The sequence below is a fragment of the Methylobacterium sp. CM6247 genome (assembly GCF_054817925.1).
The window spans coordinates 2311558-2487500 of the sequence record NZ_JBTXKX010000003.1 but is presented as its reverse complement, the minus strand read 5'-3'; the positions used below and the strand labels follow the sequence as shown (position 1 = coordinate 2487500).

145 protein-coding genes and 1 other RNA gene (2 of these 146 only partly in view) are annotated in these 175943 nt (G+C 67.1%); 74 read left to right on the top strand and 72 right to left on the bottom strand.

Going from position 1 to position 175943, the window contains the following annotated elements; all coding sequences use genetic code 11:
- The 4 genes from paoC to ssrA form a co-directional block, all read right to left on the bottom strand.
- On the bottom strand, positions 1–1868 hold the 5' portion of the coding sequence (paoC, locus tag ACYQOP_RS12430; RefSeq protein WP_461222554.1) for an aldehyde oxidoreductase molybdenum-binding subunit PaoC. Its footprint begins 340 nt before the window's first position; 1868 of the gene's 2208 nt are visible here — the first part of the coding sequence; its start codon is at positions 1866–1868; the stop codon falls past the left edge of the window.
- Positions 1869–1871: 3 nt separating this feature from the next.
- On the bottom strand, positions 1872–2822 hold the full coding sequence (locus tag ACYQOP_RS12425; protein WP_461222553.1) for an FAD binding domain-containing protein: 951 nt from the start codon (positions 2820–2822) through the stop codon (positions 1872–1874).
- A complete protein-coding gene (gene paoA, locus ACYQOP_RS12420) occupies positions 2819–3454 on the bottom strand; it encodes an aldehyde dehydrogenase iron-sulfur subunit PaoA (protein WP_056425956.1) in 636 nt (211 codons plus the stop codon). Before paoA ends, ACYQOP_RS12425 begins: the two co-directional genes overlap by 4 nt.
- A 369-nt stretch (positions 3455–3823) precedes the next feature.
- Positions 3824–4151: a transfer-messenger RNA gene (ssrA, locus tag ACYQOP_RS12415) on the bottom strand.
- Positions 4152–4304: 153 nt separating this feature from the next.
- On the opposite strand from ssrA, the gene ACYQOP_RS12410 reads away from it, so the two are divergent.
- Positions 4305–4874, top strand: coding sequence for a ClpP family protease (locus ACYQOP_RS12410; RefSeq protein WP_461222552.1), 570 nt, complete (start codon positions 4305–4307; stop codon positions 4872–4874).
- A gap of 134 nt (positions 4875–5008) precedes the next feature.
- Here the strand turns inward: ACYQOP_RS12410 and ACYQOP_RS12405 are convergent, their stop codons facing one another.
- Together ACYQOP_RS12405 and ACYQOP_RS12400 are read right to left on the bottom strand one after the other, a co-directional pair.
- On the bottom strand, positions 5009–7768 hold the full coding sequence (locus tag ACYQOP_RS12405) for a molybdopterin-dependent oxidoreductase (RefSeq protein WP_461222551.1): 2760 nt from the start codon (positions 7766–7768) through the stop codon (positions 5009–5011).
- The gene (locus ACYQOP_RS12400) at positions 7765–8592 is read right to left on the bottom strand and encodes an FAD binding domain-containing protein (RefSeq protein WP_461222550.1); all 828 of its coding nucleotides are present in this window, start codon (positions 8590–8592) and stop codon (positions 7765–7767) included. The genes ACYQOP_RS12405 and ACYQOP_RS12400 overlap by 4 nt, the downstream gene beginning before the upstream one ends.
- Positions 8593–8816: 224 nt before the next feature.
- Here ACYQOP_RS12400 and ACYQOP_RS12395 point away from each other — a divergent pair, with 224 nt between their 5' ends.
- The gene (locus ACYQOP_RS12395; protein ID WP_461222549.1) at positions 8817–9689 is read left to right on the top strand and encodes a DUF6925 family protein; all 873 of its coding nucleotides are present in this window, start codon (positions 8817–8819) and stop codon (positions 9687–9689) included.
- 30 nt (positions 9690–9719) lie between these two features.
- On the opposite strand, the gene ACYQOP_RS12390 is transcribed toward ACYQOP_RS12395, so the two are convergent.
- From ACYQOP_RS12390 to ACYQOP_RS12375, 4 genes are read right to left on the bottom strand one after another with little or no spacing between them, the layout of a single operon-like run.
- On the bottom strand, positions 9720–10568 hold the full coding sequence (locus tag ACYQOP_RS12390) for an alpha/beta hydrolase (RefSeq protein ID WP_461222548.1): 849 nt from the start codon (positions 10566–10568) through the stop codon (positions 9720–9722).
- Complete coding sequence (locus ACYQOP_RS12385; protein ID WP_461222547.1) at positions 10565–11344, bottom strand: ABC transporter ATP-binding protein; 780 nt, start codon at positions 11342–11344, stop codon at positions 10565–10567. Before ACYQOP_RS12385 ends, ACYQOP_RS12390 begins: the two co-directional genes overlap by 4 nt.
- The gene (locus ACYQOP_RS12380) at positions 11337–12182 is read right to left on the bottom strand and encodes an ABC transporter permease (RefSeq protein ID WP_461222545.1); all 846 of its coding nucleotides are present in this window, start codon (positions 12180–12182) and stop codon (positions 11337–11339) included. The genes ACYQOP_RS12385 and ACYQOP_RS12380 overlap by 8 nt, the downstream gene beginning before the upstream one ends.
- Positions 12179–13126 (bottom strand): ABC transporter substrate-binding protein, encoded by a 948-nt coding sequence (locus ACYQOP_RS12375; protein ID WP_461222544.1) that lies wholly within the window; start codon positions 13124–13126, stop codon positions 12179–12181. Before ACYQOP_RS12375 ends, ACYQOP_RS12380 begins: the two co-directional genes overlap by 4 nt.
- Positions 13127–13529: 403 nt before the next feature.
- On the opposite strand from ACYQOP_RS12375, the gene ACYQOP_RS12370 reads away from it, so the two are divergent.
- The 3 genes from ACYQOP_RS12370 (at position 13530) to ACYQOP_RS12360 (ending at position 16272) form a co-directional block, all read left to right on the top strand.
- Complete coding sequence (locus ACYQOP_RS12370; RefSeq protein WP_207411728.1) at positions 13530–14432, top strand: LysR family transcriptional regulator; 903 nt, start codon at positions 13530–13532, stop codon at positions 14430–14432.
- A 248-nt stretch (positions 14433–14680) separates the two neighbouring features.
- Positions 14681–15427: a PIG-L deacetylase family protein gene (locus tag ACYQOP_RS12365; RefSeq protein WP_461222543.1), complete on the top strand. Its 747-nt coding sequence runs from the start codon at positions 14681–14683 to the stop codon at positions 15425–15427.
- The gene (locus ACYQOP_RS12360) at positions 15424–16272 is read left to right on the top strand and encodes a glycosyltransferase family 2 protein (RefSeq protein ID WP_461222542.1); all 849 of its coding nucleotides are present in this window, start codon (positions 15424–15426) and stop codon (positions 16270–16272) included. Before ACYQOP_RS12365 ends, ACYQOP_RS12360 begins: the two co-directional genes overlap by 4 nt.
- 208 nt (positions 16273–16480) lie before the next feature.
- Here the strand turns inward: ACYQOP_RS12360 and ACYQOP_RS12355 are convergent, their stop codons facing one another.
- The 4 genes from ACYQOP_RS12355 to ACYQOP_RS12340 all read right to left on the bottom strand — a co-directional run bounded on the left by ACYQOP_RS12355 (position 16481) and on the right by ACYQOP_RS12340 (position 20367).
- Complete coding sequence (locus ACYQOP_RS12355; RefSeq protein ID WP_461222541.1) at positions 16481–17557, bottom strand: glycosyltransferase; 1077 nt, start codon at positions 17555–17557, stop codon at positions 16481–16483.
- Entirely contained in the window at positions 17554–18669 is a 1116-nt protein-coding gene (locus tag ACYQOP_RS12350; protein ID WP_461222540.1) for a glycosyltransferase family 2 protein, read from the bottom strand. Before ACYQOP_RS12350 ends, ACYQOP_RS12355 begins: the two co-directional genes overlap by 4 nt.
- On the bottom strand, positions 18662–19771 hold the full coding sequence (locus ACYQOP_RS12345; protein WP_056425992.1) for a glycosyltransferase family 4 protein: 1110 nt from the start codon (positions 19769–19771) through the stop codon (positions 18662–18664). Before ACYQOP_RS12345 ends, ACYQOP_RS12350 begins: the two co-directional genes overlap by 8 nt.
- A 209-nt stretch (positions 19772–19980) precedes the next feature.
- A complete protein-coding gene (locus ACYQOP_RS12340) occupies positions 19981–20367 on the bottom strand; it encodes a tautomerase family protein (RefSeq protein WP_461222539.1) in 387 nt (128 codons plus the stop codon).
- Between the two features lie 115 nt (positions 20368–20482).
- Here ACYQOP_RS12340 and ACYQOP_RS12335 point away from each other — a divergent pair, with 115 nt between their 5' ends.
- The 5 genes from ACYQOP_RS12335 to ACYQOP_RS12315 all read left to right on the top strand — a co-directional run bounded on the left by ACYQOP_RS12335 (position 20483) and on the right by ACYQOP_RS12315 (position 25114).
- A complete protein-coding gene (locus tag ACYQOP_RS12335; protein WP_461222538.1) occupies positions 20483–21385 on the top strand; it encodes a LysR substrate-binding domain-containing protein in 903 nt (300 codons plus the stop codon).
- A 220-nt stretch (positions 21386–21605) separates the two neighbouring features.
- Positions 21606–21905, top strand: coding sequence for a hypothetical protein (locus tag ACYQOP_RS12330; RefSeq protein ID WP_461222537.1), 300 nt, complete (start codon positions 21606–21608; stop codon positions 21903–21905).
- A gap of 336 nt (positions 21906–22241) precedes the next feature.
- Complete coding sequence (locus ACYQOP_RS12325; protein WP_461222536.1) at positions 22242–23735, top strand: HWE histidine kinase domain-containing protein; 1494 nt, start codon at positions 22242–22244, stop codon at positions 23733–23735.
- Between the two features lie 58 nt (positions 23736–23793).
- Entirely contained in the window at positions 23794–24399 is a 606-nt protein-coding gene (locus ACYQOP_RS12320; RefSeq protein WP_461222535.1) for a sulfite oxidase-like oxidoreductase, read from the top strand.
- Positions 24392–25114, top strand: a complete 723-nt coding sequence (locus tag ACYQOP_RS12315; RefSeq protein WP_461225296.1) for an FAD-binding oxidoreductase — start codon at positions 24392–24394, stop codon at positions 25112–25114. Before ACYQOP_RS12320 ends, ACYQOP_RS12315 begins: the two co-directional genes overlap by 8 nt.
- Before the next feature lie 673 nt (positions 25115–25787).
- On the opposite strand, the gene ACYQOP_RS12310 is transcribed toward ACYQOP_RS12315, so the two are convergent.
- A complete protein-coding gene (locus tag ACYQOP_RS12310; protein WP_461222534.1) occupies positions 25788–26882 on the bottom strand; it encodes an NAD(P)/FAD-dependent oxidoreductase in 1095 nt (364 codons plus the stop codon).
- A 144-nt stretch (positions 26883–27026) separates the two neighbouring features.
- Positions 27027–28271, bottom strand: coding sequence for an acyltransferase family protein (locus tag ACYQOP_RS12305; protein WP_461222533.1), 1245 nt, complete (start codon positions 28269–28271; stop codon positions 27027–27029).
- A 759-nt stretch (positions 28272–29030) separates the two neighbouring features.
- Between ACYQOP_RS12305 and ACYQOP_RS12300 the strand changes: the two genes are divergently transcribed.
- Positions 29031–31046, top strand: coding sequence for a right-handed parallel beta-helix repeat-containing protein (locus ACYQOP_RS12300; protein WP_461222532.1), 2016 nt, complete (start codon positions 29031–29033; stop codon positions 31044–31046).
- Positions 31047–31481: 435 nt separating this feature from the next.
- The gene (locus ACYQOP_RS12295; protein WP_461222531.1) at positions 31482–33197 is read left to right on the top strand and encodes a DEAD/DEAH box helicase; all 1716 of its coding nucleotides are present in this window, start codon (positions 31482–31484) and stop codon (positions 33195–33197) included.
- A 29-nt stretch (positions 33198–33226) separates the two neighbouring features.
- On the opposite strand, the gene ACYQOP_RS12290 is transcribed toward ACYQOP_RS12295, so the two are convergent.
- The 4 genes from ACYQOP_RS12290 to ACYQOP_RS12275 all read right to left on the bottom strand — a co-directional run bounded on the left by ACYQOP_RS12290 (position 33227) and on the right by ACYQOP_RS12275 (position 36259).
- The gene (locus tag ACYQOP_RS12290; protein WP_461222530.1) at positions 33227–34585 is read right to left on the bottom strand and encodes an IS4 family transposase; all 1359 of its coding nucleotides are present in this window, start codon (positions 34583–34585) and stop codon (positions 33227–33229) included.
- 254 nt (positions 34586–34839) lie between these two features.
- On the bottom strand, positions 34840–35547 hold the full coding sequence (locus ACYQOP_RS12285) for a hypothetical protein (protein ID WP_461222529.1): 708 nt from the start codon (positions 35545–35547) through the stop codon (positions 34840–34842).
- Entirely contained in the window at positions 35544–35678 is a 135-nt protein-coding gene (locus ACYQOP_RS12280; RefSeq protein WP_461222528.1) for a hypothetical protein, read from the bottom strand. Before ACYQOP_RS12280 ends, ACYQOP_RS12285 begins: the two co-directional genes overlap by 4 nt.
- A 17-nt stretch (positions 35679–35695) precedes the next feature.
- Positions 35696–36259, bottom strand: a complete 564-nt coding sequence (locus ACYQOP_RS12275; protein ID WP_461222527.1) for a DUF308 domain-containing protein — start codon at positions 36257–36259, stop codon at positions 35696–35698.
- A gap of 164 nt (positions 36260–36423) precedes the next feature.
- Here ACYQOP_RS12275 and ACYQOP_RS12270 point away from each other — a divergent pair, with 164 nt between their 5' ends.
- Positions 36424–37299: an AraC family transcriptional regulator gene (locus tag ACYQOP_RS12270; RefSeq protein WP_461222526.1), complete on the top strand. Its 876-nt coding sequence runs from the start codon at positions 36424–36426 to the stop codon at positions 37297–37299.
- 47 nt (positions 37300–37346) lie between these two features.
- Here ACYQOP_RS12270 and ACYQOP_RS12265 read toward each other — a convergent pair whose 3' ends face one another.
- Entirely contained in the window at positions 37347–38372 is a 1026-nt protein-coding gene (locus tag ACYQOP_RS12265; protein WP_461222525.1) for a hypothetical protein, read from the bottom strand.
- A 334-nt stretch (positions 38373–38706) separates the two neighbouring features.
- Between ACYQOP_RS12265 and ACYQOP_RS12260 the strand changes: the two genes are divergently transcribed.
- A complete protein-coding gene (locus ACYQOP_RS12260) occupies positions 38707–40173 on the top strand; it encodes an ATP-binding protein (protein ID WP_461222524.1) in 1467 nt (488 codons plus the stop codon).
- Positions 40170–40832, top strand: coding sequence for a response regulator (locus tag ACYQOP_RS12255; RefSeq protein WP_461222523.1), 663 nt, complete (start codon positions 40170–40172; stop codon positions 40830–40832). The genes ACYQOP_RS12260 and ACYQOP_RS12255 overlap by 4 nt, the downstream gene beginning before the upstream one ends.
- Positions 40833–40850: 18 nt before the next feature.
- Here ACYQOP_RS12255 and ACYQOP_RS12250 read toward each other — a convergent pair whose 3' ends face one another.
- Positions 40851–41753, bottom strand: a complete 903-nt coding sequence (locus ACYQOP_RS12250; protein ID WP_461222522.1) for a LysR family transcriptional regulator — start codon at positions 41751–41753, stop codon at positions 40851–40853.
- Between the two features lie 83 nt (positions 41754–41836).
- On the opposite strand from ACYQOP_RS12250, the gene ACYQOP_RS12245 reads away from it, so the two are divergent.
- Positions 41837–42799: an alpha/beta fold hydrolase gene (locus ACYQOP_RS12245; protein WP_461222521.1), complete on the top strand. Its 963-nt coding sequence runs from the start codon at positions 41837–41839 to the stop codon at positions 42797–42799.
- A 28-nt stretch (positions 42800–42827) separates the two neighbouring features.
- Here the strand turns inward: ACYQOP_RS12245 and ACYQOP_RS12240 are convergent, their stop codons facing one another.
- Genes ACYQOP_RS12240 through tsaD form a run of 5 tightly spaced genes read right to left on the bottom strand, consistent with a single transcriptional unit; the run spans position 42828 to position 46708 of the window.
- Entirely contained in the window at positions 42828–43244 is a 417-nt protein-coding gene (locus tag ACYQOP_RS12240) for an EVE domain-containing protein (protein WP_461222520.1), read from the bottom strand.
- A gap of 48 nt (positions 43245–43292) precedes the next feature.
- On the bottom strand, positions 43293–43757 hold the full coding sequence (locus tag ACYQOP_RS12235; RefSeq protein WP_461222519.1) for an opioid growth factor receptor-related protein: 465 nt from the start codon (positions 43755–43757) through the stop codon (positions 43293–43295).
- A complete protein-coding gene (locus ACYQOP_RS12230) occupies positions 43754–44743 on the bottom strand; it encodes an NAD(P)H-dependent glycerol-3-phosphate dehydrogenase (protein ID WP_461222518.1) in 990 nt (329 codons plus the stop codon). The genes ACYQOP_RS12235 and ACYQOP_RS12230 overlap by 4 nt, the downstream gene beginning before the upstream one ends.
- Positions 44740–45645, bottom strand: coding sequence for a GNAT family N-acetyltransferase (locus ACYQOP_RS12225; RefSeq protein ID WP_461222517.1), 906 nt, complete (start codon positions 45643–45645; stop codon positions 44740–44742). Before ACYQOP_RS12225 ends, ACYQOP_RS12230 begins: the two co-directional genes overlap by 4 nt.
- A 19-nt stretch (positions 45646–45664) precedes the next feature.
- Positions 45665–46708, bottom strand: a complete 1044-nt coding sequence (tsaD, locus tag ACYQOP_RS12220; protein WP_419951146.1) for a tRNA (adenosine(37)-N6)-threonylcarbamoyltransferase complex transferase subunit TsaD — start codon at positions 46706–46708, stop codon at positions 45665–45667.
- Positions 46709–46865: 157 nt separating this feature from the next.
- Here tsaD and ACYQOP_RS12215 point away from each other — a divergent pair, with 157 nt between their 5' ends.
- The 4 genes from ACYQOP_RS12215 (at position 46866) to ACYQOP_RS12200 (ending at position 52946) form a co-directional block, all read left to right on the top strand.
- A complete protein-coding gene (locus ACYQOP_RS12215) occupies positions 46866–47582 on the top strand; it encodes a uroporphyrinogen-III synthase (protein ID WP_461222516.1) in 717 nt (238 codons plus the stop codon).
- Between the two features lie 136 nt (positions 47583–47718).
- Positions 47719–50001 carry a COG4223 family protein gene (locus ACYQOP_RS12210; RefSeq protein ID WP_461222515.1) on the top strand — a complete coding sequence of 761 codons (2283 nt, stop codon included), beginning with the start codon at positions 47719–47721 and terminating at the stop codon, positions 49999–50001.
- 129 nt (positions 50002–50130) lie between these two features.
- On the top strand, positions 50131–51711 hold the full coding sequence (locus ACYQOP_RS12205; RefSeq protein WP_461222514.1) for a heme biosynthesis HemY N-terminal domain-containing protein: 1581 nt from the start codon (positions 50131–50133) through the stop codon (positions 51709–51711).
- Between the two features lie 107 nt (positions 51712–51818).
- Entirely contained in the window at positions 51819–52946 is a 1128-nt protein-coding gene (locus ACYQOP_RS12200) for a DUF2336 domain-containing protein (protein WP_461222513.1), read from the top strand.
- 24 nt (positions 52947–52970) lie between these two features.
- Here ACYQOP_RS12200 and ACYQOP_RS12195 read toward each other — a convergent pair whose 3' ends face one another.
- From ACYQOP_RS12195 to ACYQOP_RS12170, 6 genes are all read right to left on the bottom strand, one after another.
- Complete coding sequence (locus tag ACYQOP_RS12195; protein ID WP_461222512.1) at positions 52971–53312, bottom strand: DUF1491 family protein; 342 nt, start codon at positions 53310–53312, stop codon at positions 52971–52973.
- Positions 53313–53559: 247 nt separating this feature from the next.
- Entirely contained in the window at positions 53560–54003 is a 444-nt protein-coding gene (locus ACYQOP_RS12190) for a hypothetical protein (protein ID WP_461222511.1), read from the bottom strand.
- Positions 54004–54010: 7 nt separating this feature from the next.
- The gene (locus ACYQOP_RS12185) at positions 54011–54391 is read right to left on the bottom strand and encodes a glycosyl hydrolase (RefSeq protein ID WP_461222510.1); all 381 of its coding nucleotides are present in this window, start codon (positions 54389–54391) and stop codon (positions 54011–54013) included.
- A gap of 71 nt (positions 54392–54462) precedes the next feature.
- Positions 54463–54924: a hypothetical protein gene (locus ACYQOP_RS12180; RefSeq protein WP_461222509.1), complete on the bottom strand. Its 462-nt coding sequence runs from the start codon at positions 54922–54924 to the stop codon at positions 54463–54465.
- Positions 54925–55325: 401 nt separating this feature from the next.
- Positions 55326–56066, bottom strand: a complete 741-nt coding sequence (locus ACYQOP_RS12175; protein ID WP_461222508.1) for a peptidoglycan-binding domain-containing protein — start codon at positions 56064–56066, stop codon at positions 55326–55328.
- Between the two features lie 161 nt (positions 56067–56227).
- Complete coding sequence (locus ACYQOP_RS12170) at positions 56228–58141, bottom strand: sensor histidine kinase (protein ID WP_056426076.1); 1914 nt, start codon at positions 58139–58141, stop codon at positions 56228–56230.
- A 372-nt stretch (positions 58142–58513) separates the two neighbouring features.
- Between ACYQOP_RS12170 and ACYQOP_RS12165 the strand changes: the two genes are divergently transcribed.
- Positions 58514–58795 (top strand): hypothetical protein, encoded by a 282-nt coding sequence (locus ACYQOP_RS12165; protein ID WP_207411694.1) that lies wholly within the window; start codon positions 58514–58516, stop codon positions 58793–58795.
- A gap of 40 nt (positions 58796–58835) precedes the next feature.
- Here ACYQOP_RS12165 and glgX read toward each other — a convergent pair whose 3' ends face one another.
- Complete coding sequence (gene glgX, locus ACYQOP_RS12160; RefSeq protein ID WP_461222507.1) at positions 58836–60935, bottom strand: glycogen debranching protein GlgX; 2100 nt, start codon at positions 60933–60935, stop codon at positions 58836–58838.
- A 146-nt stretch (positions 60936–61081) separates the two neighbouring features.
- A complete protein-coding gene (locus ACYQOP_RS12155; protein ID WP_056426081.1) occupies positions 61082–62503 on the bottom strand; it encodes an alpha,alpha-trehalose-phosphate synthase (UDP-forming) in 1422 nt (473 codons plus the stop codon).
- A 405-nt stretch (positions 62504–62908) separates the two neighbouring features.
- On the opposite strand from ACYQOP_RS12155, the gene ACYQOP_RS12150 reads away from it, so the two are divergent.
- The 7 genes from ACYQOP_RS12150 (at position 62909) to ACYQOP_RS12120 (ending at position 67177) form a co-directional block, all read left to right on the top strand.
- On the top strand, positions 62909–63418 hold the full coding sequence (locus tag ACYQOP_RS12150) for a hypothetical protein (RefSeq protein WP_156467727.1): 510 nt from the start codon (positions 62909–62911) through the stop codon (positions 63416–63418).
- A gap of 9 nt (positions 63419–63427) precedes the next feature.
- Positions 63428–63823: a phage holin family protein gene (locus ACYQOP_RS12145; protein WP_056426085.1), complete on the top strand. Its 396-nt coding sequence runs from the start codon at positions 63428–63430 to the stop codon at positions 63821–63823.
- A complete protein-coding gene (locus tag ACYQOP_RS12140; protein WP_461222506.1) occupies positions 63820–64209 on the top strand; it encodes a DUF3618 domain-containing protein in 390 nt (129 codons plus the stop codon). Before ACYQOP_RS12145 ends, ACYQOP_RS12140 begins: the two co-directional genes overlap by 4 nt.
- Before the next feature lie 79 nt (positions 64210–64288).
- Positions 64289–64978, top strand: coding sequence for a CsbD family protein (locus tag ACYQOP_RS12135; RefSeq protein WP_056452297.1), 690 nt, complete (start codon positions 64289–64291; stop codon positions 64976–64978).
- Between the two features lie 146 nt (positions 64979–65124).
- Positions 65125–65853: a 5-oxoprolinase subunit PxpB gene (gene pxpB / locus ACYQOP_RS12130; protein ID WP_461222505.1), complete on the top strand. Its 729-nt coding sequence runs from the start codon at positions 65125–65127 to the stop codon at positions 65851–65853.
- Positions 65850–66875 carry a 5-oxoprolinase subunit C family protein gene (locus ACYQOP_RS12125; protein ID WP_461222504.1) on the top strand — a complete coding sequence of 342 codons (1026 nt, stop codon included), beginning with the start codon at positions 65850–65852 and terminating at the stop codon, positions 66873–66875. The genes pxpB and ACYQOP_RS12125 overlap by 4 nt, the downstream gene beginning before the upstream one ends.
- A gap of 95 nt (positions 66876–66970) precedes the next feature.
- Entirely contained in the window at positions 66971–67177 is a 207-nt protein-coding gene (locus ACYQOP_RS12120) for a hypothetical protein (RefSeq protein ID WP_419951134.1), read from the top strand.
- Between the two features lie 73 nt (positions 67178–67250).
- On the opposite strand, the gene ACYQOP_RS12115 is transcribed toward ACYQOP_RS12120, so the two are convergent.
- The gene (locus tag ACYQOP_RS12115; RefSeq protein WP_056426098.1) at positions 67251–67478 is read right to left on the bottom strand and encodes a hypothetical protein; all 228 of its coding nucleotides are present in this window, start codon (positions 67476–67478) and stop codon (positions 67251–67253) included.
- Positions 67479–67670: 192 nt separating this feature from the next.
- Here ACYQOP_RS12115 and ACYQOP_RS12110 point away from each other — a divergent pair, with 192 nt between their 5' ends.
- A complete protein-coding gene (locus tag ACYQOP_RS12110) occupies positions 67671–68222 on the top strand; it encodes an RBBP9/YdeN family alpha/beta hydrolase (protein WP_056426103.1) in 552 nt (183 codons plus the stop codon).
- 5 nt (positions 68223–68227) lie between these two features.
- On the opposite strand, the gene ACYQOP_RS12105 is transcribed toward ACYQOP_RS12110, so the two are convergent.
- The 8 genes from ACYQOP_RS12105 to ACYQOP_RS12070 all read right to left on the bottom strand — a co-directional run bounded on the left by ACYQOP_RS12105 (position 68228) and on the right by ACYQOP_RS12070 (position 76857).
- The gene (locus ACYQOP_RS12105; RefSeq protein ID WP_461222503.1) at positions 68228–69259 is read right to left on the bottom strand and encodes a YcjF family protein; all 1032 of its coding nucleotides are present in this window, start codon (positions 69257–69259) and stop codon (positions 68228–68230) included.
- Positions 69260–69543: 284 nt separating this feature from the next.
- The gene (locus ACYQOP_RS12100; protein ID WP_461222502.1) at positions 69544–70983 is read right to left on the bottom strand and encodes a YcjX family GTP-binding protein; all 1440 of its coding nucleotides are present in this window, start codon (positions 70981–70983) and stop codon (positions 69544–69546) included.
- Between the two features lie 95 nt (positions 70984–71078).
- Complete coding sequence (locus tag ACYQOP_RS12095) at positions 71079–72185, bottom strand: hypothetical protein (protein ID WP_461222501.1); 1107 nt, start codon at positions 72183–72185, stop codon at positions 71079–71081.
- 73 nt (positions 72186–72258) lie between these two features.
- Positions 72259–72783: a SixA phosphatase family protein gene (locus ACYQOP_RS12090; protein ID WP_461222500.1), complete on the bottom strand. Its 525-nt coding sequence runs from the start codon at positions 72781–72783 to the stop codon at positions 72259–72261.
- A gap of 29 nt (positions 72784–72812) precedes the next feature.
- Complete coding sequence (locus ACYQOP_RS12085; RefSeq protein ID WP_461222499.1) at positions 72813–73793, bottom strand: aldo/keto reductase; 981 nt, start codon at positions 73791–73793, stop codon at positions 72813–72815.
- Positions 73794–74025: 232 nt separating this feature from the next.
- On the bottom strand, positions 74026–74877 hold the full coding sequence (locus ACYQOP_RS12080; RefSeq protein WP_207411681.1) for an AAA family ATPase: 852 nt from the start codon (positions 74875–74877) through the stop codon (positions 74026–74028).
- Between the two features lie 136 nt (positions 74878–75013).
- Complete coding sequence (locus tag ACYQOP_RS12075) at positions 75014–75658, bottom strand: hypothetical protein (RefSeq protein WP_056149950.1); 645 nt, start codon at positions 75656–75658, stop codon at positions 75014–75016.
- Positions 75655–76857, bottom strand: a complete 1203-nt coding sequence (locus ACYQOP_RS12070; RefSeq protein ID WP_207411680.1) for an ATPase — start codon at positions 76855–76857, stop codon at positions 75655–75657. The genes ACYQOP_RS12075 and ACYQOP_RS12070 overlap by 4 nt, the downstream gene beginning before the upstream one ends.
- A gap of 362 nt (positions 76858–77219) precedes the next feature.
- On the opposite strand from ACYQOP_RS12070, the gene ACYQOP_RS12065 reads away from it, so the two are divergent.
- Complete coding sequence (locus ACYQOP_RS12065) at positions 77220–79073, top strand: cation:proton antiporter domain-containing protein (RefSeq protein WP_311276313.1); 1854 nt, start codon at positions 77220–77222, stop codon at positions 79071–79073.
- A 232-nt stretch (positions 79074–79305) separates the two neighbouring features.
- On the opposite strand, the gene ACYQOP_RS12060 is transcribed toward ACYQOP_RS12065, so the two are convergent.
- Positions 79306–79764: a hypothetical protein gene (locus ACYQOP_RS12060; protein WP_207411678.1), complete on the bottom strand. Its 459-nt coding sequence runs from the start codon at positions 79762–79764 to the stop codon at positions 79306–79308.
- 311 nt (positions 79765–80075) lie between these two features.
- On the opposite strand from ACYQOP_RS12060, the gene ACYQOP_RS12055 reads away from it, so the two are divergent.
- Together ACYQOP_RS12055 and ACYQOP_RS12050 are read left to right on the top strand one after the other, a co-directional pair.
- On the top strand, positions 80076–81251 hold the full coding sequence (locus ACYQOP_RS12055; protein ID WP_461222498.1) for a vWA domain-containing protein: 1176 nt from the start codon (positions 80076–80078) through the stop codon (positions 81249–81251).
- Positions 81248–81700 carry a bleomycin resistance protein gene (locus ACYQOP_RS12050; RefSeq protein WP_461222497.1) on the top strand — a complete coding sequence of 151 codons (453 nt, stop codon included), beginning with the start codon at positions 81248–81250 and terminating at the stop codon, positions 81698–81700. The genes ACYQOP_RS12055 and ACYQOP_RS12050 overlap by 4 nt, the downstream gene beginning before the upstream one ends.
- On the opposite strand, the gene ACYQOP_RS12045 is transcribed toward ACYQOP_RS12050, so the two are convergent.
- A complete protein-coding gene (locus ACYQOP_RS12045; protein WP_019903019.1) occupies positions 81678–81998 on the bottom strand; it encodes a 2Fe-2S iron-sulfur cluster-binding protein in 321 nt (106 codons plus the stop codon). The two genes, ACYQOP_RS12050 and ACYQOP_RS12045, sit on opposite strands and share 23 nt — an antisense overlap.
- A gap of 158 nt (positions 81999–82156) precedes the next feature.
- Positions 82157–82483 (bottom strand): Hpt domain-containing protein, encoded by a 327-nt coding sequence (locus ACYQOP_RS12040; protein WP_461222496.1) that lies wholly within the window; start codon positions 82481–82483, stop codon positions 82157–82159.
- A gap of 292 nt (positions 82484–82775) precedes the next feature.
- On the opposite strand from ACYQOP_RS12040, the gene ACYQOP_RS12035 reads away from it, so the two are divergent.
- Positions 82776–90965 carry an apolipoprotein A-IV repeat region-like domain-containing protein gene (locus tag ACYQOP_RS12035; protein ID WP_461222495.1) on the top strand — a complete coding sequence of 2730 codons (8190 nt, stop codon included), beginning with the start codon at positions 82776–82778 and terminating at the stop codon, positions 90963–90965.
- A gap of 64 nt (positions 90966–91029) precedes the next feature.
- Here the strand turns inward: ACYQOP_RS12035 and ACYQOP_RS12030 are convergent, their stop codons facing one another.
- The gene (locus tag ACYQOP_RS12030; protein ID WP_056426144.1) at positions 91030–91470 is read right to left on the bottom strand and encodes a DUF1489 family protein; all 441 of its coding nucleotides are present in this window, start codon (positions 91468–91470) and stop codon (positions 91030–91032) included.
- 52 nt (positions 91471–91522) lie between these two features.
- Positions 91523–92599: a hypothetical protein gene (locus tag ACYQOP_RS12025; protein ID WP_461222494.1), complete on the bottom strand. Its 1077-nt coding sequence runs from the start codon at positions 92597–92599 to the stop codon at positions 91523–91525.
- 168 nt (positions 92600–92767) lie between these two features.
- Between ACYQOP_RS12025 and ACYQOP_RS12020 the strand changes: the two genes are divergently transcribed.
- The 5 genes from ACYQOP_RS12020 to ACYQOP_RS12000 all read left to right on the top strand — a co-directional run bounded on the left by ACYQOP_RS12020 (position 92768) and on the right by ACYQOP_RS12000 (position 97882).
- Complete coding sequence (locus ACYQOP_RS12020; RefSeq protein ID WP_461222493.1) at positions 92768–93961, top strand: MFS transporter; 1194 nt, start codon at positions 92768–92770, stop codon at positions 93959–93961.
- A 67-nt stretch (positions 93962–94028) separates the two neighbouring features.
- Positions 94029–95198, top strand: coding sequence for an ABC transporter permease (locus tag ACYQOP_RS12015; protein ID WP_311276305.1), 1170 nt, complete (start codon positions 94029–94031; stop codon positions 95196–95198).
- A gap of 14 nt (positions 95199–95212) precedes the next feature.
- Positions 95213–96028 (top strand): ABC transporter ATP-binding protein, encoded by an 816-nt coding sequence (locus tag ACYQOP_RS12010; protein WP_056426156.1) that lies wholly within the window; start codon positions 95213–95215, stop codon positions 96026–96028.
- Positions 96029–96111: 83 nt separating this feature from the next.
- Positions 96112–97194: an MlaD family protein gene (locus tag ACYQOP_RS12005; RefSeq protein ID WP_056426158.1), complete on the top strand. Its 1083-nt coding sequence runs from the start codon at positions 96112–96114 to the stop codon at positions 97192–97194.
- A 109-nt stretch (positions 97195–97303) separates the two neighbouring features.
- Complete coding sequence (locus ACYQOP_RS12000; RefSeq protein ID WP_056426259.1) at positions 97304–97882, top strand: ABC-type transport auxiliary lipoprotein family protein; 579 nt, start codon at positions 97304–97306, stop codon at positions 97880–97882.
- 65 nt (positions 97883–97947) lie between these two features.
- Here the strand turns inward: ACYQOP_RS12000 and ACYQOP_RS11995 are convergent, their stop codons facing one another.
- The 3 genes from ACYQOP_RS11995 to thiE form a co-directional block, all read right to left on the bottom strand.
- Complete coding sequence (locus ACYQOP_RS11995; protein WP_056426161.1) at positions 97948–98577, bottom strand: helix-turn-helix domain-containing protein; 630 nt, start codon at positions 98575–98577, stop codon at positions 97948–97950.
- Between the two features lie 106 nt (positions 98578–98683).
- On the bottom strand, positions 98684–99490 hold the full coding sequence (gene thiD / locus ACYQOP_RS11990) for a bifunctional hydroxymethylpyrimidine kinase/phosphomethylpyrimidine kinase (protein ID WP_461222492.1): 807 nt from the start codon (positions 99488–99490) through the stop codon (positions 98684–98686).
- A gap of 230 nt (positions 99491–99720) precedes the next feature.
- Positions 99721–100428 (bottom strand): thiamine phosphate synthase, encoded by a 708-nt coding sequence (gene thiE / locus ACYQOP_RS11985; protein WP_461225294.1) that lies wholly within the window; start codon positions 100426–100428, stop codon positions 99721–99723.
- Positions 100429–100580: 152 nt separating this feature from the next.
- Between thiE and ACYQOP_RS11980 the strand changes: the two genes are divergently transcribed.
- Both ACYQOP_RS11980 and ACYQOP_RS11975 read left to right on the top strand, forming a co-directional pair.
- Positions 100581–101153, top strand: coding sequence for a sugar O-acetyltransferase (locus ACYQOP_RS11980; protein WP_461222491.1), 573 nt, complete (start codon positions 100581–100583; stop codon positions 101151–101153).
- A 48-nt stretch (positions 101154–101201) separates the two neighbouring features.
- A complete protein-coding gene (locus ACYQOP_RS11975) occupies positions 101202–102236 on the top strand; it encodes an NUDIX hydrolase (protein WP_461222490.1) in 1035 nt (344 codons plus the stop codon).
- 45 nt (positions 102237–102281) lie between these two features.
- On the opposite strand, the gene ACYQOP_RS11970 is transcribed toward ACYQOP_RS11975, so the two are convergent.
- The gene (locus tag ACYQOP_RS11970; RefSeq protein ID WP_207411666.1) at positions 102282–102626 is read right to left on the bottom strand and encodes a MerR family transcriptional regulator; all 345 of its coding nucleotides are present in this window, start codon (positions 102624–102626) and stop codon (positions 102282–102284) included.
- 77 nt (positions 102627–102703) lie between these two features.
- On the opposite strand from ACYQOP_RS11970, the gene ACYQOP_RS11965 reads away from it, so the two are divergent.
- The 5 genes from ACYQOP_RS11965 (at position 102704) to ACYQOP_RS11945 (ending at position 108278) form a co-directional block, all read left to right on the top strand.
- Positions 102704–103516, top strand: a complete 813-nt coding sequence (locus ACYQOP_RS11965; RefSeq protein WP_461222489.1) for an aminotransferase class IV family protein — start codon at positions 102704–102706, stop codon at positions 103514–103516.
- 199 nt (positions 103517–103715) lie between these two features.
- Complete coding sequence (gene nadA / locus ACYQOP_RS11960) at positions 103716–104726, top strand: quinolinate synthase NadA (protein WP_420604705.1); 1011 nt, start codon at positions 103716–103718, stop codon at positions 104724–104726.
- Positions 104723–106264, top strand: a complete 1542-nt coding sequence (locus ACYQOP_RS11955; RefSeq protein ID WP_461222488.1) for an L-aspartate oxidase — start codon at positions 104723–104725, stop codon at positions 106262–106264. Before nadA ends, ACYQOP_RS11955 begins: the two co-directional genes overlap by 4 nt.
- Positions 106265–106471: 207 nt before the next feature.
- Positions 106472–107332, top strand: coding sequence for a carboxylating nicotinate-nucleotide diphosphorylase (gene nadC / locus ACYQOP_RS11950; RefSeq protein WP_461222487.1), 861 nt, complete (start codon positions 106472–106474; stop codon positions 107330–107332).
- A gap of 274 nt (positions 107333–107606) precedes the next feature.
- The gene (locus tag ACYQOP_RS11945) at positions 107607–108278 is read left to right on the top strand and encodes a L,D-transpeptidase (protein WP_056426189.1); all 672 of its coding nucleotides are present in this window, start codon (positions 107607–107609) and stop codon (positions 108276–108278) included.
- Positions 108279–108366: 88 nt separating this feature from the next.
- Here ACYQOP_RS11945 and ACYQOP_RS11940 read toward each other — a convergent pair whose 3' ends face one another.
- Positions 108367–108714 (bottom strand): DUF6460 domain-containing protein, encoded by a 348-nt coding sequence (locus tag ACYQOP_RS11940; RefSeq protein ID WP_056452303.1) that lies wholly within the window; start codon positions 108712–108714, stop codon positions 108367–108369.
- A gap of 252 nt (positions 108715–108966) precedes the next feature.
- On the opposite strand from ACYQOP_RS11940, the gene ACYQOP_RS11935 reads away from it, so the two are divergent.
- The 3 genes from ACYQOP_RS11935 to pdeM are packed head-to-tail and all read left to right on the top strand — an operon-like array spanning position 108967 to position 113317.
- On the top strand, positions 108967–109929 hold the full coding sequence (locus ACYQOP_RS11935; RefSeq protein WP_056426195.1) for an alpha/beta hydrolase: 963 nt from the start codon (positions 108967–108969) through the stop codon (positions 109927–109929).
- A gap of 6 nt (positions 109930–109935) precedes the next feature.
- Positions 109936–112560, top strand: coding sequence for a ligase-associated DNA damage response DEXH box helicase (locus tag ACYQOP_RS11930; protein WP_461222486.1), 2625 nt, complete (start codon positions 109936–109938; stop codon positions 112558–112560).
- 43 nt (positions 112561–112603) lie between these two features.
- Positions 112604–113317, top strand: coding sequence for a ligase-associated DNA damage response endonuclease PdeM (pdeM, locus tag ACYQOP_RS11925; RefSeq protein ID WP_461225292.1), 714 nt, complete (start codon positions 112604–112606; stop codon positions 113315–113317).
- 26 nt (positions 113318–113343) lie between these two features.
- On the opposite strand, the gene ACYQOP_RS11920 is transcribed toward pdeM, so the two are convergent.
- Positions 113344–113643, bottom strand: coding sequence for a hypothetical protein (locus ACYQOP_RS11920; RefSeq protein ID WP_461222485.1), 300 nt, complete (start codon positions 113641–113643; stop codon positions 113344–113346).
- 545 nt (positions 113644–114188) lie between these two features.
- Here ACYQOP_RS11920 and ACYQOP_RS11915 point away from each other — a divergent pair.
- Positions 114189–115655 (top strand): FAD-dependent monooxygenase, encoded by a 1467-nt coding sequence (locus tag ACYQOP_RS11915; RefSeq protein WP_461222484.1) that lies wholly within the window; start codon positions 114189–114191, stop codon positions 115653–115655.
- 4 nt (positions 115656–115659) lie between these two features.
- On the opposite strand, the gene ACYQOP_RS11910 is transcribed toward ACYQOP_RS11915, so the two are convergent.
- Both ACYQOP_RS11910 and ACYQOP_RS11905 read right to left on the bottom strand, forming a co-directional pair.
- A complete protein-coding gene (locus ACYQOP_RS11910) occupies positions 115660–116097 on the bottom strand; it encodes a DUF3429 domain-containing protein (protein ID WP_461222483.1) in 438 nt (145 codons plus the stop codon).
- A 251-nt stretch (positions 116098–116348) separates the two neighbouring features.
- The gene (locus tag ACYQOP_RS11905; protein ID WP_461222482.1) at positions 116349–119801 is read right to left on the bottom strand and encodes a tetratricopeptide repeat protein; all 3453 of its coding nucleotides are present in this window, start codon (positions 119799–119801) and stop codon (positions 116349–116351) included.
- A 284-nt stretch (positions 119802–120085) separates the two neighbouring features.
- On the opposite strand from ACYQOP_RS11905, the gene ACYQOP_RS11900 reads away from it, so the two are divergent.
- The 3 genes from ACYQOP_RS11900 to ACYQOP_RS11890 all read left to right on the top strand — a co-directional run bounded on the left by ACYQOP_RS11900 (position 120086) and on the right by ACYQOP_RS11890 (position 123890).
- Complete coding sequence (locus ACYQOP_RS11900) at positions 120086–121873, top strand: acyl-CoA dehydrogenase C-terminal domain-containing protein (protein ID WP_461222481.1); 1788 nt, start codon at positions 120086–120088, stop codon at positions 121871–121873.
- Positions 121874–122078: 205 nt separating this feature from the next.
- The gene (locus ACYQOP_RS11895; protein ID WP_461222480.1) at positions 122079–123287 is read left to right on the top strand and encodes an acetyl-CoA C-acetyltransferase; all 1209 of its coding nucleotides are present in this window, start codon (positions 122079–122081) and stop codon (positions 123285–123287) included.
- Between the two features lie 120 nt (positions 123288–123407).
- Positions 123408–123890, top strand: coding sequence for a DUF2059 domain-containing protein (locus ACYQOP_RS11890; protein ID WP_056426222.1), 483 nt, complete (start codon positions 123408–123410; stop codon positions 123888–123890).
- Positions 123891–123956: 66 nt separating this feature from the next.
- Here the strand turns inward: ACYQOP_RS11890 and ACYQOP_RS11885 are convergent, their stop codons facing one another.
- On the bottom strand, positions 123957–124742 hold the full coding sequence (locus ACYQOP_RS11885; RefSeq protein WP_461222479.1) for an EAL domain-containing protein: 786 nt from the start codon (positions 124740–124742) through the stop codon (positions 123957–123959).
- Positions 124743–124852: 110 nt separating this feature from the next.
- Between ACYQOP_RS11885 and ACYQOP_RS11880 the strand changes: the two genes are divergently transcribed.
- The 3 genes from ACYQOP_RS11880 to ACYQOP_RS11870 all read left to right on the top strand — a co-directional run bounded on the left by ACYQOP_RS11880 (position 124853) and on the right by ACYQOP_RS11870 (position 129499).
- Positions 124853–127057 (top strand): 3-hydroxyacyl-CoA dehydrogenase NAD-binding domain-containing protein, encoded by a 2205-nt coding sequence (locus tag ACYQOP_RS11880; RefSeq protein WP_461222478.1) that lies wholly within the window; start codon positions 124853–124855, stop codon positions 127055–127057.
- 60 nt (positions 127058–127117) lie between these two features.
- Complete coding sequence (locus ACYQOP_RS11875) at positions 127118–127534, top strand: DUF779 domain-containing protein (RefSeq protein ID WP_461222477.1); 417 nt, start codon at positions 127118–127120, stop codon at positions 127532–127534.
- A 279-nt stretch (positions 127535–127813) separates the two neighbouring features.
- A complete protein-coding gene (locus ACYQOP_RS11870; RefSeq protein WP_461222476.1) occupies positions 127814–129499 on the top strand; it encodes an OFA family MFS transporter in 1686 nt (561 codons plus the stop codon).
- Positions 129500–129736: 237 nt separating this feature from the next.
- On the opposite strand, the gene ACYQOP_RS11865 is transcribed toward ACYQOP_RS11870, so the two are convergent.
- A complete protein-coding gene (locus ACYQOP_RS11865; RefSeq protein WP_461225290.1) occupies positions 129737–132268 on the bottom strand; it encodes a glycogen/starch/alpha-glucan phosphorylase in 2532 nt (843 codons plus the stop codon).
- Positions 132269–132597: 329 nt separating this feature from the next.
- Between ACYQOP_RS11865 and ACYQOP_RS11860 the strand changes: the two genes are divergently transcribed.
- Both ACYQOP_RS11860 and glgA read left to right on the top strand, forming a co-directional pair.
- Positions 132598–134223 (top strand): alpha-amylase family glycosyl hydrolase, encoded by a 1626-nt coding sequence (locus ACYQOP_RS11860; RefSeq protein WP_461222475.1) that lies wholly within the window; start codon positions 132598–132600, stop codon positions 134221–134223.
- 146 nt (positions 134224–134369) lie between these two features.
- Positions 134370–135902, top strand: a complete 1533-nt coding sequence (gene glgA, locus ACYQOP_RS11855) for a glycogen synthase GlgA (RefSeq protein WP_461222474.1) — start codon at positions 134370–134372, stop codon at positions 135900–135902.
- Positions 135903–136209: 307 nt separating this feature from the next.
- Here glgA and glgB read toward each other — a convergent pair whose 3' ends face one another.
- The 5 genes from glgB to treZ form a co-directional block, all read right to left on the bottom strand.
- A complete protein-coding gene (glgB, locus tag ACYQOP_RS11850; protein WP_461222473.1) occupies positions 136210–138522 on the bottom strand; it encodes a 1,4-alpha-glucan branching protein GlgB in 2313 nt (770 codons plus the stop codon).
- Positions 138523–141780: a maltose alpha-D-glucosyltransferase gene (gene treS / locus ACYQOP_RS11845; RefSeq protein ID WP_056429253.1), complete on the bottom strand. Its 3258-nt coding sequence runs from the start codon at positions 141778–141780 to the stop codon at positions 138523–138525.
- A 169-nt stretch (positions 141781–141949) separates the two neighbouring features.
- Positions 141950–145333: a maltotransferase domain-containing protein gene (locus ACYQOP_RS11840; protein ID WP_461222472.1), complete on the bottom strand. Its 3384-nt coding sequence runs from the start codon at positions 145331–145333 to the stop codon at positions 141950–141952.
- A gap of 134 nt (positions 145334–145467) precedes the next feature.
- Positions 145468–150378: a malto-oligosyltrehalose synthase gene (locus tag ACYQOP_RS11835; RefSeq protein WP_461222471.1), complete on the bottom strand. Its 4911-nt coding sequence runs from the start codon at positions 150376–150378 to the stop codon at positions 145468–145470.
- Complete coding sequence (gene treZ / locus ACYQOP_RS11830) at positions 150375–152180, bottom strand: malto-oligosyltrehalose trehalohydrolase (RefSeq protein ID WP_461222470.1); 1806 nt, start codon at positions 152178–152180, stop codon at positions 150375–150377. Before treZ ends, ACYQOP_RS11835 begins: the two co-directional genes overlap by 4 nt.
- A 285-nt stretch (positions 152181–152465) precedes the next feature.
- Between treZ and ACYQOP_RS11825 the strand changes: the two genes are divergently transcribed.
- Entirely contained in the window at positions 152466–152951 is a 486-nt protein-coding gene (locus tag ACYQOP_RS11825; protein WP_461222469.1) for a YidB family protein, read from the top strand.
- A 48-nt stretch (positions 152952–152999) separates the two neighbouring features.
- Here ACYQOP_RS11825 and mgtE read toward each other — a convergent pair whose 3' ends face one another.
- On the bottom strand, positions 153000–154370 hold the full coding sequence (gene mgtE, locus ACYQOP_RS11820; RefSeq protein ID WP_056429265.1) for a magnesium transporter: 1371 nt from the start codon (positions 154368–154370) through the stop codon (positions 153000–153002).
- 528 nt (positions 154371–154898) lie between these two features.
- On the opposite strand from mgtE, the gene pqqA (ACYQOP_RS11815) reads away from it, so the two are divergent.
- The 6 genes from pqqA (ACYQOP_RS11815) to ACYQOP_RS11790 all read left to right on the top strand — a co-directional run bounded on the left by pqqA (ACYQOP_RS11815) (position 154899) and on the right by ACYQOP_RS11790 (position 157244).
- Positions 154899–154988, top strand: a complete 90-nt coding sequence (pqqA, locus tag ACYQOP_RS11815; RefSeq protein ID WP_056429267.1) for a pyrroloquinoline quinone precursor peptide PqqA — start codon at positions 154899–154901, stop codon at positions 154986–154988.
- Positions 154989–155051: 63 nt separating this feature from the next.
- The gene (gene pqqA / locus ACYQOP_RS11810; RefSeq protein WP_018042171.1) at positions 155052–155141 is read left to right on the top strand and encodes a pyrroloquinoline quinone precursor peptide PqqA; all 90 of its coding nucleotides are present in this window, start codon (positions 155052–155054) and stop codon (positions 155139–155141) included.
- 281 nt (positions 155142–155422) lie between these two features.
- Positions 155423–155686: a hypothetical protein gene (locus ACYQOP_RS11805; RefSeq protein ID WP_056429269.1), complete on the top strand. Its 264-nt coding sequence runs from the start codon at positions 155423–155425 to the stop codon at positions 155684–155686.
- A gap of 533 nt (positions 155687–156219) precedes the next feature.
- Positions 156220–156570, top strand: coding sequence for a hypothetical protein (locus ACYQOP_RS11800; RefSeq protein ID WP_056429271.1), 351 nt, complete (start codon positions 156220–156222; stop codon positions 156568–156570).
- 7 nt (positions 156571–156577) lie between these two features.
- The gene (locus ACYQOP_RS11795; RefSeq protein ID WP_461222468.1) at positions 156578–156928 is read left to right on the top strand and encodes a 4-fold beta flower protein; all 351 of its coding nucleotides are present in this window, start codon (positions 156578–156580) and stop codon (positions 156926–156928) included.
- A gap of 91 nt (positions 156929–157019) precedes the next feature.
- Positions 157020–157244, top strand: a complete 225-nt coding sequence (locus ACYQOP_RS11790; RefSeq protein WP_056429276.1) for a hypothetical protein — start codon at positions 157020–157022, stop codon at positions 157242–157244.
- Positions 157245–157544: 300 nt separating this feature from the next.
- Here the strand turns inward: ACYQOP_RS11790 and ACYQOP_RS11785 are convergent, their stop codons facing one another.
- From ACYQOP_RS11785 to ACYQOP_RS11770, 4 genes are all read right to left on the bottom strand, one after another.
- Positions 157545–158636, bottom strand: a complete 1092-nt coding sequence (locus ACYQOP_RS11785; RefSeq protein ID WP_461222467.1) for a GGDEF domain-containing protein — start codon at positions 158634–158636, stop codon at positions 157545–157547.
- A 403-nt stretch (positions 158637–159039) separates the two neighbouring features.
- Positions 159040–159552 (bottom strand): transcriptional regulator LdtR, encoded by a 513-nt coding sequence (gene ldtR / locus ACYQOP_RS11780; protein WP_056429280.1) that lies wholly within the window; start codon positions 159550–159552, stop codon positions 159040–159042.
- Positions 159553–159715: 163 nt separating this feature from the next.
- Positions 159716–160183, bottom strand: a complete 468-nt coding sequence (locus tag ACYQOP_RS11775) for a DUF6163 family protein (RefSeq protein WP_056454291.1) — start codon at positions 160181–160183, stop codon at positions 159716–159718.
- Entirely contained in the window at positions 160180–161256 is a 1077-nt protein-coding gene (locus tag ACYQOP_RS11770) for an enoyl-CoA hydratase/isomerase family protein (protein WP_461222466.1), read from the bottom strand. Before ACYQOP_RS11770 ends, ACYQOP_RS11775 begins: the two co-directional genes overlap by 4 nt.
- Before the next feature lie 247 nt (positions 161257–161503).
- Here ACYQOP_RS11770 and hemB point away from each other — a divergent pair, with 247 nt between their 5' ends.
- The 4 genes from hemB to ACYQOP_RS11750 all read left to right on the top strand — a co-directional run bounded on the left by hemB (position 161504) and on the right by ACYQOP_RS11750 (position 164761).
- Positions 161504–162559 (top strand): porphobilinogen synthase, encoded by a 1056-nt coding sequence (gene hemB, locus ACYQOP_RS11765; protein WP_056429287.1) that lies wholly within the window; start codon positions 161504–161506, stop codon positions 162557–162559.
- 1 nt (position 162560) lies between these two features.
- Positions 162561–162932, top strand: coding sequence for a hypothetical protein (locus ACYQOP_RS11760; protein ID WP_056429290.1), 372 nt, complete (start codon positions 162561–162563; stop codon positions 162930–162932).
- A 172-nt stretch (positions 162933–163104) separates the two neighbouring features.
- Positions 163105–164163, top strand: coding sequence for a methyl-accepting chemotaxis protein (locus ACYQOP_RS11755; protein ID WP_311276389.1), 1059 nt, complete (start codon positions 163105–163107; stop codon positions 164161–164163).
- A 100-nt stretch (positions 164164–164263) separates the two neighbouring features.
- On the top strand, positions 164264–164761 hold the full coding sequence (locus ACYQOP_RS11750) for an RDD family protein (RefSeq protein WP_056429293.1): 498 nt from the start codon (positions 164264–164266) through the stop codon (positions 164759–164761).
- A gap of 37 nt (positions 164762–164798) precedes the next feature.
- On the opposite strand, the gene ACYQOP_RS11745 is transcribed toward ACYQOP_RS11750, so the two are convergent.
- Positions 164799–166028, bottom strand: coding sequence for a glycosyltransferase (locus ACYQOP_RS11745; protein ID WP_461222465.1), 1230 nt, complete (start codon positions 166026–166028; stop codon positions 164799–164801).
- Positions 166025–167620 (bottom strand): ArnT family glycosyltransferase, encoded by a 1596-nt coding sequence (locus ACYQOP_RS11740; RefSeq protein WP_461222464.1) that lies wholly within the window; start codon positions 167618–167620, stop codon positions 166025–166027. The genes ACYQOP_RS11745 and ACYQOP_RS11740 overlap by 4 nt, the downstream gene beginning before the upstream one ends.
- Before the next feature lie 407 nt (positions 167621–168027).
- Here ACYQOP_RS11740 and ACYQOP_RS11735 point away from each other — a divergent pair, with 407 nt between their 5' ends.
- Positions 168028–168774: an arginyltransferase gene (locus tag ACYQOP_RS11735; RefSeq protein ID WP_207411634.1), complete on the top strand. Its 747-nt coding sequence runs from the start codon at positions 168028–168030 to the stop codon at positions 168772–168774.
- Positions 168775–168822: 48 nt separating this feature from the next.
- On the opposite strand, the gene ACYQOP_RS11730 is transcribed toward ACYQOP_RS11735, so the two are convergent.
- Positions 168823–170982: a TonB-dependent receptor gene (locus tag ACYQOP_RS11730; RefSeq protein ID WP_461222463.1), complete on the bottom strand. Its 2160-nt coding sequence runs from the start codon at positions 170980–170982 to the stop codon at positions 168823–168825.
- A 368-nt stretch (positions 170983–171350) separates the two neighbouring features.
- Here ACYQOP_RS11730 and purB point away from each other — a divergent pair, with 368 nt between their 5' ends.
- From purB to ACYQOP_RS11705, 5 genes are all read left to right on the top strand, one after another.
- On the top strand, positions 171351–172658 hold the full coding sequence (gene purB / locus ACYQOP_RS11725; protein WP_461222462.1) for an adenylosuccinate lyase: 1308 nt from the start codon (positions 171351–171353) through the stop codon (positions 172656–172658).
- Positions 172659–172760: 102 nt separating this feature from the next.
- Positions 172761–173606 carry a D-amino-acid transaminase gene (locus ACYQOP_RS11720; protein ID WP_461222461.1) on the top strand — a complete coding sequence of 282 codons (846 nt, stop codon included), beginning with the start codon at positions 172761–172763 and terminating at the stop codon, positions 173604–173606.
- 91 nt (positions 173607–173697) lie between these two features.
- A complete protein-coding gene (locus ACYQOP_RS11715; protein WP_461222460.1) occupies positions 173698–174036 on the top strand; it encodes a hypothetical protein in 339 nt (112 codons plus the stop codon).
- 137 nt (positions 174037–174173) lie between these two features.
- The gene (locus ACYQOP_RS11710) at positions 174174–175466 is read left to right on the top strand and encodes an adenylosuccinate synthase (protein WP_207411629.1); all 1293 of its coding nucleotides are present in this window, start codon (positions 174174–174176) and stop codon (positions 175464–175466) included.
- 182 nt (positions 175467–175648) lie between these two features.
- On the top strand, positions 175649–175943 hold the 5' end (the start) of the coding sequence (locus ACYQOP_RS11705) for a histidine kinase (protein ID WP_461222459.1). The gene runs 1274 nt beyond the window's last position; the window shows 295 of its 1569 coding nt (coding positions 1–295); the start codon lies at positions 175649–175651; its stop codon lies beyond the right edge, outside the window.

Sequence of the window (175943 nt, the reverse complement as noted above, 5' to 3'; positions counted from 1 at the left end):
TTCGGATTGAGGATACGCCCAGCGGCGCAGACCGCGAGCATGCGTCTGACCCGGATCTCGGCAGTGCTCGTATCGACACCGACCTCTACGAAATGGGCTCCGAACGTCGATTGCTGATAGGTCTTCGAGAGATCGCCACCAAACTCGATCGTATCCTCGGCGACGAGCTCCCCGGCTTTCGCCGCATCCGCGAGTGGCACCGAACGGTTTCCGGAGCGGACATGTCCATCCGCGAATACGGCATCGTCCGAGTTGACGCCAAGCGCCCGTGCGACTGCCTCGCGTAGCTTAACGCAGGCGGCGTACACGCCCGAGGTCGAAGAGTTCGCGCCGAACTGGCCACCAGAGCCCGAAGAGACCGGGAAGGCTGAATCTCCAAGTCGAACCACGACTTTGTCGAGGGTCAATCCCATCATCTCGGCGGCCGTCTGGCCGATGATCGTGTAACTGCCGGTACCGATATCGGTCATATCGGTCTCGACAGTCACGACGCCTCGATCGTCGAGGCGAACACGCGCGCCGGACTTGACGTTGATGTTGTTGCGGAAGGCGGACGCGACACCCATCCCGACGAGCCAGCGTCCTTTATGGACCTGACCTGGCTTCGCGATCCGCTTGTCCCACCCGAACTTTGCAGCACCCTGGCGCAGGCATTCGACGAGGCTGCGCTGGGAGAACCGGCGCTCGGGCTTCTCGGGATCGACCTGCGTGTCGTTGCGAATACGGAACTCCACCGGATCGATCCCGATGCGCTCGGCCATCTCGTCCATGGCGATCTCGAGCACCATCAGGCCTGGAGCCTCACCGGGCGCGCGCATGGAATTGCCCTCCGGCAAATCGAGCATGGCGAGGCGGGTCTGGGTCATGCGGTTGGCGCCGCCATAGAGCAGGCGGGTCTGCTGCACCGCAGCCTCCGGCTTGCCGCCGGGCAAGTTGCCGGACCAGCTTTCGTGGCCGATCGCCGTGATCGTCCCGTCCGGCGTCGCGCCGAGCCGGATACGCTGGATCGTAGCGGGGCGGTGAACCGTGTTGTTGAACGTAAGCGGCCGCGTCAGGGCGACCTTCACCGGTCGCTTGGCGGCTCGCGCGCCTAAGGCGGCCATCACAGCCTCCGAACGCAGGAACAGCTTGCCGCCGAACCCGCCGCCCACGAAGGGTGAGATGAGGCGGACCTTCTCCTTCGGCATACGTAGGGTGAGAGCGAGATCCCGCGTCCCCCAATCGATCATCTGGTTCGAGGTCCAGACGGTGAGGCTGTCGCCGTCCCAGGAGGCGATGGAGGCATGCGGTTCCATCATCGCATGAGCATGGTCGGGTGTCGTGTAGGTAGCATCGAGCTGGATGGGCGCCGCCGAGAAAGCCCCCTCGAAATCACCGATCGACGTATCAGAGGGCGCGCTCGCGAGCTTCTCCGGCTTCCCGGTGTCCTTCACCGCCGCGAGATCGAAGGCGCCCTCGGTCTCGGTGTAGTCCATCCGCACGAGCGCTGCGGCTGCGCGCGCTTGCTCGAAGGTTTCGGCCACTACCAGTGCTACCGCTTGATGGTAATGCTCGATCTCCGGGCCACCCAGAAGCTTGGCGGCGTTGAGCTTGCCCTTGTCGAGGGGGCCGGCATTCTCAGCTGTAACGATAGCCAGGATACCAGGTGCCGCCTTGGCAGCACTCAGATCCATCGCATTGATCCGCCCTTTTGCGATGGTCGCGCCGATGACGTAGCCATAGGCTGCCTCCGACTTCGGATCGTACCAATCGTAGGCGTATTGCGCCCTGCCCGTCGTCTTGAACGGACCGTCGATCCGGTCCGTGGGTTTGCCCACCACCTTCAGTTCATCGATCGGGTTCCGACCCGCGGGAGTGTCGAACTTCATGGTTCAGGCCCTCGCTTCGGTCAGGACGGCGCCAAGTGCGCGCTCGGTCAGCTTCAGTTTGTAGGCGTTGTCGTCAGTCGGCCTCGCATCCGCGAACAGACGGTCCGTCACGGCCTTCGCTCCCTTCGGCAGCTCAGCTTCGGCGGCTTCGTCACGCCAGGGCTTCGGAGCGACACCACCGATTGCCACGCGCCCGCTTCCGTCGCGCTGGATAACGGCCGCCACGGAGACCAAAGCGAACGCGTAGGAGGCGCGGTCCCTGACCTTCCGGTAGATATGCGTCCCCGCCACCGGCTTGGGGAGCGTGACAGCGGTGATGAGTTCGCCGGGCTGCAGGCTCGTCTCGATCTGCGGCGTGTCTCCCGGATTGCGATGAAACGCGGCGATGGGGATCGTCCGGGTAACTCCCTCACCGTTCACCGTCTCGACATGAGCGTCGAGGACCCGCATGGCCACGGCCATGTCGCCGGGATGCGTGGCGATACAGGCTTCACTGACACCCACCACTGCGAGCTGGCGGCTGATACCGCCGATGGCGGAGCAACCGCTTCCAGGCTGGCGCTTGTTGCAGGGCTGCGCAGTGTCGTAAAAGTAGGGGCAGCGGGTTCGCTGAAGCAGATTGCCGGCCGTGGTCGCCTTGTTCCGTAACTGGCCCGAGGCACCGGACAGAAGAGCCCGGCTCAGCACGGCGTAACCGCGCCGCACCCGCATGTCAGCCGCCAGATCGGTGTTGCGCACCAAAGCGCCGATCCGTAAGCCCCCCTCCTCCGTCGGCTCGATCGTATCGAGAGCCAAGCCGTTGACGTCGACGAGGTGAGTGGGCGTCTCCACCTGTAATTTCATCAAGTCCAGGAGGTTGGTGCCGCCGGCGATGAACTTCGCGCCGGGTACGCGCGTGATGGACGCAGCGGCTTCGGCCGGTGATGTTGCCCGCTCATACGTAAAAGACTTCATGCCTGCCTCCCCGCAACTTCGGACATGGCATCGACGATGTTGGAGTAAGCACCGCAGCGGCAGATGTTGCCGCTCATACGCTCGCGGATCTCGTCAGTGGTGAATGAAGCGGTCGCGGTGAGATCAGCGGCGACATGACTTGGGATGCCAGCCTTGATCTCATCGAGGACCGCAATGCCCGAGCAGATCTGGCCCGGCGTACAGAACCCGCATTGGTAGCCGTCATGCTTGATGAAGGCTGCCTGCATCGGATGTAACTCGCCAGGCTTCCCCAATCCTTCGATGGTGGTGACGGTATCGCCCTGGTGCATCACCGCCAGGGTCAGGCAGGAATTGATGCGTCGGCCGTCGACGATCATCGTGCACGCCCCGCATTGGCCGTGGTCGCACCCTTTCTTTGCACCCGTCAGGTGAAGGTGCTCGCGGACGGCGTCGAGGAGGGTCGTACGAGTATCGAGGTCGATTTCGTGGGCCGTTCCGTTCACGGTCAGCGAAACCTTGGACATGACGGGGCCTGACGCATCGCGAGAAGCAGCCCACGCGGCGGAGGGACAGGCAACGGCGACGGCACAGGCTGATGCTCCTGCCATCAGATCGCGCCGGTTGAGTTCGAGGTCTTCAGTGCCATGCATGGCGTTCTCCGAACCTGAGCCATAGACATAAAATTCCGTTGAGCCATGTCGCGGAAGTCTTCGCGAAGCTTCGACCAGCCTCCGGCAAACGCTCAATGGTCAACAGCTTTCCCTGATGATGCGAATTAGCGCAGACACACCAGACAGCAACGCTTTGGAAAAGTTCTAGAGCACGAATGTGCGTACGCACACACGACCTGCTGGCACGATCAAGCAGCAGGAATTGTTGTGACGTGCCGGACGGTCTGACGCTGAAATCTTGCATGGGAGATCTATGCGACAAACATACGACAATAGAGCCGGAAACGGCAGTGCCGCGGCTGACTGATATTCATCAAATGAGTGAGATAAAGTGGGTCCCGGGGCCGAAGCCCCGGGTTCTGTTTCGACGGTTACCCTACCGCAAGATGCTTACGCCGCGAGGCGGGCATCCATGACAACGTTATCGTTGGCATTTAGAGTTTTGGCCAAATACTTGGAACAGGGGTTACCTGCGCCAAACCGGTCGAGTCCTTACCGACGCTCTCGCGATCCCTTTACCGCCCAGTCGATCCTATTTCGCCCCCATCAGAAACGCATCACGATGCGCTTTTGGTGGAGGCGCCGGAGTACTGCCCTCCGGGTCCTGAAACGTTATTACGAACCGGTCATCAAACGCAGGTTCGATATAGGCTTGGTGGGCTGAAAAGTCCAGATCCGTCGCCGGGACGTGCGGATGGCCTCACCGCCCCACCCGCGATTTTTCGCCGTCACCGCAACTGCCGGCGGGATTGGGGATTCTGATCGGATAAGAGCCGGGCATGAGTCCTGCGGGAGACCGCTCCCCGCGTAGCCCGGCCAAGGATCGACAATGGACACCTCGCCTCTTTCCGCCCCGGAATTCAAGGCCCCCGCCATCCTGCTGTCGGGCCCGGTCGACAATGCGATGTACAAGGACTTCCGTCGCCAGTTCGACGCGGCCTGCGAGCGCGATCTTGTGGTGGTCGAACTCACGACCCTCGGCGGCGACCCCGAAGTAGCCCGTATGATGGGCGAGGATATCCGCTTCGCTAGCGAGGTCACGCCTCACCGTCGCCTTGTCTTCCTCGGAAAGGCCGCGATCTACTCCGCCGGCACGACCCTCATGAGCTTCTTCGCCCGCCCCAACCGCTATCTCACGCGGGGGACGCGGCTCATGATTCATGAACGCAAGATGGCGAAGACCCTCGAGATCCACGGCCCGCTGACCACATGCATCGCCAGCCTAAAAGCGACGTTGCACGAGATCGAGACCTCCATCGAGATTCAGAACGAGGGTTTCGCCAACCTCGTCGCCGGCTCGAATGTCACCCTCGACGAGGTCATCGAGAAGGCGCCGTACAATTGGTACATCGAAGCTGACGAAGCCAAGCGTCTCGGGCTGATCGAAACGGTTCTCTGAAAACTTCCCGCCGAAGTATTAAGTCACTTCGGCGAAGAAGAGCGTAGCAGAAAACATTCAACAGCTGCACTCGACCAAACGTGGTTGGGCGCAGCTCTCTTCACCGGTACGAAATCGTCGGCAAATGGCCGATGTCATACCGGGCTGTCCCGATGCTCTACCGCCTCCAACACCGACAGGTAGATACGGTCCGGCGCAAACGGGGTCGCGGTGAGCCGTGCACCCGTCGCGTCGCGGATGGCATTGGCAAGTGCCGGAGCAACCGGGTTGAACGGGCTCTCGCTCATGGATTTCGCGCCGAGCGGGCCAATGCGGTCGTAGGTGTCGGCAAAAAAGACCTTGGTGCGGGGTACATCGGCGAAGGCTGGGATGTGATAGTTGCGGAACGTCTGCGTGACCACACGCCCCTCGTCATCGATGCGCACCGCCTCGTACAAGGCCGCACCGATCGCTTGGGCTACGCCACCCTCGATCTGCCCACGGCATTGCATCGGGTTCATGACCCGGCCGGCATCGGCGGCATGCAAGCTATCGAGGATGCGCACTTCGCCGCTCGACCGGTGCACTGCGACCCGGAAACCCTGGACGTTGAAGGCGACGGAGCGCGGCGAGCCATCTGCCTTGCCCCTGCGCACGATGGGGCCATCCGAAAGGAGGTCCGAGAAGCCAATATCCCCTGACGGGCTCGAGACGCCGTCGCGGTGTACACGGTATTGATCGGGAGCCCCCCCTCCCCTCTCGGCGGCAGCCGCGCGGAGGCCCTGCGCCAGCGCGAGTGCGGCTTTCAACGTCGCCTGCCCGGCCACCACGATACCGGTCGATCCATAAGCACCGGTGTCGTGGCCGATGCGGTCGGTGTCACCGTGGCAAAGGGAGATGCGGTCCGGGATCGTGCCGAGGGCGGAGGCCGCAATCTGCGCATGAACCGTGGTCGTCCCGTTACCGAACTCGGCGGTACCGACATCGAGAGCGTAGGTCCCGTCCGCTCGAACCGCGATTCGCGCTTCGGCGAAATGCCCGCGCGGCGGGATCGTGTCGATCATCGCCAGGGCCATCCCTGTGCCGACGAGCCAATCAGCGGAAGGAATGTCCGCCGGGGCGAGTTCGCGCATGGCGGCTGCGACGAGATCTAGGCACTGATCGAGGCCGTAGCTTCCGTATTCCACGTCGTGCGGTTCGAGGCTGTTCGACACCATCGGATCGCCGGGGCGCACGACGTTGCGGCGGCGCATCTCGAACGGGTCGAGGCCAAGGCCGCGGGCCAGTTCGTCCATGGCCGATTCCACCGCGAAGATGGTCTGGCTCAAGCCATAGCCCCGGAACGCGCCGCTCGGCAGAGTATGCGTATAGACCGCATATCCGTCGACACGCTTGTTGGGGCAGCGATAGACGCCGATCACCTCGTTGCAGCCATGATGGATCACCCCGCCGGCATGGTTGCCGTAGGCGCCGGTATTGGAGACCACATTCAGCGCGATCGCCGTCAGAGTGCCGTCCCGGCGGGCACCCATCTTTACGGCCACTCGCATCGGGTGGCGTGTCGTGGTGGCGCTGAACTGCTCCTGACGTGTCAGCTCCCATTTGACCGGGCGACCGGTGGCGAGAACGGCGAGCGCCACGAGATCTTCAGTCAACATCTCCTGCTTGCCGCCGAAGCCGCCGCCGACCCGGCCACAGAGCACCCGCATCGAATCGCGCTCAAGCTCGAGGAGGTCGGCCAGCGCATCGCGGGTGAGGAACGGCGTCTGGGTGCTGGAGCGGATGACGAGGCGGCCCTCCTCATCGCGCCAGCCGAGGGCCCCATGGGTCTCGAGATGGGCGTGCTGCACGCGCTGGGAGTGATAGGTCGCCTCATGGATCAGGTCCGCCTCTGCGAAACCCGCCGTGACGTCGCCGACCTCGCCATGTACTTCTGCAGCGAGATTAGGATGAGAGAGGCGAGGCGGCGCATCCTCACCCGCCCGGTCGGCACTGCCATGGACCAGGGGTGAGCCGGGTCGCATGGCCTCGTCTGGATCGAGCACCGCATCGCGGATCTCGTAATCGACGAGGAGCGCCGCACAACCAGCCTCGGCCGCTTCCTCGCTGATGGCCACGACGGCCGCGACCCGCTGGCCGATGAAGCGCAGGATCGGATCGAGAATCCGCGTATCCGCTGCGTCGTCGAGGGGATTTTCATGCCGCCCGGTGGAGAAGCTCTTCGCCGGCACATCCTCATGCGTGAAGATGGCCACGACACCCGGCACGGCCAGAGCAGCCGCCCTGTCGATCCGCGAGATCCGCGCATGGGCATGGGGCGAGCGCAGCACCTTAAGATGGAGCAGGTCGGGCACGGCCAGATCGAAGGTGAAGGCGGCATCACCCGAGACGATTCCCCTCCCCGCCGGGGCCGGGATGCTGCGCCCGCACGGCTCGCCGTCACCATCCGCGAGGCGTTCGACGCGCGCCACCCCCGCGACGGCGTCGGCGATGGCGCCATATCCGGTGCAGCGACAGAGATTACCCTTCAACGCGGTGGCGAGATCGCTCCTTTGCCCCTGATCCAAGACCGATGCGGTCATGATCATGCCGGGGGTACAGAAGCCGCACTGGTACCCCTGGGCGTCGAGGAAAGCCTGCTGCATCGGGTGTAATCCCGCCGTCTCACCGAGGTCCGGTTTGCAGGACCCAGCCAGCCCTTCGATCGTGGTGACGCGGCGCCCCTCGGCGCGGAAGGCGGGCAGCAGGCAGCTATGGACCGGCTCGCCGTCGAGATGGACCGTACAGGCGCCGCAATCCCCGGCATCACAACCCTTCTTGACCCCGAACCAGCCGAGTTCGCGCAACATCGTGCGCAGACATTGACCGGGCCGTGGCGATGCAGCCTGCTCCTGGCCGTTGACGTGCAGGATCATGCCGGAGTCTCATTCTCGAATTCGCGCCTGATCTCTTCGGCAAGGCTGAAGGTCATGTGCCGCCGCCAATCCGGCGCGCCGTGAACGTCGTCATGATACATCGCCATCGGCACCGCTTCGGTGATGGCAGCGGTAAGCGCTGCCTCATCCGGCAGCGCGGGGAAGACCAGGCGCAGCGGGCGACGCGTCGAGGCCGTGATGGTCAGAGCGAAAGAACCGCCTCGGTCCAGGGTACCGATCAACAGGGCACCGGAACGTCCATTGGGGCTTAGGGAGATCTGGCGGAACGCGGTCCGGCGTTCCAGCGCGGCCACAGGAAGATCGATGCGCCGGAGGATTTCTCCGGGCGCCAGGGCATTGCATTGCGCGCCGACGATGAGGTCGACGATGGCGACCTCACGGTCCGCCCCCTCCGGCGTCCAGACGAGGCATGTACCCTCCAGGGCCGTGGCGAGCGCGATCATCGGCGCGGCCGGCAGCGCGAGGCAGATGTTGCCTCCCACGGTGGCCATGTTCCAGATCTTGAACGATCCGAGCAGCGCCCGGCAGCATTGCGCGAAGAGCGGCGACGCGCGCCAGGACACCGGCAGATCGAGACGAAACAAGTCGGCGATGGTGCAAGTCGCGGCGATGGAAAGGCCACGCTCACTCACCTCAAGTGCTTGCCAGCCGAGCCGGGAAAGATCGACGAGCCGGCGCGTATGCGGCTGGGGCTCGGAGAACAGCCACGTCCCACCGGCCAGCCACGCATCGCCGTCCTGCCAATCGGCCAAGTCGAGGCGAGTCCTCGGCGTGGCGACGGCGCCGACTGAATTCAGGTCCATCCTCGAAATCCATGAATGATCAGGCCGAGAGACTGCCCGGTCGAGACGACGATGGGAAGCGCCCGGCGAGGGCGAACGCGTCGGGTCCGCAGCAATTTCAGTGCCGCCTGTGATCGCGTCTCGCGCACGACGCTCCGCCCCGGTAATCTGCTGCGATGGAGCTACTCACCGACGCGTTTCTCACGACAAGGCGCTCACCGGGCGCAACCTTCGGGAGCCCCGTCATGGATCTGATGGCGAAGGCGCTCGAAGATCCCTCCACGACTTGGAGTTTCGGCAGTTTCGGCGCGGTTGCTAGCTTTCTCCGGGACCCGGCTGAAGAAGCGCGGTCCCTGCCGGACGCGCGGATGGGTCTGACCACGACACGGGGAGCCATCGCCCTCGACCCAGACGCCGACTGTCGACCAGTGGCTTACGAAACAGGATTCGCCTTCGGCTGGAGTCATGCCGTAGCCCTATGCCTGCCCGATGATGCCTGCGCCATGAATAGACGGTCGGTCGTCACCGAACTCGGCCCCGATCACCATGCAGCAAAACCCGAGGACAGCGATGGTTTATTGTTCGATCTCGGTCTGAACCTACTCGCTGTCGATGCCTGTATTCGGACGAACGATCCCGGGACGATCGCACTGCTTAGAAGGGCCGCCGGAGAGAACCTATTCGGACCCGGCGATCCCATCGCCGCTCAGCTCGTCGCCGCCGGTCCTCATCGCGTCTTCGTCACCCGAATCGGGCGGATCGAGGTGTTCTCGCCCATCCGCATCGAAGCGGGATCGGCCCCGGTCGGCCCGAGGACCCATCTCCTGCCGAACATCCTGCGGCTCGGCCGGACCCATCCCGCCACGGCTCCGATCCCGCCCGGCTGGGTGCCCTGCGGCGCAATCCACCCACCTCATCCGTGCAGGGACAGTGCCGGGGGGAGAATTCCCTTTCGGCGCGAGCGGCACGAGGCATTTCAGGCCATGCTGGCGCGCTGGGGCGACCCTGACCTGCTCGCAGCGAAGAAGGGGGAAGCCGTCATCGGACGCCATGCGAGGAGCGCGCGGCGAGCGGGCGAGGCTCAGGAGGCGTGCCTGCGCGGCGAAAATTCGGAGTGACGGGCCGGCTTAGGCACGGCGAGAGGAGCGCTACGGGCCCTTCCCGGCGAGCTCCACGGCGAGGGCCGTCAGCGCGCCGTCGGGGCGGATGAGTTCGTCAAGGATCGAGAAATGGTCGTGGCCGGGCAGTTCGGCGACGATCGAGGCGTTCCCGGCGCACCGCCACGCGGCGTCGTAATCAGCGGAATGCCGTCGCAATTCAGGCAATTCGTTCGATCCGCACGCGATGGCGAGGGGCTTGTCCGAACGCGGCACCTGCCGGATCGGCGAGAGCGTCTCGACTTCCGCTTCGGTCAGGTGCAGCCGGTCGTCGAGCTCGGTGTGCCGGATCGGCTCCAGATCGAAGACGCCGCTGATGGCAAGGCCCGCATCGACCTCGGGCCACGCCATGGCAAGCGCCGCGAGATGCCCGCCGGCCGACCAGCCCGAAACGACGAGGCGACGGCGCCCCCTCCCCTCATCCCGGTCGCGCAGGAAGCGCAGCGCCGCCCGGATCTCGGCGGCGATCTCGGTGAGGCTGGCATCGGGCGCCAGGGTATATCCCACCAATCCCACATCGAGACCGTGATGCAACGGTCCTTCGGCCATGCAGGCGAAATCCTGGCGTGTATTCCGGATCCAATATCCGCCATGGATGAAGACGAGGAGCGGCGCATCCTCAACCCCGCTTCGGAACAGGTCGATCCGGTTTCGCTCGGCCGGCCCATAGGGGAGGTCGAGCGTGTGGGGGTGGAGCGCGCGAAACGCGGCGCTCCGGGCCCGCCAACCGGACAGTCGGGCGGCAGAATCGGCGACGGCGCCGGTATTGTCGTAGGCGCGGCTCAGGGTCTCGCGGTCCATCCGGCGCCAGTCGCCGGATCGTGACGCCGCGCTGCTCATGCGGCCACGGGGGCGTGGTGGCTGTGGAGCTGGGCCGAGAGCATCCGGCGCACATCGTTGAAGGCCGGGCCCGACACGTCCCGGCGGCGGGCGAGGTCGATGGTGTGGATCGCGTCGATCCGGCCTGGGCTCGGGGACATGACCACGACCCGATCGGCGAGGAAGATCGCCTCCTCGATGGCATGGGTCACGAACAGCACCGTCAGCCCGGTGCGGCTCCACAAACCGAGGAGCTCGTCCTGCAGCCGCTCGCGGGTCATGGCGTCCAGCGCTCCGAAGGGCTCGTCCATGAGGACGATTTCGGCATCGTTCGCCAGCACCCGCGCGATGGCGACCCGCTGCTTCATGCCGCCGGAGAGCTGGTGCGGAAAGGCGTCGGCGAAACGCTGTAGCCCGACGAGGGCGATGTAGCGCTCCACCGTATCGCGGATTTCCGCCGCCGGCCGGCCGCGCGATTTCGGGCCGAAGCCGATATTGTCCCGCACGGTGAGCCAGGGGAACAGGCCGTAATCCTGGAACACCATGCCCCGGCTCGGGCCGGGTCCCTCGATGGGCTTGCCCCACATCAGCGCCTCGCCGCCGGTGGCCGTCTCGAACCCGGCGACGATGCGGAGCAAGGTGGACTTGCCGCAGCCCGAAGCGCCGAGCAGGCAGATGAACTCGCCCTTGGCCACGGTGAGGTTGGCGCCGCTGAGAGCCTGTACCGTGCGGCCCTGGATGGCGAAGGATTTCGACACGCCGCGAATGTCGAGGATCGGCACGGTGGGCTCAGCCATGTGAGGGGCTCCAGGCGAGGAGGCGCTGGCCGATCAGCATCACGGCCCGGTCGCAGACGAAGCCGGCGACGCCGATCACGATCATGCCGCAGATCACGATGTCGGTGCGCGAGAGTTGCCGCGCTTCCATGATGATCGCGCCGAGGCCGGTGGGAACGCCGGTCATCTCGCCGACGACGATCACCACCCAGGCGAAGCCCAGGCCGAGGCGCAGACCGGTGAAGATCGAGGGAAGTGCCGCTGGCAGCACCACGCGGGCGAACTGCGCCGACCCCCGGCAGCCGAGCATGGCGGCGGCCTCGAACAGGCGCGGCTCGACGGAGCGCACGCCGAAAATGGTGTTGACCAGGATCGGGTAGAACGCGCCGAGGAAGACGAGGAAATAGGCCGAGCGCGGGCCGAGGCCGAACAGGATCATCGCCAGCGGAAGCCAGGCGGTCACCGGCACCGGGCGCAGGATCTGCAGGGTCGGGTCGAGGATCTGGCGCATGAGCGGCACCCGGCCGATGAGCAGGCCGAGGGGTACCGCCGCCAGGGCCGCGAGGCTGAACCCGCCGAAGACGCGGGTGAGCGAGGCGGTGAGATGCGAGAGCAGCGTGCCGCTGAAGGCGTCGCCCTCCGGTCCCCCGATGGCGAGATCCACCATCGCCGTCCAGACCTCAGAGGGCGGCGGGATGAGGCTGTAGGGCTTGCCGACCGTGAGTAGGTGCCAAGCGATGCCCATCGCCACCGGCAGGGCGAGCGCAAGAAGCGCCTGCTTGAGGCTCGCGAAGCTCGGAAGCGCGCGGCGCGTCGCTACCTCCGGCACCACAGGGGCGGAGACCGCCGGGGCGCTCACGAATCCCTCATCGCATCGACGAAGCGGGTATCGATGAACGTCGAGAAGTCGGGCAGGCGCTTGATCTGCCGCGCCGCCAGCATGTGTTCGGAATAGGCCTTGGCCTGTTTGACTTCCGTTTCTCCGAGCTTCCACTTGAACTCGACATTGGGCACGGAGAGCTCGATGGCCTCCCGCTTCTGGCCGAGCTTCTGAACCGCCATCGCCACGGTGGCGTCACGGTTGCTTTGCGCGAAATCCGACCCCTTGCGGTGGATCTCCAGCATGGTCTTCACCACCTCCGGCCGCTCGGCCAGCGTGTCGCGATGGGCGCCGAACACCATGTTGAGGGAGCCCATCTCGGTCCCGTAGGGATACTCGACCAGCGTGCCGATTCCCGTGGAGAGGCTGACGCCGGGGGCGGGCTCCGCGCCGACATAGGCATCGACGTCACCGCGCGCGAGGGCGATGTGCATCTCGCTGAAGGAGATGCGGACCGGCGTGATGTCCTTCACGCTCACGCCCTCCATGCGCATGCGCTCCAGGGCGAAGACCTCCTGGGTCGAGCCGGGCCAGATCGCCACCCGCTTGCCCTCGAGGTCGGCGACCTTCTGGATGCCCGACCCGGTCTTGGCGATGATGGCCATGCCGCGATTGCAGGTGGAGGCGATGACGACGATGGGCTCGCCGGCCGCCGCGCCCAGGGTGCCGGCGGCGATGCCGAACGTTCCAAAATCCACCGATTTCGTCACGACCGCGTTCTTGCACTCGGTGGGACTCTCGAACGGGATCACCTCCACGGTGACGCCGGGCGGCGCGAACTGCGCGTAGAAGTACGGCGCGATGGAATGGATCAGCTTCAGCGATCCCATCCGGATCACGATGGGCGTCTCGGCCCGTAGCACCGACGGCGCGGCGACGAGGCCGGCACCGAGGCCGGCGAGGAAGGTGCGACGACGAATCATCTGAGCCGGCTCCGACGTGATGTGAACCCGGACAGGGTATGTCGGGAGACCGTTGCAAACGAGTGCTGGTTATCGACTATGGTGTTGCAAAATTCGCAACACCTGGCGTAGGGCGGAGCTCTCATCTTATGCGCCGCAGGACTTCGGTTTTTGGCAGAGTCTCGCTCGGCACAGCCCAGGAAGTTTGGCCCCACCGTCATTCCGGGTCGCCGAAGGCGAGCCCGGAATCCAGAACGCCCCGGCTGCTACGTCGAGCACGCGTAGCGGCTCTGGATTTCACGCCTGCGCGCGCCCTTCGGGTCCGGGCTCCGCTACGCGGCCCCGGGATGACGGAGGCGTGTTCACGTACAGGGGAAACCGAAGCCCTATGTCCTCTTGAGGTGCTTGCCATAAAGCTTTTGCCATGAAGCATCTGCGCACCCTGACCTACGTTTCCGAGGTAGCGCGGCGGGGCTCGATCCGCCGGGCGGCGGAGGCCCTGAACATCGCGCCTTCGGCGCTCACGCGGCAGATCCAGGACCTCGAATACGAGCTGGGGACGCCGATCTTCGAGCGGCTGGCGCAGGGCATGCGGCTCAACGCGGCCGGCGAGTTGCTGGTGCGCCATATCCGGGATCAGGTGTCGGACATGGAGCGGGTCCGCTCGCAGATCGCCGACCTGTCCGGCGTGCGGCGTGGACATGTGGCGCTGGCCTGCAGCCAGGCTTTCGTGAACCAGATCGTGCCGGACGAGGTCCGGGCCTACCGGGCGCGCTTCCCCCTCGTCTCGTTCACGGTCCAGGTGCGCGACCATGCCCAGGCGGTGGCGGCGCTCGTCTCCTTCGAGGCCGACCTCGCCCTCGTGCTGCAGCCGCCGCCGTCGGTCGATCTCCACGCTTTGTTCACCTGCCGGCAGACGCTCTGCGTGGTGATGCGCGCCTCGCACCCCCTGGCCCAGGAGGAAGGGCCCGTCCGGCTGCGCGAATGCCTCACCCATCCCCTCGCCCTGCCCGACCGGTCGCTGGCGATCCGCCATCATCTCGACGATGCGTTGGCGCGCCGGGGAACGCCGTTTCGCCCCGCCGTCGAATCGAGCTCGCTGGAATTCCTGCGCAACCTCGCCCTGCGCGAGGATGTGGTGAGCCTGCAGGTGCCGAGCGGCATCCCCAACGACCAGCGCCTCGTCAGCCGGCCCATCGACGAACGCGACCTCTCCCCCATGACCCTGATTCTCGGCCAGCTGCGTGGGCGGATGCTGCCCGTGGCCGCCGCGAAATTCGCCGACGGCCTCGCCGCGAGCCTCAACGACCGCTACGGCGCGGCGTGACTTGTTCAGGCGACATTCCGGTTCGGTCGATACACTCCACTGATCTTCGCTACGGACGTCCCGCCCAATCCCCCTCATAGCTGCGGCATTCACCCATCTGATGTTTCAGGATGACCGCGTCCCTCTCCCCCTTGTGGGGAGGAGAGCCGCGCTGCCCGCGAAATGGGTGAATGCCGTGGGGACAGGGAACGGGTTGGGACAATCATGGCGATGGCGCTGCCATCCTTTCACAGGGACTAATCGCTACCATGCATGCCGACGCCTTTCTCACCGCCGCCGAGAATCTCCCCGTGGCGGATCTCGATGCCCTCACCGATGGTGGCGGGCTCGTCGTCGTCGCCCCGCATCCGGATGACGAGAGCCTCGGATGCGGCGGCCTGATCGCCGAGGCCTGCGCGCGGGGGCGCGAGGTGCGGCTCGTCATCGTCAGTGACGGCTGCGGCTCGCATACCCATTCCGCCCTCTATCCACCGCTCCGCCTGCGGGCGCTGCGCGAGGAGGAGACGCTGGAAGCGGTGGCGGCGCTCGGCCTCGCGCCCGCCAACGTCACGTTCCTGCGCCTACCCGATGCGGGGGTGCCGAGCCGCGGCCCCGAGGCGCAGGTGGCGGCGGATGTGGTGGCGTCCGTGGCCAAAGAGAGCGGGGCCGGCGCGGTCTGCGTGACCTGGGCGCACGATCCCCATTGCGATCATCAGGCGGCGGCCGCCATCGTGAGGCTCGCCCAGCCGAAGCTCGGCGCGACGAAGGCCTTTGCCTATCCGGTCTGGGGCTGGACCCTGCCGCAGGGCACGGAAGTCGGCGGTCCTCCGTCGGGCTACCGCGTCGATGTCAGCGCGCATGTGGCGGCGAAAGCGCGGGCCGTAGCGGCGCATCGCTCGCAGACCACCGACCTCATCTCCGACGACCCGACGGGGTTCCGCCTCGCGCCGGAGATGATCGCGCGCTTCCTCGGCCCCCACGAGATCTTCGTCTCCATGCCGGCGGACGCCGCGTGAGCACGACCGTCATCACCCTGAACAAGGGCCGCGACGCGCATCTGGCGCGCCTCCTCGAAGGGCTCGGCCGGGGAACGCATCCGGCCGAATGCATCGTGGTGGAAATGGGGGCGAACCCCACCCCCCTCCCCGATCACGGCTTTCCCATCCGCCGCATCGACTTGCCGAGCGCAGGCCTGCCGCTGGCCCGTGCCCGCAACGCCGGACGCCGCGCGGCTTGCGGCGATCATCTGATCTTCCTCGATGTGGATTGCATTCCCTCGGGCGATCTCGTCGCGAGCCTCGACGCGGATCTCGGCCAAGCCGACGGGCTGATCTGCTGCGAGGTGAGCTACCTGCCGGCGCGGGCCGTCGACGATGGCTGGACCGAGGCGGGGTTGCGCGCGTCGGGCCATACCCATCCGGTGCGGAGCTTCCCGGCTGCAGGCCTTGCCCGCACCGACAATCCCGGCCTGTTCTGGTCCCTCGCCTTCGGTGTCCGGGCCGCGACCTTCGACCGGATCGGCGGGTTCGACGAAGCCTTCGACGGCTACGGCGCCGAGGATACCGACCTCGCCTTCCGGGCCGATGCCGCCGGCATCCCGATCCTGTTCAGTGCCGGGGGCCACGCCTACCACCAGTATCACGGGGCCTTCGACCCGCCGCTCCAGCATTTCGCCGACATCATCCCCAACGCCACCCGCTTCCATGCCCGGCACGGACTCTGGCCCATGGACGGCTGGCTCGACGCCTTCGCGCGGTTGGGCTTGCTGCCGCCGACTTGGCGCGAGGCGCCGACGATCCTGCGCATGCCGACCGCGGACGAGATGGAAGCCGCGCGGGTACCGCTGGACCGGCCTTTTTAGGTATTGGTGTAGAAGCGCTGGCGGCTTTGCTTTCAGACGTCGAGGGCTGGTTCATCCCACCCTTCACCTCATCCTAATGCGCCGGAGCGTAGCGGAGGCTTTGAGGGAGCCCTCCAGTGGCCGATGCGGTCCCTGGAAGCCTCCTTCGAGGCCGCTCCGCGGCGCCTCAGGGTGAGGCGGAGGATTGGACCAACACCTCAAACAGGCACTAAATCCGAGGCGCGCGACGCTGCTCGATTCCCTGAATGACGTCTTCGATGATCGCGACCGTGCGGCCGAGGGCGTCGGCCTGGACCAACCCGCCGATCACCTCCGGATCGAGCGCGAGGCCCGCTTGAATCAATGCCGGCCATTCCGAGGCGTCGGGCCATTCCGTGCGGACGATGGCCGCGCCGAGAGCCGCCAAAGCCTCCGCTTTCGCCGTCTGTTCGTCAAAGGCGCGGGGTTCCGGCAGGCAGAGGAAGCGCTTGGCCCGCGTCGCTACCGCCGCGACGACGCCGTCGCCGCCGCCGCCGATCACTAAGGCGGCGCGGTCGAGATAGGGGCCGGTCTCGGCGACCCAGCCATGGAGATGCAGGTTCGGCGGGAGATCGGCGGTCGGTGCCTCCACCGGACCGAGAACGTGCCAGTGCCGGTCGGGCACGGCACGCGCGGCGGCCGCGAGGTCGGAGACCGAGCCGCCGGCCCCGCCTCGCCCGTAGATCACCGCGATGGAGCCGTCTTCCGACGCGCCTGCCTTGGGGGCATCGGCCAGGAAGCCGGCATAGAGGGTCTTCGCCCGCACCCAGTCCGGCGTTCCGGCCGTCTCGATCTCGGGCGGGTTAAAGGCGAGGAGGCGCTCCGCCGAGCGGAAGCCTTCGAGATGCGGAATGTCGGTGCGGTTCCCAGCGAGGCGCACCACCAGGGTCGGCACCGAGAGGAGCCGCGCGAGGAGCGTCACCTCCACCGACACGTCGACGATGAGCAGGGCCGGATCGGTCTTCGCCATCCAGTCGGCGAGCATCCCCATCCGGGCGCGGATGCGGTCGATTCCCACAGGGACGTAATGGAAGCAGTCCGGCCGGATCGCCTCGCCGTCCTGGCCGTCGAAGCCGGTGAGGCGGTCGTCGGGCAAATCTAGGATCGCCCCGTTGGCGCGCGAGGTGTCGATCTCGGCGAAGGTGCCGATGAGGGTCACCGGCCGGTCCAGGCGGGCGGCGATGAGATTCGCGCGCTGCCAGTGACCGGCGCCCTGATGGTGGACATAGTAGCCGACGGGACGCCGGTGCGCCGCCGCCTCGCTCACGCGACGCGCGCCGTACGCCTGTCGATCAGCCGGGCGAGCAGGGCATCGAGCCCCGCGATGGCCTCGTCGAGGGGGACATGGGCCGGCTCCGGCCCGATATCGCCGACCCGCTCTCCCACGCGCTCGGCGAAGGCGATGGCGTTGACGCAGGTCCCCGGTTGGATCGCTGCGATATCCTCCGCCGAGACGCCGAGCGCGCGTAAGCCGGCTTCCGGGCCGCCCTTGGCGCTCCAGGCGAGGCGGAACGCGCGCTGGCGCTCGATCACGGCCAGCCAATGGCTGGCGGGCGGGAGACGATACTCTTCCACACCGGCGACGACGCGGGCGCGGCGAGCCATCTCGGTGGCCATCCCGCCGGTGACGCGGCCGGTGCCGCGATCGGACACCGAGATCGAGACATGGGGGCAATGGCGCACGCGGCCGCCCGCGAGGCGGACCTTGGCGACCAGCGCGTTGTCCTCGCCGCAGGGAATCGCGGGCAGCCCGCCGACCTCGCGGTAGAGCGCGGCGCGAAGCGCCAGGCTCGCCGCCACATGGTCGCCATGGCGAGGCGCGGGATCGTGGGCGGGGGGATCGATGGCCTCTTCGAGGGCGCGCACCGCGACCCAGTATTGTTCGATCCGGCGATGGAGCGCGTGGATCTCCGGGTCCCGGTTCTCGCTCTCCTCCGTCTCGATGACGAGACGGCCGCCCACGAGTTCGGAATTTTCCAGGGCCGCCAGATTGGCTCGGGCCCAGCCGGGCGCGGCGACGGCGTCAGCATCGGTGCTGAGGAGCACGGCGTCCTCGACGCCGTCGGAATCCAGCCAGTCGGCCCCCGCATCCAGCGCCATCCGGCGGGCCGTGCCCACATGGGCCACCTCACGCGGCACCACCGCTTCGATCACCCGGAGATCGAGATGGCGCGTCTCGCCGTTGCGCTCCATCTCGCGGATCAGCGACACCGTTTCGTCGGTGCAGTTATTGGCCAGGATCACGACACGCAGCAGCGCGCCGTCTCCCGATCCGATCTGCCGGTCGAGGGAGCGCACGAGGCGCGGCAGCACCTCGGCTTCGTTGCGGGCGGGCACGCAGACGACGGCCCGGCCGAGGGAGAGCGGGTTGTTACGCATTGTCGAGAAGCGATGCGCGAGCGCCGGCCGGGACCGGACGGACGGAGACGGGGGTCGACCAGCGGCGGATTTCGGCATGGTACATCGCCTCGTAGCGGTCGGTCATGGTGTCGGCGTCGAACAGGTGCTCGGCCCGGCGGCGGCAATCGTGCCGGTCGAGGCGGATGGCGCGGGCGAGCGCACGGCCGAGATCCACCGGATCGTCGGCGACGGCGAGAACGCCCGACGTCTCGTCCAGGATGTCGGGGATGGCGCCGCGGGCGAAGGCCGCGACCGGCGTGCCGCAGGCCAGGAACTCGGCCAGCACGAGGCCGAACGGTTCCTCCCAGCGCGGCGTGCACAGGGCCACATGGGCCTCGCCGACGCGGCGGGCGAGTTCGGCATGGCCGAGATGGCCGAGATAGGTGATGTCCGGGCCGAGGCGCGGCGCGATCTCGGCGTCCCAATAGGCGCGGTTGCTCTGGGGGCCGGCGAATTTGAGGGGGATGCCGGCGACACGGGCGGCGTCGATGGCGAGATGCGGCCCCTTCTCGGGGACGAGGCGTCCCATCCAGATCGCATGGGGCTCGCCCTTGGGGACGGGCGAATAGGCGAAGGCGTCGAGATCGATGCCGTTGCCGATCACCAGCGGCTCGTCGATGAGCGGCAGCCACTCGCGCGCCAGGGATTCCGAGACGGCGGCGAAGGTCATGTCGTCCGCCCGCGCCTTCACGCCGCGCACGAAGGGCTCGAAGGGCGGCGTGTGCAACGCCGTCACCATCGGCGCGCCGAGGTCGCGGGCGCGCAGCAACGGCAGGTAATGCAGGCTGTTGTTGTGAATGATGTCGAAGTCGCCGCGCGCCACATCCGCCACCATCGCCTCGTAGGCGGCGAGCTCGGCGCGGTCGATCCGCAGGGCGGATTCGTCGTCGACGGCGCTGCCGGTGGGCGGGCAGACCGCCTTCAGGCATCCGCGCGCATCCGACCCTTCGGAGGCGTAGAGCGTCACGCTGTGCCCGCGGGCACGCAGGGTGCTCGCGAGCAGATGCGTGTGCATCTCGAGCCCTCCCGAGAAGGGCTGGGCGATGGGATATTTGAGGTGAGCGAGGAGGGCGATCTTCACGGGGCTGCAGACATCACTTCTCGAGTGTCCTACGCCGCGAGTGACGCGGCCGACGGACACTGGAGTGCCCCCACGGTCCCGTTCGACGCGACAGTAAGGCCGGCAAAGGCCTCTACCGTGCTCATCTAGGATGACACAGGTGAACGTCGCCCGAACGAGGTCGGCAATATGCCGATTGTCCGAACCCGTACCATCCGGCCCGCCGAATCTCAGCGCGCCAGCCGCCGGTGTTCCTGGGTCAGGCCGTCATAGCCCCAAGACTCGGCCGCGATTTCCTGGACCACCACGTAGGTCGCCAGCGGCAACCCATCCCCCAGCACCCGACGCAGCAGGGCATTGGCCTCCGCGATGAAGCGGGCCTTCTGTTCGGCATCGTTGGTGCCCGCCGTCACGGCCGCCTGAATGTGCGCGGCGCAGCCCAGCGGCCGGGCTCCCACCTGCCATCCCTGCAGCGGCACCTCTTCCACCAACACCGACGTCAGGTCAGCGTTCTTGCCGAGCACCCCGGCCATCAGCTCCGTCACGCCGCGATGCAGGCTGTCGAACTGCTCCGCAGCGATGGCCGGACCGGCGATCTTCACATTCACGAACGGCATCAGGTCTTCCCTCCCCTTCGGATCGCGGACGCTCCGCGATTGACGGTCGAATGGTGACCCCTCAAGATGATTTGGAAAATCTCGTAATTCTGAAGCGTCCGTTCGGAAAAACTCAATGGTCCTGCCGGTCAACCTCGATATGGACGTGTTGCGGTCCTTCGCGGTCGGGATCGATCTCGGCAGCTTCGCCAGGGCCGCCTCGCGGCTCGGCCGTTCGCCTTCCGCGATCAGCCTGCAATTGCGCAAGCTCGAGGATCAGGTCGGCCAGCAACTCGTGCAGAAGCATGGGCGCGGGCTCGTCCTCACCGAGGCGGGCGAGATGATGCTGGGCTATGCTCGCAGGCTGCTCGACCTGAACGATGCCGCCGTGAGCGCCCTCGGCTCGCCAGCCCTCACGGGTAGCGTTCGCATCGGCCTGCCCCAGGATTTCGCCGAGACCTGGCTGCCGGAGACGCTCGGCCGTTTCGCGCGCCTGCATCCCGGCGTCAGGATCGACGCCCATGTGGATCGAAACGCCATCCTGCGACCCTGCCTGGAGGCCGGGGAGCTCGACCTCGCCCTTCTCTGGGACGAGGATGGCGTCGAGCGGGATGGCACCGTCATCGGAACCCTGCCGATGGCCTGGATCGGGCCACGCCACGGCATCGTGCATAGCGCGGACCGTCCACTCCCGCTGATCCTGTTCGGATCGCCCTGCATCTTCCGGCACGCGGCCCTCGAAGCGCTCGACGCGGCCTGCATTCCCTGGCGGATCTCGTTCAGCAGTCCGGGGCTCGCCGGCCTGTGGGCGGCTGTCTCGGCCGGGCTCGGCCTGACCGTGCGCACGCCCCATGGCCTGCCTGTGTCCCTCGAGGCGCTCGATCCCTTAAACGCGGGCCTGCCGCCTCTGCCCTCCCTCTCGTTGAGGCTGCTCACGGCGCCGGCGGTGAAAAATCCAGCGGTAGAACGCTTGGCAAGTCTTCTCCGCGAGGTTCTGACCGATACGATAGACGTCAAGAATCACCAGATAACAGCATGATTCGACTATGGTTTCGAGCCCTGAACCATCAATGGAACCGCCTTTTGTGCGGCGCAAAACAATTCTCGAAACAACCGTCAGAGCGCTGCAGGAAATGGTGGCGGACGTTACGCATGACCTGCAATTTTGTCCTTATAGATGCGGGACAATCCGGAAAAATATTGGAACGAATGACGGATGCCATCCATTACGACCTAAGAAATACTTCCTGGAGGAACAGATGCGACAGATTTCCAAGCTCATCGGCGCCAGCGCCATCGTGATGCTCAGCTCCGCCATGGCTTTCGCCGCTCCCTGTGCCACCGGCTCCACGGCGGATGGGAAGGCGGCCATGAACGACAAGAGCTCGAAGGTCGATCCCGGCGCGACCGGCAATGTCAGCCCCGGCGCGAAGGCTGAGTCGCCCGGTACGGTCGGCGCCATGAACAATGTCGGTGCCAACACCGCGACCTCGGCCTCGGACGTCGCCAAGCAGCAGGACGGCAAGCCCACGGCCGCAGATGCCACCAAAGGCTGCTGAACGCCCCTTCACCGATCGTCAGGACGCCCGCCCGGTTCGACCGCGGCGGGCGTTCCGCGTTCCGGGCAGCGTCCCGGCGTCTGAAAGCGTCGATCGCGTCAAACAGCACCGCTTCAGCCAAAGGACCGGTGTTCTGTATGTAAACATACACGAATCAAGGCGAAATAACGGCCAGGGAACTCTTCACGAGAGAGCTGTCAGATAAGTCGAGATGAAGCCTTGCTTAAGCTTAGCTCACGCGTACAACGAATAATGTCCGAATCGCTTCATCGCGCACGGGTCGGATTCTAGGTCGAGGCAACGCGTGAGACATTGGACCATCCTGGGCGCCGTATCATGATCCGGTTTTCCGAACAGGAGCGGATCGCCTCGGAGATCGCCCGCACCGTCGACGGACCGGACCCTTTCGCCGCGGCCCTCCGGGCCACGCGGATGCCGATGGTCATCGCCGACCCGAACCTGCCGGACATCCCCATCGTCTTCGTGAATGCCGCTTTCGAGCGCGCCACCGGCTACTCCCGCGACGAGATCCTCGGCCGGAACCGCCGGTTCCTTCAGGGCCCGAAGACCGATCCGGCGGCCGTTGCCCGCATTCGCGATGCCATCGACAGAGCCGTTCCGATCGAGATCGACCTGCTCAACCATCGCAAGAACGGAGAGGTTTTCTGGAACCGCCTCCTCATCGCGCCGGTCTTCGATTCGCAACGCAAGGTGGCGTATTTCTTCGCCTCGCAATACGACGTGACCTTGGAGAAAGACCGTCTGGTCCGGTTGCAGAACGACCACGACGAGCTGGAGGCCGAGGTGGAGCGCCGCACCGTCGCGCTTCGCCGCAGCGAGACGAATCTGCGCTTCGCGCTCACCGCCGGCCAGATCGGCTCATGGAGCCTCGATCTCGTCGCGATGACGCTCGAGACGTCCGACCACTTCCGGGCGAATTTCGGTCGGGATCCCGATGAGCCGTTCAGCTACGGCGAGATGAGCGCCGCGATCCATCCCGGTGACCGCGAACGGATGAAGGCGCAGATGCGCCGATCCATCGAGCAGAACATCGATTACGATATCGAGTACCGGGTCGTCACGCCGTCCGGTGACCTGCGCTGGGTCCATATCCGCGGGCAGACCGTCTACCGTCCCGATGGAACGCCCGTCAGCATGGCCGGGGTGTCCCTCGACATCACCGCACGCAAACACGCGGAAGAGCATCGCTCGCTCCTCGCCGGCGAATTGACCCATCGGGTGAAGAACACCCTCACTCTGATCCAGTCGATCATCCGCCAGACCCTGCGAACCGCCCCCACCCTGGAGGAGGCGGGCCGGTCTCTCGAAGCCCGGGTGGTGTCGCTTGCCGCGGCGAACGATGTGCTGACCGAGGAGGCCTGGGACAGCGCCTCCATCGCCGACATCGCCGAACGCGCCCTCGCCCCGTTCCAGAGCAAGGGGCGGGAGCGCGTGCATGTCGAGGGCGGCGAAATCAGGCTGCCGCCGCGCGGTGCCCTGGCGCTCGCCATGGCGCTGCACGAACTCGCCACCAACGCGGTGAAATACGGGGCCTTGTCCAACGATACCGGCCTGGTCCGGCTGTCCTGGAGCCTCCTCGACGACACGGCGTCCTTCTCCTTCCGCGTTCTCTGGCAGGAGACAGGCGGTCCTCCGGTGGCCGTGCCGACACGAAAGGGCTTCGGATCGCGGCTGATCGAGCGGGCTCTGGCACAGGAGATCGACGGCACGGCGAAGATCTCGTACCGGCCGGAGGGTATTCTCTTCGTGGCCGAAGGCATCCTGCCGGGACATCCGCAGGATGAGGGCGAGTCTCCGGGCTCCGCTTGACCCGCTGGTTCTGAAGCTCGAAGGAAGTCGCACGGCAAGCGCGACGACGGAGACGAGCATGGCCACACGCGGTTTCACGGGACGACGGCCACCGGAGGCGACGCAGGAGCGGCTTCCGCCGGGCCAGTATCTCGAACAGGACTTCCCGGTTCTGCAGATCGGTCCGAACCCGCGCATCGACATGGACAGCTGGAGCTTCACCCTGCGTGAGGGCTCGCGGCCCATCAAGAGCTGGAACTGGGACGAGTTCTCCGCCCTGCCCCGGACCTCCTGGCGCGGCGACATCCACTGCGTGACGAAATGGTCGAAGTTCGACACCGGCTGGGAGGGCGTCAGCATCGACGACATCCTCGCGGCGGCGGGGATCTCGGCACCGACGGACTATCTGCTCGCCGAGGGCTACGACGATTATACCACCAACGTGCCGGTCGCCGATCTCACCGGCCCCAAGGCCATGGTGGCGACCCATTACGAGGGGCAGCCGATCGAACCCGACCATGGCGGCCCGGCCCGGCTCTTGGTGCCGCACCTGTATTTCTGGAAGAGCGCCAAATGGGTGAAAGGCCTGCGCTTCACCAAGAAGGACGAGGGCGGCTTCTGGGAGCTGCGCGGCTATCACATGTACGGCGATCCCTGGCGTGAGCAGCGCTTCACCGGTGATTGATCCCGCCGCGCGGCCCCTCCCCTGGCAACAAGCCACCCTCCTCGCCATCAAGCCGGTGACGCGGCGGGTGAAGAGCTACCGGTTCCGGACCGCTTTCGACCGGCCGATGCTGGCCGGACAGCATGTGGACGTGCGCCTGACGGCTCCCGACGGCTACCAGGCCCAGCGCAGCTACTCCATCGCCTCGGCGCCAGGTACGGACGGCACGATCGAACTGATGATCGAGGGCCTGCCCGAAGGCGAAGTCTCGGGCTTCTTCGATTCCGTGGCGGAGATCGGCGACACGATCGAGCTGCGCGGCCCCATCGGCGGCTCGTTCGTCTGGCGCCCGGAGGATGGCGGCCCCCTCCTCCTCGTCGGCGGCGGGTCCGGCGTGGTGCCGCTGCTGGCGATGCTGCGCCACCGCGCGGCGGCGGCGGCTCAGGTGCCCGCCCTGCTGCTCTACTCGGTGCGAGAGGCGGATGAAGCGATCGCCGCGGAGGAACTGGCTGTCCGCGCCCGTGACGAGGCGCATTTCGACCTGATGCTCAATCTGACGCGCGCCGGTGGCCGCCGGATCGACGGGGCGATGATCGGCGAAGCGTTGGGCAAGCTCGGGGCTCCGCGCCACGTCTATATCTGCGGCGGAAACGCCTTCGTCGGCAACGCGGCGGACCTGCTCCTCGATGTCGGGTTGGAACCGGGACGCATCAGGACCGAACGTTTCGGCGGCTGAGCGCACAGGCAAACGCTGGCGGGCCGGGGGCGCCCTACGCCCAATGGCGCGCCCACAATGCCACGCCCCCACCGACGGCGAGGGCCAGGAGCGGGGTCACCACAAAGGCGACGAATTGGATCTCGGTCATGGCTTGAGGCCTTTCAGGACCATGCGCGCTAGGGCGTGAAGCCGGACGCTGCATCTCAGGACGATTGCGCGCCCAGCAGAAGTGTCAACGGGCCGACGCCCCGTCCTCAGGCCTACGATAGTCACACATCCCACAGGAGACGCGGGTCCCCTCTCCTGGAAGGAGAGGGACAGGGTGAGGTGAGTGAGCTTTCCGGAGATGGACCACACCTCACCCTAGCCCTCTCCTTCCAGGCAGGGCGATCGCATATGCCGAATTGCCTGTCAGAAACCCGCTGGCACCACCCCGTCATCCCGGGTCCGCGCAGCGGAGCCCGGGATCCAGAAACACAAGTGGTGCAGGACTTTACACTGTCAGCGGCTCTGGATTGCACGCCTCTGGCGCGGCCCTCCGGGTCCGGGCTCGCCTGTGGCGACCCGGAATGACGGCGTGGTGCCATATGCGATCGCCCTGCCTTCCAGGATAGGGAGCACGTCGCGCTTCGGGTTGAACCCTCTCGGATGAAGGAAAAGCCAGCGGGGAGATGTGGGAATCCGGTAGCCCTCACGCCTCGGCCCCGACCAGCCGATCCGCCACCTCCTCGGCCAGCGACAGGCTCGATGTGAGGCCGGGGCTCTCGATGCCGAACAGGTGGACGAAATGCGGCAGGCCGTGCTCGGCCGGCCCGTCGATGAGAAAATCCGCCGCCGCCTCGCCCCGCCCGGTGAGTTTAGGGCGGATACCGGCGTAATCCGGCGTCAGCGCATCCTTAGGCAGTCCCGGCCAATAGCGGCGGATGGCATGGGCGAAGATTTCGGTGCGGGCCGGATCGATCGCGTAGTCCGGCGCGTCAACCCACTCCACATCCGGCCCGAAGCGCATCCGACCGGCGAGGTCGAGGGTGAGATGGATGCCGAGCCCGCCCTCCATCGGGGCGGGATAGATCAGCCGCGAGAAGGCCGGACGGCCGAGGCATCCGAAATAGCTGCCCTTGGCGAGGACCTGCCTCGGGATGCGCTCGCCCGGATAGGGCTCGACCGCCCGCGCCACGGCCTGCGCGCCGAGGCCGGCGGCATTGACGACGGCGTCGAAGGACAAGTCCTCGCCGCAGACCTCGACCTGCCAGGCGCCGGAATCGCGCCGGATCGCGCCGACCTGACTATGGAAGGCGATGGCCCCGCCGGCATCCTCGATATCCCCCTGCAGGGCGAGCATCAGGGCATGACTGTCGACGATGCCGGTCTCGGGCGAATGCAATGCCGCGACGCAGGCGAGGTTCGGCTCCAGGGCGCGGGCCTCCCGGCCCTCGATGAAGGCGAGGCCCTCGACGCCATTGGCCCGGCCGCGTTCGGCGATTCCCTCCAAGGCGGCCCGCTCGGGCTCGGAGGTGGCGACGATGAGCTTGCCCGGACGCGCATGGGGCACGCCGTGGCTCCGGCAGAACTCGTAGAGCATCCGGCGGCCACGCGTGCAGTGACGCGCCCGCAAGGAGCCGGCGGGATAGTACATGCCGCCATGGATGACCTCGGAACTGCGTGACGACACGCCGGTCCCGATGGCCCCTTCGGTCTCGGCGACGATGACGGAATGCCCGCGCCGGCCGAGGGCCCGCGCCACCGCGAGGCCGACGATTCCTGCGCCGATGACGAGCACGTCCATCAAGGTTCCTGCCTGAGAGTCTTCTTTGGCCCCATGCACCAGAGCCTCCCTTAGCAGGTCCCGGGGTACGACGGGGATGGGGCTTCTCGAAAGACCCCAGCCGGCCGTTGGAATCACCGACCATTCAGGTCCACCGACCCGATGCTACGGCCGGGCGGGAGATCGACGCCAGAAGCCAGTGAACACGTCCCTGACGCTTTGGGTCAGAGGGATTTCGATCTGACGATGCACGATCCAGGCAAGAATTCCGGCGAGCGCCACCGCACTAACGAATGCGGCCAACCTCAAATAGAGGCTCTGCGGATCGAAAGCTTTGAAGACAATCTTCTCGCAGAGTTGATAGGACAGGAAATGCGTCAGGTATAGCGCGTAGCTGCTGTTGCCCTGCTTTATGGCAAAGTCGGTTTTCAAGACGACGCCCTTGGTCTCCAGCAAGATCGCGGCGAGGACGAGTGAAGCTGCCGGCAGACCGAGGCCGATAAAGCGGGGAACGGTCGGCCAAAGAAACTCCGCCGCCAGCAAAAGACCGAAACTGGCGAGGCCCAAGGTGCCGATCATCGGGACGTTGAAAAGGCTAGGTAAGATCGCGACGTGTCGCGCGATGTAATAGATCCATATGCCTGCGACGAACTCAAGTATGATCGGGTCCGTATAAAACCGGCCGAGCGCATCCTCGGGGCGAAACATCGGTCCGAGGATCACGAGAGCGATCATGGCAAGGCTGAGACAAAGGTATCGATTTAATTCCGTCTGAATGTTCAGGCTCAGACAGAAGAGGCAATAAAAGAAGATCTCGTAGTTGAGCGTCCATCCGAGGAACAATACCGGCTGGATCAAGCCGTTCGATTTCTCAAACGGAATGAACGCCAGCGACATGAGCAGCTGCGCCGGCCCGGCATCGACACTGCGGAATAGAAAGGGCATCGATAGGGCCGTGAGAAAGACAGCGATTGTCATGAACCAGTATAGGGGAAGGACACGAACCAGTCGTTTGACGATGAATTGACGTGGGCTCACGTTCCGGCCGCCGGTGGTGTAGGCCATCACGAACCCGCTTATCACAAAGAATATATCGACACCCCAAGCCCCCATTGAATATTTCAGGTGCCCGAAAAGTAAGATTTGGCAGTGAAAGCCAACAACGAGATAGGCCGCGATCGCCCGCAATGTCTGGACATTGTATATCATCGGATCGTCTCCACTGAGATGATATGAACGATCGTTCGACGCTATCGAGGCGATTGCGTTTGACTGCTCCGATGGGAAGCGCACCGCCACCATCATCACTGCCGCGCGTTCTTCGAGAAAGTGCGCATCGGGGCTATCTCGGTCTTTAGCGAAGTAGCATCCGCCAATGCGGACGGCGGCAAGGCACGCCGTCACTGGCATCCGCGGTCACTTCGGACTCGGCGAAATCCGCCACGCCACATAGCCGCCGCCATGGCCGCGGTTGCGAAGGGCCGGGCTCAAGCGGTCGCGCACCAAGGGGTTCCGGGACCTCGACGGATGGGAAGCGGCATCCTGTGCGAGAGCCCCGTTTCCGTCCGGTAGTAATCATCCGCCACAATGCACGCACCGGCATACGACCCGCTTTTCAGGCGAGACCGGCGAACCTCGCGCCAATGATCGAAAATCATCCGTGACACATTTTGAACAAGATCTGCTCACTAAGATTTGTTGTGACAATAAAGAACTAGAATACTGAAGTGTACCGATCTGTACATTTGCCAATTGGCACAGAGGAAGTTCTTCTTAGTGCCGGCTGGTAATTCGTACGATCCGATTATTCGCTCATCAGTGCGACAATAATCTTGGGAATAGTGTCGGCAAACAACGCCGATGCTCATGGGGATCCGTGGCCAAAACAGCAGCGGATTGAGAGGGTCGGCATCAGGACCGGCCGCAGACACAACTGGAAATTGAATGCAGCATTCGCATCATCACGTCGCATCGTGCGACGACGCGCGTTCCGCCTCCGACACGGGCCTGGGATCGAGCCCGATATCCGACGTCGTTTCGGGACTTGCCGACGGCAGCGTCTCAAGCACGGTTCCGGTCATCGACAGCGCGGAACCCGCCTCCGACGTCCCTGTGGTGGTAGAGTCAGACGCCGGGGCGACATCCGCATCCAGCGCCAGCGCGGCTCCGTTGACACGCCACGATGGGACGATCGTCGCCAAGGAAGGCGATGTCATTCGCAACCTCGACATCTATGTCGATAGCGGTCCCGGCATCGATATCGACAACGTAAACAATGTGACGGTCGAGAACGTCCGCATCCATATCAATGGAAACGGCGGCACCGAGGAAGGCGCCGGCATCCGCATCATGCGGGGCAACAACGTCGATATCCAGAACGTGGAGGTGTTCAACGAGGGTGCACCCGAGACGGGCGCCGAGCGGACCCCGGACCATTACGGGATTTCGGCCTTCGAGGCCGAGGCTCTGAGCGTGACGAACGCGACGTTCCACGACACCTCGACGGGCGTCCTCGTGCAATACTCGCCGGGCGCCACACTCGAGGGCATCGAAGGCTACGATATGCGCGGGCCCTTCCCTCGCGGCCAGCTCGTACAATTCGGCGAGTCGCCGGACAGCAGCCTCAACAACTTCTACGTCCACAACGATCCGAAGGTCGCTTGGACCGAGGACAACATCTCGGTTTATTACAGCGACAACGTCACCGTCTCGAACGGCGTGATCGACGGCAACAATTCGCCGAGCGGTCAGGGGGTCATCTTCGAGGGGTCGAACAACGGCACCGCCCGCAACATCGATACGATCCATATGGGAAACGGCGCGTTCGCGGATTACGGCCAGAACAACACCTTCGATTCCACACGCTCCTTCGACAACATCGCAGAGGACCAGGGACGGGGAAATCCTCTCTCGAACGCGCTGCTCTGGGGCGTGAACGAAAATACGGTGGTGACCAATTCCTCGTATCAGAATGCGGGAAATCCGGGCAACATCGTCTGGGGAGAGGGCAATATCGGCGCCGGCATCGACGTCACCGAAGTGAACGGCCAGACGCCCATGGCCCATTACACGAACGCGTTCAGCGAAGGCTTCTCGGGTTCGGCACCCGAGGTCGACACTCCGGCTCCCATCCCCGAGGGGCCGGATGTAATGGTGCCCGACATCGGAGCGACGCCCTCGCCCGAAGAACCCCCGGTCGTCGCGCAGCCATCCGAGCCGGCACCCGTGGACGAGCCCCCGACCGAGGGCGGCAACGCTCCTCTCACGCGCCATGACGGGACGATCGTCGCCCAGGAAGGCGATGTCATTCGGGACATGGACATCTACGTCGATAGCGGTCCCGGCATCGACATCGATCGCGTGGACAATGTGACGGTCGAGAATGTCCGCATCCATTTCAATGGAAACGGCGGCACCGAGGAAGGCGCCGGCATCCGCGTCATGGATGGTGACAACGTCGATATCCAGAACGTGGAGGTCTTCAACGAGGGCGCACCCGAGACGGGCGCCGAACGGACCCCGGACCATTACGGGATCTCGGCCTTCGAAGCCGACGACCTGAGCGTAACGAACGCGACCTTCCACGACACCTCGACGGGCGTGCTCATCCAATACTCGCCGGGTGCGGAACTGGAGAACATCGAAGGCTACGATATGCGCGGGCCCTTCCCCCGCGGACAGCTCGTGCAGATGGGCCAGTCGCCGGACAGCAGCCTCAACAACTTCTACGTCCACAACGACCCGAACGTCGCTTGGACCGAGGACAACATCTCGATCTACTACAGCGACAACGTCACCGTCTCGAACGGCGTGATCGACGGCAACAATTCGCCGAGCGGTCAGGGAGTCATCTTCGAGGGGTCGAACAACGGTACCGTCCGCAACGTCGATACGATCCATATGGGCAACGGTGCGTTCGCGGATTACGGCCAGAACAACACCTTCGACTTCACGCGCTCCTTCGACAACATCGCGTCGGATCAGGGACGGGGAGATCCTCTCTCGAACGCGCTGCTCTGGGGCGTGAACGAAAATACGGTGGTGACCAATTCCTCGTATCAGAATGCGGGAAATCCGGGCAACATCGTCTGGGGAGAGGGCAATATCGGCGCCAATATCGACGTGGCCGAAGTGAACGGCCAGACGCCCATGGCCCATTTGACCAACGAGTTTACTTGGAGCTGATCCGATCCGTGTCTTCGGACGGGCCCAGGCTCGTTCGACATGCATGATGAACGATGCTCGGTGTGAACGGACACCGAGCATCTGATCTTACACAGCTGAACTCGAAACCAATGTGGGGTCCCGACAGGCAACCGTCGGGGCCCCCTTTCGTGTCGGACGTCGTTTTGGGCGATCCGCCTTCACCGATCGTGCCCGCATTGGCCGCGGTAAGGATTTGGATGGGAGGGTCCGCCCGGTGCCTTCGCCACGGGATGCACGCAAACCACGCTTGGAAGCATTGCAGCATGGGGCGTGGCGTCAGCGCCGCATTGCGGCTAGAAGCACACGCTCCGTAACCGAACGAGGCCGGACCCACGACCGGATGCAGCGACGTCGCCACTCAGGGTGACTCGAATCCGCAGGGTTTGCCTTGTCTGCCTGCAAGGCCTCTGCCCCGTGCCCTTTCCTACCCTGCCGGCCCCGCTCGTCCGAGCGCTCGAGGCCCGCAACTACGAAGACCCGACCCCCGTCCAGAGTGCCGTGATCGAGGCGGCGGCCCAGGGCCGCGACCTCCTCGTCTCGGCCCAGACCGGTTCCGGCAAGACCGTTGCCTATGGCCTCGCCTTCGCCGACACGCTCCTCGGCGATGCCGAGCGGCTCGATCCGCCCGGCCCGCCGCTGGCCCTCGTCATCGCCCCGACGCGCGAACTCGCGCTTCAGGTCCAGCGCGAGCTCGAATGGCTCTATGCCGAGACCGGAGCGCGCGTCATCGCCTGCGTCGGCGGCATGGACCCCCGCCGCGAGAGCCGGGCTCTCGCCGAGGGCGCCCATATCGTCGTCGGCACGCCGGGCCGCCTGCGCGACCATCTGGAGCGGCGCAACCTCGCCACCCAGAACCTGCGCGTCGCCGTCCTCGACGAGGCCGACGAGATGCTCGATCTCGGCTTCCGGGACGACCTCGAATTCATCCTCTCGGTGACCCCGAAGGAGCGGCGCACCCTGCTCTTCTCCGCGACCCTGCCGAAGGCCATCGCCAGTCTCGCCGAGCGCTACCAGAACGACGCCCTGCGCATCGCCGTGAAGGGCCAGGAGCGCGGCCATACCGACATCACCTACCGCGCCGTGCGGGTGGTACCGCGCGAGATCGAGCATGTGGTGGTCAACACCCTGCGCTACACCGATGCGCCCACCGCCATCGTCTTCTGCAACACCCGCAACGCCGTGCGGCACCTCCAGGCGGTGCTCACCGAGCGCGGCTTCTCGGCGGTGGCCCTGTCGGGCGAGCTCGGCCAGGGCGAGCGCAACGCCGCGCTCCAGGCCCTGCGTGACGGCCGCGCCAAGGTCTGCGTCGCCACCGACGTCGCCGCACGCGGCATCGACCTGCCGACGGTGAGCCTCGTCATCCATGCCGACCTGCCCCACGATGCCGAGGTGCTGCAGCACCGGTCCGGCCGGACGGGGCGCGCGGGCCGCAAGGGCACCAGCGTGCTGCTGATCCCGGCCTCCAAGCGCCGCCGCGCCGAGCAGATGCTGGCCATCGCCAAGGTCAATGCCGAATGGGCCGCCCCGCCCACGGCCGACGAGATCCGCCGCCTCGACGGCGAGCGTATGTGGCAGGACCCGCTCTTCACCGAGACGCCCTCCGAGGAAGACCTCGCCATGGGCGAGGCGCTGCTCGCCCAGCGCACGCCGCAGGAACTCGCCGCCGCTCTCGCCAAGATCTACCGTGCCCGCCTGCCCGAGCCCGAGGACGTGACCGATCCGGGCGCCGGCCCCGAGCGCAAGGAACGCAAGGTCTACGACCCCGCCGATTCGGCACGGATCGATGCGGAAGGCCCCTCGGTCTGGTTCCGGCTCAATCTCGGCCGTCGCGACAATGCCGACCCGCGCCGCCTCCTGCCGATGCTGACCCGTCGCGGCAATATCGGCCGCCAGGAGATCGGCGCCATCCGCATCTTCGACCGGGAGACCAAGTTCGAGATCCGTGGCGGCGCCGCCTCGCGCTTCGCCGCCACCTTCGCCAAGAACGGCTCGCCGGAAATCCAGGTCGAGGCGCTTCTCGGCGGCGAGCCCGAGCGTGAGGCCGAGGGCCTGAAGGGGTTCAAGAGCCCCCGCGCCGCCCGCCACGAGCGGGAAGCCGGCAAGAAGCCGCCGCAGCGCCGTCCGCGCTAAAAGGAACCGCGTTCCTCTCCCCCTTGTGGCTACAGGCTACACAGGTTTTGCTCTGTGTGATCGATGAGGGCTCCGGTCAGGGCGGCGGTGAAGCTTGCCCAGCCGCGTGCCATGATCTTGGGTCCTGGCGGCTTGCCGTAGCAGTTCCAGCCTCCGAAGCGGGCCACGATCCAACTCAGCCAGGCCAGGGACCCGGCCCGGTGAGGGTTGCGCTGGCGCGCCGTCGCCCGCTCCCGGCTCTGTCCCAGGGCCGCCACTACCGGGCGCGTGCTCGCGTCGAGCACGTCGCTCATCGGCCGCATTCCGCCATCGCGGGCGTCCACCAGCTGCAGGATCCGCACCGCCGCCCCCAGCGCCAGCACACTGAGCCGGAACAGTTTCGAGGGCACCCGCATCTGCGTCGCCTCCAGTTGCAGGCCGTCGTTCTTGAGGGCGCGGAACACCTCTTCGATGCGCCAGCGCAGACGGTAGAGGCGCACCACCTCCGCGGCCTGCGCCACCGTCTCCACCGGCAGCGTCGTCAGCAGATGCCAGCACAGTCCGCCCGCGGCGGGCCCCCCGACCTCGTCCACCCGCACCAGCCCCAACGTCAGAGCGGCCGGCGTTCCGGGCCCGGCACTGCCGGGGCGCGGCAGGCCCACCCGGCCCGCGCGCAGCGTCACCTGCGCCGTGCGCGCCGCCCGGCCGGGCGTGGCCGGGATGGGCACGGCCTCCCGCGCCAGCACCGGCCAGTCCTGCGACACCGCCAGCATCCGTCCACCCTCGACCAGCACCCGGTCGTGGCGCGCCCGAACCAGCAGGGCGCTGCCCGGCACCGCGCGCCCGGAGTGATCGGCAAAGTGCTCGTAGAGGTCCGCCTCCTGATCGGCCACCGAGACCACCTGCTCGGCCACCCCCGCCAGCGCCGTGTCCGCCGCCTGCGTCCCGACCAGCCAGCGCCGGCTCTCCTTCTCGCTCACGCCCCGGTTCCAGCGCAGCGCCACCGGCGCCGCCCCGCGCGTCCAGACCTGCGCATCGACGAGGCCGAGCACGGCCTCGTCCTGCGCGTCCACCGCCACCACCGGATGCATGAAGAAGCCCGGATGCCGGCCATCGCCGCCCGGCCCCAGACCATGCCGCCCGCCTGCCTCGCCAAAGCTCACCGCCGTCGTGTCCTGCACCGCCACCACACGCCGTCCCCGGCATGCCGCCACCGCCCGCTCGCGCAGGGCGGACAGGACCGTGGGAACGCTGCTCTGAGGCGAGGCCAGGTAGCGGTGTGCCGCGGCCGTGCCGGCGTGATCGCCCCCCACCACGCTCAGCACCACGCTCCCGGTCTCCACGATCCGCTCGAACAACCACGACCCCCGCGCCTGCGTCAGCGCGTTCCCGCCTCCGAAACCCGACATGCGCTCCTCCTCATCCAGGGGAAAAAGCGACAACGCTCAAAAGGACGCTCAGGCAAAACCTGTGTAGCCCGTAGCCCTTGTGGGGAGAGGTTAGGAGTGGGGGTGGCGCCGCTTGCCTCCGCAGCTTGAGGGTCGCCCAATCACCCCCACCTCCAACTCCTCCCCACAAGGGGGAGGAGAGCCGCGCATCCGGCAAAATGATTGCCTCCAATAGCGGCTCGCGGAGGGAGCAGGGCGCTGCCAACACCGCCCCGTCACTCGAACGACGCGGTGACGAACTGATCCATTTCGTTCGCGGGCCGGTAGGGCTCCCGGCGCAGGGTCACGGAGCGCTCGGTGAAATCCGGGTCATCGGCCCGCAAGACCATGACCTTGCCGTCCGGTGAGACCCGGCTGAACGAGAAAAGCGAGATCGCGAGGTTGTCGAAGGCGGCTTCGGTGGACCGGAACCGGCCGGGGGCACCGTTCGCCCGCTCGAACAGGCGCAGCACCTCCCACGCATCGAGGGAGAAGATCCGTTCGTTCCGAAAATGCGTCTCGGCATGACGCGCTTCGACCGTCACGCCATCCAACCGGCCGTTGCGATATTCCAGAAGGATGGGCGTACGGTCCTTCTCGAGGTTCTGCCGGTCCAGGCTCGCCAGATCGGTGGCGGCTCGCCTCATGGTGGAGATGTCGGCCGCCGACAGAGATGGTCCCAACGCGGCGATCAGGCCTTCGGTATCGGCCGCCGCATCCACGCCTCGAATGAGCGGAGTCGGGGTGCCGTAGACCGGGTCCGCCGCGGCGGCGACCTCCCCCGGAGTGAGACCGAAGACCAGACGGCCGATCCCGGCATGGGGCACCACTCGCCAGTCGACGTTCATCACCGCTCCTTCCCGCTCCATCGGATGGGCGAGCGCAGCGGCGGCCGCCAGAAGACACGCCCAGAATGCCAAACGCCATGGCAGGATTCGCGTCATGTTCGGGTCGCCTCTTCTTCGACGATCGCGCCATCGCCTTCAGTTTCGATCCCGCCGATTTTGAGCCGGCACATGCGCAACGCCGCATCGCGACCGTAATGCAACGAGGGCGGAGCATGGAACCCGGCCATGATTGCCGATCCCGACATCACGCTGTGCCCCCCACCGAGGCTTGCCGCGCCCGTGCCACCGCTAGCCACACGGCCGAGACGAGGAAATAGAAAGCGCCGAAGGCGGCGTAGGGTGCGACGTCCATGATGCCGGGCGTTGCGACGTCGTTCGCCTTCGCGAGAAAAAAGAGGCCCGCGAGCGACGATTGCGCCCCGCTGAGAACCATTGCCCATTGAGCGCCGCTGTTCCAGCGCCGGATGCCGGTGGCGAGCTGCAACATTCCGGAGAGAACCGCCCAGACGCCGAACACCGCGAGAACCGCGTGGGGGCTGAGGCCGAGGGAGAGGGCGACCGCGAGGGCGGTGATGGCGCTGATCGCGGCGTTGACGATCTGGCTGGGATTGGCTCTCCACCCACCGCTGCGCTGCGCATCGACGAGATTGGCCGCTGCATCCCAGGCGGGATACGCCACGAGAAGGGCCGCCGCGACCGGGGATACGCTCCGTCCCACGGTCACGGCTGCGGCGACCCAGGCGACGGCCACGCCGGCACGGACGAAATAGTAAGATGTCAGCCATTGTGTCGACGCGGGAACTGGCATGTCGATGTCCTTCTCATATGCCTGTCGCTCCGAGGATCGGCAAAGCAGCGCCAGCGCGCTGAAGGCCTTGCGGTATCCTCGGTGCTCGTGAGACCTTGCCCATCGCCGCAGCGGGGAAACGTCTCTAAGGACCGCATGTGTAATTTTTGGACCCCGCATCGGCCATGACGGATCCGCCGAAAGACTTGACCGATCGTCCGGAGATCGTTTCCCCCGGCGCGGGGAACGCGGATCTGCTGTCGCAGGTGTTGGCCCAGATTCGGCTGAACGGTGACCGGGTCCAGGTTCGCACCGTTTCGCACGGCGAGCCGCTGAAACTGGACGTCGATGCGGCGCATATTCTCGTCGTCGCCGCAGGTGCGCTTCAGGTCGGCGGAAGCGCCGGACAACCGCTCGTGCTCGACACCGGCGACCTCATGCTCCTACCACGCGGCCCCGGGGCGGCGCGGCTCGTGGCGTCACCCGAGCCGGCGACGGTCATCGTCTGTCGGTTCTGGTTCGACCCCTACAGCCTTCGCGGCATGATCGCGGCCCTGCCGGACCTCATCCACATCCGACACGAAGAGGGGGCGGAATGGCTGGACGGCATGGTGCATTTCATGATGCGGGAGACGACCGACCCGCAGCCCGGCGCGGCCCTGATGATCTCGCGGATCATCGATCTGCTCGTGATTCGCACCCTGCGGACCTGGGTCCATCTCGGGCATTCGTCCGGCTGGCTGAGCGGTCTCTCCGATGCCCGCATCGCCCGCGTGCTCAAGGCCATGCACGAGCGGCCGATGCAGCCCTGGCGTATCGACGAATTGGCAGGCCTCGCCGGCATGTCCCGCTCGGGCTTCGCCGAGCGGTTCACCGAACTCGTGGGACGTTCGCCGCTGCGATACCAGAACGAGTGGCGGCTCAGCCTCGCGCGCGACATGCTGGCGAGGCGGGAGGCGCGGGTCGGCGAGATCGGTCTGCGGGTCGGCTATACGTCGGAGGCCGCGTTCAGCCGCGCCTACAAGGCCCTGTTCGGGCACCCGCCACGGGACGAGATCTAGGCTCAGGAGGGGCCATTCGGCTCAACAGCCCCCGTTATCGTCGAGGGTCAGAACTGGTTCGGCAGGTTCTTCACGGCGTTGCCGAGGGCTTCCACGCTCTCTGCGATCTTGCGACCGGCCGGGGCGAGGGACGGCACTTTCAGGCCGAAGATTTCGCTCTGTTCAGGTTCCGGTGCCGCTGCGGGTGCCACTGCGGGTTCGGCGCTGGCTTCCTGCACGGGCTTCGCGGGCTTGGCCGGCTTGGGCTTGGCCACCGCCACACTCGGCTTGGCGACACTGGCGGCGGGCTTCACGACCACGCTGGCGCTGGGCTTCGACGTTTCCGCACCGGCCTCGGTACGGGTCGGCTCAGGGGGAAGCGACGCGAAGCTGGTGGCGGCCGAGCGCGCGCGGATGGTCTGGGCCGCACTCGGAGCGATCACCGAAGCGACGCGGTTCGGCACGATCGGCGAGAGTGCGTTGGGCGGCAGAGCCAGGCTCACCGGCTCGATCGGCGGCAGCGCCTTCGGACGGGGCGCTTCGGCCTTGACGATCGAGGGAGCGGGCGTCGCCGCCGCCAGCGTCACGGGAGTATCGACCTTCGGGGGTGCTTCGACCTTGGCATTGGCTTCGACCGGAGCGGTAAGTTGGACCTGCGACGACGCTTCGGCCTTAGCCGGCTCCTCGACGAGGGCACGCCTCTCCACGAGCTGAATGCCGGTCTCCCGGGCCGGCGCGGGTGATCCGGCGGCCGAGGCCAGGGCCGGCACGCCGTCGCGCAGGTCGGGCCAATCGGCCGCTTTGGCCTGGAGGGCCTGCGCCTTCTGCATCTGGTAGAGGTTCGGCCGCACCACCTGCGGACCAGCGAGACTGCCCATCGCCGAATAGGCCGCGTAGGACAGGCCGGCCACGGCGACGCAGCCCAACGTTCCGAGAACGACCATGCGACCGCGCGCGGCGGGCTTCGACCCAAGCTTCGACCCAGGCTTCACCGGTCTGGCCGCGACCGGCTTGTCAGCAACAACCTTGTCAGCGACGGGCTTGCGGGAGCCAGCGTCGCGCCTTTCGCTCGGGTCGATGGCAACCTGCATCATCGGGCGAGTTCTCTAACAATGGTCGAAAAAACGTTTGACCGTCACGGAATCGCGACGGCGCGGAACGGACGTGATGCCGACATTCGGGCACAAAGATGTCCTCGGACATCGTGCCAGTCACGCCCGTGTCGTCGCTCACATGTATCTGGATAAAGCATTGGCGCTTAACGCTCGGTATCCGTCGAGCACTTGCGGCCGAGCGCCATTTTCGGATGATCGTGGCGCCGAAGTGAAAGGGGCCCTGTGCGCCCCCTCCCGCATGCGCGCATTCTCAGCGGATGGGTTATCGCTACAAGCGCACTGCCGCACCCGATCCTTCCCGGTACGATCGACGATGACCCTGTCTCCCCCCGGCCCTCCGTCTGTGGAACCGGCCAAGCGCGCCTCGCCGCGCCTGCGCTGGGCCTCCCTGCCGACGCGGGCACGCCTCGTCGTCCTCGTCCTCGCCATCGATCTGCTGGCGGCCGTAGTCTCGTTCAGCCTCATCGTGGTCAATGCCCGCTCGGCCGTGCAGGTCGAGATGCAGGCGACCCTCGCCAATATCGAACTGGTCGTGGCCGACACGATCGGCCTCGCGCAATCGGCCTCCCCCGCGAGCCTGCTGCGCACGCTGGAATTGCGGGTGCAGGACCTCCGCCACGTCCGCGTCGCGGTGTTCGATGCCGAGGGGGGTAAGGTCGCCCTGGCCAACCCCCGCGCGCGCCGCGAGAGCCACCTCGCTCCGCACTGGTTCGCCGCCCTGATCGCCCCGACGCCACAGCGGGACGAGTTGCCCATCGTGGCGCAGGGCCAGCGGATCGGCACCGCGCTCATCACCACCGAACCCCTCGACGAGATCGACGAGGTCTGGGGCTACACAGTCTCCCTCTCGCTCGCGAGCCTCTGCCTCAATCTTGGACTTCTCGGTGCCCTCTACATCGCCTTCGGCCGCGTCCTCGCCCCGCTGACGCAGCTGGCGGACGGCCTGACCCAGCTCGAACGGCACGATTACACGGTGCGGCTCGACCCGCCCGCCTCGCGCGAACTCGCCATCATTGCCGAGCGCTTCAACAGCGTCGCGGAGGCGCTCTCCGAAGCCCGCGCCGCCAATGGCCGCCTCAACCGCCAGCTTCTCACGGCGCAGGACGACGAGCGGCGGCGCACCGCGCTGGAACTCCACGACGAGTTCGGCCCCTGCCTGTTCGCGCTCGAGGCCAATGCCGCCTCGGTGACGCGGATGGCACAGGCCGAAAGCCAGCCGGACCGGGCCAAGCTCACCGCCCGCGCCGACGAGATCAGCGCCATCGTCGGGCAGGTGCAGGGCCTCAACCGCGACCTCCTGAATCGCCTGCGTCCCCATGCCCTAGGTCAGGTGCCGCTGGCCGAGTGCCTGCAGCTTCTCCTGCGGAATTTCCGCAGCCGCCATTCCGAGACGGTGTTCGAAGGCCGCTTCACCGACCTCGCCCGCGGCTACGGCGACCTCGTTGACCTCACCGTCTTCCGCTGCATCCAGGAGAGCATGACCAACGCGGTCCGGCATGGGGAGGCGCGCCACGTGACGGCGGAGGTGAGCGAGAGCCACGCCTCCGACGCGTTGCGGGTCGAGATCCGCGATGACGGCACCGGGCTGGCGGAGAAACGCACGTCCGATCTCGACGGCGGTTTCCGGGGCGGAATCGGTTTGTCGGGGATGCGCGAGCGCGTGGAAGCGCTCAGCGGCACATTTCACCTTGACAACGCGGCGCCGGGGACGGTTGTCCGGATAGTGATACCGCTCGATCCCGAGCGGACCGAGGACACGAGCCCGATCGTTTCCGTATGAACGCGTTCACACTGACATCGACCCAAGCGCCCGTCCTCGTGATCGACGATCATCCGATCGTCCTCCAGGGCTGCCGTCGCGTCCTAGAAGACGCCGGTATCGAGCGGATCGCCGAGGCGACCAGCACGGTGGCGGGCTACCGCCTGTTCTTCCGCCTGCGCCCCTCGATGGTGATCTGCGACCTGACCTTCCAGGGCAGCGGGCTCGCGGGTCTCGATCTCATCCGCCGGATGCGCAGCGCCTCGCCCGGCATCCGCATCCTGGTCTTCAGCATGCACAACGATCCGGTGATCGTGTCGCGGGCGCTGGAGGCCGGGGCGCTGGGCTACGTGCTGAAGGACCACGCCTCGGTGGAATTGTACGAAGCCTTCGAGAAGGTCCGTTCCGGCCAGGTCTATCTCGACCGTCGCCTCGCCACCGAAGTCGCCATGCTGCGCACCGACCCGCGCCGTACGCCGGAATCGCAATTGACCCCGCGCGAGCAGCAGATCCTCACCCGGCTGGCCCAGGGCAAGTCCTATGGCGTCATCGCGAGCGACCTGTCGGTGAGCTACAAGACCGTCACCAACGCCTGTTCGCAGATGCGCCAGAAGCTCGGCGTGCGAACGCTGGCCGAACTCATCCACGTGGCGGTGACCCAGGCGCAGCGGCAGGGCTGAGATAGCCCTTCTCGGCAATCAGACGATACCGTCGATCCGGCGCAGGGCCGGGACGACGAAATCGACGAAGGCGCGCACCGTCGGCCGCAGGAACTTCGCCGAGGAGTAGGTGAGGTAAAGCTCGGTCGGCCGGATCTCGTGATCGCTCAGGACTCTGACCAGACGCCCGCTCGCCAGTTCCTCCGCGACGAGTTGGACCTGCGCCGTCCCGATCCCCCGCCCCGACAGCATGGCGTCGATGAGGACGCGCGCGTTGTTGGTCGTCAGCACCGGCCGCACCGGGACTTCGACCGTCTCACCGTTCCGGCACAGGGGCAATGTATCGGCCCGGGACAACACCGTGTCGGTGACGAGGAGGCTGTGGTCGGGGAGATCGTGCGGCTCGGCGACCGAAGCGCGTTTCGCGAGATACGACGGTGCCGCGACGAGGATGCGCTGGACCAGCCCGATCCGACGCAGGATCGCCTCCTGGTCGACCGGGCGGCCCATGCGGATGGCGAGATCGAAGCCTTCATGGATGAGATCGGCCGAGCGGTTCTCGAGGGTTAGGCGGACCGAGACGGCCGGGTGCCGATCCTGAAAGTCGGCGACGATCCGGTGGAGGCGGCTCTCTCCCAAGCAAACCGGGCCGTGCACGCGCAGGGAACCTCCAATCGTCCCGGCTTCGTTCCGAGCCTCGTCGATTGCGGCGTCGATGGTGGCGAGGGCGCCATTGGAGGATTCGTAGAGACGCAACCCCACGGGTGTCGGCCGGATGGCGCGGGAGTTTCGCTCCAGCAGCCGGGCTCGCGTATGGGCTTCGAGATTGCGAAGGAGCTTGCTCACCGCCGGCTGCGAGATCCCGAGATCCTCGGCGGCCGCCGTCATCGAACCGCGCTCCACGGTGCGAATGAAGGCGCGCAGGGCGACGGTGAGATCCATGCATAACCCCTGGTTATGGCAACGAGCGCTGTCCAGCGCGTAGACGCTGCGTCGGCATCGGACAACCATTCTGCATCGCAACGATGACGGATGCCGACATGCCGATCCAGCGCCGAGACCTCCTCCGTTCCGCCGCATGCGCCTCGGTCGCGCTCGGGATCGCGCCCGCGCTCGGGGCGGTGCCCGATTCCGGGCTGGATGCGGGCGTGCTGCCGCCGGGAGCTGCCGGTCGCTTCGCGCAGCTCAATGGCATCCTCATGCATTACGTCGTCGCCGGGTCCGGCCCGCCCCTGGTCCTCCTGCATGGCTGGCCGCAGACATGGGCGGCCTGGAAGGCCACGATGGCCGCCTTGTCCGACCGCTTCACCGTCATCGCGCCCGATCTCAGGGGGCTCGGTCTCTCGGAGCGCACCGTATCGGGCTACGACAAACGTACCATCGCCGAGGATATCCGCGCTCTGATCGACCACGAGGCGGGTGGCCGTGCGGGCGTGGTCGGGCACGACATGGGCGGCAAGGCGGCCTACGTCCTGGCGCATCTGCACCCCGACCGGGTCTCCCGGCTCGTCCTCGCCGATTGCCTTCTTCCCGGTACGGAGAACATGGACCCGCTCCGGGGCGGAGCGTGGCACTATGGGTTCCACATGGCCCCCGATATCCCCGAAAAGCTCACGGCCGGTCGGGAGCGTGGCTATATCCACGACCAGATCAGGGCGTGGTCCCACCGCAAGGAGGCCGTTACGGACGAGGCGATCGCGGAGTACGCGCGGCACTACGCATCGCCCGGCGGCATGAGAGCGGGTTTCAACTACTATCGCGCTCTCAAGGACGAAGCCGCGCTCGCGGCGAGCTTCGCCGGACGCCGTCTCGCAATGCCGGTCCTGGCCATCACGGGCCGTTACGGGGTGGGCTCGCGCCTGTCGGACGCCATGAGCCGCGAGAGCGATCGGCTGGAGACGATCATCGTCGAGGAGAGCGGCCATTTCGTCGCCGAGGAAGCGCCGGAGTCGTTCCAGCGTGCCGTGGCGCAATTCATGACAGCCTGATCGCCCGATCGGACCATGGGCAAACGCCCTAGCCGAGACCGCCCATCCCGCGCACGATCCCCCATTCCTCCTCCGTCACCGGCTGGACCGAGAGGCGGGAATTGTTGGCCAGCACCATCGCCTTTAGGCGCGGCTCGGCCTTGATCGTCTCCAGGTTCACCGGCTTCTTCAGCGGCTCGACCGCACGGAGATCCACCATGCCGAACCGGCCGGTCGGGTCGGTGTCGTCGGGGTAGTAGGGGCGGATCACCTCGACGATCCCCACCACCGCCTTGCCCTCGTTGGAATGGTAGAAGAAGCCGCGCTCGCCCACCTGCATCGCCATGAGGTTGAGCTTGGCGACGTGGTTGCGCACCCCGTTCCAGGGCGTGCCGTGCTCTCCCGCCTCGACCTGCTGGTCCCAGGACCAGGTCTTCGGCTCGGATTTGTAGAGCCAATACGCCATCGTTCGCCTCGCTTGTCGGCCCCTCCTTAGCGCGGGAAAGCGTGGCCGTCAGGCGTCGCGGAGGGCCGATCCCCAATAGCGCAGGCTGTCTTCGTTGATAGGCGAGCCGGCTTCCGCGTTGCGGGTCGTCACGAAGGCGTGGAACGCCTCCGCTTCGACGGGACCGAGAAGACTGCGGATCGCGGTGAGGATCCGGGTGATGCGCAGGTGGTTGTGGTCGTAGGGGCGGAGCCAGCCGTCGGTGCGGGTATAGAAGAGCCGCATCCGTGCGAGCGCCGAGCGCAGGCCTTCTCGCGCGGTCTCGTCGGCGCGGATCGCCTCGGCCTCGTCGCGCCCCAGCACCGGGGCGCCCGGCACCGCGCGGCTGGCTTCGGCCAGGGGAAAGCACCATTGGATATAGTCGTGCACGCCCTCGATCCGCGCATCGTCGAAGGCGAGGATGTCGGCGAGGCTGCGCCGCGCGCCATCACGACCCGTGCCGGCGAGGAAGGCGTGGATCGGCCCCGTGCTCATTCGGCTTCCCCCTTGAGGGGACGGGCGAGGAGCCCCGCCACCACGGCATCGACGCTCGCTCCCCCGGAGACGATGGCGGCCACCGCCTCGGCCACCGGCATCTCCACCGCGTTGCGTCGCGCCAGGGCGATGAGGGCGGCGGCAGTGAAGGCGCCCTCGGCGAGCTTGCCCCCGGCCGCCTCCTCCGGGGTGGCCCCGGCGCCGAGGCGCTGGCCGAAGGCGAAGTTGCGCGATTGCGGCGAGGAGGCGGTGAGGACGAGATCGCCGAGGCCGGACAAGCCCATGAGCGTCTCGGGCCGTCCGCCATAGGCGCGGGCAAACCGCATCAGCTCGGCGAAGGCCCGCGCGATCAGGGCGGCGCGGGCGCTCTCGCCGAGGCCGCGTCCCGCGACGATGCCGGAGGCAATGGCGAGGACGTTCTTGCCCGCCCCGCCGATCTCGACGCCGCGCACATCGTCGGTGTGATAGACGCGCAGAGCCGGGCCGGACAAAGCGGCGGCGAGGCGGCCGGCGAGGGCGCCATCTTCCGCGGCCAGGGTGACGGCGGTGGGCAGGTTGCGGGCGACATCCGCCGCGAAGCTCGGGCCGGACAGGACGGCCACGGGCGCGCCGGGCATCGCCTCGGCCGCCACCGCGCTCATGAAAGCGTCGCTGCCCCGCTCGATTCCCTTGGCGCAGAGCACGATGGCCGCCTGCGGATCGATGGACGAGCCCAGGGTTCCCAGAACGCCGCGCAGGGTCTGGGCCGGCGTCACCAGCAGGACGATGCCCGCCCCGGCGAGATCGCGCGCTTCGCCGGTGGCGCTGATGCCGTCATGCAGCTTCACGCCGGGCAGGTAGCGGTCATTCTCGCGGGTTGCCTGCAGCCGCGCGGCGGCCTCCGTGTCGCGCAGCCACAGGGTCACGGGCCGCTCCGTGGCCGCCGCCGCGTTGGCCAGCGCCGTTCCCCAGGCGCCCCCGCCCACCACCGCAATCCGCTCGCTCATGATCGATGGTCCTCTGGCGCTTGGTCCCCGATCGAGGATGTCCCGCCCGCCTTCAGCCGATAGAGCCGATGCGGCTGGAGACGGTCGTCCGCCGGGAGGGCCGGATGCAGGAAATCCTCGGCGAACACCATGCCGAGCCGCTGCATGACCCGCAGCGACGGGGTGTTGCACGCGGCGGTGAAGGCCACCACGGCCGGCACGCCGCAGCGCCCGAACAGGTCGTCGAGGGCGAGCCTTGCGGCTCTCGTGGCGAGGCCGCGTCCCCAGGCGGAGCGGGCCAGTCGCCAGCCGATCTCCACCGTCGCGCCCGCCGTCTCCCCACCCCCGAACGGCATGGGTCGGATCAGCCGCATGGCGCCGACGAAGCCGACGAACCCCTCCCCCGGCACGTCGAGCGCCCAGGGCCCGAACCCGTCGGACTCGAAGCGCCGGTCGATGGCGCGTGCCTCGATCAGGCTCTCGCCCCGGCTCTTGGTGGAGGGGAAATGACGCATCACCTCCGCATCGGCATTGAGATCCGCGAAAGGCCGATCGTCCGCACGAAGCCAGCGTCGGAGGACGAAGCCTTGCCCCTTGAGCGAGGCGGGAACCGGCGGCGGCACGCTGCGCCGGATCTTGCCGCGCCAGGCGAGGGAACGCCGGTTGAGGAGTCCGAGATCGGCCTTCTCTGCCAGCACCGCCTCGCCGAGATCGATGGCGAGGGAGAGCCGGTCCGGCGGCATGTTCGCCCAGGCGGGCGGGGCCACGCTCTCGCGCCAGGGACCGCCGCAGGCATTGTCGAGGAGGATGCGCGCGAAACAATGATCGAGGCGCACCGGCCATTCCGGTCGGGCGCGGGCCGCTTGGGGAAGACGCCGGTCGACGAGGTCGCGCCAGCGCCTCTGCAGAGCGACGGGCGGCACGGTCCCTTTCAAAAGACCCTCAGGCAACCGCCGCCGCCTCGGCGAAGGGCCAGCGCGCGCGGGCGGGCGCGGTGAGATCGTCCACGAGGCCGAGACGCAGGCGCTCGATCCCCGCCCAGGCGATCATCGCGCCATTATCGCCGCAGAGGGAGAGGGGTGGGGCCACGAAAGTGAGCCCGGCCTCGTTGGCCTGTGTCGTCAGCGCACGCCGGATCGCGCCGTTGGCGGCGACCCCGCCCGCGGCGACGAGGGCGGTCGGATGGCCCGCGATGGAGCCGAACTCGCGCAAGGCGACACGGACCCTGTCCACCACCACGTCCACCACCGCCGCCTGGAAGCTGGCGCAGAGGTCGGCCACATCCGCGCTGGAGAGCGGGGCCAGCCGCTCGGCCTCAATCCGCAGGGCGGTCTTGAGGCCCGACAGGGAGAAGTTCGGCTCGCGGCGGCCGAGCATGGGCCGCGGCAGGGCGAAACGCTCCCCGTTGCCGGTCTCGGCCATGCGCTCGACCTCGGGGCCGCCCGGATAGCCGAGGCCCAGGAGCTTCGCCACCTTGTCGAACGCCTCGCCGATGGCATCGTCCACAGTGGTGCCGAGGCGGACATAATCGCCCACGCCCTTCACCGCCACGAGCTGCGTGTGCCCGCCGGAAGCCAGCAGGAGCAGGTAGGGAAAGCCGATTCCGTCGGTGAGCCGGGCCGTCAGCGCATGCGCCTCCAGATGGTTCACCGCGATGAGGGGCTTTCGCGCCACCAGCGACAGGGTCTTGGCCGTGACGAGGCCGATCAGCACCCCGCCGATCAGGCCCGGCCCGGCCGCGACCGCGATGCCGTCCACCTGCGACAGCGTCATTCCGGCGCTGTCGAGGGCACGGGCGACGAGGCGGTCGAGCACCTCCACATGGGCGCGGGCCGCGATCTCGGGCACGACGCCGCCATAGGCGGCATGTTCGGCGATCTGGCTCAGCACCTCGTTGGAGAGGATGCGGCCGCGCCCGTCCTCGCCCGGCATCACGACGGAGGCGGCCGTCTCGTCGCAGGTCGTTTCGATGCCGAGGACGTTCATGACGATGCTTTGGATTTCACGGAGACAAGGTTCTCCACCCTAGCCGGGCATGGCGGTGGAGGGCAACGACGGCCGGAGCCAGCGATGGTCGTCCACCGGCAACCACGTGTCATCGAAGCGGCTTGCCAACGGCCCGCCGAGGAGCGAATCCGAAGCCATGGTGGCGACACGAATCTGGATCGCGCGGCCCGAGCCGGGCGCCACGCGCACGGCCGAGCGACTCTCCGCCCTGGGCTTCGAGCCCCTGGTGGCGCCGGTCCTCGTTGTGGCGGTGACGGATGCTCCCCTGCCGGAAGGCCCCTTCGACGGTCTCGTCGTCACCAGCGCGAACGCGCTTCGGCAAGCCTCGCGATGGCACCCGCTCCATAGCGTCCCCGTCTTCGCGGTGGGCGCGCGCACGGCGGCGCTGGCACGGGAATGCGGTTTCACCTCGGTGAAGACGGCCGACGGCAACGCCGCCGATCTCGTCGGCCTCGTGGAGCGGGAGGTCTTGCCGGGAGCATCCCTGCTGCATGTGGCAGGGGAGGACCGCAAGGCGGAACCGGAGGCATCCCTGACACGAGCCGGCTTCCGGCTGACGAGCCACATTGCCTATGGCGCACGAGCCGTGCCGTCGCTGCCCGCATTGGTGGCATCGGCGCTCGCGCGCCCGTCCACGCTGACAGGCGTGCTGCACTACTCACGAAGAAGCGCGGCGACGGCTTGCGAACTCGCCATCAAGGCGGGATATGGCGGAGCTTTCGCGGCGCTCAGGCATTACTGCTTGTCGGCGGACGTGGCGGCTCCCCTGGCTCGGGCTGGGATCGCTCCCCATTTCGTTGCCGGGCAGGCCAATGAGGATTCACTTCTCGCGGGCCTGACATCAGGTTTCTGACAAGCGGTCTCGCCGAGGCGGCGGCCTCGGTGCTAGGACGAATGACAAGCTGTGACCGCAGGGCGGCAAACGGAGCGCGGAACGCGCCAGGTTGCGGAATGCGGCAGACGAAAGTCGGGAAGGGAGCAAGAAGCCCGTGAATCCACCCAACAGCGACGGAAAAGGTCCAGGAACGCCCACCGGGGCGAACGGCCCCAAACCCGAGACCGGCAAGCCCGAAACCAGCAAGCCTGAGACGGGAAAGCCTGAAATGGGCAAGCCCGGCACGCCGATTCCCGGCTCCACGAGTGCTGCCTCCACGAATCCTGCCACCGCCAAGCCGGGCTCGACGAATCCTGGCTCTTCGAATCCCGGCTCCGCAAGTTCAGGCGAAGCAAAGGCCATCGTGCCGCCCGTAGGATCACAGGCCCAGCCGGCCAAGGCCGAGACGCCTGTCGCCAGCACGACACCGGTATCGACGGTCGCCAAACCTTCGGACGGCAAGCCGGCCGACGTGAAGCCGGCTGACCAGAAGCCCGATGCCGCGAAGGCGGGCACGTCTCCGTCCAGCCCCGTGAAAGCGGATGCGCCGAAGGCGGAGCCCGTCAAATCCGAGCCGCCGAAATCTGCCGCATCGAGCTTCGACGCCGGCAAGGCCGGTGGCCCCAAGCCCGATTTGTCCAAGCCCGATCCGGCGAAGTCGGAGCCCGTGAAACCCGCCGGTTCCGGCCCCATCGGCGCGGGTGCGGCGGCAAGCAATCCGTCATCAATGCGTAGCGATGCGCCGAAGACCGGGGCGGCCGCCAGCGGCCCGCAATCCACGCCGCAGAAGGCGGAGATCACCGACGGGCCGATCATCGACCTGAAGGCGAAGCGGATTTCCGATCCGACAGAGGCCACCAAGACCAGTCCTGCTTCGAGCGCGACGAAACCCTCGGGCTCCACCACTTTCACGGGCAGCCCGGACAAGCCGTCCGCGCCCTCCGACGCGAAGAGCGCCGGTTCGACGACGCCTAAGATCGGTCCGGCCGTAACCGCGCCCGAACCCAAGCGCGGCGGCGCGGGCTTCGGCTCGGTCGCCACGGCCGGGCTCCTCGGTGGAGTTATCGGTGCCGGCCTGCTTTTCGCCGTGGAGCGCTCCGGTGCCCTGGGCGTCGCGGAGGACGGTCGCATCGCCGCCCTCGACCAGAAGATCGCCGCGCTCGCGCCGAAGGACGCCCTCGCCGCCCTCGACAAGCGCATCGGCGCCAACGAGGCCGGCCTGAAGCCGCTGCAAGAGTCCATTCGCTCGGCCGATGCCACCGCCAAGGAGGCGCTGCAGAAGGCGGGATCTGTGTCCGCGGTACCGACTACGGCACCGACCGGTGACGGATCCGCGCCAGCCGCGACCCTGCCGCCGGATCTCATGGCCCGTCTCGATGGGCTCGACCAGCGCGTGGCGGCTCTACAGGAAGAGCCGGGACGCGACCAATCCGGCAATGCCGGTCTCACCGCCATCACCCCCCAGACGCTGACCGGTCTCGAGGACAGACTGAAGGCCGTCGAGGGCAAGGTCGACACCGTCGCCAAGCCCGCCGCCAACGACGGCCTTGCGAGCCAGGTCACCGCCCTGAAGGGTGAACTCGAGACGCGAACCAAGGCAAATGCCGAGGCCGGGGAAGCGCTGAACCAGAAGCTCGCGAGCCTGCAGCAAACCCTCGAGAGCCGGGTGAAGGCCGCGACGGAAGCGGTCCAGACCGCGACGCAGGCCAGCCAGCAGGCGGTCGACGCCAACAAGGCGCAGGCGGCCGAAGCGGCCAAGGGCGTGGAGCGGCTCATCCAGGCCCAATCCGAGAAGATCGCCGGCCTCGATCAGGCCCTGGCCAGCCGCGCGGAGGCCTCCACCGTCCAGGCCGCCATGCGGGTCGTCGCGGCGGACCGCATCGTCGGTGCGCTGAACACCGGCTCGCCCTATGCCGATGCGCTGGCGGCCCTGCGCAGCTCCGAACCCGGCGATCCGGCACGGCTCAGCGCTGTCGCGGCCTTCGCCGACAAGGGCGCTCCGACGGCCGCGTCTCTCGCCGCCGAGTTCCGTCCCATCGCCGAGCGGATCGCCGCGAACCGCAAGGCGGCCCAGGCGAAATCGGTGGCCGAGACAGGCGACATCAAGCAGCGCCTGATGAGCATGGCGGAATCCATCGTCCAGGTCCGCAAGGTCGACGCGCCGGCAAAGCCCGGCGAAACCGTCACCGAGGATGCCGTGCCGAAGGTGCAGGATGCCCTGGATCGCGGTGCCATTGCCGAGGCGGCCAAGGCCTTTGCCGGCCTGCCCGAGGATGTGCGCGGGCAGTTCGGCGAGTTCGGCACCAAGCTCGCCTCACGGGCCGCGGCCGGTGACGCCGCGCGGATGCTGCTGGCGGACGCGTTCAAGGCCTTGCCATCGACCGGTACCGCCCGGTGAGGTCCGTCCGTCCGCGCGGATCGCCGGGCGGCGTCGTCTCGATCATTGTGTGCGGGCGCAGCTTGCCCGCCTTTCCCGATACTCGCGTCCCCTCCCCGGCCGACGCCACCTTCCGGAGTTCGTGATCCCATGTGGCGCGCCCTCGCCTTTCTAGCCCTCCTCGCCATTGCCGCCTTCGGGGCGACATGGATCGCCGACCGGCCCGGCACGGTCACCATCGTGTGGAACGGGTACGAGGTCGCCACGAGCCTCGCCATCGCCCTGATCGGGGTGCTCATCGCAGCCATCGTCATCGGGTTCATCTGGGCCGTGGTGAGGGGAATCATCACGCTTCCCGAGGCCCTGGTCCGTGGCTCCAAGGAGCGTCGCCGGGCCAAGGGTTTCTCCGCCCTCTCGCGGGGCATGGTCGCGGTCGGCTCGGGCGATCCCCTGGCGGCGCGTCGCCATGCCAGCGACGCCGAGCGTCTGCTCGGTGCCGAGCCGCTGGCGCTTCTCCTGAAGGCGCAGGCCGCGCAGATCTCCGGTGACCGCGAGGCGGCGGAACACGCGTTCCAGCGCATGGTCAACGATCCCGAGACGCGGGTGCTCGGCCTGCGCGGGCTGTTCGTGGAGGCCCGCCGTCGCGAGGACGACGTGGCCGCCCGTGCCTATGCGTCCGAGGCCGCGCGCCTCGCACCCAGCGTCACCTGGGCCAACGAGGCCGTGCTCGAGGCGCAATGCGCGGATGGCGATTGGAGCGGCGCCGTCGAGACGGTGGAGCGCCGTGCCTCCCTCGGCCTCATCGAGAAGGGGCTCGCCCGTCGCCAGCGCGCGGTCCTTCTCACCGCCGCCGCACAGACCCGCGAGGCCGGCGAGCCCGAAGCGGCGACGCAGCGTGCCCTGGACGCGGTCAAGCTCGCGCCCGATCTCGTCCCGGCCGCCTGCATCGCCGGACGCCTGCTCGCGCGGCGCGGCGACCTGAGGAAAGCGGCCAAGATCGTCGAAGCGGCCTGGCGCGCCAATCCCCACCCGGACCTCGCCAAGGTCTATCTCGGCCTGCGCGTGGGCGATTCCGTGCGCGACCGACTCGCCCGGGCCGAAACCCTCGCCAAGATTTCCACTTGGCACCCCGAAGCCCGGCTCGCCATGGCGCAGGCCGCCTTGGAGGCGCAGGAATTCGGCAAGGCCCGTGAAGCGCTGGCGCCCCTTCTCGCCGAGCGTCCGACCGTCCGCACCTGCCTCGCCATGGCGAAGATCGAAGAGGCCGAGCACGGTGCGGGAACAGGCCGGGCACGCGAATGGCTGGCCAAGGCCGCCCACGCCCCGCGCGACCCGATGTGGATCGCGGACGGGATCGCCTCGGAGCGCTGGGCGCCGGTCTCGCCGGTCACCGGCCATCTCGACGCTTTCGTCTGGAAGGCGCCGACCGAGTTGCTCGAAGGGCCCTCCAGCGACGATGTCACCGGCGACCTCGTCGACAAGGACGATCGCAGCCAACCGGCCCTCGCGCCTGCCCTGCAGGGCAGCGAGATGCCGGCACCGGTGCCTGCGCCCGTCGCGTCACCTGCGAAACCCGCCGAACCCCAGCCGGTGAACGGCGCCGCGATGGTGTCGAAACCCTCCGCGCCGGCCACGGGTCCGATGGCACCCGGTGCCGTGACACCGGTGGTATTCCCCCCGCCGAAGGGTTCCGATTCCACGTCAGAGAACAAGGCGCGTCTGGTCGGCTGATCCCGCAATGGGGCAAGAAGGGCGGCGCGGCGGCGTCTCCCTTTAAAGGTCGGTTCACGCAAGCTCGCTAAAGCTGTGTCCAGCGAGTTCTGCGTAAACGAAGTGCCATGTCCCCATCTCTCGACGATGCGCCGGACTTCTCCGGCCTGATCGAACTGTCGCGTCTCGGTGACCTCGATCTGAAACCTGTCATCCTCCGAGTGCAGACCGATCTCTTCCTCACCGCGACCGCGCGGGACAGGAAGACGGTGGAGGCCTTCGAATCCCTGGCCGGCGGCCTGATCCCGACCGTCGACGACGAGACGGCCGAGATCGTGGCGCGCAAGCTGGCGCCCTTCCCCGCGACCCCGCAATCCGTCCTCGCCGCACTCGCCGCACGCGGCGGCGAGATCAGGGATCTGGTGATCGCGCAGGCGCCGGACCTGTCGGCGCTCGTGATCGAGGCCGCACTGGCGGACGGGTCGGACATCGCCGTCGCCATCGCCCGACGGGCCGATCTGAGCCGCAGCCTCATCGACGAGATGGCCTCCCGCGACGTCGCGGCCATCGATCTCGCCCTTGCCGAGAACTGGCAGCTCAGCCTTCAGGGCACCACCGTCGCGCTCCTGGTCGGTCGCGCTAGAACCAGGCCGGACCTGGCCCAGGCGCTGCTCGCCCGTCCCGACCTCGCTCCTGGCGATCTCGGACCGCTGTTTCTGTACTCCGACGAGGAACTCCGCGAGGCGATCGGCCGGGCGGTAGGCTCGCGCGCCGCACTTCGGCCCGCGCCTCCCCTGCCGCGCGAGGCCGGAGCCATCCTCACCGGTTTCTCCGGGCGCAAGGATGTGGCCGGCTTCGTCGGCGCACTGTCGGACATGCTCGGGCTGCAGCGCAATTTTCTCGCCGGGACACCCGACCCGAGCCGCCGCTACGACCTCCTGACCCTGGCGCTTCGCGCGGTCGGGCTGCACGAGGAAGAGGCGGTGTATGTCTTCCTCACCCTCAACGAGACCGTGGCCCGCTCCGTGGACCGGGTCTACGATCTGGTGAAGCTGTTCCGCACCATCCCGCGCGGTGCGGCCCGAGACCTTCTCTGCGCGGTTCTCGACATGCCGCTGGCCGAGCGGCTCAACGGCGGCTCCGCCCACCAGCCCTACGCGGCCCCCGACGCGGTGCGTCCCAGCATGCCCGCCACCGAGCGCGCCCCGCTACGCCCGGCCCTTCCCGGCAGGGTGCGGCAGTCCGGAACGGCCTGACGGTCCGCCGGAGCCCGCGTCGTTCTATTCGACGAGATCGAGATGGTGGCGGCCTGCGCGGTCGTCGATCTCGATGATCCAGAGATCGTCGTCGAAACGCACTTCCTTGCCGATGCGGAGTTCGACATCGGGCGGCGAGGCTTCGCTCATCAGCCGGACGAAGCTGCGGTCCGCCCCGTCCCCGGTATCGACGAGCGATTGGGGTGCCGGACCATAAAGGTCGGCCCGGCCATCCAGACGGTCGACCTTCACGAAGATGGCTCCCGCCTCGGGCGCACCGCGCCGGCGCTGCACCGCGTCGATCCCCTCGACGGCGAGACGGCGGAGATGGGCCGAGACCCAGAAATCGGAGCGCAGGCGAGGCATGGCCCGCCTATAGCACCGATGGATTGGCGCAAGCATCTGCCTCCGTGGACCAATTCCCGGATCTGATCCGACGCTCGATGGCGATCGCCCGTCTCGGGTCTATAAATCGACCGGTGCCGGGTTGATCGACGAGGCTCCTGCGCCTGGATCAGACACAAACGGGACCACCCTTGCGAGGGGCGGTCCCGTTGGGTTTCCAGAGAAGCGTCCAGCCTGAGCACGCCAGGATCGGGTCTGCCCGGAAGACCTACTGGGCGACGGTCGAACCGGTCGTGGTGGTCGATTTCACCGGCTTCGAACCCGGCTCGTGCGACATCGTCTTGGTGCGGGATTCGACGCTCTCGCCATCGCGGACCTTGGTCTTGGTCTGCGACTTCGAGAAGGTGCCGCCGTCATGGGACATCGCCTTCGCCTGTCCGTTCAGGCCACCGTTACCGGTCTCGTTCACGTGCGAGCGATCCTTTGTCTTGCCGCCGGCGGCGCTGCCACCGGTCGCGAGCGAGGAGCCCGTCGCGCCGTCCGAGCCCGTCGAGGTGCCGCCCGTCCCGACCGTCGAGGCGGACGTGCCGCCGGCGGCGGCGGAACCGGCGCTGCCGCCCGTCGCGCTGCCGCGAGTCTGGGCATCGGCGATGGCGGGCGCGAGGAGGAGCCCGAGGGCCGCGAGCGCGGGAAGAACCTTCGTGATCGTCATGTCAGCCTCACCTTTTGTCCTTGGGAACGGTGACCACGCAGTCGCCGTCTCCGGTGGTGGTCATCGTGGTGCCGTTGCCGGAGCTCGAACTCGAGGCCGAGCTGCTCCTCGTGCCATCGGCGGATCGGGTGGTGACGGACGGGCCCCCGGTAGAGGAACTCTTCACGCCGTCCGGACCGGCCGTGACTGAACTCGACACCGCTCCGGTGTTCTTCGCCGCATCGGACGAGACGATTTTACAGGGTTTTCCGTTCGGCCCGGTGGTGACCGTCGTGCCGCCCGAGACGCCGTTCGGTCCCGCGGTGACGGTGCTGGTCTGGGCATGGCTCGCGGCGACCCCGGCAATGGCGAGGGCGCCGCCGAGAAGCGGCAGGATCATACGCGCCATGGTGCAACTCTCCTCGGAAGCGGGATGGGCGCGGCTCCGCAGAACCGCGCCCGAGAGGTCAGACCTGCGGCTCAGCGCTTGTTATGGCCGGGCGCGTTCTCGGAATTGCCGGGACCGCTCTTGTCGTGGCCAGCAGCGCTGCCGGACTTGCCGGCGCCGCCGGACGTTCCGGCGGACGAGCCACCGGTGCCGACCGTCGAGCCGCTGGTGCCCTTGCCGGCCGACGAACCGCCGGTACCGACCGTCGAGCCCGAGCCGCTACCCGTGCCGGCGGACGAACCACCCGTGCCGACGGTCGAGGAGCTGTTGCCGCCACCGGCCGACGAACCGCCCGTGCCCAGCGTCGAGGACGTGCCCGAGCCGCTTCCGGAGCCAGCCGACGAACCACCCGTACCGACCGTCGAAGAACTGGTGCCACCGCCCGAGGAAGAGCCGCCGGTTCCGACGGTGGACGACGACTGCGCGACCGCCAGGGCAGCGCCACCGAGGACGAACGTGGTCGTGAGGGCGACGATGCGAATCTGCTTCAACATAAGGTTGCTCCAGTTGTTGTAGTCTTTACGGAGCAATAAACGGAGACCTGCCAAATACCGTTCCAACAAAATACAGCTTACTTGAGCAAAGTGCCTATCTGAACGGCAGATTAACACGCCGTTCTATTTACCCCGAGCGTGGCCGACCGTTCAGGGACTTGCCCTGCTCGAGAAAGGACTCGTTGGCCGGAACTGCCAAACGGTGTTCGGCCAGAATCTCCGCCAATCCTGAACCGTCAGGAGAGAGGCGCGAGCGGGCAGGAACGACGATTGCCGTTTGACCGTTCCACGCCGACATCGCGGGGGCTTCGCGCGTTCACGCGCCGTCGACACCGAAAGCGGCTTTGCCGCTCTCAGTCCCTCACACACCGAGGTCTGAGGCAGAACGCCGGATCCGACCCTTATCCCTTGGTCGAGCCGGCACGGGAGGCGAGTTCGCGCAAGGTGCGGCCGGCGGCGACGCCCTTGACCGGGAGCTTGCGGTCACGCTCGAATTTCTCGATGGCCGCCCGTGTGCCGGGGCCGAGGACGCCATCGGCGACGAGCGGTCCGTAACCGAGTTTCACCAGGGCGCGCTGTGCCTGCGCCACGGCCTGATCGGGTTTCGGCGTCACCGACGACGTGGTTTCCCCGGCCTTGATGATGTCGGCGATGACATCGCGCTTGGTCGACGCCGCCGCCGGCGCGGGCTTGGGCGCGGGTTTGGCCGCCTCGATGGCCGGCGCGGCTTTCGGCTCGGGAGCGGTCTCGGGCTTCGGCACCTCGATCTTGCGCGGCGCGGCTTCCGCCAGTTTCGCCGGCTCGGCTGTCTGGCCGGATGCCGGCTTGGCGGCGGTGGTGCCGGCACCCTTGCCGAGGGTGGGGAAGAGCGGCGCGGGGTGGCGGCCACCCTGGTAGCCGAGCGCATTCAGGGCGACGGCCGCCACCGCGCCGATGGCAACGACCGAGCCAAGGACTTCTCCCGGCCGGCGCAGGCACAACCGCCCGAACCCGCCGACGGCTTGCACGACGTTCCGGAACCAGCCGGAGGCGGGCCGCCGGGCGGGACCGGAGGCGGGTTTGCGGCGAGGCGCGGAGGCCTGTGCCGTCCTGGTCGGCACGATGATCTCGCGCTGGTCGCGCTTCGGCAGCGGTTCGCGCATGGTCTATCCCCTCGAACGCAGACGACGGCCCGACAGATCGAGCCGGGAACGGAAAACCGGCCCCGGCGAAACGCCGTGCCGGTACGGAATGCGCGCGCCTCGTCCGGGGCATCGAAGCCGGGACGAGGCGCGCGTGGGGCCTTGGAGGTCGCGGAGATTTCTCATCCCGCGCGCTGCATCGGTATGTAGCGTTCGCTCACCGCCTCGGGGGCGGGGTCGAACAGCCCCATCGGTCGGCGCACCGGCACCACCGTCCCGTCGAGGCTCGGCAGGGGCGTCGAACGGCGGATGCCGGTGCGGATCGGGGCCGGCGGTGCGGTGCTGGACCCGCGCCGGCAATCGAGGGGAAGCGTCACGGTCACGCTGGTGCCCTGACGTTCGGCGCTCTCGATGGAGATGCTGCCGCCATGGAGGCCGACGAGGCCCTGCACCACCGAAAGACCGAGCCCGGTTCCCTCATGTGTCCGGTCGTAGCCGCTGCCCGCCTGGAAGAACGGCGCGCCGATACGCGGCAGGTCGTCCGCGCCGATCCCGATCCCGGTATCGGCCACCACGATGTCGAGATGCGCCGCGCTGCGCCGGACGGAGACCTCGATCCGCCCGCCGGGCGCGGTGAACTTCACCGCGTTGGAGAGGAGGTTGATGAGCACCTGACGGCAGGCGCGGGGGTCCGCCATGATGTCGATCCCCAACCCGTCGGTGCCGCGCACCAGGGTGATCCCGCCCTGGTCGGCCCTCAGCTGCATCAGGTCGCAGCAGGTCCGCACGAGCGCGCCGACATTCACCACCTCGGGGACGTAATCGAAATTGCCGCTCTGGATGCGCGACATGTCGAGGAGCGCGTTCACCACGTCCAAGAGATGGCGACCGGAACTGCCGATGATCTCGGCATATTCGCGGCTGCGCTCGGGCCCGAGCGTCATGGAGCTTTGCCCGGCGAGGACTTCCGAGAAGCCGATGATGGCGTTGAGGGGCGTGCGCAATTCGTGGCTGACGGTGGCGAGGAACCGGCTCTTGAGGTCGTCGGCGCGTTCGGCCTCGGCGCGGGCGCGCTCCAGTTCCTCGGCGTGGCGACGGTGCTCGCTGACGTCGCGGGTCACGGAAACCACGCTCGATCCCTCGATCCCCGACAGGGTGCCGACGATGCAATGGGCCCGCATCTCGGCGAAGATCACCCGCGGCTCGCCTTCGGCGCGCTGGGCGGCCGCGTCGAGATGCAGCCGGAACTGGACGGTGGCGGGCTTGCCGCTGGCGGCCACGTCGCTGATCGTCTGCAGCAGGGCCGGACGGTCTCCCACATGGACGCGGTCGAGCAGGCCGTGTCCGCGCAGGCGCCCCGGTTCGATTCCGACGAAACGTGTCGAGGAGGCGCTCGCATCGATGACGCGACCGTTCCGGTCGTGCCAGGTCACGAGGTCGTCGATGGCCGAGAGCAGCATGCGGTCGCGCAATTCGTTGTCGCGCATGCGGGCCAGCCAACGGTCCTCGTGGCGCAGATGCTCCAGGGCCTGGGCGGCCACGTGACCGATGGCCGTGATGGCGAAGACCGGCATCGCGAGGGAGCGGGACAGGTCGAGGAGGGGCAGCGAGATGCTGCCCGGCGGCAGGAAGGCGACGACCAGGGCGCCGATCATCGCGATGAAGGCGGCTGCCAGCGTCGCGCGGCGCGAGCCGGACACGACGGCTTCCAACGGGATCGCTACCAGCCAGATCGCGGCGGCGGAATTCACCCCGCCCGACATCTGGGCGAGGCAGACCACGAGGCCGGTGAGGCCCGCCGACGAGATCGCATGGGCGACCCAGAGGATTCCGGTCCGCGACAGGAACACGGCGGCGAAGATCGGCAGGATCAGGCTGGCGATGGCCAGAACTTCGAGACCGCTGGGGACGCCCCGCCAGAGCAGATAAGGCGGGAGGCAGGCCATCATCACGATCCCGGTCGCGAGGCGCGACACCAGGAACCGCTCGTGCCGGAACCGCACGGCATCGTCGTCGATCACCGACTCATGCACGAGTCCGGCGAGCCGGAGATCGATCAGGGAAGCCAGGCCGCTGTAGATACGCAATACGCACACGCACAGCGCGAAGTGCCAAACAGGCCGCTTCGTCGCCCCTTGCTCGACTTTGACTCGGGTTCGACTTGAACTCGACTGATGCCAAACCTCGCAGACCCGACTTAAGCGAGTGTTGCGCAGACCCCTCCGATTGTTCGCGGATGCTTTCCGGTCCGTAACCAGGCCTATTCGGCGGAAGGTCCCTTTCGGGGCACATCGCCCGTTATCCACAGGGCCGGGCACCACATGCCGGTTCGCTGAAGGGTGCTGGCAAAGCCATGTTCACCATGGTTCTGGATTTCAGGACGCCTGTGATGGGGGCTTTACGTTCTGCGCGGAGGCTCGGTCGCACGGGCCCGCTCACGGCCGACACCGAACCAGTCCGGGAAGCCCATGTCGTTCCTCATCCGCGTCTGCCTCGCCATCGGTGCCCTCTCCTACCTCGCCGCCCACCGCGACGATCCCGACCTCGCGGCGCGCATGACGGCGCCGTCGCTGGAGAAATCCGTCTCCGTCGCCTGGGGAGCGTTGCCGGCCGATACGCGCGAGAAGGCCCTGAGCCAGGCCACCGACGGCTTGGTCCGGCAGGTGGCGGGATCTCTCGCCGGCTCGTCGCGCGACACCCTGGCCGAGACGGATCGCCGTCCGGCCTGGCGCGGCGTGGACGACCGCTGATCGGGACGTGAGCGACCGGACCGGACCGCCTCCCCTTCCCTCAGATCTCGTAGGACGCGGCCTGTCTTCCGCGCAGGACGTAGAGCGAACAGGGATCGAGGCGCAGGCGCGCATTGGGGGGGAACAAGGCCTGCCCGGCCGGGACTGCGCCCGTCGGTCGGGTCGTGTCGAACACGACCATCCACGGCCCGCCGATCACCGGGGCCAGGGTGAAATCGATCGCGTCCTCGGCAGCGTTGATGAGGATCAGCAGGCGGTCCGCGCTCGGTAGATCGTTGCCGATCTGCATGCCGAAGGCCTGCCGGTGTCCGTCGGCCCAGGCCTCGTCGTCCATCTCGGCACCGCAGGGCGAGAGCCAGTGGACGTCGCGCAGCGGCCCCTCCCCGATCACGGCACCGGTCAGGAAGGTCAGGCGGCGCAGGGCCGGTTGCTCGCGGCGCAAGGCCGTGAGGTTGGCGACGAAGGCCGTGAGGCCGGGGTCCGGATCGTTCTCCCAATCGACCCAGTTGATCGCGTTGTCCTGGGCATAGGCGTTGTTGTTGCCGTTCTGGCTCCGCGACCGCTCGTCCCCGGCCAGAAGCATCGGGACGCCCTGGGCCAGAAAGGTCGTCGCCAGCAGGTTGCGCTTCTGCCGCGCGCGAAGGCTCAGAATCGCAGGATCGTCGGTGGGACCCTCGACGCCGTAATTGCGCGAGAGGTTGTGGCCGTGGCCGTCGCGATTGTCCTCGCCGTTGGCGTGGTTGTGCTTCTCCTCGAAGGCGACGACGTCGGCCAGCGTGTAGCCGTCATGGCTCGCCACGTAGTTGATGCTGGCCAAAGGCGAACGGCCGGAGCCGGAGAAGATCTCCCGCGAGCCGGACAGGGCCTGCGTGAGCTTCGGCAGAATGCCGTGGTCTCCGCGCCAGAAGGCGCGGACGCCGTCGCGGAACTGGTCGTTCCACTCGGCCCAGCCGCGCGGATAGGCGCCGAGCTGGTAGCCGCCCATGCCGATATCCCACGGCTCTGCGATCATCTTTGCCCGCGACAGGATCGGGTCCTGCGCGATGGCCTGGAAGAACGCCGCCCTGGGGGTGAAATCGTGCGGCGTGCGTCCGAGGCTGGTGGCGAGATCGAAGCGGAACCCCGCCACACCATAGGCGGTCACCCAGTGCCGCAGGGAGTCGAGGACGAGCTGCATGACCCGCGGGTGGTCGAGGTCGAGGGTGTTGCCGCAACCGGTGCAGTCGATCTCATGCCGCCGGTTCTCCGGGTTGAGCTTGTAATAGCTGGCATTGTCGATGCCCCGGAACGACAGGGTCGGTCCGGTATGATCGGCCTCGCAGGTATGGTTGTAGACGACGTCGAGAATGACCTCGATCCCGGCGGCGGCGAGTTCGCGGATCGCCGCCTTGAGACCACCGGCCCCGGCCGCCCCGAGATAGCGCGGCTCCGGCGCGAAATATCCGAGCGGCGAGTAGCCCCAGAAATTCACCAGCCCCTTCTCCACCAGGAACCGGTCGTCGGCGAAGGCCTGGATCGGGAGAAGCTCGATCGCCGTCACACCCAGCTTCAGCAGGTGCTCGATGATCGCCGGATGGGCCAGGGCGGCATAGGTGCCGCGCTCCGCCTCGGGAATCGCCGGGTGAAGCTGTGTCAGCGCCTTCACATGGGCTTCGTAGATCACGGTCTGCCCGAGGGGACGACGGATCGGCGTGATCGCGAGTTCGGTCAGGTCGGGGGCCGTCACCACGCCGCGCGGCATGAGGGCCGCGCTGTCGCGCCGGTCGATCTGGTCCTCGCGCTGGAGGCCGCGACGGTGACCGTAGAGGGAATCGTGCCAACGGATCCGGCCATGGATCTCGCGCGCATAGGGGTCGAGAACGAGCTTCGCCGGATTGAAACGATGACCGTTGGCCGGGTCCCAGGGGCCGTGCACCCGGTAGCCGTAGAGCTGGCCCGGAAACACGCCGCGCAGATAGCCGTGCCAGACGTCGTCGGTGCGGCAGGGGAGCGGGATGACGCGATGTTCGTGGCGTTCGCCCGGCTCGAACAGGCACAGGTCCACACCGGTGGCGTTCTCGGAAAACAGCGCGAAATTGACACCGCGACCATCGAAATGCGCCCCGAGAGGTCCGGGTACGCCTTCGTCGATGCCGATCATGGAGGCCTTTCGCAGGTGCATAGGCCCAACGAATGCGGGCCGGTCGTCGGCGCGGGTCACGCAAGAACGGTACCCCGGAGCCCTGTCCCGCAACCGGCCTGATTGGCCGGTACCGCTCGCCCCGCCGTTAACAGGACGACGGGGGGCTACTCTGCGGCAGCAGCGGCGCGGGGTGGCTCGCGCTCGACGGTGCGGAAGTTCTCCAGGTCCGTCAAGAAATTCCGCGCCCACCAATCCACATCTTCGCGCGTCATCCGCTCGACCATGGGCTTCCAGCGCTCGATCCGCTCGCCGCGCGGCATGTAGAGCGCCGTGCGGATCGCCTCCGCCACCTCGAACCGGTCATAGGGATTGACCAGCAGGGCCTCGGGCAGCTGCCGGCACGCGCCGGCGAATTTCGACAGCACGAGCACGCCCGGATCGTCCGCTGTCTGGGCGACGATGTATTCCTTGGCGACCAGATTCATCCCGTCGCGCATGGGCGTAACCAGGCCGACGCGGGCGGCGCGATAGAGACCCGCCAGGACAGGACGCGGATAGGCCTTCGTCACGTACTGGATCGGGGTCCAGTTCGGCTCGCCTAGCGCGCCGTTGATCTCGCCGACGGTCTCGTTCACCTCGCGGCTGAGTTCCTCGTATTCCGGCACCTCGGTGCGGGATTTAGGCGTGATCTGGAGGTAGACGACGTTGCCGCGCTGGTCGGGGTTCGATGCGAAGAAGCGGTCCACCGCCTCCATCCGCTCGGGCACGCCCTTGGAATAATCGAGCCGGTCGACGCCGATGAGGAGCTTGCGGGTGCGCAGGCCCGCCATCGTCTCGCGGACAGTCTTGTTGGCGCCGGCATTCTCAGCCGCCTCTTTGAACCCGGCGACATCGATGCCGATGGGGAAGCTGCGAATGCGGGTCCGGCGCCCATCGACCATGAGCGACCCGCCGCCGAGCGGAATGGCCCGCAATTCGTCGATGAGATTGCGCGACAGGTTGTGGACGTCCGGGTCGGTTTGGAGGCCGATCAGGTCGTAATCGGCGATGCCGCGCAGGAGATCACCGCTGGCGGGCAGCGTGTTAAATACGTCCGCCGCCGGCCAGGGAATGTGGTGGAAATAGCCGATGGGGTTGGCGATCCCAAGGCCGCGCAGCTCCGATGCGAGCGGCAGCAGGTGGTAATCGTGGACCCAGATGATGTCGTCTGGCTCGATCAGCTTGGCGAGAGCCCGCGCAAAGGTCCGGTTCACACGCTGGTAACCGGCGTAATCCGAGCGCGAAAACGCCCCCAGGCCGAGCCGGTAATGCATGATCGGCCAGAGCGCACGGTTGGCGAACCCGCTATAATATTCCCGGTGATCCTGAGGCGACAGGTCGACCACGGCGTATTGAACGCGACCGCGATCGATCAGTTCGGGTTCTTCGGACGGATCCTCGACGACTTTGCCGCTCCAGCCGAACCACAGTCCTTCATAGGACGTGAAGGCCTCCTTGACGGCGACCGCCAAACCTCCTGCGGCAACGGATTTCCCGCTGTCTTCAGGGATGGCCACACGGTTCGATACGATGACAAGGCGTGCCACTCAGCGGGCTCCGGTCCTCAGCGTGCGGCGCACCATAAGCGCACCGGACAAGATGATTCCGACAGTCAACGCGCGTAACCCGGCGGTGATCCGTCGGATACGGCTACGTATGTTGATAATCCGCCGACCAACCTAGCCGACAGCGCCGCCCGCGGCCAGAGTTCAGCACCATGAATGTCGGTTCGGCGGTGGATCGCCGGTCGGTTCGGCGGCTGTCGAGCGCCAGGATGGGCCCGGTCCGGCACCCAACGTAAGCTTAGGTGAATCCCGCCGGGCCGGCGGTTCCGACCGTTGGCAGCGCCACCGTCCGAGCATTGCATACGCAGCGCATTCCCTTCGGAACCGCGTCTGTTTCCGTGATGTTGAAGAGCCACAGGTGACACAGACCACAAGTGATCGAGGAGTATGCGCGTGAACGCAAATCAACCCACTGGCCCGGCATCCGCGGCGAACGCCCCCGGGATCGGCTCCGGCGAGGCTGCTACTCCAACCGGCGATTGGCGGACGCTGAAGGGCGATGTCGAGGGCATCGCCGACGTGGCCGTCGAGCGTGGACGGGGATTCGTCGCCGCCGCACGCGCCCATGCCACCGACTATGCCGATCGCCGCAAAGGTGACGCGGCCCAGTCCGTCAACGACCTGGCGCAGGGCCTGCGGGATTCGAGTAAATCCTTCGAGGAGCAGCCCAACATCAAGGCGTTCTTCGACAGCGCCGCCGAGGGACTCGAGCAGCTCGGTTCCTCCATCGAGAACCGCAGTTTCGCCGAGTTCTACGACGAGGCGGAAGCCTTCGCCCGCCGTGCGCCGGTGGCCGTCGCCGTCGCCACCTTCGTGACCGGCTTCGTCGTCTCGCGCTTCATCAAGTCGTCGAGCATCGCGCATGACCGCGATGCCCGCGATTCCTTCCGAAGCTAGGCGGGCGCCATGTCGAACGCCCCTCAATCCAGCATTCAAAGCCTCGTCGGCGATGCCCTGCGCGAGACCAGCGAACTCGCGCGCAAGGAGATGGCGCTCTTTCGCAATGAGATGACGAGCAACGTCCGCACGCTGTTCATCGGCCTCGCGCTGATGGTCGGTGCCGGCGTCTTCGGGGTCGTCGCCCTGTTCGTCCTCGTGGACGCCCTGGTGAAATGGCTCGCGACGGTAGTGCATTCGGAAGCCTTGTCCGCTCTCATCGTCGGAGGCGTGCTTCTGGTCATCGCCATCGTCTTCGCCCTGATCGGGCGGAGCACCATGTCACTCTCCACCCTGGCGCCGACCCGCACGACACGGCAGATGCGCCAGGACGCGCGTGCGTTGTCGGAAAGGGTTTCGGGATGAGTGAATCGTTGAACGATCTCGAAAAGGACATCGAGGCGAGCCGTGCCCGCCTCGATCAGACCATCGATCGCATTCAGGACAGGCTCTCTGTCCCGAGCATCGTCGACGACATGCTGGGCAATGTCCGCCGGACCCCGCTGAGCGGTGCCTATGACGGCGCTCTCGATGCGATACGGCGCAACCCGGTCCCCGTTCTGCTCATCGCGGCCGGCATCGGCTGGCTTCTGCATCGCACCGGCAAGGATCGGCAGACGCTGACGAAGCGTCCGGTCATCGATCCCAACGGTGCGCTGCCGGTGACGCCGGGCGTGGCCGCGAAGACCTACGACCCCGACCAGCCGACCCGCCAGCCCGTGAAGGACCTGGCCGAAGCAAACCAGATCTGAGCCATCACGGGCCGATCGACACCCGACTGATCCGGCAGCGGCATCGCCGCCCCATCCCCATTCGACAGGAGTCGCATCCATGAGTTCCAGCAGCATTCCGGGCGGGCCGAAGAGCTCCCTCCCCGACGACATCGCCGTCTCCGCCGGCCTGCCCCATGGCGACGAGACGGCCCGTTCGCTCCACGACATCTCCGACCGTGCACGCAGCGAAACACGGACCACGGCCGGCGACCTCCGCCACCAGGCTGGCCACCTCGCCGACGATACCCAGTCGAAGGCCGAGGGCTATGCCGACCGCGCCAAGGCCGCGGCCCTCGATGCGCGCGACACCGTCAAGGATAAGGCGGAATCGTTGCTCGACCGCGCGTCCGGGACCTATGACGACGCGCGTGAATGGGCGTCGGACGCCCACCGCTCCGGCCGTCGTAGCATCGGCGAGTTCGCCGAGCGTGGAAGCCAGCGCCTCGACCGCGGCAAGACCAATGTCGAGCAGTTCGTCACCGAGAACCCGCTTCTCGTCGGCGTCGTCGGCCTCGCGGCGGGAATGCTCCTCGGCGCCCTGCTTCCCAGGACGCGCCGCGAGGACGAGACGGTGGGACATTGGTCCGACGAGGTGAAGGACCAGGGCATCCGCTACGCCCGCGACTTCGCCGACCGTGGCCGCGAGTTCGTGGAGAGCGCGCTCGACCCAGAGAATCTCAACACCACGACCCAGGGCGGTTCCGAGCCGTTCCGCAAGCCGGATGTGCCGCCGGTGCGCCAGCACTGAGGGCAGGTTTCCGAACCAAATTTCGCGACGGAAGAGGGGCGGCGCTCGACAGCGCCGCCCCTTTTGTGTTCGGACTGGAGCGAGTGTCGGAATCGGGGTTGCCCCCGGGGCCGACGGAGATTGCGTCGAGCGAGGCCCCGCGACCCGTGTCAGCCCCTCAGCCCCGCCTGCTTTGGTGCGGCGACACTGCGGTCACCGTGGAGTTCGGTGAGACCATCGACCCCGAGGCCAACGCGATGGTCCTGGCCCTCGATCGTGCCGTGCAGGATGCTGACATTTCAGGGCTCGTAGAGACCGTCCCCACCTATCGCTCGCTGACCGTCCATCTCGATCCCTGCGCGGCCGAGCCGAACCGGATCGAAGCCTCGCTCCTCGCCCTGGTCGGTGCGGTCCCCGCCGAGAGGACGCCACGCCGGTTATGGCGCATCCCGGTGGTGTATGGCGGGTCCTTCGGCATCGATCTCGCCGATGTCGCCGCCCATCATGGGTTGAGCGCCGACGAGGTCGTGTCCCGGCATGCCGCAGCCGATTACCGGGTGGCCATGAACGGTTTCCTGCCGGGCTACGCCTATCTCTCCGGTCTCGACCCCAGCCTCGCTCTCTCGCGCCGGGAAAGCCCGAGGCCGGTAACGCCGGCCGGTACGATCTCCATCGGCGGCGTGCAGGCTCTGGTGGCGAGCATCGCCGCCCCGAGCGGATGGCATCTCCTCGGGCGGACCCCCGTGCGCTCGTTTCTACCGGGCCGCGACCCGGTCTTCCTGTTCGAGCCCGGCGACGCCATCCGCTTCCTGCCCATCGAGCCGGAAAGATGGGACGAACTCGACCGGGCCGCGCGCGCCGGTGAGCGCATCGTCGAATGCGAGACCGCGCCGTGACCGCGCGTCTCGTCATCCGCCGATGCCATGGCGCGCTCAGCCTCCAGGATGGCGGACGGCAGGGCTACCAGCGCTACGGCCTTTCCGGCTCCGGTGCGATGGACCGCCTCGCCATGGCGACCGCCAACGCGCTGGTGGGCAATGCCCCTGACGCACCGGTCCTCGAATTCGGGCTCGGCGGCGGGAGCTTCATCGTGGAGGCGGAACAAGGATGGTTCGCCTGCGCCGGCGCGCCCTGCACGCTCCGTATCGAAGGCGCACCCTTTGCCGGTCACCGCACCGCGACCTTGGCGCGAGGCGCCGAACTCATCGTGGACCCGCCGCGTGAGGGAGCGTTCGTCTACTTGGCCGTGGCCGGCGGGTTCGAAGCGGGTGCCGTGCTAGGCAGCATCTCACTCCATCTCCGCGCGGGCATCGGGGGCGTCGAGGGACGTCTGTTCCGATCCGGCGACCATCTGACCTTCGCCGCGATGGAGAGCACCGCACTAGGTGACCGGACCATCGATGCCGTTCCCCTCGACCGGGATGCACCGATCCGCGTCCTGCTCGGCCCCCAGGCCGAACGCTTCACCCAAGGCGGGATCGACACGCTGCTGGGCTCGACCTTCACCGTGTCGCATCGCGCCGACCGGATGGGATACCAGCTCGACGGCCCGGCCATCGCCCATGGCGCGGGCGGCTACAACATCGTCTCCGACGCCACCGTCATGGGCTCGATTCAGGTGCCGGGCAACGGCCTGCCCATCGTGCTGATGGCGGATCGGCAGACCACGGGCGGCTACCCGAAGATCGCGACGGTGATCTCGGCCGATCTGCGCCGCATCGCCCAAAGCCGGCCGGGCGATCCGATCCGGTTCGAGGCCGTCACCCTGGCAACAGCGCGGGAGGCCGCCCTCCGGCGGCAGCGCGACATCGCCGACCTGCCCGGCCGCCTTCGGCCGCTGGGGGGCTTCGACGCGGAGCGGCTCCTGGGGGCAAACCTCGCCGGTCACGCCGTCGATGCCCTGCGGGAAGGCCCATAAGACGTGACGGCATCCGGTCTTACCGAAATTGATTCGTTCGGCAGTGCGCGACACCCCGATGCCGAAGAGCGTCTGTGTGCGGGAGGAGGGCCAGGATGCGGATCGCCGCGTTGATCTTCGGCCTGGCGCTGCTCGTGGCGACGGCCTTCTGGTTCTTCTACCTCGTCCCCCTGGGATGCGCGATGAACACCACCGGCTGCAACGAGCGGTTCACGGTGTGGAGCGGCCTGGGCCTGGTCCATTTCTGGACGCCCTTCCTCATCGCCGTGTCGGCGCTGGCCTATGGTCTGGGACGGCCGTGATCTTACGTGCCTGGCCGACGAAAGCCGCGCCGGCAGCGAGGGGAAGCCGTCGCCCCCTCGTCTCGTTGAGGCTTTATGGGGCCTGCCATTCGACACCGGCATGCTCGCGGATATCGCCGGGCGCGGACCCGGTATCGGCATCGCTGACCCAGTCGCTCGGCTCGACCACATCGACGATCTCGTCGTCGGGATAGGCCGCGGCGAGAAAGACCTTGGCCTCCCCCTCGGCGGCAGCCCGGACCGTGACCAGCGGGCGAAAGCCCTTGGCTGCGCGGATATTGGCGATGAAGAGCTTCGTCATGTGCATTCTCCCGGCCACGCTGACGAGCGCGACACTCGGCTAACGCGGGAAACCTCGATCCGCGCGGGCCCTCGATGAAAATGATGGGCCGCCACCTTTCGCAGCCCGGAGGCACTTCACCCAAGCTGCGATGCCTGCCCAATTCCCCTCATCCGTCTCGACGCCGCGCGAGCGAGCCGCTATCGGGGCAGAATGAAGCTCGCCGATTGCGACATCCTCATCCTCCCCGGCTACGCAGGCTCGGAAGACGGCCATTGGCAGGCCGGCTGGGCCGCTCGCATGGCCAATGCCCGCATCGTCGAGCAGGAGGATTGGCACCATCCCGAGGCCGGCTCCTGGCGCGCGCGTATCGTCGAGGCGGTGGAGGCGGCGACGCGGCCGGTGATCCTCATCGCCCACAGCCTCGGCGTGGTCGCCTCCGTGCAGGCCGCGCCCGCCTTCCCCGAGGGCAAGGTGCGGGGTGCCCTGTTGGTGGCGTTCCCGGATGTGGAGCAGACGCCGAACCTGCCATCGAGCGTCACGGATTTCGCGCCGGTGCCGCGCGATCCCCTGCCCTTCCCGTCCTTGCTGGTGGCGAGCCGCAACGACCCCTATTGCGCTTATGACCGGGCCGAGGACTTCGCCTATTCCTGGGGTTCCGCCCTGGTCGATGCGGGCGAATCCGGCCACATCAACGTGGCGAGCGGGCATGGTCCCTGGCCCGAAGGGCTGATGCGCCTGGCGGGCTTCCTCAAGGGGCTCTGAGCCGCTCACTCCTTCTCGGCCCCGCCCATCGGCTTCAGCAGCTCCCCGGCCACATCCGACAGGCGCGGCGGCTCCTCCCTGACGAAGGGGAGCGGGCGGCAGACGGCCAGGGCGGCGAGGCCGAACCGGGCGGTCATCAGGCCGTTGAGCACGCCCTCGCCGAGCTTCGCCGAGACCCGCGCGGCGATGCCGAGGCCGAGCACCTGCTGGATCATGCTCTCGCCCACCGCCATCCCGCCCGTGACGGTGAGATGCGCGAAGGCGGCGCGGGCAAGACGCAGGAATCCGAGAAAGCCCGGACGCCCGCCATAGATCGTCGCGATCTGGCGCAGGAGGCGCACGGCGGCAAAGACCACGAAGGCCACGTCGACGATGGCGCGCGGGCTGAGCGCCGTCACCGCCGAGACTTGCTTGGCGGCCGAGGCGATGGCGTTGCGGGCCTGCCGGTCGAGGGGTTCGAGCAGTTCGTGCTCGGCGAGCCCGATCCGGTCCTCAACGTCGAGAATCGTATCGCCCAGAGCTTTTAGGCGCTGGCGGCCGGCCGCGAGTCCGGTCCTCGTGGCGTAGAGATCGCAAAGCTCGGCGACCACCGCCTGCGCGCCGGTGTGATCCCGCGTGGCGATAGCCTCGATGGCCTTCGCCCGCAGCTTCTCGATCCGGCGCTCGCGCCAGATGCCCGCGAGCTCGCGCATCACCAGGGCGAGGAAGGCGATGGCCGCGAGGACGAGCAGGGCCAGGGCGACGCCGCCGAGCCAGGGCGCGGCGGAGAACAGGTCCGCGATCATCCGCTCCAGCGACAGGCCGACCGCGAGGGAGACGAGGCCGCCCAAAGCCAGCATCAGCACCGACAACCAGGGCGCCCGCGATTCTGGAGCCACCGGCACGGCGGTGCCGTCCGCCGCCTCGACGATCTCGAACGGCTCTTCGACGATCCGGACCGCGTTCGGCGGCACCGGCGGCGGAACGATGCCCTCCAGGCCCTCGGCCGGCTCGGCGGCGGGGATGCGGAAGGCGCGGGGACGGTTCGGAGAGGTCATGGGCGGACCTTTGATAATGGCATGGTCGCGAAGTGGGATAGATCGGTCGAGCGTCCCTCTCCCCGCCTGCGGGGAGAGGGACGTGTCCCCGCCTGCGGGGAGAAGGACGTGTCCCCCCTCGTCGGGGGGCACGTCGAGGCGGCAGCCGAGGGTGAGGGGGCGATTGCGACAATGCCACATCCGGTCCGGCCCCCTCACCCTCGCTCCGCTCGTCGCGGGGACGACGAGGTCCCCGCGACCCTCTCCCCGCGCGCGGGGAGAGGGGGACTCGCTCGGCCCGGCACTCACGTCAGCTTGTCGCCGATGAGGAACTGCATCGCCCGGTCGAGGCGGATCTGCGGCAGGTGGCCGGGGCGGCCATGGGCGTCGGGCCGGATCAGCGGGGGGCGAAAGCGGGGAAAGCGGAGCGATCCGGGCGGGACCGCGCCGTCGAGGACGGATTCGGGTCGCGAGGGCAACTCACCGGGGAACACCGCCGCCTCGCTCCGCCCGTCGAAAATCTCGTCGCCCACATGCTCGCCCGCCTCGGGCGTTCCCGAGACCGCGCGCAGGGTCATGCCGTCATCGTGGACGGTGGTCTCCCGCGTCGCCCGCACGGAGGCGAGGGCGACGGTGCCGACGCGAGCGCCGGCCGCCTCGGTCCGGCGCATGGCGCGGGAGACGAGGAGCCGCAGCAAAGCCTCCAGTCGGTCGTGGCTGGTCTGGTGCAGGTGATCCGCTTTGGTGGCCGCGAACATGATGCGGTCCGCCCTCGGCGCGAACAGGCGCGACAGGATGGTATTGCGGCCGATGCGGAAGCTGAGGAGCACGGTGTCGAGCGCCTCTTCCAATTCGGCGAGGGCGGCCGGCCCGGCATCGACGGCGGCGAGCACGTCCACGAGGACGATTTGCCGGTCCACCCGCTGGAAGTGGTTACGGAAGAACGGCTCCACGACCTTGGCCTTGTAGGCCTCGAACCGCCGCTCCATGAGCCCCGCGAGGCTGTTCGGGACGATGGTCTCCGGCAGGCCGTCGAGGGGCGCGAAGGTCAGAGCCGGCGATCCGGCGAGGTCGCCGGGCATGAGGAAGCGGCCCGGCGGCGTGGTCGCCACCGATTCCGGCCCGGCGCGCAACGCGGTGAGATAGGCGGTGAAGGCGACGCTCGCCCGCTCGGCCACGACCTCGTCGAGGGGGCCGGACGGGTCGAGATCCTTCAGCACCGCCAGCCAGGGCGCCGCGATGGCGGCGCGCCCGGTGCGCCGGGTGCCCGCGATGGTGGCGGCGGACCATTCCGCGTAGCTCTGGTCGATCAGCGCGAGGTCGAGGAGCCATTCGCCGGGATAATCCACCACGTCGAGCATCAGCGTGCCCGGCCCGGAGCGCCAGCCGCCCTTGCGCTCGTACTCGATGGCGAGGCGGAACTGGCTGATCCGGTCGGTGGAGCGCGGCCACAGGCGCTGCTCCGTCAGGGCCGCGAAATGATCCTCGTAGGGGAAGCGCGGAATGTCGTCGTCGGGTTGCGGCACGAGGCGGGCCCGGCGCAGCCGTCCCTCATGCGCCGGGGCGAAGGCCGGCAGGGCATGGGTTTCCACCAGATGATGGATCAACGCGGTGGTGAACACCGTCTTGCCCGACCGCGCGAGACCGGTGACGCCGAGCCTCAGGGTCGGCTGGATCAGGAGATCGCTCGATGCCTCGGCGAAGGCCTGGATCGCGGAGCCCGCGCGCGAGGCGAAGCTGATCATGAAGCGAGGGTCTCGTTTGGCCGGAGGGGGAGGATGGGTGGCGAATGCAGGGGTGAGGTGGCGCGCGCGTCAAGCGAACGCAAGAACCGGACGCGTCATCGGTCCACCGCGCCGGGATCGCCCTGGGCGGCGACGAGCCGTCCGATGGCGGCCTCGACCAGATCCGGCCCCGCGCGCAGCACGCCGAGTTCCACCGCCGACATGGCGAGCATCACCGGGGCAAGACGGGGCGAGGGCCGACCATCCGCATCGAACAACGCCAGATCGTCCTCGATCTTGAGGCCGACGCTGGCGGCGATACGCGTGGCGTAATTGCGGATGCGGACCTCGTCGTTCCCGCAGAGGGGTGCCGGTGCCGCCAGATCCTGCAGCCGTAGACCCGGTAGTCCAGCCGCGAGTGCGGGCAAAGCCGCGGATTCCGCCGCGAACCGGTCTGCCAGCCGGGAGGACGGCGATGTCGCCCCGGTCTCGGACGGGCTTGCGATGATCGCCGTGATCGCCGGCCGGCCAATCGTCTCGGCGGCCCCCGCGACACGGACGGGCCTCGGCTTTTGCGCGCCCGCCATCCTAGCCAGCGGCGACCAGGGCTGAACCCGAAGCGGCCCGCCCCGCGCGACCATGCGGGGCTTGCGCATTCCTCCGCGCGCATGGCGGGCGAGGTAGCGGGCCCGGAGTGTCTTGCCGAGACCGAGCGGCGCGAGACCGGTGGAGACCTTACCACCCGAAACCCCGGCGCTCGAAACAGCGCATTCCGCCGGCGCCCATCGACGGACGATGGACAGGGCGTTACGGCGGCCGAACTCGCGATAATAGCGCCGGAGCAGGAGGGCCGCCGCGTCGGCGCCGTCGCCGGCTTTGGCGAACCCGGTATGGCCCTCCGCATCGCTGCCGATCTCGCCCCGCCACCGGGCGCTCTTGATGCACCAGTAATTGTTGAGCTTGACGCAGCGCGCCACGAAAGCGGGCGGGACCGGCGCGTAGCGGGCGACCAGGGCGAGGGACGCCGGACGCAGGGCCGCCCCCGCTTCCGCCCGCCAGTTCGACACTGCCCGCTCGCTGGCGAGAAAACTCGGGGCCTCGGAGGGAGGGGCAACCATCGCCACAGCCGATTCCGCACGAGCGACGCCGGACTTCACGGCATCGAGGCCGATACCCATGCGCGGCATCAGGGATATCAGGACGAGAAGCGTGGTGACGAACACGGGATCAGCGGTGGCGGGCCATGGCACTGAGCAACGGCCCAGCCGGTGATCCGTTCAATCTCGCCACATAGGCTCAGGCGGCGTCATCGCGGTCGAGGCCCTTGGGCGTGACGAACCGTTCGAGCCGGCCCGCGCCGGGGCGGAACCCGGTCCAGGCATCGCCCTCGATATCGATGATGGCGAGCGCCGCGGTCGGGAATTCCACCGAGAGCCGCGCCCTCGCCTCGCGGGGGCCGTCGCCCACGAGATCGAGGGAGAGATCCTGCAGCCCGGGATTGTGCCCGATCATGAGCAGGGTCCGGATTTCGGCGGGCGTCGACCGGATGACTTTGAGCAGCGCGCTTTCCGGCGCTTCGTAGATCGCGTCGACGATCTCGACCTCGGGATTGCCGAGGGCGGCGAACATGCCCTCCCAAGTCTGTCGCGTCCGCAAGGACGGAGAGACGACGACCTTCTGGGGGATCAGATTCTGCGCCGCCAGATAGGCCCCCATCTGCGGCGCGGCCTTGAATCCGCGTGGGTTCAGCGGACGGTCGATATCGCGCACGCCCGGCGAACGGTCGGACTTGGCGTGGCGCAGGAGCATCAGGCGGCGCATGGACGGAGAACCTTCCTAGTCTAAAGGCCTTACTGGAAGCCGACGACGGGGTGCGGCGTGTAGAGCGATTCGAGGGCGGAGATTTCGTCGGCATCGAGCGCGAGGTCGAGCGCCGCCACGGCATCGGTCAGGTGGCTGGGTTTCGACGCCCCGATGATCGGCGCGGTGACGATCGGTTTCTGGATCACCCAGGCCAAAGCCACCTGCGCCCGCGACACGCCCCGCGCTTGCGCGATCTCCGCCACCTTGCCGACGATGGCCCGGTCGGCCTCCTCTGCGGAGGCATAGAGCCGCTTGCCGACCTCGTCGGAATCCTGGCGCGCGCTGCGCTCGTCCCAGTCGCGGGTCAGGCGCCCGCGCGCCAGCGGGCTCCAGGGCAGGACACCGATGCCCTGGTCGGCGCAGAGCGGCAGCATCTCGCGCTCCTCCTCGCGGTGGAGGAGGTTGTAATGGTCCTGCATCGTCGAGAACCGGGTCCAGCCATGGAGATCGGCGGTGAACAGGGCCTTGGCGAATTGCCAGGCGTACATCGAGGACGCGCCGATATAGCGGGCCTTGCCGGCCTTCACCACGTCATGGAGCGCCTCCATCGTCACCTCGATGGGCGTGCCGTAATCCCAGCGATGGATCTGGAGGAGATCGACATGGTCGGTGCCGAGCCGCTTCAGGCTGGCATCGATGGAAGCGAAGATCGCCTTGCGGGAGAGGCCGCCGGCATTGGGCTGGTCCTTCAGCGGATAATAGCACTTCGTCGCGAGCACGACGCTGTCGCGGTCGGCGAAGTCCTTGAGGGCGCGCCCGACGATCTCCTCGCTGGTCCCGTCGGAATAGTAATTCGCCGTGTCGAAGAAGTTGATGCCGAGTTCGATCGCCTGCCGGATGAGCGGCCGGCTCTCGTCCTCCCGCATGGTCCAGGGATGGGGGCCGCGCTCGGGAATGCCGTAGGTCATGCAGCCGAGGCAGAGCGGCGACACGTCGAGGCCGGTCCGGCCGAGTTTCTTCATCTTCATGGACAATCCTCCGATGACATGTCGGCCCTATCCGGGCCTGCCTTCGCTCACCCCAAGGCCCGGCCTCGATGGCGACGCCCTGGTTCATGTCCCCGCGTCATCCTGGGGCCGCGTAGCGGAGCCCAGGATCCAGAAACGCAGGTCCGGCCCATTCCTGGCATCGTCACGGTTCTGGATCCCGGGCTCGCCTCCGGCGCCCCGGGATGACGGCGCGGCTCGATACCCGCCCGCTTTAGCCCCCTCTTCCCTCGCGACGCATCATGAAGGCCAGTTTCTCGAACAGGCTGACATCCTGCTCGTTCTTCAGGAGCGCGCCGTGGAGCGGCGGGATCAGCTTGCGGCCGTCGCGCTCGCGCAGGGTCTCTGGCGAGACATCCTCCGACACGAGGAGCTTGAGCCAATCCAGCAATTCCGAGGTGGAGGGCTTCTTCTTCAAGCCCGGCACCTCCCGCGTCTCGAGGAAGACCCGCAGGGCCTCCTCCACGAGGCGATGCTTGATGCCGGGGAAGTGCACCTCGACGATGGCCTTCAGCGTCTCGGCGTCGGGAAACTTGATGTAGTGGAAGAAGCAGCGGCGCAGAAACGCGTCCGGCAGTTCCTTCTCGTTGTTCGAGGTGATGATGACGATGGGGCGGCGCTCGGCGCGGATCGTCTCGCCGGTCTCGTAGACGTGGAACTCCATCCGGTCGAGTTCGGTCAGAAGGTCGTTCGGGAACTCGATATCGGCCTTGTCGATCTCGTCGATGAGGAGAACCGGACGCTCGGGATGCGTGAACGCCTCCCACAGCTTGCCGCGCCGGATGTAGTTGCCGATCTCCGACACGCGCGGATCGCCGAGCTGGCTGTCGCGCAGGCGCGAGACCGCGTCGTATTCGTAGAGGCCCTGCTGCGCCTTGGTGGTGGATTTGACGTTCCAGGTCAGGAGCGGCGCACCGAGCCCCTTGGCGATCTCCTCCGCCAGCACGGTCTTGCCGGTGCCGGGCTCGCCCTTCACCAGAAGCGGCCGCTCCAGCACGATGGCCGCGTTGACGGCGGTGGTGAGGTCCGAGGTGGCGACGTAATCGGCGGTACCGGTAAAGCGCATGAGGCGTCGGCTTTCTGTTGCGGCTTCATCCATTGGGAAGCTTCAGCCTCTGCGGAGCAGCCGATGCGCGTTTCCCCGAAGCGGGATGGCGACGGGTGCCCTCCCACTACCGAAATTCGGCTGAAGCGTAGAGCCCTCAGAGCGACTTCCCGTCGCTCCAGACGCAGTTCGAGGCCAGGATCGCGAGGTTCACGTCGGATTTCTGCGGCTGCGGCAGAACCTTGCCGTCCATGGCGAGATCGATCTTCATCTCGACCTGGCCCTTGGCCTCGTTGGTCCGGCGGGAGAAGTAGCAATATTGCTGGAACGGCACCTCCTCATTGGCGCGGAAGTTCCAGCCGGTGACGATCTGGCCGTCCATGTAGGGGACCTGTTTGAACACCGTGAAGGTGGTGTTCACCGTGGCCTTGGAGGCGGGGGCGGCGTCCTTGCCGAGTTGGGCCTGGGTCGGCGACGGGGACGAGCGGACGGGGCCGCCTTCCAGTTTCAGGACGTTGTCGGTGAGCGTCACCTCACCCTTGGTCTTCAACGTCACGTCGGACAGCGCGGCCTGCATGGCGGCGGCGATCTTCTCGGCGGCCGAGTCGAACTGGTTCATATAGGCGTAGCCATAGGACGCCGCGCCGATGCCGATGCCGGCGAGCGCCGCGAAAGCACCCGCCCCGATGGCCCGGAACAGGAAGGCGCGCGCGGCGGTGATCCTCGTCTCGGCCCGGAGCCGGCCGTTGACGCTCTGGGCCAGGACGACGTTTTCCGGCGTCCCCGATGCGTGGATGCTCATGCGCCGGCTCCCGCATTAGCCGCGGGCGGGATGTGGATATTGGGCGCGGTGCGGCGGTCCAGCGGGATCACCTCACCCGTTGGCGTCACGTCGCGAACGGGCTTGGGCGGCGCCAGGCCCATCTCCTGGCGAATGGAATCGGTGATCGAGTCGAGCATGTAGGGCGTCGCCTCGAGGTTCACGGCGGCGCCGAGATCGTCCTCGTCCATGAAGGTCTTGCGCACCGAGACCGCGCAGAGCGCCAGGATCGTCGAGGCGAAGGCGGCGCAGAGGGCCGGCACGAACACGAAGATGCGGAGGAACGCGTGGACCTGCGCGTCCGTGACGTCGATCGGATCGACGCCGTAGACCATGGCGGTGAAGGAGTGGAGCTGCGAGCGGTTCACCGAATTGCGATAGGCCTGCTCGGCATCGGCGACCTTACGCTCGGCCACGCCACGGTCGAGTTCGGCCCGCGCCTTGCGGGCCTCTTCGAGGGACTTCGTCACCACCGCCCGGTCGGCGCCGGCCTTGCCGACACTGGCATTGAGGGTGGCGGTGCGCGGATCGGTGACGCATTTCAGGTTGGAATAGCGCTGGCCCTTGCTGTTGGTGCCCGAGACGCGCTCACAGCGCTGGGCGGGCAAGGCCGAAAGCTGGCTCGCATTCTCGGCGGCGCGCTTCTCGATCTGGTCGAGTTCCGTCGTGTACTGGGCCACACGGGCATCGGCGGCGGCGATGCGGTTGTCGATGGTCGAGCGGTCGGCCTGCGCGTCCTTGAGGGCGGTCTTGGCCTTGGCCGCATCCATGAGGCGCGGGTGGAACATCATCTCGCCGAGCTGCGACACCGACTTGGTGGTGACGCCTGCGGCGAAGATGATGCCGACGATGGCTAGCGCCCGGATGAAGTAGGAGCGCTGCGTGCGGGCCAGGATGCCCAGCGGCACGCGGCAAAGCTCCACCGCCGCGTAGACGAGCGGCGCGAGGAGCATGAAGTAGAAGGCCTTGTCGTCCCCGTCGCTGTAGACCCCGGCGAACAGCCAGGCGCCCCAGAGGGACGCGCCGATGACCATGAACTCGACGAGATAAGCGATCCCGACATAGCCCCACTTGATCCGGTAGCCCTTCTCGAGATGGCGCTCGTGCGTCCAGCGCTCGGACTCACGGATCCAGTCACGTCGTTCGCGCTGAACATCCCGGTTGGGCGGCGACTTTCGCATGAGGCACTCGTGTCTTCAAAAAACGCGACGAACGACGCAACAAACCGTGAGGTAAGCTGGGGCTTAACCGATCGTTAAGTTCCGCCCTATGCGGCCATTGTGCCGTTTTTGCGCCATTCCGTATCGCAGCGCAAAACCCCTTCCGCGCCAGCGCGTCCCGCATGCATGGCTGAGTGCGGCGAGGGATGAAATCCGCATGGGCCGGCAAAAAGCAGGTTGCCCAGGCGGTACATGGGCTTGCATGCTCTCCTCGCTGCCGGCGACCCGATGGATTCCCGCGGCCGGAGTTCCCTGTGCAGAACTTCGGCTGCCCCGTCTCGGCCAGCGTCGCGCGCACCACTCTCGGGAGATTGCCCAGCTCGATGACGGACGTTCACGCCGGATCCTACAAGGAAGCGATCATCTTTCTCGTCACCGCGGGCGTGGTGGTGCCGCTGTTCCACCGGCTGCGCATCAGTCCGGTGCTGGGCTTCATCGGAGCGGGCGCGATCCTCGGGCCGTTCGGCCTGGGGCGACTGGCCGACACGGTGCCATGGGTGTCGATCTTCACCATCGGCAACCGGTCCGAGATCGCGCATCTGGCCGAATTCGGCGTGATCTTCCTGATGTTCATGATCGGCGTCGAGCTGTCATGGGAGCGGCTCCGCACCCTGCGCCGCCTCGTCTTCGGGCTCGGGTCGGCCCAAGTGCTGGCCTCCTCCCTCGTCATCGGCATCATCCTGTTCGCCCTCGAAGTGCCGTTGGCCGCCTCCGTCATCGTCGGCCTGGCGCTCGCCCTGTCCTCCACCGCCGTGGTCCTGCCGGTCCTGGCCGAACAGAAGCGCCTGAACACGCCCGCGGGCCGCGCCAGCTTCGCCGTGCTGCTGTTCCAGGATCTCGCCGTGGCGCCGATGCTGTTCGCCATCGCCGTGCTCGGCCGCAGCGACGGGGCGGATGTCGGCGGCGCGCTGGCCCTGGCGCTCGGACAGGCGGCCATCGCCCTCGTCCTCATCGTGGTCGCCGGCCGCCTCGCGCTACGGCCCCTGTTCCAGCTCGTGGCCCGGACCCGCTCGCCGGAACTGTTCATGGCCGCCTGCCTCCTCGTTATCGTGGCGACCGCACTGACCGCGGCGGCGAGCGGCCTCTCGATGACGCTCGGCGCCTTCGTCGCCGGCCTGCTCCTGGCGGAGACGGAGTATCGCCGGGCGATCGAGGCGACGATCGATCCGTTCAAGGGGCTGCTGCTCGGGGTTTTCTTCGTCTCCGTGGGCATGAACCTCGACCCGGCCCAGCTGATGGCGGCGCCGAAAACCATCCTCGGCCTGTCCATCGGACTGATCCTCATCAAGGGCGCGGTGATCCTCGTGGCGGCCCGGTTCCTCCGCATCCAGCGCGGTGTCGCACTGGAAGCCGCGCTGCTCCTCGGCCCCGGCGGCGAATTCGCCTTCGTCCTCATCGGCGGCGCCATCGCGGGCGGGCTCGTACCGGATGGCCTCGGCCAGGCGGCGCTGATCGTCACGACGGTGACGATGATCGCGATTCCAGGGTTGGCGAGCCTCGCGCGCCGTCTCGGCAAGCGGATGTCCCGCTCCAATCTCGGCCGCGCCCGCGCCGAGCCGGTGCCGGATAAGCAGCAGAACCGCGTCATCATCGCCGGCTACGGCCGCGTCGGACGGCAGGTCGGCGAGATGCTGGCCCGCCACAAGATCCCGTATCTCGCCCTCGATGCGGACGCGGCACGTGTCTCCGAGCACCGCCGCCTCGGCAACCCGGTCTATTTCGGCGATTCCTCCAACCCGGAACTGCTGCGGCGCTGCGACATCGCCAATGCCCGCGCCCTAGTCGTCACCCTCGACAACCCGAGGGCGGTGGAGGCCGTGGTGGAGGCGGCGCGCGCGGAGCGCCGCGACATCACCATCGTCGCCCGCGCCCGCGACGCCCGTCACGCCACGGCGCTCTACGAACTGGGCGTCGACGACGCCGTGCCCGAGACCATCGAAGCGTCCCTGCAGCTTTCGGAAGCCGTACTGGTGGATGTGGGCGTCCCCATGGGCCTCGTCATCGCCTCGATCCACGAGCGGCGCGACGAGTACCGCGCCATGCTCAAGCGCAAGGAGACCGAGGTCAGGCCGGCTTTCCGTGCGCGGCGCACCGTGGGCAAGAACCTCGAGGCAGGAAAGGTGATGGAAGCTCGGGAAGCACCGTCGAAAGAAGAGCAACCCGCAAAGAGCGCCTGATCGATCTGGCGGAGCGTATCGTTCCATACGAACCGCCGTACCAATGTCGTCGGAGTAGTGGATAATTCGAAGACACTTCTGAAATTCGGCCGATCGACCAACGAATGCTCTTGCGATGGCCTGAAAGCGAGATAGCCTCAGCTATCGACTTCGTTCGAAGACGTGGCGCTGACTCGACGATGCGGACCGGTCGATCAGGAATCGTGCTCGAGGCGAGCGGTACGGTAAGGGATCAGAACAAGCGGCCCTGTCCTCGCTCGGGCATGGTCGGCTTCGGCTGATCCGTCGGCGCCGCCGGCGCCGGATCGCTGGATTTGGCGCGGGGACGAGCGGGAGCGCGAGCCTTCGGCTCCGATCCCGGTGAGAAGCTACAGCGATAGATGATTTCATCGGGCGGGCCGACGCCGGTATTCAGCGGGACCGCCAGGGTATCGCCGGAATAGCGCCAGTTGCGCGTGCCCTTGTCCCAATAGAGCCAGACCGTCGAGGGATGGCCCTTGATGGCGAAGACCGCCGCCTTCTTCGAGATCGCCTGGACAGTGCGCGGTTCGTACATGCCCTTCTGGCGATAGGCTTCTTGGAACGAGGCTGGCTGGCGCTCGATGAAGGTGTTCCTCACGATCTGAATCGTCGCGCCCGGTTTCGCCAGAAACCGCTTGAAATCACTCAAGGAGCGCAAGACGAGCGCCATAACGTCCACCCTTACTCTGCCAAATACCCCGGCCCTGACTTGACGTTCACTCTGCCTCTCAGCTGTTTGATTCCAATGACAGTGTTGAAGGTGCAACGAACACAGTTTGCGGCGATATCAACAGAATTCCCGACTTATACCCAGCTTCGTCGATGCCGAACGACGAAAGCGCGCCGCATATCCTACTGAATTCAAGATTATTTCCGTTATCCGGCTCACGACATCGGCCCGCGAACCGTGGCACCGGGACGCGCTCCCACCGATGCGGATGTGGCCTTGACCCGAGCGCCGGGATCGCGCGTTCTCCGCCCATGCTGCTGCATTTCTTCACGGCCCTGCGCGATGCCAAGGTTCCCGTCACGTTGCGGGAGCATCTCATGCTGCTCGACGCCCTGGACCGCGACCTCGCGGACAAGCGCGTGGAAGAGTTCTATCTTCTCGCCCGCGCGGCCCTGGTGAAGGACGAGCGCCATCTCGACCGGTTCGACCGGGTCTTCGGCACCGTGTTCAAGGGCATCGAGACCCTGGGCGAGGCCACGGAATCGACGGCGATCCCCGAGGAATGGCTCCGCAAGCTGGCGGAGAAGTATCTCACCGATGCCGAGAAAGCGGAGCTCAAGGCGCTCGGATGGGACAAGCTGTTCGAGACGCTGAAACAGCGGCTCGCCGAGCAGAAGGAACGCCATCAGGGCGGCAACAAGTGGATCGGCACCGGGGGAACCTCACCGTTCGGCGCCTATGGCTACAACCCCGAAGGCATCCGCATCGGCCAGGACGGCAACCGGAATTTTCGCGCGGTGAAGGTGTGGGACAAGCGCGAATTCAGAGATCTCGACGACAGCGTCGAGCTCGGAACGCGTAACATGCGGGTCGCCCTGCGCCGCCTGCGGCGCTTCGCCCGCACCGGCGCGGCCGAGGAGTTCGATCTCGACGGCACCATTCGCGAGACCGCCAACAAGGGCTATCTCGATGTTCGCCACCGGCCGGAGCGGCGCAATGCCGTGAAGCTGCTGCTCTTCCTCGATGTCGGCGGCTCGATGGACTGGCACATCGCCGTGGCGGAGGAACTGTTCTCCGCCGCCCGCGCCGAGTTCAAGCATGTGGAGCATTTCTACTTCCACAATTGCCCCTACGAGCGCGTGTGGAAGGAGAACCGCCGGCGCCACGACGAGGCCATCCCGCTTTTAGACGTCCTGCGTACCTATCCGGCCGATTACCGCGTCGTCTTCGTCGGCGACGCCTCCATGAGCCCCTACGAGATCGTCATGCAGGGTGGCTCCGTGGAGCATTGGAACGAGGAGACGGGCCAGGTCTGGCTGGAGCGGGTGCTGGAACGGTTTCCGAAATCGGTCTGGCTCAACCCGGTTCCCACCGAACACTGGGCCTATACCCAGTCGATCGGCATGATCCGTGGCATCGTGGCGAACAGGATGTTCCCGCTGAACCTCGAAGGGATCGACGGCGCCATGCGGTCCCTGGTGAGATGACGGACGACCGGATGCCCCAGGGCGGGTTCAGCCCGCTCGTTCCGGAACTCGACATCCGCGACCTTCCCGCCTCGCTCGCCTTCTGGTGCGGGGCGCTCGGGTTCGCAGTGGCCTATGCCCGGCCGGAGAACGGCTTCGCCTATATCGAGCGGGGCAGAGCACAGGTGATGCTCAACCTCGTCAACGGGAACTGGCAGACGGGCCCCCTGGAACCTCCGCTCGGTCGCGGGATCAACTTCCAGATCGCGGTGGACGCCCTCGATCCGATCCTGACGGCCCTGGACGCCGTGCCCTGGCCTCTGTTCCGGCCAGCCCACCAGGCCTGGTACCGGGTCGGTGAGACGGAAGTCGGCGTCAGGCAATTCCTGGTTCAGGATCCCGACGGGTATCTGCTGCGCTTCAGCGAAAGCCTCGGTCGTCGTCCGCTCAGCCTTGGCGAGCCGGCGTGATGACCTTCAGCCCGTCGAGTTCGGGCTTGATCCGAATCTGGCAGCACAGGCGGGACGTCGCACGCACGTCGGAAGCGAAATCGAGCATGTCCTGCTCCATCGGCTCGGCCGGCCCGACCGCATCGACCCACTCGGCATCGACATAGACGTGACAGGTGGCGCAGGCGCAGGCGCCGCCGCATTCGGCATCGATGCCCGGCACATTGTTGCGGATCGCCGCTTCCATGACGGTCGATCCTACGTCGGCTTCCACGGTCCTGGCCGTACCAGCATGGTCGACGTAGGTGATCTTGGGCATCAAAGACTCCAGGCTCGGACAACACGTCTGTGGCCGGTTGTGCAGCGCGACTGCCTTGAAGGCGCGGCCCATCGAATGCAAGCGTCACCGGACCTATCGCCCCACATTCCTGCGCTTACGTCGCAGATGCCGTCCCGTTCCCTCCAAGCGTGGCAAGATCAGCCAAGTGCGTCGATTTCCGCCAGGGTGGCCTTCACCGCCTCGTCGAGGCGGGCGACCGTCTCCACCGGAACCTCCCTCCCCTCGCGCAGGCGATCCTCGATGGACGCGGCGAGGTCGGCGATTGGCGCAGCGCCGATGCCCAGGGCCGAGCCCTTGAGCGTATGGGCGAGGTCGGCCCGCCGGTCCGGATCGAGATCCGCGTCGGCGATTCCGGGCATCAGCCGGCGGCACTGGCCGGCGAAGAGCCCGAGCAATTCGCGGGCGAGGTCGACGTCGCCGAATGTCTGTCCGGAGAGGTAGGCATGGTCAATCAGAGGGGTCACGGGTCTCCTCGCCTTAACCGAACCGGGCGATCGGGCCCGACTCGACCAGTCTATCCACAGGAGCGGCCGAGATCGTTCGCTTCCGTTTAAGCCTTGGGGCATCATGCAGAATGCCGACGGAATGAAACCGGCGCCAAGCTTGGTAACCATTCCGTTAAGGTTTTTTGGACGGTTCGATCCACTCGGGTATCCGGGTCTCGCGCCGAGGTCTAAACTTCCTTGGTAAATTGGTAAAAATGTCGTCGATCACCGGGTGCGGCCGGCTTCGACGATCTGCGTAACGAGGCGTTGAATGGCCACGGAAAAGAAGCTCAAGGACCCGGCCGAGGCGGCTCTTTCCGCCATCGAGCAGGCCCTCAACCTGGACTTCCCCTCGACGCAGGCGGCGGAGCCCCGGGTCGAGCCGCGGCTTCCCGATGTGGGCGACAACGATCTGCTGAGCGAGCAGGGTGGCCGCCTCGCGCCCCCTCGCCTCGATCTCGACCAGCCCCTCGCTTCCGACCTGCCGCCGCCGGACCGCAACCGGCCGCGCCGCGAAGGAGGTCTGCTGCCGCCGGACCGCTCCATGGTGGCCAATGACGACCGCCAGAACATCGGCATCCTGCAGCAGACCCTGCGCGTGCGGCCGTCCGGCACGCCCTACATCGTCGCCGCGATCGTCTCCGCTGTCTGGTTCGCCGCCCTCCTCGCCCTGGCCTGGAATCAGTCGGGAGGTGAGCTGAAGGGCTTCTTCGCCGGGATGACGGCGCTTCAGGCCGCCGTCGGCGCCACCGCCATCGTCGGCCCCATCGTCCTGTTCGCGATCATGGCGATGCTCGCCGTCCGTGCGCAGGAGATGCGCCTCGTGGCCCGCGCCGTCGGCGAAGTCGCGATCCGCCTCGCCGAACCCGAGAACTTCTCCACCGATGCCGTCCTCACCATGTCGCAGACGGTCCGCCGCGAGGTCGCGGCCGTGGGCGACGGCGTCGAGCGGGCGCTCGCCCGCGCCGGCGAGCTGGAAACCCTGGTCCGCGGCGAGATCGCCACCCTGGAGCGGGCCTATTCCGACAACGAGATCCGCATCCGCTCCCTGGTCGACGAGCTCGTCGCTCAGCGCGAATCCATCGTCGCCAATGCGGAGCGCGTTCGCGGCGCGATCACCGGGTCGCACCAGAACCTGACCCAGGAGCTCGATGGCGCGGCAGAACGCATCGTCGCCGCAGTGACCGGCGCCGGCGAACGGGTGACCGGTGCCCTCGACGCGCGCGGCGACGCCATCACTTCGGCGCTCGGCAACCGTGGCGACGCCATCACGGCGGCCCTCGGAGAAGCCGGCGACCGCGTGGTCGGCCTCGTCACCGACCGTGGCGACGACCTGGTGCAGCGCCTCGCCAGCACCAGCGAAGGTGTGCGCAGCAGCCTGACCGAAGTCGGCAACACCCTGACGCAATCCCTGGAAAGCCGCGCGGCGGACGTCACCCTCGCTTTCGAGCGGACCGGCGGCATGCTCACCGCGACGCTGGCCGACAATGCCGGCCAGGTCGCCCGCACCCTCGCCCAGACCGGCATGGAGGTGATCGAGAGCCTGAACCGCCAGGGCAGCGAAGTTCGCCAGACCTTCGAGGAATCCGCGCGCGGCCTCGAAAACACGTTCCTCGCCCGCGGCACCGAACTGACCACGACCTTCTCCAATACCGGCGGCCAGATCACCGCCCGGTTCGCCGAGACCGGCACGGCGCTCCGCGAGCATTTCGCCGCCACAGGCGCCACCATCACAGACGACATCGCCGCTCGGGGCGCGGCCCTTCGCGCTGAGATCGAAGCCGCCGGCAGCGGCGTATCCGAGACCATCGAAACCCGTACCCGCGAGGCGCAGGCGGGTCTGGCCCAGGCATCCGAGGGAATCGTCGAGACGTTCGCGGCCCGGACCACGGCCCTGCGCGACGACCTCATCCGGTCGATCGAGACCGCCGGCAGCGGGATCGACGATCGCGCCGGTCTTCTGGCCGAGCGCATCGATACGGTGGCCAACCGCCTGCACGAAACCCTCACCGTCCAGGGCGGCTCGCTCGAGAGCAACCTGACCTCCGCCGGAGAGCGCGTGGGAGACCTCGTCACCCAGCGCGCCGAGGAGGCCGCGCGGGCGATGGATGCGGCCCTGGCGGCCCTCGGCACCCATTTCGAGACCCGGGCCATGGGCACGGTGGAGAACCTCCGGGGCACCGTGGCGGGCCTCAACGGCGAGATCGACACCCGGTCGGCCGAGGCAGCGGCCGCGCTGCGCAGCAGCGGCGAGGATACGGCCTCCGTCGTCAATGCCAGCATCCGCCGCCTGACCAAGGCCGGCGAGCAGGTCGGCGGTCTTGTCACCCAGCGCGTCGAGGATGCGACCCTCACCCTGACCGGAGCCTTCGGGGTTCTCGGCAGCACCTTCGATTCCCAGTCCGGCACCGCGATCGAGAGCCTGCGCGCCGTCCTCGACACCCTGGCCAGCGAGATCGGCTCGCGGACCAGCGAGGCCGCCGACATCTTCCGCCGCAGCGCGGAAGAGACCACGGTGAGCCTCGGCGCCAGCACGGCGGAAGCCGCCCAGGCCCTGCGGCGTTCCTCGGCGAGCGCCACCGGCGAACTCGAAGCCCGCACGGTCGAAGCAGTGCAGATCTTCGAACAGCGGCTGTCCGCCACCTCTGCCGAGCTCGCCGCCCGCACACAGGAAGCCGCCCAGCTCCTCCAGCAGGCCGCCAGCGGCCTCAGCGGAGAGGTGGGTGGGCGCGCCCAGGACGCGATGGAGGCCCTGCGCCGCACCCTGTCCGAGATCGACCAGACCCTGGTCAGCCGCGCCACCGAGGCGACGGGCGCGATCGCCCGCGCGGCCGAGAATGTCGGCGGCGAACTCGCCGCCCGGATCAAGGATGTCGAGGCTTCCTTCGGCACGCATAGCCGTGGCCTCACCGACCTCATCACCACCCATGCCGAAGAGGCGCATGGCCAGCTCGCCAATACCGGCCGCGAGATCGTTCTGGCGGTGACCGCCCAGAGCGCCCGCGTCAGCGACGCCCTCGCGCAGAGCGGCGCCACCTTCGCCGACACGACGGAAAGCCGCGCGAAGGCCATCGACACCGTGCTCAACGACCGCCTCGCGGCGCTCCAGGAGACGATTGCGCGCGGCGATATCCTCGCCGACCGCATCGCCCGCGACACCTCCGCCCTCAGCGAGACCGTCACCGGCCAGCTGCAGGAGATGGACCGCGTCATCACGGTTCAGGGCAAGGCGGTGGCCGACACCATCGCCGAGCGCACCCGCGAAGCCCGCGAGACCGTGGAGAGCCAGCTCGGCGCCCTCGAGGAACGCTCCGTGAAGCGCTCCGCCGAGATCGGCGAGACCTTCACCCATCTGGTGAGCCAGATCGACGGTCAGCTCGGCTCCCGCGCCACCGCCCTCAACGAGGCCCTGATCCTGCGCACCGGCGAGATGGCGCGCATCATGGTCGAAGGCAGCCGCGACCTCGTACAGACCCTCGATGCCCGCGCCGACGGCATGGCGCAGGACATCGCCAGCCGCAGCCTGGCCCTGGGCGATACCCTCGGCAGCCGCTCCACCGAGATCGCCGAGCGCTTCGAGCAGCAGGCGACCGACCTGTCCCGCCGCATCGAAGAGGGCGTCGGCCGCTTCGACACCAGCGTGGTCGGGCGTCTCGACACCATCGCCGCCGCGCTGGAAGAGCGCAGCCGCCTGATCGACGAGACCTTCGGCTCCCAGGCCTTTGAGGCGATCCGCCTCATCGAGAGCCGCACCCGCGCCGTGGACGAGGATCTCGCCAACCGGACCCGCGAACTCGTCGAGATGATCGAGAGCCGGACGGGCCATGCCAACGAGGCCCTGGCCGGACAGGCGGAGGCGATCCGCTCGTCCTTCTCGCACCGCGCGGAAGCCCTGGCCGCCCTCATCGACGAGCGCACGGCCGCCATGGGCCAGGAGCTCGACGAGAAGGGACGCGTGGTCTTCGGCGCCCTCGGCACCCGTATCACCGAGTTGGCGCAGCTGTTCGATCGCGGCGGCTCCTCCCTGGCGGAGCTTCTGGAACAGCGCGGCGACACCATCATCGCCCGCCTGCGCGACGTCGTCGCCGATGCGGACCGTCTGCTCAGCGAAGGCGAAGGCCGCCTCGGCTCCACCCTCCAGACGCGGACCACCGATATCGGCAGTCTGCTCGACGAGGGCGTGCGCACCGTCCACCAGCTCCTGGACAACCGGACCAACGAGATCCGGACCATGCTGGACGATCATTCCCAGGTGCTCGCCAGCAGCTTCGAAGACCGGCTGGCTCCGTTGCACGATTCGCTCGGCCAGCATGGCCGGACCTTCGTCGACACGATCGAAGCCAGCCTCGGCGGCGCGGCCGGCGCGGTGGAAGCCCGGACCCGCGACCTGGTCGCGCTGTTCGACCAGCGCATCGGCGCCCTGGACGAACTCGTGGACGGTCGCGGCGCGAGGATCGCGGAATCGGTGGAAGCCCGCACCCACGGGCTGCGGACCCTGTTCGACGACATCCTCACCGCCCTCGACGGCCTGGTGGATAGCCGCGCCGAAGCCCTCACCGACCGGGTCGATGCGCGCACCCACGCTCTGAGCGCCCTGTTCGACGAGCGCCTGCGGGCGATCGATGATCTGGTGGAGAACCGCGCGGCCGAACTCGTCCGCACCATCGACACCAAGGGCACGGCCCTCACGCAGACCGTCGACGACCGGACCCACGCGATGGGTGCCCTGTTCGACGACCGCATGCAGGCTCTCGACGCCCTCGTGGCGGAGCGTTCGGCCGATTTCGCCCAGACCATCGACACCAAGGGCACGGCCCTCACGCAGACCGTCGACGACCGGACCCACGCGATGGGCGCTCTGTTCGACGACCGCATGCAGGCCCTCGACACCCTCGTGGCGAACCGTTCGGCCGATTTCGTGCACACGCTGGACACGAAGGGCTCCGTCCTGACCCGCTCGGTCGATGCCGGCACGGCCATGCTGAGCACGCTGTTCGACGAGCGCCTGCGCGCCCTCGACGAGCTGATCGAGAACCACGCGACGCAACTCATCCATACGGTGGACGAGCGCGGCGGCAGCCTCACCCGGTCCCTCGACGACCGCACCGGATCCCTGCGCGCTCTCTTCGACGAGCGCCTGCGCGACCTCAACGCCCTCGTGGAGAACAGGACGGCGGACTTCGCCCAGACGGTGGACGACCGCGGCGGACACCTCACCCGGTCCCTCGACGACCGCACAGGCTCTCTGCGCGCCCTCTTCGACGAGCGCCTGGGCGAGCTCAACGCCCTCGTGGAGAACCGGACAGCGGAATTCGCCCGTACCATGGAGATGCAGGGCAGCACCCTGTACCAGGCGGTGGACGATCGCACCCAGTCCATGGGGACGCTGTTCGACGAGCGCCTGCGCGCCCTCGACTCCCTGGTGGACGACCGCGCGGCGGCGTTCGCCCGCACCATCGAGCACCAGGGCACGTCGCTCACCCAGGCCGTGGAGGCCGGCGCCCAGGCCATCGGCACCGTCTTCGACGAGCGCCTGCGTGCCCTCGACCATCTCGTGGACAACCGCGCCGCCGATCTGACGCAGACCATCGACAATCGCGGCATCTCCCTGAGCCAGGCCGTCGAGGCCACCGCCCAAGCCATCGCGACCGTCTTCGACGAGCGCCTGCGCGCCCTCGACCACCTCGTGGACAACCGCGCCGCCGATTTGACGCAGACCATCGACAATCGCGGCACGTCCCTCAGCCAGGCCGTCGAGGCCACCGCTCAGGCGATCGGGAATGTCTTCGACGCACGGATGCGTGCCCTCACCGATCTCGTCGAAGACCGGACCGGCGCGTTCACCCGCACGGTGGACGATCAGGGCCAGTCACTGACCCAGTCGGTCGATGCTCGTACGCAGGCCATCGCAGCTTTGTTCGACGAGTGCCTGCGCGCCCTCGACCAGCTCGTGGACAGCCGTGCGACCGCTTTCGCTCATGCGATCGACAATCACGGCGCCGCCCTGACACAGGCCGTGGATGCCCGCAGCGAGGCCTTCACGAACCGGATCGACAGCCGGATGAAGGTGTTCGCCTCCCTCGTCGCGTCACGCGGCGATGCTCTCGCCAATGCGTTCGACGACCGCCAGGACGCCTATGCGGCCCTGGTCGACGAGCGCAGCGCGACGATGCTCTCCGCCTTCGACGAGCGGGTGAACCGCCACGCCGCCCTCGCCCAGGCCCATGCCGATGCGCTCGCCACGGCTCTGGACCAGCGCAACGAAGCCGTGGCCGCGCTGATCGACGGGCGCAACCAGGACATGGTCGCCGGCTTCGATCGCCGCTCGACCGCCCTGGCCTCTCTGATCGAGGCGCGCGGGCAGTCCCTGGCCCGCCGCCTCGCCGAGAGCGCGGAGACCATTACCCGCGCGATCGAGGAGCGTGGGGGATCGATCGTGGAGACGATCGACACACGCGGCACCCATATGGTCGAGGCGATGGCGACGCATTCCGAGCGCCTCCGCGAGATCGTCGAGGGGCCGGCCTCCCAGCTCGTCGCCTCCCTGGGCGAGCGCAATCAGGAGATCGCACGTATCCTCGACGAGAGCGCAAAGCCCCTCGCCGACACCTTGCGTGATCGTGTTCGGGACCTCGCCGAACAATCCGAAGCGTCCAGGAACGCCCTGCTGGCAGCCATCGACGGCGGCGCCTCCCGTGCGCTGGCGAGCCTCAACGAGGCGAGCGATCGTCTCCGCAGCGAACTCGCTGGCGTCTTGGACCGGGTCGAGGGGGCGAATTCGGCCCTGCGCGAACTCGTCACCGATGCCGGAGAGAATCTCGGCGCCATCGAGAACGGCCTGTCGGGTCGGGTCGAGCAGGTGCAGGCGACGCTCTCCGCCATCGGCACCGAGACGGAGCGCGCCAGCAGAAGCGTCGCCGAACAGGTCGATCAGCTGAAGGCCGTGGCCGAGGGCGCCCTGCGCGATGCGGCCGACCTCGCCGCCTCGCTCGATGCCCGCGGGACCTCGCTCACCGAGATCGCCCGCGCTCATTCCGGCACGCTCACCAACGCGGCTGGCTCTCTGGAAACCGTCGAGACGCGCCTCGTCGATCTTCTCGCTAGCCGCGACAAGGCGGTGGAAGAGGTGCTGACCCGCATCGAGGCGCGGTCGGGCGTCCTCGAGGAGCAGACCGCGCGGTTCGACACGCAGATGGCCGAGACCCTTCGCTCCGCCGAGGAGCGGGCACGGGGCATCGCCAGCAGCCTGTCAGATGCGGCGCAAAGCGCGGGCGCCAGTGTGACGGGAGCCTTCGAAGGCCTGCGCAAGGATGCGGGCAGCGAAGGCGAGCGGACGGCGACCGCTGTTCGCTCGGCCATCTCCGGCGCATCCGAGCAGATGATGACGGTGTTCGAGAGTGCGGCCGGCCGCTTCGGCGACTCGGTGGCGGGGATGCGCGAGATGGCGGCGGAGATCCGTCGCGAACTCGAAGCGACGCGGGCGGACCTGCAGCGCGGCGTTCTGGAAATCCCGCGGGAGACCCAGGAAGCCACCAGCGAGATGCGTCGGGTCGTCTCTGACCAGATCAAGGCGCTGAACGAGCTGTCCTCGCTCGTCTCCCGCTCGCGGCGCAGCGTCGACGTGACCGAGGCGGTGTCCCCTGCCCCGCGCAAGGCGGACGTCCAGCCCGCCAAGCAACAGGACGTGCAGGTCTCGGAACCCGCTCCGGCCAAGCCGAAGCAGAATGGGGCCAACCCGGTCGCGGCACCGGTCGCCGCAAAGCCCTCCGAGCCGAAGGCCCGCGAGGACAAGTCGTCCGACGCTCGCCCGACCCAGCAGATGACGATCGTCTCCGCCCCGGCGGCCCGTGCCGGCAACCAGCCCGCCCTACGTCCCGGCGAGACTGCGCGTGCGGGTGCCCCGTCGGGACGCGACAATCGCGGCTGGCTGTCGGACCTGCTGACGCGCGCCTCCCTCGACGACGACACGGATGGGGCCGATCCGGCGAACGCGGCCGCCGGTCCCAACGGTCAGGCCAAGCCGGACGCGACCAAGGCCGGCTCCAACAAGGCGGAGCCCGCCAAGGCCGGCTCCGCGAAACTGGAAGCGGGCAAGGGCGCTGCCGTCGACCGCAGCCGAACCGCCCTCGAGACGATCTCCAACGACATCGCCAAGATGATCGAACATCAGACGGCTGTGGAGTTGTGGGAGCTCTACCGTCGCGGTGAGCCGAACCTGTTCGATCGCCGTCTCTACACGGCGCAGGGTCGGCAGACCTTCGAGGAGATCCGCCGGCGCTACGCGGCCGATGCCGAGTTCCGCCGCACGGTGGACCGCTATGTCGGCGAGTTCGAGCGGCTCCTCGGCGAAGTCTCGAAAAACGACCGCGACTCGCGTCGTGCCGATGCCTACCTCACCTCGGAGACGGGCAAGGTCTACACGATGCTCGCCCATGCGAGCGGCCGCTTCGAAGGGGCCTGACATCCTTCGGCGACGGGGCGGCCGACGCCGCTCCGTCGTCTTGTCATGGTGAGATTGGATAAGGTCAGATCAGGCCGAGGACGGAGAGCTCGCGCCGCAGCGATTCGGGCATGTCGGCGAGGCCGTCGGCGCGACGCATGTCGAGATCGGCCGGCGCGGACCGCACCGTCAGGTAGCGCCAGCCCTGGAAGGGCCGGCATGGGCGCGGATTGACCGGGACCACGACCGAATCGAGGACGAGGCGACAGCGGCCGACGCCGTCCGTATCGGTGAAGGGCTCGATGGCCGTGATGGCCTGGCGGCAGCACAGCGTGCCCTTGATGACCCAGTAGATCGAGCCCTGCCCGGCAATAGCCGAGGCACGTTTGGGCACCATTCGGGTCACGTGGAACGTGGACGGGTCGCGCCCGGACTGCAACGCGTCGTCCCGGTTGCGGGCGATGCGTTGTTCGAGGTCCTCGATCGTCGCGGGTCCGACGCAGAGCTTCAGGAGGTGAAGGGCCATGACGGCCCTCTTATCAGTGCCGTCGACGATGCGCGCGGGGCATTCGTCTCGCTCAGGAAAACAGGGCGAGTTTCTCTTTCTCGCTCAGGCCGTCGATATCGGCGAAAGCCGTGGCGATGTCGGTCTTCTCGGAAGCCGGCGACGTCGCCCGGTCCTCGGTGCTCTCGTCGTCAGAAACGACCTCGTCGGCCGGCTCGTCGTCGAAAGGCTCGCTCGTGTCCTCGGCGATAGGTTCCTCGGCGATGGCGTCCTCAATGACAGCCTCCTCGCCCGCCTCGGATGCGTGCGGCTCGGTGAACGGAGCCTCTTCGTCCGTCGTCTCCGTGGCGGAGGAAAGCGGCATGTCCGGGCTCACCGTCTCTTCCGCCTGCTGCTCGACGACGGCCTCCATCTCCCCCGTCACCTCGTCCTTCGCTTCCCGAACACTCTCCGATCGCCCGGAATCCATGTCGATGAACCGGTCCACATCGCTCTGGTCGAGGTCCTGGGCGACAGTCGCCGCCGTCGAGCCCGGCGCCGGCGGGATCGCCTCGACCTCGCCGCCCCAGATCGCGATCATCGCCGCGAGGCGCTCTTCGAGATAGCGCAGGGTATGGATGATCCGGGCGGTGCGCTGCGCCGTGAGATCCTGGAACGAGCAGGCGGTGTAGATTTCCGTCGCCCGGCGGTCGAGCACGTCGCAAATCGTCGCATCCGCGACGGTTTCGCGCATCGTCCAGGCGGTCTCCTGGACTTCCTCCGCGGCGCCGAGGATGTCCGACGTCGCGCGCTCGGTGGCCCGGACAATGGCGTCGAGGGCGACGGAGGCGATGCCAAGGCGGCTGTGGTCCTGATCCACGGTGCTGATCGCGGCGATCTCGGCCTTGGTTCGGGCGATGGCGTGGGCCATGTCCATCAGGTCGCCGCGCATGCGTCCGACCCGCTCGGTCTCCCGGTCGGAGGGGCGATCCGCCGTCACCGCGCTTTCCAGGCGAGAGATGGCGCCGAGCAGCATGTCCGTATCGGCACTGCGGTTGCGCCTGGTATATTCGGCAAGGAACCAGCGGCCGCGTTCGCTCTCGCTCATCGCCGCTTCGATACGGTCGTATTCCGACTCATCGACCGGGGTGAGCGAACGCATGACAGACATAGAACTCGTGTCCTCTATGGTGCCTCGCGCCGTTGCGCGAAGTCGCGGGTACCAGCACCAGTAGATTGACACGATGGTTTTAACGCCCCCTTTACGGGTCGAATCATCGTCAGCGGCCGGCAACGCTTCGGCTTGAGGCCGCTTCGCCCCTCGATCGAGCGGTCCCCCTTGTCTCAATCCTCTCCGACGGAGCCGAACGCGACGCGTCTGTCGCTGCTCTATGCCGTCGTCTTCGTCGAAATCGGCATCGCCATGCCGTTCATGCCGGTCTGGCTGAAGGCGCTCGGCCTCGATGCGCGGATCATCGGCGCCCTCCTGGCGCTGCCCATCGCCATGAAGATCATCGCCACGGCTCCCCTCGTGGGGTTGATCGACCGGGGCGTGGCCGCGCGCCGTCTCCTGCTGGTCGGCAGCGTGGCGGTGTCGGCGACCTATGCGCTGATGCCCGCCGGTGCCGCCATCGGCTGGCCCATCCTCGCTGTGCTCGTTGCCGTGAACGCGGCGGCCGGAGCGCCGCTGGTGCCGACCATCGACTACCTCACCCTGGCCGCCGTACGGCACAGCAAGCGGCTCGACTACGCCCGCATCCGCATGGCGGGGTCCATCGGTTTCCTCATCGCCAGCCTGCTCGGGGGGGCGGCCCTCAGTGCCATGGGGGAACGCCTCGCCGTGCCGGTCCTCCTCACCGGCCTCGCCCTCGTCGCCGCGGCCACCATCTTCGCCAGCCCGGTGGAAGCTCATGTGGCGCAGCCGCGCATCGCGCCCGGCACACGCCCGAAGCTGCCCCGCGTGCTCTGGCTCTGCATCGGCGCGCAGGCGACGATCCAGGCGAGCCACGCGGCTACCTACGCCTTCGGCAGCATCCATTGGCAGGCGAGCGGGATCTCGTCCTCGTGGATCGGCGTGCTCTGGGCGACGGGTGTCGCCGCCGAGATCGTCTTCTTCGCCACGGTGGGGCGCTGGCCCGCCCATTGGCGTACGCCGTTCCGGCTGATCGGCCTCGGCGCCGCCGCGTCCCTCATCCGTGTCGTCGGCCTGTCCCTGATCGGCGGCGAGCTCGTTCCGGCGCTGTTCCTGCAGACCCTCCACGCATTCAGCTTCGGGGCGACTCAGCTCGGCGCCATGACGGCGATCTCGGCCTTCGCGCCCGATGGGGCGCGGGGGCGGGCCCAGGGCATGTCGAGCGCCGTCAATGCCTGCGCCTCGGCGAGCGCGACGATTCTCTGCGGTGTCGCCTACCAGGCCGGCGGGGGCTCGCTCGCTTTCGCCCTGATGGCGCCGCTCGCCCTATCCGGCCTGTGCCTCGTGTCACTTTCCGCGAGATCAGCGACACTTGCCCCCTTCACACCGCCCCGTTTGTAGGTCAGCACTCCGCCGCTTGCCGTGGGTCTTGACCAATCCGTAACCTTGATCTGCGTTTTAGTTGCGCATGAACCGGGAGTCGCGCTTCGTGCGCCACGCTGCTGCCAAGCCGAACCCTGACGCCGCCGAAGCCGAGTTTCTCGGCGAGGGCGGACGCGTGGTCTTGAGCGGTCGCTGGACGGCGGATCAGGGTGCCTCCGTGGAGAGGGCCGCCGCGCGCATCGCCAGCGATGCAAAGGGTGCTCCCATCCTCGTCGACCTGTCGAAGGTGGCGCGGCTCGACACGCTTGGCGCCTGGGTCCTGGAGCGGACCCGTGGTGAGATCGAAGCCGCGGGCGGTCGCCTCGCCTATGCGGGGGCCACGGCCGAGCACCGTATCCTGCTCGGCGAAATGAATCTGCCGGACGAGGATTATGCCGGCCCGCCCAAACGCGGCCGCCTCATGGGCTTCCTGCACGATCTCGGGGTCCGGGTCGTGGGCGCGAAATCCGACATGGTCAGCGGCCTCGCCTTCCTCGGGGAGGTGGTGACCGCCTGTATCCGCGTCGCCTCGCGGCCGAGCACCTTCCGCGGCACGGCCCTGGTCAACCAGCTCGAACAGGTCGCCTTCCGGGGCGTACCGATCATCATGCTGATCTCGTTCCTCGTCGGCGGCATCGTCGCCCAGCAGGGCATCTTCCAGCTTCAGCGCTTCGGGGCGCAGAGCTTCGTCGTCAACCTGATCGGCCTGCTCATCCTGCGCGAACTCGGCGTGCTCCTCACCTCGATCATGGTGGCGGGGCGTTCCGGCTCGGCCTTCACCGCCGAAATCGGCTCGATGCGGATGCGCGAGGAGGTGGATGCCCTGCGGGTGATGGGCCTCGATCCCATCGAGATCCTCATCGTCCCGCGCATCCTGGCCCTGGTGATCGGCCTGCCGATCCTCGCCTTCCTCGCCTCGCTGGCAGCCCTGGCCGGGGGCGGCCTCACCGCCTCGCTCTATGGCGGCATGACGATCGACGCGTTCCTGGCCCGGCTCCAGGCCGCCGTGTCCTTCCACCACGTGGCGGTCGGCCTCATCAAGGCGCCGTTCATGGCCCTCATCATCGGCATCATCGCGACAATCGAAGGTTTCGCCGTCGAAGGATCTGCGGAATCGCTCGGACGTCACGTCACGGCCTCAGTCGTGAAGTCTATCTTCATGGTCATCGTACTGGATGGACTTTTCGCCGTGTTCTTCGCGGCCATCGATTTCTGATCGCCGTGAACCAGATGTCCCCGCCCCCCGCGCCGTTCGACCGCGCCCCACCTCGCGACGTCATCATCGGCGTGCGCGACCTCGTGGTCGGCTTCGGCAGCAAGGTCGTGATGAAGGGGCTCGACCTCGACATCTATCGCGGCGAGATCCTCGGCTTCGTCGGCCCGTCCGGCCAGGGCAAATCCGTCCTCACGAGGACGATCCTCGGCCTGGTTCCGAAGCGTTCGGGCACGATCGAGGTGTTCGGCGAGGACGTCGACACCATGACCATGGCCCGCCGCCGGCAGATCGAGCAGCGCTGGGGCGTGCTGTTCCAGCAGGGTGCGCTGTTCTCGGCGCTCACGGTGAAGCAGAACATCCAGATGCCGATGCGCGAGCACCTGAACCTGTCCGAGCGCCTGCTCGACGAGTTCGCCCGCCTCAAGATCGAGATGGTGGGCCTGAAGCCCGATGCGGCCGACAAGCTCCCCTCCGAATTGTCGGGGGGCATGATCAAGCGCGCGGCGCTGGCCCGGTCTCTCGCCCTCGACCCCGAAATCCTGTTCCTCGACGAGCCGACTTCGGGCCTCGACCCCATCGGCGCCGGGGAATTCGACGAACTCGTCGCCACCTTGAAACAGACGCTGGGGCTCACCGTCTTCATGGTGACGCACGATCTCGACAGTCTCTACACGGCCTGCGACCGCATCGCGGCGCTCGGCGACGGCCAGATCATCGCGCAGGGGCCGATCGACGCCATGCTGGCGAGCGACCACCCCTGGCTGCGCTCCTACTTCCACGGCAAGCGCGCCCGCGCGATCGTCACCGGCGGGGCAAACGCCCATGTTTGAACAGATCCTCATGCTGACGGCCCGCCGATTGCGTGCCGTGGCGCACCGCACGGGCGCTGCCCATCCGGAGTACGACTGATCCGATGGAGACTCGTGCGAACTACGCCCTCGTCGGGGCTTTCACACTCGCGGTCGTCGTGGCGGCCTTCGGCTTCGTGTTCTGGCTCCAGGGCGGATCGCGCAGTCAGGTGCGCGAGAGCGTGCGCATCGTCTTCTCGGGCAGCGTCGGCGGCCTCGCCAAGGGTTCGACCGTGGCCTTCAACGGCATCAAGGTCGGTGAGGTGATGGATGTTCGCCTGCTGCCGCAGGACCCTCGCCGCGTCGTCGCGATGGTGGAAGTCGAACGGACCACGCCCCTGCGCGCCGACACCCGGGCCCGCCTCGATTCCGCGATGCTGACCGGCGTCTCCACCATCTCGCTCTCCGGCGGCAACGCCGATTCGCCGCCCCTGACGCCGGGTTCGGGCGACCAGACACCCACGATCTTCGCCGACAGTTCCGACATCCAGGACATGATGGCGGCGGCCAAGCAGATCGCGCAGCGCGCAGACGACGTGCTGCAGCGCCTCGACAAGCTGGTGGCCGGCAACGAGGGCGCCATCACCCGCACCCTCGCCAACGTCGAATCGTTTTCCAAGACCCTGAACGATGCCGGGCCTGCCGTGAGTTCGCTGGTGAAGGCCATCGACGGGCAGAAGCTCAACCGCGTCATCGACAATGCCGAGCGCTTCTCCGCCGCGCTCAGCACCGCGAGCCCCGACATCGAAGGTGCGGTGAAGGACGCGCGCTCCCTTGCCGGCAAGCTCAACGCCTCGGCCGACCGGGTCGACAACGTGCTGAAGGGGGCCGAAAGCTTCCTCGGCTCCGCCTCGGGCCAAGCCGGGAGCAGCACCTTCGCCGAAGTCCGCGAGGCGGCGATCTCGGTCCGCGATGCCGGCAAGGCCTTCCGCACCCTGTCGGAGAATCTCGACAAGCGCACCTCCACCATCGCGTCGAGCTTCAGCCGTCTCAGCGGGACCGGACGGCGCGAGGTCGAAGCCCTGTCCTCGGACGGCCAGCGCACCCTCAACACCCTGAACCGGACGGTGAAGAGCCTGGAGCGCGACCCGTCGCAGGTCATCTTCGGCGGCAAGCCATCGTTGCCAGAATACAACGGTGGCCGCTGAACCTGGCAAAGCCTAGCCGCATGTGTCCGGCGTCACGGCACGGAAACCGCTATGGCGTAGTTTACGGTTGCGCTTCTTGCAGCGCTGCACAGGTTTCCAGGCCCTTCGGATGACGTTTCGCTCGCATGCCCTGGCGCTCGCCTGCCTCTCCGCCCTGCTCGGCGGTTGTGGCGGCGGCGCGCCCATGACCTTCGACCTCGCCGCCCTGCCGAGTTCCGGCCGGCCGAGCGTGGCGGCGCGGTCGATCTCGGTGGCCGAGCCTGTCGGCCTCCAGCCCTTCGAGCAGGATCGCATCATCGTTCGTCAGGCCGGCGGCGCCCTGTCGTTCCTCGGCGGCGGACAATGGGCCGACCGCCTGCCGCGCCTCGTCCAGACACGGCTGATCCAGAGCCTCGAGAATTCCGGACGCCTGAAATCCGTGAGCCGCCCCGGCGACAAGATCGTGGCCGATTACGCGCTCATCAGCGAGATCCGCGCGTTCGACATCGCGTCCGGCTCGGGCGAAGCGGTGGTGGACATCTCGGCCAAGCTCATCACCGACGGAACCGGCAAGGTCGTCGCCGCCCGCATCTTCACCGCGCGCGTGCCGGTGGCCAAGGTCGAGGCGGGCAACGCCGCCATCGGTCTCGATGCCGCTCTGAGCGTCGTGCTCGCCGACATCGTCCGCTGGGTCAATTCCGGGCATTGACCGTCGCGTCGCGCTACTCCCCGTGGAGTACCGCAGGTCGAGACGGGTAAGGACGCTCGGCGCCCCTACTCCATCACCGCTGCTTTCATGATCACGACCATGATCGCCTTGGCGGGTTCAGTGCCGACGCAACGCACCGTGTGCGGCCTGTCGCAGCGATAGCGCAGCGTCTCGCCCACCCGCGCCCGCTGGAAGGTGCCGGCCACCTCGACTTCGAGCGAACCCTCGGTGACGGTGAGGGATTCCACCGAGCCGCGCTGGTGCGGATCGGAATCGAGGACGCCGCCCGGATCGGCCGTGACCTCGTACCATTGCAGCCATTCCACCGTCTTGATCCAGCCAACGATGGCCAGACGGATCTTGCCGTCGTCGGAGAGCAGGATCGGCGTGTCGGCGCGCGACGTCTTCTCGATGAACGGCTCTTCGTCGCTGGTCGCGAGAACGCGTTCGATGGAGACGTCGAGGGCCTGGCTCAGGCGCCAGATGGTCGCCAGGGTCGGGTTGGTCTCGTTGCGCTCGATCTGGCTGATGATCGATTTCGCCACGCCGGACTGCTCGGCGAGCTCGGAGAGTGAGAGGTTGTAGGCCTTGCGCAGCCGCTGGATGGTCTTGCCGAGCTGGCCCGAGAGAACCTGTGCTCCGTTCAGGATATCCCGCTGCCGTCCCCGTTCGGGCGTCGTCGCCTGATCTTGCATTGTCCCAGAACCTATCGCGTCGTTCCGTACATCGAACGATCGTGCGGTACTTCAAACGCAATCAGGCATCCGATGCAAGGCGAAGCAGGCCAACTTCTCCTTCGTATCAGTGCCAAAGGGCGTGGAAATGATGGACCGGTCCGTGCCCTCGTCCCACCGTCACGGAATTGGACGCGGCGATGGCGGCGGTGACGTAGCGTTTCGCCTGGGTGACGGCCTCTGTCAGGGAGAGGCCACGCGCCAAGCCCGCCGCCACGGCCGAGGACAGGGTGCAGCCGGTGCCGTGCGTGTTGCGGGTGTCGAGGCGCGCCGATGCGAAGCGCCGCAACGTCCCGTCCGTGCTCATGAGGTGATCGACGCTCTCCGTGCCCTCCGCATGGCCTCCCTTGATGAGGACGGCGCGGGCGCCCAACGCGAGCAGCTTGCGTCCCTGCACCACCGCCTCGTTCTCGCTCTGCGCCACGGGGGCTCCGATCAGGGTCGCGGCCTCGGGCAGATTCGGCGTCACCAGGTCGGCCAGGGGTAGGAGGTGCCGGCGCATGGCGTCCACTGCGTCGTCCGAGATGAGACGATCGCCGCTCGTCGCCACCATGACGGGATCGAGGATGATCGGGATGCCGGACGCATGACGGGTAAGTCCGGCGGCCACGGCCTCGATCACCGCGGGCTTCGACAGCATGCCGATCTTCACCGCCTTGACGGTGAGATCGGAGAAGACGCTATCGATCTGGGCGGCGATGAAATCGGCCGGCACGTCGTGGATGGCCTGCACGCCGAGGGTGTTCTGCGCCGTGAGGGCGGTGATGATGCTGGCGCCGTAGACCTTGAGCGCCGCAAAGGTCTTGAGATCGGCCTGGATACCGGCGCCGCCGCTGGAATCGGAGCCCGCTATGGTCACGGCGATGGGTGTCATGGCGTGTCTCGTCCCTTGCGTTGCGGCAACCCTAAACCATCGTCCGGAACGAGGGAATCCGGCCCGATTGAAAATGATTTTAGAACAGAGACTTAGAGAATTTTACCGCTCATTCGCCTGGCTCGCTGCCGAGAGCGCTCTCCGCCAAAGCGGATGCCGGTTCGGCGAAAAAGAGCGCGGCGAAACAAAGGCCTAGCGATGTGCCCGACCCAACGTGGTCGGGCGCAGCTCTAGACAGCCGTGCCTCTCGCCGCGAGGGCCGAATCCACCCGGAAGCGCAGGTCCCTGGCGCGCGCCTCCACCTCCTCGGCGGAAAACAGCGCGGAGATCAGGGCGATGCCGTCGGCGCCCGCCGCGATGATGGCGGCGGCGTTGCTGCCGTCGATTCCGGCGATGGCCCCCACGGGAAAACCGGTGCCCCGGGCGAGGCGCGCCCGGAAGGCGATGCGCGAGAAACCGTCGAGCCCGACGGGCGGGTCGGGATTGTCCTTGCTCGTCGTGGCGAAGACGCCGCCGATGCAGGCATAATCCACGGGCAGGCGATAAAGCTCGTCGGCCTGAGCCGCCGATTTCAACGTCAGGCCAATGATGGCGCGCGGGCCGAGAATGCGCCGCGCATCCGCCGGGTGCAGGTCCGACTGGCCGAGATGCACGCCCTCGGCCTCGGCAGCCAGAGCGAGATCGCAGCGATCGTTGACGAGGAGCGGCACCCCGGTGCCCGCGATGGCCGCGCGGATGGCGCGGATGCGCGCCAGCGCCTCGCGCGCGTTCTCGATGGACTTCTCCCGGTATTGAAGAAGGGTACATCCGCCCGAGACGGCCTCGGCCGCCATATCGGCGAGGTCGTCGCCGTCATCGCCACAGACGTCCACGTCGAGAATACCGTAGAGCCTCACGTCGACCGGCACGGTCGAGCCCAAGGCGGTGTCGCGTCCGATCACGTCGTTCCTCCGGTAAGCCCCAGCGCCCAGGTTCGAGCGGCGGCAATCTAAACGGGTGGCCGTGCCACGCAAAGCCGATCCGCACCGCTTCGCTTGCCGGCCCCGGTCCATCGGCCTACTCCCCGCCTCGACGAAGCACGGAGATTGGCATGACCACCGAAGCCGGGCGCACGCCGAAGCAGAAGATGATCGCGGGGGAACTCTACCACCCCGACGACGCGGAACTCGGTGCCGACCTGCGCGCCTGCCAGGTCTGGCTCGCGCGCTACAACGCCATGCTCGGCCGCCCCGCCGACGAGCGCCGGGTTCTGCTGCGCGAGACGTTGGCCAATGTCGGCGACGGGGCGGTGATCCGGCCGCCGTTCCATTGCGATTACGGCTTCAACATCAGCATCGGCGCCCACGTCTTCCTGAACTTCAACTGCGTCATCCTCGATTGCACGACGGTGACGATCGGCGACCGCACGCAGATCGGGCCGGGCGTCCAACTCCTCACGGCGGACCATCCCCGCGAGGCGGAGGCGCGCGAGGCCGGGCTGGAATTCGCACGCCCCATCGCCATCGGCCGCAATGTCTGGATCGGCGGCGGCGCGCTGATCCTGCCCGGCGTCACGGTGGGCGACCATGCGATCATCGGGGCCGGCGCCGTCGTCACCCGCGACGTGGCGCCCGGCGCGACAGTCGTCGGCAACCCGGCGCGACCGGTACCCGCCAAGGCGTGAGGCGACGCGCACATCGTTTCGCGCGTTGATTCCGGCAGGCAATCTGCCATGAGACCCATTCACGGACCGGGGGGCGGACAGGTGACGAGGGGGCAGGACGGATTTGCAGCGGAGGCGGCCGATGCGCTTCCCAATCCGTCGGCGGTCGGGCTCGTCGCCGTCATCGTCGCGGCGACGGATGGCGAGCCGCGCGCCCTCACCGTGAAGGTGCCGGGTCAGGCCTCGAGCCGCGAGACCGGATTGCCGTCCGGTCCCCTCGTGCCGGAGCACCCTACGCTGGAACGCGGTCTGCGCGCCTGGGTGGAGCGCCAGACCCAGCAGCGCCTCGGCTATGTGGAGCAGCTCTACACGTTCGGAGACCGAGACCGGCAAGGCGACGATTCGGGCGGCCTTCACTCTTTGTCCGTGGCCTATCTCGCTCTGGTCCGTGAGATGCGGTCGGCGGCGCTCGCCGAGGCGTCGTGGCACAATTGGTACGCGTTCCTTCCCTGGGAGGATTGGCGCGCGGGCCGGCCCGGGACCCTGGACGAGATCGAGGCCAAGCTCCTGGCCTGGGCGGCCGGGACATCCGATGCCAAGGTCCGGCGGCGGCGTGAGGACAGGCTGGGCCTCACCTTCGGCATCGGCGGCGGGGCCTGGAACGAGGAGCGCGTGCTCGAACGCTACGAACTCCTGTTCGAGGCCGGTCTGATCCCCGAAGCGCGGGGACAGGCTGGGGAAGCGAATGCTGCCGAATTCGCCACGACGGGCCGGCCCATGACGTTCGATCACCGCCGGGTGCTCGCCACGGCGATCGGACGCTTGCGTGGCAAGATCAAGTATCGCCCCGTGGTGTTCGAGCTGATGCCGCCGACCTTCACCCTGTTCCAGTTGCAGCGCACCGTGGAGGCCCTGTCGGGCGCCAATCTCCACAAGCAGAATTTCCGTCGACTCGTGGCCCAGCAGGGGCTGGTGGAGGAGACCGACGAAGTCACCAGCGGCGCCGCAGGGCGGCCTGCCCGCCTCGTCCGTTTCCGCCGCGAGGTGCTGCTGGAGCGCCCCGCGCCGGGGTTCCGGCTGACCCCTTCGCGACGGTCGCCCTGAGGCATCGCGTGTCGGCCCTGGCGACGCGGCAATCGCGGGTAGAGCCTACATTGCCGCCAGTATCGATTCCAGCATGGCGCGGCTCGTCTCGAGCGCCGTGATGCGCTCGTCCACCTCGCCGATGTGCCGGCGCAACGTTTGCCGAAGCTCGTCGCAGGGTTCGAATGCGCCGCGCCCGGCGAGCGCGCAGGGCAGGAACACGCGGATGACCGGCAAGGTCATTCCGGCCGCGCCGAGCGTCCTGATCCGCCGAACCGTGTCCTCGTCCAGCGGCGTGTAATCGCGATACCCGGAGGCGGTGCGCTCCGGCGCGAGCAGCCCCTCCCCTTCGTAATAGCGCAGCATGCGCACGCTGACGCCCGTGCGCTTCGATAGCGTCCCGATCCGCATTGGCCGTTGACCCTGACAGTGCTGTCACGGATTAAGGCTGCGGCTCTTCGATGGAAACCAGTCGAGAGCGCTTTCCCATGACAGACGTCTTCGCCACCCGTGCTTGGATCGACGGGCGGATCGCCACTGCCTCCGATCTCGCCCCCCTCGCCTTCGCCGGGTTCGCGCATTTTACCGCCATGCAGGTCCGTGACCGGCGCGTGAGAGGGTTGGACCTTCATCTGGAGCGCCTTCGAGACGGGTCGCAAGCGCTGTTCGGCTGCACCCTTCCTGAGGAGCGATTACGACACGCGCTTCGGATCGCCATCGCGGACGCCCCCGGCGACCTGTCGCTCACCGCGACAGTGTTCTCGCGCAACGGCGAGTTCCGCCTCGGCGGCGCAGCGGAAATATTCTCGATCCTGGTGCGGACTTTTGCGCCGAGCGACGGCCCCGCCGGCCGGCTGAAACTGGCCCTCACGCCGCATGAGCGCTGGCGCCCGGAGGTCAAGCATGTGGGCGAATCGGCAAAGACCCATCTCCTGCGCGAGGCTGCCCGGATGGGCTTCGATGATGCCGCGTTCGTCGATCGTCAGGGGAGGATCGGCGAAGCGACGATCTGGAACCTGGCATTCTGGGACGGAGTGTCAGTGACATGGCCGAAGGCCGACATCCTGGCCGGGGTCACGATGGGAATTCTCCGCCGTCGATTGACCGCCCTCGGTGTCCCCCAGCGCGAGGCGGTCGTAGCGGCGGACGGGCTCCACGAGTTTGCCGGAGCCGTCGCGATGAATTCATGGACGCCCGCCGTCGCCATCTCGGCCATCGGCACCGTCACCCTGCCGCGATCCGACGAACTCACCGCCATGCTGCATCGTGCCTATCTGACCGAACCGGCACTCGACGTCTGAACGTCCTTGTTCCTGTATGCGATCTGGAACTATCGCGCTCGCCCACGAGGGAAGGGACGGCGGTGGCCGAGGATGACGTTTGCACAATATCGCAATGCAAAATGAATATGCTCAGGCTCAGCATATCTAGACAAGCGTATCTCACACGCCTACGTTAGTCGGCACAATGCTCAGATTGAGCATAATTGAGGACGCGACCATGGCGGCCACGAGTTTCCCGATCGACCGGGTTTCGACCCTGCCTCTGCCCGATATCTACGCCCGCGTGAGCCGGCATGTTCCGGCCATCGAATGGCCGGCCCTGGCCGACGACGTCGCGGCGATCCTGGAGCTGAAGAAGACCCGCAACGCGGTGATCCTCGCCCATAATTATCAGGCGCCCGAAATCTTCCACACCGTGTCGGACATCGTCGGCGACAGCCTGGCGCTGGCCCGCGAGGCGATCAACGTGGATGCCGACGTGATCGTGCTGGCCGGCGTCCATTTCATGGCGGAGACGGCCAAGCTGCTCAATCCGGGCAAGACCGTCCTGATCCCCGACATGCGGGCCGGGTGCTCGCTCGCCGATTCGATCACCGCCGCCGACGTGCGGGGCTTGCGCGAGAAGTATCCCGGCGTGCCGATCGTGACCTACGTCAACACCTCCGCCGCCGTGAAGGCGGAATCGGACGTGTGCTGCACCTCCGGCAACGCGGTGGACGTGGTGCGCTCGCTCAATGCGCCGCGCGTCCTGATGATTCCCGACGAGTTCCTGGCGCAGAACGTCCAGGTTCTTGTGCCCGAGGTCGAGATCCTCACCTGGGCCGGCCATTGCGAGGTCCACGAGCAGTTCACCCCCGCCGATATCGACGAGGTGCGCGAGAGCTATCCCGGCGTCACTGTCATCGCCCATCCCGAATGCCCGCCCGACGTGGTGGCGGCATCGGACTTCTCGGGTTCGACCGCGATGATGATGAACTTCGTCACGGAGAAGCGGCCGCGTCAGGTGGTGCTCGTGACCGAATGCTCCATGGGCGACAACATCGCCGCCGCGAACCCGGACATCGAGTTCATCAAGCCCTGCAACCTGTGCCCGCACATGAAGCGGATGTCGCTCCGGAACATCCGCCACGCCCTGGAGACCCTCACGCATGAGGTGACGGTGGAGCCGGAACTCGCCGAGCGCGCTCGCGCGGCGGTGGAGCGCATGCTCGCGGTGCGTCCGCGATGAACGCGCACTCCCCGTTCTCCTTCACCCTCCCCGGTTCGGACCGTGTGATCGTCGTGGGAGCCGGCGTCGCCGGTCTCGCCACGGCCTTGCGGCTCAGCCCCCGCCCGGTCACCCTCGTCACCGCTTCTCCCTTGGGAAGCGGCACGGCGACGGGCTGGGCGCAGGGCGGCATTGCCGCCGCCATGGCCGAGGACGATGCCGCCGCATTGCATGCGGCGGACACGGAAGCCGCCGGCGCCGGCCTCACCGATCCGGCCGTCGCCCTGCGGGTGGCGCAAGCCGGCCCCGGCCTGATCGACTGGCTCGTCGGCCTCGGCGCGCCCTTCGACCGGGATGCCGCCGGCGCCCTGGCGCTCGGCCTCGAAGCGGCGCATTCGCGCCGCCGCATTGTCCGGGCGGGCGGTGATTCCACCGGGCGGATGGTGCTCGACACGCTGCTGAAGGCCGTCGCGCTGACGCCCTCCATCGAGATCCTGGTCGCCAATGTCCGCGGCCTGCTGCAGGACGAGAGCGGCGCCGTCGCCGGACTGATCTACGAGCGCGACGGTGCCTCGGTGCGCCTCGCCGCGCGGTCGGTCGTGCTCGCCACCGGCGGGCTCGGCTCCCTCTACGCCTCCACCACCAACCCGCGCGGCGCCACCGGCCGGGGTCTGGCGCTGGCGGCGCGCGCCGGGGCGACCTTGCGCGACATGGAGTTCGTGCAGTTCCACCCCACCGCCATCTCGGTCGGACTGGACCCGATGCCGCTCGCCACCGAAGCCCTGCGCGGCGAGGGCGCGCGGTTGATCGACAGCGAGGGCGAACCGGTGATGGCCGGTATCGCCGGGGGCGATCTCGCTCCCCGCGACGTAGTCGCCCGGGCGATTTTCCAGGCCAGGCGGCGCGGCACCGAGGTGTTTCTCGATTGCCGTGGTGCCCTCGGCGCCCGCATGGCGACGCGGTTCCCCACCGTGGCCGGCCTCTGCGCCGCCTCCGGTATCGATCCGCAGCGCCAGCCGATCCCCGTGCGCCCGGCCGCGCATTACCATATGGGCGGCATCAAGGTGGACGGGTCCGGCGCCAGCACCGTGCCCGGCCTGTTCGCCTGCGGCGAGGTCGCTTCCACCGGACTGCACGGCGCGAACCGCCTCGCCAGCAATTCCCTCCTCGAGGCGATGGCCTTCGCCCCCTGGATCGCCGAGGCCGTCGCCTCCGTTGCCGCCCCGGGTCCGGCTTCGATCGCCGAGCCGTGCCGGCGCGACGACGCCGATCACGACGCGATCCGCCGGATCATGGAAGCCGATGTCGGGGTGGTGCGCGACGCCGAAGGCCTGACCGACGCTGTGCGCCACCTGGCGCCGGCGGCGAGGCAGGGCTCCGACTCTGCCCTCACGGGGTTGATGGTCGCGACCTCGGCCCTGTCCCGCCTGGAGAGCCGAGGCGCCCATTGGCGCAGCGACCACCCGGATCAGGCCCCCGCCCGGCACAGCGAAGTGACCCTGGCCGAGGTCTGGCGGATGGCGGAGACCGTCTCGGCCGATGCGGTCGCTCCGGTTTAGATCGGACGATCGGAATCGTCTTGGGATGATCCCACCCATCGACCTCATCCTGAGGTGCCCGCGCGAGCGGGCCTCGAAGGAGAGTTCCAGCTACCCCGTGCGAGATGGAGGCCTCCTTCGAGGGCTCCGCTTCGCTCCGCCACCTCAGGACGAGGTCAGTGGGCGGACCGTCGGCCCCCTTCCAGCGACCCTCTTACGAGCGAACCCATGAGCGATGCCCGTCTCGTCCCCCTCCCCCGTCTCCTCGTGGAGCCGATCGTCCGCGCGGCTTTGCTGGAAGATCTCGGCCGCGCCGGCGACATCACCACCGACGCGATCGTGCCCGTCGATGCCCGCCTCTCCGGCGTCATCGCCGCCCGGCAGGACGGGGTGATCTCCGGCGTCGATGCGGCCATCATCGCCTTCGCGCTGATCGACCCGGCCGTGACGGTCATCGTCGAACGCGGCGACGGCGCGCGGGTCTCCCCCGGCGACGTGGTGATCCGGCTCGACGGTCCGGCGCGCGCCATCCTCACCGCCGAGCGCGTGGCGCTGAACCTCCTGTGCCGGATGTCCGGCGTGGCCACAGCCACGGCAGGGCTCGTGGAGGCCGCGCGGCCGCACGGCAAGGCGCGGATCGTCTGCACCCGCAAGACAACGCCGGGCCTGCGCTCCCTGGAGAAGCATGCCGTCCGGGCCGGGGGAGGCTCCAACCACCGCTACGGCCTCGACGATGCCGTGCTCATCAAGGACAACCACGTCGCCGTGGCCGGCGGGATCGTTCCGGCCATCGAACGGGCACGGGCCTATTCCGGGCATCTCGTGAAGATCGAGATCGAGGTCGATACGCTGGATCAGCTGGCCGAGGCCCTGTCGGTCTGCGCCGATGCAGTGCTCCTCGACAACATGTCACCGGACCAGCTGCGCGAGGCCGTGCGGATGATCGACGGGCGCGCCATCGCGGAGGCCTCGGGCCGCATCAACCGTGAGACGGTGGGGGCCATCGCGGCCTCCGGTGTCGACCTGATCTCCAGCGGCTGGATCACGCATAGTGCACCGATCATCGATCTCGGCCTCGACGCGGTCTGATCCGGCGTATTCGGACGTCCGAAGCGGGTCCGGTTCCGCCGCGTCGGATATTGTTCCCGGCTGACAGGCCCCCCGGATAATAATCCCTGCGAATACGGCTAAGCCGCCACACTGTGGCCACGGAGTCACGACCCCGCCACAACCATCGCTTCATCGCGAATTCAGCTTGGCTTTGGGGCGGCAGCGTTTACGTCTTGGCGATCGGAAAACGGTATCCTGCGTTGCGTTACCGACCGTGTTTCCCCAACGTTTCGCCTGCCTTCGAGAGGCTTTGATGCGCCGTATCGCCCCCGCCCTGTCCGGGCTCGTCTGCATGGTTGGTGTCTGGGCCTCGCCCGCCGCCGCCTATGAGATCGACCCGCTTACCCGTCAGCCCCTGGACAACGCGCTGGTGCTGCGCGTGCGTCCGCAGGCGGAGCCTGCCCCGGCCGTCGTGGCGGTGCCCACCGCCAACGCCTCGCTCAACCCGGCCGACCCGATGGCCTCGGCCGTGCCGCAGATGTCGGCGATCCAGCGCGAGCAGGTTGCCTTCGGCGGCAATTACGCTCCCGGCACCATCGTGGTCTCCACGGCCGAGCGCCGGTTGTACTACGTGCTCGGCGGCGGTCAGGCACTGCGCTACGGCGTCGGCGTCGGTCGTCCCGGCTTCACCTGGGGCGGCACCCAGACCATCACGATGAAGCGGGAATGGCCCGATTGGCGTCCCCCGGCCGAGATGCTGCGCCGTCGTCCCGACCTGCCGCGCTTCATGAAGGGCGGCATCGAGAACCCGCTCGGCGCCCGCGCCATGTATCTCGGCGGCTCGATCTACCGCATCCACGGCTCCAACGAGCCGGAGACGATCGGCACCGCCGTCTCGTCGGGCTGCATCCGCATGACCAACGACGACGTGGCCGATCTCTACACCCGCGCCAAGGTCGGCGCGAAGGTCATCGTTCAGCGCTGATCGTCTTCGACAGGCTTCGAACTGAGCAAAAGGCCGGCGGAAACGCCGGCCTTTTCCATGTCCTTCGGTAGAATGCGTTCCGGCCTGGCTATTTCGAGACCGACAGGAAGCGCGACAGCAGCCAGAGCGGCACCACCACCACGGCACCGGCGAGGATCCAGCGGCCGAAATCGTGGAAGGTCTCGAATCCGAGATCGATGAGCGCGCGGCCCGCATCGTAGATGTGCCAGAACAGCAGGCCGGGCGTGACACCCAGCATCGCCATGATGGCGCCGACGAGAATGGACAGGAACAGCAGCTTCACCAGCACGGCCATGGGCGAGCCGCCGAGGAAGCGGCGCAGGGCCGAACGCGGTTCTCCATCGGAATAGCCACTGCCGACCGGGGGACGGCCCTGGTACGGTCCCTGTCGGCGGGGGTCGTTGTCGACGATCATGCTGTCATCCTCTGGCCGTGGTCCGACGGCCGAACTCTCTCGGACATATGGGGCCTCATCGGCTTCTCTGAAGCCGGCGAACCCGGCGGAAGCGTGACCGATGCGACACACCCGAACGAAACCGTCTGTCCATTGGGGCGTTAGGCCGTCTCGTGCCGGCAAGGCGACTGGCATCGGTGCGGGCTTCGCCCACATTCGACCCTCCCGCCCGAACGCTGCTTCGGCCCCACACTGGATGAGACGAACCGTTCCATGATCGACCACGCCCTCTTCGACCCGGCGACGATCGATCCGGAGACCCACCGCCTGAACGCCGAGATCATCGCGGCCCATGCGGCCCAGGCCGATCCCTGGTCGATTCCCCTTTCCGAAGTGCGCGCGCGCCGCCGGCAGGGAACCCAGGCTTCTCCGGCGATGCCGCGCAGCGCGCGCGCCGAGACGGTGGTCATCGACGGCCCGGGCGGCCCGCTCTCCCTGAGGGTCATCCGCCCGGACGCGAAGAAGTGGCAGAAGCTCCGCGGAGCCTACCTCCACATCCACCGGGGTGGCTGGGTCTGGGGCGCCGCCGACGAGCAGGATCCGTGGCTGGAGCGGATCGCCGATACCTGCGGCTTCGTCTGCCTGTCGGTGGAATACCGCCTTGCCCCGGAACATCCCTATCCGGCGGCTTTGGAGGATTGCGAGGCGGCGGCCCTGTGGCTCGCAGGCCCCGGCAAGGCCGAGTTCGGCATCTCGGCGCTCACCATCGGCGGTGAATCGGCCGGCGCGCATCTGGCGGTCATGACCCTGCTGCGCCTGCGCGACCGGCACAACCTGCCCCGCGCCTTTCGCGGCGCCAACCTCAATGCTGGGTTCTTCGATCTCGGTTTGACCCCCAGCGTGCGCAACTGGGGCGACACCCGCCTCGTGGTGAACACCAAGGACCTCACCACCTTCGCCAACGACTACGTCCGCGACGGCATCGACCGGCGCCGGCCCGACGTGTCGCCGCTCTATGCCGATCTGAAGGGCCTGCCGCCTGCCCTGTTCTCGGTGGGCACGCACGATCCGCTGCTCGACGACACGCTCTACATGTCGTCCCGCTGGGCGGCGGCCGGCAATGGCGGCCATACCGCGATCTATCCGGGCGGCTGCCACATCTTCGTCCGCTATCCCGGTGCGATGACCGGGCGCGCCCTCGAACTGATCGACCGGTTCCTGATGGCTCTGGCTTGACGATCCTTGCCTGAGGGCCGGCTTCCCGCGCCGTTCGAGGCCTGGTTCGCCTCGCGCGGCTGGGCGCCCCGTCCGCATCAGCTCGAGCTCCTCGGCATCGTCGGCGAAGGGCGCTCGGCCCTGCTGGTGGCGCCGACAGGGGCCGGCAAGACGCTGGCGGGGTTCCTGCCGAGCCTCGTCGCCCTGTCCGAGCGCGCGCCATCGCGAAAAGCGCGGGGGCTCCACACCCTCTACATCTCGCCGTTGAAAGCCCTTGCGGTGGACATCGCCCGGAACCTGGAGGCGCCCATCGCCGAGATGGGCCTGCCGATCCGGGTCGAGACCCGCACCGGCGACACGCCCTCACACAAGCGCACGCGCCAGATCGAGCGCCCGCCCGACATCCTGCTGACGACGCCGGAGCAGCTCGCTTTGCTCATCGCCCATCGCGAGGCGGCCGACCTGTTCGCCACCCTCTCCTGCGTGGTGCTCGACGAGCTGCACGCCCTCGTCACCTCGAAGCGGGGCGACCTGCTGTCGCTCGGATTGGCGCGGCTCCACCGCCTCAGCCCAAACCTTACCGCCATCGGGCTGTCCGCCACCGTGCGCGAGCCGGACGATCTGAGGCGGTATCTGGTGCCGCAGGGCTCGATGACCCTCCCCCCTCTGCGGGGGAGGGTGCCTGCGGAGCAGGCGGGAGAGGGGGCGACCTCTCCGGAACCGGCGCTCCCCTCTCCCGACCCGCTTCGCGGGCCACCCTCCCCCGCAGAGGGGGGAGGGTTAGGTGATGCCATGGCCGACCTCGTCGTGGTGAAAGGCGGCGCGGCGCCCGACCTTCACCTGCTCGATACCGGCCTGACCCTGCCGCTGGCCGGCCACACCGCCTCACAGGCGATGCCGGCCATCTACGACCTGATCCAGGCGCACCGGACGGTGCTGGTCTTCGTCAACACCCGGCTCCAGGCCGAGTACACCTTCCAGGAACTCTGGCGGATCAACGAGGCGTCGCTGCCGATCGCGCTCCATCACGGCTCCCTCGACGCCAGCCAGCGGCGGCGGGTGGAGGCGGCCATGGCGGCGGGGCAATTGCGGGCCATCGTCTGTACCGCGACCCTCGATCTCGGGATCGATTGGGGGGATGTCGACCTCGTCGTGAATATCGGCGCGCCCAAGGGGGCGAGCCGGATCATGCAGCGGATCGGGCGCGCCAACCACCGGATGGACGAGCCGTCGAAGGCCTATCTCGTCCCCGGCAACCGCTTCGAGATCCTCGAATGCCAGGCCGCCCTCGATGCGGTGGAGGAAGCCGCACAGGACACGCCGGATGCCCGGCTCGGCGCGCCGGACGTTCTGGCCCAGCATGTCCTCGGCATGGCCTGCGCCGATGCGTTCGATCCGCTGCAGCTCTACGAGGAGATCGTCTCGGCCGCGCCCTTCGCGACGTTGTCCTGGGAGGATTTCGAGGCCGTTGTCGATTACGTGGCGACGGGGGGCTACGCGCTGCGGGCCTATGAGCGGTTCGCGAAGATCCTGCGCGGGCCGGACGGGCTGTGGCGGGTGCGCGATGCGCGGATCGCCCAGCAATACCGCATGAATGTCGGCACCATCGTCGAATCCGCCAAGGTGAAGGTGCGCCTCGCGCGCGGCGTCCGAGGTAAACCGGGCGCCATCCTGCCCAAGGGCGGACGCGTTCTCGGCGAGATCGAAGAGGATTTCGCCGATACCCTGACGCCGGGCGACACCTTCCTCTTCGCCGGGGAAGTGCTGCGCTTCGAGGGCCTGTCCGAGGACGAGGCCCTGGCGAGCAAGGCCGGGCCGGGCACCGACCCGGCGATCCCATCCTATGCGGGAGCGAAGTTTCCGCTCTCGACCTTCCTCGCCGCCCGCGTGCGCGCCCTCATCGCCGATCCGTTCGAATGGGACCGGCTGCCGAAACAGGTGGCCGATTATCTCGTCCAGCAGCGCAGCCGCTCGATCCTGCCAGGGCCCGACGGCCTCCTCGTGGAGACGTTCCCCCGGGCCAAGCGCCATTACCTCACCGCCTTCCCGTTCGAGGGACGGCTGGCTCACCAGACCCTCGGCATGCTGCTCACCCGCCGCCTGGAGCGGGCGGGCCTGCGTCCCCTTGGCTTTGCCGCCAACGATTACGGCATCGCCATCTGGATGACCCGCGACGTGAGCGAGGCCATCGCCCGCGAGCCCGGCTTCCTCGGCGCCTTGTTCGCCGAAGACATGCTCGGTGACGATCTCGAAGCCTGGCTCGACGAATCCTCGATGATGAAGCGCACGTTTCGCCAATGCGCCGTGATCGCCGGGCTGATCGAGCGGCGCTATCCGGGCCAGAAGAAGACCGGGCGGCAGGTCACCATGTCCACCGATCTCGTCTACGACGTGCTGCGCAAGCACCAGCCCGACCACCTGCTCCTGCGCGCCGCCCGGCAGGATGCGGCAACCGGACTCCTCGACGTCGCCCGCCTCGGCATGATGTTGAGGCGCATCCAGGGGCGAATCACCCACAAGGCGCTGGACCGCGTCTCGCCGCTCTCCGTGTCCGTCATGCTCGAAATCGGGCGCGAGAAGGTCTACGGCGAGGGCGCGGACGAGATCCTGGCGGAGGCCGAGGCGCAGCTTCTCGAAGAAGCGCTCGGGTGACGATTCGGTGACGCGCCCCTTCCCCGGATTAGAGGATGTGATCTTGGCGCTCGGCCAGAAACTCGAACGGACCATCAAGACCCCCGGCCTGACGTTGGCCGGCGAAGCCCTCACCCTCGACCTCTGCGGCGGGTTGTGGCTCGCCGCGCACCGGACCCTGATCGTCTCCGACCTGCATCTGGAGAAGGGCTCGGCCTATGCCGCGCGCTCGGGCCAGTTCCTGCCGCCCTACGATACCCGCGAGACCCTGGCCTGCCTGCACGAAGCGGTGGCCCGCTTCGACCCGGCCTGCGTCGTCGCGCTCGGCGATTCCTTCCACGATGCGCGCGGCCCCGAGCGGATGGAGCCCGGCGACCGGGCCATGATCGCCGCCCTCCAGGACGGCCGGGACTGGGTCTGGATCGCCGGCAACCACGACCATGCCGTCTCCGAGGGCGTCGGCGGGCGCTATGCCGAGACGCTGGCGCTCGGTGGACTCACCCTGCGGCACGAGCCGCTGCCGGATGCGCCGGAGGGCGAGATCGCCGGGCATCTGCATCCTTGCGGCAAGGTCGCCATGCGCGGCCGCGCGGTTCGGCGCCGCTGCTTCGTCACCGACGGGAAACGCCTGGTGATGCCGGCTTTCGGTGCCTATGCGGGCGGCCTCAACGTGCGCAACCCGGCCTTCGATCCGCTGTTTCCGGCTGGTTTCACCGCGCATCTCCTGGGAGACGGCCGGGTCTTCGCCATCGGCAAGGCGATGTTGGCGCGGGACTGAGCGCCAGCCGGCCGCGTGCCGCCTCTTCAGGCCTTGATGTCGGCGAAGGCCCCCACGATCTTCTGCTGGCTCTGCTTCATCAGTTCCTCGATCTTTTCCTTGATCGCCTGGTTGATCTTTTCGAGCTCCTTCTGCGGCATCCCGGCCAACGCTTCCTCCGTGAGGCCCATCTTCTTGAGGATCTCTTCGCGGATCTTCTCGGCGGGCGTCATCTTGGCATATTTCAGGAAGTCGTCCTTCGCCGACGCCTCCGTCGATCCGGACGATGTCGTGCGGATGGGGTAGCTCGCTCCCGGGGCGGATATTCCGTTGAGACCGATGGACATGGCGGCACGACTTTCCCAGTGACACACGCCTGAGTTGCAAAAACGCCGCCGTCGGTAGTGGCGTGAAATCCTGTTTCATGTCAGATACTTAGAGAAACCCCATCGCCGCTGGGGCGTCCCGCGCGGCAAATCCTGCCCGGCCATCGCTGCCGAGCGACGATGGCGGCATGGGGGCACTCTCCGATTTAAGGGCATCGTCGATCGGGTTCATGGGTCGACGACCCGGTGAGTATGGACCATCCTAACCAATCCCCTCATCCTGAGGCGCCGCATCGCAGCGGAGGCCTCGAAGGATGAGGTCGCGTTTCGGTCAGGTGAGGAGGCGGCCGAGGGCGAACGAGACGATCAGGCCCGCATGCAGGGAGGCCAGTCCGCAACCGATCGGAGGCCACCACGCGGTCGTCTTGGACTCCATCGTTACCCCCGGGCCTGGAATGGTGGTCGCCCCATACCCTCCAGGCAGGGAGGTCTGTCTCTACCGAGGGTGATCGAATCTCCGATACAATGGCGGCGAATGCGAATCGTAGCGGAGCCAGGGCACGGTCATGCTTCAAGCGCTCATCGTCGGGGCCGGCCCGGTCGGCCTCACCCTCGCCGCCGAACTGGCCCGATACGGCATCGGCATCCGCCTGATCGACAAGAGCCTGCAGCCGACGCAGACCTCGAAGGCGCTCGTGGTCTGGCCGCGCACCCTCGAACTCATGGACCGGATGGGCTGCAGGCAGGCCTTCCTCGATGCCAGTCTGCGCGTCCATGGAGCGGCCCTGCGCAGCGCCGGCAGCATCCTCGGCCATATCCGGTTCGACGCCGTCGCCAGCAGCTACAACTTCGCCGTTATGATCCCGCAGCGGGAGACCGAGCGCCTGCTGATCGAGCATCTCGCCACGTTCGGCATCGCGGTGGAGCGCGAGGTGGAACTCGTGAGCTTCGTGACGGGTGACGAGCATGTCGAAGCGACGCTGCGCCACGCGGACGGTGCCGAGGAGGCCATTTCGGCATCCTGGCTCATCGGCTGCGACGGCGCGCACAGCACCGTGCGGCACGGGCTCGATCTCGCCTTCGCGGGCGAGGCGCAGGGGGACGACTGGCTCCTCGCCGATATCCGCGTGGAGGGCGACGACGCACCGCCCGGCGACGAGATCGCGACTTATCTCCACCGGGACGGGCCGCTCGTGGTCTTCCCGATCCCCGGCGGCCGCGCGCGGGTGATCGCGCAGGTCGGCAAGACCGATCCGGCGCATCCGCGCCCGGACCCGACCCTCGGCGACGTACAGGCCCTGGTGGACCAGCGCGCGGGCGGCTTTCGTGTCGTCGATCCAGTCTGGCTCACGCATTTCCGCATCAACGAGCGCAAGGTCTCGCGATATTCGCAGGGGCGCGCGATCCTGGCCGGCGACGCGGCGCATATCCATAGCCCCGCCGGTGGCCAGGGCATGAATACCGGCATGCAGGACGCCATCAACCTCGCCTGGAAACTGGCGATGGTGGAGCGGGGGCAAGCCGCGCCCTCACTGCTCGACAGCTACAGCCCCGAGCGCAGCGCCGTCGGCGACATGGTGCTGCGCAATGCCGCCCGCCTGACCGATATGGCGACCCTGTCGAACCCCGTGGCGCAGGGATTCCGCAACCTCGCGCTCCGGTTCATGCTCGGCTTCCACGCCGTGCAGGACAAGATGGCGGCGACGATGAGCGAGGTGGAGATCGCCTATACCGACAGCCCGCTCTCTCACGGCCCCGAGGCGGGAAAGCGCTGGGCCCCGGCGCACGATGACGGATTGCCCGCCGGCTCCGGCCCGGTGCCGCTCTTCGTTCTCTACGCGGCGGATGCGGCACGGGGAGCGAGCTTCGCGGCGCGGTATCCCGCCCTGCTCGAACCGACGCCGCGATGCCCGCCCGAAGGCGACCAGCTGATCCTCGTCCGGCCCGACGGCTATGTGGGCTTTTCCGGCATCGGCGAGGCTTGGGAGGAGGCGGAGCGCTACCTCTCGCGGCTCGGCCCCGCCCGGCCCTGAAAGCTCAGGCCGCGATCAGCAGCGCGCAGCCGGCGACGACCGACAGGACGAGCCGCAGACGTCCGAGCCAGGTCGGCACGAGGCCACGCCGGACGAGGTCGAGATCGACGAAGCCCCAGCCGAGGACGAGCAGGCCGAGCACGCGCAGGTCCCACGGCATGGGAAAGGCCAGGGCCGCCCAGGCGATGAGGGAGGGCAGGATGGCGATGACGTAGTCGCGCCCGCCCGCTCCGCCCGACGCGGCCGCGCCCCAGCGAATGCCGCCGAGGAACGACGCGATCACCGCGCCATAGGTCGAGAGGATGGTGCGTGGGGCCAGCCCGACATTGCCGAGGCCACCATCGCTGCCGCTGAGTGAAAGAGCTGCGAACCCCAGAAAGGGAATGAGGCCGGCGACGCCGAGAACGAGGGCTGATGTCGGTATGGGCGTCACACGCGCCATCTAATCTCCGGCTCCATTGGTCCGTGATCCCGCGATCGTCCGCGATCCGCGGCCAGGATCTCATCTGCCGTGACTATACACGGTTCTCGCCGCGCGAAACGCCCCGCCGATCCAGAGCCGCCGACGGATCGACTCACGTCCAGGTTCAGGTAAGGCTCTGAACAGGAACGTCGATTCGACTTCGCTCCGCCCGCGTCGACGCTACGCGCGTCGCTATCACGCGCAGTCCATGTCCGCGTGCGACCGGTGTGTCACGCACCCGTGGTACGGCGCGGCGTGGTCGGAGCCAGTGTGGCGGGGGGCGGTGCACCGATCAGGCTCATCGACCCATCCACGCCGGCGCCGGTGGGCGCGGGAGGCTCGTTGACAGCCGCCACCGATGCCTTCGGTTTGAAGGCGGTGCTGAGCTTCTGCGCCACCACCAGATCCTTCGGCGCCAGCTTGGCGGCGACATCGTCGCGCTTCCGGCCCGCATCGTCGTCGCCCTGGGCCGCAGCGGCGGAGAACCAGAGGTAGGATTGGACCAGATCCTGCTGCAACCCAAGGCCCCGCGCGTAGAGGACGGCGAGGTTGTACTGGCTGTCGCGCATGCCGTACTCGGCGCCGCGCCGGAACCATTGCGAGGCCGTGGTGTAATCCGGCTTGCCATTCGCCGACGGATTCTCGGCGTAGACCACGGCAAGGTTATGCATCGAGCGGGCATGGCCCTGTTCCGCCGCGCGGGCGTACCAAAGCTTGGCCTGGGCGAGGTCGCGCACCACGCCCGAGCCCTTCTCGTAGAGGCCGCCGAGCTTGTACTGCGCCGGGGCGTAGCCGACTTCGGCCAGGGCCTCGAACAGCTTTGCCGCCACCGCGAAGTCGCGGGGCATGCCCCGGCCTTCGAGGGCGCGGGCGGCGAGATCGTAGACGGAGGCTCCATCGCCTTCGAGGGCGGCCTTGCGAAGCTGCGCGAGCCCCGTCGGCACCGCCCCGAGATCGCCCGCCAGATTACCGAGGGCAGCGACCTTCGGCACCGGACGCTGGGCCGGCTGACTCGAGGATTCGGTCAGGGCCGGGATGGCCTTCGACGAGGCCGGCTCGGAGATCGACTGTGTGGTTTCCGGGTCCGGCCGCGCAGGCGTATCCGCGGCGACCCTGGCCGTCTCGGTGGGAGATGGGTCAGCCTTCGATGCGTCAGCCTTGGCCGTGTCGGCATTGGCCGAATCGGTTTTGGCCGCACTGTCCGAGGGCTGGCCTGGGGCGGCCTGCGCTTCGGCGATTTGGGCCGCCGACACATTCGTTGCGGTGCGGCGGGAGTTGATGGCCTGCAATGCACCGAGCGCGAGGACGATGGCGGCGAGGCCGAGGAGGAGCGGCTTGCGACGCTTGTCGAATTCGGCGCGCAGACGCGCAACGCGCCCGGGGGTGGAGGTTTCCAGGGCGTCGTCGGAGGCACCGCGACGCTGCATCTCGGGCGAGCGGGCCGCGATCGCGGCCTCGTTCTGCGCGGCCTGCGCCGCACGCCGCGCGGCGGCGATGAAGCTCGTCTTGATGTCGCTCTCGGTCGGCTTGATCGCGTCCGAACCGCTCTCCGCGGACCGGTCGGGGCTGGGACGGCGGGCGCCGGGCTCCAGCGGCTCGTCCGTGACGCGACCGAGCTCGAAGGATTGGGCCGTCGGACTCACCCGCAAGGGCTCGGCCCGCCGGATCATGGCGCCCGCCTGCATCGGGGCCCGCTCATCCACGCGGCCGGTGGCGATTCCGAGCCGCTCGGCGAGGTCGTGAGACGAGGTGGAGCGGCTGGCGGCGAGCGGGCCGGCCTCGGCCAGGACGCCCAGCTGGCCTACGAGCCTGTCCAGGGTGGAATGGACGCCGTCGAGCGTCGCCTGCATCCGCTGCTCGGAGGCCGCCTGCTGGGCGCGCAGATCCGCCAGGCTGGCCCGAAGCATTCCGAGTTCGCCCGTCTCACCGGTGGTTCCGATGCTCTCGGCCACGGCATTGCGTGCGGCGCGCTCTACGGCGGCCTCGATCGGAACCTCTTCGCGCAAAGCCGAGACCTGGCCGAGCAGGTCGGACATCGTCCGTTCCAGGCCGGCGATCGCGGGGTCCGCGTCGCGCGTGTCGATGCGGCTGGCCAGCGCCAGAACCTGCTTCTCCAGCACGTCGAGACCTTCGGCGCGGGGTCCGGCGGGGCCTCCCACCCGGTCGAGCTTGTCGGCGAGGTCGTGGAGCATGCCGTGGATCGAGGCGAGGTCGCCGCCGGGAATCACCGGCCGGCGCAGGGTTTCGCCGAGATCCTCGAGGCGGCCGATCAGGTCGCCGACCGGATTGACGCTGACCCGCTCGACCTTGTCGGCGAGGGCGTCTATCCGCACGATGATCTCGTCCGAATGGCTGCCGCCGCCGACGGAGCCGCCTTCGCGCAGCGCGTCGAGCTTGGCGCCCATCGCCTGGATCTGTTCCTCGATCCCACCCGAAGGCGGGGTCCGGAGGCCGAGGCGGATCTCTTCGAGCAACGGCCGCAGCTCGGCCATGTTGGCTCCGTCACCGCCGACGCCGCCCTGCAATTCTGTGATCTGGGCGCTGATCGCCTGGAGCCCCTGGGCGAGGCTCTGGATCCGCTCCGGCCCGGCGAGCGAACCGATCAGGCGGCGGATTTCGTCCAGTTCGCGGAACAGGTTACCGAGTTCGTCACGGTCGGCGAAGCCCGGCGCGCTGCTGCTGAGCGCCCCGTCCACCTTCGCCGCGAGGCGCTCGACGTCGCTGGCGACGCGGGCATGGACGTTCTCGGCCACATCGTCGGCGAGACGGGCGACCTGAACGCGGATCAGTTCGATGGGGGCCGCGATGGCGGCGAGGTCGGAGGGCTCCTGCGCGCGCTGGACCCCGGTGACGAGGGAGTGCATCGCCTGTTCGAGGGCACCGACGTCGCGGCCCGTGGCGAGGCCGGTGATCGATTCGCGAAGACGGCTCGTCTCGGCCTGCAATTCCGAGAGCGCCGGCGACGGCGCCCGTGTCGCCGAAGCGACGGGCTTCTGCTCGGCAGTGGCCGCGTCGGAATCGAGCTCGCGCTGGCGCTGGCGGATTTCAGCCACGGCGTCGCGCAGCTCCACCTCGACGGGGCGGCCGCGCCGGCCGATGGGGCGCGGCGAGGCAAGCTGCTCGCCGAGTTCGACCATGCGGCGCTCGATCTGCGCCAGACGCTCGGCCATCTGTGCCGCCGGGGACAGACCGGCATCCAGCACCGTGCTGATCCGGGCCTCGATCTCCTCGATCGTCCGCGTCGCCGTCTCCTGCGAGATCTGGTGATCCTGGGCGATCTTATGGTCGATCTGGTCGAGACGGCGCATCATCTCGGCGATGGAGGTGGTGAAGGGCGCGATCGGGTCCGGTGCAGGGGCCGAGACGACGGGAGCCGAGACGACGTCAGCGGCATCGGTGACGACGGCCTCCGCGGCGTCGACGGGTGCGGGATCGGCCTCGGCGGATGCGGGATTGGCCTCGGCGGGTGACGGCGCGCTGCTCGAAACGTCGACGAGCGGGCGGGTCTGATGCTGCATCGACGAGGTCAAGCGGCGGCGGCGTGCCTTGGGCTTCTGGTCCGGCGTGACGATCGACGCGATCCAGGTCTCGACCGGCACCCCTGCGCGACGCGCCACATCGCGGGCGGCATCGAGGATTTCCGGGTCGAACTCTTCCAGGTTGAGCGTCGCGTTGCGTTTCATCGTCAAACCCGGGGCAGCGAGGTCCGTGACCCAATCCGGTTTGTCAGTGTGCAACGCAGAGGTGTCGCAGCGGCAGCGAAACGGATCGATTGCCGCTGACATTTCGCACTCTTGGTAAACAGGCGGTTAAGGCCTGTGCCAAACTGGCCTTATGTTATCGTCGACGTCTCGCGGACGGTGCCCCTTTCCCTCCGCACGGCGATAGTTTATATATGAACTATCAAGCGTGCCGGGGCTGAGAGGCCGAATCGGGCATGCGATCAAGCGGGTGGAGGACAGACGAGATGCCGAGTTATCGTGCACCGGTCGAGAACGTTCAGTTTCTCCTCAACGACGTCTTCGCCTTCCATGGACGCAACAACCTGCGCGGCTTCGCGGATGCGTCGCCCGACCTGATCCAGGCGGTTCTGGTCGAGGGCGCCAAGCTGGCCGAGGGCGTGCTCACCCCCCTCAATGCCGTGGGCGACAGGCAGGGCTGTACCCGCCAGGCGGATGGCAGCGTGACCACGCCGGACGGGTTCAAGGCCGGCTACGACGCCTATGCCGAGGGCGGCTGGATGGGCATCTCCGTGCCGGAGGAATATGGCGGCCAGGGCCTGCCGCACACGATCAACACCGCGATCTCGGAATTCACCTCTTCGGCCAATCTGGCATTGGCCATGTATCCGGGCCTGACGCAGGGCGCGATGGCCGCCCTCCTCGTCCACGGCTCGGAGGAGCAGAAGGCGACTTATCTGCCCAAGATGGTGGAAGGCGCCTGGACCGGTACGATGAACCTCACCGAGCCGCATTGCGGCACGGATCTCGGGCTCCTCAAGACGAAGGCGGTGCCGAACGGCGACGGTTCCTACAGCCTCACGGGCACCAAGATCTTCATCTCGGCCGGCGAGCACGACCTGTCCGAGAACATCGTCCACCTCGTCATCGCCCGGATCGAGGGCGCGCCGGCCGGCACCAAGGGCATCTCCCTGTTCGTGGTGCCGAAATTCCTCGTCAACGAGGATGGATCGGTGGGTGAGCGGAACGGCGTCTCCTGCGGCTCCCTCGAACACAAGATGGGCATCCACGGCAATTCCACCTGCGTCATGAACTATGACGGCGCGAAGGGCTGGCTCGTCGGCCAGGAGAACCGCGGTCTCAATGCGATGTTCGTGATGATGAACGAAGCGCGCCTCGCGGTGGGCGTCCAGGGGCTCGCCCAGTCGGAGGTCGCCTACCAGAACGCGGTGGCCTACGCGAAGGACCGGCTCCAGGGCCGCTCGCTTACGGGGGCGAAGGCACCCGACAAGGTCGCCGACCCGATCATCGTCCATCCCGACGTGCGCCGGACCCTGATGGGAATCCGCGCCTTCAACGAGGCTGCCCGCGCGCTGGTGCTGTGGACCGCGCTTCAGGCCGATATCGGCCATCGCTCCGACGATGCGGCCGAGCGCCAGAAGGCCGAGGACCATATGGGCCTGATGACCCCGGTGGTGAAAGGCGTGCTCACCGACAAGGGCTTCGACAACGCGGTGGCGGCCCAGCAGCTCTTTGGCGGGCATGGCTACATCGAGGAATGGGGCATGTCGCAATTCGTGCGCGATGCCCGCATCGCCATGATCTACGAGGGCGCCAACGGCATCCAGGCCATGGACCTCATCGGCCGCAAGCTGCCCAAGGATGGCGGCCGGGCGATGATGAGCTTCCTCGCCGAGGTCCAGACCTTCATCAAGGACCATGACGAGGAGGCCGAGATGAAGCCGTTCACCGGCCCGCTCCAGGCCGGGCTGAACGACCTCCAGGGCGCCACCATGTGGTTCATGCAGAACGCTTTCTCCAAGCCCGACAATGCCGGTGCCGGCGCCACCGACTACATGCACCTCCTCGGCCTCGTCGCCATGGGCTACATGTGGGCCCGGATCGCCAAGGCGGCGCTGGCGCGCATCGCGCAAGGCCCGTCACCGGAAATGGCCGACAAGCTCGTCATCGGCCGGTTCTACATGGAGCGGACGCTTCCCGAGACCGCCCTGCGGCTGGTGCGGATCAAGGCCGGGGCCGACACGACCATGGCGTTGAGCGCCGAGGCGTTTTAGAGCGGACGACAGACTTTCAGTTCACCACGTCATTCCGGGGCGCTCGCAGAGCGAGCCCGGAATCCAGAACCGCCGACGCGACAAACCTGGATGTGTTCGCGGATCTGGATTCCGGGCTCCGCTTCGCGGCCCCGGAATGACGGCGAGACCGAGAGCAGACTTTGAAAGCCGTCGCTCCGCAGGAGCGGACAACAGGGAAACGCATATGCCCGAGGCCTTCATCTACGATCACGTCCGCACGCCGCGCGGCCGCGGCAAGCCGGATGGCGCGTTGCACGAGGTGACGGCCCTGCGCCTCGCCGAGACGGCCCTGCGCGCCCTCAAGGAGCGCAACGAGCTCGACACGCGGCAGGTGGACGACGTCATCCTCGGCTGCGTCGATCCCGTCGGTGAGGCCGGTGGCGACATCGCCCGCGCAGCGGCCCTGGTGGCGGATTACGGCACCCATGTCCCCGGTGTGCAGATCAACCGCTTCTGCGCCTCCGGGCTCGACGCGGTGAACTTCGCCGCGGCCCAGATCATGGCCGGCCAGCACGACATGACGGTCGGCGGCGGCGTCGAATCCATGAGCCGCGTCGGCCTCGGCGCCTCCGGCGGGGCCTGGCCGGTGGACCCGGCCATCGCCATCAAATCCTGGTTCATGCCGCAGGGCGTCTCGGCCGATCTCATCGCCACGAAATACGGATTCAGCCGCGACGAGTGCGACGCCTACGCCGTCGAATCGCAGAAGCGCTCGGCCAAGTCCTGGGCCGGCGGGCTGTTCAGGAATTCCGTCGTCCCGGTGCGCGACGTCAACGGCATCACCCTGCTCGACACCGACGAGCACATGCGTCCCTCCACCGACATGCAGTCCTTGGCCGGGCTGAAGGCCTCCTTCGTCCAGATGGGCCAGATGGGCGGTTTCGACGCCGTGGCGGTCGACGCGCATCCCGATGTGGAGGTGGTCAACCACGTCCATCACGCCGGCAATTCTTCCGGCATCGTCGATGGTGCCGCCGCCGTGCTGGTGGGCTCGAAGGAAGCCGGCGAGCGGGCCGGCCTCAAGCCGCGCGCCCGTATCCGCGCCTTCGCCAATATCGGCTCGGATCCGGCCCTCATGCTCACCGGACCGGTGGACGTGACGAAGAAGGTGCTGGCCCGCGCCGGCATGACCATCGCCGATATCGACCTGTTCGAAGTCAACGAGGCGTTCGCCGCCGTGGTCCTGCGCTTCTGTCAGGCCTTCGGGCTCAATCCGTCCGAGGTGAACGTCAATGGCGGCGCCATCGCCATGGGCCATCCGCTGGGCGCCACCGGCGCCATGATCCTCGGCACGGTCCTCGACGAGCTGGAGCGCACGGGCAAGGAGCGCGCCCTCGTGACCCTCTGCATCGGCGCCGGAATGGGAACCGCCACGATCATCGAGCGGGTGTAGAACCGGGCCGGGGCGGGCTTTCGCCGGTCCCGCCTCCCAAACCCTTCGAAACGCTGTTAGACGGCGCGCTCCCGCCGCCGGAACCGGCGGCGCAAAGACAACATCGGGAGACACGCCAAGATGACACGCATTCTCGCCACCATGATGCTGACCACGGCATTGATGGCGCCGCTCGCCGCCCGCGCGGACGACATGTCCGACCGGGTCACGATCGCCAAGGATCTGGTTCAGAAGACACTGATCAAGAACCTCGAAACCGGCTTCACCGGAGCTCTCGAGAAGACCGTGCAGCCGATGGCGGAAGACAAGGCCGAGGCCGTGCGCAAGGAAGTCCGCGCCGAGTTCGAGAAGCAGCGCGAAGTCATGATCGACGGTCTCTCGAAGGCCTATGCCGAGAAGTTCAACATCGACGAGCTCAAGCACCTCAGCGGCATCTACGACGACAAGATCTACCAGAAGTTCCAGGCGATCAATTCGGACCCGGCCTCGACCGTCACCGTCATCTCGCAGGGTGCGGTCACCAAGATCCTGAACATGTTGGCGATCGCCTCGGCCGGCGACAAGCCGGCCGCTCCGATGCCGCCCATGCCCGGCGCCAAGTAGAGACCGGCGCCAAGTAGAGACCGGCGCGAAGTAGAGCGCGAAGACTGGGAGGGGCTTCGCCCCGCCCTAGGACGCGAGGTCGAGGCGCGGCTCCCGCGCCTCGAAGCCGGAAACGCTCGGGAGGACTTCGAGTTGGGGACGGGCGAAATAATAGCCTTGGAACAGATTCGCGCCGAGTTCGCGCATGGTCGCGAATTCCGCCTGCGTCTCGATTCCCTCGGCGATGACCTCGATGCCGAGTTGCCGGGCGATCGAGAGGATGCCCGCCGTGATGACCTGCCGCGCCCGGTCCCGGTCGATGCCGCGCAGCAGGTCCATGTCGATCTTGATCAGGTCCGGCTGAAAGTTGGCCAGCAGGCTGAGCCCGGCGAAGCCCGCACCGAAATCGTCGAGGGCCGTCAGGAAGCCCTGCCGGCGATACTCGTCGACGATGCGCTGGAGATGCGCGATGTCGCGGAATTTCTCGTTCTCGGTGAACTCGAACATGATCCGCTCATGAGCGAAGCCGAATTGGCGCGCCGCCTCCAGGGACGAGCGGATGCAGGCCGCGGGCTCGTAGACGGCGTTCGGCATGAAGTTGATCGACAATCTTGTGTCGTCGTCGGCCTGGAACAGGCGTCCGGCGAGTTCGATGGCACGCACCCGCGCGGCCTGATCGAACCGGTACATGGTCGCTTCGGTCACCTGCCCGAGGATCGATCCGGCGGACTGGCCTTCCGGGCCCCGGATGAGCGCTTCGTAGCCCCAGATCCGGTCGACCCTGGTATCGACGATCGGTTGAAAAGCCATGGTAAAATCAAGATCGAGATCGACGCCATCACGACATCCCTGGCAGGCCTTCCTCGACGCCATCAACTCTATCCCATGTTAAGACTTTGAACTTTCTCGGAAAACTATCCATCGGAAGGTTTTAGATCGCCTTAATGGATACGATTCCTTCGCCGAACCTTCGAGGGTCAGAAATGAATCTCACGAATTTCCGCTACGACGTCGATGCCGACGGGATCGCCCTCGCCACCTGGGACATGCCGGGCCGCTCGATGAACGTCTTCACCGAAGAGGTGATGAGCGACCTGCATCAGGTCATCGACGCCGTGGTGGCCGATCCCGATGTGAAGGGCTGCGTCATCACCTCCGGCAAGGACAACTTTTCCGGCGGCGCCGACCTGACCATGCTCCAGGGCCTCGGCCAGGCTTACGAGAAGCTGAAAGCCGAGAAGGGCGAGGAGGAGGCCATGCGCCACTTCTTCGAGGAATCGCGCAAGCTCACCCTGGTCTTCCGTAAGCTCGAGACCTGCGGCAAGCCCTTCGCGGCGGCGGTGAACGGCATCTGCCTCGGCGGCGCCTTCGAACTCTCGCTCTCCTGTCACCACCGGGTGCTGTCCGACGACCCGAAGACCCGCGTCGGCCTGCCCGAGATCAAGGTCGGGCTGTTCCCCGGCGCAGGCGGGACCCAGCGCGTCCCCCGCCTGATGCAGACCGGCGACGCCCTGCAGATGCTGTTCAAGGGGGAGCAGATCCGTCCGCTCATGGCCAAGAACATGGGCCTCGTCCACGAAGTCGCGCCGAAGGACGAGATCGTCGAGAAGGCCAAGGCCTGGATCAAGGCCGGCGGCTCGCCCGTGGCTCCCTGGGACCAGCCGAAGTTCAAGGCCCCCTCGGGCAAGGTCTATTCGCCCGCCGGCATGATGATCTGGCCCCCGGCCAATGCGATCTACCGTCGTGAGACCCACGACAATTATCCGGCCGCCAAGGCCATTCTCGCCTCGGTCTACGAGGGCCTGCAGCTGCCGATGGATCTCGCCCTGCGGGTCGAGAGCCGGTACTTCGCCAAGATCCTGCGCTCCAAGGAGGCGGCGGCGATGATCCGCACGCTGTTCATCTCCATGGGCGAGCTGAACAAGGGCGCGCGCCGGCCGAAGGAGATCGCCAAGACCAGCGTGAAGCGGGTGGGCGTCGTCGGCGCCGGCTTCATGGGGGCCGGGGTCGCCTACGTCACCGCCAATGCGGGGATGGAGGTGATCCTCCTCGACCAGTCAACCGAGGCGGCCGAGAAGGGCAAGGCCTACGCCCAAAAGCTCGTCACCGACCAGATCAACAAGGGACGCGCCAAGACCGCCGACCGCGAGGCCCTGCTGGCGCGCATCACCACCAGCGCCGATTACGCCGACCTGTCATCCTGTGATCTCGTGATCGAGGCGGTGTTCGAGGACCCGAAGGTGAAGGCCGAAGTCATCGCCAAGGTCGAGGCGGTGATCGGCGAGGACGTGATCTTCGCCTCCAACACCTCGACCCTACCGATCTCGGGCCTCGCCAAGGCGTCCCGGCGCGCGGCCAATTTCGTCGGCATTCACTTCTTCTCGCCGGTGGAGAAGATGATGCTCGTCGAGATCATCAAGGGCGAGCAGACCGGCGACGCCGCGCTCGCCACCGCTCTCGACTACGTCCGCGCGATCAAGAAGACGCCCATCGTCGTCAACGACAGCCGGGGCTTCTTCGCCAATCGCTGCGTCGGCGCCTATCTGTACGAGGGCCACAAGATGCTCATCGAGGGCATCCCCGCCGCCATGATCGAGAATGCCGGCCGGCAAGCGGGCATGCCGGTGGGACCCCTCTCCCTCACCGACGAGGTCGCCGTCGATCTCGCCCTGAAGATCGTCAAGGCCACCGAAGCGCAGCTCGGCGCCGAGGCGATCGACCCGGCCCAGAAGGCGCTCCTCACCACCCTGGTGGAGGGCGAGGGCCGGCTCGGGCGCAAGAACCGGAAGGGCTTCTACGACTATCCGGAAGGCGCCTCGAGGAAGCTCTGGCCCGGCCTGTCGGAGCTCCAGACCACGCGAATCGATCCCGACGACGTCGATTTCACCGAGCTGAAGCAGCGGCTCCTGGTGGTCCAGGCCCTGGAGGCTGCCCGCACCGTGGGTGAAGGCGTGATCACCGACCCGCGCGAGGCGGATGTGGGCTCCATCCTCGGCTTCGGCTTCGCCCCTTTCACCGGCGGCGCCCTGTCCTACATCGACTTCATGGGTGCGAAAGCGTTCGTGGCCCTGGCCCAGGGCCTGGAGGCAAAGCACGGGTCGCGTTTCGCGGTGCCGGACAACCTCCTGCGCATGGCGGAGGCCGGCGGCACGTTCTACGGCGACGCCGCTGCCAAGAAGGCGGCGTGAACGAACACCTCGGCTCGGGACATTCCCCGGCCGAGGTCACATGACGGGAGGGAGCGTTCCATGAGCACGACCGAAGCGACCACCGCCGATCAGGTCGGCGCCGACGGAACGCCCCTGCGGGTCACCGCGACACCGGCCGCCATCGCGTTGATCGAGGAATTACGCGCCGAGCACGGGCCGGTGATGTTCCACCAATCGGGCGGATGCTGCGATGGCTCGTCGCCCATGTGCTACCCGGTGGGAGATTTTCTCACCGGCGACAGCGACGTCCATCTCGGCCAGGTGGCCGGCGCAGATTTCTGGATCAGCCGTCCTCAGTTCCAGGTCTGGAAGCACACCCACCTGATCCTCGACGTGGTGCCCGGCCGCGGCGGCATGTTCTCGCTGGAGAACGGCCGCGACAAGCGCTTCCTCATCCGCTCACGGATCTTCACCGAGGCGGAGAACAGGGCGCTCGAAGGCGCGTGCCGGATCTGACCCGGTCGTCCTGCTCCGTCGAGCGGGATTCCGATGCGGCAGCCGTAGCGCGAGGGCACCCGTAAAGGAGAGGCTCCCTCGCTCCGTGGGGACATGAGCATCCCCCCGTTCGCCGGACGATGGCCCGTCACGGAGGCGCAGACGCATCCTCCGGCCACGAGGCGGCCGAGCGGCATACAACCCTCACCCCGGGACCACACCATAGCGTAGCAATACGTTTATAAACCTGTGTTAATCCCGAGGGCCAGGCCACCTTTCGGTCTGGATGAGAGATGCCTCATGAACATACGTATCGGTGACGCCGCCTTCGCGGGAGCGGCCGCCCCGCACTGGCTCTCACGTGAGGCCACGGTCGCCAAGCCCGGGTTCAACCGGTGGCTCGTGCCTCCCGCGGCGCTGGCCATCCATCTGTGCATCGGAATGTCCTACGGATTGTCGGTGTTCTGGCTACCGCTGTCCCGGGCGCTCAGTATCGGGCAAACGGCACCGGCGGCTTGTCCGGACATGAGCATCGCCACGTCCTTGTTCACCACCGCCTGCGACTGGCGCGTCAGCGACCTCGTCATCGTCTTCTCCATCGGCATCGTGATGCTCGGCCTCTCGGCCGCCGTGTTCGGCGGCTGGCTGGAGCGGGCCGGCCCGCGCAAGGCCGGCCTCGCTGCAGCCCTGTGCTGGGGCGGCGGCTTCCTGATCGGCAGCCTCGGCGTCTACCTGCATCAGCTCTGGCTGATCTGGATCGGCATGGGAGTGCTCGGCGGCATCGGCCTCGGGCTCGGCTACATCTCCCCGGTCTCCACCCTGGTGAAATGGTTCCCCGACCGGCGCGGCATGGCCACGGGAATGGCCATCATGGGCTTCGGCGGCGGCGCCATGATCGGCTCGCCGCTCGCCACGCTGCTCATCAACACCTTCAAGACACCGGACTCAGCCGGCGTCTGGCAGACGCTCTCGGTGATGGGCGGGATCTACATCGTGGCGATGCTGTGCGGCGCGTTCGGCTACCGCGTGCCGCCGGCCGGCTGGCAACCCAAGGGATGGACCGCGCCGGCGGCGAAGAGCGCGATGATCAGCTCCGGCCACGTCCATCTGGACCGGGCCCACGAGACCCCGCAATTCTGGCTGCTATGGGCGATCCTCTGCCTCAACGTCTCCGCCGGCATCGGCGTCCTCGCCCTCGCCTCACCGATGTTGCAGGAAATCTTCGGCGGCGCGCTGATCGGCCTGCCCGGCCTCGGCTTCGGGGAGCTCGATGCCGGCCAGAAGACGCAAATCGCGGCGGTGGCGGCCAGCTTCGTCGGATTGCTGTCGCTGTTCAACATCCTCGGCCGTTTCTTCTGGGCGTCGATCTCGGACAAGATCGGTCGCAAGGTCACCTATGCGACCTTCTTCGTCCTCGGATGCCTGCTCTATGCCGGCGCGCCCTGGGCGGCGTCGATCGGTTCTAAGGCGCTGTTCGTCACGTTCTTCTGCGTGATCCTGTCGATGTATGGCGGCGGCTTCGCCACGATCCCGGCCTACATCGCCGACATCTTCGGCACGCAGTTCGTCGGCGCCATCCACGGGCGCCTGCTCACCGCTTGGTCGACGGCGGGCGTGGTCGGCCCCTTCGTGGTCACGGCGATCCGGCAGGCTCAGGTGGATGCGGGCCTCGAGGGCGCGGCGCTCTACACCCGGACCATGTACATCCTCGCCGGTTTCCTGGCGGCGGGCTTCGTGGCGAATCTGCTGGTCCGTCCGCTGGCCGCGCGCTGGTTCATGAGCGACGCTGAACTCGGTGCCGCAGCGAAGGGCGGTGCCGCCGTAGCGAAGGACGGGGTCGCCGCTCTGCCGGGCGGGGTCGGCGATTTCGGCATCGGCCGCGGCGGCGTCACGCCGATCGCGGTTCTCGCCTGGGTCGCCGTCGGCCTGCCCATTGCCTGGGGGATATGGAGCACGCTGTCGAAGGCGACGATTCTCTTGGGGTAGGCACCAAAGCGCCAACCCCTTCCGCGGCAACGGAGGTTCGTCTCCGTCCGCGATCCGAGACCGGTCGCGCATGGCGGCCGGCGCGACCGGCCTCTTCGGGACATCGACGCGACCCGGACGACGTCGTCTGTGACAGCGTGCAAGCAGACCGACGCAAGTCGGCCCCGCAGGGTCCTTCCGGGCGGAGCCCCTGCGTCGGCCTTCGACCACCCGGCGGGTGGGGTTGAGCCTTCCGGCTCACCCCACCTTCACCCGCCAGATGTCGTCGGCGTATTCGCGCATGGAGCGGTCGGAGGAGAACCAGGCCATCCGGGCGGTGTTGAGGATGGCCTTCTTCCACCAGCTCGCCTTGTCGATCCAGGCGGCGTCGATCTCGCGCTGGACGCGCCAGTAATCGTCGAAATCGACGGTGAGGAGGTAGCGGTCGTTGTGGCGCAGGTCGTCCACGATCGGCTGGAAGCGGCCCCGCTCCTCCGGCGAGAACCCACCCGCCTCGATGAAATCGAGGGCAGCGGCGAGGCGCGGCGAGGCCGCGATGGCCCGGGCGGCGTAATCCGGCTCGGCCGACCGCTTCTGCACCCCGGCCGCGTCGAGGCCGAAGATGAAGATGTTGTCCGCCCCCACATGGTCGCGGATCTCGATATTGGCGCCGTCCAGCGTGCCCACGGTGAGCGCGCCGTTCAGCGCCAGCTTCATGTTGCCGGTGCCCGAAGCCTCCATGCCGGCGGTGGAGATCTGCTCAGACAGATCGGAGCCGGGGATGATCGCCTCGGCGAGGCTGACGCGGTAATTCGGCAGGAACACCACCTTGAGCCGGCCGGCGATATCCGGGTCGCTGTTGACGAGCTTGGCGACATCGCAGGCGAGCTTGATGATGAGCTTGGCCTGGACATAGCTCGGCGCCGCCTTTCCGCCGAAGATCTTGACGCGCGGCGTCCAGTCCTTGTGTGGCTCGGCCTTGATCGCCTGGTAGAGCGCCACGGTCTCGATCACGTTGAGGAGCTGGCGCTTGTATTCGTGGATCCGCTTGATCTGCGTGTCGAACAGGGCCGACGGATCGATGACGATGCCGGTATTCTCGGCCACCACCTTGGCGAGGGCCTCCTTGCGGGATGTGCGCATGGCGGCGTAGCGGGCCTGGAAGGCGGGATCGGCGGCGTGATCGGCCAGCCCCAGCAGCGCCTCGGGATCGTCGAGGACGCGCTCGCCCACCACCTCCACGGCGAGCTTCGTCAGCTCGGGGTTACAGTTGTGGAACCAGCGCCGGAAGGTGATCCCGTTGGTCTTGTTGACGATCTTGTCGGTGTCGAGGGCGTGGAGGTCCTTGAACACCGTGGAGCGCATCAGGTCGGTGTGGAGCGCCGAGACGCCGTTCACCCGGCGGGCGCCGAGGAAGGCGAGATGGCCCATCCGCACGCGCTTGCCGTTGGCCTCGTCGATGAGCGAGACCGAGGCGAGCTGTGCCGCATCGGCCCTGCCGTGGCGTCCCTGCTCTTCGAGATGCATCCAGTTGATCAGGTAGATGATCTGCATGTGGCGCGGCAGCAGCCGTTCCATCAGCTCCACCGGCCAGGTCTCCAGCGCCTCCGGCAGGAGGGTGTGGTTGGTGTAGCTCAGCGTGTTGGTGGTGATGTGCCAGGCATCCTCCCAGGTCACGCCATGATCCTCGAGGAGGATGCGCATCAGTTCCGGCACGGCAATGGCCGGATGGGTGTCGTTGAGCTGGATCGCCGCATGGTCGGGCAGCGAGCGCAGGTCGCCACGCTCGGCCACGTGCCGGGAAACGAGGTCCTGCAGCGAGGCCGAGGTGAAGAAGTATTCCTGGCGCAAGCGGAGTTCCTGGCCGGTCTCGGAGGAATCGCTCGGATACAGCACCCGCGAGATCGCTTCGACCTTGGACCGGGCGGCCACCGCGCCCACATGGTCGCCGCCGTTGAACTGCGCGAGTTCGAGGGGCGATTCCGCCTCCGCCTTCCACAGCCGCAGCGTGTTGACGTGCTTGCCCCGCCAGCCGACCACGGGGACGTCATGGGCCACGGCCCGCACGGTCTCGGCCGGGTGCCAGTGCCGGCGGATCACGCCGTCCGAGATCGCCGACATGGTGACATGGCCGCCGAACCCGATCGTGTAGGTCGCCTCGGGCCGCACGAACTCCCAGGGATTGCCCTCGGCGAGCCAGGTTTCCGGCGCTTCCTTCTGCCAGCCATCCTCCAGGGACTGCTTGAACAGGCCGTGATCGTAGCGGATGCCGTATCCGATGGCGGGGATCGACAGGCTCGCCATGCTCTCCATGAAACAGGCGGCGAGACGACCGAGACCGCCATTGCCGAGCGCCGCGTCCGGTTCGGCCGCCTCGACGTCGCCGAGATCGATGCCGAGATCGCGCAAGGCCCGGCGGGTCGTGTCGACGAGGCCGAGATTGTTCATGGCGTCGGACAGGAGCCGGCCGATGAGGAATTCGAGGGAGAGGTAATAGACCCGCTTGTTGGGAATGCTCGTGGACCTGCCGTCCATGCAAGCGTCGACGATCCGGTCGCGCAGGGCCAGGGCGGTGGCGGCGAACCAGTCGCGCTCGCGCGCCGTCTCGGGGGTCTTGCCAATGGCATAGGCGAGCTTGGCGAGGATGGCTTCGCGCAGATCCGCCACTGGGTCGCCGGAAGCGGGCTTGGCGGGAGCGGTCCAGCCCGGCCGGGCCGGCGCTTCCGCCGCTGCGGCGCGCGTGCCGGTCTCGTCACTCCGTGCGGAGGCGGCCAGGATTTCGTTCAGCATGGTCTCGTTCCCCCATAGTGTCGCTGCCGCGACGCCGATTTCGCCACCCGCTTCTTCCGGCGGTGACCGCTCGGCGATGGCGATATCGATGAGGTCGGCCCATGGGACCAAGCGGTCCCGCTGCCCGCGCCCGATCCTCGCGATTCGCCAACCTCACATCGAAACAGCGCGGGAATGAGACCATTTCGCGCTGAAGGTTTCATGAATGCGGCAGATGAGCGCTGGTGCGCCATGAGGCGGACACAGCCAAGGCGGGGTCGCTTGACGCGCCCGCGCAGGCTAGGCTGTTGCTGCCATCAGGGCGTGAATCGGGTCAGACCGGGGGACGGATGACGTCAGGCGAGACGACTTTTCCGGATCTGGCGAAAGCCGTCTGGTGGAAGCGGGGGACCGTCTATCAGGTCTATCCACGCTCGTTCCAGGACACCAATGGCGACGGTGTCGGCGATCTCGCCGGCATCACGCGCCGCCTCGATTACCTCGCTTGGCTCGGCGTCGACGCCGTCTGGATCTCGCCGATCTATCCGTCGCCCATGGCCGATTACGGCTATGACGTCGCCGATTATTGCGGCGTCGACCGGCTGTTCGGCAGCCTCGCCGATCTGGACGAGCTGGTCGCCCAGGCCCATGCCCGGCGGCTCAAGGTCATCCTCGATTTCGTGCCGAACCATTCCTCCATCGCGCATCCCTGGTTCACGGAGAGCCGCGCGTCGCGCGAGAATCCCCGCCGGGACTGGTACATCTGGCGCGATCCCGCGCCGGATGGCGGACCGCCCAACAACTGGCTGAGCAATTTCGGCGGCCCGGCCTGGACCTTCGACGAGGCGAGCGGCCAGTATTACTACCATGCCTTCCTGGCCGAGCAGCCGGACCTGAACTGGCGCAATCCGGCGGTGCGGGAAGCGATGCACGACGTGCTGCGCTTCTGGCTCGACCGGGGGATCGACGGGTTCCGCGTCGACGTGATCTGGCACCTGATGAAGGACGAGGGTTTTCGCGACAATCCGGCGAACCCGGCCTTCCACCCCGAACAACCGGAGATCAATCGGTTCGATCAGGTCTATTCCGCCGACCGCCCGGAAGTGTTCGACATCATCGCCGGCATGCGCCGCGTGCTGGACGGTTACGACGACCGGGTGCTGATCGGCGAGATCTACCTGCCGATCGAGCGGCTGGTGGCCTATTATGGCCCCGGTCTGACCGGCGTCGATCTGCCCTTCAACTTCCAGCTCATCCAGACCCCGTGGCAGGCCGATGCCGTGGCGGCCCTGGTGGACGAGTACGAGGAGGCGCTGCCCCCGGGCGGATGGCCGAACTGGGTGCTGGGCAACCATGACCAGCCCCGCATCGCCGCGCGGATCGGCGAGGCGCAGGCACGGATCGCGGCGATCCTCCTCCTTACGCTTCGCGGCACGCCCACGGTCTATTACGGCGACGAGATCGGCCTCGCCCATGTGGAGATCCCGCCGGAGCGGATGCGCGACCCGTGGGGCTTCAACGAACCGGGCCATGGCCGCGACCCGGAACGGACCCCGATGCAGTGGGACGACACCGAACATGCCGGCTTCAGCGAAGCCGAACCCTGGCTGCCCCTGAGCGCCGACCGGGACAGGCGGCATGTGGAGGCGTTGCGGGACGATTCCACCTCGATCCTCACCCTTTACCGGCGGCTCCTGCATCTCCGCCGCGCCTATCCCGCTTTGGCGGTGGGAAGCTACCGCCGGCTCGATACGGACGGGCTCGAACACGTCCTCGCCTATGAAAGGGTGGAGGCCGGCGAGACCGTGCGGATCGTGCTGAACTTCTCAGCCTCACCGGTCCAGTTCCCCCTGGCGGGCGAATCAGGCTGGAGCGTTCTCCTCTCCACCCATCCTGGGCGAGCCGATATCGGCGCCTCGGAGGTGCTCGACATGGCCGGAAACGAGGGCGTGATTCTGCTCAAACACCCGGATTGAAACCTCCCACGCTGAGGGAGGCCGAAAAAACTATCGCGGCGCGACATTTTCCCCGCGCCGCAGCAAACTGAACGTAGTATTAACCGACCCAGTGGCTTGAGTTGTGCATCGCGAAGAGCACGATCTGCCCTAGAGGTCTCCATCATATGCCGGCGACGACCACCTCCAGTGCCGACCTCGCCTCGCCGATTTTCGCCTCCGGCGCGGCCGACGCCGAGGTGATCCGGAGCCTCTCGCTCCAGCCGCGCATCCTCTACGCCACCCCGGAAATGTCGGATTTCGTGAAGACCGGCGGTCTGGGCGAAGTCGCCGGCGCCCTGCCCCGGTCGCTCCGCCGCCATTACGACGTCCGCGTGCTCATCCCCGGCTATCGCCAGGTGGTGGACCGGTTCGACCACATCCCCGTCGTCGCTCATCTGCGCGGCCATGCCGGCATCCCGCCCTGCGATCTCGGCCTCATCGAGACGGGTGACGGCCTCAAGGTCTACATCATCCTGAGTGCCGACCTCTACCAGCGCGACGGGACGCCCTATGGCGACGCGCAGGGGGATTTCCGCGACAACGACCTTCGCTTCGCGCGCCTCAGCCTCGCCGCTGCGGAGCTCACCGGCGGGGTCGACCCTTCCTGGTCGGCCGACCTGCTTCACCTCAACGACTGGCAGACGGCGCTCGCCCCCGCCTATCTCGAATGGACCGGGCAGCGTGTTCCCAGCGTGCTGACGATCCATAATCTCGCTTATCAGGGCCTGTTCCCGAGCGATTCCCTCGCTCGCCTCGGCATCCCGGACGGGGCCTTCCAGATGGATGGCTGCGAGTTCTACGGTCATCTCTCCTTCCTCAAAGCCGGCATCTACTACGCCTCGCACGTCACCACGGTGAGCGAGACCTATGCCCGCGAGATCATGATGCCGGAATCCGGCTGCGGCCTCGACGGATTGCTGCGCACCCGCGCCGCCCAGGGGCGCCTCGCCGGCATCCTCAACGGGATCGACGAGAGCTGGGACCCGCGCACCGATCCCCACCTCGCCACTCGGTTCGAGGCGGACGACTGGAAGGGCAAGCGCGCCAATGCCGAGACGGTGCGCCGGAAGTTCGGCCTCGCCGTGTCGCGCGGCCCGCTCTTCGCCATCGTCTCGCGCCTCGTCCACCAGAAGGGCATCGACCTCAGCCTCAGCGCGGCCGAGACCATCGTGGCCGAGGGCGGTCAGATCGTCGTCATCGGCGAGGGTGAGCGCCGCTTCGAGACCGCGCTCAGCGATCTCGCCCGCCGCCATCCAGATGCCGTCGGGGTCCATGTGGGGTTCGAGGAGAAGGAAGCGCGGCGGATGTTCGCCGGAAGCGACTTCCTGCTGATGCCCTCGCGTTTCGAGCCCTGCGGACTCGCACAGATGTACGCCCAGCGTTTCGGCTCGCTGCCGATCGTGCGCCGCACCGGCGGCCTCGCTGACACGGTGGAGGACGGCGTGACCGGCTTCACCTTCGGCGAAGCCTCGCAGACGGGTTTCCTCGGCGCGGTCCGCCGCGCCCTCGACACGTTCGGCGAGAAGAAGCGCCTCAACGCCATGCGCCGCCGCGCGATGTCCCGCTCCTTCACCTGGGACGGCGCCGCCATGGATTACTCGGCGCTCTACGCCCGGGCTTTGGGGAATGGTGGTGGTCTACGGGCCCAGACTGTCTGAGAGTCGGTCTCCGACCGATCTAAGCGTCCGAACAGCCGATTTGCATTGTCTTCCAAAGCTTTACCTCATCCTGAAGTGCCGCGCAGCGGCCTCGAAGGAGCCCTCCAGGGATCGCTTCGGTCTCTGGAGGGCTCCCTCAAAGCCTCCGCTACGCTCCGGCGCCTCAGGATGAGGTGGTCGGTTTGGATGATCGACTTTCCCATCGGCATCCGCTGAGCAATCCGATCAAACAGCCTCCAACACAACAGGGCGCCGGTTCATCGAACCGGCGCCCTTACTCATGGCATCTTTAAAACACGAGGCGATCTCAGCCCTCGCGCACGAAGATGATCGTCCCCAGAGGGGGCGCCGAGAGCACCAGCGAATAGGGCTGGCTGTGGCTCTCCACGGCTTCGGCCTGGATACCGCCCATGTTGCCGACGTTCGAACCGCCGTAGCGCTCGGAATCCGAGTTGATCGCCTCCCGATAGAACCCCGCCTCCGGTACGCCGATCCGGTATCCCTCACGCGGAATCGGCGTGAAGTTGGAGACCACCACCGCGACCTCTCCCGGTGACTTGCCCTTGCGGGCCCAGGCGATGACGCTGTTGTCCTGGTCGTCGGAGACCAGCCACTGGAAGCCGGCGGCCTCACAATCCCTCACGTGGAGGGCGGGGGTGGAGGTGTAGAGATGGTTCAGGTCGCGGACGAGATCCTTCACGCCGCGATGCAGCGGGTCGTCGAGCAGGTGCCAGTCGAGGCTCTGGTTGTGGTTCCACTCTTTCTGCTGGCCGAACTCGCCGCCCATGAAGAGCAGCTTCTTGCCCGGATGGCCCCACATGTAGCCGAAATAGGCGCGTAGATTCGCGAATTTCTGCCAGCGGTCGCCCGGCATCTTGTCCAGAAGCGAGCCTTTCCCGTGAACGACTTCATCGTGCGAGAGCGGCAGGATGAAGTTTTCGGAGAAGGCGTAGAGCAGGCCGAAGGTCAGGTCGTGGTGGTGATAGCGGCGATGGATGGTCTGCTTCGACATGAATTCCAGGGTGTCGTGCATCCACCCCATGTTCCACTTGAAGCCGAAGCCGAGACCGCCCGTATAGGTCGGGTGTGACACGCCCGGCCAGGAGGTGGATTCCTCGGCGATCGTCATCGTGCCCGGCGCGTGGCTATAGGTCGCCTCGTTGGTCTTGCGCAGGAAGTTGATGGCGTCGAGATTCTCGTTGCCGCCGTATTGGTTGGGGATCCACTCGCCCTGCCGGCGCGAATAGTCGAGGTAGAGCATGGAGGCGACGGCATCCACGCGCAGGCCGTCGAGATGGTAATGCTCGAGCCAGAACCGGGCATTGGCGGCCAGGAAGCTCGACACTTCCGTGCGGCCGAAATTGTAGATGTAGGTGCCCCAATCCTGATGGAAGCCCTGGCGCGGGTCGGCATGTTCGTAGAGATGCGTCCCGTCGAACTGGCCGAGACCATGCGCGTCGAGGGGGAAGTGCCCCGGCACCCAGTCCAGCATCACGCCGATACCGGCCTCGTGGGCCACATCAACGAAGGCCGCGAAATCGTCCGGCGTGCCGAAGCGGCTCGTCGGCGCGAAGAGCGAGACCGGCTGGTAGCCCCATGATCCGTCGAACGGATATTCCGTGATCGGCAGCATCTCGATATGGGTGAAGCCCATCTCCTTGACGTAGGGGATCAGGCGCTCGCCCAACTCCTTGTAGGTCAGGTAGCGGTTGCCTTCCTCGGCGACGCGTGCCCAGGAGCCGAGATGGACTTCGTAGATCGAGATGGCGGTGTGGCGCGGATCCTTCTCGCCGCGCGTCGCCATCCACCTGTCGTCGCTCCAGACGGGCGCGTTCGTGCCCTGGAGTACGGAGGCCGTCTCCGGCGGCTTCTGCGCGGCGAAGGCGACGGGATCGGCCTTCAGCGGCAGCAGGGAGCCGTCGGCCCCACGAATCTCGAACTTGTAATGGGCTCCTGCGGCGAGGCCCGGAACGAACAATTCCCAGATGCCGCCATTCTGCCAGAGCCGCATCGGGTGGCGTCGGCCATCCCACTCGTTGAAATCGCCGACGATGCTCACCCGGCGGGCATTCGGCGCCCAGACCGCGAAGCGGAACCCGGCGATGCCATCGAGTTCCATGGATTGGGCGCCGAGCACCCGATAGGTCACGTCGCTGCCGATCTCGCGCAGGTTGTCGATATCCTGCTGATTCAGCGATGAGCCGAAGCTGTAGGGGTCGTGGCGCGGACGCTCGGTACCGTCCCAGCCTTCCACGGCCAGCTCATAGAGCGGCCGTCCCTGGCTCTCGACCCGGGCGACGTAGAACCCGTCCTGATGACGCCGCTCGAACGGGATGCGCTTGCCGGCGGTGAGAAGGGAGGCCGACTTCGCCTCCGGCAGAATGACACGCACCTCCCAGAGGCCGGGGCCGATCTGGTGAGGGCCGAGCACCGAGAACGGATCGCCGTGATCCGCCCTCATCACAGCGGCGACCGCGTCCGGATGGACGCCCTGAACGGTCGACGTATCGGCATCGGCCTGGCGGGAACTCCCCGACGCGGCCGAGCGGGCCGCGATCCGTTCGGACCGCTTCCGCTCCTGCTCGGACGTCTTCGCCAGGCTCTCGTCGATATCCGTCATTCAAACGCCTCTCTTGGTGTCGTCCAGAATTGTGAGAACCCCACGGGCTGGGATTTCGATCCAATCCGGCCGGTTATTGGCCTCGTAATCGACCTCGTAGAGCGCCTTCGCCAGGAGCGAGAGCGCGAGCAGCCGCGTCTCGGTCTCCGGGTCGGTCACTGCCGCACGGCTGGTCGAGGCCACGCCGCGGTAGGCATCGAGGAACGCGGCATCGATCATGCCACGCCAGGCGATCGACGCGTTGCGAGCCCGGTCTTCCGAATCCGCGAACCGCGCCGCGATCTCGCGGGTGACCGTCTCGGCCCCATAGGCGAAGGAGCGCAGCATCCCGGCGACGTCGCGCAGCGGCGTCGACTTGGCCCGGCGCTCATCGGCCGGGCGAGCGGGCTCACCCTCGAAGTCGATGATGATGAGGTCGCTCTCGGATGCGAGAACCTGGCCGAGGTGGAAGTCCCCGTGGATCCGGGTCTTCGTTGCCCCAACCGGCGGACGCGAAGTCATGTCCTCGATCAACAGCTCGACTTCGCGGCGGCGACCGGCCAGCTCGGTGATCGCCGTGCTGGAGGTGCGGCCCGCCAGGGCGTCGAGGGCACGGAACGCCCTCTCGCCCATCCGGCGTGCATCTTCCCCGAGGTCGCGCAGATCGTCATGCGTGAACGGTTCGGGCGCGAAGGCCGGGTCGTCGGTCTCGATGGCGAAAGCGTTGTGGAGCTCGGCGGTGCGGCGGCCGAGGAGTTCGGCCCAGCGCAGGTGCGGGGCGAAGGCTTCGGTCGGCTCCGGCGCCTCGCTCTCGGGAGCGAGCACGACGGTATCGAAGTCGCGGCGTAAGCCCTCCAGCATGAGGGTCCAGGCATCGCCCTGGTTCGGCACGAAGGCCTGGAGCACGGCGAGCGCCGTCCGCGTCCCGTCCCCGTCCACGTGCTCGACGACGCCGAGCAGGGCCGGAGTGTTGGCAAAGCCCGCCTGCTCGGTGAGGAACCGGCCGACCTCGATCTCGGGATGCACCCCCGTCTGCATGCGACGCAGGAGCTTGAGCATCATCTTCGAGCCGATGGCGATCGAGGTGTTGCTCTGCTCCGCATTCAGGCTGCGGACTTCCGCCAGATCCACGGCGACGTCGCGATCGAAGGCCGAGGTATGGGAGAAGACGAGCTTGCCGGTCTCCGTCGGCAACTCGACGCCGTTGCGCATGCCGTCGATCAGGGCGACCGAGAAGGCCGGCGAAGCGGACGCTCCGAACAGCAGGCCCGTGCGCGGTCCGCGACGGACGCGGGCGACCGCATGCGACAGCAGCGTCTCGTCCTCGCGGCCCTCATCGACCCCGAGGGGCACGAAGTAATCCTGGCGCTCGCCATTGGCGAGATGCACCGCCACGCGCGGCAGCAGGAAGCGGGTGAAGCCGCCGGCATCCTTGAGGGTGGCGCTGTCGATCACCGAGACCGACTTGATGCGGGTTCCCTTGGCGCCGAACCAGCGGCGGGTGCCGATGAAGCGCGGCGCCACGGTGCGTTCGAAGGCGGTCCGCTCGCGGCCGGCCATGAGGGTCTCGACACCGCCGGTGAGGACCAGGGTGAAGAGCTCCGGTGTCTCCGGCTGCGGGCCGATTTCCCCGGCATTCGCCGCGTTCAGCGAGAACCAGTAAAACCCGTAGGATGGCAGGGTCAGCAGGTAGGGCAACTCGCCGATGGCCGGGAATTCCGAACCGCCGGTCAACTCGATCGGCACGGCGCTACGGAACTCGGACAGGTCCAGCTGCACGGCCTGCGGCGCGCGGGACAGGTTGGCGACGCAGAGGACGCGCTCGCCCTCGAACTCGCGGATCCAGGCCAGCACCTTGCGGTTCGTCGGATACAGGAACTGCATGCCGCCGCGCCCGAGGGCGACCGAGTTGTTGCGGATCGCGATCATGCGGCGCGTCCAGTTCAGCAGGCTCGTCTGCGACTGGGTCTGCGCCTCGACGTTGATCGCATCGAAGCCGTAGATCGGGTCCTGCACCGAGGGCAGGAAGAGCTTGGCCGGGTTGGCGCGGGAGAAGCCGCCGTTACGGTCGGGCGACCATTGCATCGGGGTGCGCACGCCGTCGCGGTCACCGAGATAGATGTTGTCGCCCATGCCGATCTCGTCGCCGTAGTAGAGCACCGGCGTGCCGGGCATCGACAGGACGAGGGACTTCATCAGCTCGATCTTGCGGCGGTCGTTCTCCAGCAGCGGAGCCAGACGGCGGCGGATGCCGAGGTTGATGCGGGCGCGGCGCTCGGCGGCATAGAACGACCAGAGGTAATCGCGCTCTTCCGCCGTCACCATTTCGAGGGTGAGCTCGTCATGGTTGCGCAGGAAGATCGCCCATTGGCAGCCCTCGGGGATTTCCGGGGTCTGGCGCATGATGTCGGTGATCGGGTGCCGGTCCTCGCGGGCGATCGCCATGTACATGCGCGGCATCAGCGGGAAGTGGAACGCCATGTGGCATTCGTCGCCGTCGCCGAAATACTGCGCGGTTTCCTCCGGCCACTGGTTGGCTTCCGCCAGCAGCATGCGGTCGGGATAGCTCGCGTCGAGCGCGGCGCGGATCGCCTTGATGACCGTGTGGGTCTCCGGCAGGTTCTCGCAATTCGTGCCGTCGCGCTCGATCAGGTAGGGGATCGCGTCGAGGCGAAGGCCGTCGACGCCCATGTCGAGCCAGTAGCGCATGACCTCGATCACGCCCTCCAGCACGGCGGGGTTGTCGAAGTTGAGATCCGGCTGGTGGCTGTAGAACCGGTGCCAAAAATACTGCTTGGCGACCGGGTCCCAGGTCCAGTTCGAGGTTTCGGTGTCGAGGAAGATGATGCGCGTGTCGGAATACGGCGTGTCGGTGTCCGACCAGACGTAGAAGTCGCGCTCAGGGCTGCCGGCCGGCGCCTCGCGGGCGCGCTGGAACCACGGATGCTGGTCCGAGGTGTGGTTGATGACGAGCTCGGTGATGACGCGCAGGCCACGGTCATGCGCGGCCTCCACGAACTTCCGGAACTCCTCCATCGTCCCGTAGGACGGATTCACGTCGCGGTAATCGCCGATATCGTAGCCGTCGTCGCGCAGGGGCGACGGATAGAACGGCATCAGCCAGATGGCGGTGACGCCGAGGTCCCGCACGTAATCCAGTTTCTGCGTCAGGCCCTCGAAATCGCCGATCCCATCGTTGTTCGAGTCGAAGAACGACTTGACGTGGATCTGGTAGATGATGGCGTCACGGTACCATTGCGGATCGCTACGATCGATCATCGCGTCGTTGCCTCATGCGTCGGGTTCAAGGGCGTGTTCGGCTTCGCGGCGCGCGCCCTTCGCCGAAACGAAGGGCTTGGCCGCGTCGGCCGCAGCTTTGGCACCAGCTTCTGGGCGACAACGCGACGGACGGCTGAAAACTCGAAGTTTTGTGCTGACACGCGGGCGGCTACTCCGCAACCCGCTGGGGTGCGCGCAGCCGCCAGACGATGACGGACCGCTCCGCCGGATCGAGGGCGATGCGGTGGGACTTGCCGCGCAGCTCGAACTTGTAGCCGAGCAGCAGGTCCTCCACCTCGACGGCGCCGTGGTCGGGCTCTCCGAGTAGCCAGAGCGGTACCTCGTAGGTGCATTCCTGGCGGTTCTTCGGATCGAGATTGACCATCACGAAGATGCAATTGTCGCCCTCGGGCGTCGCCTTGGCGTAGGCGACGATCTGGTCGTTATAGGCCGCCGTGAAGGTGATGTTGCGGAAGTCCCAGAGTGCCGGGTTCTCCTGCCGGATGCGGTTGAGCTTGATGATGTGCGCGCGGATGTTGCCCGGCGCATGGTAATCCCAGGCCTTCAGCTCGTATTTCTCTGAATTGAGATATTCTTCCTTGCCAGGATAAGGTGCTGCCTCGCACATCTCGAAGCCGTTATAGATGCCGTAGACCGAGGACAGAGTCGCCGCGAGCGTCGCCCGCACGATGAATCCGGCCCGGCCGCTGGTCTGGAGGTAGACCGGATTGATGTCCGGCGTGTTGGCGAAGAAGTTCGGCCGGTAATACTCCCCCATCTCGCCGGCGAGCTCGGTCGAGTAGTCGATGAGCTCCTGCTTCGTGTTGCGCCAGGTGAAGTAGGTGTAGCTCTGCTGGTAGCCGGCCTTGGCGAGCTTCTTCATCATCTTCGGCCGGGTGAAGGCCTCGGCGAGGAAGATCACGTCGGGATAGCGGGCATTCACCTCGGCGATCATCCATTCCCAGAACGGGATCGGCTTGGTGTGGGGGTTGTCGACGCGGAAGATGCGGGCGCCGAGTTCGGCCCAGCCCATGACGATGTCGCGCAGTTCGATCCAGAGCGAGGGCAGCGCGCCGCCGTAGAAGTGGACGTTGGAGATGTCCTCGTACTTCTTCGGCGGGTTCTCGGCGAATTTCAGCGTGCCGTCGGGGCGCCACTCGAACCATTCCGGGTGGTTCTTGATCCAGGGGTGGTCGGGCGAGCACTGGATCGCGAAATCGAGCGCGATCTCCATGCCGTAGGCGTGGCTCGCGGCGACCAGACGGCGGAAATCGTCGAGGGTGCCGAGCTCGGGATGCACCGCCTCGTGCCCGCCCGCCTCCGAACCGACCGCATAGACCGAGCCGACATCGCCCTCCAGCGCCGTGAGGGTGTTGTTCTTGCCCTTGCGGTTAGTCTTCCCGATCGGGTGGATCGGCGTGAAGTAGAGCACGTCGAAACCGAGTTCGCGGATCTCGGGCAGACGCCGGATCACGTCGTCGAACGTGCCGTGGCGGTTGACGTCCATGGATTGCGAGCGCGGGAAGATCTCGTACCAGGCCGAGAACCGGGCTGCGAGGCGATCGGCGATCACCGGCACGTCCACCGGGTAGCGCGAACGGTTGACCCGGTCCGCATGCCTGCGGATCAGGGACGCGGTCTCGGGGGCGAGGATGAGGTCGAGCTGCGCTGCCGATCCGGTCTTCTCCGCCCCCAGGGCCGAGACGATGGCCTGGAGCCGGGCCTGGTCCGGGCCGGTGGCGAGGTCCGCCGCCCCCTGCACGAAGGTGACGCCCTCGATGGTCTCGAGGCGCACGTCCACGCCCGCATCCCGCTTCTTCAGCGTGTCGCGGATCCAGGACGAGAAGGCATCGCGCCAGGCCTCGATGGTGAATTCGTAGCGGGCATTGTGCTCGAGGGGGAAAGAGCCGCTCCAGCGGTCGTTGTCCACGAACACCATGCGGTCTCGGCGCCATTCCTCCTCGCCGACGACGCGCGACAGGATCGCGGCGTCGATGATCTCGTGGCCGTCGCTGAAGATGTCGGCGGAAACCGCCACCTGCTCGCCGACCACGCGCTTGACCGGGGAACGGCCCCCGTCGATCTCGGGCGAGACCGCCTCGATCACCACTCGGCCTTCGCCGGATGGCGTGGAGGGTGCCGGCGGCTTTGCCACGACACGACGTTCGGCGGCGAGGATGCGGATCTCGCCGGGCGCGAGGTCGAGGCTCGTGCCGGGGAGGAACTCGATCGGCTCCGCCTCGGGGGTGAGGTCCTTGAAGCGGCCGAGCATGCCGCCCGTCCGGGCCACCAGCGGCCCGGCATCCACCGCCACCGCCACGGGGCCGGGATTGAACAGGACGAGGGTGGCGTGGCGTGCCGAAGCGCCGTGTCCGGTGTCGAATTTCAGCAGCGCCACATAGGCCGCATCCGGCGCCGAGATCCGCGACTGCGCGCCCTCCACATTGGCGGAAGCGAGGCTGGCCTTCAGGGCGTTGATCGCCGCGACATAGCCGGAAATGTCGATGCCGGTGTCGGTTTCGCGGGAATCCGGATTGGTCTCGACCACGTGCAGGGCGCGGCGGTAGCCCCATTCATACCCGATGGGCAGGAGCACGCCGGCCGAGAAGAAGGCGGCCAGGGCGTAGCGCGCCTTGAGCCGACGCGCGATGGCGTCCGGCCCACCGGAAAGCCCGCCCGCGAGGCGGGGCATGTCGTGGTTCTCGGGGAAGGCGATGGAGGGGGCGATCACGCGCAGGCGGTCGTATTGTTCGAGCGCCCACGGCGCCTTCAGGTCCCACCAGGCGAAGGAATTGAACAGGTAGTCGAACCCGGCGCCGGCCGTGGCCTGGGCCTCCTCGAAGGTGCAGCCCAGGGTCTCGGCGGCGAACAGGCAATCGGGCTCCAGCGCCTTGGCGGCGCCGATGAGCGAGCGCCAGACATCCGGCGGCACCTTGTAGGCGGCGTCGCAGCGGAACCCGCCGACGCCGAGATCCTGCATCCGGTTGATGTAGCCGGCCCAGAGCCGGGTCAGCTCCTCGCGCGCACCGGCCGAATGATAGTTCAGCTCGGCGAGATCGCCCCAAACCGTGCGGATCGACGGATCGTCCGGGTCGATGGCGGCGGGGCTCTCGATGTTGCCGGCTTCGTCGCGCAGGAACAGGTCCGGCCGCTCCCGCGCCAGGGGGCCGTCCTTGGCGGTGTGGTTGATGACGAGGTCGGTCATCACCCGGATGCCGTGCGAGGTGGCGGCGGCGCAAAAGCGGCGGATCTGCTCATCGTCCGAGGTGCCGTCATCGTCGCGGAACCGCTCGTCGAGCTTTTCCGGGTCGGAGACCGCATAGAGGCTGCGCGAGCCGCCGGTCTGGTGGAACGGATTGAGGTAGATCCAGTCGAAACCCATCCCGGCGATGCGCGGAAGCTCCGCCGTCCAGGCCGAGACTTTTCCGACGAGGAGGGGGAACAGGTTGTAGATGCGCGGCCCCTCGGCCCGGGGGGCGAGGCCCGCAGGCAGCGCCACGGTTCCGGCTTCGGTCCGCGCGGCGGAGATCTTGGCTGGGCTCGGCGCGTTCATGCGTACTCCGTTCATTTGAATAGCGTGTCCCCGTCTCCCGAAGGAGCCTCCCGCGCGGCGGCGGGTGAGGTGGGGATGGGCGGTACCCGTCGAGGACCGCCCTTCAGGGTTCGGCTGCCGTCCCGAACTCGGGCTCAGGCGATCCGCTTCAGGACTGCGTAGGGCAAACGCGCGAACAACCGGCCGAGATCGACCGATGTTCCCTCCGGCTGCACCTCGGCCCCCGACATCAGGTCGACCCAGCAGCTCTCCGCCGGCACCGGCAAGGTGGTGCCGGAGAAGGCCTCGCCCGACCATGCCGCATCGCCGACGAGGCCGGAGACGAGTCGCGGCACGGCGACGAGGAGATCGCCCTCCCCGCTTGTGGCATCGGACCGTGTGAATGCGATGACATGGGCACTCAACCGGCCTTCTGCGGTCACCGCCAGATGGTCGGCATCCGCGTAGAAGCTGGGTCGCTCCGCCCGGTCGGCAAGGAGGCGCGCGAGCGTCGCCTGCTTGACCCGCCCATCCGGCCAGTGATCGAGCAAGCCGGCGATGTCGGCGCTTCCGTTCAGGGCTTCGGCGCGGGCCGTGTAATCCACGGGGCGGCGGTTATCCGGGTCCACGAAGGAGAAGTCCCAGAATTCCGTCCCCTGGTACACGTCGGGCAAGCCCGGAAGCGTGGCCTTCAGCACCGTCCGGCCGAGGCCGGCGATCATGCCGAGATGGGCGAGCCGGCGCGCGATCGGACGCATGAGCGTCATGAACTTCGCGCCCGGCGCGATCAGGCCGGCGAAGAACCGCTTGACCGCCGCCTCGTACTGCTCGTCCACATTGACCCAGCTCGAACGGCGCTTGCCCTCCCGCAGGGCTTTTTCGGAATAGGCGTCGAGACGTTCGCGGAATTCCGCGATGGCGGCCTCGTCGTCCCGCTCCAGCAATTCCAAGGGCCAGGCGCCCAGGATGGCCTGCAGGAACATCCACTGATCGTTGGCGTCGGGCGCGGGGCCCTCCTCCATGGCGGTGAGATGGGTCCGGGCCGACTGGCCGAGGATGGTCCAGGCCTCGGCCCACACCTCCGGGATCTCGGACAGGGCGAGGAGGCGCGAGCGGGCATCCTCGCCGCGCTTGGTGTCGTGGGTCGCCGTGGTGATCATGGCGTTCGGCCAGTCGCGGGCCCGCGCCGCCTGGAGCGCGTGGAAATGCTCCAGATCGATCCCGTATTCGCCCGGATCGCCGCCGACCTCGTTGAGGGCGAGCAACTCGGAGAAACGGTAGAACAGCGTGTCTTCCAGGCTTTTCGCCATGACCGGCCCGGTCAGCTGCTGGAACCGGCGGCGGAACCGCAGGATGACGGCGGGATCGGGACGCCCCGGCCCGCCGGAATCGACCCGGCCCAGCAGAGCCTGCGAGGCGAAATCGTGGACCGACCTGTCCGGCAGGGCACTCCAGCGCTTGGCCTTGGCCACCGCGCCCTCGATCAGGCGGATATCCTCGCCCTCGACATCGCTCTCGTCGAGATCGCCCGGCAGATAGGAGCGGTAGGTGGGAAAGCGCGCGATGATCTCGATCAGCGCGCGGCGGATGGCGTTCACCGAGAAATCGCGCGTGCGCCGGTCCGCATCGGCGATCCGCTTCAGGTCGGCGGTGAGCACTTCGAGCTCGCTGGCGAAGCTGATCTCGAGGATCTCCGCCTTGGCCGCCCGGAGCTGCGCCTTGTAGGGCTCGTCCATGCCGGTGGCCCAGCGATAGAACCGGGTGATCCTAGTGTGCTTCTCCTGATCCACCAGGATGCCGTCGAGCTGGTTCAGCACGTCGTAGCCGGTGGTTCCGGCGACGGGCCAGGGCCGCAGCTTCTCGCCGGGTTCGAGGATCTTCTCGACCACGACGTAGAAACCCGGGCCGACCGCGCTCTGCAGGGCGCGCGCATAACCCTGCGGGTCGGCGAGACCGTCGATATGGTCGATCCGCAGCCCGTCGATCCGCCCCTCGGAGATGAGGCGGAACACCGTCTCGTGCGAGCGGTGGAAGATGTCGGATTTCTCCACGCGCAGGCCCGCGAGGCCGTTCACGTCGAAGAAGCGACGGTAGTTGATGTCGCTGGCCGCCACGCGCCAATGGGCGAGACGGTAGGATTGCTGCTCGAGGAGCCGGTGGAGCGGCCCGAAACTGTCGGGCCTTCCCTCGAAACCGTTGAGCAGGGTCAGCGTGCGGTCGATGGCCTTCGCGATGGCCGGCGAAGCCTCCACCGCGTCGGCGAGCCGGCGCTTGAGGCCGTCGGCCTCCTCCGGGAAGCCCCGGCGGCGCTCCGCATTCGTCTCTTCGCTCATCAGCCGCAGCCGCTCGGAGACGGCGAGAACTTCTGCCGCCGCGTCGTCGCCGATCTCGCCATGCGCCGCCAGGGCGCGGTTGAGGATCGAGGGATATTGCAGCGGGCAGATCGGGAATTGGTGCTCGTAATGCCAGACGCTGAAGGCGCCGGCGGCGGCATCGTATTTCAGGTCGAGCGTGCCGTGTTCGAGGGCCTCGCCATAGCGGTCGCCCAGGAACGGGATGACGAGGTTGTTGCGCGCGCCCTGGCGCTGCCAGTCGATGTCGAAGGCATGCGCGAGCGGCGAGAGATCGCCCCATTCGAGGACGGAGAGCCACCACGGATTGTCGGCCCCGCCGACGCCCATATGGTTGGGCACGATGTCGAGGAGCAGCTTCAGGCCGTGCCGCTGCATCACGTCGGAGAAGTGGACGAAGCCCTCTTCGCCGCCGAGTTCCGGGTTGATCGTCGAATGGTCGACGATGTCATAGCCATGGGTCGAGCCGGGCCGCGCCTTCTGGATCGGCGAAGCATAGACGTGGCTGATGCCGAGTTTGGCCAGATACGGCACGATCCGCTCGGCATCGGCGAAGGTGAAGTCCTTGTGGAACTGCAGCCGGTAGGTGGCGCGCGGCGGCGGCGAGGCGAGACGCGCGGCTCCCGAACGGGGGCCGCGTTCCTCGGCCGAGAGGGCGGCGGCGAGCTTCGCCAGCGGACCGCCCGGCGCCGCGATGGCCTCCAGGCTGCGGTCGAGCTTGCGCCGCCAGTTCGGATAGCCCTCCGTCGAGCCCGGCACGTTGGCCTGGCTCAATTCGGAAATGACGTCCTCGTACTGCACTGCCGTCAGCATCGAGGGCGCCCGTGCGAGGTAGCGCGCCGCCGCTTCGAACGGCGCCGTCTCGGGCACGTCGTAGCTCGGCAGCAATTGCTCGGAGGCCAGAGCCTCGGTGAGGCGGGCGCGCTCGGTGACGCGCTCGCGGCGCTCCGCTTCCGCCCGCTCGGCGTCGTAGAGGCCCAGCGCCTGGCGAGTGTCGGTATCGACGCCGCGCCACCAGCCGACAAAGGTCGGCAGGTCATGCGTGGTGATCGCCGTCAGCGCATCGCGCGGATAGGCGCCGGGTCCCTTGAACCGGCCGCCATGCTCGCGCTCGAAGGCGAGGATGCGGTAGCTCAGGATGCCGGCCTGCATCAGCGCGTCGGAGAAGCCCTCCGGCGCGGTGCCGAGATCCTCGGCGATGACGAGGCATTTCGCCCGGTGGCTCTCCAGCCGCAGCACCGCGAGCATGGGCTCGAACGGCATGGCGACATAGGCCCCGTCCTTCGCCGATCCGGTGACCGGAATGAGGAAGAGCCGGGCGAGCTGGAACGCGTGGTCGATGCGGATCGCACCGGCATGGCGCATGTTCGCCTGGACCAGGGCGCGGAACGCCGCGAGCCCGTTGCGCTCCATTTCGAGGGGGTGGAAGGCCGGCAGGCCCCAATCCTGGCCCTTGGGCGCGAGGAGATCCGGCGGCGCACCGATGGAGACACCATTGGCGAAGCGCTCAGGATGCGACCAGACTTCCGACCCGCCGCGATCCGCGCCGACGGCGAGGTCGCGGTAGAGGCCGAGCCGCATCCCGCTTTCGAGGGCGGCCTTCGACGCATCGGCCAATTGGCGATCGGCGAGGTATTGCAGCCAGATATGGTAGGTGACGGCCTCGGCATGGGCCATCGCGAACGCCTCCACCGCCGGTGTCCCGGCGCGGCGCATCTCCTCCGGCCAGTCGCCGGACCAATAGGCGCCAAGCGCCTTGTAATGGGCCGACAAGGCCTCGAACGTCCCATGGGCTTCGAGATCCGCCCCGCCCTCCTCGCGGAAGGCCGAGAAGGCGGGGTCCTGCCCCGCGCGAGCCGGGGATTCCTGCCAGAACGCCTCCAGCACGGGGGACAGCACGCCCCAGATGCCGGGATGGTCCACCAGGGTCGCGGCCTGAAGGCCGGCGATGTCGGTGGCCTTGTCCGCCAGTAGCGCGGCGGCACGCGAATTGGTGAAACCGGGCAACGCGCCGGGTTCGATGAACAGGGTCTCCAAGAATAAGCGCGAGGACGGCGAATAGGGCGAGATCTTGCTGCGATCCGATTCGAACAGCGCATGGACCGGGCTCAGGCCCAGGAACGAGGCACCGCGAATGCCGGCATCCCGTGCGGCGCGGCCCGCATCGGCGTAGCTGCCGATGCCGAGGTTGTGCGGCGAGCGCAGGCCATAGAGTTGCGCGGCGAGGCCCCAATCCCGCGCGCCCTCGTCGGCATAGGCGGCGGGGCGCCAGCAACGCTGCGGCGCGGAGATGACCCAGGCTTCCGATTTCCGCTCGCCGAGCGCCACGGTGAGCCGGTGGTAGCCCGGCGTCAGGGGCGGCAACTCGATACGGGGTTCACCAGCGCCCGTGATCGACGCCCTCCCCTCCCGCGCGAGGCCGCGCTCGTCGACGAGGCGCCACGACACGGCGCCGTGCGCCTCCGCGGCCTGAAGCGGGATCGTCGAGGCACGCCGCGCTTCGACCGGGTTCAGAGACGGGACGAGCCCGAGCCGGACGGATTCGACCTCCGCGAGGCTGCTCGCGATCTCGTCGTCGTTGCTCGCCGGGAAGCCCAGGGCGGCGACCATGCCGCGCCGGGTCTCGATATCGGTCGCCACGGGCTGGCCGAACGCGTCGGTATAGCCGGATGCGATGCCGAGGAGATCGGCCAGACGTTCGAGATCGCGGCTCATCGGGCGGCTCCCGTCAGCACGATGCCCGTCCAGGTGGGAAGCTCGATCTCGCTACCCGTATGACCGTTCGACCAGATCACCTGACCTCCATGGGAATCGACGGCGAGGGGATCCGCGCCGAAATTGGCGACGAAGCGCAGGGTGCCCCCCGCATAGCGCCAAGTCACGTCGAGGGAATCCGGGGACGGCCGGGTCACGTCGGCCCCGAGATATTGCGTCTTCGTCAGGGGCACGACGGATTGGTGCCTGATCTGCAACAGGTTGCGGGTGTCGGCCCAGACACCGCGATGGGGCTGCCGCTCCGGCTCGGACCAGTCGAGCTTCGAATCGAGGAAGGTCTGTTCCGCCGTGGGATCGGGGATCACCGACGTGTCGTCCGCGAAGGCGGCGAAGCTCTTGAACTCGCGACGGCGCCCCTCGCGCACGGCCTTGTTCAGCTCCTCGTCCGGCGCGAAATCGACGAAGAAGAGGAACGGCGTCGTGGCCGACCATTCCTCGCCCATCCACAGCATCGGAATCTGCGGAGCGAGCAGGAAGGCGGCCCTGGCCAAGCTGAGCTTGTCGGGGTCGCTGAGCGCGCTCAGGCGCTCGCCGAGCGCCCTGTTGCCGACCTGATCGTGGTTCTGGAGGAAGGTGACGAAGGCCGAGGGCGGCAGATGGGAAGAGGGCTCGCCGCGCGGGTGGTTGTCGAGGCTCGGGAACGGCTCGCCCTGATAGGCGAAGCCTTCCGCGAGGCAGCGGGCGAGATGATCCACCGGCTTGTCGGCGAAGCTGACATAATAGCCCGCATCCTCGCCGGTCAGCAGCACGTGCCAGCAATGGTGGAGGTCGTCGGCCCATTGCGCCGTGTGCTGGAGCGGCTGGGCGTTGTCGTCGCGTTCGAGCCAGCGGGCCTGGTTGGCCTCGTTCTCGAGGACGAGATGGATGTGCCGGCTGGGCAGGCGCGCGCGGATCGTTTCGGCGAGCTCACCGATGAAGTGCTTCGGCGAATCGTCCAGGATGGCATGGACCGCATCGAAGCGGATGCCGTCGAAATGGTATTCTTCCAGCCAGTAGAGCGCGTTCTCGATGAAGTAGTCGCGCACGACCTTGCCGCTGGTCTCGCCGTCGAAGTTGATGCCGGCGCCCCAGGGCGTCTGATGACGCTCGGTGAAGAAGGTCTTGGCATAGGCGTGGAGGTAATTCCCGGCCGGGCCGAAATGGTTGTAGACCGCGTCGAGGAACACCATCAGCCCGAGCGAATGGGCCTTGTCGATCAGGTGTTTGAGCTCGTCCGGGCGTCCATAGGCGGCATCCGGCGCGTAGGGCAGCACGCCGTCATACCCCCAGTTGCGGGTACCCTTGAAATCGGCGAGCGGCAGAAGCTCGATGGCGGTGACCCCGAGATGGGTCAGGTCCTCGAGCTTGGCCTCCAGCGCGGCGTAGGTGCCCTCCGGCGTGGCGGTGCCCACATGCAGCTCGTAGAGGACGGCCTCTTCCCAGGGGCGGCCCGTCCATTCTCCGTCGCTCCAGTCGAACGCCTTCGGATCGATCACCTCGCTGAGGCCCGACACGTCGTCGGGCTGGAAGCGCGAGGCGGGATCCGGCACGACGAGGTCGCCGTCGATGCGGAAACCGTAGCGGGCGCCGGCGCGGATATCCGGCACGGTGGCGCGGCGCCAGCCTTCGCCGGCCTCGGGGATAGGATGCTCGGCCCCGTCGACCACGAGGGCGACGTCCTTGGCCGTGGGTGCCCAGAGGGCGAAGCGCACGCCGTCCGCCGCGATGGCGGCACCGAAGTTCATGTCGTGTGTGCGCCGCATCAGACCGCCATCTCGCTCATTGGGAAACCTCGCGGCGGAGTCGCACCCGCCTGCGGTGAGAAGGCTGTCCGCGGTGCTCTGGTTCCCTCACCGAACAGCTTCGCTTGCGACGTAATGCGCGGGTCGCGGCGGACAACCGCCGGGCAGAGAAGTTTTATGTGCAGCGCGCCATTGATCCATGATTGTGCCCGTTCCGGCGGCGCGATGCATCGGTAAGCGCCACATGCACGTTGATGAGCGTCGCCTCGCCGATGAGCCGGCGGCGAACCTCAAGGGAGACAGCGCATGAGCCGCGGATATCCGTCCATGACCGCTTTGCTGGGCCTGCTCGCCGTGGCGGGCTACCAAAACAGGGACAAGATCGCCGAATTCCTGGGCGGCACGTCGAACAAGAGCGCGGCTCCGGGCACGCCGGGAGCCGTCACCGATGGCCAGAGCGGGCTCAATCAAAGCGGGCTCGGCGGCATCCTCGGCCAGCTGGGAAGCGCCCTCGGCGGTGCCGGCGCGGGCGGCCTCCTCGGCGGTGGCTTGAACGAACTCGTCGAGCGGTTCACCCAGAATGGCCACGGCGAGACCGCTTCGTCCTGGGTCAACCAGGGTCCGAACCAGGAAATCGCGCCCCAGAACCTCGAAAAGGCCATCGGCCCGGACATCCTGGCCACCCTCGCCCAGCAGACGGGACTGACCCGCGAGGAATTGCTGTCCCGCCTGTCGCGGGAATTGCCGCAGGCCGTCGACCGCTACACCCCCGACGGCCGCGTTCCGGCCTGAGGCGTCGTCTCCTCCCGGGCGCGCTCCGCCCGGGAGGATCGATGAGGGTCAGAGCAGCGTGCCGCGCAGGATCAGCATCGCCACCGAGAAGTAGATGACGAGGCCGGTGACGTCGACGAGCGTCGCCACGAAGGGCGCGGAGGCCGTCGCCGGATCGAAGCCGAGCCGCTGGAGCACGAAGGGCAGCATCGATCCCGTCAGCGAACCGAAGGTGACGATCCCCACCAGGGCGGCCCCCACCGTCGCCGCCACCAGCATCCAATGCTCGCCGTAATCGTAGAGGCCGGCCTTCTGCCAGACGACGATGCGAATGACACCGATCGTCCCCAGGATGGCGCCCAGCAGCAACCCGGTGGGCACTTCCCGCAGGGCCACCCGCCACCAGTCGCGCAGGCGGACTTCGTGGAGCGCGAGCGCGCGGATGAGCAGCGAGGTCGCCTGGCTTCCCGAATTGCCGCCCGAACTCATGATGAGCGGGATGAACAGGGTGAGGACGATGGCCTTCTCCAGCTGCCCCTCGAACCCCTGCATCGCAGTGGCCGTCATCATCTCGCCGAGGAACAGGGCGCAGAGCCAGCCGGCGCGCTTCCGGATCATCGTGCCGAAGCCGATATCCATATAGGGCTCGGGCAGGGCCTCCATGCCTCCGAAACGCTGGACGTCCTGCGTCTGCTTCTCGACCATGGCGTCGATCATGTCGTCCACCGTGACGATGCCGATGAGGTGGCCCACCGCATCCACCACCGGCAGGGCCAGCAAATCGTATTTCGAGATCAGCCGCGCCGCCTCCTCGCGGCTGGCGGTGGGTGAGACGGCGAGCGGCCGCCGGCCGGCGGCGACGCTGAGGACGTTGTCGTCGGGATTGCCGGAGATCAGCCGGCGCAGGGGCACGGCCTTCGTCAGCGCCTGGGTGCGCGGGTCGAGGACGAAGATCGCGTAGATCGTCTCGCGGGTCTTCTCCACGGTACGGACATGGTCGAGGGTCTGCTGCACCGTCCAGTTGCCCGGGACGCTGACGAATTCCGTGGTCATCAGCGAGCCCACGCTCTCCTCGCCATAGGCGCTGAGCCGGTCGATCGTGCCGCGCGTCTCCGCATCGAGGCGCGCCCTCAGATCGGAGCGGCCCGGCTCCTCGATCTCGCGGAACACGTCCGTCACCCGGTCCGCCGACATGCCGGACAGGTAGGAGGCGACCCGGTCGCGCGGCAGCATCTCGATGATGTCGGCGGCGAGGTCGAGTTCCGGCTGGTCGAGTACCTCCACCGCCCGGTCATGGGGCAGCCCGAGCAGGATCGCGGCGGCGACCTCGGGTGCCTCCTCGTTCAGCGCCTCGACGATGTCGGGCGCGCGTTCGTCCGACAACCGGGCGGCCAGCACGGAGGGATCGATCTTGGTCGGAAAGGGGGCGATCTGGTTCATGGGCTCACCTCGGGGGAGGAGTGCGATCGGGCCGTGTTCGGCCGGATCGCGGTGAGCCGCGTGTGAACCCGTCAGGGCTTCAGGCGGTCAGAACGATATCGGCCGGGCGGGCTGGATCGGTGGGACTGTCGCTGGGCATGGATGGGGAATTCGGGCTCCAAAGCTTCCACCTGCGATGCGCACATGCGGATCGCCGAGGGGAAGCCGTCGGCGGCGCCCCCATGCGCTCCGCCACGGGGCGCGTCAAGATGAATTTCCTCCTGTCTTTCAGACCTGTCGACGCGATGGCCGGGACGGCCGTGGGAGCCGCTGTTTCGACGTTCGGAATGGGCAGCGCCGCGGCCGGGATCGGGTACCGAAGCAGCGCAATCCTGCATCATAGTTCCCTAAAGAAGGAAAGTTGTCCTCTTATCGGATGAAATCCGGCCCTTACGATCCATCATATGAAAAATATAAGTCTCGTGCCCGCTTGTATTGCGCCCAACTCATTGCTTATGTTGAGTGCGTCGGACACGAAGGAGTTCTGCCATGGCATGGTCTACCCCCGTTGTTCAGGAAATCTGCGTCGGCATGGAAGTCACCAGCTACGAGTCGGCGGAAATCGATCCCTTCAACTGAGGGATCGGCGCCCTCACGGGCCCGTGTCACCAAGCCTCATCACTACCAACCAGGAGAAACGTCATGACGTGGTCTGCCCCCATCGTTCAGGAAGTGTGCGTCGGCATGGAAGTCACCAGCTACGAGTCGGCTGAGATCGACACCTTCAACTAAGTCGATCGCGACCAAGTCGATCGCTCCCTGGAGCGATTTGAAGGGGCGGCATTCCATCGGGAATGCCGCCTTTTTCGTGTTCGCTCGGGACCGGGGATCGGGTCGGTGCAGAGATCGTCAGTCATGTCACCCATGGAATGTCGACGTCACTGGTCTCGCCGCAAGGGTGAACTTTACGAGACAGTTCCGTCGAGAACTCTGCTAGGATGGTCACTTCGGCTCATGAGATGGGGACACGTTCGGGTCCCTGCGGTGAACTCGTCATTCGAGAGAAACACCCCATGACCCACGAGATGCCAGCCATGGAATTCTCGGACCTCACAGGACGGGCGACCCAGGACGGCATCACGGTGACGGTGAACGTCTATCGCTTCGCCGGCACGCAGGATCGGTGGACACTCGAAGTCATCGATCAGACGGGTTGGTCGACGGTCTGGGCCACCACCTTCGCCTCCGACGAAGATGCCCTCGACGCGTTCATTGAGGCCGCCGAGGAAGGTGACGGCATGCGCGCGTTCCTCGAACCGCCGCCGACCTTGCACTGACGCAGATCGATATCGGCCTTCCGCCGCCGCACGCGCCTACCGGCTTCGCACAGCGACTCAAACGCCGTTCGCTTCATCCAAGCGGGTTCGACAATAGTGGCGACGGGTTCCCTCTGCTGCAAGGAGACGGTATTCCCCCATCTACTTGTGCAGGCAAAACGCCTCCCTCTCCGCCTTGTGGGAAAAGGTCAGGATTGGGGGTGGCGCCGCTTGCCTCCGCAGCTTGAGGGTCGCCCAACCAGCCCCACCTCCACCCCACAAGCTCGACGGATCTCGGGCAGGCCCGATATCCGCTGGGGAAGAGGGCTGCGCAACCTGCGAGATGTTTGAATATCGTAGCCCCCGCACCGCGGAATCTCGCGGCGTGGATGGCAGCGCCGCCCTGCCCCTCATGCCGACATTCGAGTGCCGGCCGAACAAAGTCCACGTCACGCCCAAGGACGAACGCCCCTGCAGGGGACATCGCGCGTCGATGCATTCAGTCTCTGCGGGTGGACCACGTGCCATCACAACAATTGGAAAGTAGATCCATCATGAACCAACCCGACCTGCTCGCCGAGAACGTCTCCATCGCGGATCTCGCCGGCCGGAAAGCCGAGCGTCTGGAATATCTGAAAGGCGTCTACCTCAACATGGTCCCCGACCAGACGCGCAACCCGACGCTGCGTGTTCGCCTCAGCCGGGTCGGATCGAAAGTCCAGCCGCACTACCGGATCGAGAGCGACGACACCGATGGCCAGACCGTCATCTTGGGGGTCTATCAGGGCGACAAGCACAAGCCGCTCGCCAAGAGGCTGCACGACGATGACGGACCGACCTGGAGCAGCGAGACCATGAGCTACGTCGACCTCCGCACGCTACACAACAGCCAGATCGGGGTTTGAGCCGTCCATGATCGAGTTCTTCGACAGAGATGGCGGCGAGGCGGTTTTCTGCCACGACGGGCACTCGCTCTATCTCTGGAACGGCAAGGCCGCGGCTTTCATCCACGATGACAAGGTCTACGCCTACCACGGCCGCTTCATCGGCTGGGCGGATCGCGGCTGGATCTCGGACGAGGACGGAGCCTGCCTGCTCTTCGAACGGGACGCGGTGGGCGGCCCTCCCAAGCCCCAGCGGCAGGGGAAGACGACGCCCGGTCCGAGACGCCCGAAACTGGCACGGGCCGAAATGCAGCAGGCCCCGTCTCGTCCCGCCTCATTCGCGGCCTGGTCCCATCGCGTCTTTTCCGACCTGATCTGACCCTCGGCCGAACCCGTTCGCACGACCTCCCTCGCCACGTCGAACGGTGTGACGAGAGGGGTCGGGCGATGCCTGACGATAGGAAACTCGCATGACACTGACGAAGAAGCTGGCTCGCGTCCTCACCGACGAGACGGCGGGAGGCTATCGACTGACCATCGAGACCGTGGACGGGGAGATCTTCCGTATCCTCGCCACGGAGGATCAGGTGAACGACCTGATCGATGAACTCGATGAACTGGTCGGAGACGATGCCGACGACATTCCCGCTCTCTCTGAGGAGGAAGAGCGTGTCGGGGAGGAGCAGCCTTCGTAACGACGGGCCGAACGTTCGATTGCCCCGAGACGAATTCGGGTTGGTCTCGACTTTGGACGATGACTGGGTTGGCGGGGTACGCCCGGCAACCCCCGTCATCGGGTCGGCCACGGCAGAGCTATCTTCCCGACCTCAGCCGGTCCTCGTATTGCGCCGCCAAAAGCTACGCGAGGGAACACGATTTCGCGACATCCACGAGGCCTTCACAGGCCTCGCGGCAAGCCTCGTCACGCTCGACCAGATCGGACGGTGCGGTTTGGCGCTCCGAGACATCATTTGCGACGAGCCGCGCATTGGCCCTCATACGACTTGGACCCGATTCCGCCCGCTGATCTTGGCCTTGTACAAAGCTGCATCCGCTCGTTCGATAGCAGCCACGACCTGCGCTCCGTCATCCGTCATCTCGACGCCGAGGCTGACCGTGACCGCAATCGAGTGACCGTTCCATGCGATCGGCTTGTCTTGAAGTGTGAAGCGAAGGCGTTCGGCGAGGAAGACAGTCGCGTGGCGATCGTGCCCTTCAAGGACGATCACGAATTCCTCGCCGCCGAGGCGAGCGAGAATAGCCGCCTCCGGTAGGACCGACTTTGCGCATTTGACGAACTCGCGCAGAACGTCGTCTCCGGCGGCGTGGCCGAATCGATCGTTGATGGCTTTGAAGTGGTCGAGATCGGCGACGATCACCCCGGCCACCTTCCGCTCTTTTTTGAGTTCGCGATCGAGGCCCTTGCGGTTCAGGGCGCCGGTCAGGGGATCGTGATTCGCAATCTGCTCCAACGCCGCATAGGCCCTCTCGGACTGAAGGGCGAGGATCGCTGTCGTGAGCACGATCGACGTCACATGATCGTTGATCGCAACGATCACCACCGTCAGTTGCTCGACGTTGGGCGAGAACGGCAGGATCGGCAGACAGAGCGCAGCGGCGATGGCAGCCTGCGCAAGGCCTGCGATGCGCCGTATGGCCGATCCCCGCGAGGTCGAAAGCACGTAAATGGCTATCGCGGCCTCAAGCTGCGCATAAGCCAGCGTACTCACCGTATTGACCGTATCGGCATCCCGACCGATCGCCGCCAGACCGACATGCAGGAGAGCCGGCAGCAAGGTCAGAACGGCCATGACGGGCGTCAGAGGTCTTCGCCCGTCGAAGACGCGAAAACCGACCCAGAACATGCAAGCCGTCAGCGACCAACCCAGCGAAGAAAGCCAACTCCCGTAGCGGCCGAAGTCGTCGAAGCCGACTGTTATCGCGGCGCTGATCAGATAGTTCGATCCGAAGCAGAGGAATGAGAACTCATCTCTACGAAGAAACCAGCCGTATACGAACACGAGCCCGCACGTCATGAAGACGATCAGCTCGGTCAGTTGTAGAGTTGGAATCGAGACGGTCATCATACCTGATTAGCTTGCTCAGAGCGCACCAAACAAGCTTCAATCAAGAATTTCCCGCTGCGGGTTAGGAACGTTCAACAGAACCGCCTAAATCGATTCAGGGTAATATAGTTTGCAGCGAGTCCGGTGAGGGCTCTGCGGCTATCGCTTCATTGTCCTTCGGTTCGGCACGCCTTCGGTACTGGATAGCGAGGCTCGGCCCCAGGAAACCAATCGGAACCTGCTGCGCGCGGGGCGGCCTCCGGTCATGCCTGGCCGCCCCGGTTCATATCTCGTTCCCGGCGATTCGCCATCTCTGTCGTCCTAAACAGGTTTCGCAGAAGTGGCCCCCGGTTCCGCGATAAAAACCTGCGACACATCAAGGCGCTGAGCAGCGTGAAGCGTTGGCGTGCCAACGGGACCCTGCTTAGAGGCGGTAGCGGATCTGGTCGGTCCAGAAGCGCTCGAGACGGCCGAGGGCGACGTTGAGGCGCCCGAAATCGTCGTCGGAGATGCCGCCGATCGGCTGGATGGTCCGGGCGTGCTTGTCGTAGAGGCCCTGGATGATGTCGTGGATGGACCGGCCCTTGTCGGTGAGGCTGATCCGGACCGAGCGGCGGTCGGTCTTCGACCGGGCGTGGTGGAGGTAGCCGGCCTCGACGAGCTTCTTGACGTTGTAGGAGACGTTGGAGCCGAGATAGTAGCCCTTCGTCCGCAGCTCGCTGGCCGTCAGTTCCTTGTCGCCGATGTTGTAGAGCAGCAGCGCCTGGACGCTGTTGACGTCCTCGCGACCCCGGCGCTCGAACTCGTCCTTGATCACATCGAGCAGGCGGCGGTGGAGGCGTTCCACGAGATGCAGCGCTTCGAGATAGGATCCATGCACCGGGGTGGTCTCGGTGGAAGTATTGGTCTCGATCACCTTGGCGGACTGGGACTTCATCTGATTGCCTCGTCAGGGTTCTTGCTCGGGCGCCGTGGTGTTCGGCACCGCTTATGAAGCCAATTTACGAGTGACCGATGAAAGACGATTTAAGCGATAGGATGAATATGCGATTTACCTCTGTCGGTAAATGCAAAATGAAAGTAATCCAGTAAGGTGTTGTTTACCTGACCTCGCGAGCCGCAGCCCAAGACAAAGCGAAGTAGACCACAATGATACTTGCATGCGCAGCAAGGGACGGGACCGACATCGGCAGCAGATGCGGAGTGAGGATCGCCAGGGTGACGGCACTCGTGGCGGCCAACAACCAGACCACACCGCCCCAGGCGCTGGTCAGCCACATCCCGATCGCCGCCGTGAAGTCGATCACCGCGAAATAGACGATGACGGCTTGGCGGCCGAGGGGTTCGGCCTCGAAAGGACGGGCTCCGGGAAAGATATCGAGGATCGTCGCCCAGGTAGAGACGCCCTTTGCCAGCCAGAACATCGCCGTCAGGCGCATGAACCAGACCAGAACCACGTCCCAGCCCGTCTGCGGTGCACGCGGCGACCGCTCGATCCGGTCGCCGGCCATCTCGCTGGCGCGCCCGCGCCCGTCCCGCGTCGCACCGACCTTGGTCAGTCCCCTCATGATAAGATCCTTTCTGATCCATCGAACTTCGGCGCGTCGCCATCGGGCAGATCGGTGAAGGCCTCGGCGATCGCCGCCGGGTCCAGCTCGGCCAGGGTCGCGGGTCGCCAGTCCGGGCGGTTGTCCTTGTCCACGAGCACGGCGCGGACCCCTTCCCGGAAGTCGTGCCAGTGCATGGCGCGCATAGCGAGGCGATACTCCGCCTGGATCGCCTCGGCGAAATCCATGGCGAGGCCGCGCTTCATCTGTTCGTGGGCGATGCACAGGGAATGCGGGGAGCGCGTGCGCATCAATGCGGCGGCCTCCGTGGCGAAGGGCGACCCGTCCGAATCGAGTCTCGCCAGGATTTCGACGACGCTGTCGGCGGAGAAACAGGCCTCGATCGTACCGCCATGCGACGTGATCGGCCCAACCTCCTGAAAGGCGGTCGCGTGGCGGTCGAAAGCCCGTCCGATGACGCCACCTTCGGCCAGGTCATCCGTGATCGCGTCGAAGTTTTCCGCCGCCGAATGATGGGTGGCGAGCCCCAGAGCGAGGGCATCTCCGGCACCGATCCGGGCGCCGGTCAGGGCGAGATAATGTCCCGCGTAACCGGGCAGACGCGGCAGCGCATGAGTCATTCCCACATCCGGAAAGAACCCAATTCCCACTTCCGGCATCGCCAGCGCGTAGCGCTCCGAGGCGACCCGATGGCTGCCATGCAGGGACAGTCCGACCCCGCCGCCCATCACGATCCCCTCGATCAGGGCGATGTAAGGTTTGGTATAGCGCTTCACATAAGCGTTGAGGTGGTACTCGGCGAGCCAGAACTGCCTCACCTCCTCGTCCAGCCCCTGCCGCGCGAGGTCGTAGATCTGGCGGATGTCACCACCGGCGCAGAAGGCCCGGCCGCCCCGGCCACGGACGACCACGCGGGTGATCCTGTCGTCCCGCTCCCATTCGGCCAGGGCGCGATACATCGCCGTCGACATGGAGAAGGTGAGCGCATTCAGGGATTTAGGCCGATTCAGAGTGATGAGGCCAGCTTCGCCGCGCCGCTCGAACAGGATCTCCGGCTCGTCTGCGCCTGTCATCCATCGTCTCCGGTTGGCCTCCGGCGGGGGCTGTCTCGCCCCTCGGGGGGCTCGCGGGTTTCCACGCGGTCCGTGGTGCGAGCATCGGGACATGCCACGCTCGCTGGGTCGCTTAGACGAACTCTGCCGAGACCCGTCAACATGCGCCGTCCATCGGGGAGCGGCGATCGGCCCGGGTTTCGAAGAGTTTTGGGGATGTGTTAGGCCGGCTCCGACGCGCCCGCGACGAGCATTCGAGACGAAGACCATGACCGAAGCGACCCCGACCCCGCGTCCCCTCGCCATCGAGACGGCCAAGGCGAGCTCCGCCGCGTCGCTGAGCATCACGCAGCGCCCCCGTCGCAACCGCAAGGCGGAGTGGTCGCGCCGCCTGGTGCGGGAAAATACCCTGACGGTGGATGATCTTATCTGGCCGCTCTTCGTCATCGAAGGGACCGGCCGACGCGAGCCCATCGCCTCGATGCCGGGGGTGGAGCGCCTCAGCGTGGACGAGGTGGTCCGCGACGCCGAGCGCGCGGCCCGGCTCGGAATCCCTGCGATTTCGTTCTTTCCCTATACCGACCCCGCCCTGCGCGACCCGACCGGATCGGAATCCCTGAACTCCAATAACCTCGTCTGCCGCGCGGTGCGGGCGGTGAAGAAGGCCGTGCCCGAGATCGGCGTGATGACCGACGTCGCCCTCGATCCCTATACCAGCCACGGCCATGACGGCCTGATCGAGGACGGGGCCATCCTCAACGACGAGACGGTGGCGCTCCTCGTGGAGCAGAGCCTGATCCAGGCCGAGGCGGGAACCGACATCATCGCCCCCTCAGACATGATGGACGGTCGCGTCGGCGCGATCCGGAGCGGCCTCGACAAGGCCGGCTTCCGCGACGTCCAGATCATGGCTTACGCGGCGAAGTATGCCAGTGCCTTCTACGGCCCGTTCCGCGATGCCATCGGCACGACGGCGGCCCTGGTGGGCGACAAGCGCACCTATCAGATGGATCCGGGCAATTCGGACGAAGCCCTCAGGGAAGTCGCCCTCGACCTCGACGAAGGTGCCGATTCCGTGATGGTGAAGCCCGGACTGCCCTATCTCGACATCATCCGGAGGGTGAAGGACGAGTTCGGCGTCCCGACCTTCGCCTACCAGGTCTCGGGAGAGTACGCGATGATCGAGGCCGCCGCCCTCAACGGCTGGCTCGACGGCACCCGTGCCATGACCGAGAGCCTCCTCGCCTTCAAACGTGCCGGCGCCGATGGCATCCTGACCTACTACGCCCCCCGCGTGGCCGAGCGCCTGCGCGACGGCCTCTGAAATGCGCCGACGGGCCGTCATCGGCCCTGCTGCGCTCCTGCTTCTGGTCGCCCCCTTCCTGGCAGGCTGCGACAGCTCCATCGACCGGCAGCGGATCACCACCTGCCGGCGAACGCTTCCTGCGCTGGTGGCATCGGACCTCCCGCCCCGTCTGCTCCATGTCGGCCGTGGATCGGCGCCCGACAGCGTGCGCGTCGATTACGCTTTGGGCCAACGCCAGCACCGCATCGACTGCCTGTTCGACGGCGGCGCGGGTCTCATCGGCGTCCGCATGGACCACAAGGCGGTGTCGGGCGGAGCGCTTTTCATGCTTAAGAAATACTATCTCGAAACATTAGATTCCGAAGCAAACGACCCCGTGCCGGCGCGCTAGGCATTCGCACGGTCCTGGCATTCTTATTGCTTGGGTTTCCTTGGGGAGGCGACAGGATTGTCTCTGACCGGCAGACCTCGAATCGTTCGCAGTCGCCTGCCGGCCAATCTCGATCTTGAATCGATATTTAAAGACCAAGCGCTGAGCTTGGGCGGTCCATTTTGAGGATGCGATGTCGACAAAACTCAACGAGGCAGATCATCCAGCCGACAGTCTTTCGATGCTCGTGGAGACGTCGACCCAGCAGCTGAAAGCCCTCACTCACCGCAGCGTGGGATCGATCAAGTCCATCACCCGGCGTATGAATCTGCTGGCCCTTAACGCCCTCATCGAGGCCGCTCATGCGGGGGAACGCGGGGCCGGCTTCTCCGTCGTCGCCAATGAGGTCCGCACCGTTGCGGGTGAGATCGAGGGTCTCGTCTCAGGCCTCGGCAACGCCCTGGGGGACGGTGTCGACAACCTGACGCAGGCCGTGGAGCATCTCGCCAGCGAGACCCGCTCGGCCCGCTGTATCGATCTTGCCCTCAACGCCGTCGAGATCATCGACCGGAACCTCTATGAGCGCACATGCGACGTAAGGTGGTGGGCGACCGATGCTGCGGTCGTCGAGTGCGCGCTCGCCCCGTCAGAAGCCGCACGGAAACACGCCTCGCACCGGCTCGGAGTCATCCTCTCCGCCTACACGGTCTATCTCGATCTCTGGCTGTGCAGCCTCGACGGCAAGGTCATTGCCAATGGCCGGCCCGACCGGTTCAATGTGGTCGGCCAGGATGTGAGCCATGAGCCGTGGTTCGCCCGCGCCAAGCCGCTAGCCTCGGGCGATGACTTCGCCGTGGCCAATGTGGCGCGGGTCGCCGCGCTCAACGGGGCGCAGAGCGCCACCTATGTCGCCTCCGTGCGAGCAGGTGGTGAGACGAACGGCAAGGCGATCGGCTTTCTCGCGATCCATTTCGATTGGGAGCCGCAGGCACGCACCATCGTCGAGGGTGTCCGCCTCGCGCCGGCGGAGCGGGCCCATAGCCGTGTCATGCTGCTCGATGCCGAGAACCGCGTCATCGCCTGTTCCAAGGGCAACGGACTCCTCACCGAGCGCTATCCCCTCCGCACGGAGGGACGGAGCCAGGGAAGCTACATCGACGCAGCGGGGCGCCTCGTCGCCTTCCACGAGACCCCGGGCTACGAGACGTATCGCGGACTGGGATGGCGCGGCGTGATCGAGCAATCCGCCTGACGGAGTGGCAGTGAAGCCCATGTGACCTTGAGTGGAGGCATGGGCCCTCCCATGTCTTCTCATGAAGGAGAACCGTCTCCCCTCTCAAAGGCTACCGGCCATGCTCAACACGCCCCCAGGCTACGACCCCGCCGGCTATGCCGAGCGTTTCGGGACCGGCTTTCCGAGCAACCTTCCGATGCCCTTCGTGCGGGCGAGCCTCGGCGCACGTTTCGTCGCCTATCTCCTCGACATTCTCTTCATCCTGGGCTTCACCGCGCTCCTCACCCTGGCGATCACGGTGCTCGGGGTGCTGACCTTCGGGCTCGGCTGGACCCTGTTCGCGATCCTTCCCGCCAGCGGCATCCTCTACAGCGCGGTGACGGTGGGCGGCGCCGCCCAGAGCACCTGGGGCATGCGGATGATGGGTTTGCGCGTGGTGACTCCGGCCAGCGGCCTGCGGGTGGATTTCCTCACCGCCGCAATCCACGCCCTGCTGTTCTACGTCGCCATCTCGACGTTCCTGCTGTGGTTCGTCGATATCCTGTTCGGCCTCATGAGATCGGACCGGCGCCTAGGCCACGACGTTCTCGTCGGCCTCGCGGTGGTGCGGCTCTGACCACACCGGGGGACGAGGTCCAAGGAGGACTTCGTCTCTACCGCGAGACGTAAGGGGGCTGCGCGATACCGATGTCTCCGCCGCCCTTCGATAGAACGGCGTCTCCCTCAGACGCTTGCTTCTCCCGATCTTTCCGCTTGTCGAAGCGCCGCCAGACCGTGAGGGCCGACAATACGTAGTTGCAGGCGGCACCCACCAGGATGCCCACCCCCGTAGCCAGCCACCAGATGCCCGTCGCTGTGTAGATGAGGTGTGCGACCAGGATATTGTTGAACGCACCGCAGGAACAGGACAGGCAGAACACAGCAAGCCCTCGCAGCAGGTCGATCCCGACGATCCGCTGGTCCCGATATGTCAGGACGTTGTTCAGGAAAAAATTGGCCGTCATGGCGCCGAGCGTGGCAGCAGTCTGAGACAGCAGGAAATTATCGTTCAGGACGTATAGCATCAGCCCCAGAAGGGCCAGATGGACGATGACACCTAGGCCACCGACCAGGGCGAAGGAGACGAACCGCGTCGGAAGTGCTCCGAAGACGGATTTCGCAATGAGAAGGACGGCGAAGTCGAAGAGAACCCTCTCGTCGAGCTTGCTTTGCCCGGTAAGCCGGGGCCCGAAGACGTAGGGAACCTCCTCGATCTTCATCGCCCGCCCCCCCTGAACGAGGATGTCTGCGAGAAGCTTGAAGCCGTCGCGGCTCAGGCGCGGCTCGGCTTTCACCACAATACTTCGGCGCATGAGGAAGAAACCGCTCATGGGATCGCTGGTCTGGACCCGCAGCAGAGCGCGTACCAGACGGTTGCCGGCATTGCTCAAGGCTTGTCGGACGGACGAAAAGGCCGCCACGTCGGGATGGTCGACATAACGGCTGGCGATGACGATGTCGCACTTGGTCGACGCCATCAGGTCGAGCATTGGCACGAGGGTCGCAGGCTCGTGCTGCAGATCCGCATCCATGACCGCGACGAGTTCGGACCGCGCCGCGAGCATCCCCTCGATACAGGCTCCCGCCAGCCCGCGTCGGCCGGTCCGCGTGATGATTCTGATCCGGGAATCGGCCTTGGCCAAGCTCTCGACGACGGCTGAGGTGCCATCTGGGGAATCGTCGTCGACGACGATCACCTCGAACGGATGTCTGTCGAGCGAGGAGGCGATCCGGCCGCAGATGACCGCGATGTTATCCCGCTCGTTGAATGTCGGGATGACGATCGTGACGAGAGGCTGATCCGCATCGGGTGCGAACGTCGCCTGGGGCAGAGTGAGAGTCACTGGCGGCCTTTCGCGCCGATCCTGGGCTTCGGCCAGGTACCATCGAAACGGCTCGCCCGGACGATCTTCAGATCGTGCATCTTGCGCCCATTGAAAGTCAGACGGATGGGCGAGTCCTCCGAGAACGTCTCGAAATGACCGTCGAGATTATACCGGATTGCATCGGGATTGGCATACCTGTCGACGATGATGGCATCCATACCCCTGAAGCGCGCCGGATCCGCGAGATAGGTGAAGTGGATATTGTCCCCGGCGAGGCACAGGCTGTGGAACTGCTGTCGGATGGCATAGAAGGCCTTGGCGCAATCTTCCCAACGAGTAGCGGCAATGAAGGTGCGGGCGGGATCGACACCGCGAGCGGTCAGCGCGGAGGGAAGATCGCTCCAATCGTAGAGTTCCAGGAGGATTGGATCCTGGTTTCGGAACGCTTTAGCCGGAGCGACCCGCTCGGCCCAGCCGGTAAAGGCATGTGACAGGAGTAGGCAGATCGCTACGATCGTCGTGGTGGCCAGCGTCGCGAGCCAGCGCCGCGCGGCGTCCGGCCGGTCGCTGGCTGCGAGGCCGTCCGCCCAGGCGCCTACGAGCGGCAGCAGGGGAAGATACCCCATGGACGCCCAGTGATAGCCGCGCAGTGGATGGCTGCTCCACACCATCACACCGAGGATGAACAGAAAAACGGGCGCCGCGAGACAGGCGAGAAGCCAGGGTCCTGCCTCCCTCGGGCCGTTTCTCAGGCTTCGATACAGCATGTAGAACGCGGGAAAGAACACGAGGGGGTGGACGATCATCACCTGAGTCAGGGTCCAGCGGAACGCTCTCGTGAGGTTCACGCTCCCGTTCCCCTCGGCGCGCGCGCCCTGATACAGGAACGAAACCCAGCCGTGCTCCGCATTCCAGATGATGACCGGAAGGAGCGGCACCAACAGGAAGACGAGGCCGAAATAGGTGGCCGGCCGAAGGAGCCAGCGCCTTCCCTCGGCTTGGCTCGCAACTGCGACGAGAAGGCCCGGCACAAGAAGGACGGCGAGATACTTCGAGGCAAGGGCACAACCGAACAGGAAGGCGCAGGCAAACCAGATCCCGTTGTCCTGCAGTCTTCGGGCGCCGAAATCGATGTGAAGGAAGGCAAGCAGGGCGGCGAGGATGAAAAGGGTCATCGGCCCGTTCGTCTGGGCCAGACTCCCATCCGACAATCCGAGAAGCGGAGACAGGGAGTAGGCGCAGACAGCGTAGAGACCGGCACGCGAATTGAAGATCCGCAGTGTGATCAGATAGATCAACCACCCCGAAACCACCGACATCACCAGGAATGGGAGGCGCACGATCACTGCATCGTCGGATCCGAACAGACGCATGACACCGGCGATCGTCCACCATGTCAGGGGTGGCTGGTCGAAGAACGAGATCGACGGGTTCCTCGCGACGACGGCACCGTATGTCTCCATGAAGGTAAGGTCGAGAAACCGCACCGCGACCAGCCGGGCGATGAACGAGACGATCAAGATAACGATGACGTGATGCGTATAATCGGCCGATCGAGCGGCATCCCCGAAGGAATGGGCCTTCGCGGCACTCGGCGGATCGTAGCGCATCGGCGTTAGTTGGAGGGAGCTGATCTGACTAATTCCTTGTCCAGTCTTGCAAAAGTAGATCGACCGCGTCCGAGTCGCATGCCGGTCATCTCGCGATCCTCCGATGTCGCGTCACGATCTTGCCCCCGCTGATGGCGACGAACACAATTCCCGTGAGAATTTTGCTATCGTGTTTCAACTCACCGACATCAGCCCCGTCACGACATGGGATGATTTCGTCCTGAATTGCCTCCGAAATACGGTCGCTCCCCACCCGGGCGCGGTGATACGCTCGGCGGGCCGACCATGCCAGCCTTCACGCTGAAAATGAGATACCGCGACGTTCACCCACTTGAGACCTGGCGCGGGGCGGGTACACTCATTGAGTGCGGGGAACGCTCCCGCCGGCCCCGAGGTCAGCTGCAAGCGTGACGAGCCATCCCCGAGACACCCCGCAATTCTATCTGACGGCACCTTCGCCCTGCCCTTATCTGCCGGGTCAGGAGGAACGGAAGGTGTTCACCCATCTCGTAGGTCGGCGCGCCCGTGACCTCAACGAGATCCTCACGCAGGGCGGCTTCCGACGCTCGCAGACCATAGCCTATCGCCCGGCATGCGAGACCTGTCGGGCATGTATCTCCGTGCGAGTTCTGGTGTCGGATTTCGTCGCTTCGGCGAGCCATCGCCGCATCCTCCAGCGGAACGCGGATCTCGTCGGCAATCCGGAGCCCAATCGTCCTGCCTCGGAGCAATACGCTCTCTTTCGCCGTTATCTCGACGCGCGCCACGGTGATGGTGGCATGGTCGACATGACCGTGCTCGACTACGCCATGATGATCGAGGACAGCCATGTGGACACCCATCTCGTGGCCTATCGCCGGCGTGGTCCCGATACGGCGATCAACGGGCGGGGCACTGGGCCGACCGTGGCCTTGTGCCTGACAGACGTGCTCTCCGACGGATTGTCGATGGTCTACTCGTTCTACGATCCGGCGGAGGCCCAGCGTTCGCTCGGGACCTTCATGATCCTCGACCATATCCGCCGCGCCGCCTCTCTCGGCCTGCCGTATCTCTATCTCGGCTATTGGGTCGATGGCTCGCGCAAGATGGATTACAAGGCCCGCTTCCGGCCTCAGGAGCGCCTGATGGGGCCGGGCTGGCAGCGGGTGGATTAGTCCGCCGCCCCGATCGCTCACCGGAGCGGCGTCGACGCGAACCACGCGTCAGAATTTGGCGATCACCTGAGCGCGAATGATCCTCGGTGCGCCCGGGCTGATGTTGTTGTTGCCGTCCGCCGTGGCGATGTAGCCCCGGTCGAAAAGATTCTCGATGTTGATCTGAGCCCGCACCAGATCCGTGACCTGATAGAAGAGGCCGAGATCGAAGCGGGTGTAGCCTGGGAGCCTGACCGTGTTGTCGGCTGCCGCGAACGTGTGGGTCTGGTGGATCGCGCCGATACCGAACGAGAAGGACGGCGTGACCGCGAACTTATTCCATAGGGTGACGGCGTTGAACGGCACCAGTCCGACATGGTTGCCCGGGACGATAAGTGCCGAGCTGAACCCGCTGACGATGCGCGCATCGGTGAAGGCATAGCCGCCCGCGATCCGCCACCAATCGGTGACGAAGCCGTTCGCGCCGATCTCGACACCCTTCGCGTTGGTCTGGCCGCTCAGCAGGAAGAAGCCAGGGCGGTTCGGATCGGCGAGCCGCTGGTTGAACCGGTCGAGGTCGTAGAGCGCGCCGGTGAGTTGGAGCGTCGACGAGAGGTCCCATTTCACGCCGACCTCGCGGTTCTCGAACCGCTCCGGCTCGGCGATGGCGAGCCCTTCGGACAGGGCGCTGAACTGGTCGCCGGCGGATGGCAGGTAGGAGATGCTGTAGTTGCCGTAGAAGGCGAGGCTGTCCACCGGCTTGAACACCAATCCGACCCTGGGCGACAGCAGATCGTCGATGCGGGAATTGGTGACGTTGGTGCGCCGGTCCGTCGAGGAGAAATCGAAATGATCGTAGCGCAGGCCACCGATCACCTGGACATGGGGGCCGATCTCGATCTGATCCTGGACGTAGACCGCAGCCAGTCCGAGGTCGTAGCGGCTGTTGGAGGACGAAGCCAGGTTGCGGAAACTGACGGGGACTCGCGAAACCGGTGAGAGCGGATTGACGGTCAGCGTCTGCGTTCCGGTCGTCGCGAAGAAGCCTTCCTCCCGGTAGGTGATGCCTTCCTGCTTGCCGAGTTCGAAACCCGCGAGCAGCGTATGGGCCAGCGGCCCCGTGGCGAATTTGTACGTGAAATCGTTCTGGTTGAAGAAGTTTGTCCTCGGCGTGTCGTTGTTGAACGCGCTGAGATCGACGGTCGTCCCGGCGGCGTTCACCGCACCGCCGGCGCGGATGCTCGGATACACGACCTGATAGGCCTTGGCGTAATCGGCGTAGCGGAACTGGCTCCGCATCTCGACGCCCGAGGCGAAGCGGTGATCGAGAACCGCCGTCGCGATATGTGCATCCACGCGGGAGTAGCTGAGGTCGGGATTGCCGAAGAACGTTCTGATGTTGTCGCGATACCGATAGGGCCGCCCGAACTGGGACGGGATCCCGCGATCCGCCGTCCGATCGTCGTGGAAATACTCGTAGGACAGTTTCAGCGTGGTCTCGGGCCCGAGCAGGATCGTCGCCGTCGGATTGATGCCCCAGCGCCGCAGATCGACGTGGTCACGATAGGTGCCACTATCCTCGAACATTCCGTTGAGGCGGAAGAACACGCTGTCCGAGACCCGGTCGCCGACATCCACGGCCACCCTTTTATTGAAATACTGGCCACCCTGAAGGATGACTTCCCGAACCGGAGTTCCGGTGGCGTCCTTGAGCACGCGATTGACGACGCCCCCGCCGCCGCCGCGACCGAAGATCATTGCGTTCGGTCCCTTGAGCACTTCGATCCGCTCGACGTTGTAGAGATCGCGGTAGTACATCGCGTCGTCGCGCATGCCGTTGACGTAGAAATCGGCGCTGGATTGCTGCCCGCGGATCACGACCTCGTCCCGGTTGCCGGCACCCTGGTGCAGGAACACGCCGGGCACGTAGCGCAGGGCTTCGGTGACTCCCTGGAACCCCTGATCCTGGACCTGCTCGCGCGTCACGACCGTCACCGCCTGCGGGGTGTCGATCAGCTGGGTGTCCGTCTTCGTCGCGCTCCGGCTGCGGTTGGCGCGGTAGCCTGTAGTATGTCCCCCTGTTCCCTCGACATTGAGCTGGTCTAACGTGACTTCAGCATGATGACCGGAATCGGGAATATCTGCCTGTGCTTTGGCTGCCCGCACGTCCGACATGAAAGGTACGGCTGTTAGAACCGTGATCAGACGTAGGCGGGCAAAGGGGTGCATCGGTGCGCCTCAGTTATATTTGCAATATTCTGCATAAATAGCGATATACTCCGCTCATCGTGCAGATGCTATTTGTCTAATAGACACGCTAGATTGATCGGCAACCGGTTGCGGCCAGTTTGACAGCGACCTAGATTTTGGAATCTTTTGATAATTATTCCAGAATATCGCCCAAGTTTCAGGACATGCGATGGAAATCCCGTCGTTAGTGCATCAGCTCGGCTATTCGGACGCCTCTGGTTTCGCCACTGCGATGCATAAATGTATCACTCCATACAGAGTGCTTCTGTGACGTCGCGTTGAGCGCAGCCTCTGCTCATGCTAGGCGCCAGCCTCATCACTCCAACCCGTCCTGCCCGAGGCGTCGCATGATCCCCCGCTATAGCCGCCCCGAAATGACGGCGATCTGGTCACCCGAAAGCCGCTTCCGCATCTGGTTCGAGATCGAGGCTCACGCCACCACGGCGCTGGCCGAGATCGGCGTCGTGCCCAAGGAAGCTGCTGCGACGATCTGGGAAAAGGGCCGCGACGCGGTCTTCGACGTCGCCCGCATCGACGCCATCGAGGCGGTCACCAAGCATGACGTCATCGCCTTCCTGACGCATCTGGCCGAGATTGTGGGCCCCGATGCGCGGTTCGTGCACCAGGGCATGACCTCATCGGACGTCCTCGACACCTGTTTCAACGTGCAGCTCGTCCGGGCCGCCGACATCCTGATCAAAGATGTCGATGCGCTTCTTTCCGCGATCAAGCGCCGGGCCTTCGAGCACAAGCTGACCCCGACCATCGGTCGCTCGCACGGCATCCATGCCGAGCCGGTGACCTTCGGCCTGAAGCTCGCCCAGGCCTATGCCGAGTTCGAGCGCGCCCGCGCCCGTCTCGTCGCCGCCCGCGAGGAAGTCGCCACCTGCGCGATCTCGGGCGCCGTCGGCACCTTCGCCAACATCGACCCGCGCGTGGAGGAGTATGTCGCCAAGGCGATGGGCCTCACCCCCGAGCCGGTCTCCACGCAGGTCATCCCGCGCGACCGCCACGCCATGTTCTTCGCCACCCTGGGCGTCGTCGCGAGTTCGGTGGAGCGTCTCTCCATCGAGGTACGCCACCTGCAGCGCACGGAAGTTCTGGAAGCGGAAGAGTTCTTCTCCGAGGGCCAGAAGGGCTCGTCGGCCATGCCGCACAAGCGCAATCCCGTCCTCACCGAGAATCTGACGGGTCTCGCCCGCATGGTGCGCTCCTTCGCCCTCCCCGCCATGGAGAACGTGGCGCTCTGGCACGAGCGCGACATCTCGCATTCCTCGGTGGAGCGCATGATCGGCCCCGACGCGACGGTAACTCTCGATTTCGCTCTGGCGCGACTGACCGGCGTGATCGACAAGCTGCTGATCTATCCCGAGCAGATGCAGCGAAATCTCGACAAGCTCGGCGGCCTCGTCCACTCGCAGCGGGTGCTGCTGGCCCTGACGCAGGCGGGCGTATCCCGCGAGGACGCGTATCGCCTGGTCCAGCGTAACGCCATGCCGGTCTGGCGCGGCGAAGGCGACTTCCTCACCCTGCTGAAGGCCGATGCGGACGTCACCGCGTCGCTGAGCCCGGAGCGGATCGAGGAGTGCTTCGACCTCGGCTACCATTTCAAGCACGTGGACACGATTTTTTCGCGCGTTTTCGGTACGGCCTGATCGTCAATCGTACCCGACGCGGCGATCCGCGGAGCACATTTCGTGCTTCGTGGATCGCGTAGCGGCATAGCCGCCGTTTCTGCCCGGAGAAGAGGAAGTTCGATGTCGCGCATCGTCTACGTCAACGGCGAGTTCGTGCCCTTCGAGGCCGCGACCGTGTCGATCATGGACCGGGGCTTCCTGTTCGCGGACGGCATTTATGAAGTGTCGGCCGTCCTTGGCGGCCGTCTCGTGGACAACGCGGCGCATCTGGCCCGGCTGGACCGGTCGCTGGGCGAGATCGGCATCCGCAATCCCTACCCGACCGAAGACTGGATCCGGCTCGAGACCGAACTGGTCCGTCGCAACGGCGTCGACGAGGGCCTCGTCTACATGCAGGTGACGCGGGGCGCCTACGAGCGGGATTTCGCCTTCCCGCCGGCCGAGACCGAACCCACCGTGGTGATGTTCACCCAGGCCAAGACGGTGGCCAGGAACCCGCTGGCGGAGCGGGGCGCCAAGGTCATCACCGTTCCCGATATCCGCTGGAAGCGGCGCGACATTAAGTCGGTGGCGCTCCTCGCCCAGGTTCTGGCCAAACAGGAAGCGGCCAAGGCCGGCGTCGCGGAGGCCTGGATGGTGGAGGACGGTTTCGTCACCGAGGGCTCCTCGTCGACCGCCTTCATCATCACCGGCGGAAAGGTGGTCACCCGCCCGCTCTCCACCGCCCTGCTGCCCGGCATCACGCGCCTCGCCGTCATGCGCCTTGCCGAGGAAGCAGGCCTGACGATCGAGGAGCGGCTGTTCTCCGTGGAGGAGGCGTTCGCGGCTGAGGAGGCCTTCTACACCAGCGCGTCCGCCTTCGTGATGCCCGTCATCGACATCGACGGGCACGAACTGGGGGACGGCAAGCCGGGCGCGCTGACGAAGCGGCTGCGCGCACTTTATCTGGAGATGGCCGGGGCATAAGGGCGGGCCGGTCTCATCCGTCATCCGGCGCCGCCATAGGAACTGCATCGCCGCCGGAGCGGTTTGTCTCCCGACTTTCTGGGGGACATCGATGCCGAGACCGTTTCGTCACGCCGCACTGCTTGCTTTCGCCCTGACGGCGTCGGGCGCCTATGCCCAGTCGCCCGATGCACCGCTGAAAGGGCGCGACACCTCCCCGAACATCCCGCCCTCCACGGAGACGGTGCCGGAGAAGGTTCGTCCGTCCGAGGAAGGGACCGACGGCTCGACCTTGAGCGACAAGCTCGAGAAGAACGACGGCGTCATCACGCCGCCCGGTAATTCCGCACCGGGCCTGGTGGTCAAGCCTCCCGAGTCCGAGAACAGCGGCATGCCGGTGATCAAGCCGGGCCAGTTGCCGGGCCGCGAACCGGGGACGGAAGCGCGCTAGGAATTGGGCGTGCCCCAAGCCTTCGGGCGCGGTTTGCTTGATTTCCTGCGAGGGATCGCGGAAAGACCCCGGAGATGCGTGTCGGCCCGCCTTCGAGGCGGGGAGTTTCCACGCGGGCACCGGACAGGTTGAAGTGAATGGCGAACGTCGTCGTCGTGGGCGCCCAATGGGGCGACGAAGGCAAGGGTAAGATCGTCGACTGGCTCTCGGAGCAGGCCGACGTCGTGGTTCGCTTTCAGGGCGGCCACAATGCCGGGCATACGCTGGTCATCGACGGTGTGACCTACAAGCTGGCGCTTCTCCCCTCCGGCGTTGTCCGGGGCGGAAAGCTCTCGGTGATCGGCAATGGCGTCGTGGTCGATCCGTGGCACCTCGTCGACGAGATCGCCCGGCTTCAGGCGCAGGGCGTCGAGATCTCGCCCGAGAGCCTCCGCATCGCCGACAACGCGACGCTGATCCTTCCGCTTCACCGGGAACTCGACCATTTCCGCGAGACGTCAAATGCCGGTCTCAAGATCGGCACGACGAAGCGCGGTATCGGCCCAGCCTACGAGGACAAGGTCGGCCGTCGGGCCATCCGCGTGGTCGACTTGGCCGACGAAAGCACGCTGGAATCGAAGATCGAGCGGGTCCTCACCCACCACAACGCATTGCGCCGGGGCCTCGGGATCGACGAGGTCGATGCCGGCGCGCTCCTCGCCGAACTGAAGGCGATCGCGCCGACGATCCTCCCCTACGCCACCACCGTGTGGAAGCTCCTCGACGACGAGCGCCGGGCGGGCAAGCGCATCCTGTTCGAGGGCGCGCAGGGTGCCCTCCTCGACGTCGATCACGGCACCTACCCGTTCGTCACCTCCTCCAACATCGTCGCCGCCCAGGCCGCCACTGGCTCCGGCATGGGGCCGTCCGCGATCGGCTACGTGCTGGGTATCGCCAAGGCCTATACGACGCGCGTGGGCGAAGGCCCGTTCCCCACCGAACTATTCGATGAAATCGGCGAAACGATCGGGGCCAAGGGCCGCGAATTCGGCGTCAATACGGGGCGCAAACGTCGGTGCGGCTGGTTCGACGCCGTTCTGGTGCGCCAGACCGTCCGAACCTCAGGCATCGACGGCATCGCCTTGACCAAGCTCGACATCCTCGACGGGTTCGAGGAGATCAAGGTCTGCACCGGGTACCGCCTCGATGGCCAGGTTCTTGACCATTTGCCCGCCAATCAAGCGGCACAGGCTAAGGTCGAGCCGATCTACGAGATCATCGAAGGCTGGTCCGGCACCACCGCGGGTGCGCGCTCATGGGCCGATCTTCCCGCCCAGGCAATCAAGTATGTACGGCGGATCGAAGAACTGATCGGGGCACCCGTGGCGTTGCTCTCGACGTCGCCGGAGCGCAACGACACCATCCTGATGCACAATCCCTTCGAGGATTGAGCGTCCGGCTGAGGCTTCAGCACTTGGGGTAGCGACAAGGCGACCGGTGGCAATTTCCCGAGTGATCAAGCGCTGTAGGGCTGGTGGGTGCCTCGTTCGAGGGACAGGCATCGCGGATCATGCGGTCGCGCCCCGCCGGGCGCCCATATCTGGACGGTGAGAACAGGGCGGACCGAGGTTCGATGGCCGATTATTACCCTTTGCTGGCACGAGCGCTTCAAGCGATGCCGGATCGGTCTCCCGCCCTGCGTAAGGCGGTCTATGACCGGGCGCGCGGCGCTCTGATCGGACAGCTCCGGTCGCTCGAACCACCGCTATCCGAAGCCGACATCGACCTCGAGAGCAAAGCCCTCGAAACCGCCATCGAACGGGTCGAGAACGAATTTGGCGAGCCGCCGGCCGCCGCGGCCAACTATGTCGTGCCGCCGATCTTCGTTGCCCCCGAGGAGCGCGACACTCTGCCGGAAGCGGCGGCTC

Coding starts and splice junctions, on each gene's coding strand:
- ACYQOP_RS12425 (WP_461222553.1), bottom strand. CDS start 2,822: ATGAAGTCTTTTACGTATGAGCGGGCAACATCACCGGCCGAAGCCGCT.
- paoA (WP_056425956.1), bottom strand. CDS start 3,454: ATGCATGGCACTGAAGACCTCGAACTCAACCGGCGCGATCTGATGGCA.
- ACYQOP_RS12410 (WP_461222552.1), top strand. CDS start 4,305: ATGGACACCTCGCCTCTTTCCGCCCCGGAATTCAAGGCCCCCGCCATC.
- ACYQOP_RS12405 (WP_461222551.1), bottom strand. CDS start 7,768: ATGATCCTGCACGTCAACGGCCAGGAGCAGGCTGCATCGCCACGGCCC.
- ACYQOP_RS12400 (WP_461222550.1), bottom strand. CDS start 8,592: ATGGACCTGAATTCAGTCGGCGCCGTCGCCACGCCGAGGACTCGCCTC.
- ACYQOP_RS12395 (WP_461222549.1), top strand. CDS start 8,817: ATGGATCTGATGGCGAAGGCGCTCGAAGATCCCTCCACGACTTGGAGT.
- ACYQOP_RS12390 (WP_461222548.1), bottom strand. CDS start 10,568: ATGAGCAGCGCGGCGTCACGATCCGGCGACTGGCGCCGGATGGACCGC.
- ACYQOP_RS12385 (WP_461222547.1), bottom strand. CDS start 11,344: ATGGCTGAGCCCACCGTGCCGATCCTCGACATTCGCGGCGTGTCGAAA.
- ACYQOP_RS12375 (WP_461222544.1), bottom strand. CDS start 13,126: ATGATTCGTCGTCGCACCTTCCTCGCCGGCCTCGGTGCCGGCCTCGTC.
- ACYQOP_RS12370 (WP_207411728.1), top strand. CDS start 13,530: ATGAAGCATCTGCGCACCCTGACCTACGTTTCCGAGGTAGCGCGGCGG.
- ACYQOP_RS12365 (WP_461222543.1), top strand. CDS start 14,681: ATGCATGCCGACGCCTTTCTCACCGCCGCCGAGAATCTCCCCGTGGCG.
- ACYQOP_RS12350 (WP_461222540.1), bottom strand. CDS start 18,669: ATGCGTAACAACCCGCTCTCCCTCGGCCGGGCCGTCGTCTGCGTGCCC.
- ACYQOP_RS12340 (WP_461222539.1), bottom strand. CDS start 20,367: ATGCCGTTCGTGAATGTGAAGATCGCCGGTCCGGCCATCGCTGCGGAG.
- ACYQOP_RS12335 (WP_461222538.1), top strand. CDS start 20,483: ATGGTCCTGCCGGTCAACCTCGATATGGACGTGTTGCGGTCCTTCGCG.
- ACYQOP_RS12330 (WP_461222537.1), top strand. CDS start 21,606: ATGCGACAGATTTCCAAGCTCATCGGCGCCAGCGCCATCGTGATGCTC.
- ACYQOP_RS12325 (WP_461222536.1), top strand. CDS start 22,242: ATGATCCGGTTTTCCGAACAGGAGCGGATCGCCTCGGAGATCGCCCGC.
- ACYQOP_RS12320 (WP_461222535.1), top strand. CDS start 23,794: ATGGCCACACGCGGTTTCACGGGACGACGGCCACCGGAGGCGACGCAG.
- ACYQOP_RS12310 (WP_461222534.1), bottom strand. CDS start 26,882: ATGGACGTGCTCGTCATCGGCGCAGGAATCGTCGGCCTCGCGGTGGCG.
- ACYQOP_RS12305 (WP_461222533.1), bottom strand. CDS start 28,271: ATGCCAGTGACGGCGTGCCTTGCCGCCGTCCGCATTGGCGGATGCTAC.
- ACYQOP_RS12290 (WP_461222530.1), bottom strand. CDS start 34,585: ATGTCGGGTTTCGGAGGCGGGAACGCGCTGACGCAGGCGCGGGGGTCG.
- ACYQOP_RS12285 (WP_461222529.1), bottom strand. CDS start 35,547: ATGACGCGAATCCTGCCATGGCGTTTGGCATTCTGGGCGTGTCTTCTG.
- ACYQOP_RS12280 (WP_461222528.1), bottom strand. CDS start 35,678: ATGGCCGGGTTCCATGCTCCGCCCTCGTTGCATTACGGTCGCGATGCG.
- ACYQOP_RS12275 (WP_461222527.1), bottom strand. CDS start 36,259: ATGCCAGTTCCCGCGTCGACACAATGGCTGACATCTTACTATTTCGTC.
- ACYQOP_RS12270 (WP_461222526.1), top strand. CDS start 36,424: ATGACGGATCCGCCGAAAGACTTGACCGATCGTCCGGAGATCGTTTCC.
- ACYQOP_RS12265 (WP_461222525.1), bottom strand. CDS start 38,372: ATGATGCAGGTTGCCATCGACCCGAGCGAAAGGCGCGACGCTGGCTCC.
- ACYQOP_RS12260 (WP_461222524.1), top strand. CDS start 38,707: ATGACCCTGTCTCCCCCCGGCCCTCCGTCTGTGGAACCGGCCAAGCGC.
- ACYQOP_RS12255 (WP_461222523.1), top strand. CDS start 40,170: ATGAACGCGTTCACACTGACATCGACCCAAGCGCCCGTCCTCGTGATC.
- ACYQOP_RS12250 (WP_461222522.1), bottom strand. CDS start 41,753: ATGGATCTCACCGTCGCCCTGCGCGCCTTCATTCGCACCGTGGAGCGC.
- ACYQOP_RS12245 (WP_461222521.1), top strand. CDS start 41,837: ATGACGGATGCCGACATGCCGATCCAGCGCCGAGACCTCCTCCGTTCC.
- ACYQOP_RS12240 (WP_461222520.1), bottom strand. CDS start 43,244: ATGGCGTATTGGCTCTACAAATCCGAGCCGAAGACCTGGTCCTGGGAC.
- ACYQOP_RS12235 (WP_461222519.1), bottom strand. CDS start 43,757: ATGAGCACGGGGCCGATCCACGCCTTCCTCGCCGGCACGGGTCGTGAT.
- ACYQOP_RS12230 (WP_461222518.1), bottom strand. CDS start 44,743: ATGAGCGAGCGGATTGCGGTGGTGGGCGGGGGCGCCTGGGGAACGGCG.
- tsaD (WP_419951146.1), bottom strand. CDS start 46,708: ATGAACGTCCTCGGCATCGAAACGACCTGCGACGAGACGGCCGCCTCC.
- ACYQOP_RS12215 (WP_461222516.1), top strand. CDS start 46,866: ATGGTGGCGACACGAATCTGGATCGCGCGGCCCGAGCCGGGCGCCACG.
- ACYQOP_RS12205 (WP_461222514.1), top strand. CDS start 50,131: ATGTGGCGCGCCCTCGCCTTTCTAGCCCTCCTCGCCATTGCCGCCTTC.
- ACYQOP_RS12200 (WP_461222513.1), top strand. CDS start 51,819: ATGTCCCCATCTCTCGACGATGCGCCGGACTTCTCCGGCCTGATCGAA.
- ACYQOP_RS12195 (WP_461222512.1), bottom strand. CDS start 53,312: ATGCCTCGCCTGCGCTCCGATTTCTGGGTCTCGGCCCATCTCCGCCGT.
- ACYQOP_RS12190 (WP_461222511.1), bottom strand. CDS start 54,003: ATGACGATCACGAAGGTTCTTCCCGCGCTCGCGGCCCTCGGGCTCCTC.
- ACYQOP_RS12185 (WP_461222510.1), bottom strand. CDS start 54,391: ATGGCGCGTATGATCCTGCCGCTTCTCGGCGGCGCCCTCGCCATTGCC.
- ACYQOP_RS12180 (WP_461222509.1), bottom strand. CDS start 54,924: ATGTTGAAGCAGATTCGCATCGTCGCCCTCACGACCACGTTCGTCCTC.
- ACYQOP_RS12175 (WP_461222508.1), bottom strand. CDS start 56,066: ATGCGCGAACCGCTGCCGAAGCGCGACCAGCGCGAGATCATCGTGCCG.
- ACYQOP_RS12165 (WP_207411694.1), top strand. CDS start 58,514: ATGTCGTTCCTCATCCGCGTCTGCCTCGCCATCGGTGCCCTCTCCTAC.
- glgX (WP_461222507.1), bottom strand. CDS start 60,935: ATGATCGGCATCGACGAAGGCGTACCCGGACCTCTCGGGGCGCATTTC.
- ACYQOP_RS12150 (WP_156467727.1), top strand. CDS start 62,909: ATGCGCGTGAACGCAAATCAACCCACTGGCCCGGCATCCGCGGCGAAC.
- ACYQOP_RS12145 (WP_056426085.1), top strand. CDS start 63,428: ATGTCGAACGCCCCTCAATCCAGCATTCAAAGCCTCGTCGGCGATGCC.
- ACYQOP_RS12140 (WP_461222506.1), top strand. CDS start 63,820: ATGAGTGAATCGTTGAACGATCTCGAAAAGGACATCGAGGCGAGCCGT.
- ACYQOP_RS12135 (WP_056452297.1), top strand. CDS start 64,289: ATGAGTTCCAGCAGCATTCCGGGCGGGCCGAAGAGCTCCCTCCCCGAC.
- ACYQOP_RS12120 (WP_419951134.1), top strand. CDS start 66,971: ATGCGGATCGCCGCGTTGATCTTCGGCCTGGCGCTGCTCGTGGCGACG.
- ACYQOP_RS12115 (WP_056426098.1), bottom strand. CDS start 67,478: ATGACGAAGCTCTTCATCGCCAATATCCGCGCAGCCAAGGGCTTTCGC.
- ACYQOP_RS12110 (WP_056426103.1), top strand. CDS start 67,671: ATGAAGCTCGCCGATTGCGACATCCTCATCCTCCCCGGCTACGCAGGC.
- ACYQOP_RS12105 (WP_461222503.1), bottom strand. CDS start 69,259: ATGACCTCTCCGAACCGTCCCCGCGCCTTCCGCATCCCCGCCGCCGAG.
- ACYQOP_RS12100 (WP_461222502.1), bottom strand. CDS start 70,983: ATGATCAGCTTCGCCTCGCGCGCGGGCTCCGCGATCCAGGCCTTCGCC.
- ACYQOP_RS12090 (WP_461222500.1), bottom strand. CDS start 72,783: ATGCGCCGCCTGATGCTCCTGCGCCACGCCAAGTCCGACCGTTCGCCG.
- ACYQOP_RS12085 (WP_461222499.1), bottom strand. CDS start 73,793: ATGAAGATGAAGAAACTCGGCCGGACCGGCCTCGACGTGTCGCCGCTC.
- ACYQOP_RS12080 (WP_207411681.1), bottom strand. CDS start 74,877: ATGCGCTTTACCGGTACCGCCGATTACGTCGCCACCTCGGACCTCACC.
- ACYQOP_RS12075 (WP_056149950.1), bottom strand. CDS start 75,658: ATGAGCATCCACGCATCGGGGACGCCGGAAAACGTCGTCCTGGCCCAG.
- ACYQOP_RS12070 (WP_207411680.1), bottom strand. CDS start 76,857: ATGCGAAAGTCGCCGCCCAACCGGGATGTTCAGCGCGAACGACGTGAC.
- ACYQOP_RS12065 (WP_311276313.1), top strand. CDS start 77,220: ATGACGGACGTTCACGCCGGATCCTACAAGGAAGCGATCATCTTTCTC.
- ACYQOP_RS12060 (WP_207411678.1), bottom strand. CDS start 79,764: ATGGCGCTCGTCTTGCGCTCCTTGAGTGATTTCAAGCGGTTTCTGGCG.
- ACYQOP_RS12055 (WP_461222498.1), top strand. CDS start 80,076: ATGCTGCTGCATTTCTTCACGGCCCTGCGCGATGCCAAGGTTCCCGTC.
- ACYQOP_RS12050 (WP_461222497.1), top strand. CDS start 81,248: ATGACGGACGACCGGATGCCCCAGGGCGGGTTCAGCCCGCTCGTTCCG.
- ACYQOP_RS12045 (WP_019903019.1), bottom strand. CDS start 81,998: ATGCCCAAGATCACCTACGTCGACCATGCTGGTACGGCCAGGACCGTG.
- ACYQOP_RS12035 (WP_461222495.1), top strand. CDS start 82,776: ATGGCCACGGAAAAGAAGCTCAAGGACCCGGCCGAGGCGGCTCTTTCC.
- ACYQOP_RS12030 (WP_056426144.1), bottom strand. CDS start 91,470: ATGGCCCTTCACCTCCTGAAGCTCTGCGTCGGACCCGCGACGATCGAG.
- ACYQOP_RS12025 (WP_461222494.1), bottom strand. CDS start 92,599: ATGTCTGTCATGCGTTCGCTCACCCCGGTCGATGAGTCGGAATACGAC.
- ACYQOP_RS12015 (WP_311276305.1), top strand. CDS start 94,029: ATGAACCGGGAGTCGCGCTTCGTGCGCCACGCTGCTGCCAAGCCGAAC.
- ACYQOP_RS12010 (WP_056426156.1), top strand. CDS start 95,213: ATGTCCCCGCCCCCCGCGCCGTTCGACCGCGCCCCACCTCGCGACGTC.
- ACYQOP_RS12005 (WP_056426158.1), top strand. CDS start 96,112: ATGGAGACTCGTGCGAACTACGCCCTCGTCGGGGCTTTCACACTCGCG.
- ACYQOP_RS12000 (WP_056426259.1), top strand. CDS start 97,304: ATGACGTTTCGCTCGCATGCCCTGGCGCTCGCCTGCCTCTCCGCCCTG.
- ACYQOP_RS11995 (WP_056426161.1), bottom strand. CDS start 98,577: ATGCAAGATCAGGCGACGACGCCCGAACGGGGACGGCAGCGGGATATC.
- thiD (WP_461222492.1), bottom strand. CDS start 99,490: ATGACACCCATCGCCGTGACCATAGCGGGCTCCGATTCCAGCGGCGGC.
- ACYQOP_RS11980 (WP_461222491.1), top strand. CDS start 100,581: ATGACCACCGAAGCCGGGCGCACGCCGAAGCAGAAGATGATCGCGGGG.
- ACYQOP_RS11975 (WP_461222490.1), top strand. CDS start 101,202: ATGAGACCCATTCACGGACCGGGGGGCGGACAGGTGACGAGGGGGCAG.
- ACYQOP_RS11970 (WP_207411666.1), bottom strand. CDS start 102,626: ATGCGGATCGGGACGCTATCGAAGCGCACGGGCGTCAGCGTGCGCATG.
- ACYQOP_RS11965 (WP_461222489.1), top strand. CDS start 102,704: ATGACAGACGTCTTCGCCACCCGTGCTTGGATCGACGGGCGGATCGCC.
- nadA (WP_420604705.1), top strand. CDS start 103,716: ATGGCGGCCACGAGTTTCCCGATCGACCGGGTTTCGACCCTGCCTCTG.
- ACYQOP_RS11955 (WP_461222488.1), top strand. CDS start 104,723: ATGAACGCGCACTCCCCGTTCTCCTTCACCCTCCCCGGTTCGGACCGT.
- nadC (WP_461222487.1), top strand. CDS start 106,472: ATGAGCGATGCCCGTCTCGTCCCCCTCCCCCGTCTCCTCGTGGAGCCG.
- ACYQOP_RS11945 (WP_056426189.1), top strand. CDS start 107,607: ATGCGCCGTATCGCCCCCGCCCTGTCCGGGCTCGTCTGCATGGTTGGT.
- ACYQOP_RS11940 (WP_056452303.1), bottom strand. CDS start 108,714: ATGATCGTCGACAACGACCCCCGCCGACAGGGACCGTACCAGGGCCGT.
- ACYQOP_RS11935 (WP_056426195.1), top strand. CDS start 108,967: ATGATCGACCACGCCCTCTTCGACCCGGCGACGATCGATCCGGAGACC.
- ACYQOP_RS11920 (WP_461222485.1), bottom strand. CDS start 113,643: ATGTCCATCGGTCTCAACGGAATATCCGCCCCGGGAGCGAGCTACCCC.
- ACYQOP_RS11915 (WP_461222484.1), top strand. CDS start 114,189: ATGCTTCAAGCGCTCATCGTCGGGGCCGGCCCGGTCGGCCTCACCCTC.
- ACYQOP_RS11910 (WP_461222483.1), bottom strand. CDS start 116,097: ATGGCGCGTGTGACGCCCATACCGACATCAGCCCTCGTTCTCGGCGTC.
- ACYQOP_RS11905 (WP_461222482.1), bottom strand. CDS start 119,801: ATGAAACGCAACGCGACGCTCAACCTGGAAGAGTTCGACCCGGAAATC.
- ACYQOP_RS11900 (WP_461222481.1), top strand. CDS start 120,086: ATGCCGAGTTATCGTGCACCGGTCGAGAACGTTCAGTTTCTCCTCAAC.
- ACYQOP_RS11895 (WP_461222480.1), top strand. CDS start 122,079: ATGCCCGAGGCCTTCATCTACGATCACGTCCGCACGCCGCGCGGCCGC.
- ACYQOP_RS11890 (WP_056426222.1), top strand. CDS start 123,408: ATGACACGCATTCTCGCCACCATGATGCTGACCACGGCATTGATGGCG.
- ACYQOP_RS11885 (WP_461222479.1), bottom strand. CDS start 124,742: ATGGCGTCGAGGAAGGCCTGCCAGGGATGTCGTGATGGCGTCGATCTC.
- ACYQOP_RS11880 (WP_461222478.1), top strand. CDS start 124,853: ATGAATCTCACGAATTTCCGCTACGACGTCGATGCCGACGGGATCGCC.
- ACYQOP_RS11875 (WP_461222477.1), top strand. CDS start 127,118: ATGAGCACGACCGAAGCGACCACCGCCGATCAGGTCGGCGCCGACGGA.
- ACYQOP_RS11870 (WP_461222476.1), top strand. CDS start 127,814: ATGAACATACGTATCGGTGACGCCGCCTTCGCGGGAGCGGCCGCCCCG.
- ACYQOP_RS11865 (WP_461225290.1), bottom strand. CDS start 132,268: ATGCTGAACGAAATCCTGGCCGCCTCCGCACGGAGTGACGAGACCGGC.
- ACYQOP_RS11860 (WP_461222475.1), top strand. CDS start 132,598: ATGACGTCAGGCGAGACGACTTTTCCGGATCTGGCGAAAGCCGTCTGG.
- glgA (WP_461222474.1), top strand. CDS start 134,370: ATGCCGGCGACGACCACCTCCAGTGCCGACCTCGCCTCGCCGATTTTC.
- glgB (WP_461222473.1), bottom strand. CDS start 138,522: ATGACGGATATCGACGAGAGCCTGGCGAAGACGTCCGAGCAGGAGCGG.
- treS (WP_056429253.1), bottom strand. CDS start 141,780: ATGATCGATCGTAGCGATCCGCAATGGTACCGTGACGCCATCATCTAC.
- ACYQOP_RS11840 (WP_461222472.1), bottom strand. CDS start 145,333: ATGAACGCGCCGAGCCCAGCCAAGATCTCCGCCGCGCGGACCGAAGCC.
- ACYQOP_RS11835 (WP_461222471.1), bottom strand. CDS start 150,378: ATGAGCCGCGATCTCGAACGTCTGGCCGATCTCCTCGGCATCGCATCC.
- treZ (WP_461222470.1), bottom strand. CDS start 152,180: ATGCGGCGCACACACGACATGAACTTCGGTGCCGCCATCGCGGCGGAC.
- ACYQOP_RS11825 (WP_461222469.1), top strand. CDS start 152,466: ATGAGCCGCGGATATCCGTCCATGACCGCTTTGCTGGGCCTGCTCGCC.
- mgtE (WP_056429265.1), bottom strand. CDS start 154,370: ATGAACCAGATCGCCCCCTTTCCGACCAAGATCGATCCCTCCGTGCTG.
- pqqA (WP_056429267.1), top strand. CDS start 154,899: ATGGCATGGTCTACCCCCGTTGTTCAGGAAATCTGCGTCGGCATGGAA.
- pqqA (WP_018042171.1), top strand. CDS start 155,052: ATGACGTGGTCTGCCCCCATCGTTCAGGAAGTGTGCGTCGGCATGGAA.
- ACYQOP_RS11805 (WP_056429269.1), top strand. CDS start 155,423: ATGACCCACGAGATGCCAGCCATGGAATTCTCGGACCTCACAGGACGG.
- ACYQOP_RS11800 (WP_056429271.1), top strand. CDS start 156,220: ATGAACCAACCCGACCTGCTCGCCGAGAACGTCTCCATCGCGGATCTC.
- ACYQOP_RS11795 (WP_461222468.1), top strand. CDS start 156,578: ATGATCGAGTTCTTCGACAGAGATGGCGGCGAGGCGGTTTTCTGCCAC.
- ACYQOP_RS11790 (WP_056429276.1), top strand. CDS start 157,020: ATGACACTGACGAAGAAGCTGGCTCGCGTCCTCACCGACGAGACGGCG.
- ACYQOP_RS11785 (WP_461222467.1), bottom strand. CDS start 158,636: ATGATGACCGTCTCGATTCCAACTCTACAACTGACCGAGCTGATCGTC.
- ldtR (WP_056429280.1), bottom strand. CDS start 159,552: ATGAAGTCCCAGTCCGCCAAGGTGATCGAGACCAATACTTCCACCGAG.
- ACYQOP_RS11775 (WP_056454291.1), bottom strand. CDS start 160,183: ATGAGGGGACTGACCAAGGTCGGTGCGACGCGGGACGGGCGCGGGCGC.
- ACYQOP_RS11770 (WP_461222466.1), bottom strand. CDS start 161,256: ATGACAGGCGCAGACGAGCCGGAGATCCTGTTCGAGCGGCGCGGCGAA.
- hemB (WP_056429287.1), top strand. CDS start 161,504: ATGACCGAAGCGACCCCGACCCCGCGTCCCCTCGCCATCGAGACGGCC.
- ACYQOP_RS11760 (WP_056429290.1), top strand. CDS start 162,561: ATGCGCCGACGGGCCGTCATCGGCCCTGCTGCGCTCCTGCTTCTGGTC.
- ACYQOP_RS11755 (WP_311276389.1), top strand. CDS start 163,105: ATGTCGACAAAACTCAACGAGGCAGATCATCCAGCCGACAGTCTTTCG.
- ACYQOP_RS11750 (WP_056429293.1), top strand. CDS start 164,264: ATGCTCAACACGCCCCCAGGCTACGACCCCGCCGGCTATGCCGAGCGT.
- ACYQOP_RS11740 (WP_461222464.1), bottom strand. CDS start 167,620: ATGCGCTACGATCCGCCGAGTGCCGCGAAGGCCCATTCCTTCGGGGAT.
- ACYQOP_RS11730 (WP_461222463.1), bottom strand. CDS start 170,982: ATGCACCCCTTTGCCCGCCTACGTCTGATCACGGTTCTAACAGCCGTA.
- purB (WP_461222462.1), top strand. CDS start 171,351: ATGATCCCCCGCTATAGCCGCCCCGAAATGACGGCGATCTGGTCACCC.
- ACYQOP_RS11720 (WP_461222461.1), top strand. CDS start 172,761: ATGTCGCGCATCGTCTACGTCAACGGCGAGTTCGTGCCCTTCGAGGCC.
- ACYQOP_RS11715 (WP_461222460.1), top strand. CDS start 173,698: ATGCCGAGACCGTTTCGTCACGCCGCACTGCTTGCTTTCGCCCTGACG.
- ACYQOP_RS11710 (WP_207411629.1), top strand. CDS start 174,174: ATGGCGAACGTCGTCGTCGTGGGCGCCCAATGGGGCGACGAAGGCAAG.